This is a genomic window from Nitratifractor salsuginis DSM 16511 (assembly GCF_000186245.1).
GTDB classification, from domain to species: domain Bacteria; phylum Campylobacterota; class Campylobacteria; order Campylobacterales; family Sulfurovaceae; genus Nitratifractor; species Nitratifractor salsuginis.
Genome location: NC_014935.1, coordinates 793,027 through 1,021,228, shown reverse-complemented (window position 1 = coordinate 1,021,228; position 228,202 = coordinate 793,027). Strand labels below are relative to the sequence as shown.

The 228,202-nt window shown below is 55.8% G+C and carries 230 protein-coding genes and 2 tRNA genes (2 of these 232 running past the window's edge); 81 read left to right on the top strand and 151 right to left on the bottom strand.

Annotated elements, in window-relative coordinates; genetic code table 11:
• A protein-coding gene (gene hemE / locus NITSA_RS05140; protein ID WP_013553962.1) for a uroporphyrinogen decarboxylase crosses the window boundary here: on the top strand, window positions 1–786 show its 3' portion. 255 nt of this gene lie to the left of the window's left edge; 786 of the gene's 1,041 nt are visible here — the last part of the coding sequence; its start codon lies beyond the left edge, outside the window; it ends in the stop codon at window positions 784–786.
• Window positions 787–916: 130 nt separating this feature from the next.
• Here hemE and NITSA_RS05135 read toward each other — a convergent pair whose 3' ends face one another.
• From NITSA_RS05135 to glgP (NITSA_RS05055), 18 genes are all read right to left on the bottom strand, one after another.
• Window positions 917–1,876: a 6-phosphofructokinase gene (locus NITSA_RS05135; protein ID WP_013553961.1), complete on the bottom strand. Its 960-nt coding sequence runs from the start codon at window positions 1,874–1,876 to the stop codon at window positions 917–919.
• Between the two features lie 2 nt (window positions 1,877–1,878).
• Window positions 1,879–3,546 (bottom strand): alpha-glucan family phosphorylase, encoded by a 1,668-nt coding sequence (glgP, locus tag NITSA_RS05130; RefSeq protein ID WP_013553960.1) that lies wholly within the window; start codon window positions 3,544–3,546, stop codon window positions 1,879–1,881.
• 17 nt (window positions 3,547–3,563) lie between these two features.
• Window positions 3,564–4,817: a glucose-6-phosphate isomerase gene (locus tag NITSA_RS05125; RefSeq protein ID WP_013553959.1), complete on the bottom strand. Its 1,254-nt coding sequence runs from the start codon at window positions 4,815–4,817 to the stop codon at window positions 3,564–3,566.
• Window positions 4,818–4,829: 12 nt separating this feature from the next.
• A complete protein-coding gene (gene pgm, locus NITSA_RS05120) occupies window positions 4,830–6,461 on the bottom strand; it encodes a phosphoglucomutase (alpha-D-glucose-1,6-bisphosphate-dependent) (protein ID WP_013553958.1) in 1,632 nt (543 codons plus the stop codon).
• Between the two features lie 67 nt (window positions 6,462–6,528).
• Entirely contained in the window at window positions 6,529–6,978 is a 450-nt protein-coding gene (locus tag NITSA_RS05115; RefSeq protein ID WP_013553957.1) for an outer membrane lipoprotein, read from the bottom strand.
• 57 nt (window positions 6,979–7,035) lie between these two features.
• Window positions 7,036–7,866, bottom strand: coding sequence for a lipoyl synthase (gene lipA / locus NITSA_RS05110; protein ID WP_013553956.1), 831 nt, complete (start codon window positions 7,864–7,866; stop codon window positions 7,036–7,038).
• Window positions 7,853–8,434, bottom strand: a complete 582-nt coding sequence (lipB, locus tag NITSA_RS05105) for a lipoyl(octanoyl) transferase LipB (RefSeq protein ID WP_013553955.1) — start codon at window positions 8,432–8,434, stop codon at window positions 7,853–7,855. The genes lipA and lipB overlap by 14 nt, the downstream gene beginning before the upstream one ends.
• A complete protein-coding gene (locus tag NITSA_RS11615) occupies window positions 8,431–8,631 on the bottom strand; it encodes a HepT-like ribonuclease domain-containing protein (protein ID WP_245526317.1) in 201 nt (66 codons plus the stop codon). The genes lipB and NITSA_RS11615 overlap by 4 nt, the downstream gene beginning before the upstream one ends.
• A complete protein-coding gene (locus NITSA_RS11610; RefSeq protein WP_245526316.1) occupies window positions 8,618–8,800 on the bottom strand; it encodes a hypothetical protein in 183 nt (60 codons plus the stop codon). Before NITSA_RS11610 ends, NITSA_RS11615 begins: the two co-directional genes overlap by 14 nt.
• Window positions 8,793–9,083: a nucleotidyltransferase family protein gene (locus NITSA_RS05095; RefSeq protein WP_013553954.1), complete on the bottom strand. Its 291-nt coding sequence runs from the start codon at window positions 9,081–9,083 to the stop codon at window positions 8,793–8,795. Before NITSA_RS05095 ends, NITSA_RS11610 begins: the two co-directional genes overlap by 8 nt.
• A 12-nt stretch (window positions 9,084–9,095) precedes the next feature.
• Entirely contained in the window at window positions 9,096–10,424 is a 1,329-nt protein-coding gene (locus NITSA_RS05090; RefSeq protein WP_013553953.1) for a dihydrolipoyl dehydrogenase family protein, read from the bottom strand.
• A 28-nt stretch (window positions 10,425–10,452) separates the two neighbouring features.
• Window positions 10,453–12,060, bottom strand: a complete 1,608-nt coding sequence (locus NITSA_RS05085; protein ID WP_013553952.1) for an oleate hydratase — start codon at window positions 12,058–12,060, stop codon at window positions 10,453–10,455.
• Between the two features lie 167 nt (window positions 12,061–12,227).
• Window positions 12,228–13,712 (bottom strand): 2-oxo acid dehydrogenase subunit E2, encoded by a 1,485-nt coding sequence (locus tag NITSA_RS05080; RefSeq protein ID WP_013553951.1) that lies wholly within the window; start codon window positions 13,710–13,712, stop codon window positions 12,228–12,230.
• Window positions 13,702–14,688, bottom strand: a complete 987-nt coding sequence (locus tag NITSA_RS05075; RefSeq protein ID WP_013553950.1) for an alpha-ketoacid dehydrogenase subunit beta — start codon at window positions 14,686–14,688, stop codon at window positions 13,702–13,704. Before NITSA_RS05075 ends, NITSA_RS05080 begins: the two co-directional genes overlap by 11 nt.
• Window positions 14,681–15,646, bottom strand: coding sequence for a thiamine pyrophosphate-dependent dehydrogenase E1 component subunit alpha (locus NITSA_RS05070; RefSeq protein WP_013553949.1), 966 nt, complete (start codon window positions 15,644–15,646; stop codon window positions 14,681–14,683). Before NITSA_RS05070 ends, NITSA_RS05075 begins: the two co-directional genes overlap by 8 nt.
• A gap of 46 nt (window positions 15,647–15,692) precedes the next feature.
• Window positions 15,693–16,034: a carboxymuconolactone decarboxylase family protein gene (locus tag NITSA_RS05065; protein WP_013553948.1), complete on the bottom strand. Its 342-nt coding sequence runs from the start codon at window positions 16,032–16,034 to the stop codon at window positions 15,693–15,695.
• 52 nt (window positions 16,035–16,086) lie between these two features.
• Window positions 16,087–16,776, bottom strand: coding sequence for a 2,3-bisphosphoglycerate-dependent phosphoglycerate mutase (locus NITSA_RS05060; RefSeq protein WP_013553947.1), 690 nt, complete (start codon window positions 16,774–16,776; stop codon window positions 16,087–16,089).
• Window positions 16,764–18,899 (bottom strand): alpha-glucan family phosphorylase, encoded by a 2,136-nt coding sequence (gene glgP, locus NITSA_RS05055; protein WP_013553946.1) that lies wholly within the window; start codon window positions 18,897–18,899, stop codon window positions 16,764–16,766. Before glgP (NITSA_RS05055) ends, NITSA_RS05060 begins: the two co-directional genes overlap by 13 nt.
• Window positions 18,900–19,042: 143 nt before the next feature.
• Between glgP (NITSA_RS05055) and NITSA_RS05050 the strand changes: the two genes are divergently transcribed.
• The 16 genes from NITSA_RS05050 to NITSA_RS04975 all read left to right on the top strand — a co-directional run bounded on the left by NITSA_RS05050 (window position 19,043) and on the right by NITSA_RS04975 (window position 39,103).
• Window positions 19,043–19,312, top strand: coding sequence for a glycogen-binding domain-containing protein (locus NITSA_RS05050; RefSeq protein ID WP_013553945.1), 270 nt, complete (start codon window positions 19,043–19,045; stop codon window positions 19,310–19,312).
• Window positions 19,309–21,834, top strand: coding sequence for a sugar phosphate nucleotidyltransferase (locus NITSA_RS05045; protein WP_013553944.1), 2,526 nt, complete (start codon window positions 19,309–19,311; stop codon window positions 21,832–21,834). The genes NITSA_RS05050 and NITSA_RS05045 overlap by 4 nt, the downstream gene beginning before the upstream one ends.
• Window positions 21,831–23,744 (top strand): glycoside hydrolase family 57 protein, encoded by a 1,914-nt coding sequence (locus tag NITSA_RS05040; protein WP_148224943.1) that lies wholly within the window; start codon window positions 21,831–21,833, stop codon window positions 23,742–23,744. The genes NITSA_RS05045 and NITSA_RS05040 overlap by 4 nt, the downstream gene beginning before the upstream one ends.
• 51 nt (window positions 23,745–23,795) lie before the next feature.
• Window positions 23,796–25,787 carry an alpha-amylase/4-alpha-glucanotransferase domain-containing protein gene (locus NITSA_RS05035; RefSeq protein WP_013553942.1) on the top strand — a complete coding sequence of 664 codons (1,992 nt, stop codon included), beginning with the start codon at window positions 23,796–23,798 and terminating at the stop codon, window positions 25,785–25,787.
• A complete protein-coding gene (galT, locus tag NITSA_RS05030) occupies window positions 25,775–26,788 on the top strand; it encodes a galactose-1-phosphate uridylyltransferase (RefSeq protein WP_013553941.1) in 1,014 nt (337 codons plus the stop codon). Before NITSA_RS05035 ends, galT begins: the two co-directional genes overlap by 13 nt.
• Window positions 26,772–27,548, top strand: coding sequence for an ROK family protein (locus NITSA_RS05025; RefSeq protein ID WP_013553940.1), 777 nt, complete (start codon window positions 26,772–26,774; stop codon window positions 27,546–27,548). Before galT ends, NITSA_RS05025 begins: the two co-directional genes overlap by 17 nt.
• A complete protein-coding gene (gene glgA, locus NITSA_RS05020; RefSeq protein WP_013553939.1) occupies window positions 27,545–28,996 on the top strand; it encodes a glycogen synthase GlgA in 1,452 nt (483 codons plus the stop codon). The genes NITSA_RS05025 and glgA overlap by 4 nt, the downstream gene beginning before the upstream one ends.
• Entirely contained in the window at window positions 28,993–30,906 is a 1,914-nt protein-coding gene (gene glgB / locus NITSA_RS05015; protein ID WP_013553938.1) for a 1,4-alpha-glucan branching protein GlgB, read from the top strand. Before glgA ends, glgB begins: the two co-directional genes overlap by 4 nt.
• 32 nt (window positions 30,907–30,938) lie before the next feature.
• Window positions 30,939–32,495 (top strand): cation:proton antiporter, encoded by a 1,557-nt coding sequence (locus NITSA_RS05010; protein ID WP_013553937.1) that lies wholly within the window; start codon window positions 30,939–30,941, stop codon window positions 32,493–32,495.
• Window positions 32,495–33,592 (top strand): SLC13 family permease, encoded by a 1,098-nt coding sequence (locus NITSA_RS05005; protein WP_013553936.1) that lies wholly within the window; start codon window positions 32,495–32,497, stop codon window positions 33,590–33,592. The genes NITSA_RS05010 and NITSA_RS05005 overlap by 1 nt, the downstream gene beginning before the upstream one ends.
• Window positions 33,593–33,687: 95 nt before the next feature.
• Window positions 33,688–34,968: an NRAMP family divalent metal transporter gene (locus tag NITSA_RS05000; protein ID WP_013553935.1), complete on the top strand. Its 1,281-nt coding sequence runs from the start codon at window positions 33,688–33,690 to the stop codon at window positions 34,966–34,968.
• A 20-nt stretch (window positions 34,969–34,988) separates the two neighbouring features.
• Complete coding sequence (locus NITSA_RS04995; RefSeq protein WP_013553934.1) at window positions 34,989–36,011, top strand: AAA family ATPase; 1,023 nt, start codon at window positions 34,989–34,991, stop codon at window positions 36,009–36,011.
• On the top strand, window positions 36,008–36,547 hold the full coding sequence (locus NITSA_RS10845) for a hypothetical protein (RefSeq protein ID WP_148224942.1): 540 nt from the start codon (window positions 36,008–36,010) through the stop codon (window positions 36,545–36,547). Before NITSA_RS04995 ends, NITSA_RS10845 begins: the two co-directional genes overlap by 4 nt.
• 74 nt (window positions 36,548–36,621) lie before the next feature.
• Window positions 36,622–37,185 (top strand): DedA family protein, encoded by a 564-nt coding sequence (locus tag NITSA_RS04985; RefSeq protein WP_223162234.1) that lies wholly within the window; start codon window positions 36,622–36,624, stop codon window positions 37,183–37,185.
• Window positions 37,182–37,829, top strand: a complete 648-nt coding sequence (locus NITSA_RS04980; protein WP_013553931.1) for a MarC family protein — start codon at window positions 37,182–37,184, stop codon at window positions 37,827–37,829. The genes NITSA_RS04985 and NITSA_RS04980 overlap by 4 nt, the downstream gene beginning before the upstream one ends.
• Window positions 37,829–39,103, top strand: a complete 1,275-nt coding sequence (locus NITSA_RS04975; RefSeq protein ID WP_013553930.1) for a chloride channel protein — start codon at window positions 37,829–37,831, stop codon at window positions 39,101–39,103. Before NITSA_RS04980 ends, NITSA_RS04975 begins: the two co-directional genes overlap by 1 nt.
• 19 nt (window positions 39,104–39,122) lie before the next feature.
• Here the strand turns inward: NITSA_RS04975 and NITSA_RS04970 are convergent, their stop codons facing one another.
• The 10 genes from NITSA_RS04970 to ppsA form a co-directional block, all read right to left on the bottom strand.
• A complete protein-coding gene (locus tag NITSA_RS04970) occupies window positions 39,123–39,680 on the bottom strand; it encodes a hypothetical protein (protein ID WP_013553929.1) in 558 nt (185 codons plus the stop codon).
• Window positions 39,681–39,715: 35 nt separating this feature from the next.
• Window positions 39,716–40,972: a hypothetical protein gene (locus tag NITSA_RS04965; RefSeq protein ID WP_223162233.1), complete on the bottom strand. Its 1,257-nt coding sequence runs from the start codon at window positions 40,970–40,972 to the stop codon at window positions 39,716–39,718.
• Window positions 40,969–42,312, bottom strand: a complete 1,344-nt coding sequence (locus NITSA_RS04960; protein ID WP_013553927.1) for an APC family permease — start codon at window positions 42,310–42,312, stop codon at window positions 40,969–40,971. The genes NITSA_RS04965 and NITSA_RS04960 overlap by 4 nt, the downstream gene beginning before the upstream one ends.
• Before the next feature lie 25 nt (window positions 42,313–42,337).
• Window positions 42,338–43,615: a phosphopyruvate hydratase gene (gene eno / locus NITSA_RS04955; protein ID WP_013553926.1), complete on the bottom strand. Its 1,278-nt coding sequence runs from the start codon at window positions 43,613–43,615 to the stop codon at window positions 42,338–42,340.
• Between the two features lie 112 nt (window positions 43,616–43,727).
• A complete protein-coding gene (locus NITSA_RS04950; RefSeq protein WP_013553925.1) occupies window positions 43,728–44,294 on the bottom strand; it encodes an HdeD family acid-resistance protein in 567 nt (188 codons plus the stop codon).
• A gap of 111 nt (window positions 44,295–44,405) precedes the next feature.
• Window positions 44,406–44,642 carry a hypothetical protein gene (locus NITSA_RS04945; protein WP_013553924.1) on the bottom strand — a complete coding sequence of 79 codons (237 nt, stop codon included), beginning with the start codon at window positions 44,640–44,642 and terminating at the stop codon, window positions 44,406–44,408.
• Window positions 44,643–46,037 (bottom strand): dihydrolipoyl dehydrogenase family protein, encoded by a 1,395-nt coding sequence (locus NITSA_RS11705; RefSeq protein ID WP_013553923.1) that lies wholly within the window; start codon window positions 46,035–46,037, stop codon window positions 44,643–44,645.
• Between the two features lie 133 nt (window positions 46,038–46,170).
• Window positions 46,171–47,088, bottom strand: a complete 918-nt coding sequence (locus NITSA_RS04935) for a beta/alpha barrel domain-containing protein (protein WP_013553922.1) — start codon at window positions 47,086–47,088, stop codon at window positions 46,171–46,173.
• Between the two features lie 45 nt (window positions 47,089–47,133).
• Window positions 47,134–47,364 (bottom strand): ribbon-helix-helix domain-containing protein, encoded by a 231-nt coding sequence (locus tag NITSA_RS04930; RefSeq protein WP_013553921.1) that lies wholly within the window; start codon window positions 47,362–47,364, stop codon window positions 47,134–47,136.
• A 54-nt stretch (window positions 47,365–47,418) separates the two neighbouring features.
• On the bottom strand, window positions 47,419–49,836 hold the full coding sequence (gene ppsA, locus NITSA_RS04925) for a phosphoenolpyruvate synthase (RefSeq protein WP_013553920.1): 2,418 nt from the start codon (window positions 49,834–49,836) through the stop codon (window positions 47,419–47,421).
• A 168-nt stretch (window positions 49,837–50,004) separates the two neighbouring features.
• Between ppsA and NITSA_RS04920 the strand changes: the two genes are divergently transcribed.
• Together NITSA_RS04920 and NITSA_RS04915 are read left to right on the top strand one after the other, a co-directional pair.
• A complete protein-coding gene (locus NITSA_RS04920; protein ID WP_013553919.1) occupies window positions 50,005–50,790 on the top strand; it encodes a ferritin-like domain-containing protein in 786 nt (261 codons plus the stop codon).
• 2 nt (window positions 50,791–50,792) lie between these two features.
• Window positions 50,793–51,428 carry a DedA family protein gene (locus NITSA_RS04915; RefSeq protein WP_013553918.1) on the top strand — a complete coding sequence of 212 codons (636 nt, stop codon included), beginning with the start codon at window positions 50,793–50,795 and terminating at the stop codon, window positions 51,426–51,428.
• A 216-nt stretch (window positions 51,429–51,644) separates the two neighbouring features.
• On the opposite strand, the gene NITSA_RS04910 is transcribed toward NITSA_RS04915, so the two are convergent.
• From NITSA_RS04910 to NITSA_RS10840, 9 genes are all read right to left on the bottom strand, one after another.
• Complete coding sequence (locus NITSA_RS04910) at window positions 51,645–52,751, bottom strand: YfdX family protein (RefSeq protein WP_013553917.1); 1,107 nt, start codon at window positions 52,749–52,751, stop codon at window positions 51,645–51,647.
• Between the two features lie 110 nt (window positions 52,752–52,861).
• Entirely contained in the window at window positions 52,862–53,818 is a 957-nt protein-coding gene (locus NITSA_RS04905) for an LOG family protein (protein ID WP_013553916.1), read from the bottom strand.
• A gap of 20 nt (window positions 53,819–53,838) precedes the next feature.
• The gene (locus NITSA_RS04900; RefSeq protein ID WP_013553915.1) at window positions 53,839–55,095 is read right to left on the bottom strand and encodes an MgtC/SapB family protein; all 1,257 of its coding nucleotides are present in this window, start codon (window positions 55,093–55,095) and stop codon (window positions 53,839–53,841) included.
• Window positions 55,092–55,850 (bottom strand): polyphosphate kinase 2, encoded by a 759-nt coding sequence (gene ppk2, locus NITSA_RS04895; protein WP_013553914.1) that lies wholly within the window; start codon window positions 55,848–55,850, stop codon window positions 55,092–55,094. Before ppk2 ends, NITSA_RS04900 begins: the two co-directional genes overlap by 4 nt.
• 14 nt (window positions 55,851–55,864) lie before the next feature.
• Window positions 55,865–58,618, bottom strand: coding sequence for a plasma-membrane proton-efflux P-type ATPase (locus tag NITSA_RS04890; RefSeq protein ID WP_013553913.1), 2,754 nt, complete (start codon window positions 58,616–58,618; stop codon window positions 55,865–55,867).
• Window positions 58,619–58,647: 29 nt separating this feature from the next.
• A complete protein-coding gene (locus NITSA_RS04885; protein ID WP_013553912.1) occupies window positions 58,648–60,051 on the bottom strand; it encodes an NAD(P)/FAD-dependent oxidoreductase in 1,404 nt (467 codons plus the stop codon).
• Window positions 60,035–62,755, bottom strand: a complete 2,721-nt coding sequence (locus NITSA_RS04880) for a plasma-membrane proton-efflux P-type ATPase (protein ID WP_013553911.1) — start codon at window positions 62,753–62,755, stop codon at window positions 60,035–60,037. Before NITSA_RS04880 ends, NITSA_RS04885 begins: the two co-directional genes overlap by 17 nt.
• An 81-nt stretch (window positions 62,756–62,836) precedes the next feature.
• The gene (locus NITSA_RS04875; RefSeq protein WP_042203748.1) at window positions 62,837–64,237 is read right to left on the bottom strand and encodes an MBL fold metallo-hydrolase RNA specificity domain-containing protein; all 1,401 of its coding nucleotides are present in this window, start codon (window positions 64,235–64,237) and stop codon (window positions 62,837–62,839) included.
• A gap of 134 nt (window positions 64,238–64,371) precedes the next feature.
• On the bottom strand, window positions 64,372–65,028 hold the full coding sequence (locus NITSA_RS10840; RefSeq protein ID WP_148224941.1) for a L,D-transpeptidase family protein: 657 nt from the start codon (window positions 65,026–65,028) through the stop codon (window positions 64,372–64,374).
• A gap of 206 nt (window positions 65,029–65,234) precedes the next feature.
• Here NITSA_RS10840 and polX point away from each other — a divergent pair, with 206 nt between their 5' ends.
• The 4 genes from polX to NITSA_RS04850 all read left to right on the top strand — a co-directional run bounded on the left by polX (window position 65,235) and on the right by NITSA_RS04850 (window position 68,825).
• Entirely contained in the window at window positions 65,235–66,971 is a 1,737-nt protein-coding gene (polX, locus tag NITSA_RS04865) for a DNA polymerase/3'-5' exonuclease PolX (RefSeq protein ID WP_013553908.1), read from the top strand.
• Window positions 66,968–67,546: a YqiA/YcfP family alpha/beta fold hydrolase gene (locus tag NITSA_RS04860; RefSeq protein WP_013553907.1), complete on the top strand. Its 579-nt coding sequence runs from the start codon at window positions 66,968–66,970 to the stop codon at window positions 67,544–67,546. Before polX ends, NITSA_RS04860 begins: the two co-directional genes overlap by 4 nt.
• 217 nt (window positions 67,547–67,763) lie before the next feature.
• The gene (locus tag NITSA_RS11595; protein ID WP_013553906.1) at window positions 67,764–68,285 is read left to right on the top strand and encodes an OmpA family protein; all 522 of its coding nucleotides are present in this window, start codon (window positions 67,764–67,766) and stop codon (window positions 68,283–68,285) included.
• A 15-nt stretch (window positions 68,286–68,300) separates the two neighbouring features.
• Window positions 68,301–68,825, top strand: coding sequence for a UbiX family flavin prenyltransferase (locus tag NITSA_RS04850; protein WP_013553905.1), 525 nt, complete (start codon window positions 68,301–68,303; stop codon window positions 68,823–68,825).
• Between the two features lie 3 nt (window positions 68,826–68,828).
• Here the strand turns inward: NITSA_RS04850 and NITSA_RS10835 are convergent, their stop codons facing one another.
• On the bottom strand, window positions 68,829–69,500 hold the full coding sequence (locus tag NITSA_RS10835) for an SH3 domain-containing protein (RefSeq protein ID WP_013553904.1): 672 nt from the start codon (window positions 69,498–69,500) through the stop codon (window positions 68,829–68,831).
• A gap of 166 nt (window positions 69,501–69,666) precedes the next feature.
• On the opposite strand from NITSA_RS10835, the gene coaD reads away from it, so the two are divergent.
• From coaD to hisS, 3 genes are all read left to right on the top strand, one after another.
• Entirely contained in the window at window positions 69,667–70,146 is a 480-nt protein-coding gene (gene coaD, locus NITSA_RS04840) for a pantetheine-phosphate adenylyltransferase (protein WP_013553903.1), read from the top strand.
• Window positions 70,146–70,721 (top strand): dTMP kinase, encoded by a 576-nt coding sequence (gene tmk / locus NITSA_RS04835; protein ID WP_013553902.1) that lies wholly within the window; start codon window positions 70,146–70,148, stop codon window positions 70,719–70,721. Before coaD ends, tmk begins: the two co-directional genes overlap by 1 nt.
• Window positions 70,722–70,782: 61 nt before the next feature.
• A complete protein-coding gene (gene hisS / locus NITSA_RS04830) occupies window positions 70,783–72,000 on the top strand; it encodes a histidine--tRNA ligase (protein WP_013553901.1) in 1,218 nt (405 codons plus the stop codon).
• Window positions 72,001–72,059: 59 nt separating this feature from the next.
• On the opposite strand, the gene mrdA is transcribed toward hisS, so the two are convergent.
• From mrdA to NITSA_RS04745, 17 genes are all read right to left on the bottom strand, one after another.
• The gene (gene mrdA, locus NITSA_RS04825; RefSeq protein WP_013553900.1) at window positions 72,060–73,973 is read right to left on the bottom strand and encodes a penicillin-binding protein 2; all 1,914 of its coding nucleotides are present in this window, start codon (window positions 73,971–73,973) and stop codon (window positions 72,060–72,062) included.
• Window positions 73,970–74,413 carry a hypothetical protein gene (locus tag NITSA_RS04820; protein ID WP_013553899.1) on the bottom strand — a complete coding sequence of 148 codons (444 nt, stop codon included), beginning with the start codon at window positions 74,411–74,413 and terminating at the stop codon, window positions 73,970–73,972. The genes mrdA and NITSA_RS04820 overlap by 4 nt, the downstream gene beginning before the upstream one ends.
• Window positions 74,414–74,415: 2 nt before the next feature.
• Window positions 74,416–74,889, bottom strand: coding sequence for an N-acetyltransferase (locus tag NITSA_RS04815; RefSeq protein WP_013553898.1), 474 nt, complete (start codon window positions 74,887–74,889; stop codon window positions 74,416–74,418).
• A complete protein-coding gene (gene yihA, locus NITSA_RS04810; protein ID WP_013553897.1) occupies window positions 74,886–75,506 on the bottom strand; it encodes a ribosome biogenesis GTP-binding protein YihA/YsxC in 621 nt (206 codons plus the stop codon). Before yihA ends, NITSA_RS04815 begins: the two co-directional genes overlap by 4 nt.
• A gap of 1 nt (window position 75,507) precedes the next feature.
• Complete coding sequence (lptA, locus tag NITSA_RS04805) at window positions 75,508–76,011, bottom strand: lipopolysaccharide transport periplasmic protein LptA (RefSeq protein ID WP_013553896.1); 504 nt, start codon at window positions 76,009–76,011, stop codon at window positions 75,508–75,510.
• Window positions 76,012–76,054: 43 nt separating this feature from the next.
• A complete protein-coding gene (locus tag NITSA_RS04800) occupies window positions 76,055–76,585 on the bottom strand; it encodes a hypothetical protein (protein ID WP_013553895.1) in 531 nt (176 codons plus the stop codon).
• Window positions 76,570–77,073: a KdsC family phosphatase gene (locus NITSA_RS04795; protein WP_013553894.1), complete on the bottom strand. Its 504-nt coding sequence runs from the start codon at window positions 77,071–77,073 to the stop codon at window positions 76,570–76,572. Before NITSA_RS04795 ends, NITSA_RS04800 begins: the two co-directional genes overlap by 16 nt.
• A 1-nt stretch (window position 77,074) precedes the next feature.
• Window positions 77,075–77,647, bottom strand: coding sequence for an imidazoleglycerol-phosphate dehydratase HisB (gene hisB / locus NITSA_RS04790; RefSeq protein ID WP_013553893.1), 573 nt, complete (start codon window positions 77,645–77,647; stop codon window positions 77,075–77,077).
• 27 nt (window positions 77,648–77,674) lie between these two features.
• Entirely contained in the window at window positions 77,675–78,445 is a 771-nt protein-coding gene (locus tag NITSA_RS04785) for a septal ring lytic transglycosylase RlpA family protein (protein WP_013553892.1), read from the bottom strand.
• A 64-nt stretch (window positions 78,446–78,509) separates the two neighbouring features.
• On the bottom strand, window positions 78,510–79,709 hold the full coding sequence (locus NITSA_RS04780) for a lytic transglycosylase domain-containing protein (RefSeq protein ID WP_013553891.1): 1,200 nt from the start codon (window positions 79,707–79,709) through the stop codon (window positions 78,510–78,512).
• A gap of 103 nt (window positions 79,710–79,812) precedes the next feature.
• Window positions 79,813–80,583 (bottom strand): TatD family hydrolase, encoded by a 771-nt coding sequence (locus NITSA_RS04775; protein WP_013553890.1) that lies wholly within the window; start codon window positions 80,581–80,583, stop codon window positions 79,813–79,815.
• Between the two features lie 32 nt (window positions 80,584–80,615).
• Complete coding sequence (locus NITSA_RS04770; RefSeq protein ID WP_013553889.1) at window positions 80,616–81,899, bottom strand: DNA polymerase Y family protein; 1,284 nt, start codon at window positions 81,897–81,899, stop codon at window positions 80,616–80,618.
• Window positions 81,899–82,204, bottom strand: a complete 306-nt coding sequence (locus NITSA_RS04765) for a hypothetical protein (RefSeq protein ID WP_013553888.1) — start codon at window positions 82,202–82,204, stop codon at window positions 81,899–81,901. Before NITSA_RS04765 ends, NITSA_RS04770 begins: the two co-directional genes overlap by 1 nt.
• A gap of 132 nt (window positions 82,205–82,336) precedes the next feature.
• Complete coding sequence (locus tag NITSA_RS10830) at window positions 82,337–82,918, bottom strand: Tll0287-like domain-containing protein (RefSeq protein ID WP_013553887.1); 582 nt, start codon at window positions 82,916–82,918, stop codon at window positions 82,337–82,339.
• Between the two features lie 83 nt (window positions 82,919–83,001).
• Window positions 83,002–83,658 (bottom strand): endonuclease III domain-containing protein, encoded by a 657-nt coding sequence (locus NITSA_RS04755; protein WP_013553886.1) that lies wholly within the window; start codon window positions 83,656–83,658, stop codon window positions 83,002–83,004.
• Window positions 83,658–85,253: an ABC-F family ATP-binding cassette domain-containing protein gene (locus NITSA_RS04750; protein WP_013553885.1), complete on the bottom strand. Its 1,596-nt coding sequence runs from the start codon at window positions 85,251–85,253 to the stop codon at window positions 83,658–83,660. Before NITSA_RS04750 ends, NITSA_RS04755 begins: the two co-directional genes overlap by 1 nt.
• 84 nt (window positions 85,254–85,337) lie before the next feature.
• Window positions 85,338–86,450 carry a response regulator gene (locus tag NITSA_RS04745; RefSeq protein ID WP_013553884.1) on the bottom strand — a complete coding sequence of 371 codons (1,113 nt, stop codon included), beginning with the start codon at window positions 86,448–86,450 and terminating at the stop codon, window positions 85,338–85,340.
• Between the two features lie 109 nt (window positions 86,451–86,559).
• On the opposite strand from NITSA_RS04745, the gene NITSA_RS04740 reads away from it, so the two are divergent.
• The 3 genes from NITSA_RS04740 to nspC all read left to right on the top strand — a co-directional run bounded on the left by NITSA_RS04740 (window position 86,560) and on the right by nspC (window position 88,624).
• Complete coding sequence (locus tag NITSA_RS04740; protein WP_013553883.1) at window positions 86,560–87,072, top strand: protein disulfide oxidoreductase; 513 nt, start codon at window positions 86,560–86,562, stop codon at window positions 87,070–87,072.
• 88 nt (window positions 87,073–87,160) lie between these two features.
• Window positions 87,161–87,409 (top strand): (2Fe-2S)-binding protein, encoded by a 249-nt coding sequence (locus NITSA_RS04735; RefSeq protein WP_013553882.1) that lies wholly within the window; start codon window positions 87,161–87,163, stop codon window positions 87,407–87,409.
• A gap of 45 nt (window positions 87,410–87,454) precedes the next feature.
• A complete protein-coding gene (gene nspC, locus NITSA_RS04730; RefSeq protein WP_013553881.1) occupies window positions 87,455–88,624 on the top strand; it encodes a carboxynorspermidine decarboxylase in 1,170 nt (389 codons plus the stop codon).
• 4 nt (window positions 88,625–88,628) lie between these two features.
• Here the strand turns inward: nspC and NITSA_RS04725 are convergent, their stop codons facing one another.
• Together NITSA_RS04725 and pgeF are read right to left on the bottom strand one after the other, a co-directional pair.
• A complete protein-coding gene (locus NITSA_RS04725) occupies window positions 88,629–88,913 on the bottom strand; it encodes an META domain-containing protein (protein ID WP_083799817.1) in 285 nt (94 codons plus the stop codon).
• Window positions 88,914–89,068: 155 nt separating this feature from the next.
• Window positions 89,069–89,830, bottom strand: coding sequence for a peptidoglycan editing factor PgeF (gene pgeF / locus NITSA_RS04720; RefSeq protein WP_013553880.1), 762 nt, complete (start codon window positions 89,828–89,830; stop codon window positions 89,069–89,071).
• A gap of 63 nt (window positions 89,831–89,893) precedes the next feature.
• On the opposite strand from pgeF, the gene NITSA_RS10825 reads away from it, so the two are divergent.
• Both NITSA_RS10825 and NITSA_RS04710 read left to right on the top strand, forming a co-directional pair.
• Window positions 89,894–91,123: an FtsW/RodA/SpoVE family cell cycle protein gene (locus tag NITSA_RS10825; RefSeq protein ID WP_013553879.1), complete on the top strand. Its 1,230-nt coding sequence runs from the start codon at window positions 89,894–89,896 to the stop codon at window positions 91,121–91,123.
• Window positions 91,114–91,190, top strand: a tRNA-Ile gene (locus NITSA_RS04710). Before NITSA_RS10825 ends, NITSA_RS04710 begins: the two co-directional genes overlap by 10 nt.
• A 5-nt stretch (window positions 91,191–91,195) precedes the next feature.
• Here the strand turns inward: NITSA_RS04710 and NITSA_RS04705 are convergent.
• The 5 genes from NITSA_RS04705 to NITSA_RS11270 all read right to left on the bottom strand — a co-directional run bounded on the left by NITSA_RS04705 (window position 91,196) and on the right by NITSA_RS11270 (window position 94,941).
• Complete coding sequence (locus tag NITSA_RS04705; protein WP_013553878.1) at window positions 91,196–92,143, bottom strand: helix-turn-helix transcriptional regulator; 948 nt, start codon at window positions 92,141–92,143, stop codon at window positions 91,196–91,198.
• Between the two features lie 64 nt (window positions 92,144–92,207).
• Window positions 92,208–92,810, bottom strand: a complete 603-nt coding sequence (locus NITSA_RS04700) for a hypothetical protein (RefSeq protein ID WP_013553877.1) — start codon at window positions 92,808–92,810, stop codon at window positions 92,208–92,210.
• Between the two features lie 50 nt (window positions 92,811–92,860).
• Complete coding sequence (locus NITSA_RS04695) at window positions 92,861–93,475, bottom strand: hypothetical protein (protein WP_013553876.1); 615 nt, start codon at window positions 93,473–93,475, stop codon at window positions 92,861–92,863.
• Window positions 93,476–93,537: 62 nt separating this feature from the next.
• Window positions 93,538–94,452, bottom strand: coding sequence for a hypothetical protein (locus NITSA_RS04690; protein ID WP_013553875.1), 915 nt, complete (start codon window positions 94,450–94,452; stop codon window positions 93,538–93,540).
• A gap of 246 nt (window positions 94,453–94,698) precedes the next feature.
• Entirely contained in the window at window positions 94,699–94,941 is a 243-nt protein-coding gene (locus NITSA_RS11270; protein ID WP_148224940.1) for a hypothetical protein, read from the bottom strand.
• 226 nt (window positions 94,942–95,167) lie between these two features.
• Here NITSA_RS11270 and NITSA_RS04685 point away from each other — a divergent pair, with 226 nt between their 5' ends.
• The 4 genes from NITSA_RS04685 to pgsA all read left to right on the top strand — a co-directional run bounded on the left by NITSA_RS04685 (window position 95,168) and on the right by pgsA (window position 98,812).
• Complete coding sequence (locus NITSA_RS04685; RefSeq protein WP_042203733.1) at window positions 95,168–96,448, top strand: M16 family metallopeptidase; 1,281 nt, start codon at window positions 95,168–95,170, stop codon at window positions 96,446–96,448.
• Window positions 96,445–97,341, top strand: a complete 897-nt coding sequence (gene dapA / locus NITSA_RS04680) for a 4-hydroxy-tetrahydrodipicolinate synthase (RefSeq protein WP_013553873.1) — start codon at window positions 96,445–96,447, stop codon at window positions 97,339–97,341. Before NITSA_RS04685 ends, dapA begins: the two co-directional genes overlap by 4 nt.
• Window position 97,342: 1 nt before the next feature.
• Window positions 97,343–98,125, top strand: a complete 783-nt coding sequence (locus tag NITSA_RS04675) for an enoyl-ACP reductase (RefSeq protein WP_013553872.1) — start codon at window positions 97,343–97,345, stop codon at window positions 98,123–98,125.
• A 144-nt stretch (window positions 98,126–98,269) separates the two neighbouring features.
• Window positions 98,270–98,812, top strand: coding sequence for a CDP-diacylglycerol--glycerol-3-phosphate 3-phosphatidyltransferase (gene pgsA, locus NITSA_RS04670; RefSeq protein ID WP_013553871.1), 543 nt, complete (start codon window positions 98,270–98,272; stop codon window positions 98,810–98,812).
• Between the two features lie 3 nt (window positions 98,813–98,815).
• Here pgsA and NITSA_RS11510 read toward each other — a convergent pair whose 3' ends face one another.
• Window positions 98,816–100,213: an endo alpha-1,4 polygalactosaminidase gene (locus tag NITSA_RS11510; RefSeq protein WP_013553870.1), complete on the bottom strand. Its 1,398-nt coding sequence runs from the start codon at window positions 100,211–100,213 to the stop codon at window positions 98,816–98,818.
• A gap of 112 nt (window positions 100,214–100,325) precedes the next feature.
• On the opposite strand from NITSA_RS11510, the gene NITSA_RS04655 reads away from it, so the two are divergent.
• Both NITSA_RS04655 and NITSA_RS04650 read left to right on the top strand, forming a co-directional pair.
• The gene (locus tag NITSA_RS04655) at window positions 100,326–100,706 is read left to right on the top strand and encodes a DUF6394 family protein (protein ID WP_013553869.1); all 381 of its coding nucleotides are present in this window, start codon (window positions 100,326–100,328) and stop codon (window positions 100,704–100,706) included.
• A 6-nt stretch (window positions 100,707–100,712) separates the two neighbouring features.
• Window positions 100,713–102,374: a potassium channel family protein gene (locus NITSA_RS04650; protein WP_013553868.1), complete on the top strand. Its 1,662-nt coding sequence runs from the start codon at window positions 100,713–100,715 to the stop codon at window positions 102,372–102,374.
• On the opposite strand, the gene NITSA_RS04645 is transcribed toward NITSA_RS04650, so the two are convergent.
• Entirely contained in the window at window positions 102,375–102,827 is a 453-nt protein-coding gene (locus tag NITSA_RS04645) for an NUDIX hydrolase (RefSeq protein WP_013553867.1), read from the bottom strand.
• Between the two features lie 81 nt (window positions 102,828–102,908).
• Between NITSA_RS04645 and NITSA_RS04640 the strand changes: the two genes are divergently transcribed.
• Both NITSA_RS04640 and NITSA_RS04635 read left to right on the top strand, forming a co-directional pair.
• Window positions 102,909–103,607 (top strand): hypothetical protein, encoded by a 699-nt coding sequence (locus tag NITSA_RS04640; RefSeq protein ID WP_013553866.1) that lies wholly within the window; start codon window positions 102,909–102,911, stop codon window positions 103,605–103,607.
• 65 nt (window positions 103,608–103,672) lie between these two features.
• A tRNA-Pro gene (locus NITSA_RS04635) sits at window positions 103,673–103,749 on the top strand.
• A 106-nt stretch (window positions 103,750–103,855) separates the two neighbouring features.
• Here the strand turns inward: NITSA_RS04635 and NITSA_RS04630 are convergent.
• The gene (locus tag NITSA_RS04630; RefSeq protein ID WP_013553865.1) at window positions 103,856–105,181 is read right to left on the bottom strand and encodes a hypothetical protein; all 1,326 of its coding nucleotides are present in this window, start codon (window positions 105,179–105,181) and stop codon (window positions 103,856–103,858) included.
• Window positions 105,182–105,290: 109 nt separating this feature from the next.
• Here NITSA_RS04630 and NITSA_RS04625 point away from each other — a divergent pair, with 109 nt between their 5' ends.
• Window positions 105,291–107,192 carry an NAD(+) synthase gene (locus NITSA_RS04625; RefSeq protein WP_013553864.1) on the top strand — a complete coding sequence of 634 codons (1,902 nt, stop codon included), beginning with the start codon at window positions 105,291–105,293 and terminating at the stop codon, window positions 107,190–107,192.
• Here NITSA_RS04625 and NITSA_RS10815 read toward each other — a convergent pair.
• Window positions 107,189–109,588, bottom strand: coding sequence for an HD domain-containing phosphohydrolase (locus tag NITSA_RS10815; RefSeq protein ID WP_013553863.1), 2,400 nt, complete (start codon window positions 109,586–109,588; stop codon window positions 107,189–107,191). The genes NITSA_RS04625 and NITSA_RS10815 overlap by 4 nt on opposite strands.
• A 144-nt stretch (window positions 109,589–109,732) precedes the next feature.
• Between NITSA_RS10815 and NITSA_RS10810 the strand changes: the two genes are divergently transcribed.
• On the top strand, window positions 109,733–110,296 hold the full coding sequence (locus NITSA_RS10810) for a TlpA family protein disulfide reductase (RefSeq protein ID WP_013553862.1): 564 nt from the start codon (window positions 109,733–109,735) through the stop codon (window positions 110,294–110,296).
• Between the two features lie 52 nt (window positions 110,297–110,348).
• Here NITSA_RS10810 and upp read toward each other — a convergent pair whose 3' ends face one another.
• Window positions 110,349–110,990 carry a uracil phosphoribosyltransferase gene (gene upp, locus NITSA_RS04610; RefSeq protein ID WP_013553861.1) on the bottom strand — a complete coding sequence of 214 codons (642 nt, stop codon included), beginning with the start codon at window positions 110,988–110,990 and terminating at the stop codon, window positions 110,349–110,351.
• A gap of 142 nt (window positions 110,991–111,132) precedes the next feature.
• Between upp and aspS the strand changes: the two genes are divergently transcribed.
• Window positions 111,133–112,911, top strand: coding sequence for an aspartate--tRNA ligase (gene aspS, locus NITSA_RS04605; protein WP_013553860.1), 1,779 nt, complete (start codon window positions 111,133–111,135; stop codon window positions 112,909–112,911).
• A 120-nt stretch (window positions 112,912–113,031) separates the two neighbouring features.
• A complete protein-coding gene (locus NITSA_RS04600; RefSeq protein WP_013553859.1) occupies window positions 113,032–113,631 on the top strand; it encodes an adenylate kinase in 600 nt (199 codons plus the stop codon).
• A gap of 326 nt (window positions 113,632–113,957) precedes the next feature.
• Here the strand turns inward: NITSA_RS04600 and hemC are convergent, their stop codons facing one another.
• The 8 genes from hemC to NITSA_RS04560 all read right to left on the bottom strand — a co-directional run bounded on the left by hemC (window position 113,958) and on the right by NITSA_RS04560 (window position 120,685).
• A complete protein-coding gene (gene hemC, locus NITSA_RS04595; protein ID WP_013553858.1) occupies window positions 113,958–114,911 on the bottom strand; it encodes a hydroxymethylbilane synthase in 954 nt (317 codons plus the stop codon).
• A gap of 9 nt (window positions 114,912–114,920) precedes the next feature.
• Window positions 114,921–115,724 carry a DsbA family protein gene (locus NITSA_RS04590; RefSeq protein ID WP_013553857.1) on the bottom strand — a complete coding sequence of 268 codons (804 nt, stop codon included), beginning with the start codon at window positions 115,722–115,724 and terminating at the stop codon, window positions 114,921–114,923.
• A complete protein-coding gene (locus NITSA_RS04585; protein WP_013553856.1) occupies window positions 115,684–116,118 on the bottom strand; it encodes an FxsA family protein in 435 nt (144 codons plus the stop codon). The genes NITSA_RS04590 and NITSA_RS04585 overlap by 41 nt, the downstream gene beginning before the upstream one ends.
• A gap of 1 nt (window position 116,119) precedes the next feature.
• Window positions 116,120–117,835, bottom strand: a complete 1,716-nt coding sequence (locus tag NITSA_RS04580) for a proline--tRNA ligase (RefSeq protein ID WP_013553855.1) — start codon at window positions 117,833–117,835, stop codon at window positions 116,120–116,122.
• Between the two features lie 2 nt (window positions 117,836–117,837).
• Window positions 117,838–119,133 (bottom strand): glutamyl-tRNA reductase, encoded by a 1,296-nt coding sequence (gene hemA / locus NITSA_RS04575; protein ID WP_013553854.1) that lies wholly within the window; start codon window positions 119,131–119,133, stop codon window positions 117,838–117,840.
• A 2-nt stretch (window positions 119,134–119,135) separates the two neighbouring features.
• Window positions 119,136–120,032 (bottom strand): polyprenyl synthetase family protein, encoded by an 897-nt coding sequence (locus tag NITSA_RS04570; RefSeq protein ID WP_013553853.1) that lies wholly within the window; start codon window positions 120,030–120,032, stop codon window positions 119,136–119,138.
• Window positions 120,033–120,043: 11 nt separating this feature from the next.
• Window positions 120,044–120,328: a DUF2018 family protein gene (locus NITSA_RS04565; protein WP_013553852.1), complete on the bottom strand. Its 285-nt coding sequence runs from the start codon at window positions 120,326–120,328 to the stop codon at window positions 120,044–120,046.
• Window positions 120,329–120,502: 174 nt separating this feature from the next.
• Complete coding sequence (locus NITSA_RS04560; protein ID WP_042203726.1) at window positions 120,503–120,685, bottom strand: hypothetical protein; 183 nt, start codon at window positions 120,683–120,685, stop codon at window positions 120,503–120,505.
• Between the two features lie 10 nt (window positions 120,686–120,695).
• Between NITSA_RS04560 and NITSA_RS04555 the strand changes: the two genes are divergently transcribed.
• Entirely contained in the window at window positions 120,696–121,346 is a 651-nt protein-coding gene (locus NITSA_RS04555; protein WP_042203724.1) for a hypothetical protein, read from the top strand.
• A gap of 7 nt (window positions 121,347–121,353) precedes the next feature.
• Here NITSA_RS04555 and NITSA_RS04550 read toward each other — a convergent pair whose 3' ends face one another.
• The 3 genes from NITSA_RS04550 to NITSA_RS10805 form a co-directional block, all read right to left on the bottom strand.
• Window positions 121,354–122,190 (bottom strand): hypothetical protein, encoded by an 837-nt coding sequence (locus NITSA_RS04550; protein ID WP_013553849.1) that lies wholly within the window; start codon window positions 122,188–122,190, stop codon window positions 121,354–121,356.
• Between the two features lie 287 nt (window positions 122,191–122,477).
• Entirely contained in the window at window positions 122,478–123,152 is a 675-nt protein-coding gene (locus tag NITSA_RS04545) for a hypothetical protein (protein WP_148224939.1), read from the bottom strand.
• A gap of 120 nt (window positions 123,153–123,272) precedes the next feature.
• A complete protein-coding gene (locus NITSA_RS10805; protein ID WP_013553847.1) occupies window positions 123,273–123,764 on the bottom strand; it encodes a glycine zipper 2TM domain-containing protein in 492 nt (163 codons plus the stop codon).
• A 171-nt stretch (window positions 123,765–123,935) separates the two neighbouring features.
• Between NITSA_RS10805 and radC the strand changes: the two genes are divergently transcribed.
• Window positions 123,936–124,595 carry a RadC family protein gene (gene radC, locus NITSA_RS04535; RefSeq protein WP_013553846.1) on the top strand — a complete coding sequence of 220 codons (660 nt, stop codon included), beginning with the start codon at window positions 123,936–123,938 and terminating at the stop codon, window positions 124,593–124,595.
• 81 nt (window positions 124,596–124,676) lie between these two features.
• Window positions 124,677–125,144 carry a nucleoside deaminase gene (locus NITSA_RS04530; protein WP_013553845.1) on the top strand — a complete coding sequence of 156 codons (468 nt, stop codon included), beginning with the start codon at window positions 124,677–124,679 and terminating at the stop codon, window positions 125,142–125,144.
• Window positions 125,145–125,321: 177 nt separating this feature from the next.
• Here the strand turns inward: NITSA_RS04530 and NITSA_RS04525 are convergent, their stop codons facing one another.
• From NITSA_RS04525 to trmA, 4 genes are read right to left on the bottom strand one after another with little or no spacing between them, the layout of a single operon-like run.
• Window positions 125,322–126,143, bottom strand: coding sequence for an SIR2 family NAD-dependent protein deacylase (locus NITSA_RS04525; RefSeq protein ID WP_013553844.1), 822 nt, complete (start codon window positions 126,141–126,143; stop codon window positions 125,322–125,324).
• 52 nt (window positions 126,144–126,195) lie between these two features.
• The gene (gene truD, locus NITSA_RS04520) at window positions 126,196–127,320 is read right to left on the bottom strand and encodes a tRNA pseudouridine(13) synthase TruD (RefSeq protein ID WP_013553843.1); all 1,125 of its coding nucleotides are present in this window, start codon (window positions 127,318–127,320) and stop codon (window positions 126,196–126,198) included.
• A 34-nt stretch (window positions 127,321–127,354) separates the two neighbouring features.
• On the bottom strand, window positions 127,355–127,606 hold the full coding sequence (locus NITSA_RS04515) for a type II toxin-antitoxin system prevent-host-death family antitoxin (RefSeq protein ID WP_013553842.1): 252 nt from the start codon (window positions 127,604–127,606) through the stop codon (window positions 127,355–127,357).
• Between the two features lie 14 nt (window positions 127,607–127,620).
• Entirely contained in the window at window positions 127,621–128,745 is a 1,125-nt protein-coding gene (trmA, locus tag NITSA_RS04510) for a tRNA (uridine(54)-C5)-methyltransferase TrmA (protein ID WP_013553841.1), read from the bottom strand.
• 64 nt (window positions 128,746–128,809) lie between these two features.
• Between trmA and glmU the strand changes: the two genes are divergently transcribed.
• Genes glmU through truA form a run of 6 tightly spaced genes read left to right on the top strand, consistent with a single transcriptional unit; the run spans window position 128,810 to window position 134,602 of the window.
• Complete coding sequence (glmU, locus tag NITSA_RS04505) at window positions 128,810–130,108, top strand: bifunctional UDP-N-acetylglucosamine diphosphorylase/glucosamine-1-phosphate N-acetyltransferase GlmU (protein WP_013553840.1); 1,299 nt, start codon at window positions 128,810–128,812, stop codon at window positions 130,106–130,108.
• Complete coding sequence (gene coaBC / locus NITSA_RS04500) at window positions 130,105–131,382, top strand: bifunctional phosphopantothenoylcysteine decarboxylase/phosphopantothenate--cysteine ligase CoaBC (protein ID WP_013553839.1); 1,278 nt, start codon at window positions 130,105–130,107, stop codon at window positions 131,380–131,382. The genes glmU and coaBC overlap by 4 nt, the downstream gene beginning before the upstream one ends.
• A complete protein-coding gene (gene uppS / locus NITSA_RS04495; RefSeq protein ID WP_013553838.1) occupies window positions 131,375–132,055 on the top strand; it encodes a polyprenyl diphosphate synthase in 681 nt (226 codons plus the stop codon). Before coaBC ends, uppS begins: the two co-directional genes overlap by 8 nt.
• A complete protein-coding gene (locus tag NITSA_RS04490) occupies window positions 132,056–132,856 on the top strand; it encodes a prepilin peptidase (protein WP_013553837.1) in 801 nt (266 codons plus the stop codon).
• Window positions 132,849–133,871: an LptF/LptG family permease gene (locus tag NITSA_RS04485; protein WP_013553836.1), complete on the top strand. Its 1,023-nt coding sequence runs from the start codon at window positions 132,849–132,851 to the stop codon at window positions 133,869–133,871. The genes NITSA_RS04490 and NITSA_RS04485 overlap by 8 nt, the downstream gene beginning before the upstream one ends.
• Before the next feature lie 2 nt (window positions 133,872–133,873).
• Entirely contained in the window at window positions 133,874–134,602 is a 729-nt protein-coding gene (gene truA / locus NITSA_RS04480; RefSeq protein ID WP_013553835.1) for a tRNA pseudouridine(38-40) synthase TruA, read from the top strand.
• 85 nt (window positions 134,603–134,687) lie between these two features.
• Here the strand turns inward: truA and NITSA_RS04475 are convergent, their stop codons facing one another.
• Complete coding sequence (locus tag NITSA_RS04475) at window positions 134,688–136,664, bottom strand: thioredoxin domain-containing protein (protein WP_013553834.1); 1,977 nt, start codon at window positions 136,662–136,664, stop codon at window positions 134,688–134,690.
• 127 nt (window positions 136,665–136,791) lie between these two features.
• On the opposite strand from NITSA_RS04475, the gene dsbD reads away from it, so the two are divergent.
• A complete protein-coding gene (gene dsbD / locus NITSA_RS04470; protein ID WP_013553833.1) occupies window positions 136,792–138,783 on the top strand; it encodes a protein-disulfide reductase DsbD in 1,992 nt (663 codons plus the stop codon).
• Window positions 138,784–138,985: 202 nt separating this feature from the next.
• Window positions 138,986–139,726 carry a ferredoxin-thioredoxin reductase catalytic domain-containing protein gene (locus NITSA_RS04465; protein WP_013553832.1) on the top strand — a complete coding sequence of 247 codons (741 nt, stop codon included), beginning with the start codon at window positions 138,986–138,988 and terminating at the stop codon, window positions 139,724–139,726.
• Window positions 139,727–139,780: 54 nt separating this feature from the next.
• On the opposite strand, the gene NITSA_RS04460 is transcribed toward NITSA_RS04465, so the two are convergent.
• A complete protein-coding gene (locus NITSA_RS04460; RefSeq protein ID WP_013553831.1) occupies window positions 139,781–140,530 on the bottom strand; it encodes a TSUP family transporter in 750 nt (249 codons plus the stop codon).
• An 18-nt stretch (window positions 140,531–140,548) separates the two neighbouring features.
• A complete protein-coding gene (locus tag NITSA_RS04455) occupies window positions 140,549–141,001 on the bottom strand; it encodes a hypothetical protein (RefSeq protein ID WP_013553830.1) in 453 nt (150 codons plus the stop codon).
• 108 nt (window positions 141,002–141,109) lie between these two features.
• Here NITSA_RS04455 and NITSA_RS04450 point away from each other — a divergent pair, with 108 nt between their 5' ends.
• Window positions 141,110–141,676 carry an HDIG domain-containing metalloprotein gene (locus tag NITSA_RS04450; RefSeq protein WP_013553829.1) on the top strand — a complete coding sequence of 189 codons (567 nt, stop codon included), beginning with the start codon at window positions 141,110–141,112 and terminating at the stop codon, window positions 141,674–141,676.
• Here NITSA_RS04450 and NITSA_RS04445 read toward each other — a convergent pair whose 3' ends face one another.
• On the bottom strand, window positions 141,677–141,985 hold the full coding sequence (locus NITSA_RS04445; protein WP_013553828.1) for a CcdB family protein: 309 nt from the start codon (window positions 141,983–141,985) through the stop codon (window positions 141,677–141,679).
• Window positions 141,985–142,230, bottom strand: a complete 246-nt coding sequence (locus NITSA_RS04440; protein WP_013553827.1) for a type II toxin-antitoxin system CcdA family antitoxin — start codon at window positions 142,228–142,230, stop codon at window positions 141,985–141,987. The genes NITSA_RS04445 and NITSA_RS04440 overlap by 1 nt, the downstream gene beginning before the upstream one ends.
• A gap of 150 nt (window positions 142,231–142,380) precedes the next feature.
• Here NITSA_RS04440 and NITSA_RS04435 point away from each other — a divergent pair, with 150 nt between their 5' ends.
• The 3 genes from NITSA_RS04435 to NITSA_RS04425 all read left to right on the top strand — a co-directional run bounded on the left by NITSA_RS04435 (window position 142,381) and on the right by NITSA_RS04425 (window position 144,998).
• On the top strand, window positions 142,381–142,605 hold the full coding sequence (locus NITSA_RS04435) for a hypothetical protein (protein ID WP_013553826.1): 225 nt from the start codon (window positions 142,381–142,383) through the stop codon (window positions 142,603–142,605).
• Window positions 142,606–142,831: 226 nt separating this feature from the next.
• The gene (murJ, locus tag NITSA_RS04430) at window positions 142,832–144,247 is read left to right on the top strand and encodes a murein biosynthesis integral membrane protein MurJ (RefSeq protein ID WP_013553825.1); all 1,416 of its coding nucleotides are present in this window, start codon (window positions 142,832–142,834) and stop codon (window positions 144,245–144,247) included.
• A gap of 1 nt (window position 144,248) precedes the next feature.
• Window positions 144,249–144,998: an SIR2 family NAD-dependent protein deacylase gene (locus NITSA_RS04425; RefSeq protein WP_013553824.1), complete on the top strand. Its 750-nt coding sequence runs from the start codon at window positions 144,249–144,251 to the stop codon at window positions 144,996–144,998.
• A 228-nt stretch (window positions 144,999–145,226) separates the two neighbouring features.
• Here the strand turns inward: NITSA_RS04425 and NITSA_RS04420 are convergent, their stop codons facing one another.
• The 3 genes from NITSA_RS04420 to NITSA_RS04410 are packed head-to-tail and all read right to left on the bottom strand — an operon-like array spanning window position 145,227 to window position 151,125.
• Window positions 145,227–145,889 carry a dienelactone hydrolase family protein gene (locus NITSA_RS04420; RefSeq protein WP_013553823.1) on the bottom strand — a complete coding sequence of 221 codons (663 nt, stop codon included), beginning with the start codon at window positions 145,887–145,889 and terminating at the stop codon, window positions 145,227–145,229.
• Window positions 145,890–145,907: 18 nt separating this feature from the next.
• The gene (locus NITSA_RS04415) at window positions 145,908–147,176 is read right to left on the bottom strand and encodes an MgtC/SapB family protein (protein WP_013553822.1); all 1,269 of its coding nucleotides are present in this window, start codon (window positions 147,174–147,176) and stop codon (window positions 145,908–145,910) included.
• A gap of 1 nt (window position 147,177) precedes the next feature.
• Complete coding sequence (locus tag NITSA_RS04410) at window positions 147,178–151,125, bottom strand: HAD-IC family P-type ATPase (protein ID WP_013553821.1); 3,948 nt, start codon at window positions 151,123–151,125, stop codon at window positions 147,178–147,180.
• Window positions 151,126–151,293: 168 nt separating this feature from the next.
• On the opposite strand from NITSA_RS04410, the gene NITSA_RS04405 reads away from it, so the two are divergent.
• Window positions 151,294–152,544 carry an OmpP1/FadL family transporter gene (locus tag NITSA_RS04405; RefSeq protein WP_013553820.1) on the top strand — a complete coding sequence of 417 codons (1,251 nt, stop codon included), beginning with the start codon at window positions 151,294–151,296 and terminating at the stop codon, window positions 152,542–152,544.
• Window positions 152,545–152,637: 93 nt separating this feature from the next.
• Here NITSA_RS04405 and NITSA_RS04400 read toward each other — a convergent pair whose 3' ends face one another.
• The 16 genes from NITSA_RS04400 to pdxR form a co-directional block, all read right to left on the bottom strand.
• The gene (locus NITSA_RS04400; RefSeq protein WP_013553819.1) at window positions 152,638–153,897 is read right to left on the bottom strand and encodes an N-acetylmuramoyl-L-alanine amidase; all 1,260 of its coding nucleotides are present in this window, start codon (window positions 153,895–153,897) and stop codon (window positions 152,638–152,640) included.
• The gene (locus tag NITSA_RS04395; protein WP_013553818.1) at window positions 153,887–154,981 is read right to left on the bottom strand and encodes a nitronate monooxygenase; all 1,095 of its coding nucleotides are present in this window, start codon (window positions 154,979–154,981) and stop codon (window positions 153,887–153,889) included. Before NITSA_RS04395 ends, NITSA_RS04400 begins: the two co-directional genes overlap by 11 nt.
• Before the next feature lies 1 nt (window position 154,982).
• Window positions 154,983–156,185 carry a tyrosine--tRNA ligase gene (tyrS, locus tag NITSA_RS04390; protein ID WP_013553817.1) on the bottom strand — a complete coding sequence of 401 codons (1,203 nt, stop codon included), beginning with the start codon at window positions 156,183–156,185 and terminating at the stop codon, window positions 154,983–154,985.
• 16 nt (window positions 156,186–156,201) lie between these two features.
• Window positions 156,202–158,367 (bottom strand): RelA/SpoT family protein, encoded by a 2,166-nt coding sequence (locus NITSA_RS04385; RefSeq protein WP_013553816.1) that lies wholly within the window; start codon window positions 158,365–158,367, stop codon window positions 156,202–156,204.
• Between the two features lie 13 nt (window positions 158,368–158,380).
• Window positions 158,381–158,590, bottom strand: coding sequence for a DNA-directed RNA polymerase subunit omega (locus NITSA_RS04380; RefSeq protein WP_013553815.1), 210 nt, complete (start codon window positions 158,588–158,590; stop codon window positions 158,381–158,383).
• Window positions 158,591–158,619: 29 nt separating this feature from the next.
• Window positions 158,620–159,333, bottom strand: a complete 714-nt coding sequence (gene pyrH, locus NITSA_RS04375; protein WP_013553814.1) for a UMP kinase — start codon at window positions 159,331–159,333, stop codon at window positions 158,620–158,622.
• Between the two features lie 233 nt (window positions 159,334–159,566).
• Window positions 159,567–160,886, bottom strand: coding sequence for a murein hydrolase activator EnvC family protein (locus NITSA_RS04370; RefSeq protein ID WP_083799806.1), 1,320 nt, complete (start codon window positions 160,884–160,886; stop codon window positions 159,567–159,569).
• Window positions 160,886–161,701, bottom strand: coding sequence for a cell division FtsX domain-containing protein (locus tag NITSA_RS04365; protein ID WP_013553812.1), 816 nt, complete (start codon window positions 161,699–161,701; stop codon window positions 160,886–160,888). Before NITSA_RS04365 ends, NITSA_RS04370 begins: the two co-directional genes overlap by 1 nt.
• Window positions 161,688–162,362, bottom strand: coding sequence for a cell division ATP-binding protein FtsE (locus NITSA_RS04360; protein WP_013553811.1), 675 nt, complete (start codon window positions 162,360–162,362; stop codon window positions 161,688–161,690). Before NITSA_RS04360 ends, NITSA_RS04365 begins: the two co-directional genes overlap by 14 nt.
• Window positions 162,355–163,530: a tRNA (guanosine(46)-N7)-methyltransferase TrmB gene (trmB, locus tag NITSA_RS04355; RefSeq protein ID WP_013553810.1), complete on the bottom strand. Its 1,176-nt coding sequence runs from the start codon at window positions 163,528–163,530 to the stop codon at window positions 162,355–162,357. Before trmB ends, NITSA_RS04360 begins: the two co-directional genes overlap by 8 nt.
• A 13-nt stretch (window positions 163,531–163,543) precedes the next feature.
• Window positions 163,544–164,239, bottom strand: coding sequence for a fibronectin type III domain-containing protein (locus NITSA_RS04350; RefSeq protein WP_013553809.1), 696 nt, complete (start codon window positions 164,237–164,239; stop codon window positions 163,544–163,546).
• Complete coding sequence (locus NITSA_RS04345; RefSeq protein ID WP_013553808.1) at window positions 164,178–165,161, bottom strand: RluA family pseudouridine synthase; 984 nt, start codon at window positions 165,159–165,161, stop codon at window positions 164,178–164,180. The genes NITSA_RS04350 and NITSA_RS04345 overlap by 62 nt, the downstream gene beginning before the upstream one ends.
• A gap of 84 nt (window positions 165,162–165,245) precedes the next feature.
• Window positions 165,246–166,130, bottom strand: coding sequence for a 3'-5' exonuclease (locus NITSA_RS04340; RefSeq protein ID WP_013553807.1), 885 nt, complete (start codon window positions 166,128–166,130; stop codon window positions 165,246–165,248).
• Between the two features lie 70 nt (window positions 166,131–166,200).
• The gene (gene hepT, locus NITSA_RS04335; RefSeq protein WP_013553806.1) at window positions 166,201–166,605 is read right to left on the bottom strand and encodes a type VII toxin-antitoxin system HepT family RNase toxin; all 405 of its coding nucleotides are present in this window, start codon (window positions 166,603–166,605) and stop codon (window positions 166,201–166,203) included.
• Window positions 166,589–167,047 (bottom strand): type VII toxin-antitoxin system MntA family adenylyltransferase antitoxin, encoded by a 459-nt coding sequence (gene mntA / locus NITSA_RS04330; RefSeq protein WP_013553805.1) that lies wholly within the window; start codon window positions 167,045–167,047, stop codon window positions 166,589–166,591. Before mntA ends, hepT begins: the two co-directional genes overlap by 17 nt.
• Window positions 167,048–167,105: 58 nt before the next feature.
• Window positions 167,106–168,497, bottom strand: coding sequence for a MocR-like pyridoxine biosynthesis transcription factor PdxR (gene pdxR / locus NITSA_RS04325; RefSeq protein ID WP_013553804.1), 1,392 nt, complete (start codon window positions 168,495–168,497; stop codon window positions 167,106–167,108).
• 88 nt (window positions 168,498–168,585) lie between these two features.
• On the opposite strand from pdxR, the gene NITSA_RS10800 reads away from it, so the two are divergent.
• The 3 genes from NITSA_RS10800 to NITSA_RS04315 all read left to right on the top strand — a co-directional run bounded on the left by NITSA_RS10800 (window position 168,586) and on the right by NITSA_RS04315 (window position 169,763).
• Window positions 168,586–168,834, top strand: coding sequence for a pyridoxamine 5'-phosphate oxidase family protein (locus NITSA_RS10800; protein WP_052296602.1), 249 nt, complete (start codon window positions 168,586–168,588; stop codon window positions 168,832–168,834).
• 102 nt (window positions 168,835–168,936) lie between these two features.
• Entirely contained in the window at window positions 168,937–169,182 is a 246-nt protein-coding gene (locus NITSA_RS10795) for a hypothetical protein (RefSeq protein WP_148224938.1), read from the top strand.
• Entirely contained in the window at window positions 169,179–169,763 is a 585-nt protein-coding gene (locus NITSA_RS04315) for a GNAT family N-acetyltransferase (protein ID WP_013553803.1), read from the top strand. The genes NITSA_RS10795 and NITSA_RS04315 overlap by 4 nt, the downstream gene beginning before the upstream one ends.
• Window positions 169,764–169,790: 27 nt before the next feature.
• Here NITSA_RS04315 and dusB read toward each other — a convergent pair whose 3' ends face one another.
• From dusB to NITSA_RS04215, 20 genes are all read right to left on the bottom strand, one after another.
• Entirely contained in the window at window positions 169,791–170,753 is a 963-nt protein-coding gene (gene dusB / locus NITSA_RS04310) for a tRNA dihydrouridine synthase DusB (RefSeq protein WP_013553802.1), read from the bottom strand.
• Window positions 170,750–171,781 (bottom strand): hypothetical protein, encoded by a 1,032-nt coding sequence (locus NITSA_RS04305; protein WP_013553801.1) that lies wholly within the window; start codon window positions 171,779–171,781, stop codon window positions 170,750–170,752. The genes dusB and NITSA_RS04305 overlap by 4 nt, the downstream gene beginning before the upstream one ends.
• Window positions 171,782–171,812: 31 nt before the next feature.
• A complete protein-coding gene (dksA, locus tag NITSA_RS04300; RefSeq protein WP_013553800.1) occupies window positions 171,813–172,166 on the bottom strand; it encodes an RNA polymerase-binding protein DksA in 354 nt (117 codons plus the stop codon).
• A 14-nt stretch (window positions 172,167–172,180) separates the two neighbouring features.
• Entirely contained in the window at window positions 172,181–172,642 is a 462-nt protein-coding gene (locus NITSA_RS04295) for a 23S rRNA (pseudouridine(1915)-N(3))-methyltransferase RlmH (RefSeq protein WP_013553799.1), read from the bottom strand.
• Window positions 172,643–172,756: 114 nt separating this feature from the next.
• Complete coding sequence (locus tag NITSA_RS04290) at window positions 172,757–174,049, bottom strand: ATP-dependent DNA helicase (RefSeq protein ID WP_013553798.1); 1,293 nt, start codon at window positions 174,047–174,049, stop codon at window positions 172,757–172,759.
• A 13-nt stretch (window positions 174,050–174,062) separates the two neighbouring features.
• Entirely contained in the window at window positions 174,063–174,440 is a 378-nt protein-coding gene (locus NITSA_RS04285) for a HepT-like ribonuclease domain-containing protein (RefSeq protein WP_013553797.1), read from the bottom strand.
• Complete coding sequence (locus tag NITSA_RS04280; protein WP_013553796.1) at window positions 174,433–174,726, bottom strand: nucleotidyltransferase family protein; 294 nt, start codon at window positions 174,724–174,726, stop codon at window positions 174,433–174,435. The genes NITSA_RS04285 and NITSA_RS04280 overlap by 8 nt, the downstream gene beginning before the upstream one ends.
• Window positions 174,727–175,275: 549 nt before the next feature.
• Window positions 175,276–175,884: a hypothetical protein gene (locus NITSA_RS04275; protein WP_148224936.1), complete on the bottom strand. Its 609-nt coding sequence runs from the start codon at window positions 175,882–175,884 to the stop codon at window positions 175,276–175,278.
• 132 nt (window positions 175,885–176,016) lie between these two features.
• Window positions 176,017–176,445, bottom strand: coding sequence for an IS200/IS605 family transposase (gene tnpA / locus NITSA_RS04270; protein WP_013553795.1), 429 nt, complete (start codon window positions 176,443–176,445; stop codon window positions 176,017–176,019).
• 234 nt (window positions 176,446–176,679) lie between these two features.
• Window positions 176,680–177,498, bottom strand: coding sequence for an agmatine deiminase family protein (locus NITSA_RS04265; RefSeq protein ID WP_013553793.1), 819 nt, complete (start codon window positions 177,496–177,498; stop codon window positions 176,680–176,682).
• Entirely contained in the window at window positions 177,491–177,685 is a 195-nt protein-coding gene (locus NITSA_RS04260; RefSeq protein WP_042203713.1) for a sigma factor-like helix-turn-helix DNA-binding protein, read from the bottom strand. Before NITSA_RS04260 ends, NITSA_RS04265 begins: the two co-directional genes overlap by 8 nt.
• An 84-nt stretch (window positions 177,686–177,769) precedes the next feature.
• Window positions 177,770–179,038 (bottom strand): PcfJ domain-containing protein, encoded by a 1,269-nt coding sequence (locus NITSA_RS04255; protein ID WP_042203711.1) that lies wholly within the window; start codon window positions 179,036–179,038, stop codon window positions 177,770–177,772.
• Between the two features lie 124 nt (window positions 179,039–179,162).
• Entirely contained in the window at window positions 179,163–179,795 is a 633-nt protein-coding gene (locus tag NITSA_RS04250; RefSeq protein ID WP_013553791.1) for a hypothetical protein, read from the bottom strand.
• A 135-nt stretch (window positions 179,796–179,930) separates the two neighbouring features.
• Window positions 179,931–180,794: a rhodanese-like domain-containing protein gene (locus NITSA_RS04245; protein ID WP_013553790.1), complete on the bottom strand. Its 864-nt coding sequence runs from the start codon at window positions 180,792–180,794 to the stop codon at window positions 179,931–179,933.
• Window positions 180,795–180,839: 45 nt separating this feature from the next.
• A complete protein-coding gene (locus NITSA_RS04240; RefSeq protein WP_013553789.1) occupies window positions 180,840–181,901 on the bottom strand; it encodes a BatD family protein in 1,062 nt (353 codons plus the stop codon).
• Window positions 181,885–182,682, bottom strand: a complete 798-nt coding sequence (locus tag NITSA_RS04235; protein ID WP_013553788.1) for a tetratricopeptide repeat protein — start codon at window positions 182,680–182,682, stop codon at window positions 181,885–181,887. The genes NITSA_RS04240 and NITSA_RS04235 overlap by 17 nt, the downstream gene beginning before the upstream one ends.
• Window positions 182,679–184,361, bottom strand: a complete 1,683-nt coding sequence (locus NITSA_RS04230; RefSeq protein WP_013553787.1) for a vWA domain-containing protein — start codon at window positions 184,359–184,361, stop codon at window positions 182,679–182,681. The genes NITSA_RS04235 and NITSA_RS04230 overlap by 4 nt, the downstream gene beginning before the upstream one ends.
• Window position 184,362: 1 nt before the next feature.
• Window positions 184,363–185,196, bottom strand: a complete 834-nt coding sequence (locus NITSA_RS04225) for a DUF58 domain-containing protein (RefSeq protein ID WP_013553786.1) — start codon at window positions 185,194–185,196, stop codon at window positions 184,363–184,365.
• Window positions 185,196–186,134, bottom strand: a complete 939-nt coding sequence (locus NITSA_RS04220) for an AAA family ATPase (RefSeq protein WP_013553785.1) — start codon at window positions 186,132–186,134, stop codon at window positions 185,196–185,198. Before NITSA_RS04220 ends, NITSA_RS04225 begins: the two co-directional genes overlap by 1 nt.
• 105 nt (window positions 186,135–186,239) lie before the next feature.
• Entirely contained in the window at window positions 186,240–187,004 is a 765-nt protein-coding gene (locus NITSA_RS04215; RefSeq protein WP_013553784.1) for a TIGR02757 family protein, read from the bottom strand.
• 128 nt (window positions 187,005–187,132) lie between these two features.
• On the opposite strand from NITSA_RS04215, the gene NITSA_RS04210 reads away from it, so the two are divergent.
• Entirely contained in the window at window positions 187,133–187,627 is a 495-nt protein-coding gene (locus NITSA_RS04210; RefSeq protein WP_013553783.1) for a hypothetical protein, read from the top strand.
• A 34-nt stretch (window positions 187,628–187,661) separates the two neighbouring features.
• Window positions 187,662–188,207 carry an archaemetzincin family Zn-dependent metalloprotease gene (locus tag NITSA_RS04205; RefSeq protein ID WP_013553782.1) on the top strand — a complete coding sequence of 182 codons (546 nt, stop codon included), beginning with the start codon at window positions 187,662–187,664 and terminating at the stop codon, window positions 188,205–188,207.
• Between the two features lie 196 nt (window positions 188,208–188,403).
• Here the strand turns inward: NITSA_RS04205 and NITSA_RS04200 are convergent, their stop codons facing one another.
• From NITSA_RS04200 to NITSA_RS04185, 4 genes are read right to left on the bottom strand one after another with little or no spacing between them, the layout of a single operon-like run.
• Complete coding sequence (locus NITSA_RS04200) at window positions 188,404–189,072, bottom strand: Crp/Fnr family transcriptional regulator (protein ID WP_013553781.1); 669 nt, start codon at window positions 189,070–189,072, stop codon at window positions 188,404–188,406.
• A 58-nt stretch (window positions 189,073–189,130) separates the two neighbouring features.
• On the bottom strand, window positions 189,131–189,481 hold the full coding sequence (gene arsC, locus NITSA_RS04195; protein WP_013553780.1) for an arsenate reductase (glutaredoxin): 351 nt from the start codon (window positions 189,479–189,481) through the stop codon (window positions 189,131–189,133).
• Between the two features lie 22 nt (window positions 189,482–189,503).
• Window positions 189,504–189,731 carry a hypothetical protein gene (locus NITSA_RS04190; RefSeq protein ID WP_013553779.1) on the bottom strand — a complete coding sequence of 76 codons (228 nt, stop codon included), beginning with the start codon at window positions 189,729–189,731 and terminating at the stop codon, window positions 189,504–189,506.
• Window positions 189,728–190,348, bottom strand: a complete 621-nt coding sequence (locus NITSA_RS04185; protein WP_245526314.1) for a tetratricopeptide repeat protein — start codon at window positions 190,346–190,348, stop codon at window positions 189,728–189,730. Before NITSA_RS04185 ends, NITSA_RS04190 begins: the two co-directional genes overlap by 4 nt.
• A gap of 97 nt (window positions 190,349–190,445) precedes the next feature.
• Between NITSA_RS04185 and msrB the strand changes: the two genes are divergently transcribed.
• Window positions 190,446–190,847: a peptide-methionine (R)-S-oxide reductase MsrB gene (gene msrB / locus NITSA_RS04180; protein WP_013553777.1), complete on the top strand. Its 402-nt coding sequence runs from the start codon at window positions 190,446–190,448 to the stop codon at window positions 190,845–190,847.
• A 31-nt stretch (window positions 190,848–190,878) separates the two neighbouring features.
• Here msrB and NITSA_RS04175 read toward each other — a convergent pair whose 3' ends face one another.
• Together NITSA_RS04175 and NITSA_RS04170 are read right to left on the bottom strand one after the other, a co-directional pair.
• Window positions 190,879–192,345, bottom strand: coding sequence for a GNAT family N-acetyltransferase (locus tag NITSA_RS04175; RefSeq protein WP_013553776.1), 1,467 nt, complete (start codon window positions 192,343–192,345; stop codon window positions 190,879–190,881).
• A gap of 2 nt (window positions 192,346–192,347) precedes the next feature.
• On the bottom strand, window positions 192,348–193,562 hold the full coding sequence (locus NITSA_RS04170; protein ID WP_013553775.1) for an amidohydrolase: 1,215 nt from the start codon (window positions 193,560–193,562) through the stop codon (window positions 192,348–192,350).
• Window positions 193,563–193,711: 149 nt separating this feature from the next.
• On the opposite strand from NITSA_RS04170, the gene NITSA_RS04165 reads away from it, so the two are divergent.
• From NITSA_RS04165 to NITSA_RS10790, 9 genes are all read left to right on the top strand, one after another.
• Window positions 193,712–194,155, top strand: coding sequence for a GatB/YqeY domain-containing protein (locus NITSA_RS04165; RefSeq protein ID WP_013553774.1), 444 nt, complete (start codon window positions 193,712–193,714; stop codon window positions 194,153–194,155).
• Window positions 194,156–194,250: 95 nt separating this feature from the next.
• Window positions 194,251–195,375, top strand: coding sequence for an ABC transporter substrate-binding protein (locus tag NITSA_RS04160; RefSeq protein ID WP_013553773.1), 1,125 nt, complete (start codon window positions 194,251–194,253; stop codon window positions 195,373–195,375).
• Window positions 195,376–195,480: 105 nt separating this feature from the next.
• Entirely contained in the window at window positions 195,481–196,374 is an 894-nt protein-coding gene (locus NITSA_RS04155) for a branched-chain amino acid ABC transporter permease (protein WP_013553772.1), read from the top strand.
• 5 nt (window positions 196,375–196,379) lie between these two features.
• Window positions 196,380–197,414 carry a branched-chain amino acid ABC transporter permease gene (locus NITSA_RS04150; RefSeq protein ID WP_148224935.1) on the top strand — a complete coding sequence of 345 codons (1,035 nt, stop codon included), beginning with the start codon at window positions 196,380–196,382 and terminating at the stop codon, window positions 197,412–197,414.
• Complete coding sequence (locus NITSA_RS04145; RefSeq protein ID WP_013553770.1) at window positions 197,411–198,187, top strand: ABC transporter ATP-binding protein; 777 nt, start codon at window positions 197,411–197,413, stop codon at window positions 198,185–198,187. Before NITSA_RS04150 ends, NITSA_RS04145 begins: the two co-directional genes overlap by 4 nt.
• On the top strand, window positions 198,180–198,872 hold the full coding sequence (locus tag NITSA_RS04140; protein WP_013553769.1) for an ABC transporter ATP-binding protein: 693 nt from the start codon (window positions 198,180–198,182) through the stop codon (window positions 198,870–198,872). The genes NITSA_RS04145 and NITSA_RS04140 overlap by 8 nt, the downstream gene beginning before the upstream one ends.
• Before the next feature lie 3 nt (window positions 198,873–198,875).
• Window positions 198,876–199,760, top strand: a complete 885-nt coding sequence (locus tag NITSA_RS04135; RefSeq protein ID WP_013553768.1) for a DMT family transporter — start codon at window positions 198,876–198,878, stop codon at window positions 199,758–199,760.
• 156 nt (window positions 199,761–199,916) lie between these two features.
• Window positions 199,917–202,259, top strand: a complete 2,343-nt coding sequence (locus NITSA_RS04130; protein ID WP_013553767.1) for an immunoglobulin-like domain-containing protein — start codon at window positions 199,917–199,919, stop codon at window positions 202,257–202,259.
• 219 nt (window positions 202,260–202,478) lie between these two features.
• Window positions 202,479–206,600 carry an immunoglobulin-like domain-containing protein gene (locus tag NITSA_RS10790; RefSeq protein ID WP_013553766.1) on the top strand — a complete coding sequence of 1,374 codons (4,122 nt, stop codon included), beginning with the start codon at window positions 202,479–202,481 and terminating at the stop codon, window positions 206,598–206,600.
• A gap of 78 nt (window positions 206,601–206,678) precedes the next feature.
• On the opposite strand, the gene NITSA_RS04120 is transcribed toward NITSA_RS10790, so the two are convergent.
• Entirely contained in the window at window positions 206,679–207,410 is a 732-nt protein-coding gene (locus NITSA_RS04120) for an alpha/beta hydrolase family protein (RefSeq protein ID WP_013553765.1), read from the bottom strand.
• Window positions 207,411–207,498: 88 nt separating this feature from the next.
• On the opposite strand from NITSA_RS04120, the gene NITSA_RS04115 reads away from it, so the two are divergent.
• Entirely contained in the window at window positions 207,499–208,449 is a 951-nt protein-coding gene (locus NITSA_RS04115) for a ribonuclease T2 family protein (protein WP_013553764.1), read from the top strand.
• 2 nt (window positions 208,450–208,451) lie between these two features.
• On the opposite strand, the gene NITSA_RS04110 is transcribed toward NITSA_RS04115, so the two are convergent.
• From NITSA_RS04110 to NITSA_RS04075, 9 genes are all read right to left on the bottom strand, one after another.
• Window positions 208,452–209,417 (bottom strand): MBL fold metallo-hydrolase, encoded by a 966-nt coding sequence (locus NITSA_RS04110; RefSeq protein WP_013553763.1) that lies wholly within the window; start codon window positions 209,415–209,417, stop codon window positions 208,452–208,454.
• 99 nt (window positions 209,418–209,516) lie between these two features.
• Complete coding sequence (locus NITSA_RS04105; protein WP_013553762.1) at window positions 209,517–210,311, bottom strand: hypothetical protein; 795 nt, start codon at window positions 210,309–210,311, stop codon at window positions 209,517–209,519.
• Window positions 210,312–210,521: 210 nt separating this feature from the next.
• Window positions 210,522–210,800: a nucleotidyltransferase family protein gene (locus tag NITSA_RS04100; protein ID WP_013553761.1), complete on the bottom strand. Its 279-nt coding sequence runs from the start codon at window positions 210,798–210,800 to the stop codon at window positions 210,522–210,524.
• Window positions 210,787–211,155 (bottom strand): hypothetical protein, encoded by a 369-nt coding sequence (locus NITSA_RS04095; RefSeq protein WP_052296599.1) that lies wholly within the window; start codon window positions 211,153–211,155, stop codon window positions 210,787–210,789. The genes NITSA_RS04100 and NITSA_RS04095 overlap by 14 nt, the downstream gene beginning before the upstream one ends.
• A 124-nt stretch (window positions 211,156–211,279) precedes the next feature.
• Window positions 211,280–211,420, bottom strand: a complete 141-nt coding sequence (locus tag NITSA_RS11395; protein ID WP_169308529.1) for a hypothetical protein — start codon at window positions 211,418–211,420, stop codon at window positions 211,280–211,282.
• 65 nt (window positions 211,421–211,485) lie between these two features.
• A complete protein-coding gene (trpC, locus tag NITSA_RS04090; RefSeq protein ID WP_013553760.1) occupies window positions 211,486–212,292 on the bottom strand; it encodes an indole-3-glycerol phosphate synthase TrpC in 807 nt (268 codons plus the stop codon).
• Between the two features lie 127 nt (window positions 212,293–212,419).
• Window positions 212,420–213,712 (bottom strand): tetratricopeptide repeat protein, encoded by a 1,293-nt coding sequence (locus NITSA_RS04085; RefSeq protein WP_013553759.1) that lies wholly within the window; start codon window positions 213,710–213,712, stop codon window positions 212,420–212,422.
• A complete protein-coding gene (locus NITSA_RS04080; protein ID WP_013553758.1) occupies window positions 213,694–214,095 on the bottom strand; it encodes a YkgJ family cysteine cluster protein in 402 nt (133 codons plus the stop codon). Before NITSA_RS04080 ends, NITSA_RS04085 begins: the two co-directional genes overlap by 19 nt.
• Before the next feature lie 62 nt (window positions 214,096–214,157).
• Window positions 214,158–214,856, bottom strand: coding sequence for a tRNA1(Val) (adenine(37)-N6)-methyltransferase (locus NITSA_RS04075; RefSeq protein WP_013553757.1), 699 nt, complete (start codon window positions 214,854–214,856; stop codon window positions 214,158–214,160).
• Between the two features lie 53 nt (window positions 214,857–214,909).
• On the opposite strand from NITSA_RS04075, the gene NITSA_RS04070 reads away from it, so the two are divergent.
• Complete coding sequence (locus NITSA_RS04070; RefSeq protein ID WP_013553756.1) at window positions 214,910–215,671, top strand: arginyltransferase; 762 nt, start codon at window positions 214,910–214,912, stop codon at window positions 215,669–215,671.
• 96 nt (window positions 215,672–215,767) lie between these two features.
• Here the strand turns inward: NITSA_RS04070 and NITSA_RS04065 are convergent, their stop codons facing one another.
• From NITSA_RS04065 to NITSA_RS04035, 7 genes are all read right to left on the bottom strand, one after another.
• Window positions 215,768–216,586, bottom strand: a complete 819-nt coding sequence (locus NITSA_RS04065) for a tRNA 2-thiocytidine(32) synthetase TtcA (protein WP_013553755.1) — start codon at window positions 216,584–216,586, stop codon at window positions 215,768–215,770.
• 14 nt (window positions 216,587–216,600) lie between these two features.
• Window positions 216,601–217,305, bottom strand: a complete 705-nt coding sequence (locus NITSA_RS04060; RefSeq protein WP_042203706.1) for a 5'-methylthioadenosine/adenosylhomocysteine nucleosidase — start codon at window positions 217,303–217,305, stop codon at window positions 216,601–216,603.
• On the bottom strand, window positions 217,302–218,243 hold the full coding sequence (fabD, locus tag NITSA_RS04055) for an ACP S-malonyltransferase (protein ID WP_013553753.1): 942 nt from the start codon (window positions 218,241–218,243) through the stop codon (window positions 217,302–217,304). The genes NITSA_RS04060 and fabD overlap by 4 nt, the downstream gene beginning before the upstream one ends.
• 57 nt (window positions 218,244–218,300) lie before the next feature.
• Window positions 218,301–219,062, bottom strand: coding sequence for a TIGR01458 family HAD-type hydrolase (locus NITSA_RS04050; RefSeq protein ID WP_013553752.1), 762 nt, complete (start codon window positions 219,060–219,062; stop codon window positions 218,301–218,303).
• Between the two features lie 226 nt (window positions 219,063–219,288).
• Complete coding sequence (locus tag NITSA_RS04045) at window positions 219,289–219,705, bottom strand: type II toxin-antitoxin system VapC family toxin (RefSeq protein WP_013553751.1); 417 nt, start codon at window positions 219,703–219,705, stop codon at window positions 219,289–219,291.
• Window positions 219,695–219,943 carry a hypothetical protein gene (locus tag NITSA_RS04040; protein ID WP_013553750.1) on the bottom strand — a complete coding sequence of 83 codons (249 nt, stop codon included), beginning with the start codon at window positions 219,941–219,943 and terminating at the stop codon, window positions 219,695–219,697. Before NITSA_RS04040 ends, NITSA_RS04045 begins: the two co-directional genes overlap by 11 nt.
• A 110-nt stretch (window positions 219,944–220,053) precedes the next feature.
• The gene (locus NITSA_RS04035) at window positions 220,054–220,602 is read right to left on the bottom strand and encodes a cysteine hydrolase family protein (protein ID WP_013553749.1); all 549 of its coding nucleotides are present in this window, start codon (window positions 220,600–220,602) and stop codon (window positions 220,054–220,056) included.
• Window positions 220,603–220,700: 98 nt separating this feature from the next.
• On the opposite strand from NITSA_RS04035, the gene NITSA_RS04030 reads away from it, so the two are divergent.
• On the top strand, window positions 220,701–221,039 hold the full coding sequence (locus NITSA_RS04030; protein ID WP_013553748.1) for a winged helix-turn-helix transcriptional regulator: 339 nt from the start codon (window positions 220,701–220,703) through the stop codon (window positions 221,037–221,039).
• Between the two features lie 84 nt (window positions 221,040–221,123).
• Here NITSA_RS04030 and NITSA_RS04025 read toward each other — a convergent pair whose 3' ends face one another.
• The gene (locus tag NITSA_RS04025) at window positions 221,124–222,560 is read right to left on the bottom strand and encodes a DNA recombination protein RmuC (protein ID WP_013553747.1); all 1,437 of its coding nucleotides are present in this window, start codon (window positions 222,558–222,560) and stop codon (window positions 221,124–221,126) included.
• A 165-nt stretch (window positions 222,561–222,725) separates the two neighbouring features.
• Between NITSA_RS04025 and NITSA_RS04020 the strand changes: the two genes are divergently transcribed.
• From NITSA_RS04020 to NITSA_RS04005, 4 genes are all read left to right on the top strand, one after another.
• Window positions 222,726–222,926 (top strand): DUF2905 domain-containing protein, encoded by a 201-nt coding sequence (locus NITSA_RS04020; RefSeq protein WP_013553746.1) that lies wholly within the window; start codon window positions 222,726–222,728, stop codon window positions 222,924–222,926.
• Window positions 222,923–224,245, top strand: coding sequence for an NlpC/P60 family N-terminal domain-containing protein (locus NITSA_RS04015; RefSeq protein ID WP_013553745.1), 1,323 nt, complete (start codon window positions 222,923–222,925; stop codon window positions 224,243–224,245). Before NITSA_RS04020 ends, NITSA_RS04015 begins: the two co-directional genes overlap by 4 nt.
• A gap of 142 nt (window positions 224,246–224,387) precedes the next feature.
• Window positions 224,388–225,557, top strand: a complete 1,170-nt coding sequence (locus NITSA_RS04010; RefSeq protein ID WP_013553744.1) for a calcium:cation antiporter — start codon at window positions 224,388–224,390, stop codon at window positions 225,555–225,557.
• 151 nt (window positions 225,558–225,708) lie between these two features.
• Window positions 225,709–226,605: an SAP domain-containing protein gene (locus NITSA_RS04005; protein ID WP_013553743.1), complete on the top strand. Its 897-nt coding sequence runs from the start codon at window positions 225,709–225,711 to the stop codon at window positions 226,603–226,605.
• 108 nt (window positions 226,606–226,713) lie between these two features.
• Here the strand turns inward: NITSA_RS04005 and acnB are convergent, their stop codons facing one another.
• Window positions 226,714–228,202 carry the 3' portion of a bifunctional aconitate hydratase 2/2-methylisocitrate dehydratase gene (acnB, locus tag NITSA_RS04000; protein ID WP_013553742.1) on the bottom strand. Its footprint extends 1,085 nt past the window's final position, so only the last 1,489 of its 2,574 coding nucleotides appear in the window; its start codon lies off the right edge, out of view; the stop codon is at window positions 226,714–226,716.

Below are 228,202 nucleotides of genomic sequence, written 5' to 3'. Positions count from 1 at the left end.
CTCGATTTCGTCGCCGGGGAAGGCCCCGTTTTCGCCGATCCCATCCGCAGCCGTGAAGATCTCGACCGGCTCATCGGCGGCAAAGAGGCGGCGGAGAAACTCACCTACGTCTATGAAACGATCAAAATCGTCCGGGAGCGCCTGGCCGACGACAAAGCCTTCATCGGATTCGCCGGAGCCCCCTGGACCCTGGCGACCTACATGATCGAAGGCCAGGGGACCAAGACTTATACCCTCTGCAAAAAGATGATGTACACCGATCCCGAGCTGCTCCACGCCATTTTGCGCAAAGTGACCGATGTGGTAAAGCTCTATCTGGAGAAGCAGATCGAGTCCGGAGTGGACGCGGTGCAGATCTTCGACAGCTGGGCTTCGGCGATCGAACCGAGCAAATACGACGAGTTCAGTTGGAAATATATGGTGGAGATCGCCAAATATCTCAAGGAAAAATATCCCCACATCCCCGTGATCCTCTTCCCCAAGGGGATCGCCTCTTTTGTCGAGCGGGGATGGGTCTACGGCAACTTCGACGTCTTCGGCGTCGACTGGGGGACCCCTATGGCTCTGGCCAAGGAGAAGCTGGGTGAGCGCTACGTCCTCCAGGGCAATATGGAACCCTGCCGTCTCTACTCCAAGGAAGCGACCAAAGAGTGTGTCTCATCTCTGGCCGAGCTGATGAAAGACGGCCGCCACATCTTCAACCTCGGCCACGGGATCCTGCCCGACGTGCCTGTAGAAAACGCCAAATACTTCGTCAGCCTCTGCAAGGAACTCAGCCGACGCTAGCGAATGAGGAGTGAGGAACGGAATAACCGAGTAACCGAGCAATGAGCAACCGAAGGGCACAGAAGTGTCCAAATCCAACGACTAACGACCAACGACAAGAATCTTATTAACGCTTAACGCTAAATAAAACTCAATCCAATATATTCAGCATTGCCAAATGCCGGGGATTGAGTTGATATTTGTTACTGACGACCGTATCGATCTCCAGGAGATCGAAATGACCGTTTTGATAGACCACCACTTTATTGGATCGTTGACTCTCCAGTAGGTGATCGACTGCGCGAACGGCAAATTCGAAAGCCATCAAGCGGTCGTAACTGCTCGGGGCCCCTCCCCTCTGGATATGCCCGAGTACTGTCACGCGAGTCTCGAATCCCAGATCTTTCTCGATCCACTCGGCGATCTCCTGAGTCTTCTTCGTCCCCTCGGCAACGATGGCCAGAATGTAGTTACGGCCGTTGGCGATCTCCCTTTTGAGGCGCGCTTCGGCCACGGGACGGTTGAAAGCCACTTCCGGGATCACACAGACTTCGGCCCCCGATCCCATCGCAGAGATGACCGCCAGATAGCCGCACTCCCGGCCCATCACCTCCACGACGAAGGCCCGGTTGAAGGTCGAAGCGGTGTCGTAGATCTTGTCGAGAGCATCACGGATTGTGTTCAGAGCCGTATCGACCCCCAGGCAGTAGTCGGTGCCGTAGATATCGTTGTCGATGGTCGTGGGAATGCCGACGAAATTGACCGGAAACTCCTTGCTGAAGACATCCATAGCCCGGAAGGAGCCGTCTCCCCCCAGGACGACCAATCCGTCGATACCGTTCTTCTGCAGGTTTTCGTAAGCCTGTTTGCGGTACTCGTAATCATAGAAGCGTTTCGAGCGTGAGGAGCGGATGACGCACCCTCCCCGGTGGAGAATCCCCGCCACATCTTTGTGCTCGGCCTTTTTGATCTTGCCGTCGATGAGCCCTTCCAGGCCGTCGTAGATCAAATGGGGCGTCTCCCCCCGGTCGTAAAGATAATCGACGAACTTCTTGACCGCCGCATTCATTCCGGGGGCGTCTCCCCCCGATCCCATTATCGCCAGTGCCATTTTCAGCCTTCCGTTTCGGGCTCGTAATTATAGAGCTCTTTGTAGTAGCGTTCTACCATATTTTGGGTGTTGAAACCGATGTAGATGTCGTTCATTCCGTTTTTGACGATCTCGAGCCATTTGTCGGGCTGATCGTAATAGGTGGGCAGGATCACTTTTTCGAGTTTCTCCATCATCCGCTCATAGTCGATGCGATCGATCTCTTCGACGGGGAGGGAGGGATCGGCGTGGGGGATCGTAAAGGAGTTGACCCCGTCTTTGCCGAACTCGGCATGCCACCCGTCGTCGATGGAGAAATGCACCGAAGCGTTGATCCCGGCACTCATTCCGCTGGTGCCGCTGGCTTCCCTGCCCCATCTGGGGGTATTGAGCCAGACGTCCGAACCCTGTTTCAAGAGTTTGGAGAGGCGCAGTTCATACCCGGTGAGCACGGCGACGTTTTTGAATTCCCGGCTCATCCGGACCAGGTCGTTGAATTCGTTGATCGCTTGTTGATCCAGGGGATAGGGTTTGCCCGCCCAGATGATCTGGATGGGGTATTCGCTGTTGTGGATCAGCGCCTTGAAACGCTCCATATCCCGGATCAGGAGCTTGGGGCGTTTGTACTCGGCGAAACGCCGCGCCCAGACCAGGGTCAGCACGTCGGGATCGAAAAGCTTGCCGGTCTGATCGGCCACCTCTTCGAAGAGTTGGTGTTTGAGGTGTTTTTTGCGCCCCACCAGCTGATAGTCTTCGTGCTCGAGCATCCAGCTCATCAATTGTTTGTCGGACCAGTAGCGCATATTCTGGGCATTGGTGATGCTGATGATTTCGCAGCGTCCGGGCACATTCTTCCACATCTCGTTGGCCACTTTCTCGTGGATCTTGGAGACGGCGTTGGCCCGTTTGGAAACTTTGAGTGCTCCGACGGTGAGGGAGAAATCCGCATCGTGGTAATCGAGCTTTTCACGCACTTCGTCCAGAGAGAAACCGTTGAAGAAGCCCATCCGTTCCAGGAAGTGGGCATCGTGGGTTTCGTTCCCCGCCATTTCGGGGGTATGGGTGGTGAAGACGATGTGTTTCTTGAGCTCTTCGAGTTCGGGATACTCCTTCATGAGCTCAAAAGCCAGCGGCAGGGCATGCCCCTCGTTGAGATGATAAATGTCGATATCGAGCCCCAAAGCCTTGAGCACCCGGGTCCCGCCGATCCCCAGGACGATCTCTTGGGCGACCCGGGTCTCTTCGTTGGCGTCGTAGAGTTTGTGGGTAATGGTTCTGGAGAGGTGATCGTTTTCGAAAATATCGGTGCTGAGCAGGATCACCGGTGCCGATTCGAAGGTCTCCGCCGGCAGGAGATAGGCTTTGACGAATACCGGCTTGCCGTTGATCTCCACCTCCACGGTAATGCCGGTTTCTTTGAGAAAATAGTAGAACTTGCGCCGGTATTCGACCTTGAGTGTATTGTCTTCGTGTCGCCCCTGATCGTAGTAGCCGTAGCTCCAGAGAATGCCGACGCCGATGGTGTTTTGCCGCCGGTCATTGACGCTGCGCATATGCGAACCTGCCAAAAATCCGAGCCCGCCCGAATAGGTTTTGAGAGCCTGGTCGATGGCGAACTCCATCGAGAAATAGGCGACAGGGCGTTTGAAGGCTTCATCAAATGTATAGGGAAAGAGCTCTTGTGCTTTCATCGTGTCTTATAGACCTTTTAGTGAAATTTTTTGACGAGAATTTTTTTGCCCAGCTCCACGCCGGGTTGATTATAAGTATCGATCCCGAGCGTCGCTCCGGCCACTGAGGTCAAGAGCTCGTAGTAGAGGATCAGCTCTCCCAGATTCTCCTCGCTGATGCGATCCAGGACGATGCCGTCGGTCGGCACTCCCTGGCTGCGGATACTCTCCCAGGTCGCTTCGCACTCTCCGTCGAGAAGTTCTCCCAGACTGTGGCCGTTGATGTAGTCGTTCTTTTCGATATGTTTCAGGCTGATATCCGGGATGGTGATCTCGGTGGGAAAATGCTCGACCTTCAGGAAGGTGACCGTTTTGTCCCGGGGGCCCTCCATAATCAGCTGCAGGAAGCTGTGCTGGTCGACCGAGCCGATATGGCCCAGAGGTGTGAGCCCTACCCTCTCTCCCTGGGCATCGATTTTGCCCAGGGATTCTCCCCAGAGCTGCACATACCATTTGGCGAAATCCTCCAGAAAGGACCCGTAGGCGAAGAGGACGTTCATAGGATAATCCTGCCAGTGCCCGGCGTAGAAGACCCCTTTTTGCAGGATATGGTCGGCCTGGCGGTCGAAAAAGGCTTTCACTATCTGCTGGGCTCCTTTGAGGATATCGCAAGTCTTGTAGCCCGCCAAGGTCAGCGGGACCATCCCCACAGCACTGAGCACCGAAAAGCGCCCGCCGACATTGTGGGGGATGAAGTAACTCTTGATCCCGTGCTCCTCGGCGTATCGGTGAAGGATCGAACCCTCGTCGGTAATGACGAAGAGCCGCTCTTTGTGCTCACTTTCCGGACGGAGCCCGAAGCGATCCAGGACGATCTTGTAGAGGGTTGTCGTCTCGATGGTCCCGCCCGATTTGGAAATGATGCAAAAGAGGCTCTTGTCCGGATCGATACTCTCGAGTTTTTCCGAGACCTCTACCGGATCGGGATTTTCCAAAAAGACCATCCGCTTCGCCTCGGGAGTGATGGAGCGCAGCACGCCGTCAAGGGCTTTGGCTCCCAGGGAGGAACCGCCGATACCAATCACTACCACCGTATCCGCCTCCTGAACGGTCTGAGTCGGCAGGAGCGTCGCTTCCACCTCTTCGACGATCATCCGCGAATCCTGGGGCAGGAAGTAGTAACCGCTGATCCCCCGCTCCCGCTCCTCGACGATCTTTTCGAAGGCTTCGTTCATATTCGCTTCGAGCTCTGCTCCGTTTTCGGGCATCCAGTCGATGGTATAGTCGATCATCTTCGCTCCTTTTCAATCTTTGAGTCTGTCGACGATCGACTGGGCCTCGGCCAGCAAACGCTCCAGATGCTCTTCACTCAGGAAACTCTCGGCATAGATCTTGTAGATCTCTTCCGTACCGGAGGGGCGCATCGCCACCCAGCCGTGGGCCGTGACGATCTTGAGGCCGCCGATGGGGGCGTCGTTGCCCGGTGCCCGGGTATAGATCGCTTCGATCGCTTCGCCGGCCAACTCTTTGTCGGTGATATCTTTGGGATCGAGAGCCTTGAGCCTGGCTTTGAGTTCCCGGTCCGCCGGAGCATCGATGCGCCGATAGTAGGCTCTGCCGAAACGCTTCTCGTATTCCCTATAAATCTCCGCGGGGTCCTTGCCCGTTACCGCCATAATCTCCGCCGCCAACATCGTCATAATGAGCCCATCCTTGTCGGTAGACCAGGCACGACCGTCGTAGCGGAGGAAACTGGCTCCGGCGCTCTCCTCGCCTCCGTAACAGAGCTCTCCCGAGATCAGGCCCGGCACGAACCATTTGAAGCCCACGGGCACTTCGTAGACTTTTCGCCCGAAGCTCTCGGCCACCCGGTCGATCATAGAGCTGGAGACCAGGGTTTTGCCGATCATTTTCTCGGGCTCCCAGCCGCGGTATTCACTGAGATAGCCCACCGCCACGCTGAGATAGTGGTTGGGGTTCATCAACCCTCCGCTGCGGGTGACGATCCCGTGGCGGTCGGCGTCGGTATCGTTGGCGACGATCAGGTCGTACTCTCCCTTGTGCTCCTCCAACCCCTTCATCACCCAGGGAGAGGAGCAATCCATCCGTATTCTGCCGTCGTGGTCCAGACGCATAAAGGAGAAGGTGGGATCGACCCGCGGATTGAGCAGGGTCAGATCGATCCCCCAGTAATCCCGGATTGCCTGATAAACCGGCAGGGCGCTCCCTCCAAGGGGATCGGCGCCGATGCGGATGCCCGCTTTTTTGATCGCCTCCATATCCACGATTTCGCCCAGGCGCTTGACATATTCGCCGACGAAATCGTAGACCGCGACACTCTCCGAGGCCAATACCTCCTCGAAATCGAGACGTCGGACCCCTTCGAGCTTCCGGCTCAGATAGTCGTTGGCCCGCTCTTCGATCCAGGCGGTGATGTGGGTGTCGGCCGGCCCGCCGTCGGGGCCGTTGTATTTGAAACCGCCGTCTTCGGGTGGATTGTGGGAGGGCGTGATGACGATTCCGTCGGCCTTCTGTCCCTGCGTCTCTTCGTGCTGAAGGATCGCCCGGGAGACGAGGGGTGTGGGGGTATACTCCTCCTCTCCGGCGATGTGAACTTCCACATCGTTGGCCGCCAAAACTTCCAGTGCCGTGCGAAAGGCGGGGAGAGAGAGGGCATGGGTATCCCGCCCCAAGAAAAGGGGCCCGTCGATCTTTTGCTCTTTGCGGTAATCACAGACCGCCTGGGTGACGGCGAGGATGTGGTCTTCGTTGAAACTGCGCTTCAGAGCGCTCCCGCGATGACCGGAAGTGCCGAAGCTGATACGCTCTTCAGGAATCGTGGGATCGGGATGGAGGGTATAGTAGTCGCTGATCAACCGGGGAATATCGACAAGATCCCCGGGAGGAACCGGCTGCCCGGCAAGAGGATGTGGCATAAAACGTCCTTTAGGTATTTTGAAAACTTCTCAGGCCAAAAGCCCTTTCACACCTTCGAAAGCCGAATCAAAGGGGCTCGACGTTGCCGACACTGTTGCCGTTGTAGAGGACTTTGACCCGCTCACCGGGATAGAAGTTGGTTCCCTTGCGGACCACGACGATGGTGCGCCCATTATCCAAATGAATGGTAAGCTCCTGGGCATTGGCTTTGTCTATCATTTCTTTGCCGACATAGGCTCCGGCTACTCCTCCTGCCACGGCAGCCAGGGTGCGGCCTTTACCTCTACCTATAGTGCTGCCCAGTGCTGCGCCGGTCACGGCTCCGAGCAGAGTTCCGACCGGACTTTGATCTTCGACCACAACATAACGGACCGATTTCACGGTACCTGTTTTTGCCGTATAGGCTTGTTGGGTAGCAGTTGCGGGAACGGTTGGAGCCATATTATAGAGATTGGCACATCCGCTCAATCCGAGTGCCAAAAGTGCTGTCGCTGCCAAAGTAAGACTCTTTTTCATTTTTAACTCCTTTAAACATTATTTCATTAGTCATTATAGCAAAGCTGTTCAACCCTTTTATAACCGATCGGCATAGTAAGAGCTGCGAACCAGCACGCCTGATGCCACCGCTTCGAAACCGATACCCCGTGCCGCTTCCCCGAGGCTTTCGAAGTACTCCGGAGGGTAATAACGACACACCGGTGCGTGTTTCGGCGTGGGTTGCAAATATTGGCCGATGGTGAGCTGCCGCACCCCGGCATTGTATAGCTCTTCCATCGTCTCGATGAGCTCGGTTTCCGTCTCCCCCAGCCCCACCATCAATGAGCTTTTGACCGGGCCGACAAAATGATCGGCGTAATAACGTAAAACTGTCAAAGAGCGGTCGTAGTCGCTCTGAGGGCGGATGAGGGGCGAGAGGCGCCGCACCGTCTCTTCGTTGTGGGCCAGCTTGTCGGGGGCGGCGGCGATGACCCGGTCCAGCGCTTCCCTGTTCCCCCGAAAATCGGGGGTGAGCAGTTCGATCTTCGCCTCCGGTGCCGCCTTTCGGATCGAGCGGACCACGGCGGCGAATTGAGCGCTGCCATAGTCGTCCAGATCGTCCCGATCCACTGAAGTAATCACCACATACTTTAGCCCCAGCTCCTTCACCGCCCGAGCCACCCGCTCCGGCTCGCTCGGATCAGGCGGCGCTCCCCTCCCCGTCTTTACGTTGCAGAATCGGCACGCCCGGGTACAGGTATCCCCGAGGATCATAAAGGTCGCCGTGCCGCGGTGGTAACACTCGGTACGGTTCGGACAGGCACTCTCTTCGCAGACAGTCGTAAGCGCATTTTGGCGGAGGATCTCGTTGGTCGAGGCAATGAGATGGGGGTCGGGGGCTTTGACCTTGGGTTTATAGGGCTTCATCGAAAGCCTCACAGAGATGCCGTATCAGGGATTGTTCAAGTTGTTCGATGCCGATACCGGATCCTTCCGCTTTCAGGGATGTGGGTATGATCCCCTCCAGCCCGCAGGGGTTGACCTGGCTATGAAAGACCAGATTTATATCCACATTGAGGGCAACGCCGTGAAGGCTTACCCCGTTTCGATAGCGAAAGCCCAGAGAGGCGATCTTTCGGTTTTCGATGTAGAAACCGGGGTTTTGCCGGTCATAATGTGCAGGGAGATTGAGCTGCTCAAACAGGGCTTCGTAGGCTCGAATCACCCGGCGGTAGAAGAGCGCCGGATTGGAAGCCTGAAAGCAGAAATAAGCCACGAGCTGCCCCGGGCTGTGGCACGTGATCGAACCACCCCGGTCGGTGTGAACTGTAGGTACAGGCCAGGAGCCCTGATCATCATAGCCGACGGTGAAGATATCGGGATGCTGACAAAAGATCAGATGATTTTTGCCGTCCTGACAGGCCAGAGCGTGGACTTCATCCATCTGCTTTCTTGCCTCTTCATATTCGATGAGGCCCCAGTGGTGGAGGATCATTTCATTAATTGCTTGAGCGTTTCGATTTTCTCACGCAGAGGAATCAGCTCTTCGCTGCAAATCTCATAAACGATTTCGGAATTGATATCGAGGTTATGATGGGAAATGATTTCACGGAGTTTGATGATTTCACTCCAATACTCTTCGTCTCCCACCTTTTCAAGAAAACCCGGTTTCCGTTTATCAATATTTTTCAAAGCTTCTCCGATCGTTTGAAGACGCATCAATATGGAGTCGAGAATTTCCAGTCCTTATTTCATCGGTGAGGAAATCATCCGTACTGCTGATATGGGTGAAACGTTTTTGAATCACATCGATGCTGAAGAGAATGAAATCAAGAAGCTCCTTTGTATCGGTCTTATCCATAGATAACTTCTTTTTCGATACTTTTTTTCAGAGATGGCCGCATCTCGGGATGAGGGTAAAGCAGATCGATTTTGCCTCCAAGGTTTTTTTCCAGATAATTCCAGGTTCCGGCAATTTTACGAAATTTCCGTTCCTCGAACTCGACATAGATATCAATGTCACTTTCTGGTGTTGCCATCTCCTTGGCATAGGAGCCGAAAAGCCCTATTCGTAAAACACCATAGCGCTTTTTCAAAATATATTTATGGCTTTGCAGAAAATCCAAAATCTCTTTTTTCGTCATAGAAAAATTATATCACAGCCGTAAAAAGGCTTTCTCCAACGATTCGCTGAAAGTGGGATGGGCCAGGATGGTACGCTTGGCGGTGGTGATATCCAACTCACCGGCCAGCGCCATGCTGACCACGGCGATGAGTTCCTCGGCGTTGGGGGCAAAGATCTCCCCTCCGGCGATGAAGCCCTCCTCGTCGGCATAGACCGCCATCACTCCCAAATGACCGTCGTGGGTCTCGGCGAAAGGCAGCCCTGCAAGAGGCACGATGCTTTCGGTGTATTTCTCTCCCGTCTTTTCAAAGTCGCTCCGGATCTTGTCTACCAGGGCGTAGGAGCACGGGAGGGTATGGATGAATTTGACGATTCGCTCCAGACGGATCGGCTCAGGTTCTTTGCCCAGAATGCGCTTCACCACATAGAGGACTTCGGCCCGGGCGGCGTGGGCCAGCTGGAGCTTGCCATTGCAGTCGCCGATGGCGTAGTGATCGGCCAGGGTCGTTTCGAAGTGTTCATCGGTTTCGATCCCCTTGCGCCCGACGGCGATCTCGGGAGTTTGCACCGGGTCGGTGACAGCATGGCGCCCGGTCGCTACTAACAGGGTGGGGACATAATGCTCACTGCCGTCTTTGAAGGTAATGTGCACACCCCGCCTCGTCGTTTTGGCCGTGGCGATCTCACTGTTTGGGCGGAGTGTGACCCCCAGATTCTGCATCTGTTTCAAAGCATTGGCCGATATCATCGGATGGGCCCGACGCAGCAGGGTATCGTGGCGCCAGATCAGCTCGGTGGGCACACCGGCGGCGGCGAAGAAGCTCGCCATCTCCAGGCCGATAGCCCCGTCGCCATAAACAGCGACCTTCTCGGGAAGGGAGCGCATATTGAGCACTTCATCGCTGGTGATGACCCCTATTCCGTCATAGTCGATCCCCTCGGGGATGAAGGGGCGCGAACCGGTGCCGATGACGATATGTCGTCCTGTGAGCATTTTGCCCTCCACTTCCACGGTATGAGGCGCGCTCACCTTCCCCTCTCCGGCAATGATATCGACTTTGGCGCACTGTTTCGTGATCGCTTCTGTGGCCCGCTTCAGCAGCCTCTCTTTGGCATCGTCCAATTTGGCAATATCGAGATGCAACGCTCCTTCGAACCAGGGTTTGTCGGCACCGCCGATCTCCCTAGCCGCTTCCAGATACATTTTGGAAGGGATGCAACCGTTGTGCAGGCAGGTACCACCCAGATGCTCAGGATTCTTCTCCACCAGGGCACATTTGAGGCCGGCCTTGGAAGCAACGACGGCCCCGGCGTAGTTGAGCCCTCCGCCTAGAAAGACGATGTCGTAGTCATAGTTCATATTTACTCCTTCACTCTTACTCTATATTTTATTCCGAGATGGCTGCCGCTGCTTTCATCATAGCGATGGGATTGTGGGCTCCGACATAGATCGGCAGAGGCTTTTTCCCACAGTCAAAAAGTCCGTAGACCGCCTCCTGGGCCGTACGGACCGAATACTCTACCGTGAAGACACAATCATCTTCTACCTCGGTAAATTGCCCCAGGAAGGCAAAATTCTCACTCCCGTCAGGAATCACTTTGGGACGATCTCCTTTGGCTCTCGGCATAAAGAGGCTGTCGATAAAGGGCATAGCAACAGGGATACAGTTGATAAGCTTGTTCGAATGCATGATCGGTTCCATCATCTCTTCGATCTTCAGGTGATACCAGAGCTCTTCCAAAAGCTCTTCTCCGGTACATTCGCTCATTGGTTTTTTGACTTTATTGCCGATGTGGTCGGGGTAGAGACCGTATCCCCAAAAGATTTTGACATCACTGGGTTGATTGGGGAAATGAGGCTGCCGCGCGATGACGATGGACATAAGCCAGTTGGAGTCGGTCATCGTGATCAGCCCTCCCGTGCCGTCCAGATTGCCGGTGAAATCCTCCATATAGTCATGGAAAGTCCTGTCCCGCAGTGTCACGGTAAAGGAGTACCATTTGGAGCGGTCGATATCGCCGCAGAATACATCGGGATTTCCGAAATCAGGTGCTTTGGCAGCGATCTTTTTCCACAGCGTCCAGGAGCCCGAATCCTCTACCCCTTTGAGTCGTGCCGGGGCATGAAGATCACCCTCGTCCGCAGCGTCGACGATGGAACCGTTGATGAAAAAGCAGAAATCTTTCTCTCCCAGTTCGACCTTTGCCTCTTCGCTTCCGTTCCTGACGATCTGTAGGGTTGTTGCACGTTTTTTACCCTCGTTGAGATCGAACTCGATATCCGTGACACGGCTTTCAAGCTCGAAACGCACGCCCCTGTCGCTCAGCCAGCGCTGGAGTGGAACGACAACGGAATGGTATTGATTGTACTTGGTCCGCCAGATACCATGCAGATATTTCATGCCGGGCATCAGATGCATAAAGCGCAGCATATAGCGCCGCATCTCCATCAGGGAACTCCACTTCTGGAAAGCGAACATAGTGGTAAAGATCATCCAGAAATTGCTATGAAAGAAGTCGCCGCTGAACCAATCCTCGATGCGCAGATTATCCAACTTGCTTTCCGGGGTGAAGAGGAGCTTGCCCATATCCAGCTGATCCTTCACACTCAGACCATAACTGCTCAGATCGACCCGTTTTCCGTTTCTGAGAAGTCGGGCGTGGTTGTCGGTGACATAGCGGCTGTTGAAATCTACCGTCTCTTCGTAGACGCTCAGCTCGGGATCATCGTAAGAGGGAATGTGAGAGAGCAGATCCCAATAGCAACGATAATGCTCTTCGTGCATTCGTCCACCTCGGATCAAAAAGCCTCTTTTGTCGTCTCCCGAACCGTCAAGGGCGCCACCGGCGACATCCCACTGCTCATAGAAGACAATGTTTTGCGGATCGACTCCGGCATCTTCGATCAGATAATATGCGGCAGCCAAGTTGGCGATGCCGCTTCCAATGAGATAGGCACGGGTGTTTTCGTCGGCTTTTCGTTTGATTGTGGACATGATGACTCCTCCTTTTATATATAGATCGGGATTACCAATTTATCTCTTCGACAAATTCTTCATCCCCAGCCTTCATCCACTCTCTAATCGAGTTTGCCAGACCTGGAAATATATGCAAATAAATCGTTTCCAAAACACCCATCACGAAAAATGAACTTTTCATCATTTCAGCCTTTAAAAATCATCTCATCCTTCGCCAAAGTCTTAAGCGTCTCCATCGCCTGGGCACCCTGCAAACCATTGACCAATCTGTGATCGAGGGTGAAGGTGACGGCGATCTTGCCGTCGATGGTGCTGCCTATGGCGGCAATACCGCTGTCGGTTCCATTGATCATCGCATCGAAACGTTCGATCCCGGTCATCCCCAGGTTGCTCAGACCGAAGGTGGAGCCGCGCATATCCTGGGGGCTCAGCCTTCTCTCTTTGACCTTCTCTTTCATCGCCTTGAGCGCGTCGGTGATCTCTTTGGGGCTCATTTTGTTCAAATCTTTCAGGACCGGCATATAGAGCTCTTCCCCTTTGGCTATGGCCAGGGAGATGGAGGCGTTGGGCCAGATCTGGATCCCCTGGGGACCGAGGGTCGAGCGCAGGACTTCGTGGCGCATCATCGTTTCGCTCAGAAGCTTGAGAAGCCAGACGGTGACGGTGAGCTCATCGCTCTCGTGCTGAAGGATGAGCGAAGCGTCGATATGGTCGTAGATATGATAGACCGGTGTTTTCGCTGCCTGCTCCACCGTAGCGATGACCGCCTTCTGGTTGGAACTCAGAGGCTTGGGCCTGGGGATCTCGTGCGCTTCGATGTAAGCTTTGATCTCCTCTTCGTTATGTTTCTTCCCGCTGTCGAAAAGTGCCGGGTCGAGCTGATACTCTTCCACGAGTTTCCAGGCTTTGGGGGTGAAGTATTTGCGCTGACGGTAGCGTTCGATATCCTCGGCATGGGCGGGAGTGGGGAGCTCTCCTTTTTTCTGGAGCTTCTCGAGGTCGAGTCCGTAGCGGGCGGCCAGGGCGCGGGCCCTCGGCGAAGCGATCGCTTCGCGCGAGTGAGGAGTGAGGAGTGAGGAGTGAGGCGTTTTTTCAGAAACTGGAGTTTCGTTGCTGAAGAGCTCGTCGACGATGGATTTTGAGCGTTGAGAGGATCGGTCGTTGGTCGTTGGTCGTTGGTCGTTGGATTTGGATGCTTTCGCGTCCTTTGACTGCTCACTCGAAACCGAAGGTTTCGATTCCTCATTCCTCATTCCTAATTCCTCATTTGAAGGCGCAGCCTTCATCGGTTGCTCATTGCTCGGTTGCTCGGTTACTCGGTTATTCCGTTCCTCATTCCTCGTTCCTAATTCCTCATTTGAAGGCGCAGTCTTCACCGGTTGCTCGGTTGCTCGGTTGCTCGGTTGCTCATTCCTCTGTTGTTCATTGTCAGAGGTTTCTTCGATCACTGCGATGACACTCCCGACCGGTGCGCTCTCCCCCTCTTTGACCTTGAGCTCTCTGACGATGCCGTCGTGAAAAGTCTGAACCTCCATGATTGCTTTGTCGCTTTCGACTTCGGCGATGGTGTCACCTACTTTGACTTTGTCTCCCGGCTTGACCTTCCAGCTGATCAGCTTCCCCTCGGTCATGGAGTCGGAGAGTTGGGGCATGACGATCTCATAGGCCATTGTTCTTCCCCCATGCGACGATCGCTTTGGTGATGGAGTCGGGGGTCGGGATCGACGCCAGTTCCAGTTTGCGGTTGTAGGGGATCGGCACGTCCTTGCCGGCGATGCGCAGGGGCGCGGCGTCGAGAGTGTAGAAAAATTTCTCCGCTACCCGGCTGATCACTTGGGCCCCGTAGCCACCGGTGTAGTGATCCTCTTCCACGACCACCAGGCGCCCCGTCTTTTCGACGGAGTTCTTGATGGTCTCGGTATCCATTGGGTTAAGGGATTGCAGGTCGATCACTTCGCAGCTCTTGCCCAGCTGTTCCTCGATCTGCGGGACCGCCGCCATCACGTCATCGACCATTTTGAGGTAGCTGACAATGGTGATATCGCTTCCCTCTTTGACGATCCGGGCTTTGAAAGGATCGACCGGGGTATTGAGATCCACTTCGCCCTTTTTGTTGTAGAGAAGCTCGTGCTCGATGAAAAGCACCGGATCATCCATCATAATGGCCGCTTTGAGGGCGTGGTAAGCGTAGTTGGGATCGCTCGCGGCGAAGACGTGCATCCCAGGCACGGCGCTGAGCATCTGCTCGTAGCTCTCACTGTGCTGGGCCGCCAGCTGCTTGCTCACCCCCTGGGGGAAGCGCACCACCATCGGCAGGGTCAGTTTGCCCGCGCTCATGTAGCGGTATTTGCTCATATGGTTGATAATCTGGTCGAAGGCCAGAAGGCTGAAGTTGGCGGTCATGATCTCGGCGATGGGGCGCAGGCCGCCGATGGCCATACCGACGGCATTGCCCACGATGCTCAGCTCGGCGATGGGAGTGTCGATGAGGCGTGCTTCGCCGTATTTGGAGACCAGCCCTTCGCTGACGCGGTAGCTGCCGCCGTAGAGGCCCACATCCTCACCCAGCATCACGACATTTTCGTCGGCAGCCATACATTCGTCGATCGCCCGGTTGAGGGCTTCTCTGTAGAGCATTTCAGCCATGATGCACCTCCTCGGCGAATACGTGGTCGAAGAGCTCGTCCACTTCAGGTTCTGGGCTTTCGGCTGCGAACTTCACAGCTGCATCCACCTCTGCTTCCGCCTTCTTCTCCAGGGCTTCGATCTGCTCGTCACTCATCATATAACGCTCCTTCAATACCTTTTTCATCCGCTCGATGGGATCTTTGCGTTTCCAGATCTCCATCTCCTCCTGGCTCCGGTAGGTGCCCGGGTCGCTCATGGAGTGGCCCTCCCAGCGGTAGGTGAAGGCTTCGATGAAGATGGGGCCATGGCCTTTTTGAATGTATTCCTGGGCCTCCTTGACCGCTTCGTAGACGGCCAGGGCGTCGTTACCGTCTACTTCTTTGGCCGGCATATAGGGTTCCGCCTTTTTCGCCTGTTCAAGGAAGGGAGCCACCCTGGTAATCTCAGTGCCGATGGCGTAGCGGTTGTTTTCACAAAGAAAGAGCATCGGGAGTTTCCAGGCCGAGGCGATATTGAGGGATTCGAAAAAAGCGCCTCCATTGGTCGCTCCGTCGCCAAAGACCGCCATCACCCCGTGCTCGCTCTTTTGGAATTTCCGGGCATAGGCACAGCCCACGGCGTTGGGCAAATGCCCGCCGACAATGGCATCCCCGCCGTAGAAGAAGTGGGAAGGGTCGAAGAGGTGCATCGACCCGCCCCGCCCTTCGCTGACACCGGTCTTTTTCCCGAAGAGCTCCGCCATCACCGCCTTGGGCTCGATCCCCCGGGCGATGGCCATGATGTGCTCCCGGTACGTGGTGAAGACATCCCCGTGGTCGAAGGCTTTCATCGCCGCCACGCTCAAAGCCTCCTGCCCGATATCCAAATGCAGAAAGCCCGAGATTTCCCCGGTCATATAGTGCTCTTTGGCGGCATATTCGAAGCGACGCCCCAGCGCCATGGTGTAAAAGATCTCTTCCGCTGTCAATTTATCCATGAATCATCCTTTCTAAGAAATGCAAAAATATCAGCTACTACTGGCATCACTTCGCTCCAAATTCATCCAACGACTGGGTCAGCGGCGTCATGTACATCAGCGCCGGACCGCCGTGCATCAGCACCGCCTGCATCCCGGCATCGATGATCTCCGCCCGGGTAGCGCCCGCATCCAGCGCCCCTTTGACATGCAAAGCGATACACCACTCGCACTGGGCCGCGACCGCCAGCCCCACGTTGACCAGTTCTTTGGATTTGCTGTCCATCGCCCCGGGCTTCTCCACAGCTCCCATGAATTCATGAAAAGCCTTCATCGCCTCGGGGGCTTCCTGCTGGAGATCGCCAATGAGCCGTTTGATCTCTTCCAGTTTATCGGTATATTTTCCCATACTTTCTCCTTCTTTCTTCATTCTATTATGGTAACTCTCAGCAGGCAGACTGTCAAGAGAGCACCTTTTTCTCCAGCATCTCCAGGGTCTCGTCGAAGCGGTAGAGGATCGGCTGGCCCGTGGGAATCTCCACTTTGACGATCTCTTCCGGGCTCAGCTGTTCGATCGCCATCGTCAGCGCCCTCAGGGAATTGCCGTGGGCGCTGACCAGGACGGTTTTGTCCCGTGCCAACTGGGGAGCGATCGCTTCGTAAAAGTAGTTAAGCGTCCGGCGGCGGGTATCCTTGAGGGATTCGCTGCGGGGCAGATGTGACGGATCGATCAGGCGGAATTTAGGGTCATTTTCCGGCAGTCGTGGATCACCGTCGGGCAGTGGCGGCGGAGGCGTATCGTAGCCACGGCGGATGGCGATGAATCTCTCTTCGCCCACCTCCTCTTTCACCTCGTCCTTGTTGCGTTGCTGCCAGGCGCCGTAGTGACGCTCGTTGAGCTTCCAGGATTTGATGCAGTCGATCTGCTCCCAATCCAGTTCTCTGAGGGCCAGCTGGGCGGTATGGATCGCCCGTTTGAGCCAGGAGGTGAAGCAGAGATCGGGCAGGAGATTGTGGGCTTTGAGGATCTGCCCCGCCTTTTGGGCTTCGGCGATCCCCTTTTCGCTCAACGCCACATCGGTCCAGCCGGTGAAGATATTTTGAAGATTGTAGACACTCTGTCCGTGACGCAGCAGGATCAGTTTTCCCATGATCGGCTCCTTTGTGAAACAGGTAGATAGAACTTCTCCAGATACTCTTTCATCATTCGACGGCTTCCGAAACGTGGCGAGACGGAGCGGATCGATTCGCGCATTTTGGCGATCCACCCGGCCGGGCGTTTGTGCTCATCCAAGGTGTAGTAGAGGGGGACGATCTCCTTCTCCAGCAGATCGTAGAGGGCGGCGGCATCTTTGGCGTCATCCGAAATCTCTCCGCCGAAGGCCCAGCCGTTTTTGCCGTTGTATCCTTCGGGCCACCAGCCGTCCAGAGTCGAGCAGTGGAGCGTGCCGTTGATCGCCGCCTTCATCCCGCTGGTACCGCAGGCCTCCATCGGGATCTGGGGATTGTTGAGCCAGACGTCACAGCCGCGCACCAGGTATTTGGCCGTCCCTTCCCCGTAATCCTCCACAAAAGCGATCCGCCCGCGGAAACGCCGATCCTGGGCCGTTTTGAAGATCCGCTGGAGGATCTGCTTACCCGTCTGATCGGCGGGATGGGCTTTACCCGCGAAGATGATCTGAACGGGACGGGCGTAATTGTTGACGATCTTCTCCAGACGGTCGAGATCGTGCAGGATCAGATCGGGGCGTTTGTAGGCGGTCATACGCCGGGCAAAGCCGATGGTGAGCACATCGGGGTCGAGCATCACCCCTTCGGCCATGGCGACGATGGGGTCGATCCCCTCATCCGACCATTTGCGCCGGACCCGTTCCCGGATGAAGTTGACCATCCGCACCTTGTAAGTGTAGTGCAGCTGCCAAATCTCTTCATCCTCCAACTCATCCACACGGGACCAGAGGTCGGGATCCTCCTGGAGCTGAAGCCAACGCTCCCCCAGGAGTTCGTCGAGCCTGTCACGCAGCTCATCCCCCAGCCAGGTAGGCAGATGCACTCCGTTGGTGATCCCCACAATCGGCGGGCTGCCGGGCTCATCCTGGGCAAGCACGTTCTTCCAGATCTGCCGGGTCACCTCGGCGTGCTTTTGGCTGACCGCGTTACGTTGGTTGCAGAGCTTGAGCCCCAAGACCGTCATATTGAAGCCGGCATTGGGAGCGTCGGGATTCAGGCCGAAGCTCATAAAACGCTCCTTGTCCATCCCCAGCCGCTTCCAGTAGTCACCGAAATAATGGCTCATCATGTCGAAATTGTAGACATCGGTCGCCGCCTGCAGGGGGGTATGGGTGGTAAAGACGGAGCTGGCCCTGACCCGCTCGATGGCTTCATCCAAAGAGAGTTTTTTCTCTTCGATCATAGAGCGGATCCGCTCGAAGAGGGCGAAAGCGGGATGCCCTTCATTGAGATGGAGGATCGAATATTTGATCCCCAGGATCTCCAGGGCCCGGTAGCCGCCGATCCCCAGGACGATCTCCTGCCGGAGGCGCTGATTCATATCGGGGGTGTAGAGATGGGAAGAGATCTGCCGGTCCCAGGGGTCGTTCTGTTCGATATCGGTATCGAGCAGATAGAGGGAGACCCGGCCGACATTGAGCTTCCAGAGCGAGGCATAGACCGGCGGATCGATGAAGGGGACTTGAAAGACGAGGTGATCGCCCTTTTCGTCCAAAACCCGCTCGATGGGGGCAGTATCCTTGTCGATGGTTTCGCTGGCCCCCTGCTGCCAACCGTCGGGGCTCATCACCTGGCGCACATACCCCTCGGGGTACATAAAGCCCACCCCCACCATCGGCAAGCCCATATCGCTGGCCTCTTTGAGGATATCCCCGGCGAGAAAGCCCAGACCCCCCGAATAGATGGGGACCGAATGGTGCAGACCGAATTCGGCGCAGAAGTAGGCGATGGGCAGAGGCTCTTCTTCACTGTAGATAGTTTTATCGTTCATATATTCACGGAAGAGCGCTCTGACATAGCGGTATTCCCGCATAAAACGCTCCTCCTTCGTCAAAGCTTCGAGCTCTTGCGCTGAAAGGGTTTTGAGCAATTGAATCGGATTGTGGCCCGACTCTTTCCATAAATAGGGGTTGATGAGGCGGAAGAGGTTTTTCCCGGCAGGGTTCCAAGTCCACCAGAGGTTCAAAGCGATTTCGCCCAGCTCTTCCAACTCCGGAGGAAGGGAGGGCAAGGCTAAATTGGTCGAAGGATCTTGTCCCGGCATGTTCGATCTCCTTGTCTGTCGTTCCGCTTAAATGGTATCAAAAAAGGTAAACGACAAATTTGATCAGCGGCTATCATGCTGTTATCTCAATTTTGTATAATGGGGGAAAAACATTAATCTCAATCTAAAAGGAAAGGTTTATCATGGTCAAACTCACCCCAAAAAGCGCTGTGTTTACCCTGGCGCTCGACGATACGGTTCAAGAGGTTTTGCTCAAAGGAAGCTGGAACGATTGGAAGCCCGAAGTGATGAAGCGCAAAGGGCGTGGGGAATTCAGCAAAACCAAACGCCTCAAACCGGGGCGTTATGAGTTTGGCTATGAGATCGATGGGGTCTGGAGGGTCGATGAGAGCCTTCCGGCGGTCGCTTCGCCCTTCGGCAGCCAAAATTCTCTGCTGGAGGTTCAAGGATGAGCGCAACCAAAGCGGTCCTAATGGCCGGGGGTTTCGGTACGCGGATCCAACCTCTCACCCACTCGATCCCCAAACCGATGCTGCCGGTGATGAACGTGCCGATGATGGAGAATGTCCTCAAGCAACTCAAGGGGGCCGGGATCGACGAAGTGGTGATCCTTCTCTATTACAAGCCTGAAGTGATCACGAACCATTTCAAAGACGGCAGCGACTGGGGTGTGAAGCTCCACTATGTCCTCCCCGATGCCGATTACGGCACCGCCGGGGCCGTGGGCTTCGCCAGGGAGTACCTCGACACGACTTTTATGATCGTCAGCGGGGATCTGGTGACCGATTTCAACTTCGCAGAAATTTTGGAGCATCACCGCCAGCGCCAAAGCAAACTCACCATCACCCTCACCTCCGTGGAGAATCCGCTCCAATTCGGCGTGGTGATCGTCAACGAAGAGGGGAAGATCGAGAAATTCCTCGAAAAGCCGAGCTGGGGAGAGGTCTTCAGCGATACGATCAATACCGGCATCTACGTCATCGAGCCCGAGATCCTCGACTTCATCCCCAAGGGGGAGCCCTTCGACTTCGCCAAAGATCTTTTTCCCCTGCTGATGCAAAAAGGGATCGACCTGATGGGCTACACCGCCCAGGGGTACTGGCGGGATGTGGGCAACCCCGACAGTTACCGGGAAGTGCATCGGGATATCTTCAGCCACGAAGTGAAATTCGAAATTCCGGGCAAGCGCATCGACTATCCCGAAGGGACCCTCTATCTGCAGGGTAAAGTGGAGATCGATCCCAGCGTGGAGATCCTGGAGACCGTCGTCCTGGGCGATGGGGTCACGATCGGCAAAAAGTGCCGCCTCCACAATGTCACCATCGGCGACCGAGTCACGATCGGCGAAAAGACCCGCCTGCGCAATTCGGTACTCTGGCACGACATCGAGATGGGCAAAGAGTGTTTCTTCGACAATGCCGTCATTTGCAACGACAACCGGATCGGCGATATGGTCACCGCCAAAGCCGGAGTGATCCTGGCCGAGGGGTGCCGGGTGGGCAAACTGGCCGTCTTCGACCAGGATGTGACCGTCTGGCCCGACAAGGAGATCGAGCCCGCCGCCATCGTCAGCAACAACGTCGTCTGGGGCACCAAATACAAAAACGCCATCTTCCGCGAAGGGATCATCAGCGGCAAGGCCAACATCGAGATCGGCTGCGAAATGTCCTGCAAGATCGCCGAAGCCTTCGCTTCGCTCCTGCCGACGGGCAGCACCATCGCCATCGGCCGGGATTTCGAGGATTCTTCCCGCATGCTCAAACGGGCCTTCGACGGAGGCATCCTGGCCACGGGGGTCAACATCCTCGACCTGCAGGAGATCCCCCCTTCCGTTTTGCGCTTCAACATTCAGCACGATGAGAAGCTCGTAGGGGGCGCCTATTTCCGCAAGAGCCTCCAGGATCCTTCTAGCGTGGAGATCATCCTCTACAACGAAGAGGGGCTGCGCCTGGACAATGCCACCGCCAAATCTTTGGAGAAGAACTATTTCAAAGAGAGCTTCCGCAAAGTCGATTACAAAGGGATGGGCAGCCTGGACGATAGCGAGGAACGCCACACCGAAGCCTGCCGCCGCTACAAAGAGCGCATCGAAGAGCTGATCGACCACCGGATCATCCGGGGCGAAGAGTTCAAGGTCGCTATCGACCTGATGTTCGGCATCACCAAAGATATCTTTCCTCAGATCCTTTCGGAGACCCAGATCGAAAACATCCTGCTCAACGCCTACTACGACCGTCTCAAAATGGATATGATTTCCCATTACATCAAGATGTCGAAGCAGGAACTCTCCAAGATCATCCCGGCCCTGGAGTTCCAGATGGGAGCGCTCATCTACCCGCATGGACAGCGCCTGACCCTGGTCGCCGACGACGGAGGGGTCTTCGACCGGGTCGATGCCCTCATCGCCGTGCTGCGCCTGATGGAGATGGATGCCGCCGCTTCGGGCAAGACGTACCGGGTCTTCCTGCCCAGTTGGGCTCCCGATATGATGGACGGCGATTTCCGACATCTCGAGATCGCCCGGGGACGCTACCAGGATTTCAAACGCAACGACTATGCCCGATTCGATCTGCTGGCTACTGTCGACGGCAACTTCGCCTTCACCGAGTTCGCCTCCCATCGCGACGCCATCTACGCCACCTTGAAAATTATGGAGCTCCTTTCCCGCCACCGGATCGCCCTTTCGCAGATCGAAAAGGAGATCAAAAGCTTCTTCTACCAGCGCTGCAAGATCCCCTGCCCCCAGAGCAAAAAGGGCAAAATGATGCGCAAATTCCTCGAATACGCCAAGGGCAAGCGCCACTCCAGCCTCGACGGGGTCAAGATCTGGGAAGCCGAGAACGACTGGGTGCTGATGATCCCCGATCAATACAGTGAGGATCTCAACCTCTACATCCAGGCCCAAGACCAAGAAGAGGGGATGAAGATCCACGATAAGTACCGGGAGCTGATCCGTCAATGGATGCAGGAGTGAATCTCGTCCTGCTCTGGCATATGCATCAGCCCGATTATCGGGATGAGTCGGGGCGTTTCATTATGCCCTGGGTCTTTTTGCACGCCATCAAGGACTACTACGACATGCCCTGGCTCCTTTCACGCTCCAAAGCAAAGGCCAGCTTCAACCTCACTCCGATCCTGATCGAACAGCTCGACACATACATCGCCAAAGGCCCCCAAAGCGACCGCTTCCTCAGCCTCTGGCTCAAAGATCCCGCCCGGCTCTCCGCCGATGAGCGCGACTTCGTGGTGCAGCTTTGCAAATCGGCCCAGTATGAAACGATGGTCAAACCCCTGCCCAGTTTCGACGCCCTCTACTCACAGGAGGAGTACAGCGACGAAGAGCTGGTCAACCTGGAGTGCTGTTTTCTGCTGAGCTGGTGCGGCCCCTGGCTGCGGGAGAAGGATGCAACCGTCAAAAAACTGCTGCCGCAGGAGCGTTTTGACGCGAAGGATAAAGAGGCACTGCTCGACGCCCTCTTCGATTTCCTGCCGGAGATCCTCCCCTTTTACGACTCACTGCGCAAAAAGGGGCAGATCACCCTCTCTACCACCCCCTACTCCCACCCCATCCTGCCGCTGCTCATCGACATACACACAGCCGAGCTGGCCGATCCCTCCACCCCCCTGCCCCCCGACGGCCTCTCCCTCGCCTCCGATGCAAAACTCCATCTGCAAAAGGCGAAGGAGATTTACCGCAGCCATTTCGGCAGCGATCCCGTGGGAATGTGGCCGGCGGAGGGGGCGGTGGACCCCCAAAGCGCCGAACTCTTCCAAGAGGCCGGCATCCGGTGGATCGCCACTGACCAGGCGATTTTGCAAAAAAGCGGCGGTAGCGATCCCTACCGCGTCTATGACTATCGGGGGCTCAAACTCTTCTTCCGGGATCACGAGCTCAGTGACCTGATCGGATTCAGCTACCGCACTCTCCCCGCCGAGCGGGCGGTGGAGGATTTCCGACGCCGGCTTGCGGAGAAAAAAGGGACCCTCTTCGTGATCCTCGACGGGGAGAACGCCTGGGAGTATTATCCGAATAACGGGCGGGAGTTTCTCGAGAAGTTCTACGCGATGATCGAGGAGTTCGCTCCGCTTACCTGCGACGAAGCGGCTGCGCTTCCCGCCAAAAAGCTCGAGCGTCTGGCCCCCGGTTCCTGGATCGACGGGACCTTCCGCACCTGGATTGGCGACGAAGAGAAAAACCGTGCCTGGGAATTGCTCTTCCAGACCCGGCGGGATGTGCGCCATCTGGGCAAAGAGAAGGACCCGCAGATCCTCGCCCATTTCCTGGCGGCGGAAGCCTCCGACTGGTTCTGGTGGTACGGCGAAGGGCACTACACCGAATTCGCCCGGGAGTTCGACCGGCTCTACCGCGATCATCTGATCAGCATCTACGAGCTGATGGGCTTGCCCGCGCCCCGGGACCTGCTCCGCCCCATCGTCGGTTCCCACACGATCCACAACATCGTCAACGAACCCAAAGCCCCCATCCAGCCCGTCATCGACGGGAGAGTTACCTCCTTTTTCGAATGGGTCGATGCCGGGATGATCGATGAGCGCCACAGCGGCGGCAGTATGCAAAACAGCTCCGACGTCGTGGAGCGGATCTTTTGGGGAAGCGATGGGGAATATTTCTATTTCCGCCTCGATGCCGAAAATCCCAAGGAATTGGAGCTCAAACTCTTTTTCGACGAAGAGGAGATCCGGCCCGAACGGATGGCCGCCGAAAAGATCATCGAGATCGCAGTAGCCAAGAAAGGGCTCGAGAAACGAGGTTATGAAGTACGTTTCGAAATTTCGGCTGATGGGAAAATATTGGCTACCCTCCCTTCCAGCGCCCGCCTCTTCGTCAATCCCGATGAGAATTACGCACAGAACTGGTTTGTCTAAAGCAATGAATATGAATATAATATTTGAAAATATAAGAACTAAAGGAACCCGATGACTCGCCTGCTCTTCGGCCTGCATATGCACCAACCTGTGGAGAACCTGGACGAAGCGGTCTCCCGGGCGATCGAGCGCTGCTACGCTCCGCTCTTCGAAACCCTGGCACGCTATCCCGAGTTCAAATTCAGCCTCCACTGCAGCGGTTGGCTTTTGGAGAAACTGAAACGGGACGCTCCCGAAGTCTATGGCAATCTTAAGCGGCTCAGCGACGCCGGAGCCATCGAGTGGTTCAGCGCCGGCTACTACGAACCGATCCTCGCCTCCATCCCCTCATCGGACCGTCTCGAGCAGATCGGACGGCTCTCGAAGACCCTCGAAGCGGAGTTCGGGCAGACTCCCAGGGGCCTCTGGCTCACCGAGCGGGTCTGGGAGAACGGCCTGGTTGCGGACCTGCGCGCAGCGGGGGTCGAGTATGCGGTTGTGGACGACTACCATCTCATCGCCGCCGGCTTCGACCCCGAGGAGATCGAGGGCTATTTCCTCACCGAGGAAGGAGGCGAAAAGCTGGCTCTCTTCCCCATCTCCAAAGCCCTGCGCTACGCCATCCCCTTCCACGAAGCTCCGCAGAGCATCGAAGCGGTGGCGCAGCGAAAACTCGCCGTCATCTTCGACGACGCGGAGAAGTTCGGGCTCTGGCCCGAGACCCACGAATGGGTCTATACCAAAGGCTGGCTGAAAGCCTTCATCGAAGGAGTGCTCGCCGACGAGCGGATCGAGACGGCCCATTACGCCGATGCCCTAAATGAGCGGCCTACGGGCCTCGCCTATCTCCCCAATGTCTCCTATTACGAGATGGGGGAGTGGAGCCTCCGGGCCAAAGACACCCTGGAGCTGGAGAAACTGCAAAAGCGCTTCGACGAAGAGTATTTCGAAAAGGTGGGCATCAAATTCATCCGGGGCGGAATCTGGAAAAACTTCTTCGTTAAATACGAAGAGTCCAACCGCCTCCACAAGCGGATGCTTCAGATGAACCGACTACTACTCCCTGAAGAAAACCGGGAGGATCTCTACCGCCTCCAGTGCAACGACGTCTATTGGCACGGGGTCTTCGGCGGGCTCTACCTCCCCAACCTGCGGGACAACGCCTACCGCTATCTGGCCCGCTGCGAAAAGCTCCTCAAGCGCGAAACGAGCGTCGAGGACAGCGATTTCGACGGCTATGAAGAAAGCCGGGTCAACGACGGCACCTTCGTCTACCGTTTCTACGAACGCAGCGGCGGGCAGCTCATCGAGCTGCTCGATCTTGAAAGAGAGTTCAATTTCCAAAACACCCTCACCCGCCGCTACGAGGCTTACCACGAAGCGATCCTCAATCCTCCCGCTTCTTCAGCCCGGGAGTCGACGCAAGAGGAGCCGGAAAATGGGATCCGCACTATCCACTCCCTCCCCCACCGGGCCGACGAAGCGACTCTGCGGGAGCTGCACTTCGACTGGTACACCAAAAATTCCCTCATCGACCATATCTCCGATGAGCATTTCGACCGGGAGAGTTTCCGCTGCTGCACCTTCCGGGAGTTCGGCGATTTCGCCAACCAACCCTTCGAGATGCTCGCTCCGCTCCATTTCCGAAGGGAGGGCGGCCTCTATACCGAGCGGAAGCATCCCACGAGCCTCGAAAAGCGTTACAGCCTCGAAAAGGGCACCCTCCACTTCAGCATCGACTTACAGACCGAAGCGGAGGGGATCTACCGCTATGCCCTGGAGTTCAACCTCCACTTCGCCCACTACGATACGCTACGTATTCAGGGAAAATCTCTCAATGAGGGGCTGGAGATTCTGGGATCGGAATTTATGATCGAGGACCCCTACACCGGGCGCACCCTCACCCTGAGTTTCGACCGGGAGATGGAGGGATATTTCGTCCCCCTGCGCACCGTTTCCCAGGATGAGGCGGGTTACAGCCTCACGACCCAGGCCCTGAGCATCGCGATGGTGGCCCCTTTTGAATCGACGATGGAGCTGAAGGGATCTCTATGTCTGAGTTGAGATACGATCTGCTCCACGACGAATACATCCTCATCGCCCCGGAGCGGCTCCATCGGCCACTAAGCCTGCAGCGGGCCGCCGAGCCTCCCGAACCGGCGCTCTGCCCCTTTTGTCCCGGGCACGAGGATCTGACACCTCCGGAAATCTATGCTCTGAGGGACAGTAAAGGTTGGCACACCCGGGTCGTTCCCAACCGCTACAAAGCGGTGCAGATCGAAACCCCCTTCGAAGCCCATCGGGAAGGGGTCAACGAGCGCTGGGGCGGCTTCGGCGCCCACGAGATCGTCATCAATACACCCCGCCACGACGCCACCCTGGCCACGATGAGCGAGGAAGAGATCTTCGACTGGCTCTATACAGTCAGAGAAAGGGTGGCCGATCTGAGCCGGGATCAGAGATTGGTACAGATCGACTGCTTCAAAAACCACGGCTTGGCCGCGGGGGCCAGCCAGCCCCATCCCCACAGCCAGATCCTGGCCCTGCCGGTGATGAGCAAAGCCCAGAAAGCCCAGTTCCGACACGCCCACCGCTACTGGCGCGAGCATGGTCGCAGCCTCTATGAGGACATCATCGAACAGGAGAGCCGGGAAAGGACCCGCACCCTAATCGAAGGGGAGCGCTTCTTCAGCTATTGCCCTTACGCCTCCTCCTTCGCTTTCGAGAGCGTGATCCTCTCCCGAAATTGCGCCAATATCACGGAGTTGAACGAGGAAGCACTGCGGGAATTGGCCGCCACCGTCGGGCAGCTCTTCGTCCGTCTTCACCGGGAACTGGGACCCTTCGCCTACAACCTCCTTTTCATATTGCCCCCGGTGAACCGCAATTTCGAGAATGAAGAGTTCTTCGACGAGCTGCCCCGGCTGCACCGTTTCTATCTGCGCATCACCCCCCGCATCTATACCCTGGCGGGCTATGAACTGATGAGTCAATCGGCCATCAATCCCGTGGCCCCGGAGTTGGCGGCCGGGCGGCTCAGGAGCGACGATGAACCTAGCCGTTGACCTGGGCGGGACCTGGCTACGCTGGGAGATCCCCGGTAAAGACCGGGGACGTGTCGCCAGTGCAGAAGTCGATCCGACCGGCTATCTGAGGCGATTGATCGAAGAATACGGGATCGAAAAGGTCGCCATCTCCTTCGCCGGACAGGTGCACGAGAACCACATCCTCTCAGCCCCCAATATCGCCGAGGGTTTCGATCCCGCCGCTCTGGGGATCCCCTACCGCATCGAGAACGACCTCAAATGCGCCGCCCTGGCGGAGGGGCGCTATTGGGGGAGCGAAAGCCTCGTCGCCCTCTACTCCGGCACGGGGCTGGGGAGCGCCGCCCTGGAAAAAGGAAAGCTCATCCGCGGAGCGCACAACCTGGCCGGGGAGATCGGCCATGTCCCCTACCGCAAAGCCCCTTTTCGCTGCGGCTGCGGCAAGGACAATTGCCTGGAGCTCTACGCCTCGGGCAGCGGGATCGAGAAATGGGCGAAACATCTTCACATTGAAGCCTCTCTAGACCATCCCGAGATCCATGCCCTCTACAGCGAAGCCCTGCTCCACGCCTCGGCCACGGAGCTGACCCTTTTGAACCAAGAACTGCTGGTTCTGGGCGGCGGGGTGATCACCCACCGGCCCGCTTTGGTAGAATATCTGAAAGAACGTTTGCCCGACTATGCACCCTCCTTCGCTCTGGAGGGATGCCGCATCGAGCTTACCCGGCTCGAGAACGCCTCCCTGGAGGGGGCCAAGATCCTACTTGAAAGGTTTGTATGAAGATTCTCTTTTGCGCTTCGGAGATGACCCCCTTCGCCAAGACCGGCGGTTTGGCCGATGTGGCTGCCGCCCTGCCCAAATATCTGGCCAAGGCCGGCCACGAAGTGATGGTGGTGATCCCCCGCTACTACACCATCGATCGCAATGAACTGGACTTCGCCCTGGGGAACCTGGGCGTGCCGATGGGACCGCTGGGGACCCTCTGGGCCGGGGCCTACCATACGCGCCACGAAGGAGTGGATGTCTACTTCATCGACTACGAAGAGTATTTCGGCCGCAACGGCTTCTATAGCGACGAGAACGGCTTCGCCTATCCCGATAATGACCGGCGCTTCATCTTCTTCTCCCGGGCGGCCCTGGAGTTGGCGCGGGCTTTGGATTTCCGCCCTGATATCGTCCATGCCAACGATTGGCACACGGCTCCCCAGCCCATCTGGCTCAATACCCTGCTGCGCCACGACCCCTTCTTCGAGCGCACCGCTTCGATCTTCACCATCCACAACCTCCAACACCAGGGGATCTTCGACAAGAGTGCACTAGCCTATCTGGAGCTAGGAGAAGAGCACTTCAACCCCTTCGAGCTGGAAGCCCTGGGAGCGCTTAATCTCCTTAAAGGGGCGGTCTATCACGCCGACAAGATCACGACCGTCAGCCCCACCTACGCCAAAGAGATCCAGACGCCGGAGTTCGGCTTCGGACTGCAGGATCATATCCGTGCCCACGCCTACAAACTCACCGGCATACTCAACGGTGTCGACTACGACGAGTGGAACCCCGCCCACGACCCCTATCTGCCAGCAAACTATGATCGGGGTGCCATGGAGGGCAAGGCGATTTGCAAGCGGGAGTTGCAGCGGGAGATGGGACTTGAAGAGCGTGACGACCTGCCCCTCATCGGCTTCGTGGGGCGCTTCGCCGAGCAGAAGGGGATCGAACTGATCGCCGGGGCGATGCCTCGGATGCTCCATTTGAGCGCCCAGTGGGTCTTTCTGGGCAGCGGGGAGAAGTGGGCCGAGGGCTTCTTTTCCGATCTGGCGGGGCGCTACGGCCAGGTGGCCGCCTACATCGGCTATTCCAATCCCCTCTCCCACCGCATCGAAGCGGGGGCGGACCTCTTTTTGATGCCGAGCCTCTTCGAACCCTGCGGGCTCAACCAGATCTACTCCCTGCGCTACGGCACCCTCCCCATCGTCCGGGCCGTGGGCGGGCTGGATGACACCATCGAGAATTACGACCCCGCCACGGGCCGCGGCAACGGCTTCAAATTCCACGACCCGACCAAAGAAGCCCTGGAAGGAACCGTAAGCTGGGCGGTGGATACCTGGCTTCACAACAAAGAGGCGATCGCCCGGATGCAGGATTATGCGATGAGCCTGCGCTTCAGCTGGGAGCGAAGCGCCAAAGAGTATGAAAAGGTCTACGAGGCGGCCCTGGAGTGCAAACGATGATCCATTATGACGTGACCCGTTTCACCGAGACCGATATCTACCTCTTCCGCGAAGGGACCCATACCAAGCTCTACGAGAAGTTCGGCGCCCACTTTATGGAACGGGAAGGGACCGAGGGGGTCTATTTCGCCGTCTGGGCACCCCACGCCAAGCGTGTGAGCGTCGTCGGGGATTTCAACCACTATGACCCCCGCACCCATTCCCTGAAAAAACGGGAAGACGGCAGCGGGATCTGGGAAGGTTTCATCGAAAGCATCTCCCAGGGGGTCACCTACAAATACCACATCCGTACTCCCTACGATACGGAGCTCTACAAAGCCGACCCCTTCGCCTTTGCCACCGAGCGCCCGCCCAACTCCGCTTCGAAGGTCTGGTGCCTGGAAGGCTACCTCTGGGAGGATGAGGCGTGGATGGAGCAGCGGGCCAAAAGCTCCCTCCATCAGGCCCCGATGAACATCTATGAAGTCCACCTGGGCTCCTGGCGCCGCCATTTGGATGGCAGCTACCTGAGCTACGAAGAGGCAGCCGAGGCGCTGGCGGAGTATTTGACCGAGATGAACTACACCCACGTGGAGCTGATGCCCATCACCGAATACCCATTCAAAGGTTCCTGGGGCTATCAGGTCAGCGGCTACTTCGCTCCCACCGCCCGCTTCGGCACCCCCCAGGAGTGTATGGCCCTCGTCGACCGCCTCCACGCCGCGGGGATCGGGGTGATCATGGATTGGGTCCCCTCCCACTTCGTCACCGACGGCCACGGGCTCATCGCCTTCGATGGGACGGCTCTCTACGAATACGAAGACCCCCGCAAGGGCTACCATCCCGAGTGGAAGAGCGCCGTCTTCGACTACGGCAAGGGGGAGGTGCGCTCCTTTCTCATCTCATCGGCCCATTTCTGGCTCGACTATTACCACATCGACGGCATCCGGGTCGATGCCGTCGCCTCGATGCTCTACCTCGACTACGCCCGCAAAGAGGGAGAGTGGGTCCCCAACATCCACGGCGGCAACGAGAACCTTGAGGCGATCGAGTTCCTGCGCATGCTCAACGCCAGCTGCTACGCCGACTTCCCCGGCATTGCTATGATCGCCGAGGAGTCCACCGCCTTCCCGGGGGTCACCCGTCCGGTGGACGCGGGCGGACTCGGCTTCGGCTTCAAATGGAATATGGGCTGGATGCACGACACCCTAAAATATTTCAAGACTGACCCCCTCTTTCGCAAATACCACCACAATCGGATCACTTTCAGTATGTGGTATGCCTACGACGAAAATTTCATCCTTCCGCTTAGCCACGACGAAGTGGTGCATATGAAGGGCTCGCTGCTGAACAAAATGCCCGGCGACACCAATCAGAAGTTCGCCAACCTGAGAGCCCTCTTCGGCTATATGATCTCCCATCCGGGCAAAAAGCTCCTCTTTATGGGCGGGGAGATCGGGCAGTGGAAGGAGTGGGACTACGAGGATCAGCTGGAGTGGTATCTGCTGGAGAATCCCCTCCACGCCGGGCTTCAGAGTATGCTTGCCACCCTCGACCGCCTCTATCGGGAGCATCCCGCCCTTTACGCCTGGGATGAAAAGCGCGAAGGCTTCGAATGGATCAACGAGCGCGACGCCGAGCGCAGTGTGCTGAGCTACCTGCGCCGAGGGCCGGGAGAAGAGATCCTGGTGGTCTGCAATTTCGCCGACGCCCGCCACGAAGGGTATCTGCTCCCCCTCCCCGAAACCTCGGAATGGGAGCCCCTCTTTTCGACCCAGGATCCCCAGTGGCAGGGCTGGGAAGCCCCGCCCTCCGAGACGCTGCAGAGCCGCCCCGAAGCCTGCTGCGGGCGGGAACACTCCCTACGCCTGGATCTGCCGGCGCTGGGAGTGCTCTATTTTCGCCGAGCCTCTACCGGAGAGGACCGTTGAGTCTGAAGATAATTCGAGCCTAGAGGAGTCCTATGAGCTACGAGAGTGCGATCCTCATTCTCTTCGTCGTCGCGTCTATTGTCGCCGTCGCCGCACGCCGCATCAATCTTCCCTATACCATCGCCCTTATGGCCGTGGGCATCGGTCTGGGAGCATTGCATCTGCTCAACGCTCCCCACCTGACCCAACAGCTCCTTTACGACATCTTCCTGCCACCCCTGATCTTCGAAGCGGCCATCCACCTCAAGGCAGAAGATCTCCGCCGTGATTTCTGGCCCATCGCCACCCTGGTCGTTCCCGGCGTCATCTTCTCCACCCTCGCCACAGCCGCGGTGATGATCCCCATCAGCCAGCATATTCCCCATCTTCACGGGCTCAACTGGGCGGTGGGGATTCTCTTCGGCGCGGCGGTGGCGGCAACCGACCCGGTGGCCGTCGTCGCCCTTTTCAAACGCCTGGGAGTCCCCCAGCGCCTGCGCATCCTTGTGGAAAGCGAAAGCCTGCTCAACGACGGTACCGCCATCGTCATCTTTATGATCGCCTGGAGTTATGTGCACGGGGACCTCTCCACTCCGAGCGATGCTGCACTGGAGTTCTTCCGTGTAGTGGGGCTGGGCCTTATCGTCGGAACGATCGTGGGCTTTCTGACGGCAGTGGCCATGCAGAACCTCGACGACGCCATGATTGTCATCACCCTCACGACCGTGGCGGCCTACGGCTCCTTCCTTATCGCCGAGCACCTGAACGTCTCAGGGGTCATGAGCACCGTCGCCGCCGGCCTGGTGGTGGGGCAGCGGGGCTTTGCCAACACCCTCTTCCCCTCCATCCGTCTCAGCACCGAAAGCTTCTGGGAATACATCGCCTTTGCTATGAACTCCCTGATCTTTCTGTTGATGGGCCTGGCCATCGACCTCAAAATGCTCTGGGACCTCTGGCCTTTCGTTCTGCTGGCCTATTTCGCCATGATGGTGGCCCGCTTCGTCATCGTCACGGGCACCTGGGCAATCTTCTATCCCACGAAAGAGCGCTTCCCCTTCAATTGGGCCCTGATCCTGGGCTGGGGTGGATTGCGGGGCGCCCTCTCTATGGTCCTGGCCCTCTCCCTGCCCGACAGCTTCATCTACAAAAATCTCATCGTCACCCTCGTTTTCGGAGTGGTGCTCCTGGCCCTTTTCATCCAGGGGCTCAGTATGGCTCCGGTGCTGCGCGGGTTGGGATTGGTCTCCCCGATTTCGGAGATCCGTGAATATGAAAAGCTCAAGACCGAGATCACCCTGTTGCACAACACTATGGACCGTATCGACCGCCTGCGCAAGCGCCATATGATCAGCGCCCAAAGCGCCCAAGCCCTCGAAGACGCCTTCCAGAAACAGATCGATACGGTGCTGCAGAAACTCCAGAAGGCCACCCCCGACAAAGAGGCGCTGCTCAAAGAGGAGCTCCTGCGCACCAAACGCCGCCTGCTGATGGATCAGAAAAACGACCTTTTGGAACTCTACCGCAACGGCACCATCGACTACCTCACCTACGAAACGGTCAAAAACGAGCTCGACGGCGAAATCTTCGCCCTGGAAAACGAAGGGGCCTAGTGAAATCGGATCTCCTGAAAAGAGGCGGAAGGACCCTGCTCGCTCTCCTCGCCAAAGAATGGCTCTTTTTCATCGCGGCGCTGGGCCTGATCGCCACGACAGTCGCCGTGGGCCATTTGCCCAAAGTCTCGGAGCGGGATCTCACACCGATCCTCCTGCTCTGGGGATTTTTCGTCACCCTGAAAGGCATCGAGAACAGCCGGGCGCTCTGTCATGCCAGTTGCCGACTCGAGAGGCTTCCGGCCCTGGGGCCCAGCCTGGTCCTCATCGCCCTGCTTCTTGGAATGTTCCTCACCATCGATGTGGCTCTGGTCACCCTCGTGCCCCTTCTTTTCGCTATGCGTCTCTCCCGCCGGAACCTGATGATCCTTCTCGCCTCCTTCGCCGCCCATATCGGTGCGGCGCTCTTCCCCTTCGGCACGCCGCAGAATCTCTTCATTTATGCCCATTACCAGCCGGGACTTCTTCCTTTCCTCCAAACCATCGCCCCCTTCGTCCTGGGGATGACGATCCTGTTACTCGCTGCGGTCTCTTTCGCCGGTGTCCGGCGGCTCTCTACGCTCTCCCGTCAGCCCGAACGCCCCCTCAAACCGATCCACACCGTCCTCTATTTAGTCTTTTTCCTTCTGCTGGTCCTGGCGGTGATCGGTCTTCTTCCCTGGGGGGTCGTTCTCCTGCCGCTGCTTTATGCCTGGCTCTTCGACCTCGAGAGTCTCCGTGTGGATTATTTCCTGCTCCTGACTTTCGTGCTCTTTCTGGCCCTCTCTGCCAATGTGCACGAGCTGATCGCCCCCTGGGTCCATCGGCCCCATCACATCTTTCTCCTCGCCGCAGCTATGAGCCAGCTGATCAGCAACGTTCCAACCACGCTGCTCCTTCAGCCGATCACCCCCTATTGGCAAGCCCTGCTCTGGGGCAGTAACGTCGGAGGCTTCGGCACCCCGATCGCCGCGCTGGCCAATCTCATTCTCCTGCGCCTCTACCGCCAATATCACGGAACGATCGACGGGAGGTTCTGGTCCCTCTTTCTCATCGGGAACCTTCTGATTCTCGCTGCCGGGATCGGCCTCTACTTTCTCCTCCATCTCATCCGATGAGGCACAGGATAGATAGAAGGAGAGTGTGAAAAGGGTAAAATCAGGGCAGAGGAGCGAAACCTTCGTTTCGTTCCCCGGATAAAGGAGAAGAGAATATGTCCGAGGCCCAGCGGTTCCCCGCGACCCCTTCACCATTCAAAGCACGTATCCGAGCCGATATTGAGAAGAACCGTCAAAGGCTCGAAGAACTGGGCCCGGGCATCATCACCGGCGGCGCGGGAGACGACCCGGCGGGGATCGTCACCTATACCGTCGTGGGCGCCACAACCGGCTTCAGCCAGCTCTGGCTGCTCCTGCTCTCGACCCCGATGATGATCGCCATCCAGGATATGGTCGCCCGCATCGCCATCGTGACGGGCAAGAGCCTGCCGGAGATCACCACCGCTTTTTACTCGAAAAAGCTCACCGTCCTTATGGTCACCTTACTGGCCATCGCCAACATCCTCACCATCGGTGCCGATCTCAACGCCATCGCCGTCATCTTCCATATCATCAGCGGCTACCCCACCGTCACTTTCCTCATCCCCATCACGGCACTGATCGCCTACCTCGTGACCTTCGGGCGCTACGCTACGGTCAAAAAGGTGCTCATCGGCCTCACGGCGGTGCTGGGGGTCTATATCCTCTCGGCCATCCTGGCCAGGCCGCCGCTGCTCGAAGTCCTCGAAAACACGTTTATCCCCCATATCGAACCCTCCTCCACCTGGACCATCGCCGCGCTCGGGATGCTGGGGACCACCATCTCCCCCTATCTGCTCTTTTGGCAGGCTTCCGAAGAGCACGAAGAGAAAAAGAGTGTCGTCCAGGCGGATGAGGTGAGCTTCGATACTCTGGTAGGGATGATCTGGTCGAATCTCCTGGCCTACTGTATGATCGTCGCCGGAGCCGCCATGCTCTACGGGACCCATGCGCAGATCCAGGATGTCAGCACCCTGGCCGCCGCCCTCGAGCCGGCCGCAGGGCGCTACGCCTTCGCCCTCTTCGCTTTGGGCGTCATCGTTTCGGGTTTTCTCGCCATCCCGGTCCTGGCGGGCTCCACCGCCTATGCCGTAGCCGATACTTTCGGCTGGAGAGAGGGGATGGACAACAAGGTCAGTGACGCCAAGGGCTTCTACATCGTCTTCGTCGGCGCCCTGATCGTGGGCGACATCATCGATATGAGTCACGCCCTCTCCGTCGTCGATGCCCTCTACTACTCCCAGGTCCTCGACGGGATGCTCATCCCCGTGCTCATCGGCATCGCCCTTCTGATCGCCAACAACCGCACTATCATGGGCGAATACCTCCCCAGTCGATGGAGCAATGTCTTCGCCATTTTCGCCCTGCTGGTCACCCTTGCGCTGACCGGGGTGATGCTGTGGCAATGGATCGGCTAAAAAATAATGAAGGAGAAGCGATGATCTGCGAACTCGGTTTGGAGAACTTCACCATTTTTCGGGGCAGGCACCGTATCGGCTTCGTCCCGGGGCTCAATGTGGTCATCGGGGAGAACGGCTCGGGCAAGAGCCACCTTCTCAAGCTTGCCTATACCCTGGCGACCGCCGGTACGCGCTCTCGGTTTGCGGACACCGATCTTTCCGAGAGGATCGCGGATCGATTGATGGCAGTCTTTCGCCCCGATATCCTGGGCCATCTCGTGGGATGGCGGGAGAGTGAACGCCCCTGCCATATCACAGTATCCTTCGATCAAGAGAGCTTTTCGCTCAGCTTCACAGCCAAAAGCCGCCACAGGCTCAGCCTGGATCGCGTCCCCCGCTCACTCCCCGAAACGGTGCCGCTCTTCCTCCCCACGGCGGAAGTCCTCACGGGCTATCAAGGCTTTTTGGACTTGGCGGAGCGAAAAGAGCGGGCCTTCGATGCCACCTATTACGATCTGGCAGCGGCCATCGACCATCCTCCCACAGAAGCGGTCGATGAAAAAATGAGCGGGTTGCAACGCCGCATCGAAGGGATGATCGGCGGAACGGTCCACAGAGAGCAGGAACGTTTCTACCTCCACTCCCCACGATACGGCAAGCGGGAGATGACCCTGGCGGGCGAAGGGGTCGCCAAACTCGCCACCATCGCCCGGCTCATCCAAAACGGAACTTTACGCCCCGGAAGCCTGCTCTTCTGGGATGAACCCGAAACCAACCTCAACCCCAAACTCCTGCGGCAGGTCGCCGATATATTGATGTCGCTGGCTCTGCAGGGGGTCCAGGTGCTGCTCAGCACCCACAGCCTCTTTCTGCTGCGGGAGATCGAGATCCTCTCCCATCGCAAAAGCTTCGCCAAGCTGCCGAGCCACTACATCGCCCTTGGCTACGATGCCAAACACCGCCTTACCCTCCAGGAGAGCGATTCTTTGGAAAAGGTCACCCCTCTGGTGACCCTGGACGAAGCGCTCAGCCAGGCCGACCGCTATCTGGAGCTGGAGTGAGCATGCCGGTCATCGCCGAAGGGACACCCCCCACCCGATTGGTCTTTACCTTTCCCGAGGATTGGCGGGTCAGCAAGTTCGACGCCAGCTCTTTCTACCGCGACCGGGTCCAGTGGCTCGAAGGGATGAAAGCCGTGGATATCCTCGCGGCCCACGACGATCTGCTCCAACTCATCGAGATCAAGGATTTCCGGGGCCACAGCCGACAGAATCTCGCCAAGCAGCAAAACGGACGGCTCCTCAACGATGTCGCCAAAAAATTCGTCGACACCTTCGCCGCGATGATCGGGGCCAAACGGCTGGGCCTCGAAGAGTTCGCCCCCTTTTACACGCTGCTCTGCACTCGGGAAGAGGCGAAAGTGGAAGTGATCCTCTTTCTCGAACGGGATCTCTCCGAAAAAGCCCTGCGCCATTACAAACTCACCCTGGCCGACCTCACCCTCAAACTGCGGCACCTCATGAGCGCCTATAATGTCCGCTGCCGGGTCCTGGACCGTAGGCATCTTCCCGCTTCGACCCCCTGGAAAGTAAAATGAGCATCGTTACGTTATCATTGCGATAACTCTTTCCAAAGGTTTGTCCCGTGCTTCTTCAACTCTTCAGTCTTCCTGTGTTCGTCTTGATGAAATACGGATATGTCGCCCTCTTCATCTGGAGTATTATGGAAGGGGAGATCGGACTGATGCTCACCGGATGGCTCATTTCCCAGGGGGAAGTGTTCACCTTCGACAAAGCCTATCTCGTCGCCATCGCCGGTGCCTTCATCGGGGACAATGCCGTTTTCCTTTTCGGGAGGCTCTTCGAGAAAAAAGCGCTCCATTGGCTGGAGAAACGCCCCGGCCGCCGGGAACAGGTCGTCGCCTGGTTCCAGAAATGGGGCTCCTGGCTCATCGTCTTCGAGCGTTTCATCTACGGCACCCACATCCCCGCTCTGCTCACCGTGAGCATGTCGGGCTACTCTTATATGAAGTTCCTCTTCTACGACATCATCGGCATTCTGCTCTGGGCCGCCGCGTTCCTCTCCATCGGCTACTTCTTCGGCCAGCAGGCAATCGAACTGATCCTTTTCGCCCAGAAGAATATCGTGCTGGTCCTTTTTGTCATCATCATCTTCCTGGTCCTCTTCATCGCGCAAAAAGACGAAGAGGAGGATTCAGAAAAAGATTCCCAATGATCACGCAGCTCATCAGCCCCCTGATCCATGACACCATCGCCCTCGTCACCATCCTCAACCCCATCGCCGCGGCGGGGATTATGGTCTCGATGATCACGCCTCCCACCCCGGCCAATATCCGTCCCGTCGCCGCACGGGCCACGCTGACCGTGTTGATCGCTTCACTCGTGACCCTTTTCACCGGAGAGTTCATCTTCAAACTTTTCGGCATCAATGTCTACTCCGTCAAGGTCATCGGCGGGATCATCCTGATGATGATCGCGATGAATATGGCCGCCGGGCAATCGACCAAAACCCGACACACCCCCGAAGAGCGGGCCGAAGCCCAGGAAAAAGAGGATATCTCCATCATCCCCCTGGGAATCCCCATTCTCTTCGGCCCCGGGGTCATCGCCACCATCGTCGTGCTCGACACCCACGGCAGGGAGCTTTTCAGCCCCTGGGTCTCTTACGCCCTGATCAGCGTCGCGATCCTCCTCGCCTCCCTGACGGTCTATCTCGTGCTGCGTAATGCCGGGGTCATCAGCCGGACGCTGGGAGTCACCGGGATGAAGATCATGACCCGGATCATGGGGCTCATCGTCGGGGCGATCGCCGCCCAGTTCCTCATCGGCGGGGTCAAGAGCCTCTGGATGGGGCACTGATGCAGATACCGGACCGCCCGCTCCCCTTTCGGATTCTGGGGCTCGGCATCCTCGTCGGCCTCTCCAGCGGTCTGGCCATCTCCTTTTACGTCCTGCTTACCGAGGCCGTCACCCATCTCTTCTACGGTCCCGATCCCCTCGTCGATACCCGTAAGTTGCCTCTGTGGTATCTCTACCTCGTCCCCACGGCTGCGATCCTTCTGGTCCAACGGCTCATCGCCCTGGACCCCTCCGTGCGGGAGTACGGGGTGGCCGAGATCGCCCAGGCGGTGCAGGAGAACCGCTACACCATCACCCTCAAGGGGCTCGTGCTCAAAATCATCGCCTCGGTGCTCTCCCTAGCCAGCGGTTTCAATGTGGGAAACGAGGGGCCCTCCGCCGCCATCGGCGCTATGATCGCCTACCGTTTCAACCGGCTCTTTCATCTGCCCGGAAAATTCGTAACCCTCATCATCAGCCTCGGGGCCAGCAGCGGGATCGCCGCCGTCTTCGTCTCTCCCGTCACCGGCATCACCTTCGCCCTGGAGAACATCGCCTATGAATTCCTCAACCGCCGGATGGGCCCCATCATCCTCGGCGCCTCTCTTGCCTTCGGCGTTGCCTACCTCTTCCTCAAGCCCCTGGTCTTCCACTACTCCATCGGCCGGCACTTCGATTACAGTTACCTCCTCGGCAGCCTGCTCTTCATCCCGGTGATCCTGATCTTTCTCTTTCTCTACCTGGCGCTGAAAAAGTGGCTGCTGCTCTTCCTCGACCGCTTCGTCGCTTCACGTGCGGGTCGATATCGGGACCTCTTCTTCGCCCTGCTGGGGGGCGCGACGGTGGGGACGCTACTCTGGCAAGCACCCATCGCCGCTTTTTCGGGGCACGAGATGGTCGCCGCCCTCATCAACGGCACCATCCCCATCTCCCTAAAACTTCTGCTCCTGGTCGTTCTGCTACGGATCCTGGGCACGGCCCTGGCCATCTACGCCAACGCCGTCGGCGGGCTCTTTTTGCCGCTGATGAGCATCGGCGCCCTCATCGGATACGGTTACGGAGAAGCCCTGCAGCTCTATGCCGGGATCCCGGTGCACTCCTATGCCTTCGCCGCCATCGGCGCTTCGGTCTTTATGGGTGTGGTGATGCGCCTGCCTCTAACCGCCGTGGTCCTGGCTCTGGAGATCACCTACGATTACAACATCATCGTCCCCACCGCCGTCACCGTGGTCCTGACCGGCTTTTTGATGGACCGGATCTTCCATATCCGGAAATTGGCCGCCAACGAGGTTTGATCCCTCTTCCTTAGCGGGATCAGCGCTCTTCACCCTCTTTTTTGAGCTCTTCTCTCAGCTTTTTCCAGCGTTTCATCAGATCCTTGCCGTCGCCATAGCGCATAAAGTGCCAATAACGTGTCGGCACACCCCGCACACGTCGTGAATGGCGGATGGGGCACCAGAACTCCTCGGTCCGGGAAGCGATCTCCCGCACATAGTCGATGAGGCCGTTGAAATAGCCGCAGTAGGCGCAGTTGAGTTTTTGCAGGGCGTTGAGATAGGGCAGCCGGTGACGGTCGATCACGATGTAATCACTGCGCCGCACCTTGGGGATGCCATAGATAGGAAAACAGACCGCCTGATAGATCGTCACGCAACAATCGAGGATCACTGCCGGGACGATCATCCCGTAGATCACGGGGGCGCTTAGCCAATAACTGATCTTCCCGCGCCGGATGTAGTCCCAAAGTCCGATCCGTTCCGTGGCAAAATCGCAGCTGACCTTATCCTCTTCGTTCTTGAGTTCACGATAGAGTTCCTTTTCCGTTTCCCGTAACCTCTCCGTCAACTCCCTGACCCGCTCACGATTTACCATTCCCTCTCCTCTATATTCATTTTCTTTGATCAGGATCAACCGCCCGCGGGGATTCCGAAGATCACGACCGTGGCGGCTAGCGAAGCCACCAGGGCGAAGCCGAAGAATTTGGGCCAGCGATGGGGGATATCCTCGTGTTTGGCGGCCGTGAGGGCCGCTACCATACTCTGGAGCATATAGTAGACCGCGAAGGCCTGGGACGCGTAGGTGATGATCTGGAAGATATTGGAGCTCCAGACGATGAGGATCCCGCCCACCGCGATGATGATATAGCCGGTGTTGACGGTGATCTTGCGCTTGCTCAGCTCTTCGAATAGCCCCGCACCCCCCTGGGCATCGGCGATGGCGGCATCGAACTGGGCGATGAGCGCCAGGGCCAGGAGCATCACGGGCAGGACCGTCGCAACATGACGTGAAAGGGTGATGATAGCGGTATCCTGGCCCTCCGGAGGCAGAGGATAGTTGAAATAGTAGAGCATCAAGGTAATGTAGACGATATAGATCCCCGCGCTGATCCACTGGGCATAGCGCATCGTACGGATCCGCAGCATCGGAGGGAACTTATCGCCCAGATAGCGGGAAGTCTCGAAGCCCTGCACCACGATGAGCATCCCCAGGACGATCCGCCAGTCGTGCAGCGTGGGTTCCTTGACCGGAGGCAGATGCCAGAGCTGCTGTGCCCAGGCGTGATAGTTGCCGTAGGCCAGGCCCGCCAGCAAACCTCCGATGATCCCCAGCTTGACCGCTTCGAAGCGGCCGAGAAAATTGAAACCCCGGTAGCGGCCATAGACGGCAATGAAAATCAAAATGGCGGTCGTGATGGTGTGGGAGAGAATGGGATTGACCACATTGACCCCCCGCAGGGCAAAATCCCCGAAGAGAGCCAGATAGTAGGTCACAGAGACCACATAGGCAAAAGCCAGGGCCCACTGGGAGAGGATCTCCAGGGTATGAGGAGCGGGATGGAGGGTCCCGGCGGCCAGTTTGGGTTCGACGTGATGGATGTTGAAACGGATCGCCGCGCCGATGAGATAGGCCACGGTAACGAGCCCCGTCATCGCAAAGGGGGCATAGACCCCCATACTCATCTGCAAAATAGGCGCCACCACCAGAAAACCGCTCCCGATGATGGAAGCCAGCGGGATTGCCGTCGCCGCCCACCAGGAGCTCTTCTCGATCGGTTTGGCGAAAAGCAGCAGGGTCAGGACCAAAGTCGTAGCGATAACGATGAAGTTGGGGATCAGGATCTCACGGTTCGCCACCGCGTAGTGGATCATTTGTGACGTGCTCATATCTTTTTCTCATCCTCCCAGCGTTTGAAATTGAAGAGGTCCACCACCTGGCGGGTGACGATACGCTTTGTAAAGATCCGCAGGCTCACCTCGACCAAAAAGCAGAGGACGAAGGCCCCCAGCAGATAGTAGCCGATAGCCGGATCATGAAGCCGGGTGTAGTGGAGGGTCAGCGCAGTGATCGTGAACATCGCCGCCGCCGCCAAAAAGACCAGCACACCGTTGGCTCCGGTCTCTTTGAGCCGCATCAGATGCCCGATATGAGTCAGCCCCTGCACGATCAGCACCGACAGGGCCGCGACCGTCGTCACTTCCGAAAGGTCAAAGAAAAGAATCATCGGCACAATAAGCAGCGAACTGATGATGAGCCCTTCGTTGGATTGAAAGACGTTGTAGCTGTAGACCTTGGGGAGGTTTCCTTCTTTGGCCATGGTATAGCTGATCTCCGCCGTGGCATAGAGGGAAGCGTTGATGGCCGAAGCGGTCGAAAGCAGCGCCGTCGCCGCCATCACTTTGAAGCCCAGCACGCCAAAGACCGGTTTGGCCGCTTCCGCCAGGGTGTAATCTTTTGCCTTGATCACTTCGGGAAGAGGAAGGTTCCCCAGGACCGCCACGGCGGTCAGGACATAGAGCGCCATCACGATCAGGATCGCCCCGATCATCGCCCGCATCATATTACGGGCCGGGTTCTCCATATCTTCGACCGTATTGGTAATGACGCTGAAACCCTGATAGGCGAAGAAGGTCAAGCCAATGGCATAGAGCATATTCATAATCGGCGGCATCTTTTTTGCACTGAGCAGTGCCGGGTCAATATGCCAGGCCGCCGCCACAGCAAAGACGGTGAGGATGGTCACCTTGATGATGACCAGGAGGTTCTCCGACTTGGCGACGAAGGTGGCCCCGATAAGGTTGATGAGCAGGAAGAAGCCCACGATCCCCAGGGCAAAGGCATTGACGATGGAGGGGGTGTTCTGCGCGTGGAGGAAGGTAGCGGCGTAGGTGCCGAAGCTCTTGGCCACGGCAGCGATGGCAACCAGGCCGGCGAAGTAAAAAAGCACACTTGCCGAACCGGAGAAGACCCCTTCGCCGTAGCCCTGCACCAAATACTCGACGATCCCGCCCCTGGAGGGATAACGAAGAGCCAGTTTGGCCAGGGAGTAGCCGCTCAGCAGCGCGGCGATCCCGCCGAAGATGAAGGAGAGCCAGACGATATTCCCGGCGATGGCCCCCGCTTCGCCGATGACGATGAAGATCCCGGCCCCCACCATCGAACCGATGCCGATGAAGATGGCACTCCAAAGTCCGAAGGCCTTTTTCTCTTTGCCCGATCCGCCCATCGAAGCCTCCCCTGATTATCTGTCCTTATTTCCAATAATAGAGCGCATCGGGACCGAGCTGCGCTTCAATCTCCAGCAAGCGGTTGTATTTGGCCAGGCGCTCGCTGCGGGAAGCGGAGCCGCTCTTGAGATGGCCCGTCCCCATCGCCACGGCGAAATCGGCCAGGAAGCTGTCGCACGTCTCTCCGGAGCGATGGGAGAGAAACGCCCGCCATCCGTGCTCGATGCAGAGTCGAACCGCATCCACCGTTTCGGTGACGCTGCCGATCTGGTTGAGTTTGATCAGGGAAGCGTTGGCGGTATGCTCTTCGATGCCCCGGCGGATGAATTTGGTATTGGTGACGAAAATATCATCCCCCACCACTTCGATCTTGTCCCCGAGCTCCTTCGTGAACTTGGCGAAGCCTTCCCAATCCTCCTCGGCGAGGGGATCTTCCCAGAGAATGATGGGATACTTGGCCACCCACTCTTTGGCCAGGGCGATCAGGTCGTCGCTGGTCATCTCCCCGGCTCCGGACCATTTGAGATTGTAGTGCCCCTTTTTGTCCGTGGAGAAGGAGGTTGCGGCACTGTCGATGGCGATGGAGATATCGATGCCGGGTTTGTAGCCGCTCTTTTCGATCGCTTCGACGATGAGTTCGATCGCCTCTTCGTTGCTGCCGAGATTGGGGGCGAAGCCTCCCTCGTCCCCGACGGCGGTGGAGTAGCCTTTGGCTTCGAGGATCTTCTTGAGCGTGTGAAAAGTCTCGGCCACATAGCGCAGCCCTTCGCTGAAGCTCGGAGCGCCGTGGGGCACCGCCATGAACTCTTGGAAATCGACGCTGTTGTCGGCGTGTTCCCCGCCGTTGAGGATGTTCATGCAGGGAACGGGCAGCCGCCGCGCTTCACTGCCGCCCAGGTAGCGGTAGAGCTCTTCGCCTTCGCTAACCGCTGCCGCTTTGGCGACCGCCATCGAAACACCCAGGATCGCATTGGCCCCCAGGCGCGCTTTGTTCTCCGTGCCGTCGAGCTCGATCATCGTCCGGTCGATGGCCAGCTGCTCCCTTGCATCCATCCCCCGCAATGCCGGAGCGATGACCTCCATAACGTTGGCGCAGGCTTTGAGAACCCCCTTGCCGCCGTAGCGGGTGGGGTCGCCGTCGCGAAGCTCCACTGCCTCATACTCTCCGGTGCTGGCACCGGAGGGGACCGACGCACTGACCCGCACGCCGTTCTCCAATGTGGCGAAAACGCGAACGGTAGGGTTTCCACGCGAATCGAGGACTTCGATCGCTTGAAGGTCTTTGATGCTTGTCGCTGCCATGATCTTTCCCTTTCATCATTATCACGAAACGGGAGCGATCAAAAAAACAGTCTAACGACTCTCTTTTCGCTCGCTCCACACTATTGAACCAGGTATACGAGTCGCCGGAAGCTTACGCTTCTGTGGCGGCTTTTTTGAGCTGGCTGCCCATAAAGAGCAGGACGATCCCGTCGAAGAGCAGGCTGATCCCGACGAAGATGCCGATCAGCCAGGCGGTTTCGACCACATTGATCCAGGATGCGAGGAAAATCACAGCCAGGATCAGCGAAAAGAGACCGTTAAGTGTCCAGAGCCACCATCCCTTGGCGGGGCGCATCAGCGCACCCATCGCAAAGCCTCCGAATGCGTCCAGCAAAAAGTAGATCGCCAAAACGAGGCCCAGGGCCTGGATCCCCACAGCGGGTTTGAAGATCATCAATCCGCCGGTCAGGACCAGGATAAAGGCTTTGAACCATCCCAGCCAATCCTGGGGATTGGTCTTGGCGGTACTGAAGGCGGCGACGAAACCGCCGAAGATCATCAGCCAGGCGACGAAGGCCAGGGTAAAGAGGGATCCGACGAAGGGGTAGACGATCGCCAGGATCCCCAAAATAGCCATAATGATCCCGACGATGGTCGAGTGTTTGGCAAACTTGCTCAGCATATCCGAGTCAGTCGGCCACATTTGATAGTTCCACATTGTGAACCTCCTTATTAAATTTATATTACTCGAATATGATAGCGGTATATGATGGATAGATGAGGCAACCTGCGTTGCACTCAGAAAAATCCTGAGCGGAAAGTGGGAGATTCAGAGCAACTCTTCGGCCACTTCGTCCACATGATCCTTTTTACCACTTTTGACGTGGATGTAGCTGACGATCAATGCAGCGACTGCGGAGCCGAAAACGAACCAGAGGAAATTGAAAGCCATCATCGCATAGTAATCGATCAGCAGTGAAACCATGATGAATACGATGAAGTAAACAAAGGAGACTTTGAGATAGCGCCCCCAATTGAATTTGCGTCTCTTTTTCTCTTTGTGCATTTAACGTCTCCGGTTCATCATAGATTTAAAAAAGAGGCTCTGAGCCAGTTTGCCGAATCCCTCGGTGAGCGTGGGATGGGGATGGATGGCCCCCATAACCTGCAGCACCGTCATGGCATTGGCGACAATGAGCGAAGCTTCCCCCGCCAGGCTCGAAGCGTCGTAGCTAACGACCTGGACCCCCTTGATCACTCCACTTTTCGTCTCCACCACGAATTTGATGAAGCCTTCCGCATCCTTGTCGATCTGGGCCCGGGCATCGGCGGCGTAATCGTATTTCTCCACGCTCACTTCCAAGCCCTTTTGGGCCGCTTCGGCCTCGGAAAGGCCCGCCGAGGCGATCTGGGGATCGCTGAAGAGCACCCAGCTGAGCTTCTCTTCCTGGGCTTCGTGGCGCGTAGGAGCATAGATGTTGTGGATGGCGACACCGGCGGTGTAGGTGGCCCAGTGGGCGAACTTGGGCCCGACGGCGCAATCGCCTACCGCATAGATATGGGGGACGGTGCTCTGCATTCCGCCGTCAACCTTGATGCCATGGCGGTCGAACTCGACTCCGGCCTTTTCAAGGCCGATCCCCTCCACATTGGCGGCGCGCCCCGTGGCGATGAGCAGGTGCGGGACCCTGAGGGTCTTGGCTGCGCCCTCCTGGGTATAGCGAATCGTGAAATCTCCTTCATCTCCATCGATGGAATCGAAGCCGACATTGAGGAGGACCTCGATCCCCTGCTCCTGCATCCGCTTTTGCACGATCAGGGCCGCCTCTTCGTCGATCCGCTTGAGAATGCGGGGCCCGCGCTCGAGGATGTGGCATTTCACCCCGAGCTTGGCGAACATTTGCACCAATTCACAGCTGATGGCCCCCGCCCCGATAAAGGCGATCTCTTCGGGGAGCTCTTTCGCTTTGAAGATATCGGCGTTGGTCCAGGCTCTGGAGACCCCCTCCCCTTTCAGCGGGGGGATATGGGCCGAAGCCCCCGTAGCCACAATGGCATGCTCGAAGCCGTAGCGTTCCCCGTTCACCTCGATGGTATGGGCATCGACAAAGGCCGTTTCCCCGGCCAGGAAGTCGAGGCTCGGCAGCACTTTGAACGAGGCCAGCGCCGCCTGGGCACGCTGCTCAAGGAGCACATCTTTGTCGGCGATCACCTCTTCCCAGTGGATCTGCGCCGCTCCATCCAGATCGATATGGAACGATCTCGCCTCTTTGAGCAAGGCGTATCGGTTGGCGGCGTTCTCGAGGATCTTGGAGGGGATGCACCCTTCGAAGAGGCATTCGCCACCCGGCTCTCCCCGTTTGTCGATCAGCAGGACCTTCTTCCCGAAGCGTGCCGCCATCATAGCTGCGGGCGTGCCCCCGGGACCGGCCCCGATGACGACCAGATCATATTGTTTCATTCAGTTTCCTTTATATTTATTCATATTAGCCAGGGCTCGCCTCCGCTGTTATGCAAACTATCAGATTGCGCCAGGGCCATACAGCCCCCTCCAACCTTTTCCAACAACCAACGACTAACGACCGGATCCTTGCTTACGCCAGGATCTCCAAGGCCTCTTTCACACTCTTATTCTCGCAGGTAACGGCATAGATGGCATCGGCCATCTTCACCGCCTCCTGCAGGGGGCGCTGATGGATATTGCGTCCGGTGCCGTTACCCCGGCTGTGGCCGATATGGATCTGCTCGTGGAGCTGGCGCAGGAAGGTCTCTTCGTCGATCCTGGAGCCCCCTTCGCAGAGTACCCCGGTGCGCCCGGCGGCGGTGGTAGCCTCCTGCAGGAGCTCGGGCAGCGGCTGCCCCTCTTTGTCGTAGGGGACCTTCACCTTGGCGAAGTCGGCCCCCAGACAGGCGGCGACCCCGGCAGCCCCGGCGATGAGATGAGGATCATGCTCGTTTTTGACGAAGGGGCCTTTGGGATACATCCAGAGCACCGCCAGCATTCCGTGGCTATGCGCCTCGTGAACGATTCGGGCCGCTTCACGCAGCATGGAGTGCTCGTGCTCGCCCCCCAGATAGACGGTGTAGCCCACGCCGCGGATATCCAGGCCGCTGCTGTCGCGGAAACGGACCACATCCTCCACCTCCAGCCACTGCTGGCTATAGGGGTCCTTAGCGTCGTAGGGGACGAGATTGGTCTTGGAGTTGAGCTTCACCAGGTAGGGAACATCCTTGTAATCGCGTCCATAGCGGGAGATGAGCCCAAACTGGGTCGCGAAGACCCCGATCTTCGCCATCTTGGCGATGCGGAAGAGATGCTCGGGGTCGTTGTCCTCCTCGGGGATCCCCTCGCCATGAAAGTCGTTGTTGAGGTGCTCTACCTTCTGGTCCCCGGCAAAGAGCATCAACCGTCCACTTCCGCCCGTGCTCTTCTCGAAATTCTCCAGAAACTCCTTCTCCTTGTCCGCCGGGACATCGGCGGGGAGGAAGTCACGAAAGTCTTCTCTGATCATGTTGTCTCCTTTTTTGTATTGTTATTGGATTGTTGATCGATATCTTCACATAAGCCGAGAGATCGGAAAAACATCATCAGCATCACGCACTATCATTTTTCCTTCACGAATTTCGCGGGAAATCTTCTCGGCAATCATTGCGTCAGTGTGGTCAAAATAGAAACCCAGAGCTCTTTCGATTATCTCTTCTTGCGTTATGCCCAAGATTCTGGAAAGATTCTCTAGCTCACGAGCAATCTCCTCATTCATAGAGATTATTTTCTTGACCTCTGCCATGATCTATCCTTTGTCATCCCTTTAGTTCCTCACTCCTCACTACTCACTACTAATTTACTTCCTTCCCAGCTTCTCTTCCAGCTTCACCACATCCTGAATGGTCCGCAGCACGCTGTCGGGGTTGAGGCTCATGGAGTCGATGCCCAGCTTGACCAGGAACTCCGCCACCTCGGGATAATCGCTGGGTGCCTGGCCGCAGATGCCGCTGTGGCGGTGATTGCGTTGGCATCCCTTGACGGCCATTTCGATCATCTTCAGCACGCCGGGATCCCGCTCGTCGTAGTCGAAGGCGACGATCTCGCTGTCCCGGTCGACCCCCAGGGTGAGCTGGGTCAGGTCGTTGGAACCGATGCTGAAGCCGTCGAAGGTCTTGCTGAATTCGTCGATCTGGATGACGTTGTTGGGGATCTCGCACATCACATAGATCTTGAGGTCTTTTTCCCCTTTCTTGAGGCCGTATTTGGCCATGGTCTCGACCACCTTCTCCCCTTCGGGGACCCGGCGGCAGAAGGGGATCATCAGGATGATGTTCTCCATACCGATCACCTCTCTGGCCCGCTTCATCGCCGCGCACTCCAGGGCGAAGCCCTCTTCGTAGGCGGGATGGGTGTAGCGGGCGGCGCCGCGGAAGCCGATCATCGGGTTGTCCTCTTCGGGCTCGAAGAATTTTCCGCCCAGGAGCGTGGCGTATTCATTGGTCTTGAAGTCGCTCATCCGCACGACGCAGGGTTTGGGATAGACCGCGGCTGCGATGGTCGCGACCCCTTCGGAGAGGGTTTTGACGAAGAAGTCCACCATATCCTCATAGGCACGGCTCAGCTCTTCGAGTTTCCTGCGCGTCTCTTCGTCCACTTTTTCAGGATGTTTCAAGGCCATCGGATGGGCTTTGATGTATTCGTTGATGATAAATTCCATCCGCGCCAGGCCGATCCCGTCCACGGGCAGAGAGGCAAGGCTGAAGGCCTGGTCTGGGTTGCCCAGGTTCATCATGATCTCGGTCTTGGGTTTGGGCAAATCGCTCAAGTCCACCTTCTCGATCTCGAAAAGAAGGAGCCCTTCGTAGACATAGCCGGTCTCCCCCTCGGCGCAGCTGACGGTCACTTCCTGGCCGTCTTTGAGGATCTCCGTCGCTCCCTCGGCGCCGACGACGGCGGGAATGCCCAGCTCACGGCTGACGATGGCGGCATGGCAGGTACGGCCCCCTTTGTTGGTGACAATGGCGGCGGCGGTTTTCATCACTGGTTCCCAATCGGGTGTCGTGGTATCGGCGACGAGCACTTCACCGGGTTTGAATTCGCTCAGATGCTTGACATCGGGAATATAGTGGACCCTGCCCTGGCCAATCTTGGTCCCGACCGCCCGGCCGCTCACCAGCACCTTGCCCCGCTCTTTGAGATGATAGATCTCCAGGATCGTCCCTTTTTTCTGACTCTGGACCGTTTCGGGGCGGGCCTGGACCATATAGAGATGGCCGTCTTCACCATCCTTGGCCCACTCCATATCCATCGGCTTCTGGTAGCCTGCCTTTTCGGAATAGTGACGCTCGACCTTGATGGCGTAGTCGGCCAGCACCATCACATCGTCGTCGCTGATGCAGTAGTGGCTGCGCTCCTCTTCGCTGGTCGGCACGTTTTTGGTGTACTCCACGGCGATATTGTCGGTATTGAGGGTATCGGTGAAGACCATCTTGAGCTCTTTTTTGCCCAGACGGCGCTTGAGCACGGCCCGGTACCCCTTTTCATAGGTCGGCTTGTGGACATAGAAACTGTCGGGGTCGATGGTCCCCTGCACCACATTTTCCCCCAGCCCGTAAGCGGCGTTGATGAAGACCACATCTCTGAATCCTGTCTCCGTATCGAGGCTGAACATCACTCCGCTGGCGCCGAGATCGGAGCGCACCATTTTCATCACGACAACGCTCAGATAGACTTTGGCCCAATCGAAATCGTTGTCGTGCTTGTAGTGGAGGCTCCGGTCGGTGAAGTTGGAAGCGAGGCAGCGTTTGTAAGCGTCCAGCAGCGCCTCGTCGCCTTTGATGTTCAGATAGGTATCGTTCTGCCCGGCGAAGGAGGCTTCGGGGGAATCCTCCGCCGTCGCCGAAGAGCGCACCGCCAGTGAGACATTTTCCCCATACTCCTCTTTGAGCTTTCCGTAGTTGCTCAGGATCTCCTCTTTGAGATCCTCGGGGAGCTTGGCGTTATGGATCAGTTCGCGGCACTTGGCCCCCGCTTCCTGGAGGGCTTTGACATCGTCATAATCCAGGCCGTCCAGGATGGCATGGAGCTTGGGCTCGAGCCCGTTATACTCCAAGACATGCCGATAGGCCGTCGCCGTCACCGCAAAGCCGTGTGGCACCCGCACCCCTTCACCGGTGAGATTGCGATACATCTCTCCCAGTGAAGCGTTTTTCCCTCCCACCTCAGGGACATCCTCGATGCCGATCTCTTCGAACCATTTGACAAATTGACTCATTGCTGATCCTTTCATACATTGGCATATGGTTCAATCATAGCAGGGTTGGACAAATCGAAAAGTAACTCCAGTCACAAAAAATGAAAAATATTTCGGTTATAATTAAAACCATTTGGCCGACGAAATTGATCGCCGTGCATAAAAAAACCGCTTAAAAGGATCGGCACAATGGCACGTTGGAATTATCAGGATATCGACTACGACAGCATCAACAAAGAGCGGCTTCACGACAACGATTTTCTCTTCAAAGTCGTGGCGATCGCCTCTTTTATCGAGATCACTTCCGATCTCTATGAGATGAATCTGGCGAAATTCTACGCCGGGGACGAGGAGATCGTCGGCTGGCTGGAGAGCACCTGGGAGCCCGAAGAGCTCCAGCACGGCAAAGCTCTGCGCAAATATGTACAGACCGTCTGGCCCGAATTCGACTGGGACAAAGCCTACGAAGGATTCCGCAACGAATACAGCGCCTACTGCACCCTGGATGAGTTTCAGCCCAGCAGAGCCCGGGAGATGCTGGCGCGTATGGTCGTCGAGACCGGCACTTCGACCCTCTATCGGGCGATGACCGACTACGCCAAATCGATCGACGAGCCGATCCTCGCCGAGATCGCCCACAACATCCACAAAGACGAAGTCTACCATTACGAAGAGTTTGACAAAGGCTTCGAGAAATACAATAAAGAAGAGCACCTGGGCCGCACCGATATCACCAAGGTGATCTACGCCCGACTCAAGATGGCCAGCGACGAAGATGTCTTCATCGCCCACAAATATATCGCCCCCGGAGAGGATTTCGACGCCTTCAAAGCCCGGACCAAAGAGTTCGCCAAGCAGTTCTACCCCTACAAAATGGCGGTCAAGATGCTGATGCATCCTCTGCATCTGCATAAACATATCGAAAATGCCACCGCTTCCACGATCCAGGGGGCCCTCAAGGTCCTCGGGATTTAGGGATGCTCCACACCCTCACCCAAATTCTGCTCCACTTCGCCGATACCCTCGGCTATATCGGCGTCTATTTCTATATGCTGCTGGTAGGGACCTTCATCCCCGTCCCCAGCGAAATTCTCCTCATTCCCTCGGGCTATCTGGCATCCACGGGGCAGAAGAGCTTCACCCTGCTCCTGCTGGCCGGAGCTCTGGGCAGCCTCAGCGGAGCCCTGATCAACTACGCCCTGGCACGCACCCTGGTCCACCGCTTCCTGGGCCACAAACCGGTCATCAGAAAGACCGCCTACTTCTTCAGACGTCACGGAAAGATCTCGGTCTTCCTGGCTCCGCTGACTCCGGGACTGGGCCAGTATATCTCCATCCCGGCGGGCCTGGCCCATATGCCGCTGAAGCATTTCATCCCCCTCACCTTCGCCGCCAACCTGATCTGGGTCGGCTTTATGCTCCTCATCGGCTATATCTTCGGCGACGGAGCCGCGGCGCAGAAACAGGCGGCCTGGTTCTCCCTGATTCTTCTGGGATTCGTGATCCTCAGCGTCACGGTTTATGTATGGAGAGAGTTGAAAAAAGCCCGTTTGAACGATTCGGAGCTGGAAGAGATCGAAGAGGGTTTAGGCTCTGCAAATCTTTCTGAATGAAGTTCTTTTTAATAGCTAAGAAAACGCAAAAAGACTGGGAGATGCGACTTTAGTCGCATTAGCTAAAAGTATGAAGATTAAAAAGCTGATTTCGGGGGCTGAAGCCGCCGCCCCTGTATCTGCTTGTCTTTGCACTGAATTAGACGATCTCTCTAAGGCTTTTTCAAACCTTCTCTAAAAGCTTGAAAAAGCCTTTCCCCCAAAGGGGAGCAACGCTTACTTCGCGTTGACCGGCGCTTTTTTGAGATCTGCCTCGACCTCTTTGCCGAATTCGGAGATCTTCATTTTGGCTTCGAAATTCTGCTTCTCCTGCAGCTCCTCCTCTTTTGCCTTCGCCGAAGGGGCTCCATTGATCATTTTGGGGTTTTTCATAACTTTCGCCTCTTCGGCTGCGACCGTATCGCGCATGTCGGAATAGATCTTGCCGATGAGATTCTTGAAAGAGCTCTTGAGATGTTCGTACATCTTTTCGACCATATTCTTGCCCTTGATCTCTTTTTCGATGGCGTTGATTTGGTCGTAGAGATCCTTATAGGCTTTGCTCCGCGTATCGGTATAGCCGAAGTAGTAAGCTTTTTGCAATTCAGCCTTGGCCGCTTCGAGGAACTTAAGGGCTTCCTCTTTCTTACTCTTATCCAGGGCCGCGGCCTGGCGTACGAAATCCTGGGCCGCCAGGAGGGGAATGGGAATCACGGTCTTGACCGTCATGATGGTATTGAAAGCATCCGCCAAGATCGCTATTGCGCTTTTGACATCCCCCTTTTTGACCGCCGCCAGGGCCTTTTTGGTCGCTACCGGATAGAGTGCCATCGGCAAATAGGAAGTCATTACGTCCATCTCATCCTTCATAGGCACAAGCAGATCCCTGGCCGCCTGAGTCCGGTAATACTTGAGCAGTTCCCTGGACGTGTCGACGATCTTCTTGGCCCCCTCGGGCGTGATGATCACATCGTTGACCATGATTACTTCGTTGATGGGAACGAATTTGAGCTCGGGATGCTTTTTCAGCATTTCGCTGAAGAGTTTATCCGCTTCGGTCAAATATTTTTGGGCCGCTTTGGTATCTTTGTGCTGGATCGCCTGCACGGCATGCACGGTATCGCCAAAGGCTTGCAGAATCTCTTTGGGAGGCTTGGGCGTAGCGGCGTGATGGGCTTTGATCGCTTCGGGGATAAAAGCACGGGCGGCTTTTTTCTGCATACTGTAATAATTGGCCCCGGCTACTTCGTTATGAAGTACGGCACGCTTCTGCTGTGTGGCCGCCGAGGCGACTCCTCCGCTCAAAACCGCTGCTGCGACTGCTGAAATCATCAACTTTTTCATTTTTTATCCTTTAGTGGGTTTTGTGCAAATATTATGCGTCATATTCTTTAACTAAAGTTAAATACCTATCGAACACATAAACCCAATATATTTTAATGAATTTCCGGATATCACTTTTCTCTTTCCATACCTGTTTTCTCCCCCTTGGCTACCAGAGGAGTGTTGTAAGTCTCATGCCAATCGAGAATGTGTTTCCATGCTTCAGCAGCATTGTCCGCAAAGTGGAAAATCTCCAGATCTTCAGGGGCGATGGTCCCCTCTTCCACCAGAAAGTCGAAATTGATCAGTTTGTTCCAATAGCTCTTGCCCACAATGACCACCGGAATGGGCGGAGTTTTGTGGGTCTGTACCAGGGTGAGGATCTCGAAGAGCTCGTCGAGGGTCCCGAAACCGCCGGGATAGACCACCAGAGCCTTGGCCCGCAGGAAGAAGTGGAGTTTACGGATGGCGAAGTAGTGGAACTGAAAACAGAGTTCCGGCGTGATGTAGGGATTGGGGAACTGTTCATGGGGCAAATGGATATTGAGCCCCACACTCTTGGCCCCTACGTCGTGAGCCCCACGGTTGGCCGCTTCCATGATCCCCGGGCCCCCGCCGGTCATGATCACCACTCGGCTGTCGCCGGGGCCCTTCCCGCTGCGGCTGACATAGCGGCCGAACATCCGAGCGTCGTCATAGTAGATACTCTTCTCCAGCATCCGCTCCGCCACATAGAGCTCCTGCATCAGTTTTTCATTATCGGGATCGGCTTTGAGCTTTTTCTGCACCGCTTCCAGGTTGGCCATGGCCGTCTTGCGCTCCCGGATCCGTGCACTACCAAAGACCACGATGGTATGCTCGATCCCGGCGCGGGCCATGTGAAGTTCGGGCTTGAGGTAGTCGAGCTCCAGCCGGTTCCCCCGGGTCTCGTAGGATTTGAGGAAATCGGTATCCTCCTCCGCCAGGCGGTAGGTCGGGCTCTGCATGATCTTCTCGACCAGTTTCAATGCCTGGGGATCTTCCGTTTTGGGTTTGGGGTGTTCCCAGGGAAGTTTCGTATTTTCTACCGGTAGTTTTTTCTTTTTCATATCTTTCCTTTCCAATTGATCTAGATGTAAAGCCCATAGGCAATAGTGAGGATCCCCAGAACCATGATCCAGAGTGCCGACCGCCACGTGACCTTCGGGCCGCCGAACCAGAGGGCATAGAGGGCTTTGAGCAGGTTATTGCTCCCCGCAGCGATGACGATAGCGGAGACGATCTGCTCCATCCCGACCGTATATTTTCCCGTCAGCAGCGAGAGGACGAAGGGATCGATGTCCGTCAAACCCGCGGCAAAGGAGAGCACCTTCAACCCTTCGATACCGTAATGATGGGTCACGTAAGTGGTGACCATCATCATCAGGACGAAGAGAAAGGCGAAAGCGAAGGCGGTCTTGAGCTCCAGAGGGTTGTTGTCGACGAAATCAGGGGTTCCCTCCGCAGCTTTTCCCTGGCGGATATAGAGCAGGGAAAAGAGTATTCCCAGAACAGAGAGGATCAGAAAAGGGACCAGAAGTTTCATCCCCACCGTTACGTTGAAAACAAAGGCGACGACGATCAGCCGTAGGTACATTACCGCCGTGGCGGCTATGATCCCGGCGTCGATGAGCGGGTTGCCCCCCATCTGCCGGGCCTTGCGGGCCAAAACCACCGTCGTGGCCGTCGAAGAGTAGGTCCCGCCGATGATCCCGGTAAGGAAATAACCCCGATTGGGGAAGAAATACTTCTGAGCCAGATAACCGCCGTAGCTGATGGCGGAGATGACGACCACCGCCAGCCAGATCTTGAAGGGAGAAAGGGGGATATAGGGCAGCACCCTCGTATCGGGCAGGATCGGCAGGATCACCGCCGAGAGGAGCACCATCTTGCCCAGCGTCTCGAACTCATAGGTATTGACATGCAGAGCGAAGCGGCTGATCGCGCTCTTGGCATTGAGCAAAAAGACGATCAGCACGAAAAGCAGCGCCGGCATCCAAAGCGGAAAACGCTGGGTCAGCGGACCGAAAGCGTAGACCGAAAGAAGGACCAGATAGAGCAGGATGCTGTGCCGCCCCTCCCTGACCTTGGAGGCATAGAAGATGGCATAAAGCATCGTCAAGCCGATCAATACCGTCGTATAGAGGATCAGCCGATCGGGGTCGAGACGATAGAAAAGATAACCCAGGATAGCCACGAAGGTATAGGTACGGGCCGTGCCGAAAAAATCCTGAGGCTTGTCGGGATGGAAATGTTCCCGATAGCTGCGAATCTCCAATCCGATCAGAAAACCGAAGGTGACGGTCAGGATGAAATGGATCAGATCGGGGGCCAGAAAATGCGTCATGGTGCGATGAGCCCTTTCTCGTAACAGACGGGGTCGAATTCACAGACAACGTCGTTGTCGTAGATGAGGAGCTTTTCGTCCTTCTCCGGGTAATCCACCTGGGAGAGGAAATGCTTCATCACATTGATCCGCGCCGTCTTTTTGTCGTCGCTGTGGACCACATACCACGGAGCGAAGACAAAAGAGGTCCGCTCGAACATCCGGTCGCGGTATTTGGAATACTTTTTCCAGAGTTTCTGCGCCTGCATATCGATGGGGCTGAGCTTCCACTGCTTGAGGGGGTCTTTTTTGCGCGCCTCCAGGCGCCGTTTCTGCTCTTCTTTGGAGATATCGAGGTAGTATTTGATGAAGATCATCCCCGAGTGGACCAGCATCTGCTCGAAGCTTCCCACCTCCTGCATAAAGGCTTCGTATTCTTCTTTGGTGCAAAAGCCCATCACCGGTTCCACTCCGGCGCGGTTGTACCAGCTGCGGTTGAAGAAGACCATCTCTCCCCCGGCGGGGAGATGGGGGACATAGCGCTGGAAGTACCAGGACTTCTTGTCCCGGTCGCTGGGCTTGCCCAGAGCCACGGCGCGGGCTTCCCTTGGGCTCAGATGTTCCAGAAAGCGCTTGATGGTCCCATCCTTGCCGGCGGCATCTCGCCCCTCGAAGACGACACAGACTTTGATATCGTTCTCGATGACATGGCGCTGGAATTTGACCAACTGTACCTGAAGCTCATAGAGCTGCTTTTTGTACTCTTTTTTCTTCATTGTCTACTCCTCTTTTAGATCACATCTTCATGATATTTTTTTCGATAATAGCGCAGGACCGCCATCTTGACCACGTCATTGAAAACGAACCAGGTCAAAGCGTAGGCCCACATCCACAAGGCCCAGGCCCAGCCGATCGGCTCCATCAATCCAAAGCCATAGACAGCGATGATCGTCCCCGCGACCCGGCTGGAGAAGGTCGCACCGAAAAGAGTCCAGGAGGGCCAGGGACGTTTCCAGAACCAATCATCGATCCGGGTGTTATAGATGGTGCCGTGCCCGGCAATGACCAGTTTGGCGAAGAAAGCCGATTGGACGAACTCCAGCGGTAGATGCATCACCGAGATGAGGAGCCAGAAAAGCAAAAAGGATGAGAGCACTCCCGCCAGCCCCAGCCAGCTGGAAAGGACAAAGATCTCTTTCATATCCCAGCGCACAGGTTTTTCCCGGATCTTGGTGTTATCGTAAGCGATGGTCATGATGGGGATGTCGTTGAGCAGCGCCAGGACGATGATCATAATCGCGGTGATGGGGTAGAAATCGTAGATGACGATCGCCAGGGTCATAAAGATGATGATCCGGATCGTCTCGGCGATCCGGAAGATGGTGTAACTCTTCATCCGCTCGAAGATCTTGCGCGCCTCTTTGATGGCGTCCACGATCACCCGAAGACCCGGGGCCATCAGGACGATATCCGCCGCCGCTCTCGCCGCGTCGGTCGCTCCGCTGACGGCGATTCCGCAATCGGCCTTCTTGAGCGCGGGAGCGTCGTTGACCCCGTCGCCGGTCATACCGACGATATGATCGGCCTTTTGCAGCTCGTCGACGATGAAATATTTGTCTTCGGGAAAGACCTGGGCGAAGCCGTTGGCCTCTTCGATGGCGGCGATGATCTCCGATTCGTGCTTCTTGACCGTCCCTTTGGGGATCGGCATATTGTAGAGTTCCCGCTTGACCTTCTTCATGATCGCATCGACCTGTTTGGCGATCTCTTCGTCGCTGGCGTCGGGATGCATCTGCTCGGCGATCGCCTTGGCCAGGACTTGGGAGAGGTAGAGATATTCGGTGATCGATTCGCCCTTGAGTTCCCGGACATCTTTGATGTTGTCGCCGATCCCCAGGATCTTGGCGATGTATTTGGCCACGGCGATATTGTCGCCGGTGACCATTTTGACTTCGACCCCTTTGGCCTTCGCCTCGGCGATCGCCTGCTTGGAGTCAGGGCGCGGCGGGTCAAAAAGCGGGATCAGGCCCACGAAATGGTAGAGATCCTCTTCACACTTCCGGTAGGCGACCCCCAGAGTCCTGAAACCCTTTTCGGCGAAGGCTTCCACCTGGGCGTAGGCCGCCTTCTTGTCGAACTCCTTCTCGTCACACTGCTCGATGATCACCTGAGGGGCACCTTTGGTATAGACTGTGCACTCCCCGGTTTTGTAGAGCCCTTCGGTGCGTTTGTGGACCGGATCGAAGGGGAGAAACTTGGCCAATTTATGCTGGGCGAGTTTGTCGTGGAGATGATGGGAATCGATGTATTCGAAGATCGGTTTCTCGATGGGGTCGTTGTTCTCTTCTTTGCTGGCCAGCGCGGCGTAGAGCATCAGAGTATCCGCATCATATTTATCGATCACATAGGGCTCGGCCAGGCTCATTCTATTCTGGGTCAGTGTCCCTGTCTTGTCGGAACAGAGCACATCCATTCCCGCCATTTCCTCGATGGAAGCCAGTTTGCTGACGATCGCCTGCTTGGCCGCCAGCACCCGCGCCCCGATCGCCATCGTGACCGTCAGGACGGCGGGCATCGCTACCGGAATCGCAGAAATGGTCAGCACCAGAGCGAAAATGAGCAGATCGACGGTGGGCTGATGGGTTTTCAGGCCATGCCAAACGATGATGGCGATCATCACGAGGGTAATGTAGATGAGGAAATTGCCCACCTTGATGACCATCTGCTGGAAGTGGCTGCGCTCTTCCCGCTCCGCCTTGGCCACCAGGCCGACGGTCTTTCCGAAGTAGGTATTGCGCCCCGTCGCCGTAACCTGAGCCAGCATCTCACCCTGCTTGATGATCGCGTTGGCATAGAGCTCGTCACCCGGTTTTTTATCAACCGGCAGCGATTCGCCCGTCAAAGCCGACTGGTCCACCAGCAGGAAATCCCCACCCCCCAGCAGCTTGGCGTCGGCAGGGACGATATCGCCGATCTTGACTTTGATGATATCCCCGGGCACGACCTCTTTGGCATCGATCTCCTGCCACTTGCCGTCACGGAGCACCAGGGCTTTGCGCGCCAGCTTCTTTTTGAGCACGGCGATGGCGCTGAGAGCTTTGGACTCTTGATAGAAATCCACGATGGCATTCACCAGCAGCAGCACCATAATGATGGTGAAGTCTTCCCAACGCCGGGCCAGGGCCGAAAGGATGGCGGCCGTTTCGATCATCCAGGGGATGGGCCCCCAGAAACGCCGGAAGAGCCGGTGCCACCAGCTCTCCTCTTTCTCTTCGATCGCGTTGGGGCCGTACCGGGCCAGGCGCTTTTTCGCCTCTTCGCTGCTGAGGCCCCGCACCGCTATTTTGCCGGTGCCGTGAACGGCATTCTGCTCGGCAACGGAATCGGCAGAGGACCCACTCGTTTGGGTCGACACCGATTGATTCACGTCAGCGGCCGGATCATTTCCACCGCTCTTTTGGGGTGCCGTTGTCTTATTTGAATTCTCTTTCTGAAGAACGGCGGAAGTTTTTTGACTTTTGCCGCTGCGATGTCGTCGACTCATAGGCCCTCCTGCTGGGTTCTATATATTTATTAAAGCAATCCGCGCATCATCAATTCGAAGTATGCCCAGCGGATCAGGTGCAGATCCATCTCCCACCATATCCATCGAGGGACGTTCGGATCCAGCGGGAAGGTGGGGTTGGGGCCCTTTCGATCGTATTCGATCAGCATTTCCCGTCCATAGCGTGTCTTGACCGGAACGGCGGTGTATCCGGTGTAGCGGGTTCCCAACCTTCGGCCTTCCAGATAGTTGGCCACATTGTCCTGGATGACAATGGCCATATCCCGGGTGGCGGCACCGCTCTTGGCCGGGAGTGCCGCCACGTCTCCGAGGGCGAAGACGTTGGGATAGCGTTTGTGTTGCAGCGTCACCGGATCCACTTCGACGAAGCCTTTGCGGGCTCCCTCTTTCAGCGCCAGTTCGGATTGGGCGACCGCTTCAGGAGCTTTTAGAGATGGAGCGACGTGGAGAAAATCATACTTCAGTTCCTCCGTTTCCTTCGCGCCGGTGAGCGTCGCCTTTTGGGCCTGGGTATCGACAGCGCTCAGCCGGGTACCGAACCGGAGGGTGAGGTTTTTCTCTTTGGCCAGGAGTTTGCGCAATACTCGATCGAAGGGCTTGGAGTCGATGAGATATTCGTTCCCCACCGCGACAGTGATTGCCACATTGTCGTAGACATCGGCACCGCCGCCGGGCCCCTTACCCCGGAAGATATCCAGGCCCAAAAGCAGAACGTCCAGGCTGGCATTCTGAGCCTTCACATCTCCCTCGGGAATGCTGAAGAGCACCTGCTGCCTGCTTGTCCGAGCCGCTTCGGCGATCTGTGAGAGCCATTGGCGGGTCTGCTCACCTCCGACGGCTTCCCCTTTGAGGGTATCGTTGAGATAGACGCTCGCCAAGCCACTCTGCCCAAACGCCTCTGTCTTCAAGCCCTCGATGGCGGAAAAGTCATGCACGGCACCGGTCGCGACGACCAGCACATCGTATTTCACGGCCCCGTTCTTTTCGGTCTGGACTTGATGATTTTTGGGATCGATCTGCGTTACGAGATCCTGAATCCATTTAACCTTGTCGGGAATCAGGTCGGAACTGTTTTTGCGGTTATCCGTCTGGGTATAGAGCCCTGCGGCCACAAAGATCTGTCCGCTTTGATAGAGGTGAATCGTGTTGGGGGCGATCACGGTGATCTCGGCATTGGGGGCGGCACGGCGAAGCCTCGCGGCCGCATCGATTCCACCGCTTCCGGCGCCGACGATGACGATCTGGGCGTGTTTTTTGCTGATGCCGGCCGTCAATTTACTCTCGGCCGCCGAAGCGCTTTGACTGGCTCCCAACGCCAAAAGGGGCAAGGCGGCTCCCCCTTTGAGGAAGTCGCGGCGGGAAAGGTCCACAAGAACCTTCTTCTTCAAAAAGTTTTTAGATGATATCTTCATGATATCTCCTTCGATAATATTTGATGACAAGCATTTTGACGGCATCGTTGAAGACGAACCACACCAGAGCGTAGATCCAGACAAAGATCGCCATACCCCAGCCGATCGGGGTCATGAGATCGAACCCATAGACCCCCACGATCGTTCCAATGACCGCTGTCGCCTGGGAAGTCCAGAAGAGTTTACCCGAGGGCCAGGGTTTGCGCCAGAACCAATCGTCAATCCGGGTATTGAAGATGGTGTTGTGCCCGGCGACGATCAGTTTGACGAAGAAGAGAGACTGTACATAATCGAGAGGCAGGTGCATCACCGCCATCGCGATATAGAACAGGGTAAAGGATGAGAGCACCCCGGCAACCCCCAGCCAGCTGGAGAGGACCAGCATCTCCCGCATATCCCAACGCACCGGCTGCTCCCGCACCTTGGTATTGTCGGTGGCGATCATCAGAATCGGCAAATCGTTGAGCAGCGCCAACAGAATAATCATGATGGCCGTGACGGGATAAAAGTTGAAAATCACGATGGCCAGGGTCATGAAGATGATGATTCGGATCGTCTCGGCGATCCGGTATATTGTATAGCTCTTCATCCGCTCGAAGGTGATGCGCGCCTCTTTGATGGCGTCCACGATCACCCGCAGGCCCGGGGCCATCAGCACGATATCCGCTGCTGCCCGCGCCGCGTCAGTCGCACCGCTGACGGCGATCCCGCAGTCGGCCTTCTTGAGCGCGGGAGCGTCGTTGACCCCGTCGCCGGTCATCCCGACGATATGATCCGCTTTTTGCAGCTCGTCGACGATGAAATATTTGTCTTCGGGAAAGACCTGGGCAAAGCCGTTGGCCTCTTCGATCGCCTTGATGATTTCCGATTCGTGTTTCTTGACCGTTCCCTTGGGCAGCGGCATATTGTAGAGTTCCCGCTTGACCCATTTGAGGATATCCTCGACGGTCTGTTCCCGTTCTTCATCGCTCAGATCGGGGCGCAGTTTTCGAGTCAGGGCTTCGGTAAGGACTTTGGAGAGATAGATATACTCTTCGACCGATTCCCCTTTGAGCTCTCGGATATCCTTGATATTATCACCGATTCCCAGGATCGAGGCGATGTATTTGGCCACAGCGATATTGTCGCCGGTAACCATCTTGACCTCGACCCCTTTGGCTTTCGCCTCGGCGATCGCATCCTTGGAGTCTTCCCGCGGAGGATCGAAGAGGGGAATGAGCCCGACGAAATGGTAGAGGTCCTCTTCACAGTTTCGATAAGCGACACCCAGGGTCCTGAACCCTTTCTCGGCGAAGGCTTCCACCTGGGAGTAAGCCGCCTTTTTGTCGAACTCATCCTCTTTACACTGTTCGATGATGACCTGGGGAGCCCCCTTGGTATAGACAACACACTCTTTTTCATCTTTATAGATCCCCTCGGTCCGCTTGTGTACCGGATCGAAGGGGAGGAATTTGTAGAGATGGTGTTCTTTGAGTTTGTCGCGAAGTTTGTGGGCATCGATATACTCGAAGATGGGCTTTTCGATGGGATCGTGGTTCTCTTCCTTGCTCGCCAAGGCGGCATAAAGCATCAACTCTTCGGGCGTATAGCCCTTCACCACATAGGGATCCGCCAAACTCATCCGGTTCTGTGTGAGGGTTCCGGTCTTGTCAGAGCAGAGGATGTCCATCCCCGCCATCTCTTCGATCGCCGCCAGCCGGGTGACGATCGCCTGCTTGGCTGCCAGGATCCGCGCCCCCACCGCCATCGTGACGGTCAGGACCGCCGGCATTGCCACGGGAATCGCAGAGATGGTCAAGACCAGAGCGAAGATGAGGAGTTCGATGGGAGATTCGTGCCGTTTGAAGCCTACCAATACGATGATGCCGATCATCACCAAAGTGATCGCGATGAGGAAATCCCCCACCTGAATGACCATCTTTTGGAAGTGACTGCGCTCCTCCCGCTCCGCTTTGGCGACCAGACCGACGGTTTTGCCGAAATAGGTATTGAGTCCCGTCGCGGTCACCAGGGCAATCATCTCTCCCTGTTTGACAATCCCGTTGGCGTAGATCTCATCGCCGGGCTTTTTGGTCACCGGCAGGGATTCCCCCGTCAGCGCCGACTGGTCGACCAGCAGGAAATCTCCGCCGCCGAGGAGTTTACCGTCCGCCGGAATAATATCACCGATCTTGATCTTGATCACATCCCCGGGGACAATCTCTCTGGCGGGGATCACTTGCCATTTGCCGTCGCGAAGCACGAGAGCTTGCCGCGCCAGTTTCTTTTTGAGCACGGCGATGGCGCTCAGCGCCTTCGACTCCTGATAGAAATCGACGATGGCATTGACCAGCAACAAAACGATGATGATCCAAAACTCTTCCCAGTGGCGCACCAGGGCCGCCAGAATGGCCGCGATCTCGATCATCCAGGGAATAGGCCCCCAGAAACGCCGGAAGAGCCGATGCCACCAGGGCTCTTCCTTTTCCTGAATTTCGTTATAGCCGTATTTTTTCAAGTGCTCCTGAGCCTCTTGCGTGCTGAGGCCCTTGTAATTCTCTTTGGTAGCGGCGGCACCGGAATCGCCCTTTTGCTCCCTCGCTTCTTCCGCAGAAGTGGCGGCATTGGCATTCTCCTTTTGAGAAGTATCCAAAGCCTCTCCTTTCTGAGACTTTTCACTCTTAGTGGAGACTTCCACTTCTTCCTTCTTCTTATCGTTTGGCATAATTGCTCCTTTGACAAACTCGGGATCGTCTATTCATCATAAAAAAATTTGGTAAAAATCAATGCAACCGGGATTGCACTACTAGTCGAGAAAATAGTCTTTGCCCTCTTCGACGATGATCGGCTCCTTTTTCATTCGCTTCTTCATTACCTTTTTCAAAACCAGCTGCTTTTCGAGCTCTCCGTGGACCAGAAAAACATTTCCCAGACGTTTGAAGGCTTTCATCCAGTCAATGAGCTCATCCTGATCGGCATGGGCGGAGAAGCCGTTGATGGTGTGGATGGAAGCGCGTACCCGGATATCCTCGTGATAGATCTTGATCCATTTCGCTCCCTCGACGATCTCCCGTCCGATGGTCCCTTCGGCCTGATAGCCGACGAAGATCACGGCGTTGCGGCGGTTCCAGATCTGGTGCTTGAAATGGTGCAGGATCCGCCCGCCGGTACACATACCGCTCCCGGCGATGATGATGGCGCCCCGGGCGACATCGTTGATCCGCTTGGAATCTTCCACTTCCGGGGTGAAGATCAAGCCGGGGAATTGGAAGACTTCACCGTCCTCTTTGTAAAACTTTTGACAGCGGGGGCTGAGCTGGTCGACATATTTGTTGAAGACATTGGTGGTGCGGATCCCCATCGGGGTATCGAGGAAGACTTTACAGTAGGGAAGCTCCTTGTCCTTGTACATCTGCTTGAGCACGCAAAGCAGATCCTGGGTACGTTCGATGGCGAAGCTGGGGATGATGACGTTGCCCCGATTGAGCAGCGTATCGCGAACGACCTTCTTGAACTCTTTGATACTCTCTTTGAGGGGACGGTGGTCCCGGTCACCGTAGGTCGATTCGATCACCAGATTGTCGGCGATCTTGGCGTGCTCGATACGGGGCATGACCACTTCGACCTTGTTGCCCAGGTCCCCGCTGAAAACGATACGCTTTTTGCCCTCCCCTTCGGTATATTCGATTTCGATGAAAGCCGAGCCGAGAATATGCCCCGCATTGCGGTAGCGGGCGCGGACTCCTTTGCCCACACGGAACCATTTGCCGTATTTCACGTGGATCGTGGGTCTCAGCCAGACATTCTCCACATCTTCCACGGTATAGAGGGGCGGTCGGACATCTTTCTCTTCCCCCCGGCGCTGGGCCTTCTTGTACCGGGTGCGGTAATCCTCCTCCATCAGCTTGGCGCTGTCGAGCAGGACGATGTTGGCCAGCTCGAAAGTGGCTTCAGTCGCATAGATGGGGCCTCGGAACCCCTCTTTTACCAGTTTGGGGATGCGCCCCACATGGTCCAGATGGGCATGGGTTACCAGTAGTGCATCCACCTTTTTGGGGTTGAAACCGAAGGGTTCCCAATTACGGGGCTCTTCCCTCCCCTGATACATCCCGCAATCGACGAGAATCCTCATACCGTTTTCGAGTTTGAGCAGATGACAGGAGCCGGTAACGACCTCATCCGCCCCATGAGATTCGAGAATTGCCATTTTTTCCCCTTTCATTCCATATTTTCTCGATTATACTTCAAAAAATGAAACGTTAATTCGATTCAAGTCAAGGAATTTATTTAGAGTAGCGAATAAAGGGGATTGAAAGGAAAATGTAGAAAAAAACAGGGCGCTCAGCTTTTGAGCATCCCCAGAGGTGTCATCGGTTTCCGGTTTTCCGTGATGACTTCTTTTTTCTTTTTGGAGTGGCGCAACTCTTTTTTATCCCGCTTGCTGACAAGCGACTCACGCTTTCCGGGAACGGAGCTCAGAAACTTCAGAGGTCTATTCCCTTCAAAGTTGCCCACCGTTCTACTCTTGCGGGAAACAGCTCTTCGGGCCACACGTCTGGGGCCGGGGCGATCCACATAGCGCGGTGGCGTTCCGCGAACGACCACCGGGGTCCCCACATTGGCCCACGCGAACATCCGCTGGGCGAAGCCGTTCTCCATACGGATACAGCCGTGGGAGGCCGGATAGTTGGGGACATAGCCCAGATGCATCGCCACCCCGTAGTTGGTCAGACGGAGCATATAATCCATCCGGGCACCTCCGTGGGGCTCCGGGTAGCGGCTGGAGACGTGCCGAAGCTCCTTTTCCAGCACGCGAAAGTGACCGGAGGGCGTGCGGTGGCCCGGTTTGCCGGTGGAGATATCACCGCAAAAGAGCCTGTCGCCGTCCTGGTAGGCACAGGCTTGCTGATGGGTCAAATCGACGACGATCCTTTTCCCCGCCTGGGCCCCCTGTACACCGATGAGGGCAAAGGCCACTGACACTACGATCTTTTTCATATTTTTCATATTTTTTGTCCGTCCTGTTAAATAAATAGTCGATCCATTTCCAGAGTTAATATCATACAAAAAGCTATATTAAAGAGTATAATAATATTTTTAAATATTGAGCTATTCGGTGCCATTTTACCGCTTTTATTGAGCCGGATGTTCTCCTGTTTTAAATATATTGTAAAATATGACAGGAGCCAATCAAAGGAGTCGAGATGGGTGTCAGACAGATGAGCAACAGTGAAATCGCGCAATTTTTCAAAGAGTTGGCGGATTATCTCGAGATCAAAGGGGACAACCCCTTCCGCATCCGAGCCTATCGCAACGCGGCGCGGACCATCGAAACCAGCGGATACGATTTCGCCAAACTGGTCGAAGAGGGGTACGACCTCTCCCAGCTCCCCGACATCGGCGAGCGGATCGCCAAAAAGATCGTCGAGATCGTCACTACAGGCAAGCTGAGCAAGCTCGAAGAGGTCAAAAAAGAGTTTCCACCCCACATCCTCGACCTGCTCAAGATTGAAGGCCTGGGCCCCAAAAAGGTCAAGACCCTCTATGAGAAGCTCGGGATCGGCTCGCTGGAAGAGTTGAAAAAGGCGGCCGAGGAGCATAAGATCCGTGAACTCCCCGGTTTCGGCGAAAAGACCGAAGAGAAGATCCTCAAAGGGGTCGTCCTTTACAAAAAAGAGGGCAAGCGCTTCCTCTTCGCCGAAGCGGAGCCCTACGCATCGGAACTCTACGAATACCTCAAAGGCTTCAAAGCGATCCACCAACTCACCATCGCCGGCAGTTTCCGCCGCCGCAAAGAGACCGTGGGCGATCTGGATATCGTCTCTACCTCCGACGACCCCCTGGGGGCGATGGATCATTTCGCCTCCTACGGCAAGATCAAAGAGATCGTCTCCAAAGGGGACACCCGCTCCACGATCATCCTAGAGAACAATCTACAGGTCGATTTTCGCTGCGTGAGCGACCTAAGCTACGGAGCGGCGCTGCACTACTTCACCGGCTCCAAAGCCCACAATATCGCCGTGCGCAAAATGGCAGTGGAGAAGGGATGGAAGGTCAACGAATACGGCGTCTTCAACGAGAAGATGGAGCGCATCGCAGGCAAGACCGAGGAGGAGATCTACCGCCTCTTCGGTATGGACTACATCGAACCGGAGCTGCGGGAAGACCGGGGGGAGCTCGAAGCGGCGATGGAGGGGAAACTTCCCAAACTGGTGACGGCGAAAGAGCTGCGGGGCGACTGGCATCTGCGCACCCATTACGGCGATGGGGAAGCCGAGCCCGAGGAGCTGGCCGAAAAGGCGCTCGAACTCGGCTATACCCACCTCTGCTTCGCCGACAAGGCCTCTTACCTCTTCTGCGAGCACGGACGAGAGTGCCCGCCGGTGAGCGAATATCTGGAGCGGCTCGATGCCCTGCAGAAAAAATATCCCAAACTACGGATCATCAAAGGGATCGAAGTGGAGATCGAGGAGGATGGCAGCCTCGCTTACGATACGAAGGAGCTGGAGCCCTTCGATCTCGTCATTGCTGCCGTGGAGGAGGAGTATGAGCTCAGCAAAGAGAAACAGACCGAGCGCCTCCTCAAAGCCATATCTCATCCGCAGGTCAGGATCCTGGCCCATCCCACCTGCCGCATCATCGCACAGCGCAACGGATGCAGCCTCGATATCGAAAAAGTGATCGATACCGCAGCCAAAGAGGGGGTCTGGCTCGAGATCGACGCCCGCCCCGACCGCCTGGACCTCAGCGACGTGCACCTCAAGGCCGCCCGGGATTCTGGAGCGCACTTTGTCCTCGGCTCCGTCGCCGCCAAGCCCGAAGAGATGGAGAATATCCGTTACGGTCTCAACCAGGCCCGCCGGGGATGGCTGGAGGCGAAGCACCTGGTCAATACCCTCGAAGTTTCGGAGATCGACAAATTCTTGAAGGCCAAGAAGTGATCCTCTACATCCACGGTTTCGCCAGCAGCGGCCTAGGGGCCAAGGCAAAGGCGGTACGGGATTATTTCAAGGAGGAAGCCTACGCCCCTTCCCTCTCCTATGTTCCCGACCTGGCGGTGGATACTCTGGAGCAGTTGGCCCGGCACTGCCGGCGGAGGGAAGAGCCTCTGCATCTCATCGGCTCCTCACTGGGAGGCTTCTATGCCCTCTACCTCGCCGAGCGTTACGGGTGCAAAGCGGTACTGATCAACCCCTCCCTGCGCCCCTGGACCACCCTGGCGGCCCATACCGGCACCGGGACCAACTACTACGACGGCGCCCGCTTCGAATGGACTCCCCGTCATGTGGAGAGCCTCAAAAAGTATCGCATCGACACCCCCAGCCATCCCGAACGGATCCTGCTGATGCTCCAGACCGGTGACGAAGTGCTCGATTACCGCCAGGCCCTGGAACTCCTCCCTGATTCCCCCCGGATCCTCGAAGAGGGAGGAAGCCACAGCTTCGAAGGGTTCGAGAGGCACCTCCCTAAGATCGCAGGCTTCTTCTCTTCCGATCACCAATGTAATGTTTTATGATAAAGCTTTCACTCGATGGCGACAAAGGAGCACCCAACCCCGAAGGGGCACCGCAGGTGTTTGCGACTGCCAGAGCTATCGAGTGAAAGCTTGGCCTGGAATAAGAATGCTGTTTGCCGATTAATAATATGATTTAATATGACACCAGAAAGAATTAACCGGTTCCCCTATGGAATATGGTAGGATAATGGCAAATTATTCGGACAAAGGAGTCTCTATGAATCGATCGACCCGCTGGATCTTCGCCCTCGGTGCGGCTGCCGCCCTGCTCCTGAGCGGCTGTGCCCCCAAAACCCCCGCTCCCGGTACCAACCCCGGCAACGGCGGGAGCCAATACGGCACCGAAGTGCCCGGCGGCATCAGCAGCACCGGCAAATATACCGGACAGGACGGCGTGAGCGCCAGCGGCATCAAGATGGTCTACTTCTCCACCGACCGCTACGATGTCGAACCCGACCAGCTCCAGCGCATTATGAGCGATATGCCCAAAATCCAAAAACTCGCCTCCTCAGGAAAGATCCGCATCGAAGGGAACTGTGACGAAATGGGGACCGACGAATACAACCACGCCCTGGGTCTCAAACGGGCCAAGGCGGTCCAGTCGATCCTCGTAAGCAACGGCATCCCCTCTTCCCGCATCGATGTCGTCAGCTACGGAGAAAGCAATCCCATCTGCACCGGCCACAGCGCTCCCTGCCACGCCAAGAACCGACGCGTCGAAATCAACAAAGAGAACTAAGGCTCTTTTGACCCTATGAAAATCGCCCTCATCGTCTCCGGAGCCAGCGGCGTAGAATTGGCGGACGCCTTTTTGCGCTATCTGCCCGACGGGATCGAAACCCACGTCGTCCTCTCCGACAATGCCCGGACCGTCGCCCTGCACGAAAAAACCGGCATCACTCTCCACGCCGACAACGACATCGCCGCCGCCATCGCCAGCGGATCCTTCGGGGTCGATGCCACCGCGGTCATCCCCTGCTCTATGAACACCCTCGCCAAGATCGCCTGCGGGATCGCCGACACCCTCGCTTCCCGGGCCGCCGCCGTCGCCATCAAGGAGCGCAAACCCCTGCTCCTGGCTCCCCGTGAACTTCCTTTTTCCCCCATCGCTCTGGAGAATATGCTCAAACTCTCCCGCCTCGGCGTTATCATCGCTCCGCCGGTGCTGGGCTACTACAGTGACAGCCGCACCCTCGAAGAGATGGAGCGTTTTCTCGTGGGGAAGTGGTACGATATCCTGGGGATAGAGAACGAGCTTTACCGCCGCTGGGGGAGCTGAACCTCAGAGCAGATCCACCCGGATATGCCCGTCGGTATAGAGCGTCACCTTCACATAAGGGGTTCCATAAAGGATCGCATTGCGAACCTGGGGCGGGATATAGCTCCTGCGGACGATCCGCTCCAGAATCGAGCGGTTGTATTTGTTGGCAAAATAGGAATCCCCGGTATCCTCGGGATCCCTGCGGTAATACTTGTGGAAATTGGCCCGATCCTGACGGAGGATCGCCGCGACACTGTCGAGACGGACACCGCGGGAGTTGTAATGATCCCAGCCACTCAGCCTCGCATAATAGACCTCCTGTACCCCGGCACCGGCTGAGGAACCGTAGTTCCCACCGGAATAGCCGGGGGCTGGAGGAGAATAGGCGGGAACCAGATAGCGTCCGTAGGCCCAGCCATTCCGGCAGTAACCGCTAGGCTCCCCGGCCCCGTTGAGAGAGCACCCCTGTCCGTAGAAGATCCTTCTCCATGCACCGGCATATCCACAGACCAGGACCCTGTCCCCGTTGTGCAGGGTATCCTGCATATAGTAGCGCGAACCGGGCCCGCTGCGGACCGCCAAATAGTTGTCTCCGTAGGGATTGAGCCCCGTCACCGTATAGGGTCGGCAGGCGGCGGCCATCTCCCATATCAGCCCGATCCCAAAAATCGCGAACCAAAACAGGCGTCTCATTTTGCCTCCTCCTTTGCTTTCTTCATCTTTATTTTGATTCTAACGCTAAAATACTTAGCTAATTTTTAGGTAATGAACATCCCGATTCTCTTCCCATCTGACATTCCGAGAAACCCCTAAGCTAAAATATCCTAATATTTGTCCCATCAAAGCCTGAAAGAAGCTGATGAAACGTGCCATCTATCCCGGAACTTTCGATCCCATTACCGTAGGCCATATGGACATTGTCCGCCGTGCCTGCACCATTTTCGACGAGATCGTCATCGCCGTCGCCGAATCCCGGGCAAAAAAGCCGATGTTTTCCCAGGCCGAGCGTATCGCCTTCGCCCGGGCCGCCACGAAGGATCTTCCCAAGGTCCGGGTGGTCGGCTTCGAGAGCCTGCTGGTCACGCTGGCTGAAGAGCTTGACTCCAACATTATCATCCGAGGCCTCCGGGCCGTGAGCGATTTCGAGTACGAACTCCAGATGGGCTATGCCAACGCTTCACTCAAAAAGGATCTGGAGACCATCTACCTTATGCCCAGCCTGGAGCACGCCTTCGTCAGCTCTTCGGTGGTGCGTACGATCCTTCATTTCGGGGGCAAGGTCGATCATCTCCTCCCGCCCCAGGTCCACCGGATGATCCTCGAAGGGGAAAAGCGCTGATGTATGTGCTTTTCGAGGGGATCGATACCTGCGGCAAGAGCACCCAGATCCGCCTCATCGCCGCCGAGCATCCCGAAGCGATCATCACCCGGGAGCCCGGAGGCACCCGATTCGGCGAAAAGGCCCGCGAAATCCTCCTGGAAGCCAAGCTCCAAAGCAAGCGGGCCGAGCTCCTGCTCTTTTTGGCCGACCGGGCCGAGCACTACGAAGAGATCGTCCGCCCCAACCGCGACAAACTCCTCATCTCCGACCGGGGCTTCCTCTCAGGCATCGGCTACGCCCTGGCCAACGGCGGCGTGAGCCTCGAAGAGCTCATCGCCCTCAACCACTTCGCCCTCCAAGGAGACTGGCCCGACCACATCATCTTTTTCGAAACCGACGAAGCGACCCTGCGCCGACGTCTTGGGGAAAAGAGCGCCGACGGGATCGAAGAGCGGGGCATCGACTATCTGCTCACCGTCCAGGAAAAGATGAAAGAAGCCCTCCCCAAACTCGCCATTCCCACCCTCATTCTCGACGCCAGGGAGAGCGTGGAGACGATCCATCAAAAGATCGTAACCTATCTCGGGATATAATCCTCCTCAAAAAGCGCTGAGCGTTGAGTGCTGAGCGTTGAGAAAACAGCAAAGGCCCCTTATGATCAATGCATTGCGTGGTATGAAAGATTTGATGTTCGACGATGCCGAACGCTACACCTATATCGTCGAGACCGCATCGCGGATCGCCCGCAACTACGGCTTCGACTTCATCGAAACCCCCATTCTCGAAGAGACCCGGCTCTTCAAGCGCTCTGTCGGTGAAAGCTCCGACATTGTGGGCAAGGAGATGTATCAATTCACCGACAAGGGAGGTAACGACGTCTGCCTCCGCCCCGAAGGAACCGCCGGAGTGGTCCGTGCCTACATCCAGGCCAAGCTCGACCGCCAGCAGGGGCGCAAAGACCGCTTCTTCTACTACGGGCCGATGTTCCGCTACGAGCGCCCCCAAAAAGGCCGCCTGCGCCAATTCCACCAATTCGGGGTGGAGAGCTTCGGCACGGCGGAGGTCGAAGAGGACTTTACCCTCATTATGATGCTCTCGGAGATCTTCGATGCGCTGGGGATTGGCTACAAGGTCAAGATCAACTCCCTGGGCTGCAGCGCCTGTATGCCCCCCTACCGCAACACTCTGGTGGGCTTCCTCGAAGGGATCGCCGAAGAGCTCTGCCCCGATTGCCAGCGCCGCATCACCACCAACCCCATCCGGGTCCTCGACTGCAAAAACGAAAATTGCCAAAACCTCCTGGAAAGCGCTCCCAAGCTCTCGGAATCCCTCTGCGAAAAGTGCGACCGTGATTTCAAACGGCTCCAGAAGCTCCTCGACACTTCGGGAATCGACTACGAAGTGGATACCCACCTGGTGAGAGGTCTCGACTACTACTCCGGTACCGCCTTTGAATTCGTCAGTGACGAGATCGGGGCTCAGAGCGCTATCGCCGGAGGCGGACGCTATGACCGGCTGGTGGAATTCCTGGAGGGCAAGCCCACTCCCGGTATCGGCTTCGCCATCGGGATCGAGCGGATTATGGAGTTGGTAAAGATGCCCGAAGAGGAACGCTCGGGCTGGTACCTCGGCGCGATGGACGCCGAATCTCTCGATGCGATCCTCTCCCTGGGGCAAAAGCTCCGCCGAAAGGGAGAAAAAGCGGTGGTCGAGTATGCCCCCAAGGGGCTCAAAGCCCATCTCAAAGGCGCAGACCGCGCCGGGGCGAAGTATTGCGCCGTCATCGGAGAGAATGAGCGAAAAGACGGCACGGTCTGGGTCAAAGACCTCGCTTCCAAAGAGGAGAAGACCGTTTTGCTGGAATCTCTCTAGTCTTCCTTATCCGGGATATTCTCCCGCCATTCCACACTTACTTTGCTTCAAATTCTCTTTCAGTTTTTCGGGGAAACTTTTAACCGTGTCTGATCCATACGGAGTTTCGGAGCCCGCAACTTCGAGGCTTGTGTAGTATTGAGGTCCCCTCTCCTCTTTGCCAACTCTTTCTCAACCTCTTCAAGCGGATGGTGTTTGAAATAGCCGTGGTAGTAGAGCCACTGGTAGATCTTGGCGGCGATGGGACCCGCGGCGCTTCCTCCGTGCCCGCCGTGCTCCACCAGGACCGTCACCACATACTCCGGATTTTTCGCCGGGGCGTAGGTGGTGATCCAGGCGTGGGATTTTTTGAAATAGGCCAGGTCTTTTTCATTGACCCGTTTTTTGACCTCCTGGGGAATGGAGACCACCTGGGCGGTCCCGGTCTTGGCCGCCACTTTGATGGGGAGCTTGTGCAGCGCTTTGTAGGCGGTTCCTCTGCGGTCGTTGCAGACATCGATCATTCCCTGGCGGATGATCGACATATGGATGGGGTTGAAAGCGATCTTCTCCCGCTTGGGCGTGACCTTCTTGCCGTCGATCTCCTGGGCCAGCGTGGGAGTGGGCAGCCATCCCGTCGCCAGGAAAGCCGTATAGCGGGCCACCTGCATCGGCGTGATGTTGTCGTAGCCCTGCCCAATGGCGGCGATGACCGTCTCTCCTTTGTACCAGGGAAGGTGATAGCGTTTGCGTTTCCAGGCTTTGTCGGGGATGATCCCTCTGTACTCCCGGGGCAGATCGATGCCGGTACGGACCCCCAGGCCGATCCGTTTGAGGGTCTTGGCGATTTTGTCGATGCCGATCTTCAGGCTCTTTTCATAGTAGTAAACGTCGCAGCTCTCGCGGATCGATTTGCGCAGATCCACATCGCCGTGCCCCCACTTTTTCCAGCAGCGGAACTTGTGCTTGCTCTTGTCGATGGTGATGTAGCCTTTGCAGTATTCGTGCTCGTCCAGGATCCCTTTACCCGCTTTGGAGGCGGCCAGGGCCACGCCCATCTTGATCACCGATCCGGGGGGATAGACTGCGTGGATGAACTTGTTGGTAAAGGGGTGGCCCAGGTTGTTTTGCAGTGCTTTCCAATCCTTGACGCTGATGCCGCCGACGAAGAGGTTGGGGTCGAAGCTCGGATTGCTCACCGCCGCCAGGACCTCCCCGGTGGTTCGCATAACCACCACGACCGCGGGGCGCTTTTCGAGCAGATCGTAGATGAATTTTTGCAGATCCATATCGAGATTGACTTTGAGGGAGCGGTTGTTGACCGGTTCTTTGCGTTCGAGGACCTCCAAAGCCTTGTTGCGGGCGTTGACTTTGCTGATGATGTAGCCCGGTTCCCCTTCCAGAAGCCGGTTGTAGTAGCGTTCCAGCCCGCTCTTGCCCGTGTAGCCGACGATGGAAGCGACCTTGTCCTTGGCGATCTCTTTGCGGTTGGCCCGACCCACATAGCCGACGATATGGGCAGCGAAGCGTCCGTAGGGGTAGTAGCGTTTGGTTTCGGTATCGATCTTGATCTGGGGAATGGCGCTGAGCCGGGGATAGAAGCGCATCATCTCGGCGTAGGGGATGAAGTCGATCACCTTGATGTAGCGGTAATTGTAGGGGGAATTCTGCTTACGGTAGACCCGTTCCATCACGGTGGCGTTGATATCGGGGAAATAGCCTTTTAGGGTAGCGATGAGGGATTGGAGCTCTCCTTTTTTGCTACTTAGATGGGGAGCCAGAGAAAGGGAGAATCCGATCTTGTTCACCGCCAGGAAATTGCCGTGGGTATCGAAGATCTCCCCCCGGACCGGTTTGATGTAGTTTTTGCGCTCGATATTCTCTTTGGCCAGCTTCTCGTAGTAGAAGTTGGATTTGATGCTGATGTGGTAGAGGCGCACGATCAGGATAGCCCAGACAACGGCGAAGATGAGCAGAACGATCTTGAATCTCACAGGAGCACCGCCGCGACGACATCCATGATCAGCGAATAGAGCAGCTGCGTATTGATTGTGACACTGGAGGTGGCGAAGATGAAGTCATAGACGATGATCAACCCTCCGTAGATCAGATCGATAAGCAGCACCGAGAGGATCGCGACACACACCGAGCAGCGTTTGAGGAAAAGCACCGAGGGGTAAAAGGCCAGATAGTAGATCAGCACGGCGACCAGGCTCAAAAAGATGGGCAGAGAGAGGTTGAGCTCCAGGTTGAAGAGATAGAGCAGCGGCAGGAAGATGTAGCGCCACCCCTGCCCCTCGAGCCCCCGCAGCAGCAGATAGCCGGCAAAACCGATGAAGAGCGGCAGGGTCACATAGACCGAGATCAGCATCGGATAGAAGAGGACAAAGGCCAGGATCGTCAGCCAAACCAGCACCTGCCACACACGTTTCACGCTTAGCCCCTCCGCGGGTTGACGGTGTAGACCAGGGAAGACTCGTTGCAGTTCGGGAAATGGATGCATTTGATGCAGTCGGTCCAAATCTTTTGCTCGGGGATGCTCTCTTTGGCGATCTCGTGAAAGCCGAGTTGACGGAAAAAGTCAGACACATAGGTCAGCACCAGCACCTCTTCAACGCCCAACTCCTCCGCTTCACGCAGCGCTTCCCGGACGATCCCCGCTCCGACGCCCCTGCACCGCCAGGTCGGGGAGACGATAAGGCTGCGGATCTCCGCCAGGCGGGGAGAATGGATATGGAGCGCTCCGTAGCCCACGATCATCCCCTCCGCCTCCGCCAGAATGTAGCTGCGGATGTTGGTCGCCACTTCGTCGTCGCTGCGGGGGAGAATCACCCCCTCTTTAACCTGCTCGGCCACCATGGCCTGCATCTCCGGGATATCGGCAAGGGTCGCTTTGCGGTAACGGATCATTGGAATTTCTCTCCGAAGATCGTCTCGAAGATCGCCTGCTGGATTCGCTCCTGGCCCGTCTTTTTGAGATTGGAGATGAGGATTGCGCCGGGATAGTCCCGCAGGAGGGCGGCACGCTCTTTCTGGTTGAGTTTGTCCGCTTTGGTAAAGACGGTCAGATAGCGCTGATCGGGCCGCAGGAACTCCCCGATGTAGCGCGCTACGTCTTCGTCGATCTTCGCGTGGGGATGGCGGGCGTCGCGCAGGTGGATGAAGAGGCGGATGGCGACGCGGTTCTTGATGAACTCCACCAGGTTCTTTTGCCAAATATCCTTCATGGACTTGGAAACCTTGGCATAGCCGAAGCCCGGCAGATCGACGAAACGAACCGTGTAATCCTTGTCATCGAGTTTGTAGCCCACGTCGAAAAAGTTGATCAGCCGCGTCTTGCCCGGCGTAGCCGAGCTCTTGGCCAGGTTCTTTCTGCCCGCCAGGAGGTTGATGGTGGAGCTTTTGCCTACATTCGATCGGCCCAGAAAGACCACTTCGCTGAGGCTCTCGTCCACACTGTCGTTGATCGATTGGGCCGATTTGACGAATTCGGCCCTGACCGGCCTGGGTACACGTGACGCTTTCACTTTAATACTTTCCTCTTTTTTTCTTCTTGGCTCCCTGGGCGTCTTTCATCGGGAAGACGAATTTGACCGGGCCCTTTTTGCCGCTGGTGGCGCGGGCGAGGCCCCGTTTGTTGTCCAGAAAGATCTCATCACCTTTCATCAGGCGATGATTGACCCGGTCGTCGACCACCGCATGGCCGATGAGCCGATAGCTATCCTCCGCCACTTTGTAGAGCAGTTTGTCACACTGCCCCTTCACATCCCGATCCGGCTTTTTGACGATTTCGAAATTGACATTTCCCATCGCCTGATACTCTTTGGCGTTGTTCTCTTTGTCGAAATAGACGACAAACTTCTTCGCCTTGATCCAGCTTGCCCCCTGGGTGGCATGGGCATGCCCCTGGAAGATCGCCTTCTGTTCCTTCTCCAGATGGGTGAACTTGTCCGCCGTCACCTCGAGATTCTCCGCGCCCCATACTATTGCCATCAGCGACAGGAAAATCCCGACTGCTCGCATCCCTCTCATCTTTTCACTCCTCAAACCCTTTACTGAATCTCATTGTAGCCAACTAGCGTAAGTGTTTGGCATCTTTCAGACGGTAGTGGGCGAAGACCGTTTCGGCCCGCGTAATCTTCGGGACAATCTCATAGTAGAAATCAACCCCCTTCAGGTAATCCTTACCCCGTCTTGCATCGAAGGGGCCTACGGAGTTGAGCGTCTTTCGGACCCGGTCATAGATCACCGTCTGTGCCCGATAGACCGAACCGTCCGTCCGGATCAACGTTACATTCCCATCCAAACGTGTCAAGCGCTTGGTCCGCAGAGCCTTGCGGGCGCTCAAAAGCCGAATGTCGGGATTGCGGGTGCGAAAATCCTCCATATGCCATGTCTGCCCGATCAGATAAGCATGCCGGGCGGAGTAGGTATTCATCACTCCGCTAGCGTTGACCTCCAGGTTCTTCGCATCATACAGTTCGGCGCTTTTATGGACCTTGTGCCGATCCTGACGGGCTTGGACGATCCGGGTCCGGTTGGAAAGACCCAGTGCCAAAGCCCCCAGGAGGAACAGAATCAGAACGATTTCTACGCGACTGACCATAGATTCAGAAACTCCTGCCACAACCCCTCATACTCCAGCAGATCCTCAATCATCTCCCGCACGGCTCCCCGGCCGCCGGGATGGGTGAGGACCCGATCCACCGTCTCACGGATCATCGGTACGGCATCGGCGGGGGCGTAGGAGCGCTCGGCCGCTTCCAGCATCCCCCAGTCGTTGAGATCATCCCCGATTGCCGCGACCTCTTCGGGTTTCAGCCCCAGGGAATCGAGCAGCTTTTCCAGACGCTCCTTTTTGTTCTTGACCCCCTGATAGTAGTGGCTGATACCCAGCTCCGCCGCCCGGCGCTCCACGATCTTGGAGTGGCGGCCGGTAATGATGGCCGCCTGCCGGCCCAGCCGGATCCAGCTGGCGATCGCCAGGCCGTCTTTGACATCGAAGGCTTTGAGCTCATCCCCTTCGGCGGAATAGACGATCCGCCCGTCGGTGAGGCAGCCGTCCACATCCAGCACGATCAGACGGATCGCCATCTCAGAGCACTCCCTTGGTGCTGGGCACTCCGATCCGTTCGTTGGGGGTCACGGCCCGGCGCAGGGCCACGGCCAGAGCCTTGAAGGCCGCTTCGATCAGGTGGTGCCGGTTGCGGCCCCGCCTGGCGGTTAGGTGGCAAGTGATCGGGAGGTTGAAGACCAACGCCCGAAAAAACTCCTCTACCAGCTCCGTGTCAAACTCTCCGACTTTGCCTTCCACCGGCAATTCAAAGACCAGGTAGGCCCGGCCGCTCAGATCGATATCGCACTCCACCGCCGCTTCATCCATCACCACGACGGCATTGCCGAAACGCTCCATCCCCTTCACCGGATAGATCGCTTCGCCCAGAAGCTGCCCCAGGACGATGCCCACATCCTCGACGCTGTGGTGCGCGTCGATGTGCAGATCCCCCTGGCACGTCACCTCCAGATCCAGGAGGGCATGCCGGGCAAAGGACTCCAGCATATGGTCGAAAAAGCCCACGCCGGTATCGATGGCCGCCTCTCCCGTGCCGTAGAGGTTCAGTTTGATGGTGATATCGGTCTCTTTGGTTACCCGTCTTTTTTCATACATAAAGTCTTCCTCGATTGCTGTTTTGACTCAGTTGCGGACCAGGAAGCCGCCGCTGATTCCGTGGTCGCGGATATAATCTCTGGCCTCCTCTTCCGAACCGAATCCCATGACCCAGACCCGGTAGAGCGGCGCCCCGTCGACGATGAATTTTTTGATCACAACCCGCTCCGGGCGCTCAACCGTAGCCGCATAGCGGCGCTGATAGATCCGAGCCCCTTCAAGCCGGCGGAACGCCCCGACCTGCACACCGAAGTTGCTCAGTTCTATAGCGGGCGGCGGGGTGCTTTTCCCCGTAGCCGAGGGGTGATAGACCTTACCCGCAAAACCCACGACGGTCAGTTTGACCGGGGCGGTCCCGGTCCGGTCGAGCCCCAGTCTTTTCCCGGCGGCGTAGGAGCAGTCGATCACCCGCCCTTTGACGAAAGGCCCCCGGTCGTTGATCCTCACGACGCAGCTGCGGCCGTTGGCCCGGTTCTCGACCCGCACCATCGTATCCATCGGCCACGTTTTGTGGGCGGCGGTCATAGCATTCATATTATACCGTTCTCCATTGCTCGTCTGCTTGCCGTGGAAATTGGGGCCGTACCAGCTGGCGATCCCGCTCATCGTGTCCCCCACTCTGACATAGGTAGGATGGTAGGTGCGCCCCCGGACAGTGTAGGTGCGCATCGTCGCTCGTCGCCGGGCCGCCGAAGTATGGCCCGGCTTGGTGTAGGAGCGGCTGGAGCAACCGGTGAAGAGGCTGATCCCCGTTCCAATCAATGCAAGGGTGAGGATTCCCGAAAAGATTCGTCCCATAGCTTCTTTCTCATTTTTTAATATCAATTGTAACCCCATTCCCCTTTGAAAGTTCTGGAAAGGGTCAGATTTTCCGGTGGCGTTCGAAATACTCCCGGGTCACCGGCACCATAACCACTTCCCCGGGCTTCAATGTAGTCTCTTCGAGCTGATTGGCGATGATCAGATCCAAGGGCGTGGCGTGGTAGCGCCGGGCGATGCTGCGCAGGGTATCGCCCGGCCGGACGATATGGGCGATGAGCCGGGCATAATGTTTGCGTCGGTAGATCTGCTCCAGAGTCGGGGGAATGTAGTAGGCCCGGTAATAAGGGAGCCGATCCGGAGGAATGAAGATCTGGGTCATCCCCAGATCCTCGCTGATATCTCCCCCGGCCAGATGGGGATTGAGCCGAGCAAGACGCCCCACATTCATCCGCAGGAGCCGGGCGATCTCCTCCAGGGTCGTCCCCCCGTAGATCGTCACGAGCACTTCCCCTTCGGGCAGGATCGCTTTGCGGATCTTGCGATCCTCTTTCCTGGGAGAGCGCTGGATCTTCTCTCCCATCATGGAAAGAAGCAGGATCTTGCGCAGATAGTTGCGGGTCTCTTTGGGGAGGTAGGCTCTCTTTTCATCCATCAGGGTGGCAAAATCGTCCGTACCGGCGCACCGGATCGCCCGCTGGAGCCTCCCCTCCCCGCAGTTGTAAGCCATCATCACCAGATACCACTTGCCGAACATCCGGTAGAGGGTCTGGAGGTACTCCGTCGCCGCCCGGGTCGATGCGATAGGATCGTAACGCTCGTCCCGATGCTTGTCCACCTTCAAATGGAAGCGCCGGGCCGTCGCCGCCATAAATTGCCAAAGCCCCGCCGCCTTGGCAGAAGAGACCGCGCTTCGCTTGAAACCCGACTCGGTCATAGACATATAGAGAAAGAGTGGACTCAATCCCCCCTGGGCCAGAAGATCTTTGAAAAGAGGGATGTAGGCTTTGCCCCGCTTGGTGGAGTTTTCGTAGAAGCGCCGGTATTTTTTTTCGTTGCGCGTCACGAAATCCATAAAGGCGGGATCGTCGATATAGCCGGGATCGATATCGAACTCCCGCATCACATGCCGGTAACTGGGATAACGCCCCTCCAGGGTCAAATCCGCCAAAGAGAGAGCCGAAAGCCCCACGGGAAGCAAAAACCCGATTTTCAAAAAAAAGCGGCGTGCCCGAAAAGAGTCGCAAGTCGCAGGCACGGGGCTTCGCCCCTCACGTCGCAAGTCAAATTCCTCATCATCCATTTTCAACTCTCAATCGATCCGGCATCGGGCAATGAGTATCGAAGGTTCATCGAACTTCTCATTTTTCGGTTACTCATTACTCGGTTACTCGGTTACTAATTATTCAGATGCCGAAGAGTCTCTTCGTATTTTCCCGGCAAATCGCCGTGATCTCCTCGAAAGAGACGCCGGAGAGTTCCGCCATCTTTTCGGCGATGATCCGGCAATAGGCGGGCTCGTTGCGCTTGCCCCGATAGGGGTGAGGGGTCAAATAGGGGCCGTCGGTCTCGATCAGTAGCCGCTCCCGGGGGATCTTGGGATAGACTTCGACCAGTTTGCGGGCATTTTTGAAGGTGAGCACTCCCCCGATGCCGTAGTAGAAATTACGCTCGGCCAATTTCAGCAGCTGATGGTCGGCATTGTAGCAGTGCAGCACCCCGCCCCGCTCTCCCGCGTTTTCTTTCAGGAGCTTCATCGAATCGAGGCTCGCTTCCCGGATATGGACGATGAGGGGCTTGGCATACTCTTTGGCCAGGGCGATCTGATCGACGAAGACCTCTTTTTGGATCCGTTTCTCTTCGGCAATCGCCTCTTCCCCCTCCGGGAGCCGATAGTAATCCAGGCCGCACTCTCCGACCGCCACACATTTCTCGTGGCCGATATGCCGCTCCAGCTCTTTGCGCTCATAACGGCGGGCATCGTAGGGGTGCACCCCCACGGCGAAGAAGATATCCTCGTATCGCTCCGCAAGCTCGATCGCCCTGGGCAGAGTATCCGGATCGGCGGCGGGAATGATCCAGCGCGCCACCCCCGCCTCTCGGGAACGCTCCAGCACCCCCTCCAGATCTTCCGCATACTTCGGGTCATCGAGATGGACATGGGTATCGACGATCATCACTAAGCCCTCTTTTTTTGGAAGATATTATATCAGGTGTGGCTATGGAGCAGTTCATTGCCCGTCCGGATCGCGTCCAGGCCGAAGCGCTCCCTGATCTGCTGCATCTTTTCCGTGATCGCCCTCGCTTTTCGGTCCGCTTCAAACTCCAGAAGCGAAAGCGTCCTGGGATGCAGGTGGGTAAAGTCCGAGACCGAAAGGCTCAGCTTGACCGCCCCCTCTCCCGGACGATGAAGGCGATCGAAGAGTTTGGAGAGCTCCGCTTTGAGGAGGGCTTCGCTGAAGATCCGCTCCACCCGCACCCCTTCCTTAGCCCTCAGCCCCGATGCATAGTTGATCTTGAGGAAATAGCGGGTCGGGTTGGCCCCAAGCTTGAGGGTGATGTAGGCCACATGCCGCGCCATCACCATAATCCGCCGTCGGACCTCCCCGGGGTCGGTGACGGGATCGAAGGTGCGGCTGATCCCCACCGATTGACGGGAGGGGTGCCGGGCGATTCCTTCGTCGTCGATCCCCAGGATGCGCCGGTAGAGTTGCCGTCCCGGCTCGCCCCAGCTCTCGAAGAGCTTTTGCAGAGGGATCAGCTCTCCAAGGGTCCGGATCCCCCGCGCTTCCAAGCGGCAGCGGTATCCCCGCCCGATTCCGGGGAACTTTTCGATGGGGATCTCCCGGATAAACTCCTTGACGTCATCGACCCGAAGCACACCGTAGGGCTTGGCGTACTCCGTCGCCAGCTTGGCGGTCCATTTGCTCCGGGCGATCCCGATGGAGACGGGAAGATGGAATCGGTGAAAGATCCGCTCCTGGAGCCTTATGGCAAAAGCTTCGCTCTCCCCGTCCGAAATCCATCCCCGAAGATCCCCGAAAAATTCGTCGATGCTGAACTGCTCCAGTGCCGGGATCTCCCGAGCCAGGAAAAGGGCCAGAGCGTGAGAAAGGCGGTGGTAGAAGAGCATATCGTTGGGCACTACGATCAGCTCGGGAACCAGGCGCAGGGCCTGGGCCAGGGGCATCCCGGTGCGCACCCCCCGTTCCCTAGCCTCGTAGCTGGAGGTGGTGACGATCCCCCGGATCTTCCTGCGCCCGTCGATCCGGTCGATGAAATGCTCCTCGAAGCTTTTGCGACGGTCGCTGTAGAAGACCGGGGCCACGAAAGCACCCCGGTTCTCATCCATCAACCGGATATGGGTACGGCGGGTGGAGAAGATCTCCAGATTGCTCCGTCCTCCCACCGCCACGGGCACTCCCCGCAAACCCGGGTCCCGGCTCCGCTCCGCCGAGACGAAGAAGCTGTCGATATCGATATGGAGGAACATCAATCCTCCCCGAGAAGCCGGCGAAACTCTTCGACAGCATCCTCGATCCCCTGACGGTAGGGAGAGGGGTCGAGCCAGCGGATCTTGGCCAGCTCCGCATCCAGGCTCTGCTCCACGGCCGGTAGGATCCCCTCCGCTTTTTGGCGGTAGTGCCGGCAAAGCGCCGTCAGCCACTTCAGCGCGGCGATCCGCCCCTTGCGGTAGCGCTCATCCAGGCGAAGGTTCCGGTTGTAGCGGTAGTGGGTCAGACGGTTGTGCAACTCCTCATCGAGACGGTCGAGCTTTTGGATCGGTTCCACTCCCATACTACGCCTCCGGATCTGCTTTTTGGAGACGATTATTTCATATTGGGATTTTTATAGCTATTTATATTTCGTTTTGAAATATATTGAAAGGGAAAAAGGAGAGTCCTTCCCGAGGGAAGGGAGAGAAAAAAGTTACTTCGCTTCGGGAGCGATCTCGGCGACGACGACCCCACGCAGGTCTCCCTCGTGGAAGCCGACCGCTTTGTCGTCGGGATAGTGCTTGGCAATCGTCTCTTTGACCTTGGGATCGATCTTTTCTACCGGGCCGTGACACTTGAGGCAAGCTTTCTGGGCGATCAGAGGAACATAGACACGCTCCGTTTCCCCTACTTTGACCACGACCGGCTTCTTTTCGAGCTTCCCGGCCTTGGCCGCCGCTTCCATCTGCTCCATCACCTTCACATCGGTCGCATCGGGCTTGTTGTCAGGATTGCGATATTTGAGCGCCGTCCGGCGGACTTTGATATTGTCGGGGAATTTCGCGTTGACCTCTTTGGTGATCCGCTGGGCGCTCTTGGAGCAGAAATAGGCCCCCTGAAGACCGCTCGGATCCTGCTTGAGGTATTTAACCAGTTTGCCTTTGAGCTCTTTGCCCAAGATCTTGATGTATTTGACTCCCTCGGCGGCGACCGCCTTTTGCTGCGAAGCGGGCTGCTCCGCGGCGCTGAGACTCAGGGCCGCAGCCAGAGAGATCAGGATCAGACTCTTTTTCATTGGTGACTCCTTATTTCAGAGAAATTTTGTCGGGATTATACCCTAAAGATAGAAAAAGCTCTAATGATAATAGTTATTGATTTTTAAATCCAAGATTTCCCGGGAGCTTTGGGACAACAGGAGCGGATCGGGCAGCGGGAGCAGAGGGGATTTCTGGGACGGCAGATCGCCTGGCCGAAGCTTACCAAAAGCTTGTTGAGCCCTTTGAGCTCCCCGGGTTCGAGCAGACCTTCCAGCGCCTTGTCAGTCGCTTCGGGGCTCGCCGTCTCCACCACTCCCAGGAGGTTGAGGATCCGATGGACGTGGGTATCCACCGCCGCCACCGACTGCCCGTAGGCGTTTTCCAGGACGATCTTGGCGGTCTTGGGGCCGATCCCTTTGATGGCGGTAAGCTCCGAAAGGGTCGAGGGGACTTCGCCGCCGTGACGCTCCAAGAGGGTGCGGGTCACTTCCAGGATGCCCGCCGCTTTTTTGCGCCAAAAGCCCACCGGATAGATCGTCCGGGCGATCTCCTCTTCGCTCAGACCCAGCATCGCCTCCGGTGTGTCTGCCAGGGCGAAGAGCCTTTTGCCCGCTTCCAGGGTCACTTCATCACGGGTTTGAAAGCTAAGAAGTGTGGAGATCAGGATGGTATAGGGGGTGCGACGGTAAGCCTTTTCGAAGCGTTTGGCGGGGGCGTCCCAGTTCGGGTAATCCGCTTCCAAAAGCCGCAGGCACTCGCGGAATCGCTCCGGGCTCATCAGGCGGCATCGGCTCCGATGAACTCTTCGTAGCTGCCCCTAAAGTCGGTGAGGGTTCCGTCATCATTGAGCTTGAGGATGCGGTTGGCAAAGGCATCGATGAGTTCCCGGTCGTGGGTGACGCAGATCACACCCCCCTCATACTGATGGAGCGCCTCTCCCAGGGCGACGATCGCCTCAAGGTCGAGGTGGTTGTCGGGCTCATCCATCACGAGGAAGTTGGCATCGTCCATCATCATCTTCGACATCATCACCCGATGCTTCTCCCCTCCGGAGCAGGCGTCCACCTGTTTCTCCTGCTCCTCACCGCTGAAGAGCATCCGCCCCAGGCATTTGCGGATCTCATCGATGTGCCACTTCTGGTTGTGGTTCTGGATCCACTCATAGAGCTTCTCTTCCCCCTTGACCACTTCGGTGGTGTTTTGGGGGAAATAGGTGGGATGGACCGTCTGTCCCCACTTGACCCGGCCTGCGTCGGGTTCGAGGCGCCCCATCAGGATCTCCAGCAGGGTGGTCTTGCCCACTCCGTTGCTGCCGATCAGGGCGATCTTGTCCCCCTTTTCGACCTTGAAGCTCAAATGCTCGAAGACTTTGTGATCCCCGTAGCTTTTGGCAAGATCTTCGGCTTCGAGAACTTCGTTGCCGATTTCGCGGTTGGGTTTGAAGAGGATCGAGGGGTCCCGGCGGCTGGAGATTTTGATCTCTTCGATATCGAGCTTCTCCAACTGTTTTTGGCGGCTGGTCGCCTGCTTGGCCTTGGAAGCATTGGCGCTGAAGCGGGCGATGAACTTCTCCAGCTCCTCCTTCTCCTTGAGCTTCTTGCTGCGCTCCATCTCCGCCTGTTTGGCTTTGAGGTTGGCGGCAATGTACCAGTCGTCGTAGGTTCCGGTGAACTCCCGGATCGTCTGGAAATCGAGGTCCAGGATATTGGTCACTACGCTGTTGAGGAAGTGGCGGTCGTGGGAGATGACCACCAGCACCCCTTCGTGGCGTTTGAGCTCCTCTTCGAGCCAGGCGATGGTCTCCATATCGAGGTTGTTGGTGGGCTCGTCGAGGAGCAGAATATCAGGCTTGAGGAAGAGCACCTGGGCCAGCAGGATCTTGAACTTGTCCCCGCCGGTCAGGGAACTCATCGGCGCGTCGTGCATCTCCACGGGAAAGCCCAGAGCCGTCAGGAGTTTCTCGATCCGCACTTCCGCTTCGTACATCGGATCCTCTTCGACACAGATCATCTCCAGCTCCCCCAGACGCTCGTTGACCTTGTCGTCGTCGAAGTTCCCCTCCATATAGAGGCGCTCTTTCTCTTTGACGGCTTCATAGAGGCGCTTGTTGCCGTAGAGCACCGCATCCTTGAGGCTGAACTCTTCGAAGGCGTATTGGTTCTGCCCCAGCATCCCCAGCTTGGCGCCGGGCTGGATCTGCACTTCCCCCTCGCTGGGCTCGATCTCGCCGGCCAGGATCTTCATAAAGGTCGATTTGCCGGCCCCGTTGGCCCCGATGAGTCCGTAGCGTTTGCCCGGATCCAGAGTGAGGTTGATCTTTTCGAAAAGCACGCGTTTGCCGTAGCGTTGGGTTAGGTTGACCGTAGAAAGCATGGTTGAATTTCCTTGAGAATACTCTTAAATTTACGCGTATTATACAGAAGCTGTCAAGAGGAGAAGCCACGGGAGCCCGCGAGGTCAGTGGACCAGGTAGCGGCGGGCCTCCCGACGGAAGCGTTGGTAGGCTTTGTGACATTCGGAGGGATAATCCTCCAGGAGAGTGTGGGTCCCTTTTTCCACAATCTGTTTGAGACGATCGACCAATGCGTAGAGTTCCATCGCCCCCAGCATCCCGGTCAAGCCATTAAGATCGATGAGGAGCCGATGGAGCTCTTCATACTCTTTGGCCTCCACCAGTTGTTTGAATCTTTGATCACAATCAGCATACTCTTTGAGAAACTCGTCCAAAAGGGAGCGGTAGAGTGAATCGTTGTTATTGGTGTGAGCCATCGCCGAGCGAATATCCAGGATGTTGGCATTAGTGACCAACCCCTGCTTTTCACCCTCTCCCGCGATCATCACCCGATCCGATTTTTGCTTGGGCTTCTGGGTAAGGAAGATTTTGAACGCACTGTAGAGTTTTCCCAGAACCAGCGGTTTGTCCAGATAGCCGTTCATCCCGCTCTCCAGGATCCGCTCCACTTCATCTTTTTGCGTCGAAGCGGTCAGAGCGATGACTGGAATATCTTTGAGCTGCGGATCCTGCCGAATCTGCCGGGTACATTCCAGCCCGTCCATCACCGGCATATGGACATCCATCAGCACCATCTCATATCGGGCATCGGGAGCCCGCAGCTTCTCCAGAGCCTTCTGCCCATTCTCTGCCGTTTCGATCTCCAACCCCGATCCTTCCAACAGCTTCAGGATCAATTTCATATTCACAGGGTTGTCCTCCACAATCAGCAGCCGCCGTCCGGTAAATTCTTCAAAACTTTCACGGATCACATCAGCGGTTTCGGGGATCGGCTCCTTATGTACCGGCAAACCTCCTTCGGAGGAGGAGCTGGAGCGCAGCGGTTTCTCCTCCCTCTTTTCGGGAGTGGCCGGTTGGGGCTCCTGCAAATCGGATTTATTATTAGAGGTAGTAGAACGAGCCTCCTCGGCCTTCCCTGCTTCTGTTGCGGAAACCCTTTTGGAGGGTGTTTTCCTCCGTTCTCTGATGACCAGATAAAGCAGAATGAGGGCCAGGATGATCCCCCCTCCGATCAATAGCGGTAGTGAAACTGCAAATGTACTGCTTGTTTGTTCCATAAATAATCCTCCTTGGGTCTCCTGTCTCCATACGCAAAAGCTTACGGGAAAATTATAGCTATAATTTCTCAAATTCTATTTTGATGCCGGCAAGGAAGGAGCCACACAGATGAAGATCAAGTCAAAAGCCTTTTGGAAACGCCTCTTGAAAGAGGCTGTGATCTTCTTGCTCTTTCTAATGCTCTTTTCGGTGATACTCAACCACTGGCGGGCCCCCAAACTCGACGATACCCGACTCCCGCATCTAAGCGGCAAGACCCTGGAGGGGCAAAATGTCAGCACACTGCTCAAAAAGGGCCAACCGGTCCTGATCCATTTCTGGGGAAGCTGGTGCCCCATCTGCCGCCGTGAAGCCTCCAACATCGACGTCGTCGCCCAAAATTACCCTGTCCTCACCATCGCCGTCAACAGTGGCCTCGATGAAGAAGTCCGCCAATGGCTCGAGAAACGGAACCTCCACTATCCCGTGCTCAACGATCCCTACGGCACCCTCGCCCAGCGCTTCCACATCACGACCTTTCCCACCTCACTGATCTACGACAGCAAAGGAGAGCTCAAATTTGTCGAGACCGGCTATACCACTACGGCGGGGCTTATGGCCCGAATGAAACTGGCGGAGTGAAAATATCTTCTATCAGGCTACCCAGGTTGCTTTAGAAGAGAATGACTTTCCGATAAGATACCGTTAAAACAAGTCTAAAGGAGTCATTATGGGTGTATTGGAAGAAGTGGAAGATATCTATGTGGTCTGCGAATGTATGGATGTTAAATATGGGGAGATCCTCGAAGCGATCAAAGCGGGCAACTGCGATCTCGATTCCCTGATGGACGCCACCGGTGCCGGAACGGCCTGCGGCAAATGCCGGAGCAAAGAGGATGACCCCGAGGAAGAGCGGGCGATCCATCTCGATGAGATCCTCGCTCGGGCCAAAGCCGACGGCCTCTGCCCGGAAAAATAGGCACCCCTTCCCCATCTCTAATGGGAAATTGGGGATAATCCCCCTATGAAAAGTCCCAAACCCTCCAGCCATATCACTTCCGAAATCCTCAGCAAGCTTCCCAGCCCCTGCTGGGTCCTGGAGGAGCATCTACTCGAATATAACCTCCAAATCCTCTCCGCCATCAAAGAGGCCACCGGAGTCAAAATCCTCCTGGCGCTCAAAGGCTACGCGCTGTGGCACAGCTTTCCCCTCGTCAGAGAATATCTCGACGGCTGCTGCGCCAGCGGGCTTTGTGAAGCGCGACTTGCCGCCGAAGAGTTCGGCAAAGAAGTCCACACCTACTCCCCCGCTTTCAAAGAAGAGGAGATCGACGAAATCGCCCGGCTCAGCCACCATCTGGTCTTCAACTCCCCGGCCCAGTTGCAGCGTTTCGGTGCCGCCGCCAAAGCGGCCAACCCCGCCCTCTCCCTCGGCCTGCGGGTCAATCCCGAATACTCCGAAGCCCCTGTCGAGCTCTACAACCCCTGCGGCGCCTACTCCCGTCTCGGCACCCTTGCCGGGGATCTGGATGAAGCAAGTGTTGATCAGATCGAAGGGCTCCATTTCCACGCCCTTTGCGAACAGGACGCTTCAGCCCTGGAGGGAGTGCTGGGGGTTTTTGAAGAGAAGTTCGGCCGATGGCTCCCACAGCTCAAATGGGTCAATTTCGGCGGCGGCCACCACATCACCCGAAGCGACTATGACCGGGAGAAACTCATTGCCCTACTCAAGGATTTCCGACGCCGCCATCCCCATCTCGAGCTCTACCTGGAACCCGGCGAAGCGGTGGGCTGGGAGACAGGGCCTCTGGTCGCTACCGTCCTCGATATCGTCCACAACGGTATCGACATCGCCATTCTCGATACTTCCGCCGAGGCCCATATGCCCGATACCATCATTATGCCCTACCGTGCCCAAGTGCGGGGAGCCGGGAAAGCCGGAGAGAAGTCCTACACTTACCGGCTGGGGGGCAACACCTGTCTAGCAGGGGACATTATGGGAGACTACAGTTTCGACCGGCCGCTGAAGATCGGAGACCGCATCCTCTTTGAAGATCAGATGCACTATACGATGGTCAAAGCGACTACCTTCAACGGCATCCCCCTTCCCTCCATCGCCACCCTCCACCGCGACGGCTCTCTCAGCATCGATCGACGCTTCGGCTACAACGACTTCAAAAGCCGGTTGGGGTGAGGCTCTAGCGTCTCCCCCGCGCAAAGATCAACAAGACAGACCCTCCGCCGCCCAACAGCAACAGCCGCCGACCTCCCGCCTCAAGCCTGTAGCTCCGAACTTTTTTGAGCATGGTTTGATAACGGTTCTCCAGGGAGAGTGCGGGGCAGGCCATCATCGTTTTGATCCCGGGACGCAAACGCAGGTTTTTGCCTTGTTTCTCATAAATTCCTCCCATTCTGTTACACCCCAGGAAAGCACCATATCTTCCTTTGTCCAGCCACAAATCAGCCCCCACGGGCACTGCCATTTTCGAAAAACCAAAACTTTACAGCGACCACCTGATTCCTTCGATCTTCCCCGGAGAGGAGAAGGATGGAGTCGTTGATCCGCAGCCGATCATTAACAAAGCGACAATACCGATAGCCAAGTTTTTCGCATACTTCATTGCTTTCCCTTATTTTTTTATAAACTTTCCAACATAATTGCACTCATAAAGCGACCGCCGCATCCTCCCTCTGCCCGATAGGAGAAGAAAAACTCCCGTTCACAGGCGGTGCAAACGTCGGAGAGTTCAATATTTGCTTCCTCGAGCCCCGCTTCGTATAGCTGCGCGGCGTTGACCCGTTTGAGATCGAGCATCGGTTTCCCCCGAGGCCCAGGCTGGACCGCCCCTTCAATCATTTGAAAATGGCCAGCCACCTCTTCACCCACTTCATAGCAGCACCCTCCGATGGAGGGGCCGATGTAGGCAAGCATCTTCCCGGGATCGGCACCGTAGCGTCGCTTCATCGCTCCGACACACTTGATAACGATCGCCAGACGGCTCCCCTGCCACCCTGCATGGACCGCCCCGATTACCCTGCGCTCGGGTTCATAGAGCAGGATCGGTACACAATCAGCCGTCAAAATCGTCAGTACCACCTGCGGCAGATCGGTGATGAGGGCATCGGCCCGCAGAGTCTCATCCAGGCTCTCCCAGCCGCGGTTTTCAACCGACTCCACGGCATAGATCCTGTCACTGTGGACCTGGAGCGCCGAAACGAAACGGGCCTCTTTCCCAAAAAAACGCTGAAGTTCCCGCCGATTTTCCAACACGGCTTCCGAGCTTTCTCCCGTATGCAGCGCCAGAGAAAAAGAGAGCTTTTCCCCGCTCTTCTTTTGGGTGATACAGTGCCTCAGTCCTTTTTGGCTTTTTAATATTTGCGAATATGTCAACTCCAACACTTTGCTCACTCTCCCCGGCATACGTTCTGATATAATAGCGCAACTTTTAGCGAAGAGAGGCCCATGCACCTGGACTGGAAAGAGGTATCCAACTACCTTAAAATACTTCCGAAAAACTTCGACTACCTCCTCATTCTCCAGATCATTCCCCTCCTGATCATCTCTTCGATCCTCATCAAAGAGATCAACCCGGCTCTCTTTACCAAACAGATGATCTACTATACCGTGGGGGCTATGGCTTTCCTCATCGCCGTCTTCATCCCCTGGGAGCGGATCCTCTGGTGGTTCGCCCCCCTGAGCTATCTGCTCAACCTGCTACTCCTCCTCGCCGTCGATGTGGCAGGCAAATCGATCCTGGGGGCCCGGCGCTGGCTCCCCATCCCGGGCACCGGGATGACGGTGCAACCCTCAGAATTCATCAAGATCAGCGTCCTGCTGATGCTGGCTTATCTGATCTACCGTAATCCCCCGCCCAAAGAGGGCTACGGCTTCAAAGACTTTCTCAAGCTCTCGGTCATCATCATTATCCCCTTCCTCCTCATCGCCAAAGAGCCCGATCTCGGTACCGCGATGGTCCTGCTGCTGACGGGCTACGGGGTGCTCTTTCTCGTGGGGGTACGCTGGCGGGTCTGGTTTACTGTTTTGCTCTTGACGGCTCTTGCCGCTCCGGTGCTCTACAACCACCTCCACGACTATCAGAAAAAGCGGATCAGTGACTTCCTCGGCAAACCCAGCTACCACGTCCGCCAGGCCCTCATCGCCATCGGTTCCGGAGGCCTGGAGGGCAAACCCAAGGAGGAGGCGACCCAGACCCAGCTCAAATTCCTCCCCATCTCCTCCAGTGACTTCATCTTCGCCTATCTGGGGGAACGCTTCGGCTTCAAAGGGATGCTCACGGTCATCACCCTCTATATCCTGCTGATCGTCCACCTGCTCTATCTCTCCAGGATCTACGAGCAGAACTATCTCATCAAGACCGTCGCGGGAGGGATCGCTTTTCTCATCTTCATCTATATGGGGGTCAACATCGCTATGATCATCGGTATGGCACCCGTGGTGGGGGTCCCCCTGCCTATGTTCAGCCACGGGGGAACCTCTTTCATCATCTTCGCGGTGCTCTTCGGGATCCTGATCAATCTCATTGCCTTCCGGCGCTATTTCCAGTATAATGCCGACGCGAAAATCACGATGATGGGCAAGGGAGAGCTCCAGCAGCCCTCCCCCAACCTCCCCCGTCCCATCCGTGAGCGCCGACGGCGCAAAGAGGGCACCTCCCCTTCCGAGGGTCTTTAGCTCAGTTGGTTAGAGCTCCCGGCTCATAACCGGGCGGTCCCGGGTTCGAGTCCCGGAGGACCCACCACTTATTTACTCTTCCAACCACTTTCTTACATCATTTTCGATCTGTTCTTTGATCTTTAACGGTTCCAAAACTTTGAGATGGGGCATCCAATATTTGACGATAGGAATGATCTCCATCGGATGGGTGATCTGCAACAGCACTTCGATGCTGCCGTCAGCATCTTCGCCAATGATACTCTGCGTAGGAGAGATGGGTTTGAGACGGAAATATCGGGCCACCTCGGCATCAATGAAGAGCCGCACGTCGATGGGGTCGTTGGCCGGCTCGAACCAGACGTTGGCAGCATTATGAACTTTTTTCTCCAAATCTTCCGAGAGCTCGAAACGCTCCTCTTTGACCGTCACATCCGAGATTTTGCGCAGCAGGTATTTTTTGACCCGGTTGTTACGGGCATCCTGGGCGATGACGTACCAGAAACCCTCGAAATTGGCGATCTTGAGGGGTTTGATCTCGATTCGCTTCGCCTCCTCGCCCATCCGATAACGGCACTCCACCACCCTCCGCTCACGGATCGCCCGCTCGATCAAAATCGCCTCGTCGAGTTTGGGTCCGATATCTTCCATATCCAGCTTGGTATAAAAAGGATTGGCCGAGGCGTGACGAAGCTTCTCCAGCAATGGATGGGCCCGGGCATAGAACTCTCTCCCCTGCTTCCGGCTCATTTCCTCCAGCAGCTCCAGCACCGTCACCTCTTCGTCGGAAAGATCACTTTGATCTGCCACAGAATCGAGCATAAAGCGATCCCCCTCGTGCCGGATGGGAAAGTGGGAGAGTCGCTCGTTGATATAGCGCTGCATCGTCCGCAGGCTAACGCCATATTCCTGCGCCAGCTCCTTTTTGGAGAGCACTTCTCCGCTATAGAGCCGCGCCAGGATCTGAGCCAGGCGTTCGTTTCCTTTGGCGTAGCGGCGTTTGCGGGTGGCTTTGCTGGTTCTGCTTTTCGGTTGATTCACACTGGCTTTCCTTTCCGGACTTGCACCTCAATACTATACTATCTCTCTGTTTTCACTTATTATCTTATCTCTTGGCTTCATCCAGCAAGTAAATTTTATTTAAATTGTAATCCTTTAAAAGTATAGCTTTTTGGGTAAACTCTTTAGAAATATCCTCTGTCAAGATTTTCAAAAAATCAGAAGATATTCCGATTACATCTATTGAAAAAGATTTATCATCCCACTGGTGTCCGGCTTCATCGATGTATCGTCCTTTGAAAAAACTACCGATTGAATATCCGAGTTCACTAAGTCTGAATTTATCTTTTGATTTTCTGATAATTTTTTCAAATTTTTCATCACTCTTTATGCGGATATCCAATATTTGAAAATATCTCTTTATATCAGATATGAACTTTTTGTTTTCATCAGGATCTAAATCGATAGGAAAAACAATAGTTCCTCCCCTCTGTAACTCTTCTTCTTTGGGCATGCTATAATCGATGCCGTTACAATAATTATATCCTCGTGCCCTTTCCCATTTATCATTGGCACTCACTTCCTGTCCATAAGCTACCTTGGCATAAAAGACCGAACTTGCAGGAAATTTTCTTCCTTTTGGATGCAACTCTCGAGTGATATCTTTCCAATGCTTATTCTTTTTAAGTTTATTTAGAATAGAGAACAAATTACATCCTTCCATCATTTGTCAAGTTGCAACTTGATCAAACAATATCATCATCTCATCATCAATATAGCAACTGATGCCCATACATTACAGTCATCTTCATCTGGAAAAATATCATATTCTAATTTTATCTTCAACTGTGGAGCAAACTCATTTAGGTAGTCCTTGGTTTGCTCATAAAGTGTTTTTATCCTGTTATCCATTTTTTCCTCTGCATTTCCAGAATAATAGTTGCTAATATAAAATGTTGAAATTCCAAATTGTATATCTGATTCTTTTTTGAGAATTTCGATAATCCTATCTATGTCTGCAGAAAAACTATTAAACTTATAGACTCTATGTTTTACCTCAATGATACCTCTTGGTATATAGTTTCCCCACCATACAACAATATCAGCTCTGCCGTTTTGCCGCATATAACCAGATTGTCTTCCTTTCAAATTTGCATTCGCATTTTTTAATGTCTTTTTTACATTATCTTCAAGCGTGATATACTTTGAGCCATCTATCATAGCAAGCTCTTTTGCTATATTTACAGTAAGTAAATACTCAGGAGCTTTCCCCAGCCAGCAACCTCCACTCCATTCTTCATACTCCTCAAAAGATTGCCTTATTCCATCCAGACAAGCATCAACAATGCGGCTCGTACTCACTGCTCGTGACATTTCGCCCCCCTCCACTTTTATTTTGAGTTTTATAATAACAATTATTTACTTATAAATTTTAATCAAATACCAATTATTGCTCTCAATATAAGTTCACCATTCCTTATATTCTCTTCAATGGATTTAACCATCATTACCTCAATACCTCTATCTTTTGCAATCTTGTGATGAACTTTATTCAGTACTTGTTCAAATACTTTCTCAGAATTTTCTATCCCTGTCATTATATGAAGAGCATATCCCTTGATTTGTATCACTTCGTCTGTCACTGTATCGATGAGGGAATCAATCATCTGCTCAATATCATTTCCTCGCAGATGAGCGACAACCGCACTGTCTCCAAATTTGAAAATGTCTATCAGCTTCTCTCTGCTGACTGACGAACCCCCTTTCTCCTTCTTTGAGATCATAAGCTCGATAGTCTCTTCGATCCTTAGCCAGAGTAGATCATTGGGCGGTCTTCTGTCATCCCAAAGATATGCGAGCAATTCTGTGATATCGATACGGAGAGTGGTAATACGATCGTTGCGCTCTATGTAGTTGACCAGATCGATTCTCGTATAGAGTTCACTCTTCTCATAGCTGTCGATCAGAACCCCTTTGTCGAAGTTCAGCTCGATATACCGAATCTCATGCAGATACTCACCCTGATGTTGATAAGTCTTGCATATGCGCCTATCCTCGATAAGGATTTCCATTCTATCGACCCAGTCGGCAAAAACCTTTTCTATAGTTCCAAATACCTCTTTGTGAAACTCTTCCGAATAAAGCTTCGTCAAATAGAGCTTCCCATCCTCAAGACTCCACTCTTTTTTATATCTCCAGGGTGCGCTGGTGTAGGGCAAAAGTTCCTTTTCCTGATTACAACGATTGATGCGTTCCCTTAGCTCATCGGTAATCGGAGCACTCAGCACCCCATAGCTTTTTCCCTTGTATTTCAAATATCCCCATATCGTGTCTTTAGATGGAATACTCATTATCGTCCTTTTGTATATTTGTATTATTTTACAGAATAAATATGACAACTTTTTGTCAGGTTTGTGAAGAATATTTTGTTTACATTTCAGTCAATTTTAATTCTCATCCTATTCCTATTTCCTACTATGCCTAAAAAACCACGCTCATAGGCCTACCCTCCGTATCGAAGACGAAAACTTTTCCATCGCTGTGGTGGTGGGCATAACGCCGGATCTTTCCTCAGAGCGGTAGATCACCACCGCTCTCTATGTAGTGACAGCGCACGAGACCGCCGACCATTTCCAGGACCTCCTCGATCGGCTTGCCGTAGATCTCCTTCTTCCGATACGAAGACGGCGGCGGAACTCCAGCATCGCCAGGGCGAAGATCGGCTGGTTTCGGCGTTTGAAATCGGTATCGACGAAGATGTATGGCTGCTTCCGACGACACATTTTTTCAGCAGGCCCGGGGTGTCTCACCATCGAGACATCACTATCGTAGCGCAGCAAGATGACAGCTTCGTGTCATATTTCACTGATCTCATTTCATCTATTCCAAAAAATCCACCCTAACCATTAGCCCAAATTCGCTATCCTTCCACTACGAAAACAGGTGACAATCTTTTTGGAAAAGCAGACAATGTTCACACACTTCCCAAAGCATCTCTTCACAAGAGGCACAACCCACACCCTACTACTTACGACAGCCCTGCTGTGGCTGTTCACTGGAGCGCTCATGGCAAATTCACTACCCAAGTACTACCACCAAACCCTCGACAACGGCCTGGAGGTCTATGCCATTCCCCTCGAAAACGGCACCGGGGTCATCACCACCGATATCTTCTACAAGGTCGGTTCCCGCAACGAGATCCTGGGCAAGACCGGCATCGCCCATATGCTCGAGCATATGAACTTCAAATCGACCGAGCACCTCAAAGAGGGGGAGTTCGACAAGATCGTCAAAGCCCACGGCGGGGTCAACAACGCCTCCACCGGCTTCGACTACACCCACTATTTCATCAAGTCCAGCACCCAGAATATGAAGATGGCGATGGAGCTCTACGCCGAGCTGATGGCCCACCTCAAGCTCAGCGACGAAGAGTTCCAAAAAGAGCGCAAAGTGGTCGCCGAGGAGCGGCGCTGGCGTACCGACAACAACCCCATCGGTTATCTCTATTTCCGCCTGTTTAATACCCACTACGTGGAGCACAGTTACCACTGGACCCCGATTGGATTTATGCACGATATCCAGAGCTGGAACATAGAGGACCTCCGGGAATTCCACGCCCGTTTCTACCGCCCCGATAACGCCATCCTCATTGTCGCCGGCGACGTGAACCCTGACGAAGTCTTCAAGACCGCTGGGGAGACCTTCGGCAAGATCTCAGCCCCCAAAGAGAGCTGCCACTGCTCCCTCATCACCACCAACAAACCCCACGAGCCCGCCCCCGACGGAGCCAAACGGGTGATCCTCCACAAAGAGAACAACACCGCCGAGACGATCGCCATCGCCTACTCCATCCCCGATTTCCGCCACAAGGACCAGGTGGTCCTCTCCATGATCTCCGAGATTCTCAGCAGCGGTAAAAGCGGACGGCTCTATCAGGAATTGGTGCAGAAGCGTTCTCTGGCCACCCAGGTCTACGGCTACAATATGGAGCTGCGGGACCCCGGAGTTTTTATTTTTATGGCGGTCGCCAACCCCGGTGTCAAGGCCGAGGAGTTGGAAAAGGCGATCCTGGAGCAGATCGAGCGGATCAAAAAAGAAGGCGTCACCGAGGAGGAACTGCGCAAAATCCGACTCAATACCAAGGTCGATTTCATCCACGAACTGGAGAGCTCATCCTCTACCGCGACGCTCTTTGGGTCCTATCTGGCACGGGGCGATCTGAAACCCCTGCTGGAGTATGAGGAAGATTTGGATAAAATTACCCCCGAAATGGTCAAAGAGGTGGCTCGAAAATACTTCGACAACTCCACATCGACCACCATTATTCTCAGGAGCAATTCGAAATGAGTTCCATGATTTGCGGGGCGATGACCGCCCTGATTACCCCCTTTCGCAACGGCGAGCTGGATGAAGCGACCTACGCCGACCTGATTCGCCGCCAGATCGCACACGGCATGGATGCCGTCGTCCCCGTCGGCACTACCGGAGAGAGCGCCACCCTCAGCCACGATGAGCACAAACGCTGCATCGAGATCGCGGTGGAAGTCTGCCGGGACAGCGGCGTCAAGGTGATTGCCGGGGCCGGATCCAACGCCACCCACGAAGCGATCGACATCGCCCGCCACGCCCAGGAGTGCGGTGCTCACGCCATCCTCTCCGTCGCCCCCTACTACAACAAACCCTCCCAGGAGGGCCTCTACCAGCACTACAAGGCGATCGCCGAAGCCATCGAAATCCCCGTGATGCTCTACAATGTGCCGGGGCGTACCTCCGTCGATATCCAGCCCGCCACGGTCTTCCGCCTCTTCGACGAAGTGGAAAACATCTACGCCATCAAAGAGGCGACCGGCTCGATGGAGCGGGCAGTCGACCTGCTGGCTGCCCGTCCCGAGCTCTGCCTCGTCAGCGGCGACGATGCCATCGACTATCCTCTCCTGGCCAACGGCGCCAAGGGGGTCATCTCCGTCACTGCCAACCTCCTGCCCGATTTGAAATCGAAGCTGGTCCATACAGCCCTGGCGGGCGACTTGGCCGCTTCCAAAGCGATCAACGACTCCCTCTATCCCATCAACAAAGCGATGTTCGTCGAATCCAACCCCATCCCCGTCAAGGCGGCGATGTATCTCGCCGGGCTCCTGCCCACCCTCGAATACCGCCTCCCCCTGGTGCCCCCCAGCGCCGAGAATATGAAAAAGATCGAAGCGGCGATTCAAAACTACACCATCCCCGGAGTGAAATAGAATGTATGAAACTATGAAAGGCAAGACCCTGGTGATTACCGGGGCCACCAAAGGCATCGGCAAAGCCACCGCCGAGAAATTCGCCCAAAACGGCGTCAATGTCGCCCTGACCTACAATTCCAACAAGGAAGCGGCGGAGAACTTCGCCAAAGAGCTGGAGGAGACCTACGGCATCAAAGCCCGCGCCTATGCGCTGGATATCCTCGATACCGACCAGTTCAAACCCCTGTTTGAAGCGATCGACGAGGATTTTGACCGGGTGGATTTCTTCGTCTCCAACGCTATGATCTACGGCCGACCTGTCGTAGGCGGTTACGGGAAATTTATGAAACTGCGCCCCAAAAAGGGCCTGGCCAATATCTATATGGCCACCGTGGGCGCCTTCGTCGCCGGGAGTCAGGAAGCGGCCAAGCGGATGCAAAAAGTGGGCGGCGGCGCCATCGTGACGCTGAGCTCCACCGGCAACCGTATCTACATCGAAAACTACGCCGGCCACGGCACCAACAAAGCCGCCGTGGAAGCGATGGCCCGCTATGCGGCAGTGGAGCTGGGTGAATGGAACATCCGGGTCAACGCCGTCAGCGGCGGCCCCATCGAGACCGACGCTCTGCGGGCCTTTACCAACTACGAAGAGGTCAAAGCCGAAACCATCAAACGCTCCGCTCTCAATCGAATGGGCACCCCCGAGGACCTCGCCGGAGCCATTCTCTTCCTCTGCAGCGACGACGCAAGCTGGATCACCGGCCACACCCTTGTGGTCGACGGAGGAACGACGTTCCGCTGATCAGCGGAACGGATGGAGGATTGATGATGGAGAGATGGAAGATGTATAGCATAAAAAACGAAGCAACAATATCCACTACAAAAAATTCCTCATTCCTCATTCCTCATTCCTCATTTGTTATACAAAACGACTCAAGGAGTCGTTTTGTATAACATCCCCAATCTCCTCGCCTTCATCCGCCTGCTCTGCGCGCCACTGATGTATCTTCTGCTGGTCAACCGGGACCTGCCTATCTTTGCCGGAATCCACTACAGTTGGCTCGATTATGCGGCGGCCTTTCTCTTCGTCCTGGCCAGCGCCACCGACTTTTTCGACGGCTACATTGCGCGAACCTTCGATCAGGTGACCGTCCTGGGCGCCATCCTCGATCCCTTAGCCGACAAGATGCTGACTCTGGCGGGCTTTTTGGGGCTGATGCTCCTGGGCCGGGCCGATCCCTGGGCCATCTACCTGATCCTCACCCGGGAACTCTTCATCACCGGACTGCGGGTCTCGGCCGTCAGCCACGGCATCGACATCTCCGCCAGCTGGATGGGCAAGGTCAAAACCGTCAGCCAAATGTTCGCCATCGGCTTTCTGCTTATGGAGTGGCCCGGCGGCACCTTCCTGCTCTGGATCGCCGTGGCTCTGACCCTCTACAGCGGTTACGAGTATGTGCGGGATTTCTTCCGCAAAGCGACGCTCTGATCTTTAGTCACAGCTGTATCGAAACGATCCGTCCAATTCCCTCGGCAGGACCAGCGTGGAAAATTTCCTCTCTTTCGCATCCTGACAGAGCGCATCTCTCGCCCCGTCGGTGTTTTTTACATATTTTTCCGCATATTCGGCATTGAAAACCGCCTTTCCCGCTTCGATGAAGGGGCTCAGGCGATCGCACTCCCCATATTCGTGACACTGCTCATTGAGGGCGAAATCGAACCAGGGCTCCAGGACTTTCACCTGTTCCAGATCGTTTTTCAACCCGATGGAGAGCCCCCTTTTGTGGGCTTCGCGTGCCAAAAACCGATTATAGTCGATCTGATCCCGTGCACTCAGATTGAAACCAGTTTCGTTGGCGTAACCGTCCACATTGTCCGGTTCCACCCCGTCGCAGCCTTTGCCGAGAGCCAAATCGAGCCGTTTTTTCATCAAAGAGCGGACAGCCGGATCGCGAATATCGAGCCAGAGTTCATCCCATCTGTCCATTTTTCGGCCTTTGACCCGCTCCGGGAAGGCTTCGGCATCCGGGCGCCACGATTCCCAACTCCCGGCACTGAAATAGCAGATCACCTTTTGTCCCTCACTGTGTAGCTGCCGAATCTCCTCCTCTTGCGTATCAAAGAGATCGATATCATAATAATCGACATCATACGAGGTATTCAAATCTCCCTGCAACTGCCATTGCCAACGGCTCTCAGGCGGGATATAGGCGTCGGGATCGGGCCAGTGGACTCCGCTTCGGGTGACGATCTCTTTCCAGGGGCCCTCGGGCACTTCCGATTCATCCACGAAACGCCAATCGACCCGGTCGATATCTTCGACTCCCAGATAATCCCTGATTGCGGGAGAGAGATCGATCCCGGCATGGTCGTTGATCCTGTTTTTCGGTCGCGCGGTACCGAAAACATATTCGCTGTCATTCGTTTCGAACGGCCCGGCATCTTCCCATTGGGCATAGACCGTTTTCCCATCTTTGCTGATCTCCACCCAGTGATTTTTGCAAAGAGATTCTCTCGGATCTTCATCGTTGTACCAGGGAATGATTTTCTTCAACCCCTTTTTCCGCTGCCCCTGCTCATCCAGGTCGTTGAAGGGAAGCGCGACGTAAAACGGGTTCTCATAGGGTATAAACCCCGCCGGAAGATAACCGTTGCGATGCTCGGGGTCATCCACGCCGCCGTAGCTCAATGTCCAGAGCCCATCCCAGGCACTCGGCTGGTTGGAGATCCCGCCGTTGGCGGGACCCGCTTCTTCTCCCACCCAGAAAATCGTCGAAGTGATCGAACGATGAAGCAATGCACTCTGACCGGAATCTTTCCCGCCGCCTCCGCCTCCGCCGCAGCCGGTAAACAGAACGATGGCCAGGCCAACTCCTATCACTCTACGCATCAGAAAATCCTTTTCTATTGGAGTCCTTATAGGCTATTGTAGCACGGTACCTTTTTAAATGCCTCTCTAAGTCTTTTGATTCTAAACTGTCATAATTCATCAAGGAGTCAGAATGAATACTGAAAAGGTGATTTCCGGATTTTTCTTTATCCTCGCTATGACGATCAACTTCGGATTCGTCTACGGTGATCCCGCCAATCTGGAATACCACAGCGGTTACGAACTCTTCGCCGCCATCGTCATCAACCTCATCGCCACCATCCTCAAACTCGGCGACAAGACCCAGCTGGGATCGGTCCTCTTGGCCACCAGCCTCGTCGCCGATATCCAGCTCATCGCCTCGGCCACGGTCTGGGCTTTCGCCGTCTATGTAATGGGCGGGATGAACGTCGAGAGCACCGTCGCCGTCGTCTCCCTGGCCGCCGGGGCCTTCATCGCCAACATCGTCTCGGTGACTCTGTTTATAGGGGACACCCTCAAATCCAAACGATAAGCACCGATGGATAACGCCAGCAACAACACCATCTGGATCATCATCCGCCGGATGCGGGTGCCCTTCCTGGTCATCATCGTCACTTTCTCCATCTCGATCCTGGGACTCACCCTGATCCCCGGGATGGACGATCAGGGCCACCCCTACAAGATGACCTTCTTCGACGCTTTTTACTTCGTCAGTTATATGGCGTCGACCATCGGCTTCGGGGAAGCTCCCTACACCTTCACCTATCCCCAGCGGATGTGGGTTTCGGCCTGTATCTACCTGACGGTCATCGGCTGGTTCTACGGCATCGGAGCCATCGTGGCTCTTGTACAGGACAAACGCCTCGCCCGGGAGATCGATATCGCCCGCTTCCGCAAAAAGATCCAGGAGATCAGAGAACCTTTTACTATCATCCTGGGGTACAACAACGTCACCCATCAGATTATCGACTGGCTCAACCGTGAGGGGATCCGGGTCGTCGTCGTGGACAAAGACGAAGCGAAGGTCGAAGCACTCGATCTGGAGAATTTCATCCCGGAAGTCCCCTCCCTCGCCGCGGATGTCACCACCCCTGAGACCCTCAAAATGGCCGGGATCCACCAAAAAAACTGCCAAGCCCTCGTCTCCCTCTTCGATGACGACATCAAAAACACCAAGATCGCTCTGCTAGCCAGGCTGCTCAACAAACGGATCAAACTGGTCATCAAATCGACCACACAGACCCAGAGTGAACACTTGCACAACCTGGGGGTCCGCTACATCGAGGACCCCTTTCAATTCATCTCTAACCGTATGTATCTGGCCCTTACCGCTCCCAGCCTCTGGCTGCTGGAGATGTGGACCTTCGGCCATATCCTCAAGGTGAGAGGACGGGAAACGCTCCCCCGCGGCAAATACATCATTTGCGGTTACGGACGGATGGGACACGCGCTGGAGCGGGCACTGAAAAAAGCCGGAATGCCCTACTCCCATATCGACATCAAATCGACCGACTACAAAGAAGAGAAGCAAAGTGCCGTCTTCGGCGACGCCGAGGATTACAAAGCGCTCCTCAAAGCGGGGATCAAAGAGGCGGCCGCTATCATCGCCGCTACCAAAGACGACCTGATCAACCTCACCATCCTCACCACCGCCAAGAAGCTCAATCCCAAGATCTACACCATCGGGCGGGAGAATACCCTCGACGACCTGAGCATCTTCAAAGCAGCCCGGATCAACCGGGTCTATATCCTGGAGCAGATCCTGGCGGAGTTTACCTATCTCTTCATCGCCCGGCCCCTCGCCTATCGCTTCGTCCGGCTTCTGCATACCAAAGACGAGGCCTGGGGTCATCAACTGGTGGAGCGGATGCACCAAACCCTGGGGGAGAACCCCCTGCACTTCGAGATCCCCCTCGATGAAGAGCACGCCTACGCTCTGCACCGCGAGCTCAGCCGCGGACGGACGATCCGCCTGGGAGAGATCCTCCGCTCCCGAGCTGAGCGTAGTCAGCCTCTGCCGGCTATCGTTCTGCTCTGCAAGGAGGATGAACATCGGATCCATCTCCTCCCCACCGACGATCTGGAGCTCAAACCCGGTATGAAGCTCTTCATCGCCGCTCTGGAGGAGAGCAAAACCGACTTCGAATACATCGTCAACAACTATTACGAGCTCGAATACGTCCTTACCGGAAAGGGTTAATCAACCCTTGAGCTTCTCTTCCAGCCTATCCAAAAAAGGAAGCTGGCTCTTGACCAGAATTTCACGTGCCCTCTCCAGAGGCATCCAGGCGGCCCGGTCCACTTCAGGAAAGCTCTCTTCTTTTCCCGAATGAGGGGGCCACTCGAGGGTAAAAGTATTGGAGTGGATCTCGGTGGAGAGATCGGGATCCTCCGTGGTGTAGATAAGCAGCTTCTTGCTCCCTGATCGCCCCTCACCCAAAAACTCCAAAGGCCCCTCGATCCTTTGCCCTGTCTCTTCGGAAAATTCCCGCCGGGCCGCCTGCTCGGAAGTCTCTGCCTCCTCGACGATCCCTTTGGCGATACTCCAGGAGCGATCTTTGTTCCGCCAGTAGGGTCCGCCCATATGGACCAAATAGACTTCTATACCCTCTTTGCCCTTCCGATAGGGGAGAATCCCCGCGCTTTGAACCATTTTCACTCCTTATGCAACTTAGATCACCCCTCTTTGGGTGCACGCGTGTTATAGTATGACAAAAATTCACAGGAGAGAAAAATGGAGATCAAAATTCATCTTGAAGCCGGCGCAGCGAAAGTCGGACTCTACAATCTCGACCAGCTGGAGCTCGAAGGGATCGATAGCGATGCCTATGACCTGGAGGACCGGGAGGATCTGCAACGCTATATCGAAGATGTCAACGCCCTCGTCGAAAGCCAGGAGCTCGACCTCCTGGAGGCAGCCTGCGTCGTCACAGGGGCCAATCCCGAAGAAGTAGACCTCCTGGGCGTCTCTGTCGACGATGGAGAGGAGCAGGAGCTCAGCTACGATACCCTGACCCTCAAAAACCTCTCTGTCGATGAGCCCCTGGGGATCATCGAGCGTGCGGAGGTCGGAGAGATCTTCTATATCCGCAGTGAAGAGGGGCGGGGAATCTGGGACCTCTATACCGAAAGCGACGAAGAGGAGTTCTCCCCCGAAAAGATCGAGATGGGGTACTACGACTGTGCCCAAACCCTCGATACGTACGAACTTCTCACCGAGAGTTACTATGATTATCTCTGTGATACCTTCGTACCCGGCAAGTGCAGTTATGCCGGCACTCCTTTCGAAATCGACAATTTCGACTACAAACCCGCCCTCATCATCGGTTCGCTTTACCGGGTCATCCTCGATCCCGAGAGCGGAGAGAAGACCCTGGAGCGCCTCCCCTGCCCGCCTCAGCTCTTCCTGGATGAATCGGAGGAGGAGGTCTGAAGCCCCCTTCTCCATCCTCTTGGAAGATCGTAAGGAAAAAAGAGTAAAATACGCACCGAATTCATCGGGGTGTGGCGCAGCCTGGTAGCGCGCCTCGTTCGGGACGAGGAGGTCGCAGGTTCAAATCCTGTCACCCCGACCACTTCTTTTATCGATCATTTCCCAAATCTCTAGATTAGCAGCCCTTTTTCATTTAGCTTCATCATTCCTGAACTGTTCATCTCGCTTGCATACTGTGGAAACCAGGCTCACCATCTTCCTGTCCGGTAGCATCGGTCCCGTCTGGCTTCACATCGCTCCAAACATCCGTCATTTTCATCCGGGCACTCCGCATAGCAGGTCCGTGCCATAGCGTCACAACATCGACCGCTAATTCGGTGATGCCGTTTCTGCCGCCGACGGGTACTTTTCTGTCCAGAGGGACCGAATTGCCGATTGAGCACCGGTATCAGTTCGTCATAGCGGCGCTTCTGTTGCATAGGATAAATCAGTAGATAGAGGAGAAAGCGACGGCCTTTTTTGTAACCTTTCATATAGCTGATGGTCCCTTTAGCTTGATTGATGGAAGAGATGACGAACCAATGGCCGTCTATACGCCTATAAGTGATACGCAGGTCGGGATTCCGCCTCATCTTTTCGAGACTCACCCGGTAGATCTGCCTAAGAGAAGCGGGGGTCTCGGCCCAGGAGATGTACAGGAGGCTTCGCCGATCCATCGAGGGGAAGACGACCCCATAGTCCCGGGTCTTCAGAGGTGGAGTTATGAAAAACCCGGCCGGAAAGCGTAGATGGATTCCCCATACGGGATTGTCGTAGCCTTCGGCCCACTCCTTCCGGCCAGTCGCGCTCGAAGCTTTCCCGGATGTCCCGGTGCTGTGTGAAGAGCTGCTCCCCACCGGACTCGAGACGGTCCCGCCCGCGGAGGCGGACGGCGCACCGATCGGATTCTTGGGAGTTGCTGCGGCAGGAAACGGCGAAGGGACCGTCCACCCCGCAGGCACGGGCAACCATTGCAAAGAAGCGACCGTTTTCTCGAAGATCCGGTGATAGAGATCCCGTAATGAGGGTGGATACTGCATCAGGACGCGTACGCCTCTTTTGCCTCGGCGAGCCAGATAAGCCAACGAGCCGAAGGCTTCGTTGCCCAGATGCCCCTCCACTTCGATCCGGCAGTGATCTCCGGCAAAGTCGTAGCGAATAAGTTTTGCTTCTTGATTGGGACCCTTTTTGAGCATGAGCCTCTTCTCACTTTCACAAGCGCTTTCCAGATCACTGACCGGACCGAAACCCGACACATCAAAGAACTCCCCCATCAAAAACCCACGGGCTCTCTTGGAAAGGGGTGGCGAAAGCATAATCCCCCAGGTGTTTTGATTGATAATGTTTCCATCACGGAAGCGTGAGGGGATCCCGATCCGGTATCCCCAGATCCGGTTGAGATAGCTGTCTCCCTGATAGCGCAGAGGCACGTTATTGCCGTTGTACGCATAGAGAACACGGTAACTTCGGTCCTCTGCCTCCAGTACGGCGACTAACAGCATAAGCACAAGACCCCATTTCATCCATCTCTTCATAGGTTCCTCCCGTTTTTTCTTCTATTGTCACGCGTCAAGACTTACAGAAAAATAAATTCCCTCTCCTGTGCTAAAATGTGGACAACACTCCATCACGAGGAGATGATGAATGTATGGCTTCTACCGTATCGGCGCCGCAGTACCCAAGCTTCACCTGGGCAATCCGGCGCGCAATGTCCGGGAGATCCTCCGACTCTACCGGCAGGCCTCGAATGAGCGTATAACTGCCGTAGTCTTTCCCGAGCTCTGCCTGACAGGCTACACCCTTGCCGACCTTTTCTTCCAGGAGCGCCTCTACCGGGCACAGAACGAAGCGCTGGAGTGGCTGCTGGAGCAGAGCCGGGATTTCGACACCCTCGCGGCAGTGGGGATGATGCTTCGCGTCGATGACCGGCTCTACAATGTTGCTGCCGTGATCCAGCGGGGTGAAATCCTGGGAATCATCCCCAAGAGCTATATTCCCGACAAGCGGGAGTTCTACGAAAAACGGCAATTCGACTCCGGCCGGGAGATCGTCGGAGAGACGGTCACTCTGTTCGGGCGGGAAGTCCCCTTCGGTGTGGACCTGATTTTCCGGGACGAGGGAGAATTTCGTATGGGGGTGGAGATCTGCGAAGATCTCTGGGCCCTCACGCCGCCGAGTAACCTCCTGGCCGCCTCGGGGGCCAACCTCATCCTCAACCTCAGCGCCAGCAACGAATTGGCGGGCAAGGCGGACTACCGGGCGGAACTGGTCCGCACCCAGAGCGCCCGGCTCGTCTGCGTCTACGCCTACGCTTCTAGCGGCCCGGGGGAGAGCAGCACCGATACGGTCTTCGGCGGAGACTCCATGATCGCCGAATACGGCTCTCTCCTCGCCCGGGGAGAGCGCTTTCGCTTCGAGAGCCAACTCATCGCCGCCGATGTGGACCTGCGCAAACTCACCGGGCTGAGAGAGGCGGAGACCGGCTACTGCGATGCCCCCCGCCGGAAGATGCGCCGTATCAACGTCGCCCCGCTACCCCGGCCCGATGCGCTTCGTCGTCCTATCGATCCCCACCCCTTCGTCCCCGGCAATCCCGCAGATCGGAACCGACGCTGCGAAGAGATCAGCGCCATCCAGGCCCACGCCCTGATCCGCCGGATGAAGCAGGCCCGTATCCGGCGGGCGGTGCTTGGAATCTCGGGAGGGCTCGACTCGACCCTGGCTCTGCTGGCCACGTGGAAAGCCTTTCAAATTATGGAGCGGGACCCCTCGGAGATCCTCGCGGTAACGATGCCGGGATTCGGCACCACGGGGCGCACCTACGCCAACGCCGTCAAGCTCTGCCAAACCCTGGGGGTAGAACTTCGGGAGGTCCCCATCCAAAAGCTGGCTCTAGCCGAGTTTGAAGCCATCGGCCACGATCCCGAAACCCACGATGTGACTTACGAAAATGTCCAGGCACGCGCCCGCACCGAAATCCTGATGAACCTGGCCAACAAGGAGCATGGCCTGGTCGTGGGCACGGGAGATCTGAGCGAAATCGCCCTGGGCTTCTCTACCTACAACGGCGATCATATGAGTATGTACGCCCTCAACAGCGGCATTCCCAAGACCCTGGTGCGCTACCTGGTGGAGTATTACGCCCGGATACATCCCGAGCTCAGCGACGTGCTGGGCGACATCCTCTCCACTCCCGTCAGCCCTGAGCTCCTGCCCGCCGAGGAGGGGCAGATCGCCCAGAAGACCGAGGAGATCGTGGGCCCCTACGAGCTGCACGACTTTTTCCTCTACCACTTCATCAAATACGGCGCCGAACCGGCCAAGATCCTCTATCTAGCCACCCTGGCCTTCGACGGCCGCTACGACGAAGCGACGATCAGAAAATGGCTGCGGCTCTTCCTTCGGCGCTTCTTCACCCAGCAGTTCAAACGCTCCTGTATGCCCGACGGCCCCAAAGTGGGGACCATCAGCCTCAGCCCGCGGGCCGACTGGCGGATGCCCAGCGACGCCAATGTCGATGCCTGGCTGGCGGAACTGGACGACTAGTTCAAACCCGCCTTATTCAACAACGCATCTTTGTCGATCGCTTCAAAATCTTTCTGATCTTCACGAAGATACTTTTCCGCATAAGCCCTATAGATCTCCCGACGCACGAAAAGGGCGAAGATCTCCCCATCGATCTTCTGCTCTTGAACCATCTCCGCCATAATCTCAAGGGCTTCGGAGAGTTTCATCACGGCACGGTAAGGTCGGTCGACCGCAGTCAAGGCCTCAAAAATATCAGCAATAGCCATAATTCGGGCGGGAATGGAGATCTCATCCCCGCGCAGGCAATAGGGGTACCCTTTTCCGTCGAGCTGTTCATGGTGTCCCCCGGCATATTCGGGAATCCGTGACATCTCCTCCGGCCAGGGGAGATTCCGAAGCATTCGTATCGTCACCATCGCATGCTCTTGAACCGTGAAACGTTCTTCGGGGGTCAGTGTGCCGCGTGGAATGCTCAGGTTATATATCTCTCCCTTATTGCGGAGTGCCGAAGGAACATTCACCTTAAATCCCTGTTTACGGTACTCGGCGATCTCCGCTGCATCTCGCATAACCTTATGCTCCGGAAGATCGGCCAGGAGTGACTCTTCGACGGGGAGTCCTCTATCTGCCGGTATCCGGAAGCGTTCTTCATTGCTGACCCCCGGTCGCTTGTCAAAATGGCGCATCCAACGTCGCTTTGCAATCTTTCTGAGTCGTTCCAGGGCCGCTTCGTCCACAGGAATCTCCCCCCGGTTCAGGCCGCAAATGAAACGGTACTCTTCTTGAAGTTCACACTGCCGCTCCTCTTTTATCTTCCGCAATTCCTCTTCAGGAACCTTACCTTTCAGTTTGTCCCTCCAAAAGTCGATCTCGATATCACGCCAAAGGATCTCAAATCGGGTACGTATTTCATGGATCCGGTCATAGACTGTCTCCAACTTTGTCGCTTTGTCCAAGAGATGCTGCGGGGTGACGATCTTGCCGCAATCGTGCAGCCAGGCACTAAGTTCAAACTCTTCCCACTCACTCTCTTTATCGATACAAAAAGCGGCCAGCCTTCCCCGGTCGGATCGATTCACCTCTTCCAGAATACTCAGAGCGATCTCCGGAACTTTTTTGGCATGATTACTCGTATGGGAGGATTTCGCATCAATCGCTTCCGCCAAGGTAAAGACGAAAGAGTGGATCAACTCTTTTTGGGCCGTTTTCTGTCTCAAAACTGATTGAGACATCGCCCGAATCGACTCCGACAATCGGGAAATCTCTTCAACGTTACTTTTGACTGTGGGGGCAAATGAGTAGTCTCCTCCGCCGATTCGTTTAGTCTCATCCACCAATTGCTCAATAGGCTTGACGATACGGTCGATCATTCGTCTCACTACAATCAAATAGAGAACAATGAAAACCAACGCAATCCCCAGAGAGATCAACAATTGGAAGAGAGAGGGTTTCATCAGGGCAAACTCACCAGCCTCAAATGCCAACCAACTCTTAATGGGTCCCTTACTGAGGAGTACGACCATCGCAAGCTTTTTTACACCGTTTTTGTCGGTATAGGTGAAGAGTCGATGCTCCCGCCCATCTCGGATCGCTTTAAGAATCGCTGATGAGACAGACTCTTCCTCCGGATCACTTGCCGCAATCACTTGACCTTTCTCATCCAACATTGAAATAGAAACTGCCGGCTGAAACCTCAATGCATTAAGGAGTCGATGCAAATTACTCACCGTAATATCCATCGCAACCACTTCACCGTTTTTCATCTGTCTGGCATAGGTCACCCCTCTGCGACGCAGATTGCTGAAGAGATAGACACCGGTCTTCACAACCTTGGTGGTTTGTAGGGCTTCCAAGAACCAGGGGCGTTTGTAGCTATAGTAATTACTGGAATCTTGACGTACTTTGAGCAGGTGGAAATCAGGGTCAAAGAATTCAAAGATCCGGACTCTTTTCCCGCTTTTATCATTAAAGATCCTGATATGGAGCCATCGGGCCGATTTGGGAGCTTGGTAAATTTCCCTGACGACGGATTCGCTATCGAGATTGACCAATTCATAAAGATCTCCCCGAGGGTTCCCTTGATAGATCGCATAGATATCGGGGTAGAGTTCCAGGATATTCGCCAGTTTCCGCAAGGCATCTTTCTGTTCATTCCCCGAGCGAGTGGCATCAAAGGAGGGAGAGTATTCGGCCAGCGTTTCCAGGGTTTTTCGGATAGGAATCTCCAGTTTCTCTATGTTCAATGCCACAACAGAAACACTTTTGCTAAAGTCCGCCTTGACATATCGCCGTATGTTCTGCCAACTGAAGATGATCTGCATAAAAAGTAAAATCAAAACGATTCCCATCGTTCCGAGCAAAAATTGCAGGCTTACGACTTCACGGAGGCTTTTCTTATTACGGTTTTCAGACACCTTTGCAATCCTTTCTTCATCATCGCTACAATTTTACTCCAGTGAATCGATTTTTTTATGAAAACAACATCCGTTTCACCCAAATCTTTTGTGATACAATCACTTCAACGAAATCTTATTATAAATAAATAAAGGATATAGTAAATGAAAAGCCGTAAGATTCTGCTTTCCCTTCTGATAGCGCTAATCTCGGGGATCAACGGCGTAGCAGCCGAAACGTCTCCGGCTTCCGCCACACAGCCCGCGCCCCAAAGTCCCCAGACACAAAAACTCCAATTCACCTTCACCGATACCCACGGACAGATCTTCCACATCATCCCGGGCCCCAAAGGGCTCAACTATCCCGAATTCAAAGGCAAAAAGGTCTTCGCGATGTTTTTCATCAACAGCGGGACCCCCTGCCGCAATGAGTTGCAGACCCTAACGCAGCTCAAGCCCAAACTCAAAGATATGGAAGTGGTCGCCTTCGAACTCAAAGGGCTCAAGCCCGATCAGCTCAAAGCCTTCGAAAAAGAGCTCTCCCTTCAGGGGATCCACCTGGTCGATACCGCCCAGGCTCTGCCCTTCGCCAACTTCATCGCCCGGGTCGCCGGATGGAAGGGCTCCGTCCCCCTCATCATCCTCAGCGACAAAAACGGAGAAGTGAAACATATGCAACTCGGCGCTATGACGGCCAAAGAGATCGAAGACTACTACAAGAAGCTCTAAAATCGGGGGCTACCCGAACTGCCAAAGCCCCTTCACTCCCCTTATATCACTCCTAACGTATATCATCCACACCGGTTCCGAAGACCCGGTCTCCGGCATCTCCCAGGCCCGGGACGATGTAGCCGTGCTCGTTGAGCCGGTCATCCAGAGCAGCGGTATAGATATGGAGATTGGGATAACGCGCGTTGAGCGCCTTGACCCCCTCCGGTGCCGCGACGAGACAGACGAAGACGATCTCCTCCACACCGTTGGCCTGAAGATGGGCCACGGCATCCCCTGCCGATCCCCCCGTCGCCAGCATCGGGTCGATGAGGATCACCGGATGGGTCCGTGCGGCTGAGGGGATCTTGGAGTAGTAACTCTCCGGCTGCAGAGTCTCTTCGTTGCGCTGCATGCCCAGGAAGCCGACCGGGCTCTCGGGCAGCATCTGCATAAAAGAACCCAGCATCCCGATCCCCGCCCGCAGGATCGTCACCAGGACCGGGGGTTTGGCCAGCCGATTGCATACCGCCTTCCCCACCGGGGTCTCCACCTCCACCGGCTCCGTCTCCAGGCTTCGGGTCACCTCGTAGGTCATCAACAGTCCGATATCGTCAAGCAGCCGACGGAACTCGTGCATCGGCGTCTCCTTGTTCCTCAGGATGGAAAGTTTGTGGTCGATAAGCGGATGTTCAATGATATGGATGTTTTTCATCTTTTGCCCTTTCGTTGCTATGAGCGATCTTTTTTCGATTATCCCCTATTCCGCCTTAAAGGGGATGACGCCAGAACCTTCTCAACCCCTCCTTATCCCCCTTTCGCTATAATCGCGCCAAAATATCACATCAGGAAGCAACGTGAGAACCCACTATTGTGAAGAGATTACCGAAGATTTGATCGGTCAGGAAGTGACCGTCGCCGGCTGGGTCGCCAGCCGAAGGGACCACGGCGGCGTCATCTTTATCGACCTGAGAGACAAAGACGAGATCGTCCAGCTGGTCTGTGACCCCGCCGACAGCGAAGAGGCCCACAAGATCGCCGACCAGGTGCGGGACCAGTATGTCATCGTCGCCACTGGCAAGGTCCGCCCCAGAGGCGAAGGGCTCGAAAACCCCAACCTCAAAACCGGTAAAGTCGAGATCGTCGTCAGCGAACTGAAGATCGAGAACACTTCCAAGCCGATGCCTTTTGACCTGGGGGATGAGCGGGTCAACGAAGAGATCCGCCTCAAATACCGCTACCTCGACCTGCGAACTCCCAAAATGCACAAAATCTTCCGCCTCCGCTCCCAGGCCGCCATCGCCGCGCGCAACTCCCTGGCGGAGATGGGCTTTATGGAGGTCGAGACCCCCGTATTGACCAAGTCGACTCCCGAAGGGGCCCGGGACTACCTCGTCCCCAGCCGGGTCTGGCCCGGAGAGTTCTACGCCCTGCCCCAGTCGCCCCAGCTCTTCAAGCAGCTGCTGATGATCAGCGGCTTCGACCGCTACTTCCAGATCGCCAAATGCTTCCGCGACGAGGACCTGCGGGCCGACCGCCAGCCCGAGTTCACCCAGATCGATGTGGAGATGAGCTTCTGCGACCAGGAGAAGGTGATCGAAGTGGCCGAGCGTCTCATCCGCGACATCTGGGCCGCCTGCGACCAGTGGGAAAAGCTCCCCGCCCAATTCCCACGTATGAGCTACGACGAAGCGATGGAGAAGTACGGCTCCGACAAGCCCGACCTGCGTTTCGGCCTGGAGATGGTGGATGTGATCGATATTTTCGAGCGCTGCGACAACGAGATTTTTAGCACCATCGCCAAATCCCCCAAGAAAAACCGCATCAAAGCCCTCAAAGTCCCTAACGGCGACAACATCTTTTCCAAGCGCCAGATGAAGGGCTTCGAGAGCTACGTGCGCAAATTCGGTGCCCAGGGCTTGGGATACTTCCAGATGAAAGAGGAAGGGCTCAAAGGGCCTCTGACCAAATTTTTCACCGAAGAGGATCTGCAGGCGATCATAGATCGCTGCGACCTGAAGGTGGGCGACGTCGTCTTCTTCGGCGCCGGAGAGAAGAAAGTGGTGCTCGATTATATGGGCCGTTTCCGCCTCTATCTGGCCGAGATTATGGAGATCATCCCCGAGGGTGAATTCAAATTCGTCTGGATCGTCGATTTCCCGATGTTCGAAGTCGAAGAGGGCAAGCTCAAAGCCCTCCACCACCCCTTCACTATGCCCAAGCTCAATGAAAAAGGCGGCCTGGACTACGAAGAGATCGAAGACCTCAAGTCAGTCGCCTACGACCTGGTGCTCAACGGCACCGAGCTGGGCGGCGGCTCCATCCGTATCCACAAACCCGAAATCCAAAAAGAGGTCTTCAAACTCCTGGGTATCAGCGACGAAGAGGCCAAGGAGAAGTTCGGCTTCCTCCTGGAAGCCCTGGAGTTCGGCGCGCCCCCGCACGGCGGCTTCGCTATGGGCTTCGACCGGATGATTATGCTCCTGGCCGGCACCGAGAGTATCCGGGACGTCATCGCCTTCCCCAAGACCCAGCGGGCTCAGTGTCTGCTCACCCAGGCCCCCAGCCCCGTGGACCCTGAGCAGCTCAAAGAGCTCCACATCCGCCTGCGCCAGCGGCCGGTGAGTGCGGAATAGCGAAAGAGCTTCCGCTCTTTCGGGCATTGGTCATTGGTCATTGGTCATTGGGGCCTGAACCGACACTTTACCCAATCGCCAGTGGCTAATGACCAGTGACCAACACAGAAAGGAAAAATTATGGCAAAAAAACTCTTCCTCATCATCGGCGCCCCCGGATCGGGCAAAACTACCGACGCGGAAATCATCGCCGAGCGCAACCCCGATAGCGTCGTGCATTACTCCACCGGTGAAATGCTCCGCCAGGAGGTCGCCAGCGGCAGCGAACTGGGCAAAGAGATCGAGAGCTACATCTCCCGCGGCGCCCTAGTCCCCCTCGATATCGTCATCAACACCATCGTCAATGCCGTCAAAAACGCCCCCAAAGAGATCATCCTCATCGACGGTTTCCCCCGCAGCGTCGAGCAGATGAAAGCCCTCGACGAGATCCTCTCCAAAGACCCCGAGATCGAGCTCAAAGCGGTCATCGAAGTGCGGGTCAGCGAAGCCGTCGCCCGCGAGCGGATCCTCGGCCGTGCCGAAGAGGCGGAAGTCAAGCGCAGCGACGATAATGAAGAGGTCTTCAAACAGCGGATGAAGATTTACCTCGATCCCCTGCCCGAGATCGAGAAGTTCTATGAAGAGAAGGGCCTGCTCAAAGTCATCGACGGCGAGCGCCCCATCGAACCCATCGTCGAAGAGATGGAAGCCTTCATCAAAGAAAAAGCCGCTGAAGATTGAGCCAGAGTACAAAGTGGCGGCTCTCATAAAACTTAAACCTCATCACCCACCACAAAGCCCCACTCCAAAAGTGCTCACAATCAGCATTGCCCCCTCACATTCTAAAGACCAATTCGCAATAAAAGAAAAAGCTCATCCTAGAATTTAGGAAAAAGGCCAAGGAGTAGTAACTAGAATACTCATTTTAATTTAGTCAAGATTTTGTTAAAATTGTATCAAAGAGGAAAAGATTAGATTGGGTTTTGTAGGAAACTACTTGTCTTTAGCTATATGGAAAGCTAAGTTAACATAGGGGTAAAATTTGAATAGGTTTTGTTTCTGGAACTTCAGAGGCGTTCGGGGCGTTCCTCTTTGAAAGCGCGTTTTTCCGCCTCGGCCAGAAGTTCCAGCGCTCCGTCGGCGATCATCTTCTCGGCCAGGCGCTTGCCCGCACCCGTGGCCTCTTCCATCGGGAGCACCAGCTCCTCGTAGAGCACTTCGCTGGCGTCGGGATAGCCCAGCATCGCACGCAAGTCCAATTCACCATCGATAATACGGGCATTGACCGCAACGGGAGCCGAGCATCCTGCCCCCACCGCCGCCACGAATTCCCGCTCGATCTCGGTGCAGAGATGGGTCTCGGGATCATCCAGTTCCATCGCGAGATGCCGCAACTCTTCGTCTCCGGAGAGGATCTCGATCCCCAGGGCCGCCTGGCCCATGGGCGGGATCATCCACTCCAGCTTTTGGACGTGGGGGATCTCCTTGAGCAGATCGAGGCGCGCCAAACCGATGTAGGCGAGGATGATGGCGTCATATTGCCCTTCTGCCAGCTTGCGCAGGCGGGTATTGACATTGCCCCGCAGATCCTTCACGATCAGATCGGGGCGGCGCTGGAGCAACTGCATCCGGCGCCGCAGGCTCGTCGTCCCCACCACGGCTCCCTCGGGCAGAGCTTCCAGAGAGCTGAAGCGATGGGAGAGGAAGACATCGCTCTGATCCTGGCGTTCGGTAATCGCCGCCAGCTCCAAGCCTTCGGGGATGAAGGTAGGCACGTCTTTGAGGGAGTGGACAGCCATCTGCGCCCGGCCCGCGAGCATTTCATCCTCCAACTCCTTGGTGAAATGCCCCTTGCCGCCCACCAGAGCGAGGGGACGGTCCAGGATCTTGTCTCCCCGGCTGGTGATCTCCATCAGCTCCACCTCCAGTTCGGGGCGGGCCTTCTCGATCCGATCTTTGATGTGATAGGCTTGCCAGAGGGCCAGTTGGCTCGCCCGGGTCACGATGGTCAACTTATCCACACCGAGTCCTTATTTGAGGTATTTTTTATAGGCGCTGCGGGTCGGATCGTACTTCCCGTCGAAATAGACGGTGGGGGTGCCGCGAACCATCATCGAAGCCGCTTTATTCATATCAGCTTTGACAGCGGTCTTATACTCGGGCTTGTCGATATCCGCAGCTTTCAGATCGATACCGAGCTGTTTTTTTATCTCGGCGAGAATTTTTTTCTCGTTTTTCTCACGGGGATCGATCTTGAGGCTGTAGAATTTCATTGCTTCATCGGCCCTGCCGTGACTCTGGAGATATTCCATAGCCCGGGTCAACGTCTCGGAGACCGGATGGAGGCGTTTCAGCGGCATATGATAGTAATAGAGGGCCATTTTGTCGGGATGGGCCCGGACATCTTTGAGCAGGCCCGGCAGATAGCCTAGACAGAAGGGGCACTGGGGATCGGAGAAGACCACGATCTTGTGGGGAGCGTCGGCATTGCCGGCAATCAGGTGCTTCTTGTTGTAGAAGCTTTCGGGCATCTTGGGCTTGATAGTGTTGCGCAAATCCTCCCCTGTCTTGAGATCGATCAAAGACATGGCGGCCAGTTCCTCTTTGGGGTTGATGAAGACCATCTCGGGGATCTGTTGCTTGCGTTTTCCCATCACCAGGTCCATCGTAAACATATAAACGGTCCATCCTGGACGCCCTTCCAGGGACTGATGGGCGATCTCCTGAACCTTCTCGACCTTGATCCTCGGGTTTTTCACCAGGGTATGACGAACGAAGTTCTCCAGGTTGAATTCAGCGGAGCTTGCGATCACGCTCGCTGTGATCAGGCTCATCGATAATTTCCACGTCAATGACATTGTTGTCTCCTTCATAAAATGGGTCATGCGGTGTTTGCTGCTTAGGTCGGATTCTAGCGAACAAATGTAAATAGAGTGTGTAGAGCAGGAGGGCGATACCGATCAGATCCGTCAGCACTCCGGGGATGATCAGCAGGATTGCCCCCGCCATATAAGCTATGGAGGCGTTGTGGACATCCCGCAGGTCGAACTTGCCGAAATTGAAGGTTTGGAAATTGTTCCAGAGAGCATAGGGGGAGAGTTTCAGCAGCAGAGCCCCCAGGATCATCGTCGAGAGAATCCAAACCACACTCCAGCCAAAGCCGATCACCGTCCCTACTTTGAGAGAGACGAAGAGTTCGGCGAAGAAGAGTATGAGAAGGTAGAGCATCCTAGACCCGTTCCAGGACCTCGTCGGCCACGCGCTCCAGGGGCAGGTCGATGCGCTCCAGACCGTCCCTGACAATCAGCTCCACCTGGCCATCGGCCAGTTTCTTGCCCACTACGATCCCCAGGGGAATCCCAATGAGCTCGAAATCCTTCATTTTGAATCCGAAGCGTTCCTTGCGGTCGTCGAGGAGCACCTCCACCCCTTTGCTTTTCAGCAGGCGGTAGAGCTCTTCGGCCGCTTCCCGCTCGGCGTCGTTGGCGATGTTGGAGACGATGATCTCCACATCGAAGGGGGCACTCTCCCGGGTCCAGATACAGCCCCGATCGTCGTGGTGCTGCTCGATGATCGCCGCCAGAAGCCGGGAGACCCCGATACCGTAGGTTCCCATCACGAAGGGGCGGCGCTTGCCGTTCTCGTCGAGGAAGGTTGCATTGAGCGGCTCGCTGTAGCGGGTCCCGAGCTGGAAGATGTGCCCTACTTCGATCCCCTTGGTGTAGTGGAGCCGCCCGCCGCATTTGGCACAGCGGTCCCCCTCCTGCACCGCCACCAGATCGGCGAAGAAATCACCGTAGTCGGGTACCGTTACACCGATGAGATGGTAATCTTCTTTGTTGGCCCCCATGATCATCGGAGTTTCGCCCTTGAGCTCTTTGTCGATGACGTAGCGGATCCCATCGGGAAGATTGATAAAACCCATAAATCCGGGGGTAAGCCCGGCGGCCCGAAGCTCCTCCTCGCTCACATCGACCAGTTCGTTGGCTCCTACGGCGTTGCAGGCTTTGGTCTCCTCCAGCTCGTCGTTGCCCCGGAGGAAGAAGAGGACGATCGCTTCGCGCCCTTCGTCGTAGAGGGCCTTTTTGGCCACCGCTTTGATGAGATGGTGAGGATCGATATGGAAGAAATCCGCCAGATCGTCGATGGTCTTGATGCCCGGGGTCTGGAATTCACCCGCGGTCATTTCGGGCTCTTCGCCCTCTTCGTACTCCGGCGCCGCTTTGGGGGCGCGTACCGCCGCCTCGATGTTGGCGCCGTAGTCGCACCCTTCACAGACCACGATGGTATCCTCGCCGCTGTCGGCCAGGACCATGAACTCCTTGGATCCGCTGCCGCCGATGGCACCGCTGTCGGCTTCGACGACACGGAAATCGAGCCCGAGTCGGGTGAAGATCCGGCTGTAGGTCGCCTCCATATGGTCGAACTCCCGCTTCATATCCTCTTCGTCCTTGTGGAAGCTGTAGCCGTCCTCCATCAAAAACTCTCTCCCGCGCATCAGTCCGAAGCGGGGGCGGATCTCGTCACGGAACTTGGTCTTGATCTGATAGAGATGCAGGGGCAATTGCTTGTAGCTTTTGACACTCTGGCGCACCAGGTTGACCATCATCTCTTCGTGGGTGGGCCCCAGGACAAACTCGTTCTCCTTGCGGTCGGTGAAGCGCAGCAGCTCTTTGCCGTATTTCTCGAAGCGTCCGCTCTCACGCCAGAGCTCCGCCGGGGTCACGAAGGCCAGGTCCACTTCCTGGCAACCCGCGGCGTCGAGCTCCTCTTTGACCACCTGGCGCACCCGGTCCAGGCTCCGCTTGCCCAGAGGGAGGAAGTTATAAAGTCCCGCTCCCACACTCTGGATAAACCCGGCGCGAAGCAGGTAGATATGGCTGGGAAGCACCGCGTCGCTGGGTGCCTCTTTGGCGGTGGGGATCAATAGTTTGGAAAAGCGCATACTCAGGATTCCTTTGACTGATTTTTATACTGTTTGGGATCGACATCGGAGGTATCGATCTCGAAAATCGTTTTGATCGCTTCGATAGCCCGGCTTCCATCACTCTCTTTGGAAATTCCGCGGAGATTTTTGGTGGGCCGGTGGAGGTATTTGTCGAAGGACTGGGCCACCAGATGGCGGACATTCTCGGCACTCTCGGCGGGGATGTAGCCCTTACGCAGGGCCCGGGCGATCTCCTCGTCGATCACCGCCTCGATCTCCAGACGCATCTGCCGGATCACCGGTTCGATGGAGAGGGCCTGGAGCCAACGGTAAAACTCCTCCACATATCGTTCGACGATCTCCGAAGCCCTCAGCGCCTGTTCCTGGCGCAAAGCGTGGTTGTTCTTGGAAATCGCCTGCAGATCGTCGATCCGGAAAATACGGATATCCGCTTCGCAAATTTCGGCGATATCCCTCGGGATCGCCATATCGAACCAGATCCGGTTGAGATCCTTGGCTTCCACCATCGCGGGGGTGATGATGGGCTCGGGGGAAGCGGTGGCGCTGAAGAGCAGCCGATAGCGGTTGATATAGTCTTCCAGACGCTCCATCGAGCCCACCCGGACATTCTCTCCCAGCTCCTCGGCCAGGGCTTCTGCGTGTGCCCGGGTGCGTGAAACCAGCAGCACATCGGCCCCCGCACGGAGCAGATGCTTGGCCGCCAGGCGTCCCATCTCCCCCGTGCCGACCACCACGCCGGTCATCCCCGCCAGGGTTCCTCCCATCAGATCCTGGGCCTGGGCCACCGCCACCGAAGCGATGGAGATAGGGTTTTCGGAAATATTGGTGGCATTGCGCACCTCTGCGGCGCATTTGACGGCGTAGCTGAGCACCCGGTTGAGTTCCCGTCCGGCGGTGCCGTTGTCGTAGGAGAGTTTGAACCCCTGCTTCACCTGTCCCGTGATCTGGGCTTCCCCGATCACCAGAGAGTCGAGAGAACTGACCACGCTGAAGAGGTGTCGGACCGCCTCTTCATCCTCATAACGCTTGGCGCTCTTTTCCAATTCGTAGAAATTCACACCCCGGGTACGCGACAGGAGCCCCAGGACTGCGTGAAAGGTGGCGAAATTGTCCCGGCTGGCGGTGACCACTTCGATCCGGTTGCACGTATTGATCACAAAGGCTTCGAGCATAAAATCGAAGGCCACGAGCGTCTGAAGAAATTCCCGGATCTCATCATCGTTTTTAAACGCCAGGCGTTCCCGCTCTTCGAGGGAGCAGTGTTTGTAGTTGAAGCTCACCACCTGATAGTGCATACTCAGTAGTTCCTTTCGATCATCTTCATTGCCAGGGCTTCGAGCTCCGGTTCCCCTTCGCGGCGCATCAGGGCGATGGCCTCTTCGATCAGGGCTTTGGCTTCGTCGCGGGCACGTTCCAGTGCGCCGGTCCGCGCCATCCGCTCCCGGATCCACTCGGCGTTCTCCCCGGTCACCGGCTGGCGGTGCATAGCCAGCAGCCGCTTGCGATCCGGCTCGTCCAAGGCTTCGTAGAGATAGATATAGGGCAGCGTCGTCTTGCCCTCTTCGAAATCGTGCATCGCCGGCTTGCCCAGAGCTTCGGCACTCTGGGTGATGTCCAGGATGTCATCGATCATTTGAAAGGCGATCCCCAGGTTCCGCCCGTAGGTGCGGTACGCCTCCCGATCCTTGCCCGCCAGGATCGCTGCCGACTCCGCCGCCGCTTCGATCAGCGCGGCGGTCTTTTGATAGATCATCTTCAAATAAGCATCACGGTCGGGATTGAAGGATTCGGAGAGGAGTACATCCTGGCGCTCCCCCAGACTCAGGAGTACGACGGCATTGGCGATGCTGCGAGCGACCTGACGGTCGATATCCACCAGCTCGTAGAAGGCTTTGGAGTAGAGGACATCCCCGAACATAATGGAGGTTTTATTGCCGTAGAGGGCATTGATGGAGGGGCGCCCGCGGCGCGTGTAGGCGTCGTCGATCACATCATCATGCAGCAGGCTCGCGGCATGGATCATCTCGACGATGGCGGCGGTTTTGACGGCGCTCAGGCCCGATCCGGCAATGGTGAGGATCAGCCGCGCCCTCAGGCGTTTGCCTGCGGGCAGCCGACTATAGAGCTGCCGCGCGTCGGCATCCTCCAGGTCGTTGATGTAGTGTTCGATCTGACGCTCTACCGCCTCCAGCACATCAAACCTTTCTACTCACACTGAGTGACGATGTTGCCCACCGTCTCGATAAAAAGAGAATTTTTTCGGTTCTCGATCTCCGTGGGCTCTGCGGTAGGGAGTGTGAGCACTTGACGCTCATACTCCTCTTCGAGGCCCTTCTCTTCGAGCATCTTTTCTGCCACAGCCAGGCGCTCGATGAGCTTCTCCAGCTCCAGATCTACGATGTTCCGGTTGGCGGTATGGATCACCTGGAAAAAGTTCTCTCTGGGGGTGGTGCTCAGGAAACCATCTTCATCATCATCAAACAGTCGCATTATGCTCTCTTTCGTCACTTTTAAAATTATAGGAGAGGTATTATAGCAAAGAGACAGAAAGGATAATAAGTCACGGCTTAACCGAATAACCGGGTAATGAATAACCGAATGGTTCGTAACACATATTCAAGGAGCAAAGCCCCCGCACTGGCGACGGGCGACCGGATAAGCCGATTATTTGGCGGCAGGTTTTTGCTGTTGGAGGGCTTTGATGACGATCGCTTTGAGTTCGTCGCCGTGGGCCATCACTTTCCGGATTCCGATCTTGCGACCTTCGGCCATGATCTGGGGCAGGAAAGATTTTTCACATCCCGAAATCCCACAGAACTTCGTTATGATTTTATTCAGATCGATCAAAGGAAAATCCGTGTTTTCAAACCTTTCCATCCTTTTCCTGGCGGCGACTTTTTCTCTCGCTGCGGCGACAAGTTGCCAGGATCTCTGCAAGAAATTCGGCGATTACCGGGGATGCCAACGGCTCAAAGCCGGAGAAGTCGATTGCACCTACCCTGCTCCGATCGTCAGGCAAAAGCACAAAGCTTCAGGTGCCGCACCGGTGAAAGCTGCCAAAGCCGAGCATATCGAAAGGTTCCATACCCGATGGGAGGGAGGCCGGGAGAAAAAGCGCTTTGCAATTACACTCAGTGACAAGAGCCTGGCTATCGACGGCGAAGCCCTGCCGCCCCTCGACCCCTACTATCTCCACTTCTCTCCCCGGTTCATCCAGGGAGATCACCTCATCGACATCGAGAGTTCCTGCCGACCCGGTCTACAGGGGCGAAGACTCTGCGACCACGACCGGACAGGGAATTACACACAGGCGACGGTCATTTTCAAAAAGACAGGCCCCCGGGCTTTTGATTTCAAACTCTTCGGCCGATCCCGCGGGCAAACTCCCGCTTCACCCCAGACCCTGCAGTTTCACGCCGCCTCCGACGGGAAATATCTACTCCTGGAATATTACCGCGACGGTTATCTCCTTCCCGATCTGACGGAGCGGCACCCCCTCGCCCCCTAGCCGGACGCTAACGGCGCCATTTCATTACCGGGTCATCCCCGATAGGACGGTATGATCCATTTGAATAGCGATAGACTACCGTTTGATCCATGGGTCGCCCTTCATCTATCCCACGACGCTTGAGATAGATCTCGCACCAAGGGCTCTCTTTGCTTGGGCGCAAACGTAACTCAGTGCTCCAGTCAGTAAAGGGTTTAGAGTCTGCCGCTTTATTGTCGGTATGTATCTGCGTAAAAAGGATCTGGTGTCCCCTATCCCTCTCGACCCGATATAGGGCATAATAATCTTCTTCCCATCCCATATTGAAAAAACTGGAGCGCACGGCCAAAGCGACTTTGTCGGGAGCGATGTGCACCAGAGCCATATTCTTCTCATCCGGCGCATTCCCCCAACCGTAGGAGCTTTCGAAGGTTTCATACCCTTGCCCGGTCAGCTGCCATCGGTTGGGAGCCGCCTGGGCATAAACGAGTATAGAGAGCTTCGGATAACAGGCGTGGCACTCGAAATTGCGCCGGGGTTTGCTGGCAGCCACCACCCAGGCCACATCCCTGCCCCCTTCTCTGGCAAAGTAGATGCCGGCGATCCAATGGGTAAGATCACGGGAACGAAAACCCATCCTGTGGCTCAGTGCATACCGCCGGACCCGAGAGAGGGCGTCCCGGCTCAGGACCTGCCGCAAGGCAGCGACCGCAGCGGGATCGTTCCAATCTATCCCCTCTGTTGTTTTCGCTCTTTTTGCCTGGGCTGCCGGAGATGGAGTTGCACCATTCGAAAGAGTATTCCCACCCAGTAGAAATACACTGACAGAAACGGTCAAAAAGATCCCTGTGAGCCATATTCTCATACGATTCTTCCCTTCTTTATTATCTATTTGTCGCTTTCGCAAATTCAACCGAAATAAGTGCCATTGAATTGACCTGACCGTCTTTTTTAAAAATAGGAAAAGTGCTCAAAGAATATCAGATCACCACTTTGAAACAAAGAGTTTGACAGAGAGGTGTGTAGAAATGATAGGGCCATACAGCCCTGTTTCGAGTGAGAGTCTGGAATAACTGAAAGGTATTGAGTAGAAAGAAGAATACCGAATCAGGGAAGGAGTTGAAGTCGCCCGTGAGAGAATCGAAAAGAGATCTAGTCAGGATTGACGATCTTGGCATGGACCAGGATCGGTTTTGCTCTCTCGTCCAATACCTTGACCTCCTCCTCCATTCTCCTTAACGCCAAAGTATCTCCCCACGAACGACCACCCAAAATACCTGTGATCAACGCCGTAAGAACGAGACCGCCATAAAAAGGAATATAGACACTGCTCAGAAGAGCCACTTTATGCATTCCAAAGTTGAGAAAAAGGATGACGCCAAAAAGACCTGTATAGAGGAGCGTACCGAGCAAACCCCAAATGACCGAGCGCAAAAACGAGCGACTCCCCTCACTCTTTTTTCGCTCTTGGAGCTCTTTTTTGATCTCGTCAAGAGCGCCGGCGATATTGAGGGCGATCACCTGCTGGGCACCATCAGGTCCCTCTGAGAACTTCCCCAAACCGCTGTTGGCGTAGTGTTGATAGATCTCGCTCTCCAAATAGATGCGATGCTTCAGCCGCAGAAGTTTCTCCATAAGACCTTTGTACTTCCATTTGTCCAGCATAGAGAGATCGTCACCTATATCCAGTGAGGGCCCTGTTCCATATTTTTTCGCGTGGTTAGTCGCAATAGTGAAATTCATAGTTGTGGAATGACGCGGTATAGCATAGAAACAGAGGAAAAAAATCAAAAGAGTAAAAAGAGCAGAAAAAAAAGCATCAGCCATTATGAAAGTTTGAGACAGAAAATCCAATTTTAGCCTTTCTTTATAAAATATTGTTTTCTACAGAATTATATCCTACTGAGGTTATAAAACAATTATACCGTTGTATAAACCGGCAAGCAATCAATAGCTCGCCGTTATTTTTATCCGGATATAACGGAGGGGGCGGGAACTGAACTTCACGATCCGTCTTCCATGAAAACGGGCGACATTCCGATAATGGACCAACTGACGCTCCCCATGCACTCTATAGCGGGTTTCACAGACGCGATGGGGACGGTAGTAAACCCTACGCTGTCGTCTGGCCAGATTGTCTCCTACAAAAGCGCCGACTACGGCTCCGCCTATCGTCGCGGCGGTTCTACCGCGCCCCTTGCCGATCTGGTGGCCCAGAACCCCGCCGGCCGCACCGCCCAGAAGTGCCGCGACGGGTTCCTCGATGCCGTTTCGATAGACCGGCACCTGACGGTTATAGCAGACTTCATAGGGTTTTCTTATAGTAACCGTTTCATAGACGGGTTTGCTTCGGATCACCGGCACGTCACGATACCAGCTAAAAGATCCTGCATAGATCGAACCGAAAGCCAAAAGGCTCAGTAGAAACAACTTTTTCATCTCAGACTCCTTCTTATGTGATCATCAAATGATAAGAGACAAAAGTGAACTCTTTGTGAAACAGGTAACGCACCACACTCTCCCCATTTTCCTCATCCGAATATTTCACTTTGTCATCCCAAAACCCCGATGTCCCCATAATGATGTAAAGTATCCGGGCAGGAGGTAGATATGACAAGCATTCAGGAGATGTATCATCGGGATAGACCCAGGGAGAAGATGGCGGCACGGGGTGCCGGAGCCCTCAAAAACGAAGAGTTGCTGGCTGTGTTGCTTGGATCGGGGATTCCGGGCAAAGATGTGCGTAAACTGGCCCGTGAAATCGCTGCGGTGATGGAGCAAGAGTTCGATCGGCTCGATCTGGAGCGGCTGACACAGATCCACGGCCTGGGGCCGGCCAAAGCTTCCCAGATTCTGGCCGCCATAGAGCTGAGCCGTCGCTTTCTACTGAGCAGCCGCCGACAGATCCACTCCGCGGCGGAAGTGTATGAACTGCTGGAGCCCTTTGCCAACAAAAGCCGGGAGCATTTCCTCAGCGTCACCCTTGACGGCGCTTCACGGGTCATCGAAGTCCGCACGGTCTTCATCGGCACCCTCAACCAATCATTGGTCCACCCCAGGGAAGTCTTCGCCGACGCCATCGCCGACCGCGCCGCCGGCATCATCGTCGCCCACAACCACCCCAGCGGCACCCTGACGCCCAGCCGCCCCGATATCGCCATTACCGACCGCCTCAAAGAGGTAGGCCGTCTGGTGGGCATCGATCTGCTCGATCACGTCATTTTGACCAAGGAGGGGTATTTCAGTTTCGCCGACGAGGGAATGCTCTGACCCCACTCGTTAAAATTTCCTCAGAAACCCTGCTACACTAAAGCTATTGAGTATAGATAACATTATCTCGAGGAAGAGCGTATGAATACCGAAGAATATCTTCAGATTGCGATCGGAGAGGCCCGCAAAGGGGTAGAAGCGGGCCACGGCGGACCCTTCGGCGCTGTGATCGTTTACCGGGGTGAAATTGTCTCCACCGCCCATAACGAGGTCGTGCTGCGCAACGATCCCACTGCCCACGCCGAGATTTTGGCGATCCGCTTAGCCGGGGAAAAACTACAGCGCTTTCACCTGAATGGCTGCACCCTCTACTGTACCGGAGAGCCCTGTCCTATGTGCTTTTCAGCCATCCACTGGGCCCATCTCGACCGGGTGATCTACTGCAACACCAAAGAGGAGGCCGCAAAAATCGGCTTCGATGACACCTTTATCACCGAAATCATCCGGGGTGAAAAACCCGATCCCATCCCTTTCGCACGTCATCCGCTTCCCACGTGCACCCGGCTTTTGAAACTCTGGGAGGAGAAAGAGGACAAGATCCCTTACTAACTGATGTTACGAAAAGTTCTACCCTTGCTTTTTGTCGTTCATTGGTCCAGAAGAGGCGACTTTAGTAGCATACTCCTAAAGATCGTGGGCTCATTTCAGCGACTAAAGTCGCTGCTCCCGGCTCTCTCTTGCCCCGATCAATAACCTCTAAAGTTACTGGATCTTTTGAGAGCGGGTTCACTCCCGACCCACGATCGCACAAATCCCCTCCAAACCTCCCAGGGGTAATCCCCAGCCAAGCCTTTCATCGATCTGAGGCTCTCCGGGATTGATGCGGATGAGTCGGGCTCCGGGAAGCTTCGCGGCCAAAACTTCCCCTTGACGGCGGACGGTAGGCACAGCAGTTCCGGCCCCAACCTCAATGATCGCCATCTGTTTCGCTCTGTTTTTTTCAAGCCAGGCACCGAATCCTATCGCCTGGGCTTCGCTTCGATTGCTGTTCCATCCCCAATCGCCGAACATCAGGATATTGGGGCGCGCCACGCCTCCACAGCGGGGACAGCGGGGAATACGCAAGGCCCGGAAACGCTCTGTATCTACGGGAACCTCCTCTTCATTGGGCCAGATGGCATCGGTGCAATTGTGCAGACACTGCAAATAGTGGATCGAGCCGTGCACTTCATAGATCGCCTGCTCATCGAAGCCCGCTTTCTGAAACTGCCCGTCTACGTTGGAGGTAAAGACAAAACCGTTTCCCCCTTTGGCGGCGATCAGCCGGCGGAGAATCGCAAACCCCTCGTGGGGTTCCGTTTCACGGTAGAGATTGAGCCGGTGACCGTAAAAAGCCCAGGCAAGTTCTGGATCATCCTCGAACCAGCGGGGATTCGCCATCTCTTCGAAACGTATCCCCAGTTTCTTCAGGGGCGGATAGGCCCGCCAAAACCCCTCATCCCCCCGAAAATCGGGCAAACCGCTATCGACCCCCATCCCAGCACCCGCAGTGACCAGGATCGCCTCGGCCTTTTCGACAAAATCCCGAATTTCGTCAACTCTTTTCATCGTCCCATCACTTCAAATAAAAGCGTTACCGTGTAACGCAAACCATAATTCCTCACTCCTCATTCCATTTCCCTTTCAGCATCGCCACCAGCACCGTCGCATAGCTCCCTTTCGGCAGTGTGAAGCTCAGCTCATAATGCGCCTTCTCCGGCACATAGCGGCGGTGGATCTCCGATGGAAAGACCCACGCATATCGGCGGCTCCCCTGCTCCGAAATCCTCTTGCCGTCATAAAGCTCTTCGATCAACCGGGCAGTCCCTTCGGCCCGCTTGACCTTCCGACCGGGCAGCAGACCGGTGGGAGCCCGGTCTTTGGCGGCGAACTTTGCCGCTTCGGAGTCGAGATCCTCGGCCGGGAAGAGCCTGCCATAGGGATAGTGCATCATCAGATCCCCCGAGAGGATTTTGAAAAAGTGCTCCTGTTTTTTGACCCCTGAGAGCGATCCGGCGGGAAGTTTCTCGATCGTTTCTACCTCCCGTTCGCCAAACTCTTCCAGCAACCGGCTCAGCCCGATACGCCGGCTCAACCAATCGTTGAAGAGCCTGCTCTGATAGGCACTGATGAGGAACTCCCGCATTTTGCGCTCGCGGATCTTCAAGCGTCCCTCTACCAGCGCCAGGCCCTCCTGCCAATTGTTCCCTTCGGTGCCGAATCGCTGGAGGCCGAAGTAGTTGGGCATCCCCCAGCGCTCGATCCAATCGAGCACGGAGTCGATCTTCTCCTTCTGCACCCCCAAAACCTTTTTGAAACGCAGGCGGAAGCGGTTGCCTTTGAGATGCCCGACCCTGAGCTTGTTGTCGTGACGGGTCACGTCGAGGATTTTCACCCCTTCCAGTTCCATTCCTTCCAACGACTTTTCACAAGCGGCGGGTAAAGAGAGATACTGAGTGGTCAAGGCGTGCTTGTCCTTGAGCCCCGCATAGCCGATCTGCCGCCTGGGAATACCCAGACGGTTGCTCAGCCGGTCGGTCAACTCCCAGGTCGAGAACCCCTTCTTGCGCACCTGCACGATCAGGTGCTCCCCTTCGCCTGAAAACTCATAAAGGGGAATTTCTTTGACGGTGAAATCCCTGGGAGAGGGGGTGAAAACGAAGTCGTTTTTCTGGGCGGTGGGGAAGAGCCAGGGATTGGAGATTTTGGATTTTGGATTTTGGATTTTGGATTGTTCTTTGTTCAATGCTTTCCTTTGAGCTTTTGGGATAGACGTTGACTCATAGTTCATCGAGTTTTACTGTTATTGGTTTTTCTTCATCGTTCAAGCGCTTCTTAAGCTCCTGGGTCAAAGCATAATCCTCCAGAATATCTATCATTTGTTCATAAAGTTCAGCAGGGAGAAGATAAGCGCTGGGTCTGTTGTGGTGCAAAATCGCCACGGCCTGTCCCTCAGCCCTTTTGATCAGCTCACAGGGATTCTGTTTCAATTCTGAAATGTCCGCTGTGTAATTGGCTAATACTTCAGTCATACTTTTACCTTTCGTCAAGGATTGATCTGCCTCCTCTGCAAAAAGACCCCACTCTCCAAATGCTCCGTGTGGGGAAACTGGTCGAAGCTCGCCGCGGCATGCACTTCGTGGCTTTGGCTCAACCGCTCGAGGTCCCGTGCCAGGGTCTCGGGGTTGCAGGAGATGTAGATGATATTTTCAAATGTGGTGATCAACTCCCGTGTCGCTTCGTCCAACCCGGCGCGGGGAGGGTCTACTAGGACGCATTTGAAATCATATTCATCAATATTGATTCCCTTCAGGCGGTTAAATTGCCGTTCTTTGCGTAGGGCAGAAGTCATCTCCTCGGAGCTGAGGCGGACAAACTCGATATTCTCCACCCCGTTGAGGGCACAGTTCTCTTTGGCGGCTTTGATGGAGTTTTTGCTGATCTCCGTCGCCAGGACCTTGGAGAAATTCTCCGCCAAAGGGATGGTGAAATTCCCCAACCCGCAGTAGGCTTCCAGCAGATCCCCTCCCCCCGCTTCGGCGGCCCGCTCCCTGGCCCAGGCGATCATCCTGGTATTGACGTAGGGGTTGGGCTGGGTGAATCCCCCCTCGTAGTGGCGATATTTATATTTTTTACTATCAATCTCCAGCTCCTCGGTGACAAACTCCCGGGAGAGGACGACCTTCTGTTTGCGGGCCCGACCGATAATCGAAGCGTTGAGCTGCTCCTCCAGGGCCCTGGCTTCCCGTGCCCAACTCTCGTCCAGCGGACGATGATAGAGCATCGTGATCAGGCACTCCCCCGTCGTCGCGGCCAGGAACTCCACACCGAAGAGCTTGCGTGAAAGCACCGGCGAAGCGTTGACCGCCTCCAGCAACGGCTCCATTCGCTCTTCGACGGGGCGGATCACTTTGGGGCACTCTTCTATAATGACATTGCCGTCCTTGCTCAGATTGCCCATCGCGTAGTCGGCCCGGCCGCCCTCGTGCCAGATACGAAACTCCGCCCTGGCCCGGTAATGGGAGTCTGGGGAGGCAAAGCGCTCTATTTCGCCATCATAAAAAGGGGCCAAAAGCCCCCGCAGCCTCTCTGCTTTGCGCTCCAACTGCTTTTCATAGTCCAATTTGTAGAGCGTGCAACTGCCGCAGGCTCCGAAATGTCTGCATTTCACCTTAATTCCCTTTGGATATAATTGCTATATTTTGAAGAGATTTTACCCAAAAGGAACAACAAGTATGTCTGTCAGTATCGTGATCCTCGCCGCGGGCAAGGGAACCCGAATGAAATCGAAGACCCCGAAAGTCCTCCACACCATCAGCGGGAAACCGATGCTCTTTCACGCCCTGGATGCCGCGGTGAAGATCAGCGACGATGTCACGGTCGTGCTTCACCATCAATTTGACCGGGTCAAAGAGGCGATCGAAAGCGAATACAAAAAGATCAAGATCCACCGTCAGGATGCCGAGAATTATCCCGGCACGGGCGGAGCCCTCCGGGGGATCGACTACCGGCACGATCGGGTGCTGATCCTCAACGGCGATATGCCTCTGGTGACCACCAGCTCCCTGCTCCGCCTCGTCGATGCCGGCGGAGATATCGCGATGAGTGTCATCGACGTGGAGGACCCCAGCGGCTACGGACGGGTCGTCATCGAAAAAGGCGAAGTCAAAGAGATCGTCGAAGAGAAGGACTGCAGCCCCGAACAGCGCCTCATCCAGACCGTCAATGCCGGGGTCTACTGCGTCAAACGCGAACTGTTGGAGCGCTATATCCCCGCCCTTTCCAATGACAATGCCCAACAGGAATACTACCTCACCGACATCGTCAAAATGGCGGTCGAAGAGGGACGCCACGTCAAGCCGGTCTTCGTCGAAGAGGAGGAGTTCAAGGGGGTCAACTCCCGAGTGGACCTGGCCCATGCCGAGGAGATCATGCAGCGGCGCATCCGGCGCTACTGGATGCTGGAGGGGGTCACAATGCGCCTGCCCGAGACGATCTATATCGACTGCCGGGCGGAGTTCCTCGGGGAGTGCGAGCTCGAAAGCGGTGTGCAGATCCACGGCCGCTGCCGCATCGAAAATGCCCACATCAAAGCCCACAGCGTCATCGAGGATTCCGTGATCCGTGACGGCGACGTGGGGCCTATGGCCCGTATCCGCCCAGGATCGAACCTTTCGCATACCCATATCGGCAACTTCGTCGAAGTCAAAAAGTCCATCCTCAAGGGGGTCAAAGCGGGCCACCTGAGCTACCTGGGCGACAGCGAGATCGACGAAGGTACCAACATCGGCGCCGGCACTATCACCTGTAATTACGACGGCAAAGCCAAATACAAGACCATCATCGGCAAAAACGTCTTCATCGGCAGCGACACCCAACTGGTCGCCCCCGTGACCGTGGAGGATGAGAGCATCATCGCCGCGGGCAGCACCGTCACCCGGGATGTTCCCTCGGGGGCTCTGGCCATCAGCCGCACTCCTCTCAAGATCGTCGAAGGCTTCTACCGCAAATTTTTCAACAAAGGCCGCGCATGACCCCCAAAGTCGATCTCCAGGGACGCCGCATCCTCCTGGGCGTCAGCGGCTCCATCGCCGCTTATAAAGCCTGTGACGTAGCGAGGCTCTTCATCAAAGCCGGAGCTGAGGTGCAGGTGGTGATGACCCCCGCCGCCGAGCGCTTCGTCTCCCCGCTCACCTTCGAAGCCCTTACCCGCCGCCCCGTGCTCACCGAATCTACCGAGAGCTGGAGCGGCCCACTCAACCATATCGACGTGGGCAAATGGGCCGAAGCCTTCATCATCGCACCCGCCACCGCCAACACCCTCAACAAGCTCTCCAAAGGGATCGCCGACAACCTGCTGCTCCAGAGCGCCCTGGCCTACGCCGGGCCCCTCCTGGTGGCCCCCGCGGCCAATACCCAAATGCTCCGCAGCCACTACACCGAAGGCTCCCTCAAAATGCTCAAGGTCAACGACGTCACCGTCATCGAACCCGCCGAAAAGCTCCTCGCCTGCGGTGACGAAGGCAGCGGCGCCCTGGCCGAGCCTCTGGAGATCTTTTACCAGGGGGCGCGGGCCCTGCTGCGTGATCCTTTTTGGCAGGACCGCAAAGCGGTCGTCACCGGCGGCGGCACCCGGGAAGCGATCGACCCCGTGCGCTACATCGGCAACCGCTCCAGCGGCAAAATGGCCGACGCCCTGGCGACCGCCCTCTGGCTCCGGGGCGCCGATGTCTGCTACCTGCGCACCGTCGCCAACGAGGGTCTGCCCCAAAAGGTCTACACCATCGATGTGGAGAGCGCCGAAGAGATGGGCGAATACCTCGTCGACTGCATCCGGGTCGCCAAAAAAGGGGTGATGAGCAAACCCAGTATGAACAACCCCAACCCCGTCGGAATGGTCCAAAAGACCCCCTACCTCTTTATGGCGGCGGCAGTCAGCGACTACCGCCCCCGCTTCCCCCAGGAGGGCAAACTCAAAAAGAATACTCTCGGGGAGACTTGGACGCTGGAGCTGGTCCGCAACCCCGACCTTCTCGCTTCTCTGGACAAAAGCGGGATCGTCTCCGTCGCTTTCAAAGCCGAGACCGACAGCGAAGCGGGCAGGGAGAACGCCCGCAAACTCCTGGAGGAAAAAGGGGTCGATGCGGTTTGCTACAACCACGTCGGCGAAGGCAAAGGCTTCGGCAAAGATGAGAACGCCGTCACTTTCATCACGGCGGATGAGGAGACAGAGCTGCATACCGCCCCCAAATCGGAGCTGGCCTTCAGCATCCTCGAGCAGGCGAAGAGGCTGGCAGCCGATGAGTAACACCCTCCGACATCTCGCCATCATTATGGACGGCAACGGACGCTGGGCGGCCGAGCGGGGCCTGCGCCGCACCAAGGGCCACGAAGCGGGGGTCGAAACGGTTCGACGTGTCACCGAGTACTGCGCCAAGGAGCCGGAGATCGAGACACTGACTCTCTATGCTTTCAGCACCGAGAATTGGAAACGCCCCAAGATGGAAGTGGACTACCTGATGCACCTGCTCGAAAAGTATATCCGCCAGGAGCAGGAGCACTATATGGAGCACGGGATCCGTTTCGAAACCATCGGGGATCTGAGCCCCTTCGGCTCCAAACTGCGCCAAACCCTCGAAGCGACCCGGGAGCTGACGCGGAACAACCGCCGCCTCACCCAGATCCTGGCTCTCAACTACGGAGGGCGGGATGAGATCGTCCGCAGTGTCCGGCGCTGCCTCGCAGCGGGCGAAGAGCCAAGCGAAGAGAACATCAGCCGCCATCTGGACACTCCGTATACGGATGTCGATCTGTTGATCCGCACCAGCGGGGAGCAGCGGCTGAGCAATTTTCTGCTTTGGCAGCTCAGCTACACGGAACTGGCCTTTACCCCGACCTACTGGCCCGACTTTTCCGTCGAAGAGCTCCAAAGCATCATCGATGATTTCAAAAACAGAAACCGTAAATTCGGAGGCATTTAAATGACGGGAATCTTTTTGGGCGCTGCGGCGGCCTTCATCCTCGGGCTCCTGGTGGGCTCCTTTCTCAACGTGGTGATCTACCGCACTCCCCGGGGGGAGAATATCGCCTGGCCCGGTTCCCACTGCCCCAAATGCGGCGAGAGCCTGCACTGGTATCACAATGTCCCCCTGCTCTCCTGGATCGCCCTGCGGGGGCGCTGCGCCTTTTGCCGTGAGCCGATCAGTGCCCGCTACCCCCTGGTGGAATTGCTCAATGCCCTGCTCTGGACGGCCCTCTACTTCAAGCTCGCCCCCCAGCTGCAGCAACCCGGTCTCCCCGCGATCCTCTATTTTCTCTTCATCGCGGCAACCTTTTCGGCCCTGCTGGCTCTGAGTATGATCGACTTCGAGTATTTCGCTGTCCCCGATTCGGTCAACTTTTTCGCCCTCGTCACGGCCCTGCTGGCGGCGGCGGCCCACGCCTGGCAGCTGGGCGATTGGGAGGTTCTTGTCACGGCCCTTCGGGATGCAGCACTTGCCGCCGGAGGGCTCTGGCTCTTGGCCTGGCTGCTTGGCAAAGCCCTCAAAAAAGAGGCGATGGGCGGTGCCGATGTGATCGTGGCCGGAACGATGGCGGCCCTACTCGGGCTTCCCGGATTTTTCATCGCCCTCTTTCTCTCGGCAATCCTGGCGATCCTTCCCTCCCTGCTCGCCAAAGATACGATGATCCCCTTCGTGCCCTTTCTCTCCCTGGGAACCCTGATCCTCTATCTCTTCGACAAACCGATCTATCGGCTTTTGGAGCAGCTCATCTATGGGTAAAACACGGCGCTATATCCTCTGGTCTTTCGCCAAAGCCTATCTCCTGGTCTTCCTCCCCTTTTTGCTGGTGGTTTCCCTGATCTTCGTCATTCAGCTCTCCATCCTCTCCTCCCGGGTCAACCTGGAGTTTAGGGAGCTGGTGCAGCTTTTTGGCTATATGCTTCCGGAGATCTTCTTCTACACCGTTCCCCTCTCCCTGATCGCCGCCCTGGCCAATACCTTCACCCGTTTCTCCGAGGAGAACGAGTTCATCGCCCTCTTCTCCCTGGGCCATACCCCCGGGAAGGTGCTTCGCTTTATGATCCCGACGCTCCTGCTCTTTACCGCCCTGCTTTTGGTCCTCTCCGTGATGCTCTACCCTCAGATGAAGCAGAAGCTCAACCACTTCAAGCGCCAGAAGATCGCCGAAGCCACCCTCAATATCTCCCCCAACAAACTCAGCCAGAATTTCGGCAGCTACCACGTCTTCGTCGAGAGCAAAGACGCCAACGACACCTATCGGAATATGGTTCTCTTCAACCAGGGCACCAAGGGGGCCTACCAGCTCTTCATCGCCCGGGAAGGAAGAGTGGCCAACGACGGCAAGCGCTTTACCCTGACCCTGCGCAACGGCACGGGGGAGACCAGCGACCCCAAAAAGGTCGAGAACCTTCATTACCGGGAGCTCGATATCTATCAATATCCCCGCAACGTCTATCAGAGCATCGTCACGAGCCGAGAGTATTGGAAAAAGGCGTTGCACGACAAGGGGCGACGGGGGAAACTTCTCTATCTGATTTTCGTTTCGCTGACACCCATCCTCGCTTTTGGGATCATCGCCGCTTTGACCTTTTACAATCCCCGCTATCAGCGCAGCCTCTCGATCGCGGTGATCTTCATTACCGCCCTGGCCGTCTACCTGCCGGCGGCGATCCTCCAAAAGAGCGGTAGCGTTCCTCTTTTTATCGCCCTGGTCATCTTCCTGCTGGCTCTGGGGATCTTCCTGCTGCGCCGCAGGGTGCTCAGGAGCTTCTGACGATGCAGCGGATCAAAGCGGTCATCGCCTACGACGGATCGGCCTTCGAGGGATTTCAGCGCCAGAAGCGCACGCCCCGCACCGTACAGGGGGCTCTGGAGCGGGCCCTGGCTTCACTGGGGATCGGTACTCCCATCGTTGGGAGCGGTCGCACCGACGCCGGCGTCCACGCCACGGGACAGGTGATCCACTTCGACCTCCCTCCTCACTGGGCGAAACAACCCCTGGATGAACTGCAGATCCACCTCAATCGGCGCCTCGACGCCATCCGCTTCAAGCACCTCACCCCCGTTCCGGCCGATTTCCATGCCCGTTACGACGCCAAAGAGCGGATCTACCGCTACATTTTCCGCCGAGAACCCTCTATTTTCGAGCGAAAGTATGTCGCCGGACTCGCCATTGCCGACGAAGCAAAACTCAGTGAAGCCCTGAAAACTTTCCAGGGACGCCACGACTTCAGCCACTTTCTCAAAACCGGCTCCGAAACCGCCCACAACATCCGCACGATCACCCGGGCCTATTTTCTCCGGAGGGGAAAATACGGCTACATCTACTTCCACGCCGACGGATTTCTCCGGGCGCAGGTACGGATGATGGTCCACGCCGCCGCAGCCGTCGCCAACGGTGAACTGAGCCTGGAACAGCTCAAAGAACAACTTGAGCTCGGTAAGCGATACACCACCCGTTTAGCCCCTCCAGAGGGGCTCTATCTGGCAAGAGTGATCTATTGAAAGAGCTGAGAACTGAGAGCTAAGCGTTGAGCGTTGAGAATTCGGTTGCTCGGTTGCTCGGTTGCTCGGTTACTCGGTTACTCGGTTACTCTGTTATTCGGTTATTCGGTTCCTCATTCCTCATTCCTAATTCCTCATTCACCCAGTAGCTCACCGCTTTGCGGATCATTTCGAAGCTCTCCTCATTGGCAAAGCAGTTCCGGGTTCCGCAGAGCATATAGCCGCTCTCAAAGGCGGTTCGGAGCCAGAACCAGGGATATCCGATACCGTCGATCTCGGGGATATGGGGGCGGAGCCGCTCTAGGGCCCCTTTGACGATCAAGTCGTCGCGCAAATGGCGGATAGCCGCCTCTGCCAGCGTAGGCCGGGCGATGGGTTGGCGCATCAGCTGATAGGAGTGGACCTCCAGGGTCCGGGCGATGAATTTGTCGTAGACCGGGTCGATGAGGGCCCGAATCCCCAGCAGGGCCTCCGTCATCACCGCCAGGGCCGAGGGGTAGCCCGTATCGGTATCCTCACAGACCTCCCGGAACTCCCCGTCGTCGATCCGCCAGCGCCCCCGGTCGTAGAAGCGGCGGATCGCCTCGTTGCCCAGCTCCGTAGCTCGGATCAGATAACGCTCATCCAGGGTGCTGCGGTACCCCTCCAGCAGGGCGCTGATCCACCAGGCGTAATCTTCCAAAAAGCCCTCGATCTTCGGCTCCATATCGATAAGGGCCGAGTGGAAGATCCACACGCCTGCAGTCATTTTCCCCTCCAACGCCTCTAGGCTGCGTTTCGCCTGCTCCAGGTAACGCGGCTCCCGACGTCCCGCCACGAAAAGCGCGCGGATCATCATCGCGTTCCAGGAGCTCTGAATCTTGCGGTCGATAAAGGGATAGCAACGCTTCGCTCTGAGCTCTTTCAAAACCTTCAGGGCCTTGTTGAGCTGAGGATCGTTACGCTCTTGAAAAGCGCTTAAACGCGGGATGTTTTTCCCTTCGAAATTCCCCTCCGGGCTCATCCCCAACTTCCGGGCCGCAAGCTCCGGCTCCGTGATCCCCGCCCGGGCAAAGGCTTCCACCGCTTCGGCATAGTCGTAGACGAAGTATTCGCCCTCCTCTCCCTCACTGTCGGCATCGCTGGCGGAGAAAAAGAGATTCCCCTCCATCATCCGCTCCAGCATAAAGTCCAAAGTCTCCCGGGCGATTTGCCAATAATCCTCGTTTTCAAAGACAGCGGCCGCTTTAGCATAGACCTCCGCCAGCAGAGCATTGTCATAAGTCATCTTCTCGAAATGGGGCACCAGCCACTTCTCGTCGGTGCTGTAGCGGCAAAAACCTCCGTCGACCAGGTCGTAGAGCCCGCCCAACGCCATACTCTCCAGGGTATGACGCACGATACGCTCCAGCTCCTTATCATCGCGCAGCTGCAGCATCGCCAGGGCCAGGCGCAGGGTCGAAGCGTGGGGGAATTTTGGCGCACCGCCGAAGCCACCGAAGTTCGGTTCATAGACCTGTTTGATCTGCTTGAGCACGATCGACTCGAGCTGAGCGTCGATCCGGGTCGCCTGGATCTTATCCTTGGGTTTGATGAACTCCAGGACTTCCCGCCCCTTCTCGATGAGGGTTTCGCGATCCTTGGCATATTTGGCGGCGATGGTCTCCAGCAGCTCCCCAAATCCCATCATCCCGTAGCGGGGCTCGGGGGGAATATAGGTCGCCGAGTAGAAAGGAATTTTCTCCGGCGTCATAAAAATACTCAGCGGCCACCCCCCGGCCCTGCCGTTCATCGTCACGAAGACCTCCTGAAAGTGCTTGTCGATATCGGGGCGTTCCTCCCGGTCCACTTTGATGGAGACAAAATGTTCATTGAGCAGCTTTGCCAGCTCGGGATTTTCGAAACTCTCCCGCTCCATCACGTGACACCAGTGGCAGGCACTGTAACCGATGGAGAGGAAGATCGGCTTATCCTCCCGCCTTGCTTTTTCAAAGGCCTCATCCCCCCAGGGATACCAATCCACAGGATTCTCGGCGTGCTGCCGCAGGTAGGGGGACTGCTCGTGGATCAAACGGTTACTCATTCGTTTCCTTTATAGTGATACTTTGAATTAACAAATATGCGTTATAGTTTCGCCGAGTCTATGTGCCAAAGCACTACACGGCAAAAAGGTACAATAAAACTATCAAAATTTTCCGGGAGGAAACTGAATGTTACGACGTCTCATTATAATCGCGGGATTGCTGCTCACTCCGATGCTCTGGCTCCAGGCCGGCTTTGGAAGCAGCGGCGGATTTCATCTCCAGCGCAAGTTCCTCACCCCCGATCAGGCTTTCAAAGTCCAGGCCAAGATCCGGGGGGACAAGATCAAAACCACCGTCAAACTGGGAGAAAAGATCCACATCTACGCCAAAGACCTCCATTTCAAAATCATCAAGCCCAAAAGTTTCGAGCTCGATGTCAAAAAACCCGAACCCGTAGATTACGAAGGCCAGAAGGTCTATTACGGTACCCTCAACATCGACATCCCCCTCCAGAAGCTAAGGGAGAAAGGCATCGAAGGCCCTTTCACCCTGGAGATCGACCTGAGCGGCTGCAGCGACGCCGGCATCTGCTACGCCCCCCAGAAATACACCTTCGACCTGAAGGCGGAGCCTTCAAATGAGGAATCCAGTAACCGAGCAACCGAGCAACCGAGCAACCGAGCAACCGAAGAAAACAAATCCTCAACGCTCAACGCTCAACGCTCAACGCTCAGCTCTCAACGACCAACGACCAACGACCAAACCCATCCAAAATCCAAAATCCAAAATCCAAAATCTTCAGCGAAAGCTGAACACCCTGGTTTCTTCGCCAAAATCTCCACTCTGGCCAAAGAGGGCAACAGCGCCAAGATCGCCCGGGCATTGGCCGATGAGGGGGTCCTTTTTGTCCTGCTGCTCTTTTTCATCGCCGGGCTGCTGTTGGCTCTGACTCCTTGCATCCTGCCGATGATCCCCATCCTCTCGTCGATCCTGGTCAAACAGGCGGGCAAAGAGGGAGGGGTGAGCCGTTCCACCGCCTTTATCATTTCGCTGGTCTATGTGGTCTCCATGGCAGCCACCTACGCCCTCATCGGAATCGTCGCCGGACTGCTGGGCTTCGATATCCAAGCCCATCTGAATAACCCCTGGGTGATGATCCCGATGGCGGGGCTCTTCGTGGCCCTGGCCTTCTCGCTTTTTGGCTACTTCGAGCTGGGCCTGCCCGCCTCCTGGCAGAGCAAACTCACCAAAGCCAGCGACGAAGCCCAGGGCAAGGGGCTGCTGGGCACCGCAATTATGGGCGCCCTCTCTGCCCTGATCGTGGGCACCTGCACCGCGCCCGTCATCAGCGGGGCGGTGATCTTCATCTCGATGACCGGCGATGCCGTGCTGGGAGGCCTCAGCCTCTTCGTGATGGGGATCGGCGCCGGAATGCCGCTGCTGCTTATGGGCCTGGGAGCCGACAAGCTCATCCCCAAACCGGGCGGCTGGATGAACCGGGTCAGCCAGATCTTCGGCGTCGTGATGCTGGCGATGGCCCTCTATGTGCTCCGGGGGGTTCTGAGCCCCGGACTCTTTATGTTCCTGGCTTCCCTACTCCTGCTGGGCAGCGCCCTCTATCTGCGGGTCTTCGATAGCGGCGATCACTACAAGGGAGCCGCCAAGCTGATCCAGCTTTTGGCCCTTGTCCTTTTCCTCTACGGCTCCACTCTCTTCGTCGGAACGCTGGCCGGGGCCCAATCGCTCCTGAACCCCCTGGAGCCCTTCACTGCCAAAACCGTCGCCGCCAGCGCCGAAAGTGACTCGCCCCTCGTTCCGATGGCCCGGCGCCGGGGCTACACCCTGGAGCGGCTCCAGCGGGAGATCGCCCAGGCCACCAAAGAGGGCAAACCCGTCATCGTGGATATCGGGAAGGAAAACTGCGCCGCCTGCAGCGAACTGGAGCACATCACCTTCCCCGATCCCAAAGTCCGCGAAGCCCTCAAACGCTTCAAATTCCTCCAGATCGACATCACCGACAACACCCCCAAAGAGCAGGAGATCCTCAAACACTACAAACTCTTCGGCGCCCCCAACATCCTCGTCTTCGACTCCAAAGGCCGCCCTCTCCCCGACAAATTTATGGTCGGTTTCGTCCCTCCCAGAAACTTCGTCATGCGGCTTAAAGAGATCCACTGACTTTTTTATAGAGTCGCAAGTCGCAGGCACGGGGCTTCGCCCCTCAAGTCGCAAGCCAGAATTGTGTTAAGTGTTACGTGCTAAGTGTTATGACTCCATAATGATCGACAGCTCACTCATTCGGTTACTCATTACTCGGTTACTCGGTTGCTCATTCTTCATCTATGTTACAATCCCGCAAAAATTTTCAAGGAACCCATCAATGAAACAGATCGATATGAACTCTCCCGAATTTCAGGCTGAGTTGGAAAAGACGTGGCAATTCGTCGAAAAGGTCGACAAGCAGTTCGGCTTCGTCCAGAATCCCGACCAGGAGATCAACGAAGGGGTCGCTATGGGGCTGGCCCGCAACAAACTGATCTACGGCAAACGCTACTGCCCCTGCTTTATGGTCATCGGCGAAACCCCTGAAGAGCGCAAAAAGGCCGACAATCGCATCTGCCCCTGCAAACCGGCGCTGGAGAAGGAGATCCCCGAAGACGGCGTCTGTCACTGCGGGATCTTCTGCACCCCCGAATATGCCGAGAAGAAAAAGCTCGAGGAGACTGCCGAAGAGGCGGCCCACCAGCACTCCCGTGGCCTCACCCAGGAAGAGGCCGAACTCCTCGTCGACAAAGAGCAGCTCGACGGTGACGAGCTCGAATCCCTGATGGAAGCCAGGGAGCTGGGGATGGTGACCTTCACCCTGGTCGACGTGCGCGAGCCTATGGAGTATCAGATGGGCCACATCAAAGGGACCGACGAGCTCTGGCCTACCAGCCAATTCTACGAATGGTTCGAGAAAATCCAGGGACGCAAAGAGGAGCGCTTCATCCTCTACTGCCATACCGGCAGCCGCAGCTATCAGGTCCAGCACGTGATGAAAGCCCAGGGCTTCGCCCATGTAGGCAACCTCAGCTACGGCATCGTCAGCTACCCCGGTGAAATCGTCCGGGGAGACTGATAAGGGAATTTTGGATTATAGATTTTGGATTTTGAATTGGTGAGGGATTGTAATTTAACTCACTAGCAGTTTGAGGATCGTGGCCCCCACCACGATTAGAAAAAAGCTCCGCACGAATTTAACTTCTCTTTTGTGTACCAGGTTCGATCCCATCCAGGCCCCCAGAACCTGCCCCGTTCCCATCACGATCCCCACTATCCAGAGTACCAAGCCCGCATAGACGAAAACCGCCAGCGATACGATATTGGACGTGAAGTTGAAAAGTTTGGTCTGGGCGGTGGCTGCTTTGAGGTCCAAGCCCAGGAGCAGCACCAGGCCCATCGTCCAGAAACTCCCTGTCCCCGGGCCGAAGAAACCGTCGTAGAAACCGATGAGCAAGCCAAAGATCGTATAGAAGAGTGCGTGAGGGATTTTGTGGGGTTTGGGCTCCAGCCCCAGTTTCGGGGTCAGCGCCGTATAGATGAAGATGACGATCAACATCACGATGATGAGGGATTCCAGCCGATCGGCGGGGAAGCGCTGCACCACCCTCGCCCCGGCAGCTGCCCCGATGAGGGTAAAGAGGACTCCGAGCAGCAGTTCTCTAGGGTTCATCAAGCCCAGCCGGGCATAGTTCATCGTCGCGGTGAAACTGCCGAAACTGCTCTGGAGCTTGTTGGTCGCCAGAGCTTGATGGGGCGGAACCCCGGCCGCCAGCAGTGCCGGGAGAGTAATAATCCCCCCACCCCCGGCGATGGAATCGACAAAGCCCGCCATCACCCCAGCAAAGAAGAGCCAGCAGAGGCTCAAAAGATCGTGCGTCACGAAGAGGGGCTACTCTTACTACTCAAGATACTTGACCAGCTCTTTCTTATGATTGGCAATATTCTCACTTTCCAGATTGTAGGTATCGAGAAAGAGACCAAAGCGCTGCCGTTCATATCCACCGGGGTAGTAAGCCTCGATGGCCAAGTCCCCGTCTTTGTCAATATAGTAACGGGCCGCGGCGGCATCTTTGTTCAGATCGTTGGCGATCCGGATGAGATCCTTGCGATGCTTTTTCCCCTGGGCATTGCTGGTGAAAAAGCTGGTCAGAAGCATCCCTCCCCGATACTGCTTGAGGTAAAAGTTCAGATGTTCGGAATGCTTCGCGATGATGTGCTTGCTGTCCATCGTAGCATTGTATCCCAGGAACTCCAGATGTTTCAGGATCTTGACCGCCTCTTTGGGTGGCTCGGCCAGAGCGCTTCCCCCCAATAGCAACAGTGCCGAAAGAATCAAAAAACTCCGTCTCATCGATCATCCTCCTTTTGGTTTTGTATCCGACATTATGCCCAGAACTTCTCTGAAAATAGGGATATTTTGGACTATAATAGTGCAAAATTAAGGGAAAAAGGAGTGAATATGCCTTCACGAGACGAAGCGCTCGAACTGCTCAAAGAGTACAACGACAACCCCGCCCTGGTCCAGCACGGCATCCAGGTAGGTGCGTGTATGGCCCATTTCGCCCAAAAAGCGGGTGAGGATGCCGAGCGCTGGGAGATCGCGGGGCTCCTGCACGACCTGGACTATGAGAAGTATCCCGACCGGCACTGCCACAAGGCCGCCGAGATTATGCGGGAACGGGGCTACGACGAGGAGCTCATCCGGGCGATGATGAGCCACGCGTGGGGTATTTGCACCGATGTCGAACCCCTCAGCCCGATGGAGAAGACCCTCTACGCCGTCGACGAGCTCAGCGGCCTGGTCAATGCCTGCGTGCTTGTGCGCCCCTCCAAAAGCATCGAAGACCTTGGCGTCAAATCGGTCAAAAAGAAGTTCAAACAGAAATCCTTCGCCGCCGGCGTAGACCGGGAGATCGTCAAAAAAGGGGCCGAGATGCTCGGAATGGAACTGGATGAGCTGATCGCCGAAGTGATCGAGGCGATGAAAGCCCGAGCCAAAGAGTGCGGGGTCGCCGGAGCGGCGTAGTCAAAAGCCGTTCAGCAGAAAATCTATCGCATCGATGATCTCTGAATGCTTCTCAGAGAGATTTGCGACCGGGGCTTTTGAGAGCAAAGAGGCCGGTACACCGGCAATATCCATCACCGATAGATAAACCGCTTTGCCCTCAATGGTAAAAATGGGATTGAGATGTCTAATGGCAGCCCCGTCACTGCACAGCGGCACGACGACACGTAATTTCAAGTCATCGTGCAGGGGATTGGTAATATCCACCAGATAAGGAAAAAGCGCGGCACTCGATTCATTGGGATTGGGATAGACATCGAATTGCGCCATCAGAATCTCCGAAATTCATCGGAAAAGGCCCCTTCCTTTTCGACACGCCGATTCTGGACTTCGATCGCCGTTCGGTTCTCCTTGCGCCATTGCTTCTCCTCTTTCTCTTTCACGATCCGCTCCAATGCCACTTCGAGGGTTTGAGAGAGATTGATTCCATAGAGTTTGGCTTTTCGGACGAGATCACTGTTAAGGGAGATGTTGGTCGCTTTCTTCGATGCTTTCTTGTCATATAAAACATTCATGCGCACTCCTTTTGCGTATTGTAATGATTGTATCATAAATTCAAATCTTACTGATAAATAATTTTGAAACCGTTAGATTCATTGCCGAGTTCGTTAATATCCGTAGGGTAAAATCGAATTTCTTTCATACCAAGTAGCAAAGGAATAGTTATGTCAAGCGAACAGATGGATCCCATCAAAAAAGAACTCGAAAGCCGCCGCAAAGAGATCGCCGCCGAACTGGCTCTGCTCTTCAAGACCAATATGAAGATTACCGACTGGGATGTCCCCGAAGCCGATGACCGCGAAGCGGCGGAGCTGCTGCTGCAAATTATGCAGGAGGAGCTCGATAAGCTCAAAGAGGATGTAAGAGCCGGGAAATACGATAACTATTGAGCTCCGCTCCGGGTCTTGGGCCCGCGGTTCAGTTTGATCTCTCCGCACACCATAAAAGCTTCTTATCAAATATCGCCACCCTGTAATCTCTTCCCATCGAACACAACAGACAATCGACATAAGCGAGCGAAGATTCTCCAAAAAACTTTGGTACCTGACGCTTTTTGCCGAAAAAGACCTTTTTCTTTCTATTGACTCCTTCCAACGGAGCGATTATAATGCAGCGATGAAACTCCGATCCATATTTACCAACAGCGGCGGGATTCTCCTCTCCCGGATTTTCGGCTTCATTCGGGATCTGATGATGGCGTCGATCCTGGGGGCCAACCTCTACAGCGACATCTTTTTCGTCGCCTTCAAGCTTCCCAATCTCTTTCGCCGCATCTTCGGAGAGGGAGCCTTCGCCCAGAGTTTTCTGCCCTCCTTCATCGCCAGCCGCTACAAAAGCATTTTTGCCGCCAGGATTTTGCTGACTTTCCTGGGGATCATCGTGCTGCTTTCGATCCTGGTGGGGATCTTCTCCGAGCCGGTGACCCGGATCATCGCGCCTGGTTTCTCTCCCGAGGCAACCCTTCAGGCGGCCCGCTATGTGGCGATCCAGTTCTGGTATCTTCCCCTGATCTTTTTGGTCACCTTCCTGGGGGCACTGCTGCAGTGGAAGGAGCACTTCGCCACCACCGCCTTCGCTACGGTGCTGCTCAACATCGCCATCATCGGCGGACTGCTGCTGAGCCGGGGGATGCCCAAAGAGCAGATTCTCCTCGTGCTCAGCTACAGCGTGCTCGTCGGCGGAGCTTTGCAAGTGCTCGCCCATCTCATTATGGCCCGACGTTTCCGGCTGCTACGGATGCTGGCCATCGGCTTTGCTTCCCTGGGGACCCACAGCCGCAAAGTCGCCGAAGACACCCGCCGCTTCTACACCAACTTCTTCCCTGCCATCTGGGGCAATTCCACGGCCCAGGTAATGGCCTTTCTCGATACCTGGCTCGCCTCCTTCCTCGCCAGCGGCTCGATCAGCTACCTCTACTACGCCAACCGGATCTTCCAGCTCCCCCTCGCCCTCTTCGCCATCGCGCTCAGCACCGCCCTCTTCCCCTCGGTGGCCAAGCTCATCCGCCACAAAGACGAAGCCGGCGCCCTGCGGGAGATGAAGCGGGGCTTTTGGATTCTCCTTTTTCTCCTTTCCCTGGCGACCGTGGGGGGCGTGATCTTCAGCACCGAGATCATTTGGCTCCTGTTTGAACGGGGCGCCTTCGGCCGGGCCGATACGATCCAGACGGCCCACGTGCTTCAGATGTATCTGATCGGGCTCCTGCCCTTCGGGCTGGGCAAGCTCTTTAGCCTTTGGCTCTACTCCCGCCACGAGCAGATGGCAGCGGCCAAGATCGCCACCTGGTCTCTGGCGGGATACGCCCTGGCCGCCTTCGCCCTCTTCCAACCCCTGGGCGCGATGGGCCTGGCCCTGGCCAGCACCCTTTCGGGCTTCGTGAGCTTCACTCTATTGGTGCGGGCCTTCGGCAGGGAGAAATTTCGCTCTTTCCTGGATAAAAAACGGCTAATACTCTGGTTGCTTACTCTCGCTTTGGCCGCCGCACTGATGTGGGGCCTGCACTTGCTCGCTTTGAAATATCTGGGAGTGTGAAATGACACGAAACGATTACGATACCGCCGCACGCTGGATCGAGGAGGCCGCGCGTCCCGTCGCCTTCACCGGAGCCGGGATCTCCGTGGAGAGCGGGATCCCCACCTTCCGGGGGCCCACGGGGCTCTGGAGCCGCTACGATCCCAAGATCCTCGACCTGGGCTACTTCTATGAGCACCCCAAAGAGTCCTGGGAAGCGATCCGGGAAATCTTCTACGACTATATGGGGGCCAACGCCCGCCCCAACGCCGCCCACCGCTTCCTGGCCGAGCTAGAGCGACGGGGGAAGCTGCAGGGAGTCATCACCCAAAACATCGACAACCTCCACCAGGAGGCTGGCAGCCGAAACGTCATCGAATTTCACGGCACCGCCCAGAAGCTGCTCTGCACCCAATGCGGTGACCGTACCCCCTTTACCGAACACGACCTGAACGATCTGCCGCCGCTTTGCAAAAAGTGCGGCGGGCTGCTCAAGCCTGATTTCATCTTCTTCGGCGAATCGATCCCGCCCGAAGCCTACCAGCGCTCCCTGGCACTTTGCGAAAGGGCGGACCTATTGCTCATCATCGGCACCACCGGAGAAGTGATGCCTGCCTCCATGCTCCCCTACGAAGGCAAAAAAGCCAAAGTAATCGAAATCAACGTCGAGCCCTCCGCCTACACCGCACACCGCACCGATATCTTCCTCCGGGCGAAAGCGACCGAAGCGGCCAAAGAGCTGGCGAAGAGGCTGGGAATGGATCTGGAATGAGCAACCGAGTAACCGAGCAACCGAGCAACCGAGTAATGAGTAACCGAGTAATGAGTAACCGAAGAACTAGAAACTAGTAACTAGTAATTTTTCTCCGCTGCCCCAACGACCAACGACCAACGACCAACGACCAACGACCAACGACCAACGACCAACGACCAACGACCAACAACCAACAACCAACGACCAACAACCAACGACCAACCCTCAACTCTCAACTCTCAACGCTCAGCTCTCAGCTCTCAAATGTCTCACAAACCAATCCCTTGCCAGCTCCGCCACCCGCTCCAGGGTGCCGGGCTCTTCGAAGAGGTGGGTGGCGCCGGGGACGATCTCGAAGGCCTTTTCGCAGCGCAGTCGGCGGTAGGCCTCTTCATTGAGTTCGATGACGCCGTAGTCGTTACCGCCTACGATGATGAGGGTCGGGGCGGTGACACGCTCCAGCACGTCCGCCGCCATATCGGGGCGGCCGCCCCGGGAGACGATGGCGCGGATGGGTACCGGGGAAAGGACCGAAGCCTTGAGCGCTGCCGCCGAGCCGGTGCTGGCCCCGAAATAGCCAGCATTCATATCCTTCAGTGCAGGTTGGAGGCTCGTCCAATGGGTCGCCAGCAGCAGTCGTGATGCCAGCAGGTCGATATCGAAGACATTGCGCCGATCCAGGGCCTCCGGCTCCATCAGCAGATCGAAAAGCAAAGTAGCGATCCCCGCTTCGTGGAGCACCGAGGCGACATAATTGTTGCGCCGGCTGAGGCGGCTGCTGCCGCTTCCATGGGCGAAAAGCACGATCCCTTCGGCTCCCTCGGGCACCGCCAGACGTCCCGGCAGTTCCACTCCGTCGTAGCGGATAAAAACCTCATCCTGTAACGCCATAAACTCTTCTACGTTCATCTTTGCCCCCTTTGATGCTTAATGAATATATGTCTCTCCGATCCAGAGCCCCAGACCCATCATTCCCAGGGTCACCAGGAAAAAGAGGGTCAGCTTCCAACCCAGCTTCACACCTCCCAGCCAATAGACGATCCCCAGTTTGACGATGGAGTTGGTCACCGAGGCGATGACGATCCCGTTCATCGAGGCAGTTTCGGCCAGTTTGCCGTCTTTGGCCAATTCGCTCAGCGAAAGGGTGATCGCGTCCACGTCGGTCAATCCCGAGAAGAAGGAGACGAGATAGACGCCGATGTTGCCGTAGCGTCCCTGCACGAAGGCGATGGCGCCGTAGATGATCCCGAAGAGGATGCCGAACTTGATCGCTTCGCTGAGCTGGAGGGGGTTTTTGGCGATGGCGTTATTCTCCAAATTGATCTCGGCGGCTTTGGAGTGGCGGTAGAACCACCAGCTGTAGAGCAAGCCGCTCACCGCCGCCCCCAGATAGGCCGGTGTGAGTCTCCAGGCCAGCTCCGGATGGATCACGAAGGCTTCGAAGAGCACCCGCAGATACATAAAGGTACAGGCGATGGCGATGCCGCCGGCGTAGTTGTTGATCAGATCGTACTGCTTGTGGAACATCTGCGAAAGGGAGATGCTCACCGCCGTGGAAGAGATGAGCCCGCCCGCCGCGCCGGTGAGGAAGACGCCGTGTTTTTGCCCCAGCACCTTGATCGCCACATAGCCGACGAAGGAGATCCCCGCGATGATGACCGCCATGAGCCAGGTTTTGTAGGGGTTGAAGAGATGGCCCGGGCCGATCATCTTGTCGGGGAGGATCGGCAGGATCACGAAGCTCATCGTCAACAGCAGGATCACGGCGTTGACATCGGTGGGGCCGATATGGCGCTCCAGCGCCTGGAGTCTCGGCTTGATCTCCAGGAGGATGATCACGACCACCCCGATGAAGACGGCCCAGAGCAGCTCCCCCCGATAGGCCAGGACTCCCAGCAGATAAGTCACCAGCGCCGCGATCTGGGTCGTCATCCCCCAGCGGCCGGCTTTGGTAACTTTGACATAGTAGGAGAGAGCCAGCAGGATACCCAGCACCGCCAGGGTCACAAGGATCGTGCCCGTAAAGCGCTCATCCAGCCAGGCGGCCATATATCCGGCCAGGGCGATCAGGGCGAAGGTCCGACTCCCTCCGAAGGTCCGCTCCTCTGCACGCATATAGGTCAGGGTCCGCTGCATCCCGATGGCGAATCCCAGCAGAATCACAACCGCCAGGGATTGGATCATCGAATAATCCATCTTACGCTCCTCGTTTTTTCATCACCCACCATTCGAACCATTTATACAATTCTACCACCACAAAGAGGGGGACGGCCACTTCGAAGATGAGCAGCCAATCCTCAAGCTTCAGCGGCACGGTGTGCAGCGCTTTTTGCAGGAAAGGCACATAGACCGCCGCCACCTGGGCCGAAACAGTCAGTGTCCAGGCAGCCAGGACCCAGGGATTGGAGAAAAAGCCGATCACCGGCATCGGGGCGCGGAGGCTGCGGTAGTTGAAGACGTTCATCTTCTCCAGGATGATGATCCCCGTGAAGGCGACTGTCTGCGCCAACGCGACCGCCTGGGCCTCGGGAAGGCCCGATGTCAGATAGTGGTGGAAGAGCCAGAGGGTCCCGCCGCCGATATAGGTTCCCAGCAGGAGGATCATGATCACACCCCGCAACTGCAGGAAGGGAGCGTTCACCGACCGGGGCGGCCGCTCCATAATCCCCTTTTCGGCCGGTTCGAGCCCCAGCGCGACCGCCGTCATGCCGTCGGTGACCAGATTCATCCACAAAATCTGCACCGGCAGCAGGATCAGCGGGCCGCCCAGGAGGATATTGACGAAAATGGCAATCACTTCTCCGGTATTGGAGGAGAGCAGATAGGTGACGAATTTCTTGATGTTGTCGTATTGGCGGCGCCCTTCCCGCACGGCACCCACGATCGAAGCGAAGTTGTCGTCCAGCAGGATCATATCGGCCGCCCCTTTGGCCACATCGGTGCCGCGCAATCCCATCGCGATGCCGATATCGGCCCGTTTGAGCGCCGGGGCGTCGTTGACCCCGTCGCCCGTCATTGCCGTCACCAGCCCCTCGCTCTGGAGCACTTCGACGATGCGCAGCTTGTCCTGGGGGGTCGCGCGGGCGAAGATGACCCCCTCTTTGAGGGCGGCTTTGAGGGCTTCATCCTCCATTCCCTTGAGTTCGTTGCCCGTGATGGCGCGTGTCGCCTCCAATCCCACCTCTTTGGCGATCGCCAGGGCCGTCAGCGGCGCGTCGCCCGTGATCATCACGACCCGGATGCCGGCGCGCTGCGCCGTTCGGATCGCTTCGGGGACTTCGGGACGGGGCGGGTCGATGATGCCCACAATCCCCAGCAGGGTCAGATCCTTCTCCACCTCGTCGGGATCGAGCCTAATGTCGGGCGGCAGCACCCGTTCGGCCAAGGCCAGGGTCCGCAGCCCCTTTTTGGCCAGGTCGGTGTAGGCTGCCTCGAAGGCCCGGCGCATCTTCGCATTCAGCGGCTTGCACTCTTTGCCGTCGAAATAGTGGGTGGCCCGCTCGATCAGCACTTCGGGGGCCCCTTTGACGTAGGCGATCTTTTGCCCCTTCTCTTCGACGACCACAGTCATCCGTTTGCGCTCGGAGTTGAAGGAGAATTCGCTGATTACTTTGGGTTCGCCGGGGCTCAGCCACGCCTTGTAGGCCGCCACGATGAGGGCCGCTTCGGTCGGTTCTCCCGAGATTTTCCATCCCTCCTCTTCTTTGCGCAGCGATGCGTGGTTGCAGATCAGTCCGGTTTTGAGCAGGAGCAGCAGATCAGGGCGTTTTTTATAATCGATGCGTTTGCCCTTCGCTTCGAAATGGCCCGCCGGGTCGTAACCGCTGCCGGTGACCTCCACCGCTCCGGCGAAGGTCCAGATCTTTTTGACGGTCATCTGATTCTGCGTCAGAGTCCCGGTCTTGTCGGTGCAGATGACGTTGGCGCTGCCCAGGTTTTCCGCGGCCTGCAGGCGCCGCAGCAGCGCATGCTGACGCACCATCGCCTTGACGCCCAGAGCCAGGGTGATCGTCACCACCGCCGGCAAGCCCTCGGGCACTACCGCCACCGCCAGCGACACGCCGGTGAGGAACATCTCCATCAGGTCCTTGCCGAAGAGGTAGCCGACGATCGCCACCAGCACCGAGATGGCGACCGAGAGAATGCCCAGTTTCTTTCCGAGCACTGCCAGTTTTTTCTGCAGGGGTGTTTTGGTCTGTTTCACTTCACTGGTGAGCCTGGCAATCTTTCCGAATTCCGTCGCCATACCCGTCGCGACGACGACCCCTCGGGCATAACCATTGGTCACGCTGGTCCCCATCCACGCCATATCGCGGCGCTCGGCCAACGGCGCTTCCTTGGGAACCGGCTTCGTATCCTTGGAGACCGAGACCGATTCGCCCGTCAGTGCCGATTCGTCGATCTTGAGATTGACCGCCTCGATCAGCCGAAGATCGGCCGGCACCCGGTCCCCGATCTCGAGTAACACGAGATCACCGGGCACCAGCTGCGCGGCATCGATCTCGATCTCCCGGCCCTCCCGCAGCACTTTGCATTTGGGAGAGAGCATCTTCTGCAGCGCTTCGATCGCCTTTTCGGCTTTGAACTCCTGGACGAAGCCCAGGATACCGTTGAGTACGACGATCGCCAGGATCGTGACGGCATCCCCCATCTCCCCGATGGCAAAGGAGATCGCCGCTGCTACCAGCAGAATGAGGATCAGCACGTCGGTAAACTGCCGCAGGAGTATCCAATACCACTTCTCTTTGTGAACCGCCTCGATGCGGTTGGGGCCGTAGAGAGCAAGGCGCTTACGTGCCTCCGCCTCTGTGAGCCCCTTTTTCGGATCGCTCTGCAGGAGATTGAGGACCGCTTGAATGGGCTTGGCGTGCCAGGGAGTCTCCGCTTCGACGGGTGTTGCGGCTTTGGCTTTCGGGGTGGGGGCGGCAGCAGTGGAGGCCGTCAGCTCCTCTCTCCACCTGGCCACCAATACCGAGAAGAGCAACGGAACCACGATCGTGGAGACCGAAGAGGCGGCCACCAGGGCTGTAAAGAGCTGGGTATCGATCAGCTGGGCATCGAGGAGCAGTTTGGCGACGATGATCTCCGTGGTGAGCCGGGCGTTGAGCCCGATCCCGATCGTCCATGCCTCTTTGACCGTCAGCTTCTTCATCGGCACCATCAGGAAGATCCCCAGCAGCTTACCTACAAAGGCAGCCAGGAAGAGCAGGATCGCCAACTCCGGGGCTTTGATCATCCCCTCCAGATCGACGCTCATCCCCACCCAGAGGAAAAAGATCACCCCGAAAAAGCCGTAAGCCACCGCCCGGGTCGCCCGATCGGCCCGCTCGCCGGCTTCCCCGGCGGTATCGAGGACCGGCCGCATCAAAATCCCCGCCACGATGGCGCCGACCACCAGGCCCAGATCGGCATACTCGGCGAACCCTCCGAAGAGGAAGAGTACCAGGATCATCATCATAACGAGGTTGGAGACTTTGAGCTGTGTCCAGTGGGAAAGGGGCACCAGCACATAGCGCCTGGCGAACCAGGCCGCCGCCACGAAAATAGCGATATTGATGAGAATATCGGTGATCTCTTTCGTATCGCTGCTGACCAGGCCGCTCTTTTCCGAGATCCAGATGGAGACGAAAGCGACGAGAAAAACTTCGATCACATCGTCGAGCACCCCAGCGCCGACGATGTAATTGCCCACCTTGGTCTTGAGAAGGTTGAACTCGTCGAGGATCGGGACGATCACCGCTTCGGCTGTAGGCATTCGCGTCAGCCCGATCACGAAGGCGAGGATCCAGCCGTAGCCCAGCCAGAGCATCACACCCATCCCTAGCAGGAAGGGCACCATCGTATTGAGGACCGTTGCCAGAACAATCTCGCCGCTCTGGCGCTTCATCTCTTTGACATCGATCTGCGAACCGATGAAGAAGAGGAGAAAGAGTACGCCCAGATCCGCCAGTGTGGTGAAGATCTCCCCTTCGATCCCCTGGGTGAGGATGGACCCCAACGGGGTATAGTGGATCCCCATCGCGACGAAAAGGGCCGCCAACAATCCCGGAACTTTCACCCGCTCCAACGCTCCGGCCAGGAAATAGCTCAAAGCGAAGAGAAGTGAGAGTAACAGTAGAAATTCACCCAACAGCTGATCGTTCATCTTTGGACTCCTCTGTTTATTATACTCCGAAGCGCTGTTCGATGAAAAGCAGATAAACAAACAATAGCATTTATTTTTAAAAATAGTATTTCATTAATTAATCTTATCTTTAACTATATTTAGTTATGCTTCTGTTACCTTAACTATTTATTATTCAAGGAGCAACAAATGAAACTGAATCATCTCGTCAAAGGTTCTATGATCCTCTCTATGGTCGCTTCCACTGCCCTCTACGCCACCAATGGAGATACCCTCGTCGGTGTCGGAGCCAAGACCCGATCTATGGGCGGCGCCGGGATCGCCTTCAGCCACGGTGCCGAGTCCACCCTGGTCAACCCGGCTCTGATCACCTACGTCGACGATACGGAGATCAGCTTCGGCGGCACGATCTTTATGCCCGACATTCATACCAGCCTCACAGCCAACACCCAGAATGGACCCGTTACCGATGAAGCCGACAGCGATGCCGACCTCAGTATGATCCCCGCGGTCGCCATTGTGAGCCATTTGGACAATGGGGTTCACATCGGTGCCGGGATGTACGGAACCGCCGGAATGGGAACCGATTTTCGTGGGCTCGGGCCCAGTAACTGGATGCCGGGAAACAGCAAACTGTTTGATATGGAAACCACGTTGCAGTTGATGCAGTTCGTCGTTCCCGTCGCCTATAAAACCGGCGGCCTCAGTATCGGGATCGCCCCTATTGTTCAGTATGGATCCCTGGATATCCATTATGTGATGCACGGTCAGAATGGACAACCCGGAACTGTCAGCCCCGGTCAGAAGCAGGATTTCGGTTTCGGCGCCAACATCGGTATGACCTATGATTTCGGCAATGGCCTGAGTGTGGGTGCGATGTATAAAAGTAAAGTCAAAATGGATTACGGCAATACTTTGAGGGCCGCGGCAGCTCCTTTTGGCATTCAGCTGGACGGTCATCTCGATCAGCCTGCCGAATTCGGCATCGGCCTGGGGTGGAGAAGCGGTCCCCACGGTATCGCCATCGACTGGAAACGTATTCAGTGGAGCCATGCCGCCGGTTATGAGGATTTCGATTGGGATGATCAGGATGTCTTCGCCATAGGTTATCAATACGATGCCGGCACCTGGTCAGTGCGTGTGGGGTACAATCACGGCAAAACCCCCATCAATCTCAGCGATGGCAGCACTCAGCAAGGTGCCGCAAAAGATATGTTCAACCTCCTTGGATTCCCCGCCACGGCGGAGGATCATATCACCGCCGGCGGAAGCTATCAGTTCAGTAAAAACTTCTCTGCCGACTTCACTGTCGTCTATGCTTTGAACGAAAAACACAGTGCCAATGTCGGAGGGGCTTTCGGCTATCCTGCTCAAGCAGTCACCATCAAAAATGAACACAAAGAGCTCGGCCTCACAGTCCAGCTCAACTACAAGTTCTAAGCTCAAAAAAAGAGGTCCGGCTGGGCCTCCCCTCCGCAAACTCATTCCCCGATTATTCGGTTACTAGTTACTCATTACTCCGTTACTCGGTTATTATTCCATCTCCCGCTCACGATTACGCAAAAAGCGCACGATCCCCTTGGCGATTCCCTGTGCTTCCATATCCTGGTAGCGGGGATTGAAGAGACGTTTCTTCTCCCAGGGGTTGGTAATGTAACCCGTCTCCACCAGAATCGCAGGCATCTCCGCGCCCACCAGCACCCAAAAAGGCGCCGCCCGTACCCCGCCGTCGGTGACGTTGCGGTAGCGTCGGCGCAGGGTCCCCAGGATACTGCGCTGCACATCCAACGCCAGCATATTGGAGAGGATGATCTTGGAGCGGGTCAGCGTGGAGATAAAAGAGTTCATCGTCTTGCTGTCACGCCTGATGAAGGCGATGCTGTTCTCCTTGGCGGCGACACGGCGCGCGCGTTCACTCCGAGCCGGGGAGAGGAAATAGGTCTCGATCCCATGAGCGGTGGCGGCGCGGCTCAGCCGCCCTACGGCGTTGGCGTGGATAGAGACGAAGACATCGCCGTGCTTGAGATTGGCGAAGTGGGTGCGGCGGCGCAGCTTGATGAAACGGTCGGAGCTGCGGGTCATAACCACATTGAAACCCATCTTTCTCAAGTGATTGCGCAGGCGCAGGGCGATCTGCAAGACTGCATCCTTCTCCCGATAGCGATGAGTGGGGTCCAGCGCCCCCGTGTCATGCCCGCCGTGCCCCGGATCCACGATAACGGTATAGCGCCGATGGGCTTTGGGCGGAGGATTTTTCATCATATGGCTGCCGGAAGCCGCCCGATAGGCATCGCTCCTGGATTTGGAGGTTTTTTTACGGGAAGCGGCTTTATGGGAAAGTGGGGCTTTTTTTCGGCCGGTTTTACTCTGGAGCCCGGAAAAGAGCCCCCGGATCTGAGTACTGAAGTCGCTGCTGCCCTTGGGCAGCACGATGATGTAGCTCCGCGATTGCAGGGGATAATGGGCCACGGCGTAAGGCTCGGGAGTCTCTACGACCAGGCGCACGATATTGCTGCGATACTGGGCGATGCGTATCGATCGGATGGAGGGGCCGTAATGGAGTTTCGATGTAAGTTTTTTGCCGGCCAGGCGGGTATTTTTCAAATCGAAGACATAGCGAAAGGAATCCTTGCCTTTCAGGATAAATGAATGGACATTTTCTTTGGGAAAAGTACGGTCGAAATGGAGGATGAGGCGGTTGACTCCCATCTCCAGGGATTTGAGTTTCGCCGGTGAAGCGAAAAGGATGGAGGAGAAAAGAAGAGTGAAAAGGAGAGCGAATCTACTCGCCATTGATCAATTTATCCATCAATTCACGGACAGTGATGATCTCCTTGAGACGGTAGCCGTTGGCCCCGGTGAAGAAGAGGCCGGTCTCTGTTTTGCCGTCGTAGGCATCGCTGAGCCGATCGGCGATACAGTAGCCCACCACTTTAGCCTCTTCACCGCGATGGCAGGGGGCGACACAGTTGGAGATGCAGGCGATCTTGGGGGCGGTCCCCTCCTCGATGCGGCGGTGCAGCTCCGTCTTGACCCCTCGGGCGGGATAGCCGACGGGAGATTTGAAGAGTTTGATATCCTCTTCTTTGGCTTCGATGATGGTCTGCTTGAACGCGTCGCTGGCATCGCATTCGACGGTGCCGATGAAGCGGGTCCCCAACTGCACCCCGTCGGCCCCCAGCTCCATCATCCGCACGATGTCGTCGCGGTCCCAGATCCCGCCGGCGGCGATGACGGGGATATCGCCCCACTTCTTCGCCTCTTCCACGACGGGAGGGAGGATTGCTTCGAGTTGGTTCTCGGGCTTGAAACACTCATCGTATTTGAAGCCCTGATGTCCTCCGCTGAGCGGCCCTTCGACAATCACCGCGTCGGGGAGCCTGCCGTGGGCCTTCTCCCAACGGCGGCAGAGGATCTTCAGCGCCTTGGCAGTCGAGACGATGGGCACCAGCGCCACATCGGGGAAATCCTTGGCCGCTTCGGGCATGGTCAGAGGCAAACCCGCTCCCGTGATGATGATGTCCGCCCCCGCTTCGCAGGAGTCCCGCACAACCCGGTTGTAGTCGTTGATGGCGTAGAGGACGTTACAGGCCAGGGGCTTGTCGCCGCAGATCTTGCGGGCATTTTCAAAGATCTTGAAAAGGGCCCGGCGGGAGTAGAAGTTCTCCACCTCGTAGGGACGCCCGTCGGCCATAAGTTTGTCGGCATAGGCCCGGTTGGCGTAGACCCCGGTCCCGACGGAGCTGATGACGCCCAAGCCACCCTCTTTGCTCACCGTGCCGGCGAGGCGGTCCCAACTGATTCCCAGACCCATTCCTCCCTGGATGATGGGTTTTTCGATAACGTGTTTCCCGATCTTGAGTGCTTTGAATTCCATCTTATCCTACCTTGGCCCGTGCGAATTTTCGTTTGCCCACCTGGAGAATATACTCTCCGGGCTCCAGGGTCAGCTGCTCGTCGCTCACCTTCTCCTGGTCGATGCGGACGGCTCCCTGCTTGATGTCCCGGCGTGCCTGGGAATTGGAGGGCTCCAGCCCCGCATCCACCAGCGCTTTGCAGATCCAGACTCCCGGCTCCAGAGTCACTTCGGGGATATCCTCGGGGATCTGCCGCGCTTTGAAGAGGCTGTCGAAGGCCTCTTTGGCTTTTTGCGCCTCCTCTTCGTTGTGGAAGCGAGCCGTGATCTCCAGAGCCAGAAGCTCTTTGGCCCGTTTGGGATGGAGCGTCCCCTCGGCGACCTGCTTTTTCATCTCCTCGATCTCCTCCAGGCTGCGGGAGCTGAGGAGCTCATAGTAGCGCCACATCAACTCGTCGGAGATGGAGAGGATCTTGGCGTAGATCTCCTTGGCCGGTTCGGAGATCCCCACGTAGTTGCCCAGACTCTTGGACATCTTCTGCACCCCGTCGAGCCCTTCGAGGATCGGCATCATCAGGACCGCCTGCTCTTTGCCCACGCCGTAGGCCCTTTGCAGATGGCGGCCCATCAGGAGGTTGAACTTCTGGTCCGTCCCCCCCAACTCGATGTCCGACTCCATCGCCACGCTGTCATAACCCTGGAGCAGCGGATAGAGAAATTCGCTGATGGCGATGCTTTGGCCGCTCTTGAAGCGCTTCTCGAAATCGTCCCGCTCGAGCATCCGGGCGACATTGTACTGGGTCGTCAGCTGGATCAACCCGTCGGCTCCCAGAGCGTCGAGCCAGGTGGAGTTGAACATCAGCTCCGTCTTCTCGGGATCGAGAATTTTAAAGGCTTGTTCCTGATAGGTTTGGGCGTTTTGCTTCACAGTCTCCCGGTCCAGGACCTTGCGGGTTTCGCTCTTGCCCGTGGGGTCGCCGATCATCGCGGTGAAATCACCGATGAGCAGCTGCACGATGGCGCCGTGCTTCTGGAAAGCCGCCAGCTTCTGGAGGATCACGGTATGCCCCAGGTGCAGGTCGGGAGCGGTGGGGTCGAGCCCCAGTTTGACCTTGTAGGGGGTTCCATTCTCGTAATAGTTGCGCACCAGGGATTCGATCCGCTCCCGGTCGATGATCTCGGCGGTCCCCCGCTCGATCTCACGCATGGCCTTGACGACTGGCATTCTCTCTCCTCAGCGTTTATTTGTGGTTGTAGGCGTCATTCAGCGCAGTGATCTCCACCAGCCTGAATTGACGGGAGATCACCTGGGCGATCTCTTTTTTGTCCGGCCCTTCCGACTCGACCTCGATCTGGCAATACTCGGCGCTGTCGCTGCGGTGAATCCCCAGTTCGATGCTGATGATGTTCAGCCCTATCTGGGAGAGCTTGGTCAAAAGCTTGGCCAGAACACCTTTCTGATTCTGCAGCGCGACGATCAGCCGATAACGACCCAGATTGCTGCCCCGCCATTGGACGAAGAGCATCGGCTCTCCCGCTTTGATCTGCTCATAGGCTTTACGGCAGAGTTTATGGTGAATAATAGCCCTGTTTTCCTTATAGAAGGCTACAATGTCATCCCCGACTTTGGGATGGCAACAGAAGTCGAATTCCACCCGTTCCAGGGGCTTGTTGACGTAGAAACTCAAATGGTCGACCTCTTTGAGAAAGGGTTTCTTGTAACCGCGTCTGAAGACTTCCCATTTGCGGACTTCCCGGATCTTGGCCGCTTTGGAAATGCGGTGGATCTTCTCTCTGAGCACATCCAGTTGCGTCGGGACCCGGTCGATGCCGTTCAGGGCATCCGCCTCTTCCAAAATTCTTCTGATCTCCCCGACCGAACGGTCGAAAAGGGTCGCCAGGATATTGAAGCCCGCCATCTCGTTGACTTCCCGGATACGGGCCCGGCATTTGGAGCGGATCCCCTCTTTGGCCTTGGAAGTTTTGACGGTATCGACCCAGGAGCAGTGCAGAATCGGCTCTTCTTGGGTGACGATCCGGACGATGTCGCCGTTTTTGAGAATGGTCAGGAGGGAAGCCCGCTCTTTGTTGATGATGGCGGCGGTGGCCCGGTCGCCGATCTCCGAGTGGACCGCATAGGCGAAATCGAGGGCCACCGAATCCTTGGGGAGGGTGAAATAGTCCCCTTTGGGGGAGAAGACGACGATATCTTCGCTGTAGAGGTCGTTTTTGGCCAACTCATAGAACTCTTCGATAGAGTCGTCCTGATAGGGAAGGCTTTTGAGCCACTCCAGCTTCACCTCCTGGTCCCCGCTCTCGCCCCCCTCTTTGTATTTCCAGTGGGCGGCGATACCGTATTCGGCCAGATGGTGCATCCGCTCGGTGCGGATCTGAGCCTCGACAATGTTTTCATCGTCGAAAAGGGTCGTGTGGATGGTCTGGTAGCCGTTGTCCTTGGGGAGGGCGATGTAATCTTTGAAGCGGGAGATCAGGGGGGTGAACTCCAGATGCAGCGCTCCCAGGGCTTTGTAGCACTCGATGGGCTGCTTGACGATCACCCGGACCGCCAGGAGATCGAGGACTTCGTCGATGCCGATTCCTTTGCGGTGCATTTTGAGATAGATGGAGTAGTAGTGCTTGACCCGGCCGATCACTTCGAAATCGTCCCGATGGAAGCCATACATACAGAGGGTGTTCTTCACCTTGCCGATGAAGGAATTGAGCCGGATATGGAGGCTCTGGTGGTTGGCTTTGATGTATTCGTCGATGGTGCGGTAATCTTCGGGATAGATGTAGCGGAAGCTCAAATCCTCCAGGAGATTTTTGATCCGCGAAATCCCCAGGCGGTGGGCGATGGGGGCATAGACGACGAGGGTCTCTTCGGAGATGCGAAGCTGCTTGGCCGGCGGCAGGGCATCGAGGGTGAGCATATTGTGGAGCCGATCACAGAGCTTGATGATCAAGACCCGCACATCCTCGATGGAGGCGATGAGCATCTTTCGGAAGGTCAGTGCCGAGGTGATGAGCTTTTCCTTGGAATCGGAGGGGACAAGCTTCTCATCTCGGATCTCCACGATCTTGGTCAAGCCCTCGACGATGTGCCGGACATCGTGTCCGAAACGTTCGCCGATCTCTTCGATGCTATGGGGGGTATCCTCCACCACATCGTGGAGCAGCGCGGAGATGACCATCGTTTCGTCGTTGCTGATCGAAGCGGTAATGGCCGCGACGAGGATGGGGTGGATCACATAGGGTTCACCGCTCTTGCGGGTCTGCCCCTCGTGGGCAGCGATGGCGAAATCGAGGGCATCCCGGATCCGGTCACTCAGCTCGATCTGTCGCGCCAGCAGTTCGATGGCGTCATCGACCGATTTGAGCTTCTTGACCAGTTCCAGGAAATCGTTCAAACCGGGCTCGCTTTCAATCCTCTTTTTCGATGTGGAGCTTGCCTTCGGCGATCTCGTGGAGGGCGATATCGGTGGTTTTGTGCTTCTTGACATCCATATCGACCAGCGGTGTGGCGCCGGCGTTGAGTTCTTCGGCACGCTTGCCGACGGCTTTGCTCAGGAGATAGCGGTCGTGGTTGACCCGTTCGAGAGCTTTGGCAGTGATCTGTTCCAGTCTTTTCATTGGACTTTTCCTTTTTTCTAAGTTGGTCTTCAGTGGACGATCGAGCAGAGAGAAGTGTCTCCCTCGATGATCCGCTTGAGGTTGTCGGGTTCGAACATATTGCAGACGACGATGGGGAGCTTGTTCTCCTTGGCCAGGGCGATGGCGGTATCGTCCATAACCCGGATATGCTCGCTAAGCGCCCTGTCGTAGCTGATCTCGGGGAGCTTTTTGGCCTCCGGGAATTTCATCGGATCCTTGTCGTAGATCCCGTCGACCTTGGTCGCCTTGATCAACATATCGGCATCGATCTCGCTGGCCCGAAGGGTCGCGGCGGTATCGGTGGTGAAATAGGGGTTACCCGTCCCCCCGGCGAAAACGACGACCCGTCCCTTCTCCAGGTGACGGCGCGCCCGGCGGACGATGAAGCTTTCCCCGATCTCGTGCATATCGATCGCACTCTGCAGCCGCGCTTCCAGCCCGATGCTCTCCAGGGCCTCCTGGATCGCCACGCCATTGATGACCGTCGCCAGCATCCCCATATAGTCACCGCTGGTCCGTTTGATGATGCCGTCCTTGGCCGCAGTGACCCCGCGAATGATGTTCCCGCCGCCAACTACGATCGCCACTTCGATATCCGCATCGACCAGTTTCTTGATCTCGTCGGCGATGAATTTGAGGATCTGCGTATCGATCCCATATCCTTCCTCTCCGGCCAGGGCTTCGCCGGAAAACTTCACCAAAACCCGCTTGCGCTGCTTCATGACGCCCCCTCTATAGTTTGACGCGATTATAGCGAAAGATGCTTTTAGGATTGTTGGTATTGGGAGAGTTGAGCGCTGAGCGTTGAGTGTTGAGTGTTGAGAAATTTTATTGGATACTTATTCGCTCGTAAGGATGTTTATTGGTCATTAGAGGATTTTCCGTCAGTTTCTCAATTATAATCCAAAATTCTCCATTCTCCATTCTCCATTCTCCATTCTCAATTCTCAATTACTCATAGCCGGATCAGGCGGGTCGGGTTGATGAGCTTGGCGTTTTGGGTCGCCTGGAAGATGAGCTTGCGCCGGACCTTGCCCACCGCCGTTCCCCGGCGGATCCGCGCGCCGGTCCGGATGATCGGAGAGATCTTGGAGAGGCCGGCGTAGACGGTATGCAGCCCGTGGCTATGCTGGAGGATCACCACCTTGCCCAGGATGCTGTTCTCTCCCACGTAGACAACTTTGCCGTTGAGGACACTGCGTACCGTCGCGTCGCTCTTGGGCGCTTTGAGGGTGACGGAGTCGTTGAAGATCTTGATCTTGTAGATCGGATCGACATAGTTGCCGAAGCTTTTGACCAGCCGGGCACCCCGGATCGGGGAAATGGTCCGGGGGCCCCGGTAGCGGGCGACCCGCTCTTTGAGGTAGGAGCTGCCGTACTGTTTGACTTTGACATTCTCCTCTTCGGCCGGGAGGGTGACGCTGCTGTAGTCGACCGCCCTTCCCTCCGCCTGGGCCTGCGCACGCTCTTTGGCCTTGGCTTGGCGCAACGCTTCGAGCCTCTGGGCACGTCGGGCCAGTTCCGCTTTGCGTTCGGCTTCCCGGCGCTTGGCCTCTTCGATCTCCTCTTTGCGAAGAATATTGAGCTTGGCCAGGGTTTGGCGCAGCGCGTTTTGGCGGCTGATGAGCTTTTGGAGTTTCTGACGGTAGAGTTTCTCTTCGGCGGCCAACTGTTTCAAAAGTTTCTCCGAGCGCTTCTTTTTCATCCGGTACAAGGAACGCAACGCATCGAGCTTGGCGATACTCCGTTTGAGCTTGGCGCGCGATAAGAGGAGAACCTGCTTGGAGCGCCGACTCCGATCGATACTCTCTTTGAGTTGGCGGAGTTTTTTGTCCATCGCTTTTTTGTAGCGCTGGTAGTAGGCTTCGAGGATGATCCCCCGCTCACTCTGACGCTGCATCTGCCGCATCGCGACGATGGTGGCGAACTGGTCGCTCAGGAGCTTGATAAACCGGTCGTGGCGGCGGCGGATGTCCTGGTCCAGTTGGGCGATCTGTTCGTCGAGTCCCTTGATCCGTTGCAGGGCATCGGCGTATTTCTCTTCCCCGGCACTCTTCTGTTTGGCCAGGATGTCGAGTTTTTTCTGCAGGGCCGCCAACTCCTTTTCGGTCGCTTTGATGGAGGCGGCCAATTTGGAGAGTTGGCGGCTGGCCGCCTGTTTTTCAGCCTCGGTGGATTGCAGGGTTTTTTTGGAAGTCTGGATCTTCTGGACGATCTGGGAAGCCTCGGCCCCCATCACCCCCAGCAGGAGCACTATCCACAACAGGCGCATCATCACTCCATAGGCCCTCGGCTTTTAAAAGCGACGGTCAAAACCGCGGTGATGACGATGACCAGAGCGATCCCCCCGAGGATCTCCAGGTCCCGCCACTGGAAAAGCAGCGCCTGCTTATCCATCAGGATCTCGATCCCGCTTCGGGGAGCGTATTCATAACGCAAAAAGATGAAAAGCCCGACGGTGATCGCCGTAGCCAGAATGGCATCCACGATCCCCATACGAAAGAGCACTCCGCTGCGCAGCAGCATCGGAGCACCGAAGATCTCCATCACCTGCATCCGCTCCCGATGGGCCAACTGCCACACTTCCATCTGCTTGAGCACCAAAAAGAGGCTCACCAGCCCCATCAGCCCCACGAAACTCCAGAGAATGATCTTGAGGAAAATGAAGAGATTGTATTTGGCCCGGAGGTTCTCTCCGAAGGTCTCGACCTTTTTGATTCCGGGGACTTTGAGGAGTTTTTGACGGATCTTCTCCACTTGATCCTGACTGAGGTAGCGGTCGAGATGGAGGGTATAGAAGTGGGGCAGCGCCGCCAGAATTTCCCGGTCGGGAGTGTTTTTCATCCCACGGGCGATCTCTTTGGCAATCTGCTTTTTGGGAATGGGGGCGGCTTCGGCGATATGCCGGTCGACCTTTTGGAAATCCTTGAGACTCATCGCCTTTTCACTCACAACCAGGATGGAGTAGCTCTGACGGAGTTTCTCTTCGGCATTCTGGGTGACCCGGTTGAATACCAGGAAAAACTCCACGCCCAGCAGGATCGCCAGCAGCGGCAGCAGAAACATCAGATGATCTCTAACGGACTTCATAAATCCCCTTGTTCTCAATGATGAAATGGCGGTAGGGAATGTTGAAGATCGTGGGGATGCGGTGGGTGACCACCACGACCGTCGACCCCAATTGATCGCAGGCGTTCTCCATCAGGTCCCAAATGACGTTGGAGGAGTACTCATCCAGGTTCCCCGTGGGCTCGTCCGCCAGGATCAGGAAGGGGTTTTTGCTCAAAGCCCGGGCGACCCCCACCCGCTGCTGTTCCCCACCGCTGAGCTCTAGGGGGTACCGGTTGGCTTGCTCTGTGAGCTTGACATGCCGCAGGAGCTTCTTGGCCTGGGTCTGCTGGATCTCGGTGCTGTATCCGGCGATGATCAGGGGAAGGACCACATTCTTCTCCACCGTCCACTCGTTGATCAGTTTGTAATCCTGGAAGATGATCCCCATATGGGTGCGAAGCTCCTGGAGTTTGCCCCGGCTGATGCGCCCCATATCCAGCCCGCCTACGGTGAGCTTTCCCTCCTTGGGTTTGAGCGCCCCGTAGAAGGATTTGAGCAAGGTCGATTTGCCGCTTCCGCTGGGGCCGGTGATGAAGACGAATTCCCCCTTGCGTATCGAAAAGCTGGCGTGCTTGATGATCTCTTTGCGCCCGCCGTCGTAGGCCAGGGTCAGCTTGGAGGCACTGATGACATTAGCCATGGATCCACTCTCCTATGAGGCGATGTGCCTGGGCGTTGACCGCCGTTTTGACCGGGATCTCCGGGAAATACTCCACCCGCCCTTCCCCGTCGTAGCGGAGGTATTTGTGCTCGGGGCGGTCGAAACTGCCGAAGGAGCACTCGATGATCCCGCCCTGAGCGTCGCTGCGCCGATAGTGGGGCCCGAAATGGACAAAACACCCCTCTGTCACGATCGGTTTACGGGGAAGCGCTTCGAGTTTCTCGAGCAGCACCGGTTTGTCAAAGGTGAAATTATAATCATTTTCCCGCTCGGGGGAAAGCTCCTGCGCCGTGACGGTGAGGGTATAGATATCCTTCTGTTGCCGTCGCCAACGGGCCTCGTATTTACTCACGACCGGCAAGTCCCGATTCTTCTCGACCCGAAAGTCGATCTTGGGTGGAGTGCTGAAAACCTCCAGGGCGTAGCGGTAGTAGTTGTCGCTATCGGTTCGCAACTCCAGAATCCCGCCGGGGCGCAGCGCGCGCAACGACTCGGCCAGGAAACGTTCGCTGATGACCCGGCGGTGGGGCTTCTTGTCCCAGGGGACAGGGAAGTGAACATAGATTGCTTCGAGCCGATTAGAAGGCAGCATCTCCAGCAGCAGCCGCGCATCGTAGTTGACCACCCAGATATTCTCCAGGCCCTGCAGCTCGATCTGCTTAAGGACCTGCCGGGCGGAGGGGGTGTGAATCTCGATCCCGATGAAGAGGGTGTCGGGATGTTCTTTGGCTTGCCAAAGCAGATGGCGCCCGCTTCCAAAGCCGACCTCCAGCGCCACCTTCTCCCGCGGGAACTCCGGCGCTTCGAACTCCCGGATCCCCTTGTCATACTCCGAGGCGACCCGGGGCTGAGTAGGAGAGAGGGCGATGTTGGAGTGGAGGATCTGCAGCTCGGCTGCCTCCGCCAGGCGTTTCAGGACCTTTTTGATCCGGTTGGCATCCAGAGGGCGGGTGATCTTGTCGGAGCGGATGAGGCAATCTTCACCCCGGTCTTTGATCTCGAGGAGGAACTCCCCTCCCTCGTCCCGCACCCCCAGCAGTTCGATCCTGCGTTCCGGGGCCACGGCCCGAAAGGTACAGAGCTCCCCCTTCCGGGCCAGCCGGTCGAGGGTTTGACGGTCGAAGGGTTTGACGATGAGATGAGGCATAGACTAAAGGCTCCTAATGGATGGTCACGTCCAGCGATCGGCTGGGCAGTGACTGGATCTTGTCGGCGCTGCGGGCGATGACCCGATAGCCGTAGCGATGGCCCTTGGCGGGAGACATATCGACATATTCGGGGCTCAAACGCCCCTTGACCGTATCGAGATACTTCCAGGGGCCGCTTTCCAAACGTCGCTGAACCACATAGTCGACGATGCGGGGATCCGGGTGGGGGGTCCAGAGCAGCTTGACCACACCGGGATCGGGCTGATAGGCTTTGACCAGATTGACCGCCGGCATCGGAGGCGCGGTCTTGACCCTGACGATCTGTCCGGGCGCCGAGCCGAAGAGTACGCCGAAGGTTTTGAAAGTGTAGTCATAGGTAGTCGAAGGGCGAATGCTCGTATCGACGAAATGGGTCGCATAGCGGTTGGAGATGGTGGCGATCTTTTCATACTTCTCCTGAGCACCTCCGGTCGCCAGTGCCCGGTAGACATCGATGCCTTCGACCCGCTTGTCGGTGATCGGCTGCCACTCGAAGCCGACACTGGTCCGGTCCACCACGGTTTTGACCCCTTTGATGGTGGGCATAGAGAGGTCGGTCTTGACCGCGGTGAGGCTGGTGACGCTGCCCAAGGCGTCGGCGCAGCCGCTAAGCGCCAGGGAAGCGGCGAGCAAACAGCTCAGGCAGACGATCCGGTAAAGTCGTTTCATCGATGGTACTCCTCGTATAGTGTTTTCGCAGATACTCCCGCATATCCTCGGGGATCGGGGCCGAGACCTCCAGACGCCTATGCGTGGCGGGATGGGTCAGGTAGAGCCGGGCCGCGTGGAGGAAGACTCTTGGGATCTTTCCCTGAGCCCCCCGATAACCGTAGAGCTCATCGCCCAGAATGTGCCGTCCGATCTTCGCCAGATGGACCCGGATCTGATGGGTGCGCCCGGTATGGAGGCGCGCGGCGATGAGTTCGCTCCCCTCTTCCCCTTCGGCAAGCTTCAAAAAATCGGTCCGTGCCTCCCGCCCCCCTTCGACCACCGCCATCTTGAGGCGGTTGGCGGGATTGCGGGCGATGGGGGCATCGACCGTCAGATCCTCTTTGAGGGGGTGGTCGATGAGCGCCAGATAGTAGCGCCCCATCTCCCGGCTCTTGAGCTCTTCGCTGAGGGCCTGGTGGACGGCGTTGGTCTTGGCGATGACCAAAGCCCCGCTGGTCTCCTTGTCGAGGCGGTGGACGATGCCGTGGCGTTCCTCTCCCGCCAGGGTGGAGAGGGAAATCCCCCGCTGCACCAGCCAATGCACCAGGGTCGGCTCCCGGACCGAAGGAGCGGGATGGACCACCACGCCGGCGGGCTTGTTGAGGATCATCAGGTATTCGTCCTCGTAGAGCACCTCCACATCGAACTCCACCGGCAGGCTATCCCGCCGCGGCGCTTCGAGGATGCGGTAGGCGATCCGTTCACCCGGCTCCACCTTGCGGCTCGCTTTTTCTGCGGGAATCCCCTCGACGCTGACGGCCCCCGCTTCAATGAGCCTGGCGACCTGATTGCGGCTCGCCCCCAGGGCGGCGGAGAGCACCTTGTCCAGGCGCCCTCCTTCACTCACGACGATCTCACCGCTCTTCTGCCCCTGAGACACCCGCACTCCTTTTCCCCGCTTCGTAATTAGAAAATCTCTCTAAAGATACCAAAAAAAGTTTAGAAGGATATTAAAAAATATAATTCAACGCTCACTCCCCAACACTCTCTCCAGCTCCGCCTTGAGCTCCGCCGGAATCCGGTCGGCTTTGTCCCGCATCCACTCCAGGTAGCTCCGGTCGATACCGACCACCTCTTCGGGGGTTTTGCCCTTGTGTTTCCCAAAGCCGATGGTCACTTTGACCCGGTCTTTGGTCTGCTCCAGCCAATACTCGAAAGAGTAACGCACATCCTGATCGAGATCGAAATTTTCCACCATATAGAGCAGGTCGTTGCGGTGCTGCAGCGCCACCTCTTCGATCCGCTTGCCCCGGTGGCGGCCCATCGGCATCTGCTCCAAAAGGATCGGACCCTCGCAAAGCTCTGCCATCTCTTCGGCGCTATGCTCCCGCAGCAGATATTCGTAGAGATGCTTAAGCACGATCACATCGCCCAGGGCGTCGTGGGCCCGTACCTCTTCGCCCAATTTCTCGATCAGCGCCGGCTCCTCGCGGTAGAGTCCCAGAGCGTAGCGTAGATATTGCTGGCCGTGCTGGGGAGAGTCGGGCATAAATTTGCGCACCAGCCGGAAGGTATCAATGAGGCGCATCCGATTTTCGAAGCCCTCTTTTTCGAGCATCGCCAGATCGAAGGGGGCGTTCTGGATGACGAGCAGGTTCTCCGGGCTATTGAGCTCCCGGAGGCGGCGAAACCCTTCGGTCTCGGTGCAGGCGGGTTTGCCCTCCAACATCTCCGGAGTGATGTGGTGGATCGCCATCGCGTCGTATTTGATCTCAAGGGGCGGCGTGCAGAGCTCATTGTAATGCTCTACCACTTCGCCGCTCTCATCGAGCACCAGGTAGGCAAGCTGACAGATCCGGTCTTCGGCATCGGTGCCGGTGGTTTCGGTATCGAGAATGATGGTTTTCATAGGGGCCTTTTTGCCGCGATTGTAACATAGCCGGGCGCTGACGGTAAATTTGATGGCAGTCTGACCGATGTTACTCCAAGGCCCCCTGCCCGGTGATTTGCCGGATAAAGTCTGTAAAATCCCCCGTCAATTCCAAAAAACCGTAGAGCTTTTCAGGATCGATGCGTGCGTACTCGTGTATGAGGAGATTGCGCAAGCCCACGGCTCCGGTGAGCCGTTCTCCCAACGCCGCTTCGAGATAGCCGTGTTCGACCAGGCGCCTGATACATTCACCGTAGCTTTTGACCGCTCCCAGGTTATACCGGTGTACCAAATGGCAGGAAAGATCGATAAGTATTTGGATCGATTCGAAAAGACCGTAGCGCAAAGCCCACTCATCGAAACGGTTTCGACGAATCGATTCCAGAGAGTGTTCCTCTTTGAATTGCTGAAGCGACCGGATATTCTCTTCGAGTTGCTCAATACGTTGTAGCAAAGTTTCGTTCTCCGATACGGTTGGCTTCGATACGCTTTTGCAGAGCTTCTCTATTGGCTTCGATCAACGGCCGGGCATCGAGATAGGCCAGTTGCGCCCGGGTCTTGAAGGCGATATAACGTTCATTATCTCGAATCAGCAGCGGAATATGTTGGTTCAAAATTTCAAAGGCAAGCAAGGGATTGCGCGCTTCCAGATCGTCGAGCAGCGTCAGATCGACACGGCGCTGAAGCAGGGACTCCAACGTACTGATGTGCCTACCCATCTCCAGAAAATCGGGCTCTTTGCCGACATAAATGCCAAGATCGACATCGCTGGAAGGCGCGGCCTCTCCCGAGGCGAAGGAACCGAAAAGCAAAACAAAGGGATATTGCTTGCCCGACTTGAAGTATTCCTGTAGCGTCTTGATGGCGGCTGTATGCGTCTCGTTTGTCACTTTCATTTTATGAGCGCTCCTTCTCTTCGGAATAGTATAGCAAAGAGAAATTCAATGAGCTTTCTCATCTTTCCCGGAGTTCTCTCCAGAGTTTCGCCAACTCCGCCACCCCCGCATCGATCTGCTCTTCGCTCAAACCCCCGAAGCCCATACGCAGCGCTTCCCAGTCTTTGCCGTAGAAGTCGCTGGCGAGGTAGAGCCGCAGGCCTTTTGTCGCCGCCACTTCCCGCAGCTTTACAAGATCGATCGCCACCCTGGGACGCACAGGAATGGCCAGGCCCCCGCCGCTGGAGAGGATCTCGATCTCATCTCCCAGTTCCCGCTGTAAAGCCTTGAGCATCCGGTCGTGACGGCGGCGGTTGAGGGTGCGGACCCGTCGCAGATGGCGCTCCCAGTGCCCTCCGGTGATGAAGAGTTCGAGGGTCTTTTGCAGCGGTAGGGAGACCTGAGCGAAATGGGAGCGGCTCAGAGAGCGGTAGCGTTCCAGCAGCGCATCGGGCAGCACCAGATAAGCGACCCGAAGGGCCGGAGAGAGGGATTTGGAAAAGGTCCCTAGATAGAGGACCCGCCCCCCGCGGTCCAGCCCCTGCATCGCCGGGATCGGGCGGTGCAGGTAATTGAGTTCGCTGTCGTAATCGTCTTCCAAAAGATACGCAGAGTTTCTCTCGGCCCACTCCAGCAGAGCTTGGCGTTTGGCGATGGGGAGGGTGACTCCGGTGGGGTATTGCCGCGAAGGGGTGGTGTAGAGCACCCGGGCGGAGGTGGATTCCAGGGCTTCGAGGTCGATCCCCCGGGCCCCCACTCCCACCCACTTGATGTCGTAACCGTGCTCGGTAAAGATCTGTTCGGTCAGCCGGTATCCGGGGTATTCGATCGCCAAAGTCCTAGGCAGCAGGTCGATCAGGGCCGCCGCCAGAGAGACGGCTTCGGAAAAGCCGGCACAGAGTACGATCTGATCGGGACGGCAGCGGGTGCCTCGGATGCGGTTGAGGTAGTCGGCCAGGGCCCGCCGAAGCCCCGATTCTCCCTGCCCTTCCGGGTAGGCGCCCATATCGAGATCTTCCTGAAGCGCCTGCAGCGTCAGCCGCCGCCAGAGTTTCATAGGAAAGATCTCCCGACTCAGTCGGGCTGGGCAAAAGTCATAGCACGATTCGCTCCCGGCCCCGGAGCGGGGCTCCGGCGAATCCGAGGGAAGCGAATGGGGGGAGTGGACCGAGAGAAGATCCTCGGCCACATAATATCCCGAACGGGGACGGCTTTGGATATATCCCTCGGCGTAGAGCTGGGCATAGGCGGATTCGACAGTGGTGCGGCTGAGACGATTCTCCTTGGCCAGGGCGCGGACAGAGGGGAGCCTCTCCCCGGCTTCGGCTTCATTGACGATCCAGGATTTCAGGACCCTGTAGAGCTGCTCATAGAGGGGAGTTCCCGCATTGTCATCCAGGGGGAGAAGCATTCTGTCCCTTTGTTTTTTATAAAATTTGGCCCTTTTCATCAGGTCAGATAGGCGCTATGATACCGCATCGACACCCAAGGAGCAAAAGATGACAGAGCAAGAGCTAATCAAAAAGGTTTGCCGGAGCGCCCCTTTCGCCACACTGGCGCTCCATCATCCCGAAACGGGATTTCCGGCTGTGGTACCGGTGAATTTCGTGCTGGAAGGAGACTCCCTCTATTTTCACGGAAAAAGAAGCGGCAGAAAAATGACGCTGATGGGCAACGATCCGAGAGTGGGGATCAGTATCGTCAAAGATTACGGCATTATCCCCTCCTATTTCAGCACTGACGACTGACGCGCCTGCCCCGCGACCGATTTTTTCATCTCACTAGAGGGGCGTGGAGAGGCTTCATCGGTCAATGAGCTTTCGGAAAAAGCCCGGATTATGGAGCTGCTGATGAGGAAATATCAACCCGAAGGCGGATACATCCCCCTCGATCACCCCGACTATACCCGTGCGCTGGAGGCGACCGCCGTGACACGCATTACCCTGCACGAGATCCGCCACCGGATTAAATTCGGACAGCGACTACCCCAAGAACGTTTCACACGGATTGTGCACGCTCTCGAAAAACGAAACGCACCCGGAGATTCGGAACTGACAGAGCTGATGAAGCACTACCGGGCAAAGGAGACAAAATGATCATAAGAGAAGCCCGACTTGAGGATATTCCGGCGGTTTTGGCCCTGCATCGTCGCTATCAGATCGCGACCATCGCGCCGGAGGATCGGGCCGACGGTTTTGTGACCACCGATTTCGACGCACCGCTCCTCCAGGAGTTGATCGAAGCGGAGCGGGGGCTTTTTGTGGCGATGAAAGAAAGACAAGCCATGGGGTATGTGATGGCCGCTAGTTGGGATTACTGCGCCAGGTGGCCCATTTTCCGCCAAATGATTCGCAACCTTCCGAGCCTCCGCTATCGGGGCAGGAAGCTCGATACGGCGAACTCCTATCAATACGGACCCGTCTGTATCGCCAAAGAGCACCGGGGCAGCGGCCTGCTCGAAGCGCTTTTTGAATATGCCCGCGAAGCGATGCGGCTCCGATACGAAGTCCTGGTGACCTTCGTCAATAAGGCCAATCCGCGATCCTATGCCGCCCATAGCCGAAAACTGGGCCTGGAGACGATTGCCGAGTTCTCTTTCGGAGAGAATGAATATTACGAACTGGCCTGTCTGACCGAAGAAGATTTGAAAAGACGCAAAGAGCTGCTCTCCTCTTGAACCTGACAAAAAGGAGTGACCGGCCTTTTATCCCCTCGTCATTCCCGCCACAGGTTCCTGGCTGAAGAAACGCTCGATTTCCCCACGCATTTTGGCGGGATCGGTGATGGTGTTCACGGCATTGCGGAAGGCTCCCGCGCCTGGCAGGCCCGCTTTGGAGTAGGTGTGCAGGTGCTTGCGGAAGAGGAAAACCCCGTAGTCGCCGTAATGGGCGATCATCTGGTCGAAATGCTCCAGGACCACTTCCCGGATCAGATCGACGCTCGGCTCGTCGAGCCCCTCTTTGATCTGGGCGAAGATCCAGGGCCTGCCCACCGCGGCCCGGCCGATCATAATGCCGTCGCAGCCGGTATATTCCCGCACCCAGCGGGCCTTTTGGGGCGAGTCGATATCTCCGTTGGCGATGACAGGGATGCGCACCGCCTCTTTGACTTCTCGAATCGCATCGTAATCGACGGGGGCCTTGTAGCGCCCCGCCCGGGTACGGCCGTGAACGGCGATAAAGTCGGCTCCCGCCTCCTCGATCACTTTGGCCAGCTCCACGTGGTTTTTTTCTCTGACCCCCAGGCGCATCTTGACGGAAGTGTAGGGCTTGTTGGAATAGGCTTTGATCGTCTCGACCGCCCTGCCCAGCTTTTCGGGATCGCCCAGCAACGCACTCCCCTGCAGGTTGTTGAAAACCTTGGGAGCGGGACAGCCGCAGTTGAGATCGACGATATCGATCCCCTCTCTGGCATTGATCACATCCAGGGCCCGTTTAATCGTCTCCGGGTCACTGCCGGCGATCTGCACGCTGTAGGGATCTTCCAGAGGGGACTTCTCCAGCATCTTCAAAGTCTTGGCGTTTTCGTGGGCCAGGGCGTTGGAGCTGATCATTTCGCTCACGGTCAGGTCGACATCGAACTTTTTGACCATTGACCGAAAAGGAAGATCGGTAAAGCCCGCCAGGGGGGCTAGCGCGTAGAGAGGTTGGGAAAAGTCGAGCTTCATCGGCAGGCGATGTCGGGGTCGATCAGATCGTCGATGCGGAAGTGGTGTTTTTCGCGCTTGAGGATGAGCAATGCACGGAAGGGTTTGAACTCGTTTTCGTCATGCTCTTCGAGAAACTTCTCCGCTTCGTCGAGCATCTCATATTCAAAGAGGAGATAGAGATAGGCGCTCTGGGCCTCCTCTTTCTCTTTGGCGAGCTTTTTGAAGAGTGCCAGATTCTCGTCGGGTTTGAAACGCCGCAGAGCTGTCTGGAGCAGCCGGATGAAGTCGGGGCACTCCAGCGAGAAGTTTTTCGCGAAGACTTCGGCCATCGCAGAAGTGAAGCCGATATCCTCTTTGCGATCGACACGTTCCAAAAGCTGATAAAAATGTCGTTTCTCCATCATCGGCAGGAAGCGCTTGAGCTTGTAGAGATCTTGCCGAGCTACAAGCGTATCCAGTGCCTTGGCCGCGACGGCGGGATCGTAGGATTCCCGGGCCTGGAGCACCTCTTCGGCGAATTTCGGATCGGCGTCGATGCGATTGAGCTGATTGCGCACGACGAGGGGATTCTCTTTGGAGAGAAAACGCTCTACTTTTTTGGATTTGAGATCGACATATTCACCCGACTCGATCTTTTTGACCCACTCGATGGACTGCATAAGCTTGTCGCTCAAGCCGTGCACATTTCCCACCACATAAAGCTGGGAAACATTGAGAAGCGGAGCCCCCTCTTTCATCTGCGGCATACTGTAGTGGTGCTCTTTGGGCTCCCTCAGCAGCGACCAATAGAGAGCGTCCTGAAGCTCCTGGGCATCGCGGATCCACTTACGGCGCTGGAAATAGTCGCGGGACCCGTGATAAGCCATATGCAGCAAAGTCAGCAAAAAGAGAAGCAGCAGAGGGATCGCGATCCAAACGGCGACGGGAAGTCTCAGCGTAATCCCCATCAGTGTGATGCTGTGGTATCCCGGATAGAAAAAGTAGGTCACGCCCGTAGCGATGACGATGAAGATCAGACCGGTGAAAAAATAGGTCCCCAGACGCATTTGGCTCCTCCTCAATTAGGGTTGTCGGGGCTTAATGCTCCCGTTCGACGATTTCGCGGCAGGCGATACAGTAACGCGCGAAGTTTTTGACTTTGAGCCGCTCGATACCGATGGGCTCTTCGCACATTTCGCAAATTCCGTAGGTTCCGGCTTTTATTTTACCCAAAGCGATCTCGATCTCATTGAGCTCCGCACGTTGTTGCTGGATAATACGTTCATCGATATCCGCCTCGACGGCGAGTGCGGCATAATCCCCCTCGTCCTTGGGCTCCTGATTCTGCATCAGGGTCATCTTGTTCTTGGCCTCGTCGAGGTTTTTGAGGATCTGTTCTTTTCGCGCGTTCAACTCTCGCTCGAACTCTTTCATCTCTTCGGGTGTCAGCATACTTGCTCCTGCGTTTATTTGTGGTAGGGATGGTGATGAATAATCGACAGACCCCGAAAGATCTGTTCCATCAAAACCACTTTCACCAACTTGTGTGAAAGCGTAATTCTACCAAAGGAGACGGATTTATCACTTGTGTGAACAAAGGAGCGCTCAAAGCCGTAAGCACCGCCGATATAGAAGTTGACCACTTGCCGATCCTTAAGCAGTTCCGCGAAAGCTTCGCTGGTGACTTCCCTCCCCTCGGGATCGAGCACGATATCGTAGCCGCTGCCCCGAAACCGCTCCAGCGCCTGGGTATAACTCTTCTGCGCCTGTGCCGGCCCCTGGTCCTGGGCCCGGGCGATCTCTTTGCCAAAAATCTCGTGCACCTCCACCTGGGCCCAGGGACGGCAGAGCTTGCGGTAGTGCTCCACCAAAGGCTCATAGAGCTCTTTTTTCCCTTTCTTATCAACGATATAAATATTTATCTTCACGCAGGCTTCCCTTTAGAATTTGAAATATCAATCTTGCCCTTCATCAAAAACAAAAGCGTTGCGAAGCAACGCATACCCCAACTCCTCACTTCTCACTCCTAATTCCTCACTATTTTATAGTCCGTCGTAAAACTCATTTACCCGCTCATCCACCCGGATCACCCGTTCAAGATAACGGCTGAAATCCCCCCGGTTGAAGTCGATCTTGAGCCCTTTGGGGTCGGTAGCCCGTGAGATAGCCACATAGAATTGGCTGGGGGCGAAGAGCGTGTCGACATTGCAGACCAGACGGTCGATGCTCATCCCCTGGGATTTATGGATGGTGACGGCATAGGCCGGTTTGAGGGGAAACTGCTTCAGCGTTGCCAGAGGGCGCAGCTCCACTCCGCCGTTTTCCCCGATCTGGGGCTCTCCCAAGACAAACTCGTGGGGCTCGACCCGCACGAATTCGTCCCCTTTGTCCACCACCAGGAAATCCTCTTCCACGCTGTGGAGGATCCCCCGCTCTCCGTTGACATAGCGCCCCCACTTGTTGACGGTGAAGAGCACGGGCGCCCCTACCTTGAGCCGCAGCTGCTCCTGCACCGGCAGCATCTTCTGCCAACTCTCCAGCCGTTTAGGGTTCAACTGCTTCTCCTTCTCCAGCTCGGCAAAGAAGAGATACTCTTCCCCCTCCAGACGGTCGAGGGACTCTTTGTTCATCCGCTCCACCTCCTGGTTGCGCCCGAAGAGCCAGGTGGGCTCCTCCTGGTAGACCGAATCGTTGTTGCAAAGCGCCAGGAGGTAATCCACCACTTCCCGGTCCCGCTCCCCGCGGCGGATCCTGGAAAGGATCCGCGTAAATTCACTATCTCGGGTACGGTGCATCGTCCTCAGCTCCACCGCCTTGGGGGCGAAGGCTTCCCACGCCCCGCTCTCGAAAGCATAGAGCGCTTCACCGAACAGCGAAGAGGAAGGCGAACGCTCCCGCCGCACCACCGGCGGCAGTTGGTAGAAATCCCCGACAAACATCACCCGACCGCCGTAGCCCAGGCTCTCGAGACGGTAACGGATCATCTCCAGGGTCTCTACCCCGATCATACTCACCTCATCGATGACAATGAGCTCCGTAGCCGCCAGCAGGCGTTTGAGGTCCGTCAGGCGCTTTTTGTTGCGGCGGTCGTGCTCTTTGAGCTCTTCGAAACTGTTGCAGATCCCCAGGACGAAAAAGCTGTGAAGCGTCACGCCCCCGATATTGACGGCGCTCACCCCGGTAGAACCCAGCGCCACGACCCCCCGCTCCGCTTCCCGATAGACTTCGATGATCCGGTTGGTCATCCAGCTCTTACCGGTCCCCGCCGCTCCGGTCAGAAAGAGATTGTCCTTTTCGAGGATCTCCAGCAGATCCTCCACACTCGGGTCGCCCACCGCCGCTCCTGCTCTATAGATTTTTCAAATCGTTTTCGATCGTTTTGATCGTCCTATGCAAATCATCCAATTCGCGATCACAGACATTGAAAATCGCCTCAGCGTTTATATCAAAGTAATGGTGAGACAGCACATCTCTCATCCCCTTGATCGCTTTCCAGTCGATCGTATCGTAGCGGCCAAGCAATTCCCCATCCGTCAACTTATCGATTTTTTTGAGGCTTTCACCAATCGCGATAAACAGCATACAGAGACTGTCGAGTTTTTCCTGCCCCTCGGGAGTCTCGATAAAATCATCCACACACTTGACGGGTTCAAACCTGTATTTAATCGTCGCTATAGCTGAATCGATCTGTGAGAGGATCTCCCTGAGCAAAGCGGTTTTAGGCACTGATCGCCTCTTCCTCGATATGCTTTTTGAGAAATCGGTTCATCTTCCGACGGACTTGGATCACATCGGTCGGTATTCCGAGAAGTTCCTCGAGATCCAGACGAATACGCGAAAGAAGAAAAAGGTCGGGACGTTCCAATTTCAAGAAAACATCCACATCACTTTCCTCATCGGCATCCCCTCGGGCATAAGAGCCGAAAACCCCTATTTCAATGATCCCATAGCGGCTTCCATACCGTTTTTTGTAATCTCTAAGCACTGACAGTATCTGATCGCGATCCAACATCGACTCTTCTTATGCCTTTTTTATAATCATAACATAAGCATCGCCGGTATCTTCGGTCTTTTCGACTCATCTCCCCTCTCTTGCGCATCTTCACCTCCAAGAATTCAGGAGCTTCTCGATAATCGACCGCTACCGTCTCTTCCCGATAGAACCGTGCCTCCAGCATTTCAAGATGTTCCAAACCTTAGGATTATGCAGGGCGAAGTCTCCATCTCCCTCCGCGCCGGTCACACAGATAGCCCATCCATAGCCCCTTCACTCCCATCTCCAGCAAAACTTTACTGAGTGGCACGACGATTTGCATCCAATGCTCTCACTATTACAGCAATATAACGAATATCTCATTGACAAGGGTTGGCTTATGGGAATATCCATAAAAAGATTTTTTGAGTATGTGCAGTTTGTCTTTACAGAAGTGGGGCGACAGTCTCTACTTCTGTAGTATTTAAAAGTCATTGTGCGACAGTTTTATGTAGTCAAAATCCTGAGCAATGCCCATCCAATTATTTGAAAACACTGGCATAATGAAAAACCAAAAATTGTAAAAATTCAATTTCTATATTCACTTATTTTAAAATATTTTGAATAATTTTCTATGAAATTATTGTATTTATCTTTTACATCTTCAATAGTAGTTCCTGATTTGTCATCTTTATTATCTATTATATTTTTCAAATACATTAGTTCTGATTTCATCTGAATTCTGTTTTTTTCTTGATTATTCAAGCTGGAGTAGTTATTACTTTTGCAATACAAATCCTCTCTTACAAACCTGTAAGGCACTTTTGAAAACAAATCTACGATCTCATCAGATACATTTTTGTTTCCCAAGCCAACCCGTTTCGAAAAACATACATCCATATAATTTTTTGGTTTTTCCGGCTTTTCTGTAATTTTTATATTCCCAATGATACTATCATTAAAGATTTCATTACATATCAAATTTCTAACAAAGGTTTGACCAATAATTAGGGACTTTTTATTTTTGTATTCATTCAAAATAACACTTTTTAGCAATATCCCACCATAAAACTTTTTACTTTCATCCCCAAATGTTAAATCTACACCACCTCTCCCAACTTCATGAAAATATAACTTGCCACAAGATAGTTGCTTGCTTGATTTATGGGCATAAGGATCATCATGTAGATTATCCAAAAAGATATAATATTCTATTTCTAAAAATTCAATAATTTTATCATTTATCTGTGAATGTCTCCACCGGCTAATAGCCGGTGGCTTCAGATTACGGCTGAAAGCCGGTCATTCAGCCTGAAGGCCGTCGGTTGATCAGACAACTCGGAACTCATCATCAAGCTCTGGTGGTTGTTGGTTCTTGATATATTCCATCCAGACTTCATCGGTCACATTTCCACTCGTTGCAACCCAGTATCCTCTCGCCCACAAATGCTGCCCCCAATACCGCTTCTTCAGCATCCGAAATTCACTCATCAATTTATGCGAACTCTTCCCTTTCAAATATTGCACTGCCTTTGATACGGACATATTTGGCGGTATCCCTATCAACAAATGTACATGATCCCGATTGATGGATCCTGCATAAATCACCATCTCCCGACTCATCGCAATCTCACGTAACAAATCTCGGCATCGGTACCCCACATCCCCTTTTAAGACGGGATAACGGTATTTTGTCGTCCACACGAGATGGTATTTACAGTCCCATACTGTATGCCCACCATTTCTATACTCTTGCATCTTTCAAGCATACCATATCCCGGCCGCCTAAAGGCGTGGGGTTTACGGATCCCCGATGGGGGACTCTAAACAGTACTCATTCATAAACTTTTTAGAAAAATCTCTTAGGTACATAAAACATTCGATGATCGTCTTCTCTCTTTTCCCATTCCCTTTGTTTATGATCTTAAGAATATTTTCTTGTAATTCTTTCAGTATCCCATCCGAGCAAGTGGTCATATTTAATCCTTTTATCTATTTTTTTGTCCAGCTGACACAATTCAGTGCACCGCCATCCTCTACAATTTCTGAAGCCAACACAGGCTCTACAACTTTACCGAAACAACCTTCCATACATTCGAAGACCGCCTCTTCATAATGACTGCCCGTATGAGGGACATAGATTACATCCTCCCACATCAGATAGTTGATCGCAGGAAGCCAATCCGTTCCGGAATTCTCATAATATCTCGGATCGACTGAAAGATGAAGGACCTCGAAACCATATCTCTCCACTATCTCTGCGATATTCTCGCCGAGTTTTTCGTTGAAGGCAAAATCTCCCAATAGGATATGACGATCATCAATTATTCGGCACATCCCGTCGGCATGTCCGGTCATATCCATCTCCCTGGACTCTGCAGGGATGACAATCAATCGTTCCAGTTCAAGCTTTTCGATCAGCTCCCTCTCTACCTTTCGTCGGTTCCAGGTCGGATTCTCTTCATAGACCCGTTCCGAAACGATCGCCGTTGCATTATGAAGCAGGAGATTCCCGCCGTCAAGATTAAGTTCGGAATGAACAGGCTGCATATCCAAATAAGGGAGAAACTCTTCCGGCAAACTTCGAAATCTGTCATCCTTCAAATAGGACGGATCGTAACGAAACTGCACGGCTTTGCCTCCAGTGCCATATACCGGCATATAATCACGGCACCAGATGTCTCTGGTGCCCTCGAGCAATGTATAATCAGCTCCTTGACAGCGTAACGCCTCCTGCATCCTCCGAAAAAATGGAGCATATTTATCCTCCTCTTCAAGCCAAGAAGAAAAACAGAGTGTCGAATCACTCATCCAGATACTCCCTAAGTTTTTTTGAGATCAAAGGGGCACGCAGCTTGCGAATGGCTTGCAGCTCGATCTGCCTGACACGCTCACGCGATAATCCCAGGATCGTAGCGATCTCTTCCAAACTCATTTCACTGTAGCCTTGATACCGGACGGGATTCTCTTTGGGATTTTTAAACTGCGCTCTCTGCATTTTTTCCTCCTCGATATTTGGATATGAGCGGATTCTTGCGAAATAAAGATTAAAATTTCCTTTAATTAAATTTATAAATTTATATTAATTTAAGTAATTCTCTATTACCTTTTTTATTTCGAAAGGAACCCTGCTGTTGCGCAAGCCTGAAAACTGAACGATCTTTCCCTCCGCAAGCTCCAGAGCATAACGGAGCTCATCGTTTTCAAACACTCCCAAAATCACTGATTTACCGGAGGCCACCTCCAGGATGTAACTCACCAGGCAATTTTCCAGCCAGGCACCCCATCGAGCCAGCTCTTCACCGCTTTTTGGCAAACGGAGTTGAAAATCACCGATGTTTTTCTCCAGACGAAGAACCTCGGGAGCGTACTCAAAAGAGATCGCCCACTCTTTTTTGCGCTGAAATGCTCCCGATATACGGACCAACTCATTATGGAGCTTTTCGATACAGGCTGCAGGGCGACGAAAATCCCTGTGCATTCTTTGATTACGGCCCATCACTCTCAACAGACGATGGATATCCCGGATATAACGATTGTCGAGATGTCCACCTTCTACACTTAGCCAGAATCGGGCGGAACCTCTCTCTCCATAAAGATCCAGGATTTTCTCGGTCAATTCTTCCGCCTCGTCGAATAAGAGATCGTCAAAAAGCCTCGATTTGACTCTGGTATCCATACCGATAAGCTTTTTGAGATGATTCGGATCCTTGATATGCCGGCAAAAAATCCAGTCGGGGCGGGGATCATAACTCTTTTGCCTGATCGAATTTTCATAACTTTGAAAAAGTACCCGCCGTATGCTTTTTTCTTTTCTTCCGGCGGTTATTTGTTCCAACGCGGCCACTATGCCTCGTTCAAAACTCGATGCATCCAGGATCTCCTGCCAGTTTCGCCAATAAAACAGCTCCAACTCTCTGATCTTCGGTAACCGGAGAAAGAACTTCGCCATCTCTATACGCGAACGGGTGTCGCCCCTCTTCCATTCCTGTCGATTGACAAGCCAGTGCAGAGCTTCTCCCGGATCAGTTTCGACACTCTCCACCAGAAGCTTTTCCATCTCAAGAACGATTGTGGGCCCCACAGGGTTGGAAATGCCTTTTTTGCCAATGATCTGACGGTTGAGAATATGTCTGGTCGGCTCGATGATCTGCGTGAAAGAACCTTCGCGTTTCAAGAGCAGCTGTGCGATCGCTTTCTCCTTCGGCACTATTTTCTCTTCGTCGATCTCCGGCAGAGTCACCATAGCAGCCACACTCCACCCATTCTCATCGACCGATGTTTTATAATGCCACGTGAAAGGCCGCCAATAGCGGATCGTTTCATCTTTCAAAAAATCTTCGGCATCCATAAAACCGTCTTCGCCGCATTTGGGACATTGGAAGTGATGGGGTATGTCACCATCCCCTGGCAGACGTGCAATATGACCGCAACAACATTGAAAATAGACTTCCCTTTTGTGCCTCAACAGCCAACTATTCACAACAACCCCCTGCTCTTTTTGCCAACAGAGAGCAGACGATCATTTCGGGAGAAGCCGGGCCGTTCGGCTCAAAAAGGCGTTCCATAGAATCAAACCGTATATACCGGGTTGGCAGCCTAAACTCTCTGCAATATTCTTCAATAAATTCTTTGGATCGTTTGTAGAATTTCAATGAGGGTAAGTGAGCTTTGGGAACTCTGAAAAGGATCTCAGGTCTGATCTGCTCCAATGTCGAGAGCGTATAGACAGGACCGGTTACCCGATGCCTATCGACCGACCGGACAAGTTCCAAAGTACTCCTGCGTCCGAATCGTGAATCGTATTCGATAGCCGATCCATAGAGGGCAATCCTACGATTCATCAAACCGTAGACTTTTATAATCAAGAGATCTTCGTCGTGATCATTTCGATAATATATTCGAACACCGCTGCGGTAGATTTGAATAAGTTGGGGATCGTTGCAAAAGGCCTCTAATGAAATCGCAGCTTCAAGGATTGCCGGTCTGAAAAGTTCGATTTCTATTTCCGCCAGTTCAAAAAGCTCCTCGTCTCTACGAATCAGGAAGTTTCTGAATAATGTCAGAGCCAGATCATCCGTACTTTTTAGTATTGAATTTCTTGTCACAAACAACTCCTCTCAAAAAAGGAGCATTGTGACGACTTTCCGAAAATCCCGCCACCATAGCACCGGATTCGGTGTCACTCTTCATAATTCGGGGCTTCTTATTTATCCTCCTTCAAAAAACTCCTCTCTCGACCGTCAATGGGGCGTCACGGTACACTTTTCGCCTTCGCATACCACATCCGCATCGATGACGAAGACCCGTTTTTGCAACTCCTCCGGCAGGGAGAACCAGGCATCGGCGGAGATGGAGCCGTGCTTGCAGGTAAAAAGAATCGGGCCTTTCTTGGGCAAGGCGCTGACATTGAGCTCCATTTTTTCCTCGTCGAAAGGGAAATTGAGCGCCCCGGGGAGATGGCCTCTGGCGTAGGCGGAGGGTTGACGCACATCCACCACCTTCAAGCCTTTTGGGAACCTCCCTTTTTCGAGCAAAGGGGCGATCCAGCGTGCATCCAGCCGGGTCTCATCTTCGGGATCGGGATAGAGCTTTACTCCCTCAACGTAAACCGGAGCTTTGGAGGGCCGATACCCTTGCGAAGGACAGGGCCTGGGAGCGGCCATAATCGGCAGATTGTGCCGTTTCCATTCGGGATACCCCCCACGGTAGACCAAGACATTACTGTAGCCTGCCTTGACGAGACGTTGCGCCACCTTCTTCGCCAAGCCGCACTTGGGTCCGTCACAGAAGACCAGCAAAGGGGCGTCACGTCGTATGGGGAGCCATTTGCTCATACGTTTGAAGCGCCGAAGCGGCACATTGAGCGCACGGGGGATGGTCCCTTTTTGATAGCGCGGAAAAGCCCGGGCATCGATGAAGAGGGCCGAGTGGGTATCGTAGCGCCGTTTTACCTCTTTGAGATCGACGTTTCGCCAGGTATGTAACGCCTCTTTGTGAGCCTCCAGAGCCTTACGCACCCCGCCGGAGTGGATTGAGGGCGAGCCGGCGATAAGCCCTCCGGCCAATCCGAATAGGATCAGAAAAACAAAACTTTTCACACGCATCCATCTCCCTTCACGATCTTCACTCATTCACATTGAGTGAAGATTCTACACCGATTCTCCCCGCTTACTCCTGAGCCTCCTCAAAAGCCTTTGGACCTCCTGGTAATCGATCGCCTCCTTCTCCCCCCGATAGAGCCGGGCTTCCAGCTTTTCCAAAAGTTCTCTGGCCTTGGGATCGTCACTGTAGGGGAGCAGCTGACGGTAGAGCTCCCTGTCACTCATCCACGGGCGAAGTCTCACTCCTCCGATTCGGTCGCGTAGATAACCCATCCATAGCCCCATCACCGCCGCACCCAGCAACACTCCGCCAAGCAGCAAGGCGATTCGCAGCCAAAGCTCCCGCCGGGCGGCGGGGTTTCCCACCTCGATCGTAAGCGATGGGCTCTGAAGCGTCTCGGGAATGCCTGTATTGGTGTTGAAATAGAGCAGGCGCACCGGCGGCACGTGAATTTCGTGATCGGCGATCACCGTAAAACGCTGGGTGAAGGTCTTTTGATACCCCTCCTTTGTCGGACGGGTTGCCAATTTCGGGGCCGAAGGGTAAACGGTAGCTCCGGGGATACGGAGAGAAAAGGGGTTGAGGTACTCCAGATTCCCTTCCCCGCTGATGACGAGTTCCAGATGGACCGGTTCATAGGCCTGAGTTGCGTTACGGTCGCTCGTCAGTTGCAGGTGCAGGTCCCCCACCGGGTTGAGCCCGCCGGGGACTTCCCGCACCGTCAATTTCAGCGGCTTCGTTTTGTAGCTATGGACGGTATAGAGATAGGTTTTGGGATCCTGCCAAGTCAGCTCCGCTTTGAAAGGAGGAAGACTCAGGCTCCCGAGACGCAGCGGGGTCAACAGGTAGCGGTATTCCCGCCTGATCTCCCCTCCTTCGATCCGGGGCTTTTTTTCATCGAGTTTGCGGATCTCGAAGGCTTCGCTGTGGGGCGCAACGATCCGCACCCGATCAACCCGGGTATCGGGGGTAATACCCAGGCGAAGGGTCACCACGGCAGGCTCCCCCAGGTAGAGGGTGTTTTTGGAGAGCCTCAGATCCATCCCCACCGCCCCCCAGAGCAGCCAGGGGAGGCAAAGCAGCAGCCAGACTCTATCGATCATTTTCATCACGCTTCTCCTTGGGCGGGCTCAGGGGAATCAGCAGCGAGCGGAAGGATTTTTGCTTCAGCTTGCGCTCATAGTATTGACGTTCCAGGCCCTCCGCCTGCCCCCGTGAACTTCCGATGGCCGTACGCTTGGCTTCGGCCCCGAGCTCTTCGGCGGACGCATCGTTTTTGGGAGCGTGGGCCGTGGCGATATTGGCCTGTTTGAGCAGCAGATCGCCGAACCTGGCTTCGTAGAGGGTCTGATTGCTCTCGAAGTCATCTGCGAAACTCTTGCCCTGATAGAACCCGCGGCGCACTCCATAGGGGAGGCGCTCCAGTTTGCAAAGCTTTTTCTGCCCTTTTTGTTTCATCAGCAGGGCATCTTCCAGGGCCTGCTGCCGGAGGCGGGCTTTGATCTTTGTGAGATTGTAGCGCAGCTCGGGATCGGCAGGCAGGAATTTGGCGGCAGCCTCATAGTAGATCCGTGCCCTGGGATAGTCGCCAAGACGTACATAGCAGTTGGCCATATTGTAGAGCCGAAACCCCTGAAGCGAAGGCTCCAAAATCCGGCGGTAGAGGGCCAGGGCCGCTCTGTACTTTCCCAGACGGTAGAGGAGATTGGCTTCGTTGTAACGGAGGCGGTCGTTTTGGGGCTTGATCTGCCGATAAATTTGCAGCGCCCGGGTGAAGTCCCCCTCCTTGGCGGCCCTTTGCGCCTGCCAGAGCCGGTAGCCTTCCAAGGCAGAAGCGGCGTAGAGAGCCGTCTGCAGAGCCAAAAGCAAGACAATCCCGATCCGCCTCATCGCCTCCTCCTCATCCAGACTCCCCAGGGGAAAAAGAGCAGCGCCAGCGCCAGCAAAATCGGCCATCGCGGCGGGGCCTGTTCCGTGTTCAGAGCCGTCACGGACTTTTGAGCTCTGCCGTAGCGATGGATGATCTCCTTTGCCAGGCGCTCCATATCCCCGTCATCCAGGGAAGCGGGAAGATAGATACCCCCCGACTCCTGGGCCAAACGGCGCAGATCGGGGCTGAGGCGGCTGACGATCACATCGCCCCGCTCATTGCGCAGCAGGCCCTTTCCTTCGGGAATGGTCGCGCCCTTGGGGGTCGCCACGGCATAGAGAAAGAGATCGAGCCGGCGGTTCCCAGCCCCCTCTGCCAAGAGTGCGGGATCTTCGATCCCCTCTCCCGTGGCGAAGACGAGCAGCGGCAGTGTGGCGTTGCCCTCCCGAAAGCGAGCCGCCGAGCGGATTAGGGCGTTCCAGTCACTCCCGCGGCGGTCGATCCCTTCTAGCTTCAGGTGATCCAGCATCGTCTCCAAAGCTTCGTGATCCTTCGTAGGAGGAGCCAACAGATAGCTTCGGCCGCAAAAGAGCAGCAGCCCTACCCGCAGGCGGTTCGAAGCCCCGATCAGAGTGCGGATCTTGTGCAGGGCGAAGTGGAAACGGTCAGGGTAGAGGTCCCGGGCATCCATCGCCCTGGAGCACTCCAGCGCCACCAGCAGAGGCACTCCGCGACGATCCTCCGACGCTCCCGCACCAACGCGGGGAGCCAGTAGCGCCCAGAGGAGCAAAGCCGAAGCCAAAAGAGCCGTCAGGGCCCCAAGCTTTTGCCTCCGCCGCAGCCAGGTAAGCCAGAGCAGCAAACCCAGCGCCGGCCAGAGCAGCCAGGGGGCATAGTGGCGGGTATGGGTAACTTGACCCGTTTTGATCCGGGTACGCTCCAGAGTATCAATCCGGCGATAGATATTGGCCAGAGCCTCGGGATAGCGGGCATCGTAGAAGCGTCCCCCGGTAGAGCGGGCGATCTTCTCGAGCACCCCCCGGCGAAAATCATCCCCCACCCCGACGGTATAGACCCGGATATGGGCCCGTTTCAGCTCCCGGATCGCCGCCTCCAGCGGGATGTTGCCCACGGTGTCGATCCCGTCAGTGAGCAGGATCATCACCCGGTTGGATCTTCCTTCCTCTTTTTTGAAGAGGCGCGCCCCTAAAAAAAGCGCTTCATAAAGGGCCGTATCCCTTCCTCCCACGACCCCGGGCTCCAGAGCGGCGAGAATGGTTTTGAGCCCTTTTTTCTCGTAGCTCATCGGAGCGGCCAGATAGGCGTAGTCGGCGAAGACCTCCAGGGCGATCCGGTCCTTTGGACGACGGTCGATAAAATCGAGCAGCACCTTCCTGGCAATGTCGAAGCGCCCTCCCTCCCGCATACTGTAGCTGGCATCGAGCAGCAGCGCCACGGCGTGCCCCCTGGCTTGGTGCAGGGTTTCACTTTTGCGGGTAACGGGGTCCGCCAGGGCCAGCACCAGCAAGACGACGATCAGCCGGCGCAGCCAACGCTCCCAGCGCGGGGTATTCCCCAGGGCCCGCTCCGCCAGGGGGAGATTGGAGAGTCGCAGCGGCTCCGAGGCGGGCCGGCAGTAGCGCTCACAGACCCAGTAAAGCGGGATCAAAAGCAAAAACCAGGGTGCGGCGAAGCTCATCTTAGGGCCTCCTCAGGTACTGGGCCAGGCGGGCAATGGGTTCTTGAGAAGTGCCAAACTTTTCCCAGCCGATCCCGTGCCGGCGAAAATGCTCGAACAGGGCCGCATCCTGTTCCCGGACCAGTCGGCGGTAGTGCTCTCGGGCCGCTGGGTCGATCACCGCCTCCTTCCGGCGCAAGCTCCCCGTATCTTCGAGCAGGAAACTTCCGCCCGGCAACTCCTCGTCCAGGCGGTCTCTCAGGATCAGAGCGTGGATCTCGTGCCGTGACGCCAGGGCGGAGAGGTCCAGAGGCTTCATAAAATCCCCCAGCAAAAAGAGCACCGAACGGCGGCGCAATCTTGGCCCGAGCTCCCGCAGTAGCTGTTCACTGTCTGCCGGTTCTCCCTTCGCTTCCAGGGCCGTAGCCAGGGCGTGGTTACGCTCCGCCAGATCCCCCTGCCGCCTGCCGGGAGGATAGTAGGCGCACTCATCGGCGCCAAGGAACCAGGTACTCACCCGCTCCCCGCTCCGCGCCGCCGCGTAGCTCAGGGCTGTCAGCAGTTCCACTGCCAAATCCTTCTTGCTTACCGGCGCTCCGATGGCAAGGCTCCCGCTGTTGAGATAGACCAGCCCCACGGAGATTTGGCGGCTTTCGTTGTAGCGGTTGACCAGGGGCTTGCGGATGCGGGCCATACTCTTCCAATTGAGATGGCGGATATCGTCATCGAGGGTATACTCCCGCAGTTCCCGGAAATCGAGCCCCTCACCCGCCAGGCGGCTGGGCTGCTCCCCCGGACGGGCCAGCAGCAGATGGCGCCGGGTGCGCAGCAGGATCTCTCGGAGTTGGGCAGCCATCAGGGGGCGGGGATCGTCTCCAGGATTTTGCGGATCACGTCGTCGCTCTCCAGGGGCACCGATGCGGCGGCATAGCTCAGCAAAATCCGATGCCGCAGCACCGGATAAGCCATCGCCGCCACATCCGAAGGGGTCACATAGTCGCGGCCCCGTAGCCAGGCCCGGGCGCGGGAAGCTTTGTAGAGGTCGATGCTCCCCCGCGGGCTGGCGCCAAAATCGATATAGGGTGCCAAATCCTCCAGCCCGAAGGCTCCAGGGTCCCGGGTCGCCTGAATGAGGGTGAGCATATAGCATTTGATCTCCTCATCGACGTGGACGCTTTTGGGCTCATCTTTGAGCCGCGTGAACGCTTCGGGATCGAGCACCTGCTCCACCGGCCCAAAGGAGCCGTCCGCCGCGCGCTCCATAATCCGCAGCTCCTCGTCGAAATCGTTATACCCGACTTTCACCTTCATCATAAAACGGTCCAGCGCCGCTTCGGGTAACTCGTAGGTCCCCTCCTGCTCCACGGGATTGGCCGTAGCCAGGACCATAAAGGGCTCGGGCAGCGCGAAACTCTCCTCCCCGATGGTCACCTGCCGCTCCGCCATCGCCTCCAGCAGCGCCGACTGTACCTTCGGGCCCGCCCGGTTGATCTCGTCGGCAAGAAGCAGATGAGTAAAGATGGGGCCGTGCTTGACGCGAAAGTCGTTGCTTTTGAGGTCGAGAATTTCATTGCCGATGATATCCCCGGGGAGAAGATCGGGGGTAAATTGCACCCGCTTGAAACTGAAACCGAGGCTATCGGCCAGGGCTTTGACCGCCGTGGTCTTCGCCACCCCAGGCACCCCCTCCACGAGAATATGCCCCCCGCTGAACAGAGCAACGATCATACTCTCGATCAACTCTTCGTGCCCGATGACGACTTTGTGGATCTCCCTTTTGAGCTTTTCTATCATAAATTATGCCTATAGATTAACTTTTATCTCTATTATAGCGAAGCCTGTCAAACCCAAACGAGTCCAAAAACTTTCTAAGAATTTTTCTCCAGTCATTCTCAATTCTCAATTCTCAATTCTGAATTTCCCCTCCTGCCCGATCCTATAAAGGGCAAAATCATACTTCACCGGATCGGCAGGGTCGAATCCGCGCAGAGTCTCAGTAAGCTCCAGTGCCGCTTTCATATCGTAGCTCTTGCGCTTCAGGAGCCCCAATCTGAGGGAGACGGTGTGGGTATGGGTATCAAGCGGGATGATCAGATCCGCCGGATCGATGCCGCTCCAGAGCCCCATATCCAGAGCGTCCCGCCGAACTATCCAGCGAAAATACATCATATAGCGCTTGAAAGGGGCGCAGCGCTCCGGGTCTTTGGGCACTCTTCCGATCAGGAAGCGGTATCCCCTGCTCTGATGCCCGCTGAGCCGCTCCAGCTCCCCGATCAGTTCCCAGAGCCCGTCACGGATCTCCCCCCGGCGTTCATAACCCCGACGAACGATCTCTTCGATGCTCCGCTCCCGTCCCAGCCGCCGCAGCGCGATAAAGAGCGCCGTCAAATCCACACTGTTCTGAAAACGGTAATACATCCCCGAGAGCTCTCTGCGGATGGTCTCCTCATCAGCATCGAGGAGCGAAAAGTCGAGGCTTTCGAGAAAACGCACGATCAACCCGGCATTTCCGTAACCGAAAAGGGCACAGACTAGAGCAATCCGCTCATCCCGGTATCGGGAAGCCACCAAAAGCGGATCGGGCCGCTCATAGCTCAGCTCCCCGACACGGTTGCGCGCCTCTACTTCAGCCTCCAGGAGGGCTTTCAACTTCTTTTTATCCATAAATCATCGCTCCAATCGAGTCAAAAGGGTATTTTTCCCAAAGGATGCGGAATTTTGCAACCCACGTCGCACAAAACACCGGCTAAAGATGTTATCGTTACACAAAATACCATCAAAGGAGTGTCACCTTGACCGAAAGCCTCAACCAAACCGAAGCAGGAATCAACAAATTCATCAAAGCCCTGGACAAAACCGAAAAGAAGATCGCCAAGATCGAAGAGAAGCTCCAAAGCACTCGGAGCGAACTGGAGAAGCTGGAGACCAAGATCCTCGATCTCTCTTCCCAGATGCATGAGATCGAGCGAAAGATCCACGAAAAGCTCAACAAGATCAAGAAGACCAACAAGAAGCTCCTCACTGTCGAGACCGAGCGGCAGGTGGAGATGATCGACCGCGATCTGCGCCGGCTCAACAAAGAGGTGGACAAACTCGACAAAAAGTATGCCAAACTCAAAGAGGAGTATGACGAACTGATCCGCCGGGAAGAGAAGCTCCTGGAGAAAGAGATGAAACTCGAAGAGGAGAAGGCCAAGCTCTACCATGAGCGCGAACTGCTTATGAAACACGCCGAGCAGGTCATGGGCCGCCTCTCGAATAAGATCAGCCGCATCCGCAACGCCTGATCTTCCTTCCAAGTTCCACAAGAGGTAGAACAAGATGTGCCGGATTGGTCTGGTCCTCTATCGCTCAGAGCCGCCTTTTTGGCTCGACTTTTTGAGCGAAAAGCTCGAAGAGATTTTTACTCTACCCGTCATACTCTCTGATCCATCCCGACCCATTCCCGATTTTGCTTACAATCCCCAACATCGGCAATACCTCGCCTCGGCTCTGATGAGCGATCTATGCCGAGTCCCCAGGGAACGGGGAGATATCCTCCTGGGGATCACAGACGAAGACCTCTACGAAGAGGGGCTCAATTTCGTCTTCGGTCTGGCTACGCCGGTCTATCGCTGTGCCCTGGTCGCCACCCCACGCCTGCACAATACCTTCTACGGCCTCGCCGAGGACGAAGAGCTCTTTCTCAGACGCCTCCTCACCGAAGCGGTCCACGAGCTGGGACACACTCTGGGGCTGGAGCACTGCCCCAACCCCCATTGCGTCATGCATTTCTCCAACACCCTCGCCGATACCGACCGCAAAGGGTATCGCTTCTGCCCGCGCTGCCGAGCCAAAGTCGATGCGGTGCTGAAGGGGTGCCGTTGAATTTGGATAGAAGAAGGTATCTCTCCTCAGATTCGGGGCCCCATATCTTCGTGTAAGGCTGTCTCCAAAGGCCAAAATTGAAGATATGGCTGAAGGGATAAAATATCAGGTTTCTTGTTATGACCGAGCATTAGAAGTATCAAAAAAAAACCGTAAGAGCAATGAAAAAATTTGCTTCACGAAACCTATAGAGAAGCTAGAGAATATTGTCCAATTTCTCCTGGAGCTTCTCCATATCTTTGAGGGCGATCTTCCGCCGGCCGGCTTCGATGACCCCTTCGTTCTTGAGCTGTTTGATGTGGCGGTCCACCACATGGCGGACGGTGCCGATAAGCTTGGCAATCTCGGCGTGGGAGAGATTCTCCAGGAGATTCTGTCCCGTACGCTCGCTGCGTTCCAGATTCTGGATGATGAGCTTGATGAGGCGTTCTTTGGTATCCAGCAGCGTCAGGTCCGCCGCCAACTCCTCCACATGTCGGATCTGCGCCGCGACATACTTGAGCACGATCTCCCCGAAGACCGGATAGCGGTACATCCACTCTCTGACTTTGCCGATCGGCACCCGCAGCGCCTCCCCCGGCTCCAGGACCTCGGTCATAACTTCGTGGGGCTGATCGTCCAGCAGCGTCACCGTATCAAACATATCTCCCCGCCCCAGCAGATAGAGGGTCTGCTCCTTACCGTTGCTGAGATTCATCTCGAAGACTTTGAGCTTACCGCTGAAAAAGAAGAAAAAATACTCCAAAGTGATATCGAAGCCGAAAGGATCATCCCGTTTGCCGAAGGTGACGAGTTTCCCCACCTCTTCGATCTCCCGGCGCAAAGAGTCGCCGATCTTGCTGAATCTTTCCAGATGAAATTGCACCGGGAACACTCCTATAGTTAAATTAGACTAAATTGATTTGTATTATGACGAAAAAACATTACAAAAGGGTATCAATGAGGGTTTCGGGCCGGGCGACCACAGCCTTTTCTCCTCGGATGACAACCGGGCGTTCAATGAGTTTCGGATGCTCTGCCATCGCTTCGATGAGCCGCTCCTCATCCTCCACATCCTTCAGGCCCAGCTCCCGGTAGATCTTCTCCTTGGTCCGCATCAGCTCTCTGGGCTTCATTCCCAGTTTGCGCAGCAGCTCTTTGATCTCTTCTGCGGTGGGGGGTTCGTCGAGATAGCGGCGTACCTCGTATTCGACCCCTTTTTCATCCAGGTATTTGATCCCGTTTCGGGATTTGCTGCAACGGGGATTGTGCCAGACAACGATCTTTTCACTCACGGATAATCCTTTGACGATTTAATTAAAAGAGACTCGGGCTCTCGGGCTCTTCGACCACTTCGCAGAGCTCATCGAGCTGCTCGGCCATCCGTTCCGCACAACGGCTGCAGAGATAACGATAATGCTGCATATCGTAAAAAAGCGGTTCGTTTTCACTGAACTCTTTGTAACACTCGGCGCAGTAGCGGCTGACGTTTTGCAGAATCTGCGGGGTCGCTTCCTGACGGACAAAACAGTTTAGACTGGTCATCGACTCAACTCCTCGATCATTTTTTTAGCCTCTTTGAGATCCGAGTCCAGTTCCAGAGCTTTGCGGTACTCGGCCAGGGCTTCCTCCCTGCGTCCCAGATCATAAAGGGTATTGGCATAGTTATAGTGGTGGGGTGCGTAGTCTGGGTCGAGGCGGAGCGCTTCGTGGTGCTCCCGAAGTGCCGCTTCCTCCTCTCCCAGCTTATGCAGGGCATTGGCCAGCGATCCGTGGGCCAGGTCGTCATTGGGATCGAGCTCCAAAAGTTTTTCATAAGTCTTCCGGGCATCGCTGTAGTCGTTCATATTCATATAGACCACCCCGAGCCGTCGCAGGATCTCGGGATTGTTCTCGTCGAGGATCAACGCGCTCTGCAATGCCTTTTTCGCTTCGAGATTATCCCCTTTTTCCAGAGATTCGTCGGCGATGGAGAGGAGCTCTTCGATGCGGCCGGGCTTTTCCGTGGAACGGGAGAAGGTCTTGTCGGGACGGTTGATCCCCCCGATGCGCTCTTCGGGCACCTTCGCCTCGTAGTCCACTCCCCGGCGGGGGTAGTCGCCCGAGAAGAGCTGGCGGAAAAAGAGATAGAAGATCCCTCCGGCGGCAATCAAAAGTATCAATTGGAACAGTGTCACATCGGCCCCCTCTAAATTTGGCGTATGGTATGATAATCGGACTTAATTAATCTACCATATTTTTTTCCAGGAGCCTTTCCTTATGTCCCTCTGCAAGATCGATCCCGAAGCGTTGAAAAAGAAGCTGACCCCCTTCGAATACCACGTCTGCTGCGAACAGGGCACCGAACCCCCCTTCCGAAACGCCTACTGGGACAACAAAGCCGAGGGCCTCTACCGCTGCAAATGCTGCGAAGCCCCCCTTTTCTCCAGCGAAGACAAATTCGATTCGGGCACCGGCTGGCCCAGTTTCACCCGGCCCGTGGACAAGCGCGCCGTCTCCCTCCACCGCGACAGCAGCCACGGTATGGAGCGCGTGGAAGTCCGCTGCGCCGACTGCGGCTGCCATCTGGGGCACCTCTTCCCCGACGGCCCCGCCCCGACGGGTGAGCGCTACTGCATCAACAGTGCCAGCCTGGATTTCGAGCCGGCTGCCCAAGCGTAGTGAATCATTTATCACCGCACTTCGAAAAAATTTAGGCCACAGAGTCCCCAGAGGCTTCCTCATTCAGCTCTTCCAGAATGATCCGGTGCAGCTCGTGGCAAAAATCGGAGTGGCAGACGATTTCCCGTGTCTCGATCTGATCGCTGTTGGGCAGCTGCAGCCGCAGGTAATCCTCTTGGCCCCTCCGGTAAAAGAGCACCCCGCTGAAGACAAACCCCTCCTCCCTCAATAGCCCGATCACCTCATCGATCCGATGGCACTGCATCAGATTGATATCGGCATAGATCATATCCACATGCTTTTTGTAGAGCCGATGCAGGTTCTGATGGATCCCGTGATGGAACGCTTCGCCTACGTTATCGATGACGATCGTGCCGCTCTGGGTATAGGGGCTGAGCTCATACCCGATCCGATTCTCTCCAACTTCAGGGCTCGATATCGTTTGACGGATCTCCAATCCCACATTGGCATAGATACGCCGGATCAACGCTTCATAATGGCTGGGCAGACGGATCGCTCGTTCCTGAACTCCGTTGAGGATCTTGTAACCCACCAGGACTGCCGCGCGCTTGTCGGTCTGGACGGCGTTGGGATCGGTGAGTGACACACTGTTGGGGACGATGCCCAGCAGCAGGGCGCTCTCGCCGAAACCGTGGCGGAGATTGGCCCGCTGGCTGAAGGGGTGCATCATCAGCGCTTCGCCGAAAATGGCATCGAGCTTCATCTCTTTCGCTTTCTGCTGGACACGGTCGAGCATCGCGTTCATGATCCCCATACCTTTGTAATCGGGATCCACCACCGCCACGCCGATCTCGGCGATGTTGGCATCCGTGACTTTGACCAGGGCGAAATGGCCGACGATCTTTCCCTCCCGGGTCTCCGCCACGATGGAAGCGATCTCCCCCTTCTCGTTGCGTTCCCGGATCTTCTTTGGATAGTAAAAAAGGGATTTGTAATAGCTATAGGTGTAATTGTTGTAAATAAGCCGGCTGATCGCCTCCTCGTCCCCCTCTCTGAAATCCCGCACCTGGATGGAGGCGGGTTTGAGGGAAGCGGGCGACTCATCCGCCAGGTCGGAGTAGGGCCGATAGTCGACTCCTTCAAAATTGAGAGGATGGGATTTGAAAATGGTAAAGGATTTCCCCTTTTGGCCCAGATTGGAAAAGCGCAGTTCGTCCACATAGCTTTCGATCCGTTTGAGCCCCCCTTCCCGCTCCGAAGCCATATAGCGATCGAAGTCGAAGGGAAGCCCCATATCGTGCACGCTGATCTGGATGCCGTGGGGTTTGAGCTGGATGTCCAGATCGATCGGCCCCTGCATTCCCCTGGGGTAGGCGTGGTGGATGGCGTTATCGACGAGTTCCCGCGCCGCCTGGACGATGTCGGCGATGTCGTTCTCTTCGATCTCGGCCAGACGGGCGGCCTCTTCAATCATCTTCTCGGCCAAAGGGGTGTAGCGGGGATCGTTGGGGATCGTCAGGGTGATATTGTGCTCCATTTTCACTCCTGATCCTCTTTCGCTTTCCGGTTCAACTCCTCCAGCGCTTTCACCGCACTCAGAGAGAGGATCTTCATCCCGATCGCCAGCGCGTCGTCATCCACGTCGAAACGGGTATTGTGCTGGGGCACGCAGGTGCCTTTCTCTTCGTTGCAGACCCCCAGACGGAAAAAGGCCCCGGGGATTATCTGCAGATAGCGGGAGAAATCTTCGCCCCCCATCACGGGATCCACCAGATCCACGAGCCCCTCTTTGCCCACGACCTCTTCCGCCGCCTCTTTGACGATATCGACCATGTGGTCGTTGTTGGTCAGTTCCGGCGGGCCGAACTCGTAGCGGAAATGGTATTTGGCATCCATAGCGGCGCAGATCCCCTTGATGGTCGTCTCCATCATCTCCGGGATCTTTTTGCGGACCGAGGCGTTGACCGTGCGCACGGTGCCGGCGACGGTGACGAAGTCGCAGATGATGTTGGGAGCATTGCCCCCTTCGATCTTGCCCATAGAGATGACAGCGGGATGAATCGGGTCGATCCGGCGGCTAACGATATGGTTGAGAGAGTTGATGACCATCGCCGCCACCAAAACCGCGTCGATCCCTTCGTGGGGCCGGGCGCCGTGGGCGGTCTTGCCGTAGATGTCGAAACTGAAAGTATCGGCGGAGGCCATCATCACCCCGTATTTGTAGCCGATCTGGCCTGTATGGAGGTAGGGGTAGACATGCAATCCGAAGATGGCGGAGACCCCCTCCAGCGCCCCGTCGGCGATCATCTGCTCACTCCCCCCTTCGAGCACTTCCTCCGAGGGTTGAAAGATGATCCGCACATTGCCCGGCAGCTTCTCTTTGAGACGGTTGAGGGCCAGGGCCACCCCCAATGCGATGGATGTATGGGCGTCGTGACCGCAGGCATGCATGATCCCCTTTTTCTTCGAGGCGTAGGATTTGTCACTGTTCTCGGGCATCGGCAGGGCATCCATATCCCCCCGGATCGCCACGGTAGGCAGCGAGGGGTCTTTGATGATGTCGGCCACGAGCCCGTAGTGCCCCTCAAAGGTTTTAAAAGGGATCCCTTCGGCTTCGAGAATGGAGCGGATCAGCAGATTGGTCTCCTTCTCCTCTCCCGAAAGTTCTGGGTTTTGATGGATCTCGTGACGTATCTGCACCACCCGTTCATCGATGGCGTCGATCTCCTTTTTGATCGCTTCATGGAGGTTCATTGCTCACTCCTTTGCATCGCTGGAATTTTTAATGATAGCACAATGACGAGTCTTGGGAGATACCCTTACACCGAAAAATTTTTCGCCGGAATCACCGATCCTATATAACGCTATAATTGCAACGGAATTTTTCAAACAAAGGATAATCCATGTCATTAAAAGAACAGATCAAAAACGATATCAAAGAGGCGATGCGGGCCAAAGACACCGCCCGCCGCGATACCCTGCGCAACCTCAGTGCCGCCATCAAGCAGATCGAAGTCGATGAGCGTCGGGAGCTCAGCGATGCTGATGTGGAGCAGGTCCTGATGAAATATGCCAAGCAGCGTGAAGATGCTCTGGCCCAGTTCAAAGAGGCGGGCCGGGATGACCTGGTCGCCAAGGAAGAAGCGGAGCTCAAGATCGTCAAATCCTACCTTCCCGAGCCAATGAACGACGAAGAGTTGGAGCAGACCCTCAAAGAGCTCGTCGAAGCCCTCGAAGCCAAGACAATGAAGGAGATGGGCAAAGTGATGGCCAAAGCCAAAGAGGTCATCGGCAGCCGGGCCGAGGGAAGTCGCATCAGCCAGATCGTCAAGAAGCTCCTCAGTTGAGCCTTTTAGGCTCAGAAGGCTCTGTTTAAGTTTCACGCAAGAGAGACGTTGATAAGATAGAACCACCAAAAAATCATCATCACAAGGAGAAAGAGATGAAAAAAACATTGAGCATTGTTGCAGCCGCAGCACTGATGAGCGGCATCGCTTTTGCCAAAGAGGTCAAAGTCGGAGTCGTTCTGCCTCTGACCGGGCCCATCGCGGCCTTCGGCCAAACCAGTAAGGCCGGACTCGACATCGCCTATAATCAGAATCACAAGCTGAAAAACGGCGACAACGTCAAACTGATCGTCCTCGACGACCGGGGGGACAAAGTCGAAGCGGCCACCGCCGTCAAGCGCCTGATCGACAAGAACGGTGTCACCGTCATCCTCGGTGAAGTCGCTTCCGGTAACTCCATGGCGATGGCACCTGTTGCTGAGAAGGCCAAGACACCCATGATCACCCACGCCTCCACCAACCCCCGCGTCACCAAGGGCAAGAAATACGTTACCCGCGCCTGCTTTATCGACCCCTTCCAGGGAGCGGTTATGGCCAAATACGCCCTGGACAACGGTATGAAGAACGCCGTCGTCGTCACCGACGCCAAGCAGGACTACTCCGTCGGTCTCTCCAAAGCTTTCAAAAAAGCCTTCACCGCCGGCGGGGGTAAAATCCTCAAAACCGTCCTGATCAACTCCGGCGACAAAGACTTCAACGCCCAGGTCTCCACCATCAAGTCCATGCATCCCGATATCATCGCCTTCACCGGCTACTATCCCGAAGCGGCTCTGATGGTCAAGCAGGCACGGGACATGGGGGTCAAAACTCCCTTCATCGGTGCCGACGGCGTCGGATTCCCCGAGCTGGTCAAGATCGGCGGCAAAGCGGCCGAGGGCTTTATGTATACCGACCACTTCAACGAAGCGGCCGCCTCTTCTCCCGAAGCCAAAGCCTATGTCGAAGCCTTCCACAAGAAGTATCACAAAGCGGCTGACTCTATGGGGGCCCTGGCGGCTGACGCCTACGGCATGATCCTCAACGCGATGAACCAGTGCATCGACGAAGGCAAGCAGCCCACCGACAAAGAGTGCGTCAACGAGCATCTCCGCCATACCAAAGGGTATAAAGGTATCACCGGCGTCATCAATATCGACAAGAACGGCAACGCCGTCAAATCCGCCGTCATCAACGAAGTCCAAAACGGCAAATTCGTCTACAAAACCACTGTCAATCCCTAAGCCATCTAAAGTCCGGTTCCGGCCGGGCGTTGCGATCACGGTCCCGGACATAGGGCTGCGACCGGAACGTCTTTGCCTATCTCATCAATCCGAAGGATTCACTCGATGGATTTCTCCACCTTTTTGCAACAGTTGGTCAACGGAGCGAGCCTGGGCAGTATGTATGCCCTGATCGCGATCGGCTATACGATGGTCTACGGAGTGCTCCGCCTCATCAACTTCGCCCACGGCGACATCATGATGGTCGGAGCCTTCCTGACCTATTTCGCCTACAATGCCGGCGCGCCCTTTTCCGTGGCAGTGCTGGTGGGCATCCTGGGGGCGGTGATCGTCGGGGTCCTCACCGACAAGATCGCCTACAAACCCCTGCGTGACGCCCCCAAGATCTCCCTGCTGATCACCGCCATCGGTATCAGCTTCTTCCTGGAGAACCTCTTCAACGTCCTCTTCGGCGGGGTTCCCCGGGCCTTTAAAGCCCCCGAATACCTCACCAAAGTCTTTCACTGGGGGAGCATCTATCTGCCCATCTCGGTCATCATCATCCCCACGGTGACCGTGGCGATCCTGGTGGCGGTCCTCTGGGTCCTCTACCGGACGAAATACGGGATGGCCATCCGGGCCCTGGCCTTCGACATCCCCACCGTCAAGCTCATGGGGGTCAATGCCGACAGCATCATCTCCATCGTCTTCGCTCTGGGTTCGGCCCTGGCGGCGATCGGCGGGGTCTTCTACGCCATCAGTTATCCCTCCATCGATCCTCTGATGGGGGTCATGGTGGGGCTCAAAGCCTTCGCCGCGGCGGTCCTGGGGGGGATCGGCTCGGTCACCGGTGCCGTGCTGGGAGGTTTCATCCTCGGATTTACGGAGATTATGGTCGTAGCCATTTTCCCCGAGTTGGGCGGCTACAAAGACGCCTTCGCCTTCTTTTTCCTGATCCTGGTGCTGCTCTTCCGACCCACCGGCATCATGGGTGAAGATCTCGAACGTAGCCGCTTCTAAGGAGGATGAGAATGAAAAACGCCATAATCAAAATGCTTCTGATCATCCTGGCCCTGCTGATGATCGGATGGGCCCATCGAAACCTTGACTCTTACACCCTGAGCATCCTCAACAACATCGGAATCTTCGCCATCCTAGCCCTGAGTTACAACCTCATCAACGGTGTGACGGGGCAGTTCTCCCTGGAGCCCAACGGCTTCGTTGCCATCGGGGCCTATATGACCGCCCTCTTCCTCCTGCCCGCCGATGCCAAGCTCGATATGTTCGCCCTGGTCGATCCGGCGCCCATCGTGTTGAAGATGCACGCCGATTTCATCCCGGCGGTGATCGCGGGGGGGCTCTTTGCTATGTTCATCGCTCTGCTGCTCTCCTTCCCCGTCTTCCGCGTCCGGGGAGACTATCTGGCGATCGTCACCCTGGGGTTCGGTTTCATCATCCGCATCTTCGCCATCAACAACCCCGCCTACACCAACGGCGCCCTGGGGCTCAACGACATCCCTCCCTATGCCAACTTCCTTTGGATCGGGTCCATCGCGTTGGTCACGTTCATCGTCATGCTCCACATCGTCTTCTCCCGCTACGGCCGGGCGATGAAGGCGGTCCGCGACGATGAGGACGCCGCCACGGCGATGGGGATCAATACCTTCTGGATCAAAACCACCGCCTTTATGACCAGTGCCTTCTTCGAAGGAGTCGGCGGCGGCCTCTTGGCTTCCTTCCTGACCACCATCTCTCCCGACCAGTTCACCTTCCTGCTGACCTTCCAGCTCCTGATCATCATCGTCCTGGGCGGACTAGGCAGTATGACCGGCAGTCTGGTCGCCACGATCCTGGTCATGGGCAGTATGGAGTGGCTCCGCTTCCTCGACAGCGATATGGTGATCTTCGGACACCATACCGGTGCCCATCCGGGGATGCGGATGGTTGTCTTTGCCATCCTCTTGATCATTATGATGCTCTTCGCCCGCAAAGGGCTTTTCGGCGACAAAGAGCTGATCGAGATCCTGCGTGATAAATTTCGTAAAAAGGCCAAGCAATGAGTGAGCCCCTACTCGAAGTCCGCAACGTCACCATGAAGTTCGGCGGAGTCACCGCCATCGACAATCTCTCTTTCACCGTCGACCGGGGGGAGATCTACGGACTCATCGGCCCCAACGGAGCGGGAAAGACCACTATCTTCAACATCATCACCGGCAACTACTTCCCCACCGAAGGGAGCATCATCTTCGACGGAGAGGACATCACCGGGACCAAACCCCACAAAGTGGTCGAAAAAGGGATCGCCCGGACTTTCCAGAATATCCGGCTCTTCAAGAGTATGACGGTCCTGGAAAACGTCCTGATCGGCTTCCACGATCAAATCCGCTACAACTATTTCGAGGCGATCCTGCGCCTGCCCCGCTACCACATCTATGAAAAGCGTATCCGCGCCGAAGCGATGGGCCTGCTCGAAGAGTTCGGGATCGCCGAGTTCGCCGACTACAACGCCACAGCGCTGAGCTACGGCAACCAGCGCAAAGTGGAGATCGCCCGCGCCCTGGCCACCAAACCCAAGCTCCTGCTGCTCGACGAGCCCGCCGCGGGGATGAACCCCAAAGAGACTGCCGATCTCTCCGACATCATCCACAAGATCAAAAAGGATTACGATTTGACGGTGCTCCTGATCGAACACGATATGAAGTTCGTCAATGCGATGTGTGACGAAGTCACGGTCCTCGACTACGGGGAGAAGATCTTCGAAGGCAAGCCCGCCGACGCCATTGTCGATCCGAGAGTGGTCACAGCCTATCTAGGAGAGTTCACCAATGCTTGATATCAAAAACCTCCAAGTCTATTACGGAGTCATCGCGGCGGTCCGGGGAATCGATATGCACATCGACCGCAACCACATCGTCACCCTCATCGGCTCCAACGGTGCCGGAAAGACTTCGACCCTGAGCGCCATCGTCAATGCGGTCAAAAAGAGCGGAGAGGTCCTCTTCGACGGCAAGGATATCAGCAAAATGCCCACCCACCGGATCGTCCGAGAGGGAATCGCCCTCGTCCCGGAGGGGCGCCGGGTCTTCATCAACCTCACCGTCGATGAGAACCTGCGGATGGGGGCCTTTAACAACACGGAGAATTTCGAGCGGCTCCGCACCGAGATGTACGAGCGTTTTCCCCGCCTCAAGAGCAAGGTGGATCAAAAGGCAGGGACCCTCAGCGGCGGGGAACAGCAGATGCTGGCCATCGCCCGGGCCCTGATGAGTGAACCGAGGATGTTGATGCTCGACGAGCCCAGCCTCGGCCTCGCCCCCAAAATCGTGGGGGAAGTCTTCGAAATCATCACCGAGCTCAAAGAGAGGATCACCATTCTCCTCGTCGAGCAGAACGCCTTCGCCGCACTTAAGATCGCCGACTACGGCTATGTCCTCGAAAACGGCAGCATCTCCCTCAAAGGCCCCGCTTCCCAACTCCTGGGCAACGACGAAGTCCGCCAAAAGTATCTCGGCGGCTGAGGCGTGCTCTCCCGACGCCTCACCGGACATCTCTTTACGTTCATCACCGTCGCCATCTGGAGCGTCGCCTTCGTCGGCAACAAAGTCCTGCTCGCCTACCTCACCCCCATCGAAATTATGCTCTACCGTTTCACGCTCGCCTGGGGCCTGCTGCTGATCCTCTACCCCAAAGATCTCCTGCCACGCTCTCTTCGTGACGAAGCTTATTTCTTTCTCCTGGGATTTCTGGGGATTTTCGTCTATTTCCTGCTGGAGAACTTCGCCCTGCGCTACACCCAGGCCAGCAACGTCGGGCTCTATATGGGGGCCATCCCCATCCTCACCGCCCTGCTGGCGCATTTTCTCATCCGCGGAGAACGCTTCCGTCCGGCGCTGCTGCTTGGCTTCCTCATCGCCGTGACAGGGATGGGGCTGATCCTCTTTACCGAGCGGCACTTCACCCTGAGATTACGGGGGGATCTGCTGGCCCTGGCCGGCGCGGCCACTTTCGCCCTCTACTCCGTTGCCCTCAAGCGCGCGCCCGAGGGCTATCACTTCCTGCAGATCGCCCGCAAAAGCTTTTTCTATGGCATCGGGCTGATGCTGCTCTATCTGCTCCTCACCGGCGAAGCGACCCATATCCAGGCGCTCAGAGAGCCGACCGTCTGGGGTAACCTGATCTTTCTGGGGTTCTTCTCCTCCGGCCTCGCCTTCGTGCTGTGGCAGCAGGGCATCGAACGCATCGACCCCGTCGCCGCAGGAAACTACATCTACCTCGTCCCGCTGCTCACCGCGCTCACCGGCGTGTTCGTCCTCTCCGAAGAGATCACGGCCGCGATGCTCCTGGGCGGAGCCCTGATCCTCGGCGGGCTCTATGTGGCCCAGCGGGGAAGTAAAGCAGCCGAATAGTTATCGTTTCACAATGATCTCTCCCGAATTTTGGGATGTGCCCGGTGAGATAAAAAATCGATAAACTGTCCTTGATAAAAGGGAATTAACTTAAGTGCTATAATGAATAGGGGTGGGTAGCCATTCGCAAGCTCTCCATATGAAAGGAGCGGCCCCATGTATCTTCATATTCCTGCAGTGATAAAAAGATTCCCGATTATCATCCTATCGATCCTGAGCCTTCTTCTGCTGACTGGCTGTGGCGGCGGTTCCGGAACAGGCGATCCTCCCGATACCACCAAACCGGTCATAACCCTCCACGGTCCCAATCCCCAGATCATCCCGCTTGGCGGAACCTACACGGAACTCGGAGCGGAAGCCTATGATGACCGAGACGGCAATATCACGGCAAAGATCCGTATCGATGCCTCAGCCGTCAACACCGCAGCGGAGGGAAACTATACCGTCACCTATGATGTAAGTGATGCGGCAGGCAATGCTGCCGATACCGTAAGAAGAACGGTAAGCGTAATCGCACCACCCAACCGGGCACCCACAGCCGATGCCGGAGAGGATCAAACGGTCACCGAAGGGGAACCGGTGACACTGGATGCCTCCAAGAGTACCGACAGCGACGGCCGCATTGTAAGCTACCGGTGGACGGAAGGCAACACCACCTTGAGCACAAAGAGCCGCTTCACCAAATCCGACTTTACTGTGGGCACCCACACCGTCACCTTGACCGTGACGGATGATGACGGAGCGATGGATAGTGACACAGTCGTTGTGAAAGTAACAACTGCACCCGATACCACCAAACCGGTCATAACCCTCCACGGTCCCAATCCCCAGATCATCCCCCTTGGCGGAACCTACACGGAACTCGGAGCGGAAGCCTATGATAACCGAGACGGCAATATCACGGCAAAGATCCGTATCGATGCCTCAGCCGTCAACACGTCGGCAGAGGGAAACTATACCGTCACCTATGATGTAAGTGATGCGGCAGGCAATGCTGCTGATGAAGTGATACGAACGGTGAATGTTGTCCAAAAAGCCATCACGGTGCTACCGGCATTCCCCGAAGCAGAAGGGTTTGGAGCGATTTCCAAAGGAGGCAGAGGCGGAAGAATCATAGAAGTCACCAATACGAATGACAGTGGCAAAGGAAGTTTACGAGCAGCTATAGAAGCCAATGGCAGCAGAATAGTTATCTTTCGTGTCAGTGGGTATATCGATCTGAAAAAGCCCATCAGGTTAACTAACTCCAATATAACCATAGCAGGACAAACTGCACCCGGTGATGGCATTTGCCTACGTATGAAGCCCGGTAATCCTAAAGGCATACAAGGTTTAATCTATGTGCCAAACAGTGCCGATGGATTACATGATGTTGTCATACGATATTTAAAATTTAGACAAGGATGGTCTCTTTCATACAAAGGAAATCCAAACGATAAACTTCGAACTCGCCCACTTAATATTTATTTTAGAGAAGGACACAATGTAATAATCGATCATGTTTCATCTCAGTGGACACGGGACAACTTGCTTACCATTTCATTGAGCAGTCAAGCACGAGAGAGTGATGCCATGTATAATTTTTCAGTGCAAAACAGCCTGTTTGGAGAATCTGAAGAGGGGCATTCAACCGGTATGAATATTCAAGGAGGAAGTGCTACGACTTGCTCCTATACAGGGAAATGGGTTAAAAATATTTCAATACACAGAAATCTCTTTACGGGTTCAGATCACCGAAATCCACGCGTAAGTACCAATGGGGTTAAAGTGATTAATAATGTAATTTACAATTGGGGGAATAGAGCAGGCTCTACAACAAGAGATGTAGTAGTTGACTTCATTAACAATTACTACAAAGCCGGTCCTATGACAACAGATGATATCACATATCAAAGAGTCTGGCATGAACCATGGAAGAAGAGTTGTACCAATGTAAGCGATGGTTCAATATATATGTCTGGGAATATTATGATCCCCCACTATAATCCGCCTTCAAATCCTTATGCATTCTATTTAGAAAGAACAGAGGATGAAAATTCAAAATTGGTAAATTTAAGTGATAGGTATAAGCGATTTGATGCATTAAAACAAGCGATGTTCCCAGTTAAAATTTTGAATATTCAAGATACTTATAATGTTGTTCTTGCCGATGTAGGATGCAATGCACGATTGAATGAGAAAGGTGAATTTGTAAGCAATATTGATGATGTTGATTTGAGAATGATCAATAATGTTAAAGATAGTACAGGATTTGATCATGCGGTAAATGAAGAGGATTGGGAAAATGGTAATGTAAGTTTTCCTGCCATGTCTCCCGGTACATTATATGCAGATTCAGATGGTGACGGTATGGCTGATGTATGGGAATATATGAAGTTTGGCAATTTATCCGTTGCTCAATATGATGATAACAATAAAACAGATTATGATGGTGATGGATACTATGATTTGGATGAATTCTTGAACGGAAGTGATCCACTTGTGCCTTACATTAATTGACCAGGGATTATAGAAACCGAAATGATATTATGGATACTTAGGGGGATGATATTCTTACAGAAGAAAATGGTGCAATAATTGGGAAAATTATACACCAAAGCTCTCCTGATAGTTTGTAGAAACAACTGGCCGTTTATTGCCTTTGTAAAAGATAGTGCTATACTCGTTAAGAGCGCTCGTGGCTATTTGCCATTCACCAAAAGCACAAGGAGCGGCCCCATGTATCTTCATATTCCTGCAGTGATAAAAAGATTCCCGATTATCATCCTTTCGATCCTGAGCCTTCTTCTACTGACCGGCTGTGGCGGCGGTTCCGGAACAGGCGATCCTCCCGATACCACCAAACCGGTCATAACCCTCCACGGCCCCAATCCCCAGATCATCCCTCTTGACGGAACCTACACGGAACTCGGTGCCGAAGCCTATGATGACCGAGACGGCAATATCACGGCAAAGATCCGTATCGATGCCTCAGCCGTCAACACCGCAGCGGAGGGAAACTATACCGTCACCTATGATGTAAGTGATGCGGCAGGCAATGCCGCCGATACCGTAAGAAGAACGGTGAATGTAACCGTACCCCCCAACCGGGCACCCACGGCCGATGCCGGAGAGGATCAAACGGTCACCGAAGGGGAACCGGTGACACTGGATGCCTCCAAGAGTACCGACAGCGACGGCCGCATTGTAAGCTACCGGTGGACGGAAGGCAACACCACCTTGAGCACAAAGAGCCGCTTCACCAAATCCGACTTTACTGTGGGCACCCACACCGTCACCTTGACCGTGACGGATGATGACGGAGCGAGTGCAAGCGACGGGGTCCTAATCACGGTCAATAAAAAAGTGCTGACCTATACGCTAATCTACAGGGCAGGCCCGAACGGATCGCTCGTGGGAGAAACCCGTCAAACGGTCGATCAAAATGCCGACGGATCGGAAGTGACAGCCCTGCCGGACAACGGATATCATTTTCTCAAATGGAGCGACGGCTCTACCCAAAACCCGAGAGTCGATACCAAGGTACAGGCAGATCTGGATGTGACCGCACAATTCGCGCCCAATGAAGTCAAAAAAACCGTCATAGGTCCACGACCGATCGCCCCGACCCCGCTCTCCCGGGCCACACTGATCGCTTCACCGGACGGCAGCGGTGATGCGTGTACCCTCCAAACACCCTGCAGCCTTCACGCCGCGCTATCCCGGCTCAACTCGGAGGGAGGCGTGCTCTTTTTACGTGGAGGGATCTACCCGATTCCCCACGCGATAAGTATTAGCAAAAAAGGAACATTCGATCACCCCGTTATCGTAGAATCCTATCCAAACGAGCGTGCCATACTCAAAGGGCCCTTCGAATCCATCGACTATTTTCGAGAGCACCTCGATGAACGGGATCGGGGCGTAAACATACGAGGCGACTATATAAGATTCCGATCGATCGATGTGGTCAATACCGGCTATGAAGCCATTGTCGTCTCCGGCAGCCACAACATCGTCGAAGGGTGCAGAGTCCACGACAATCACCTGAGCGGTATCGTCGTCTACGGCGGCAAGTGGCACGAAAATGACCCCGGATACACCATCCCCTATCCGCGAGGATACAATGTCATCCGGGACAATTACATCTATGCAAATTCCGACGAAGGGACTCGGGCAAACGGCGGTAACGCTGACGGGATTTCCGTCTCTTCGGGAAGATACAACATCATCACGCACAACCGCGTTTATGACAGTTCGGATGACGGGATCGATGCCTGGCGTTCGAACTATTCTTACATAGCATATAATCTTTCATACAACAACGGCAAGGCAGATGGAGACGGCAACGGCTTTAAAGGGGGAGGAAACTGCAAACGGGATGACAACGGCAACTGCACCGGCCCCAATTTCGAAGCGGGCAACGGCCGAAAAGCGACCTTCAAAAACAATATTTCCTACGGCAACCGCGCGGACGGTTTTGACTTCAACTCCGGTATCGATGTGATCTTCGCCTACAATACCGCCTACCATAACGGTCGTGACGGTTTTGTGGGCAGCTATGATGCACGTACGAAGATCCATCACAATATCGCAGCCGCCAACCGAAACCCCATGCGAAGTCAATGGGGAGTCCCCGACAATGAGCATAATTCCTGGAATATTGGCGGTGACGTCACCTTTGAAAGTGAAGATCCCAATGCGTCAAACTTCCTGGTGCCTGTCGAGGATGCTTTCAAGCGCATTGGGGCGTATGCCGATGCAGACGTCGATCTTTCCCAAAAATTCTACGGCGTGACTCTCGATAGTATCCAGACAATGGACAAAACGATCGAGGCATTGGAGACACTCCCCAAACGCGTCGTAAGCAGAGTCGTTTTCGATGAAGTCCCCGCTTCGGATTATGAGGAAGCCATACAGAGGCTGACACCCTATACCGACATTATGGGTGAGCTGTGTGACTCCGAGTACTTGAAAGACTACTCTGTCGACGAATACAAAAGCAGGGTCGACGAATACCTTGACGCCTTCGGAGATCAGGTAGCGATATGGGAGATCGGCAATGAAGTCAACGGGGGGTGGACATACGATCACGATACCCAAACGAGAGACGACGTCGCACAAAAGACGATCTATGCCTACAACCAGGCAAAAAGCAGAGGCTACAAAACGGCTTTGACCCTCTACTACAACGACTATAGTGAAAATGACGGCTGCTATGATGATCCGTCGGAGAAGATGAGGGAGTGGGCGCAGGAGATGCTGCCGCAATATCTAAGAGAGGGGATCGATTATCTCTTCGTAAGTTATTATGAAGAAAATTGCGACGGGCACAAGCCGACGATCGAGGAGTGGAATCAAGTGTTTGATGATCTGGGAACACTCTTCCCGAATGCCAAACTCGGTTTTGGCGAAGTCGGTGCCACCCAAGGGGATAAAGCCGGATATTTAACCCGATACTACATGCTCCCGATCACACACGAAAGATTTGTCGGCGGATTTTTCTGGTGGTATTTCCTCAAAGATATGGTCCCCTCCTACAAAGCACTGCATACGGCACTCTCGGATATCATAAAAGGAGAGGTCAAAAAATACCCCAAAGATACGACCCTGGTCGACGGCGATCTGATGCATACCGGATATGAGTTGGATGAGAGTATTGCAAGACCCGGATACAAAAACTCCGTCCACGAAGGGGGAGCGTTCGATACGACGATCACCCAGGTCACCCACGCCACCGGGAATGACGATGTGAGTCCCGTTCACCATTACCCCAAAGATCCCGTATGGAACGCCGATAGCTCTTTGATGCTGTTGCAAGCCGACAAACTGCTGGTCGATGCCCGTACCTATGATCCGATCCATACCTTTGACAGCTCTTCCAAAAAGCGCTTGTCCCGTCTGAACAGGCGCTTCCGCTACGGCATAGGCTGGGTCTCGTCCCATCACTACGGCATCGTCAAAGAGAATCTGCGCAGCGGGGAAGAGACGCTTCTGTACGAGATACCGGGTACTTACGACCGGATTACGATCGGCGAGTACGAGGGCAATATGGATTACAACGATACCTATATGCTGCTTACGGCCCACGTGCAGGGTAGAGCGGACGATACCCCGACCTTCATCCTCTACAATTTCAAAACCAACAGCAGCGTCATAAAAGATTTCGACGGCACAAACGGAACGAAAGTGCTGCATATGACATCGGATCGGGTGGAAAACCGCCTGAACTGGGCGACCGTGTCTCCGCTGGGGCGCTATGTGCTCGTTTACCATTACGCCGGGCTCAAAGAGGGCAAGGACGGTTCACACAGCACCGACTGGTATAAAAAGATCGACAAATACGATATGAACCTCAATTTTATTGAAACTCTGGCATACAAGGGCAATCACGGCGATGTCTGCGTCTCCCAGGATCTGGACAAAGAGTTTTATGTGCAGTTTGAAAACGAAGGGGTCGGTGCCGACGGTATGTATCAAAACAGCGGCCAAAAAGGGATCTGGCAATACGACCTGGAGACAAAAGAGCGAACGATGATCGTTCTAAACCACGGCGGCGGGCACGTCTCCTGCCAAAACTACAAGCGCCCGGGCTGGGCCTATATCACCTACAAATCCTCGCAATTAAACGATAGAGATATCTTCGCGATTATGCTCGGAGACGATGGCGTCGATATCCACAACAACAGGATCGTCAACCGCTTCGCCAAAGCCAGGTTCATGGCGGAGCACAATTCCGGATACGGCTATAGCGATCGGAGCGCACACGCCACCCCCTCCCCCGATGGGACCAAAGTGATCTTCAAATCCAATTGGAAAGAGGGAGAACCCCTGGATGATTTTGTGGCGTTCAAAGCGCATTGAGCGGCTCCCGTGTTCAAAGCACTCGAGGAGTTTTTCGGCAGGGGAAGCCGGGCATTGAAAAGTGATCGATAAAGACGGTTACTTCAGATAACGGTCCAAAAAGACCCGGATATACCCCTCGGCCAAAGGGAGAGTATAGGAGCCGTGCCCCTGCCCCGGCACGAGGATCAGGGTCGCCATCTGGGCTTTGGCGGCGTAGCGCTCTGCCGTTTTCCGGGCGAAATCCCCCTTGGAGCTGACGATGAGCCACGGCGAAACGCTCTCCCGGACCGCCTCAGTCACCTTTTTGGGATCGAAGTTTTTGGGTGAAGCGGGCGAAAGGGTCACGACCGCTTTGGGCTCGTAGTCGAGCATCAACGGGATCACCGCCCCACCCCCCAGCGACGAGCCGAAAAAGACCGGCTCCTCTATATCGATATCCTTGCGCTCGTCCATTCGCTCCATCCAGGCGGCGAGATCTTCGGGGATCCGGGCGAAGCCGATCCGCCCGGCATCCTCCCCGAAGTGGCCGTGTCCTGCGTGGATGCGGCGTTTTTTCCCTTTGCGCATATCGGAGAGGCCGTGGCCCCGCAGGTCCACCTCCAGCGTGGCATAGCCCCGACGGCGCATCTGCGCCGAGAGCTCTTTCCACATCCGGTGGTCCGATCCGTACTCGTGGGCGAAAAGCGCCAGAGGATAGGGAGCGCTTCCCCGCTCAGGCGGGCTCAGCCACCCCTTGAGCCGATACCCGTCGGGGGTTTTCAGGGTCAGAACCTCCGCGGCAAAGAGCCCCATAGTCGCCGCCCAAAGAAAGATCATCAATCGTTTCATCGTCCAATCTCCTACAGTGGATTTTCATTCTATCACAAAGAGGGAGCGGGTATAATCACGCAAATCCATCCGCAAAGAGAGATTTCCTATGCGATACCTATTCCGAACCGTCCTCATCCTGGCAGGGGTCCTGCTAAGTATCAGCTCCCTGGAAGCCCGCTATCAGGCCCACTCCACCGCCTCCTGCCCCGCCTGGAACGATCTGGCCCATCACCGCAATCGCGGCAGCCTCAATCTGGAGCCGGGCAAAAGCTATAATGTCCTTCGCCGTCACAAGGGCCAATACCTCATCAAACTCGAAGCACCCTTCCCCACTCAGCGCTGGGTCGACGAGAAATGCCTGAGCCGGGATGCAAAGCCTGGCATCCATACCGGCTCTTCAGAGAAGGCCTACACCCAAAGCTCTCTTCATTCCCTCCTGGTAATGAGCTGGCACAACAGCTTCTGTGAAACCCACCCCAACCGCAAAGAGTGCCGGCCACGCAATAATCGTGCCGCCAATCACCTGGTCCTCCACGGCCTCTGGCCCCAACCCAGAAACCGGGCCTACTGCGCCGTCCCCGAGCGCCTCAAAATGCTCGACAAACGGCATCAGTGGAGGGCGCTGTCCGCCATCGACTATCCTCCCCGGCTTCGGCAGCTGATGGAGCGTTACTTCCCCGGAGCCCTCTCGGGCCTGGACCGGCACGAATGGGTCAAGCACGGCAGCTGTTACGGTAAAGATCCCGTCAACTATTTCAATGATGCCCTGAGCCTCACCGCCCAGGTCGACCGCTCGATGGTCGGGGAGTATCTGCGGGCCAATATCGGGCAGCGGGTCCGGCTGAGCACCCTGCGCCGACTTTTCGCCAGGAGCTTCGGCCCCGGCAATGGCCCCAAACTGGCGATGAACTGCCGCAACGGCCTGCTGAGCGAACTCTCGATTAGCCTCCGGGGCAAAGGGGACAAGCTCCCCGAGCTTCTCAAAGGCGCCCCCGCCCTTCACAGCCGATGCGTCGAGGGGATCGTCGACGGGCCGGGCCTTTTCCACCGGCACTAAGCCTACTGCATATCCTTCTCTTCGATCTCCATATAAACTTTGTTCAGATGCTTGCCCATCTGATGGTCGAAGGCATCCCACTTGGCGATGGGTCCCAGCTCCTTGATCGCCTCTTTTTTGTAAGCGTAGTAATCCTCGTCATTGTCGTAAGCCTTCTGAGCCCACTTTTTGAGCACCTTCAGATAGCGCAAAAAGGGCCCTACCGTCTCCTCTTTGCCGCCTGAGGGTCCGTGGCCTGGAACGTAGAGGGCGTAGTTCCCATTCTTCATAATCCCCTCCAGAAGCTCGATGTTCCCCAATATGCTGGAGCTGCTATCGAAACCTCCCAGGCGATTTTTCATCACATTGTCTCCCAGGAAAAGGGTATTGCTCTCTTTGTGCTCGATGAGGATATCGGTATCCGTATGGGCCTTTTTGGGATGATGGATGACGAAGTGCTGGCCGTCGATGGTGATCTTTTGCCCGTCGTTCAGCTCGTGGTCGGGATAGCGGAAGGGTTTGGTTCCGTCAAGATTGTGGCTGAGCCGGTCGAGAATGCCGTACCACTTCTCGGCCTCCCCTGCTTTGACCTCCTTGATCATATTGGGATGGGCGTAGATCGGGGCCTTGGGGTATTTCTCGGCGATAGCCCGGTTGGCGAACCAGTGATCCCCGTGCTTGTGGGTGTTGAAGATGGCGATAACCGGTTTGCGGCTCACCTTCTCCATCTCTCCCAGGATCTTCCTGCCCACTTTGTAATTCCCGCCCGGATCGATCACGATGAGGCCGTGCTCACTCTCGACAAAGGCGGGATTGTTCATAAAGCCCCGGTTCTTCACACTGGGCTCTTCGGGGGGACCGTGCATAATCCACACATTGCTCTTGCCCATCCGCTCGAAATGGAGATTGCCGTAACCGGGAAGTTCCCACGCAAAGAGATTCGCCGTCAGAAATCCCAAGAAGATCCAGAGAGCCGTTATCTTTTTCATAATTATTCCTTATGTTAAGATTTCCTATAAAACTATTATACAAAATAAATCGAAAGGAAAAGACAGTGATTTCCCGAGAAGAACCCGGGAAGAAAAAGTTTATTTGATGGAGTTTTTGAGGGCTTTCTCTATCTTGCCGGGAATATCGGAGATCTTCATAAACTGCCCCATACTCAGGCGGGGATAGGAGATGGCCAGATAGTATTTTGGGTTGAGCATCAGAGCCTCTCCCTTCTCCAGCAAAACCATATAGGGGAGCACCAATGCTTTATCCTCACCGATCTTGCTGATAAAACTTTCCACACTGCGGGGCATACGCACACCAACGACCTTGCTGCCGTTGGGAAGGCTCAGGGTGAAGACCCGATTGGCGACGGAGAAGTGTTTTCCTTTTTTCAGTGTGATCATTTCATCATAGTAAGGCATCCCGAACATAAAATGGTATTTTGCCAGCTTGCCCGAAGGCAGAGCGTCTTTGCTCGGGCTGAGCTTGCCCAGGGCTTTGCCAAGTGCCCGGGTAACGGGAGCCTCCATACCCGGCTTGTATTGGCCCTGCAAAAAGGCCCGAAGCCAATACTCGGGATTGGTAGCCAAAACCGTTTTGGCCTTGCTGTTGACCAACACTCGCTGCACTGCGGCAAAACCACGCTTAGGCTTGGCGGCGGCACGTTTGAGCGAAGCGTTGGTATAGAGAATAACATTCAGATAGCCTTTCCCCGCAGGATGATAGGTAGCCAGCACCTGCAATCCAGACTTATTCAGAGCGCTTTTGACAGAGCCGACACTATGATAGGGGGCCGTGAAATAGGCGGGAACGCTCTTGGCCTGAGCCCCCGCCGCAGCGAAGAATACGAAGAGAGACAACACGAACCATTGTCGAAGAATCCGAGACATATTTATCCTTTTGAAGTAGAGTCTATCCGAAGTCGGATGTCGACAATGATACCAAAAGATAAATTACTCAGAATTTAATTTATTTATTTTAATATACTATTTATTTTATTTTTTCTTATATTTGTTTCAATGTCACATTTCGAGAGATCACTCTCCAAATACTCTTTCATAAAAAGAGCCACTTTACGAAGATACGCTCTGCTGAGCGGACTACAGCAGTTGCCCTTTCAGGGCCTCCTGTTCTATGGATCGGGAGAAATTTTGATGACAAACGATATCGACAGGTTTATGCAGGAGGGCTTTCAGCTTGGCCCTTGTCAGCAGTTTGGTCTCCAGATCGACCTTTTCGGCGAGAATAAAGAGGTCGATATCGCCCCCTTTGCGGGTATCGTCCAGCCGGCTGCCAAAGAGATAGATTTTCGCATCGCTTCCCATCCGCTCCGCAACCACTCTTTTGATTGTCTGGATCTCCCGCTCACTCAGCCGCATCGCAACGATTCTCCAATCGCTCAAGGATCGCCAACAGTTCCTCACTGCGTGTGATGAAAAGATTGATCTTCTCGATGGTCTCATCCATCTCTTCGGGATATTCGTAAGCAATCTCATTTCTCAATTCCCGCAAGAGACTCCAGTTGTCAATGTCCAGGATTTTCTCTTTTTCCAAAGTTTTGAGGATATCCGAAAAGCTCATATCTTCCGTTGGAATCTGAAAAGACTCCAGACAGGCACGAAAGATCCTACGCCCCAGAAGATCCTGGAGTTTGGAGAAACGGAAAATGAAGGTATTGAGGGCAAATTTCTCCATTTTGGAGAGTTCATCATAACTGCGGATAGGCAGATGCAACTCCGCTCTGGCCTCGTTGATATGCTGACGGTGACGCTAGGCTTCGTAAAAGTAGGTTTTTAGTTTCTCTCGGATGTCCATAGGAATATTATAGCGGGAGACGGGTCAGTTTCTTGAAAACCGTTCACTGATGCGTCATCTCTACAATACTCTTGAAATCTTCCAAAGCCGCTTCGATCTCTTCGACGATCTCCTGAGCCAATAGATCCGGTTCGGGCAGGTTTTCCGGATCGCTGAGGCTCTCATCTTTGATGTAGCTATCCAAGATATACAAATCTTTGGTAATGGATAAAGTTCAGGCGAAAGGAATAATAGATCAGGGCTTCTACTTTATTCGCTTTCTTGCTCCCCGTACTTCAGCTCCCGCAGCGCCCCTGTAATATCCTCCTGGCGCATAAAATGCTCGCCTACCAGGAAGGCATCGGCGCCGACTTCGGAGAGGTGCTTGACCGTTTCGTGATCGTTGATGCCGCTTTCGGCGACGATGATCTTGGAGTTGGGGATGAGGGGGATGAGCCTTTCGCTGAGGCTCATATCCATCTCAAAAGTCTCCAGGTTGCGGTGGTTGATGCCGATGATATCGGCTCCGGCGAAGATCGCCTTGACCAGGTCGGCTTTGTCGTGGATCTCCACCAGCGCCTCCATCCCCAGGTGCCGGGTGTACTCCAGCAGCTCTTTGAGCTCCTTGCGGCTGAGGGCCTTGGCGATGAGCAGGACGAAATCGGCCCCATAGGCGACCGCTTCGACCAGTTGGTATTTGTCGATGATGAAATCCTTGCGCAGCAGGGGGATGCTCACATAGCGGCGGATCATCCCCAGATACTCCACGTTCCCCTTGAACCAATGAGGCTCGGTCAACACCGACAGCGCGCTCGCTCCTCCTTTCTCGTAGGCCTGGGCGATGACCAGCGGGTCGAAATCCTCCCGAATGATCCCTTTGGAGGGGCTCGCCTTTTTCACCTCGGCGATGATCCGGTAGGGATCCTCGGGCGTAGAGCGCAGGTAGGGGTGCACATCCCTGGGCACAAAGGGGTTGAAAGAGAGGGAACGCCCCAGCCAATCCAGGGAGTACTCCTTCTTCTTTCGTTCCAGGTCGTCACGGGTCTTGCGTATGATCTCATCCAAAATATCTGCCATAAAGCATTGTCTCCTTTATCGTTGTTTCGGTCATTGACATTGAGCATTAAGAGCTGAGCGTTGAGCGTTGAGAAACTTTATCACTCCGTTTCTAATTCCTAACTCCTAATTCCTCACTCCTCACTCGCTAGAAGGCTTTATCCTGCTCCATACACTTTTGGATGCTCTCCCAGTGCATTTTGATTTCGGGCTCGTTGAGCCCCTGATCGGCGATTACTTTCTCCATCACCTTGTAAGCTTTGGCGCACTCACCCAGCTTATAAAGCCCCCAGGCCAGGGAGTCGAGGTAGTAGCTGTTGTCGGGCTGCTGCTGGAGGGCCCGGCGCACCAGGTCGACTCCCCGCTTCACATCCAGATCGTGATCGATCAGCGTATAGCCGTAGTAGTTGAGATAGAGGCTGTCGTCCAGGCCCTTCTTCAAAGCTTCGTCGAAGAGTTTGCGGAATCTTTTGAGCACCTTGGGCGTGATCTTCTTCTCCTCTTTGGCCTTTTCGTAGCCGAGGATCGCCTCTTCGGCCAGCCACTTGGGTTTGCCGGTCTCCAGGTAGCGCTTATGGGCTAGGGCAATAGCTTTGTCGTAGCGTTTCTTCTCTTTGTAGAGGCGGTAGAGCAGCTCCTCATTCCCTCTGGAGTGTTTCTCCAGCAGCGCGATCAGGCCGTCGAGATCGTGGGTGTAGAGGGAGAGTTTGACGATCTTTTGGAGAAAATATTGTTGGGGATACTTCTCGTAGAGCTTTTTGTAAAGTTCCAGCACCTTGTCGAGCCGATTCTCTTTCGCATAGAGCTCGATGAGCTTGAAATAGACGGCGATGGAGGCATCGGATTTCAGGCGCAGATGGGTCTCCAGGAGCCGGATCGCTTCGTCACGTTTGTGAAGCTTCTCATCCAGAAGCACCACGGCCTGAAGGAGCAGGCGCTCATCCTCAGACCGGGCGTAAGCCTTTTGCAGGAGTTTAACCGCTTCGGCATATTTCCCCAGATCGATCTTGAGCGTCGCCGCCAATTTCAGATCGGCCGGATCCTCGCTCTCGACCAGCCATCGGTCGGCCAGGGGTTCCGCTTTTTCCAGGGCTTTCTCCTTGGCATAGAGGGCCACCAGCATCCGCACCGGCCGATGGTCCTTCAGCTTCTCGCCGTGGCGTTCGATCCATTTCTCGAGCAGTGGAGCCACCTTCTCGGGTTGGCCGCCGGGGAGCATCGCCTCTTTGGCCGCCTGGACCAGATAGTCGGTCTTTTTCGTCAAAGCATAGAGTTTCAAAAAAAGCGCTTCGGCTCCAGCGAAGTTGTGCTGTTCATCCTGATAGATCGCTTCGACGATCAGACGGTCCTCTTTGGCTCCGAGTGCGGGATCTTCCGCCCACAGGAGCGTCGCACTCAGAAGGAGGCCGGAGAGCAGGAGGCTCAGAGAATTCCGGGACATTCGCGTCGTACCTCCTCTTCATCGCCTTTGAACTGTTCCCAGAAAGGAAAAGTCCTACACTGCCGGGGCCGCACGGGGTAGACACTGCAGCGCTTCTTCTCCTCATCGAAAAAGATACAGGCGTAATCCCCCTCCCCCAGCTTCTTTTCCGTCAGGGAGTAGCGGTGGCCCACTTTGCGCAGGTAGCTTCCGGCGAAAGCTTCCAGCTCCATCCCCAGGTACTCCGCCATCGCTTCGATCTCGGGATACTTCATCCAGATATAGCCGCTCTCCCCCCGGCAGCAGGCTCCCTCACACGCAGCGCAGGCATTGGGGTCGAAGCGGAAATCATATCCCGCCATCTCCATAATCGGCAAGCGTTCACCCTGCGTCGCTTCACTCATCGGCTCCCTTTTTTCTTTCATTATAATCCATAATCCCTAATCGAAAATCCACCGTCACTTCTTCACTCCCTCAGCCCTTTGATCGAGTGGGTCGCCGCCCGCTCGAAGGCCTGGGCCGCCTCGGGGGTATAGCTTCCCGACGCGTCGAAGACTACCAGGGGCGGAAGGACCCGGCAGAGGGATTTGGAACCCGCCCTCGCCTGGACCATCACGATCTTCGCTTCCCGATCGAGCTTGGGATGGACGAAACGCAGGGTCTCGGGGGTGAGCTTCGCCTCCCTGAGCGCCGCCAGGAGCCGGTCGCTCTGCTTGGCGTCGTAGCAGAGGATGAAGCGCCCCCTGGGCCTCAGCAAGCGGCGCACCCGCTCCACGAAGGGCTCCAGCGGGAGGTGATGGGCGTAGCGGGCGATGTTGAGGCTCTCCTCTTCGCTCTGGGTCACCCTCGGGTCATAGAAAGGAGGGTTCGAGACGATCAGGTCGAAACGCTCTTCGATCTGAGCTTCCAAAAAATCCCCGGGATAGGCGTGTGCCTCGATCCCGTTGAGGGTGAAATTGTGCAGCGCATACTCCAGCATCTTCGGCTGCTTCTCCGCAAGATACACCTCCACGGGGTAATCCCGCCCCAGCAGCAGCGAAATGATCCCCACGCCGCAGCCCACATCCAGGAGCTTGCCTTTGGGTTTGAAGCGGCGGATAAAATCGACGAGGAAGATCGAATCGCTGTTGTAGCAGTAACCCTGCGGCGGTTGGTAGAGAAACATCCCACCCTCGTAATTTTTGGGCAATTTTACCCTAATTTGCTACAATCCGGGCCATGAAGCAACCCAACGAAGACCGCCTCCATCCCGAGTCCACCGATTTTTGCATGCTGGACTACGACTGTGCCTACCTGCCCGGGAAAAAGACACGGATGTACTACCGTTATATCCGCGATGCCGCGCCCGAGTTTGTCTCGGCAGTGATCGAACGGGGGTGGCGGCGCTTCGGCAACTACTTTTTCCACCCCATCTGCCAGGGGTGCAACGAATGCAAAAGCCTGCGCATCGATGTGGAAGCCTTCCGCCCCACCCGCTCCCAGAAACGCGCCATCAAACGCAACCGCGACACCCACGTCATCGTCCAATCCCCCAGCCTCACCCCGGGGCACGTGGCGCTCTACAACCGCTACCACGCCTGGAAAGCCGAAAAGGACGGATGGAAGCACCGGGACATCAGCGAACGGGAATATTACGAAAATTTCGTCGAGGGGGCCCACGACTTCGGCTACGAAGTCCTCTACATCCGGGACAACCGGCTCATCGGCGTCGATCTGATCGATGTGGTGGAGGACGGTATCAGCGCCATCTACTTTTACCACGACCCCGATTACGCCCGCTACTCCCTGGGGACCCACAGCCTCATCTACCAGATCGGCCTGGCACGGCGCCTGGGTAAGCGTTGGATCTATCTGGGCTACTGGGTCAACGGCTGCAAAGCCTTCGCCTACAAAACCCGCTTCGTCCCCCAGGAGATCCTCGACGGCTTCCCCACCGTCGAAGAAGAGCCGAATTGGGAGCCTTTCAAACTGGAAGAGTAGTCGCAGGTCGCAGGCACGGGCCTTCGGCCCTCAAGTCGCAAGAATTTGGTCATTGGAAGCGTTGAGCGTTGAGAAAATTTATTATTCGGTTACTCATTACTCGGTTGCTCGGTTGCTCAGTTGCTCGGTTATATCCTCTCTCTTCCAGCGCGTCGGATCGAGAAAGGTATCATCGTGGATATGCTTGAAGGAGGCTTTGATCCGCTTGAAGAGCTCGTCGTGTTCCCCTTCCATCTGCCGCAGCCATTCCTTGGTGGCGGCCCGGGCGTAGGGGGCTTTGGTGGCGATGCGCATAGCAGGGCAGGCTTCGTCGCCGATGGTGGCGAAGCCGTTCTCCTCGGCAAAAGCCCGCAGCTGGGCTTCCCGCGCCTCGATGAGGGGGCGCACGACGTGAAAGCCCCGGTCGGCTTTGTAAATGGGGGCCATCGAGCGCATCACGCCGTTGTAGAACATATTCATAAAAAAGCTCTCTACCGCATCGTCGAAATGGTGTCCCAGGGCGATCTTGTCGTAGCCCCCTTTTTCGGCGAAACTGTAGAGGGCTCCGCGGCGCATCCGGGAGAAATAGCTGCAAAAGGAGCTCCCCTCCCGGATCGTTTCCTGGCTGATGGCGTAGATGTCGGTCTCGTAGACGGTATGGGGGATGCCGTAGGCTTCGCAGTGCTCGTGCAGGGCACTGTAGTCCTCCCCCGGCATGCCATAGCTGACAGTGCAGGCGTGGAATTCGAAATCAAAGGGAGCGTGCATCTGCATATTTTTGAGCAGGTGCACCAGGCTCAGGGAGTCTTTGCCCCCGCTGAGCCCCACCAGCACCCGGTCTCCCGCCCCGATGAGACGGTACTGGGCATTGGTCTTGCCGAAGATCCTCAGCAGCCGTTTGCCGATCTTCGCCCGTTTGGGGCGTTGCCCTTCCATTCCTTCTAGCCTTTTCAGTCGTTATCCCCGTCGGGGAGGCGGCGCACCATCTCCAGAATGAAGTCGGCGCTGATGCGTGCCGACTTGTGCAAAAAGGCGTCAAAATCGAAGCCCGCTTCCATATCGGCACTGTCGCTGATAGCACGCAGAACGAAAAAGGGGACTTCCAGGGCATCGCAGACCACCGCGACGGCCGCGCCCTCCATCTCCAGAGCCGCGGCGTTGAAGGTCTCGGCGATCCAGGCTTTGCGCTCGGGATCGGCGATGAATTGATCACCGGTGGCGATGATCCCCTCTTTGAGCTCGATCCCCTTTTCCCGTGCGACTTGACGGGCCAGGGCGCGGAGCTTCTCGTCGGTGGGGACATAGACTTTGCCCTCGGGGACATAGCCGTAGGGGTGGCCGAAGGCAGTGATGTCCAGGTCGTGTTGGCAGAGGCTCTCGGCCATGATCAGGTCGCCGATATGCAGATCCTCACGGATCGCCCCCGCCACTCCGGAAAAGAGCAAAGTATCGCAGCCAAACTTCTCCAACAACATCGCCGCGGTCAGGGAGGCGAAGACCTTTCCGATCTTGGAGTAGGCCACCACCACCTCTTTACCGGCATAGGTGCCGATGTAGTATCGGTTGGCGCCGTACTCCGTCAGGCAGATATCGTCGATCTTCTCCAGCAGCGGCTCGATCTCCTCGGGCATCGCCCCCATCAATGCAATTCTCATTGCATTTCGCCGATCGCCTGGAGGGTCGCTTCCAGCGAGGCCATATCCGAAACATTGAAGTGGGGCTTTTTGGTCGCCCGGCGGTTGAGCCCTTTGAGGACGGCGCCATGGCCGAACTCGATGTAGCAATCGACCTCATCGTCGTGCCTGGCGATGGACTGCTTGTAGAGCACGGGAGAGACCAACTGTTTGGGCAGCAGCTCCAGCGCCGTGGCCTTGTCACTGTATTTCTCGGCGGTGACGTTGGAGACTACCGGGGCGACGAACTCGTCACGCAGGGTATTCTCCAGCGCCTCGGCCAGGGGTTCCACGGCGCTTTGCAGCAGCGGGCAGTGGCTGGCGACGGACATATTGAGCAGCATAGCACGCCGCGCGCCGGCTTCCTTGAGGATCGGTTCCAGAGCTTTGAGGTCCTCTTTGATCCCGGCGATGACGATCTGGCCTTCGGCATTGTAGTTGACCGGCCAAACCTGCCGCCCCTGGGCGCGCTGCTCTTCGCAGAGCCGCTCCACGGTCTCATCGTCCAATCCCAGGCTCACCAGCATCCCCACATCCTGGTCGGCGCAGGCATCGGCCATCAAGCGTCCCCGCAGATTCACCAGCTCTACCGCGTCCACCGTATCCAGAGCTCCTACGCCCGCCAATGCCGAAAATTCGCCCAGGGAGTGCCCCAGAGCGAAAACCGGTTTGATGGGCATTTCGTTCTCGAAGAGCTTGTGGGCGGCCGCACTCACCAGCAGGATCGCCGGCTGGGTGAACTCCGTTTGCTCCAGGCGGTCATTCTCGGTAAAGAGCAGCTCGGCGAAATCGATCCCGGTCCGCTTGGAAGCGGCATCGAAAAGATCCCGCACACTTTCGCTGTTATCGTAGAAATCTTTCCCCATTCCCACAGCCTGGGACCCCTGGCCGGGGAAGAGGAAGGCGCATTTGACTGACATAGATGCATCCTTGTTGTGAAGTATGGGAAATTTTATCGTAAATGGGGATAAAAAGCCCTATTCGAGCAGCTCCGGCAGCTCAGCCACCGAGTCGATAACCGCGTCGGGGAAGATCGCCCCCTCCAGGTCGGCAGGGCGGAATTTGCCCGTGCGTACCATCACCGCGCGGATGCCGGCCGCCTGGGCTCCGGCGATATCGCTCTCAATGTCGTCACCTACCATGATCGCCTCTTCGGGGCGCACACCCATCGACTTCAGCGCCTGATGGAAAAACTCCCAGCTCGGTTTACCCACCACCGTCGCCTCCGTCCCCGCCGCATACTCCAGGGCTTTGACGAAACCTCCGGCGTCCAGCGAAAGTTCACCGTCAGCATCCTTGAAATAGCGGTTCCGGGCCGCGGCGATGAGCCGGGCGCCGCGGATCAGGGCGCGGAAGCCCCGGTTCATCCGCGCAAAGGTAAAATTCTCTCCCGCATCCCCCACCACGACAAAGTGGGAAACCGTATCGATACTGCACAGTTCGCCGAAGTACCTCTCCGCCTCTTCGGTGAGGATCGTCACGGCCCTTCCCTCCGCCTCTTCGACGATGCGCCGAGCCGCCGCCAGAGCCGTAAAAAGCTGCTCGGGTGTGATGGCAAAGCCCATCTTCAAAAGCTTCTGCCGCACGCTTTCGGGGGAACGCCGGGTCGTATTGGTCACGAAGCACAGGGCATAGCGTTCCCGGAGCTTGGCTACCGCCTCCACTGCTCCAGCCACCGGGGTCTCGCCCACATAGAGCACCCCGCCGATATCCATCAGAATCCCTTTGACGTTCTTCACGGCGTACCTCCTGCGACAAGTCATTCTTCTTCGATTATATCAAAGGCTGAGAGTTTCCTGGATTCCCCACGGTACTTGCCGGGGCTTAGCGAATAGGCCCGCTGGAAGTTTTTGACAAAATGGCTGAGGTCATAAAAGCCCGACTCCTGGGCAATGGGGGTCCATTGAGCTTCGACTCTCTGCCATCTTATCAAAGCCGGGAATGACACAGTGAAATGAAAAAGGGCTACAGCACACTTCGAACCTCTATATCCAACTCCACGAATGATTGATCGTTAGTGACGATAAATTCCGCACCGATCTTTTTGGCGCAGATATACTGCAAAGTATCCTCATAATCCTCATAGGGATTGTTTGGATCTGCACAGAGTGAGAACGCATCCATTGCTTCACTATTCTCAACAGGCACGATCACGAAAAGAGAGACGAGTTTCTGAAAAAATTTACAGAGCTCCTCCGGTGGGTATCGTCTTGCCCGACTCATCACATAGAATGCTGTCGTCACGGTATCAGAGTTGATGTAGACGGTTTTCCCCTCTTCCAAAAGTTCTCTAAAGAGCGTTGCCGACGCCTTGGCAAAAGGACGTGTACTGTCGAGAAGATCGAGAAAGATATTGGTATCGAAATAGATATTATTTGCCATATTTCTCTATGGCCTGTTCGATACGTACAGCTTTGGCATCCACATCGGTCAATACTCCATGGAAAGCATCTTGGATCTCATCAAATATTTCCAACTTTTTCTTATTGGCTATCTGTCGATAGCGCTCCTCGATCGCTTCCTGAGCGATTTGCGTCTGTGTCTTTCCCTCCGCTTTGGCGATCTCTTCGAGATGCTTTGCCACCGTCTCGTCGAAGTTGAAGTTTTTTCTTACAGTCAAGGCAGATCCTTTGTATGTATGAACTATATGTATGATATCATACCCATCCTTACCTCATCATTTTATTCTTATTCAAGATAACTCTTAGGAGCATAGTGCCTAAAGCGCTTCTAAATGCCGATCAACCGTTCCGTCGATTCGGCCCGGCAGAATTTCCCGTCCATTGCCGCGACAAAACTGTTGTGAACCGTTTGGGCGGGTATCCTCTCTCCCCCGAAATAGAGATTCCTGGTCGCACAGGCGTTATGGGCCAGAGTGATCGCGTACCCCAGGTCATACCCCGCTCGTACGGTGGTATCGATGCACATATGGGTCATCGCGCCACAGATGAGCAAACGGCGATGGCCGCGCTCTTTGAGATAGGCATCCAGCTCCGTATCCCGGAAACTGTTGGGGTGGGCTTTGATGACGATCCGCTCCTTCTCTTGCCGAGGCAGCTCCTCGTGGAGTTCTGACCCTTCACTCCCCTGGGCGAAAAAAGCGGCCTCTTCATCGGCGATATGCCGCACATAGATCCGCTCGATCCCGCGTACTTCGGCTTGGCGGATCAGGCGCAAGGTATTGGCGTGGGCCGTGAGAATCCCGCTAAGTTCACAGCGGCCACCGGGATAGTAATCTTTTTGCATATCGACGATCAGCATCGCATCGATCTCGTTCATTTCAGCTCCTGAGAGATAAATTTGTCGACAGTCTATAGAGCCGGTATACTTTTGTCAAGAACTGACTAAAAAGTATGATACATACCAAAAGGATACCGATGGAACAGCAAAAAGAGTTTATCTGCCCCTTTGAATACGCTCTGGAGATCCTCAGCGGCAAGTGGAAAGGTTTGGTGCTCTTCTATCTGGGGCGCCGCGGCACCCTACGCTACTCCCAACTCCGGCGGGAGCTCAAAGGCATCACCCAAAAGATGCTCACCCAGACCCTCCGCCGCCTCGAAGAGGAGGGACTGATCCACCGCGAAGTCTACCCCGTCGTCCCACCGAAAGTGGAATACTCCCTCACCCCAAAGGGCCAAAGCCTGTTGCCGATCCTCGATGCATTGCAAAAATGGGGTGATGAGCAGTTACGGGATAAAGCAGAAAGCGATCTTTGAACTTGGAGCACGGCAGGTGATCGACATTCCCGGCAAACACGGGTTTCGATGCAAGGTTTTTGAATCTTAAGGCAAACTATCTTTTCAGCTTTGAGGCTCCTCTTCCAATTCCTCCCTGAGCTTTGGCGGCAACTCTTTGCTCGTGGAGGCGCCCAACTCCCGCAGCCCCTCGATCTGGCGGAGGATATTGCCTTTGCCCTGCCCCAGGCGGTTCCAGAGGGTCCGGTAGGTGCCCTGGGTCGTTTCGATCTGTCGCCCCAGCTTCTCCAGATCGGTGGCAAAGAGGGCAAACTTGTCGTAAAGCGCACCGGCGCGGCGGGCGATCTCCCTCGCGTTGCGGTTCTGGCGCTCCCGCTTCCAACTGCTCTCCACCGCCCGCAGGGCCACCAGCAGCGTCGTGGGACTCACCAGCACGATCTTACGCTCCAGCGCCCGCTCATAAAGCCCCGGATCCTCCTGCAGCGCCAGGCTCAAAGCCCCCTCGATAGGGAGGAACATAAAGATAAAATCCAGCGTCTCGATCCCCTCCAATCCGGCATAGTTCTTCTCCGCCAGGGCAGCGATGTGCTCTTTGACCGCGCTCAGATGGGCCCGAGCGTGGAGGTGGCGCTCCTCCTCGCTCTCGGCGTTCACATAGCGTTCGTAGGCCCGCAGGGAAGTTTTGGCGTCGATGACGATATCCCGCCCGCCTGGCAGATGCACGATCACATCAGGGCGGAAGCGGCGGTTTTGCCCATCCTGCAGGCTCACTTCCCGCTCGAACTCTTCGCCCCGGCGCAGGCCCGAAGCCTCCAGGATCCGCTCCAGCACCATCTCCCCCCAGATCCCCTGAGTCTTGCTCTCTCCTTTGAGCGCCCGGGTCAGATTCTCCGCCTCCTTGCCGATGCGCTGATTGAGCTCCCGCAGGGTGCGGATCTCTCCCAGCAGACTCGCCAGCTCCCGGCTCTCCTCTCCATGGACTTCGTCGATCCGCTTGCGAAAGCTCTCCACCTGCTGCTGCAGAGGCTTGAGGATCTGGGCTACGCCCTCCTGGGAAACTGCCTTGAAACGCAGGGCGTTGCGCTCCATAATCTGCGACGCCAGGCGCTCGAACTCTTTGCGCTGGGTCTCACGGGCTTCTTTGAGCTCTTCGGTGAGCTGCCGGTAGTGGCGCTCCTGCTCCTCGAGACGGGTCTGCAGGCGTTCTGCCTCCCGCTCCAGCTCCGAGCGCTCCTCTGCCCCAAGATCGAGCCGGCGCTGCGCTTCCTCGAGCTCGCCCCTGAGCTCGGGAATCCGCTTCAGCTCCGTCAGGAGGCGGATACGCTCCTGCTCCAGTCGGCTCAGGCGCTCCTGCTGCTGCACCTCCCGGATCTCCGACTCCGCCAGACGCTCCTCAAAGGTTTGGCGCTCCTCCTCCCAGCGGCGGCGACGCAGGGAAGCCAGGCGCCAGGCCCAGAGTGTGGTAAGCAGGACTCCCCCGACGAAACCGCCAAGAAGCCAGAGAAGATTTCGCAATTGTTCCGGATCGATGTGAAGTTCCATATTGCTCCATATTTTGAATTGTTACTCAATTATATCGGCCAAAGCCCGAAGACTCCACAAGGATGTCACGGTGTCATAAATGAAAGCGCAATGCAAAAATATCGAAAGCACTTCCGAGGGTCACCGCTGCGTGTTATAATCATTGGAAAATGCCAAGGAGCCTCTATGGGAAAAGTGCTGATGGTTTTGGGACTCTTCCTGATCCTGCTGGGAGCGGCTTTGCAGTATGGGCTGCTGGGATGGTTCGGCAAGCTTCCCGGTGATATCCGCTATCAGGGGGAAAACTTCGTCTTTTACGCTCCCATCACCTCGATGCTGCTGCTTTCCATCCTCTTCAGCCTCATTCTCTGGCTCTTCAACCGATGATCCAAGCGCTCTGGCTCTGCTTATTGCCCCTCTGGCTCCTGGCCTCCTGGCACCTGGAGCCCGGCAAGCGCCCCCGCAGCGCCATCGACCGGCTCCCCTTCAAAAGTGTCCGGGATATGCGGACCATCCCCCAGAACCCCGCCTACTATGCCCGGCAGCTCCGGCCGATGAGCCGCAGCCGTCAGCTGGCTTACGACCGGGAATACAACCGGATCTACTTCAGCCCCTGGGAGCCTGGCTACCGAATCGAGGAGCCCAAAGAGGAACTCCTCTGGGCTACCCCTTTTGTACTGAAGCGCAAGCTCTACGATACCCGCAAACGGCTGATCCCGATGAAACGCCGCCAAGCCTGGGTCCGCAACGCCCAGATGGAGAAGCTGGGCAGTGTGGGTGCCCGGGCCATCAGCGTCCGGCACACCGACCTGCGCGCCCTGCCGACCCGCACACCCGCCTACCGGGACCCCTGGAAGAGCACCGAGGGCTTTCCCTTCGACTATCTGCAAAACAGCGAACTCCATCTCAATGTCCCCCTCTACCTCTCCCACTACTCCAAAGACGGGCGCTGGGCCTTTGTGCAGGCGGCCCACGCCAACGGCTGGGTGCCGGTAAAAGACATCGCCCTGGTCAATGAGCGTTTTATCAAAGCTTTCAAAACCGGTCGCTACTATCTGACGACCAAAGACGACCTCTGGCTCAAAGAAGGCAAGAAGCGCTACAGTCTCATCAAGATGAGCACCCTCTTCCCCCTGGATCGCAGCGGCCGGTGGCTCCTTTTCGCCCGACGGGGCGCCCGGGGCCAAGCCCTCCTAACCCGCATCCGACGTCCCTCCAAGAAGCTGATCGCCCTCAAACCCCTGCGCTTCACCCCGCGCAACGTCGCGAGGATCGCCCGGGAACTCTACGGAGAACCCTACGGCTGGGGCGGCAAGATGATGACCCGGGACTGCTCCGCCACTACCCGGGACTTTTTCGCCGAATTCGGGATTTTTCTCAAGCGCAACTCCGCCAAGCAGGTGAAAGCGGGTCACGCCACGAAGATCAAAGGGCTGCCTGCAACTCAAAAAAAGGCCGCCATCCTCCGCTATGCCAAGCCCTTCCGCTCCATGCTCTATGTCCCCGGGCATATCACCCTCTATCTGGGGAAATACAGAGGGGAACCGGTGATCATGCATACCTATTGGGGCATCCGCCAAAAGGATTGGAGCAAATACCCCCTCTGCCGCACCATCATCACCACCACCCACCCGGGCGACGAGCTCCCCAATACCCGCAAAAAGAGCGAACTGATCAACACCCTGCAGCAGATTATCACCTTTTGAGAGTTGAGCGCTGAGAAGCCCTATCGCTCCATTATTCGGTTACTCGGTTACTCGGTTGCTCGGTTGCTCATTAATCCTCACTTTTCCATCTCTTCATTTATGGTATGATTCGCCCTTAACTTTTGAAACAGGAGCCAAAACCTTGGATTCACAACCTCCGTCGGGATCTAATCACACCCACTACAATCCTACCCTTCACTTTCTTTCTGAATATTCGGACATCATCATCGGAAGCATCTTTGGAGCACTGGCCTTCTATTTCCATATGACGCACAGTCCCTACATTTCCGTCATCAGTGCCGCCATCGCTATCGGTGCTTTTTCCATCACCGTCGCCGAGATCGCCGAGATCCTCGCCGAGCGGCTGGACGAACCCTATGCCAGTTTTGTATTGACCTTCTCCGCCGTCGCGGTAGAGATCATCCTTCTCTTTATGATCGTCCGGGAGGGGGTCCACAACCCCGCAGCCCTGGAAACGGTCAAAGGGGGAATCATCTCGGCCGTGATCGTCGATATGAACGTCCTGCTGGGCCTGGCGGTCTTCATCGGAGGACTGAGCTACAAGGAGCAGGAGCACAACGAAGACACGTCCAGCACCTATACCACCATTCTGCTGGTGGCTTCTTCGGCCCTGCTGGTCCCCAGTATCCTCACCTACTCCGAAGATAGCCACACGCTTTTCGAAGCTTCGGTGATGATCGCTTCGATGCTGATCCTTTTCTATGTGGCAATCTTCATCTTCCAAACCCGGACCCACTCCCACTTTTTCAAAGCCACGGCCAAGAGCCGCCTCTTCCGTATCAAGAAGAAACACGACGAAGAGGAGGATGAGGACGAAGATTACATCTTCGACCGTTTGGGCAACGTGGCCAACTTTTTCGCCATCTTTTTCTTTATCCTCATCGTGGGGGTTTTGGCGGAGCTACTGGCCAGCGACGGAATGCCCATCGCCAAAGAACAGGGAATCTCCACCGGCCTGGCAGGGCTCATCATCGCGCTGATCGCCGTAGCCCCGGAGATCATGACCGCCATCAAAGCCGCCCGCGACGACGAGATCCAGCGGGTCATCAATATCGCGATGGGCGCCTCCACCGTTTCCGTTATGCTTACAGTACCCATCCTGATGGGACTGGCCTATTTCAACGGCATCCAGTTGACCCTGGACTTCAACGCCTTCCAGATCGGAGCTTTGATCCTGACCATCATCCTAGCCTGGAAAACTACCGACGATGGAGAGACCAACTACTTCGAAGGGATCAGCCACTTGATGTTCTTCGTAGGATACGCCATCATCGCGACCCTCTACCACTAATATTTTATGGTGGGGATCTTGATGAAATAGCGACCCGCACTGTACCCTTTTCACTATTCTTTGATAAAATGGAATCTAATCTTGATTTTATTTAAAAGAACTATCTAAAATAGAAAACTTTATCGAATGTAGGAAGAGAAAGGGATGAGTATTGTTCAAATTTATAAAAAAGCTATTCAAAACATCAGATAAAAAACACACTCCAAAGAAATTTTTCAATTCCACACCAACAGTCACAACATCCGAAAAACGCCTAAATGGTTCAACGAACATCAGTCCACATCAGAGAAGTCCTGAGATCAATATAGTATCAGAGAAGCCATTCTATGACATAAGAACGTTTAAAAGAGATCTCCGAGAATTCTTCTCGGCTTTTACCATCCCACCTATTAAGAAAATAGTGCCGGATCAAGATATCATCAACGATATGAAAAAGGATATCAAAGAAGGATTCCTGACTCTAAACTCTTTCGAGGAAGCCTTATCCTACTATTACAGGCAAATGCCAATGTTCGAGATTGAAATACAACCTTTTAAGCAGTTTGCAAAGACTGACACATTTGCGAAACTCACCAAATATCCAGACCTTGCTTCAAATCAAAAGTCCCTAATTTTTATCGTAAATACTGTGGATAAATATGAGAGTCAGTCAGACTGCTCACTGTTGACCCTTCCAAAAAAAACAGCTGAATTACTTTTGAAATATGGTGCTATTAAAAAAATAGATATGACAAAAGAAACAATTTCATCATATATTAATGATAATTACAGACTCATTGACCTCAAAGAGATCGCCAGAAAACACTCTCTCAAAATTTCCGGTAGTAAAGATGAACTTATTGATCGGATCATCAATGCCAATGTAGGCAATTTCCCACGAACAATCTATCGTCCCAATCTCTCTCAGTGTAAAATTATCGCTGCAGATTTATGCCGTGAATATATAAATGCAGCCAGAATAGCGGTAAAACCTGCTAAGTCGGAGGAACTTATTCAGGAAGTCTTAGATGCTTGTCAAGATGAGTCTCCCTGCTGGAGCTTAGAGTGAAAGACAAAATATATAGATGAACAAAATATTTTCGATCAAATAGACCAATACCTTTTGATTGAAGTATAGAAAAGGAGCAATGGCGCTTCAAAAGCGCCGAAAGAAGAATCAATCCATCATCTCGTCGAGGATCTCTTCGGGGATCTGGTCGAAGTTCAGATACTTATAGACCTGATCCTTCTTATCGTCGGTAATCTTCTTGTTGACGATCTCCAGGTACTCCTCTTTGCTGGGGATGCGTCCCAGCAGGGCGCAGACCGCCGCCAGCTCGGAGGAGCCCAGATAGACCTGAGCCCCTTTACCCATCCGGTTGTCGAAGTTCCGGGTAGAGGTGGAGAAGACGACCGAATTGTCCCGGACCCGTGCCTGGTTCCCCATACACAGGGAACAGCCGGGGATCTCGGTGCGGGCTCCCGCCTGGCCGAAGATAGCGTAGTAGCCCTCTTCGATGAGCTCTTTCTGGTCCATCTTGGTGGGGGGAGTGACCCAGAGGCGGGTATCGACGGGGCCTTCGCCCTTGAGCACCTCACCCAGGGCACGGAAGAGGCCGATGTTGGTCATACAGCTTCCCACGAAGACTTCGTCGATGTTCTTGGGCCGCTTCTCGTCGGCCAGCACTTCGCTCAGAGTCGCCACATCGTCGGGATCATTGGGGCAGGCGACGATGGGCTCGGTGATCTCGTTGAGATCGATCTCGATCACGGCGGCGTATTCGGCGTCTTCGTCCCGCTCCATCAGCGTGGGGTTCTCCAGCCACGCTTTCATCTTGTCGATCCGGCGCTGGAGGGTACGCTTGTCCTCGTAGCCCTGCTCGATCATCTTTTCGAGGAGTTTGATGTTGGAGCGCAGATACTCGATAACCGGCTCTTTGTTGAGCTTGACGGTACAGGCGGCGGCACTCCGCTCGGCGGAGGCGTCGGAGAGCTCGAAAGCCTGCTCGACCTTCAGATCCTCCAGACCTTCGATCTCCAGGATCCGTCCGGCGAAGACGTTTTTCTTCCCTTTCTTCTCGACGGTCAGCAGCCCCTCTTTGATCGCCTGATAGGGGATGGCGTTGACCAGGTCACGCAGGGTGATACCGGGCTGCATTTCGCCCTTGAACTTCACCAAAACCGATTCGGGCATATTCAGAGGCATCATTCCCGTTACCGCGGCGAAAGCGACCAGGCCGGAGCCGGCGGGGAAGCTGATCCCGATGGGGAAGCGGGTGTGGCTGTCGCCGCCGGTTCCGACAGTATCGGGGAGGATCATACGGTTCAGCCAGCTGTGGATAACCCCGTCGCCGGGCTTGAGGATCACGCCGCCGCGGCTGGTCCAGAAGGGAGGCAGGGTGTGCTGCAGCTCCACATCGGCGGGCTTGGGATAGGCGGCGGTGTGGCAGAAGGTCTGCAGCACCAGGTCGGCGCCGAAGCTCAAGGCCGCCAACTCTTTGATCTCGTCGCGGGTCATCGGGCCCGTGGTATCCTGGCTTCCGACGGTGGTGACGACGGGCTCGACGTACATTCCGGGGCGCACGCCCTCCATACCGCAGGCTTTACCGACCATCTTCTGGGCCAGGGTGTAGCCTTTGCCGCTGTCGGCGGGCTGCTCGGGCTTG

Excerpts from the sequence above, each read along its gene's own strand:
- NITSA_RS05135 (WP_013553961.1), bottom strand. The coding sequence starts at position 1,876 with ATGGCACTGGCGATAATGGGATCGGGGGGAGACGCCCCCGGAATGAAT.
- glgP (WP_013553960.1), bottom strand. The coding sequence starts at position 3,546 with ATGAAAGCACAAGAGCTCTTTCCCTATACATTTGATGAAGCCTTCAAA.
- NITSA_RS05125 (WP_013553959.1), bottom strand. The coding sequence starts at position 4,817 with ATGATCGACTATACCATCGACTGGATGCCCGAAAACGGAGCAGAGCTC.
- pgm (WP_013553958.1), bottom strand. The coding sequence starts at position 6,461 with ATGCCACATCCTCTTGCCGGGCAGCCGGTTCCTCCCGGGGATCTTGTC.
- NITSA_RS05115 (WP_013553957.1), bottom strand. The coding sequence starts at position 6,978 with ATGAAAAAGAGTCTTACTTTGGCAGCGACAGCACTTTTGGCACTCGGA.
- lipA (WP_013553956.1), bottom strand. The coding sequence starts at position 7,866 with ATGAAGCCCTATAAACCCAAGGTCAAAGCCCCCGACCCCCATCTCATT.
- lipB (WP_013553955.1), bottom strand. The coding sequence starts at position 8,434 with ATGATCCTCCACCACTGGGGCCTCATCGAATATGAAGAGGCAAGAAAG.
- NITSA_RS11610 (WP_245526316.1), bottom strand. The coding sequence starts at position 8,800 with ATGGATAAGACCGATACAAAGGAGCTTCTTGATTTCATTCTCTTCAGC.
- NITSA_RS05095 (WP_013553954.1), bottom strand. The coding sequence starts at position 9,083 with ATGACGAAAAAAGAGATTTTGGATTTTCTGCAAAGCCATAAATATATT.
- NITSA_RS05090 (WP_013553953.1), bottom strand. The coding sequence starts at position 10,424 with ATGAACTATGACTACGACATCGTCTTTCTAGGCGGAGGGCTCAACTAC.
- NITSA_RS05085 (WP_013553952.1), bottom strand. The coding sequence starts at position 12,060 with ATGTCCACAATCAAACGAAAAGCCGACGAAAACACCCGTGCCTATCTC.
- NITSA_RS05080 (WP_013553951.1), bottom strand. The coding sequence starts at position 13,712 with ATGGCCTATGAGATCGTCATGCCCCAACTCTCCGACTCCATGACCGAG.
- NITSA_RS05075 (WP_013553950.1), bottom strand. The coding sequence starts at position 14,688 with ATGGCTGAAATGCTCTACAGAGAAGCCCTCAACCGGGCGATCGACGAA.
- NITSA_RS05070 (WP_013553949.1), bottom strand. The coding sequence starts at position 15,646 with ATGGATAAATTGACAGCGGAAGAGATCTTTTACACCATGGCGCTGGGG.
- NITSA_RS05065 (WP_013553948.1), bottom strand. The coding sequence starts at position 16,034 with ATGGGAAAATATACCGATAAACTGGAAGAGATCAAACGGCTCATTGGC.
- NITSA_RS05060 (WP_013553947.1), bottom strand. The coding sequence starts at position 16,776 with ATGGGAAAACTGATCCTGCTGCGTCACGGACAGAGTGTCTACAATCTT.
- glgP (WP_013553946.1), bottom strand. The coding sequence starts at position 18,899 with ATGCCGGGACAAGATCCTTCGACCAATTTAGCCTTGCCCTCCCTTCCT.
- NITSA_RS05050 (WP_013553945.1), top strand. The coding sequence starts at position 19,043 with ATGGTCAAACTCACCCCAAAAAGCGCTGTGTTTACCCTGGCGCTCGAC.
- NITSA_RS05045 (WP_013553944.1), top strand. The coding sequence starts at position 19,309 with ATGAGCGCAACCAAAGCGGTCCTAATGGCCGGGGGTTTCGGTACGCGG.
- NITSA_RS05035 (WP_013553942.1), top strand. The coding sequence starts at position 23,796 with ATGACTCGCCTGCTCTTCGGCCTGCATATGCACCAACCTGTGGAGAAC.
- galT (WP_013553941.1), top strand. The coding sequence starts at position 25,775 with ATGTCTGAGTTGAGATACGATCTGCTCCACGACGAATACATCCTCATC.
- NITSA_RS05025 (WP_013553940.1), top strand. The coding sequence starts at position 26,772 with ATGAACCTAGCCGTTGACCTGGGCGGGACCTGGCTACGCTGGGAGATC.
- glgA (WP_013553939.1), top strand. The coding sequence starts at position 27,545 with ATGAAGATTCTCTTTTGCGCTTCGGAGATGACCCCCTTCGCCAAGACC.
- glgB (WP_013553938.1), top strand. The coding sequence starts at position 28,993 with ATGATCCATTATGACGTGACCCGTTTCACCGAGACCGATATCTACCTC.
- NITSA_RS05010 (WP_013553937.1), top strand. The coding sequence starts at position 30,939 with ATGAGCTACGAGAGTGCGATCCTCATTCTCTTCGTCGTCGCGTCTATT.
- NITSA_RS05000 (WP_013553935.1), top strand. The coding sequence starts at position 33,688 with ATGTCCGAGGCCCAGCGGTTCCCCGCGACCCCTTCACCATTCAAAGCA.
- NITSA_RS04995 (WP_013553934.1), top strand. The coding sequence starts at position 34,989 with ATGATCTGCGAACTCGGTTTGGAGAACTTCACCATTTTTCGGGGCAGG.
- NITSA_RS04980 (WP_013553931.1), top strand. The coding sequence starts at position 37,182 with ATGATCACGCAGCTCATCAGCCCCCTGATCCATGACACCATCGCCCTC.
- NITSA_RS04975 (WP_013553930.1), top strand. The coding sequence starts at position 37,829 with ATGCAGATACCGGACCGCCCGCTCCCCTTTCGGATTCTGGGGCTCGGC.
- NITSA_RS04970 (WP_013553929.1), bottom strand. The coding sequence starts at position 39,680 with ATGGTAAATCGTGAGCGGGTCAGGGAGTTGACGGAGAGGTTACGGGAA.
- NITSA_RS04965 (WP_223162233.1), bottom strand. The coding sequence starts at position 40,972 with ATGAGCACGTCACAAATGATCCACTACGCGGTGGCGAACCGTGAGATC.
- NITSA_RS04960 (WP_013553927.1), bottom strand. The coding sequence starts at position 42,312 with ATGGGCGGATCGGGCAAAGAGAAAAAGGCCTTCGGACTTTGGAGTGCC.
- eno (WP_013553926.1), bottom strand. The coding sequence starts at position 43,615 with ATGGCAGCGACAAGCATCAAAGACCTTCAAGCGATCGAAGTCCTCGAT.
- NITSA_RS04950 (WP_013553925.1), bottom strand. The coding sequence starts at position 44,294 with ATGTGGAACTATCAAATGTGGCCGACTGACTCGGATATGCTGAGCAAG.
- NITSA_RS04945 (WP_013553924.1), bottom strand. The coding sequence starts at position 44,642 with ATGCACAAAGAGAAAAAGAGACGCAAATTCAATTGGGGGCGCTATCTC.
- NITSA_RS11705 (WP_013553923.1), bottom strand. The coding sequence starts at position 46,037 with ATGAAACAATATGATCTGGTCGTCATCGGGGCCGGTCCCGGGGGCACG.
- NITSA_RS04935 (WP_013553922.1), bottom strand. The coding sequence starts at position 47,088 with ATGATCAGAGAAGACTTTCGTGACTTCCTCCCCGCCGATGTCCCGGCG.
- NITSA_RS04930 (WP_013553921.1), bottom strand. The coding sequence starts at position 47,364 with ATGGCAGAGGTCAAGAAAATAATCTCTATGAATGAGGAGATTGCTCGT.
- ppsA (WP_013553920.1), bottom strand. The coding sequence starts at position 49,836 with ATGAGTCAATTTGTCAAATGGTTCGAAGAGATCGGCATCGAGGATGTC.
- NITSA_RS04920 (WP_013553919.1), top strand. The coding sequence starts at position 50,005 with ATGGCACGTTGGAATTATCAGGATATCGACTACGACAGCATCAACAAA.
- NITSA_RS04915 (WP_013553918.1), top strand. The coding sequence starts at position 50,793 with ATGCTCCACACCCTCACCCAAATTCTGCTCCACTTCGCCGATACCCTC.
- NITSA_RS04910 (WP_013553917.1), bottom strand. The coding sequence starts at position 52,751 with ATGAAAAAGTTGATGATTTCAGCAGTCGCAGCAGCGGTTTTGAGCGGA.
- NITSA_RS04905 (WP_013553916.1), bottom strand. The coding sequence starts at position 53,818 with ATGAAAAAGAAAAAACTACCGGTAGAAAATACGAAACTTCCCTGGGAA.
- NITSA_RS04900 (WP_013553915.1), bottom strand. The coding sequence starts at position 55,095 with ATGACGCATTTTCTGGCCCCCGATCTGATCCATTTCATCCTGACCGTC.
- ppk2 (WP_013553914.1), bottom strand. The coding sequence starts at position 55,850 with ATGAAGAAAAAAGAGTACAAAAAGCAGCTCTATGAGCTTCAGGTACAG.
- NITSA_RS04890 (WP_013553913.1), bottom strand. The coding sequence starts at position 58,618 with ATGAGTCGACGACATCGCAGCGGCAAAAGTCAAAAAACTTCCGCCGTT.
- NITSA_RS04885 (WP_013553912.1), bottom strand. The coding sequence starts at position 60,051 with ATGAAGATATCATCTAAAAACTTTTTGAAGAAGAAGGTTCTTGTGGAC.
- NITSA_RS04880 (WP_013553911.1), bottom strand. The coding sequence starts at position 62,755 with ATGCCAAACGATAAGAAGAAGGAAGAAGTGGAAGTCTCCACTAAGAGT.
- NITSA_RS04875 (WP_042203748.1), bottom strand. The coding sequence starts at position 64,237 with ATGGCAATTCTCGAATCTCATGGGGCGGATGAGGTCGTTACCGGCTCC.
- NITSA_RS10840 (WP_148224941.1), bottom strand. The coding sequence starts at position 65,028 with ATGAAAAAGATCGTAGTGTCAGTGGCCTTTGCCCTCATCGGTGTACAG.
- polX (WP_013553908.1), top strand. The coding sequence starts at position 65,235 with ATGGGTGTCAGACAGATGAGCAACAGTGAAATCGCGCAATTTTTCAAA.
- NITSA_RS11595 (WP_013553906.1), top strand. The coding sequence starts at position 67,764 with ATGAATCGATCGACCCGCTGGATCTTCGCCCTCGGTGCGGCTGCCGCC.
- NITSA_RS04850 (WP_013553905.1), top strand. The coding sequence starts at position 68,301 with ATGAAAATCGCCCTCATCGTCTCCGGAGCCAGCGGCGTAGAATTGGCG.
- NITSA_RS10835 (WP_013553904.1), bottom strand. The coding sequence starts at position 69,500 with ATGAGACGCCTGTTTTGGTTCGCGATTTTTGGGATCGGGCTGATATGG.
- coaD (WP_013553903.1), top strand. The coding sequence starts at position 69,667 with ATGAAACGTGCCATCTATCCCGGAACTTTCGATCCCATTACCGTAGGC.
- tmk (WP_013553902.1), top strand. The coding sequence starts at position 70,146 with ATGTATGTGCTTTTCGAGGGGATCGATACCTGCGGCAAGAGCACCCAG.
- hisS (WP_013553901.1), top strand. The coding sequence starts at position 70,783 with ATGATCAATGCATTGCGTGGTATGAAAGATTTGATGTTCGACGATGCC.
- NITSA_RS04815 (WP_013553898.1), bottom strand. The coding sequence starts at position 74,889 with ATGATCCGTTACCGCAAAGCGACCCTTGCCGATATCCCGGAGATGCAG.
- lptA (WP_013553896.1), bottom strand. The coding sequence starts at position 76,011 with ATGAGAGGGATGCGAGCAGTCGGGATTTTCCTGTCGCTGATGGCAATA.
- NITSA_RS04800 (WP_013553895.1), bottom strand. The coding sequence starts at position 76,585 with ATGGTCAGTCGCGTAGAAATCGTTCTGATTCTGTTCCTCCTGGGGGCT.
- NITSA_RS04795 (WP_013553894.1), bottom strand. The coding sequence starts at position 77,073 with ATGGCGATCCGTCTGATCGTGCTGGATGTGGACGGCTGCCTCACCGAC.
- hisB (WP_013553893.1), bottom strand. The coding sequence starts at position 77,647 with ATGTATGAAAAAAGACGGGTAACCAAAGAGACCGATATCACCATCAAA.
- NITSA_RS04785 (WP_013553892.1), bottom strand. The coding sequence starts at position 78,445 with ATGGGACGAATCTTTTCGGGAATCCTCACCCTTGCATTGATTGGAACG.
- NITSA_RS04780 (WP_013553891.1), bottom strand. The coding sequence starts at position 79,709 with ATGGATGATGAGGAATTTGACTTGCGACGTGAGGGGCGAAGCCCCGTG.
- NITSA_RS04775 (WP_013553890.1), bottom strand. The coding sequence starts at position 80,583 with ATGATCGTCGATACCCATGTCCATCTCGATGACCCGAAGTATGCGGAA.
- NITSA_RS04770 (WP_013553889.1), bottom strand. The coding sequence starts at position 81,899 with ATGTTCCTCCATATCGATATCGACAGCTTCTTCGTCTCGGCGGAGCGG.
- NITSA_RS04765 (WP_013553888.1), bottom strand. The coding sequence starts at position 82,204 with ATGGGAGTGGAACCGATCCAAAAGCTCGACCGTCTCGATGAGGAGTTG.
- NITSA_RS10830 (WP_013553887.1), bottom strand. The coding sequence starts at position 82,918 with ATGAAAAAGAGTCTGATCCTGATCTCTCTGGCTGCGGCCCTGAGTCTC.
- NITSA_RS04755 (WP_013553886.1), bottom strand. The coding sequence starts at position 83,658 with ATGAGCCCGGAGCGATTCCGCGAGTGCCTGCGGCTTTTGGAAGCGGAT.
- NITSA_RS04750 (WP_013553885.1), bottom strand. The coding sequence starts at position 85,253 with ATGCTTTCTACGGTCAACCTAACCCAACGCTACGGCAAACGCGTGCTT.
- NITSA_RS04745 (WP_013553884.1), bottom strand. The coding sequence starts at position 86,450 with ATGGAACAAACAAGCAGTACATTTGCAGTTTCACTACCGCTATTGATC.
- NITSA_RS04740 (WP_013553883.1), top strand. The coding sequence starts at position 86,560 with ATGAAGATCAAGTCAAAAGCCTTTTGGAAACGCCTCTTGAAAGAGGCT.
- NITSA_RS04735 (WP_013553882.1), top strand. The coding sequence starts at position 87,161 with ATGGGTGTATTGGAAGAAGTGGAAGATATCTATGTGGTCTGCGAATGT.
- nspC (WP_013553881.1), top strand. The coding sequence starts at position 87,455 with ATGAAAAGTCCCAAACCCTCCAGCCATATCACTTCCGAAATCCTCAGC.
- NITSA_RS04725 (WP_083799817.1), bottom strand. The coding sequence starts at position 88,913 with ATGGCAGTGCCCGTGGGGGCTGATTTGTGGCTGGACAAAGGAAGATAT.
- NITSA_RS10825 (WP_013553879.1), top strand. The coding sequence starts at position 89,894 with ATGCACCTGGACTGGAAAGAGGTATCCAACTACCTTAAAATACTTCCG.
- NITSA_RS04695 (WP_013553876.1), bottom strand. The coding sequence starts at position 93,475 with ATGTCACGAGCAGTGAGTACGAGCCGCATTGTTGATGCTTGTCTGGAT.
- NITSA_RS04690 (WP_013553875.1), bottom strand. The coding sequence starts at position 94,452 with ATGAGTATTCCATCTAAAGACACGATATGGGGATATTTGAAATACAAG.
- NITSA_RS04685 (WP_042203733.1), top strand. The coding sequence starts at position 95,168 with ATGGCAAATTCACTACCCAAGTACTACCACCAAACCCTCGACAACGGC.
- dapA (WP_013553873.1), top strand. The coding sequence starts at position 96,445 with ATGAGTTCCATGATTTGCGGGGCGATGACCGCCCTGATTACCCCCTTT.
- NITSA_RS04675 (WP_013553872.1), top strand. The coding sequence starts at position 97,343 with ATGTATGAAACTATGAAAGGCAAGACCCTGGTGATTACCGGGGCCACC.
- NITSA_RS11510 (WP_013553870.1), bottom strand. The coding sequence starts at position 100,213 with ATGCGTAGAGTGATAGGAGTTGGCCTGGCCATCGTTCTGTTTACCGGC.
- NITSA_RS04655 (WP_013553869.1), top strand. The coding sequence starts at position 100,326 with ATGAATACTGAAAAGGTGATTTCCGGATTTTTCTTTATCCTCGCTATG.
- NITSA_RS04650 (WP_013553868.1), top strand. The coding sequence starts at position 100,713 with ATGGATAACGCCAGCAACAACACCATCTGGATCATCATCCGCCGGATG.
- NITSA_RS04645 (WP_013553867.1), bottom strand. The coding sequence starts at position 102,827 with ATGGTTCAAAGCGCGGGGATTCTCCCCTATCGGAAGGGCAAAGAGGGT.
- NITSA_RS04640 (WP_013553866.1), top strand. The coding sequence starts at position 102,909 with ATGGAGATCAAAATTCATCTTGAAGCCGGCGCAGCGAAAGTCGGACTC.
- NITSA_RS04630 (WP_013553865.1), bottom strand. The coding sequence starts at position 105,181 with ATGAAGAGATGGATGAAATGGGGTCTTGTGCTTATGCTGTTAGTCGCC.
- NITSA_RS04625 (WP_013553864.1), top strand. The coding sequence starts at position 105,291 with ATGTATGGCTTCTACCGTATCGGCGCCGCAGTACCCAAGCTTCACCTG.
- NITSA_RS10810 (WP_013553862.1), top strand. The coding sequence starts at position 109,733 with ATGAAAAGCCGTAAGATTCTGCTTTCCCTTCTGATAGCGCTAATCTCG.
- upp (WP_013553861.1), bottom strand. The coding sequence starts at position 110,990 with ATGAAAAACATCCATATCATTGAACATCCGCTTATCGACCACAAACTT.
- NITSA_RS04600 (WP_013553859.1), top strand. The coding sequence starts at position 113,032 with ATGGCAAAAAAACTCTTCCTCATCATCGGCGCCCCCGGATCGGGCAAA.
- NITSA_RS04590 (WP_013553857.1), bottom strand. The coding sequence starts at position 115,724 with ATGAGCCTGATCACAGCGAGCGTGATCGCAAGCTCCGCTGAATTCAAC.
- NITSA_RS04585 (WP_013553856.1), bottom strand. The coding sequence starts at position 116,118 with ATGCTCTACCTTCTCATACTCTTCTTCGCCGAACTCTTCGTCTCTCTC.
- NITSA_RS04580 (WP_013553855.1), bottom strand. The coding sequence starts at position 117,835 with ATGCGCTTTTCCAAACTATTGATCCCCACCGCCAAAGAGGCACCCAGC.
- hemA (WP_013553854.1), bottom strand. The coding sequence starts at position 119,133 with ATGCACTATCAGGTGGTGAGCTTCAACTACAAACACTGCTCCCTCGAA.
- NITSA_RS04565 (WP_013553852.1), bottom strand. The coding sequence starts at position 120,328 with ATGCGACTGTTTGATGATGATGAAGATGGTTTCCTGAGCACCACCCCC.
- NITSA_RS04550 (WP_013553849.1), bottom strand. The coding sequence starts at position 122,190 with ATGAGAATATGGCTCACAGGGATCTTTTTGACCGTTTCTGTCAGTGTA.
- NITSA_RS04545 (WP_148224939.1), bottom strand. The coding sequence starts at position 123,152 with ATGGCTGATGCTTTTTTTTCTGCTCTTTTTACTCTTTTGATTTTTTTC.
- NITSA_RS10805 (WP_013553847.1), bottom strand. The coding sequence starts at position 123,764 with ATGAAAAAGTTGTTTCTACTGAGCCTTTTGGCTTTCGGTTCGATCTAT.
- radC (WP_013553846.1), top strand. The coding sequence starts at position 123,936 with ATGACAAGCATTCAGGAGATGTATCATCGGGATAGACCCAGGGAGAAG.
- NITSA_RS04530 (WP_013553845.1), top strand. The coding sequence starts at position 124,677 with ATGAATACCGAAGAATATCTTCAGATTGCGATCGGAGAGGCCCGCAAA.
- NITSA_RS04525 (WP_013553844.1), bottom strand. The coding sequence starts at position 126,143 with ATGAAAAGAGTTGACGAAATTCGGGATTTTGTCGAAAAGGCCGAGGCG.
- NITSA_RS04515 (WP_013553842.1), bottom strand. The coding sequence starts at position 127,606 with ATGACTGAAGTATTAGCCAATTACACAGCGGACATTTCAGAATTGAAA.
- glmU (WP_013553840.1), top strand. The coding sequence starts at position 128,810 with ATGTCTGTCAGTATCGTGATCCTCGCCGCGGGCAAGGGAACCCGAATG.
- coaBC (WP_013553839.1), top strand. The coding sequence starts at position 130,105 with ATGACCCCCAAAGTCGATCTCCAGGGACGCCGCATCCTCCTGGGCGTC.
- uppS (WP_013553838.1), top strand. The coding sequence starts at position 131,375 with ATGAGTAACACCCTCCGACATCTCGCCATCATTATGGACGGCAACGGA.
- NITSA_RS04490 (WP_013553837.1), top strand. The coding sequence starts at position 132,056 with ATGACGGGAATCTTTTTGGGCGCTGCGGCGGCCTTCATCCTCGGGCTC.
- NITSA_RS04485 (WP_013553836.1), top strand. The coding sequence starts at position 132,849 with ATGGGTAAAACACGGCGCTATATCCTCTGGTCTTTCGCCAAAGCCTAT.
- truA (WP_013553835.1), top strand. The coding sequence starts at position 133,874 with ATGCAGCGGATCAAAGCGGTCATCGCCTACGACGGATCGGCCTTCGAG.
- NITSA_RS04475 (WP_013553834.1), bottom strand. The coding sequence starts at position 136,664 with ATGAGTAACCGTTTGATCCACGAGCAGTCCCCCTACCTGCGGCAGCAC.
- dsbD (WP_013553833.1), top strand. The coding sequence starts at position 136,792 with ATGTTACGACGTCTCATTATAATCGCGGGATTGCTGCTCACTCCGATG.
- NITSA_RS04465 (WP_013553832.1), top strand. The coding sequence starts at position 138,986 with ATGAAACAGATCGATATGAACTCTCCCGAATTTCAGGCTGAGTTGGAA.
- NITSA_RS04455 (WP_013553830.1), bottom strand. The coding sequence starts at position 141,001 with ATGAGACGGAGTTTTTTGATTCTTTCGGCACTGTTGCTATTGGGGGGA.
- NITSA_RS04450 (WP_013553829.1), top strand. The coding sequence starts at position 141,110 with ATGCCTTCACGAGACGAAGCGCTCGAACTGCTCAAAGAGTACAACGAC.
- NITSA_RS04445 (WP_013553828.1), bottom strand. The coding sequence starts at position 141,985 with ATGGCGCAATTCGATGTCTATCCCAATCCCAATGAATCGAGTGCCGCG.
- NITSA_RS04440 (WP_013553827.1), bottom strand. The coding sequence starts at position 142,230 with ATGAATGTTTTATATGACAAGAAAGCATCGAAGAAAGCGACCAACATC.
- NITSA_RS04435 (WP_013553826.1), top strand. The coding sequence starts at position 142,381 with ATGTCAAGCGAACAGATGGATCCCATCAAAAAAGAACTCGAAAGCCGC.
- murJ (WP_013553825.1), top strand. The coding sequence starts at position 142,832 with ATGAAACTCCGATCCATATTTACCAACAGCGGCGGGATTCTCCTCTCC.
- NITSA_RS04425 (WP_013553824.1), top strand. The coding sequence starts at position 144,249 with ATGACACGAAACGATTACGATACCGCCGCACGCTGGATCGAGGAGGCC.
- NITSA_RS04420 (WP_013553823.1), bottom strand. The coding sequence starts at position 145,889 with ATGAACGTAGAAGAGTTTATGGCGTTACAGGATGAGGTTTTTATCCGC.
- NITSA_RS04415 (WP_013553822.1), bottom strand. The coding sequence starts at position 147,176 with ATGGATTATTCGATGATCCAATCCCTGGCGGTTGTGATTCTGCTGGGA.
- NITSA_RS04410 (WP_013553821.1), bottom strand. The coding sequence starts at position 151,125 with ATGAACGATCAGCTGTTGGGTGAATTTCTACTGTTACTCTCACTTCTC.
- NITSA_RS04405 (WP_013553820.1), top strand. The coding sequence starts at position 151,294 with ATGAAACTGAATCATCTCGTCAAAGGTTCTATGATCCTCTCTATGGTC.
- NITSA_RS04400 (WP_013553819.1), bottom strand. The coding sequence starts at position 153,897 with ATGGCGAGTAGATTCGCTCTCCTTTTCACTCTTCTTTTCTCCTCCATC.
- NITSA_RS04395 (WP_013553818.1), bottom strand. The coding sequence starts at position 154,981 with ATGGAATTCAAAGCACTCAAGATCGGGAAACACGTTATCGAAAAACCC.
- tyrS (WP_013553817.1), bottom strand. The coding sequence starts at position 156,185 with ATGCCAGTCGTCAAGGCCATGCGTGAGATCGAGCGGGGGACCGCCGAG.
- NITSA_RS04380 (WP_013553815.1), bottom strand. The coding sequence starts at position 158,590 with ATGAAAAGACTGGAACAGATCACTGCCAAAGCTCTCGAACGGGTCAAC.
- pyrH (WP_013553814.1), bottom strand. The coding sequence starts at position 159,333 with ATGAAGCAGCGCAAGCGGGTTTTGGTGAAGTTTTCCGGCGAAGCCCTG.
- NITSA_RS04370 (WP_083799806.1), bottom strand. The coding sequence starts at position 160,886 with ATGATGCGCCTGTTGTGGATAGTGCTCCTGCTGGGGGTGATGGGGGCC.
- NITSA_RS04365 (WP_013553812.1), bottom strand. The coding sequence starts at position 161,701 with ATGAAGTCCGTTAGAGATCATCTGATGTTTCTGCTGCCGCTGCTGGCG.
- NITSA_RS04360 (WP_013553811.1), bottom strand. The coding sequence starts at position 162,362 with ATGGCTAATGTCATCAGTGCCTCCAAGCTGACCCTGGCCTACGACGGC.
- trmB (WP_013553810.1), bottom strand. The coding sequence starts at position 163,530 with ATGCCTCATCTCATCGTCAAACCCTTCGACCGTCAAACCCTCGACCGG.
- NITSA_RS04350 (WP_013553809.1), bottom strand. The coding sequence starts at position 164,239 with ATGAAACGACTTTACCGGATCGTCTGCCTGAGCTGTTTGCTCGCCGCT.
- NITSA_RS04340 (WP_013553807.1), bottom strand. The coding sequence starts at position 166,130 with ATGAAAACCATCATTCTCGATACCGAAACCACCGGCACCGATGCCGAA.
- mntA (WP_013553805.1), bottom strand. The coding sequence starts at position 167,047 with ATGAAAGTGACAAACGAGACGCATACAGCCGCCATCAAGACGCTACAG.
- pdxR (WP_013553804.1), bottom strand. The coding sequence starts at position 168,497 with ATGCTTCTCCCCCTGGATGACAATGCGGGAACTCCCCTCTATGAGCAG.
- NITSA_RS10800 (WP_052296602.1), top strand. The coding sequence starts at position 168,586 with ATGACAGAGCAAGAGCTAATCAAAAAGGTTTGCCGGAGCGCCCCTTTC.
- NITSA_RS10795 (WP_148224938.1), top strand. The coding sequence starts at position 168,937 with ATGAGGAAATATCAACCCGAAGGCGGATACATCCCCCTCGATCACCCC.
- NITSA_RS04315 (WP_013553803.1), top strand. The coding sequence starts at position 169,179 with ATGATCATAAGAGAAGCCCGACTTGAGGATATTCCGGCGGTTTTGGCC.
- dusB (WP_013553802.1), bottom strand. The coding sequence starts at position 170,753 with ATGAAGCTCGACTTTTCCCAACCTCTCTACGCGCTAGCCCCCCTGGCG.
- NITSA_RS04305 (WP_013553801.1), bottom strand. The coding sequence starts at position 171,781 with ATGCGTCTGGGGACCTATTTTTTCACCGGTCTGATCTTCATCGTCATC.
- dksA (WP_013553800.1), bottom strand. The coding sequence starts at position 172,166 with ATGCTGACACCCGAAGAGATGAAAGAGTTCGAGCGAGAGTTGAACGCG.
- NITSA_RS04280 (WP_013553796.1), bottom strand. The coding sequence starts at position 174,726 with ATGTTGGATCGCGATCAGATACTGTCAGTGCTTAGAGATTACAAAAAA.
- tnpA (WP_013553795.1), bottom strand. The coding sequence starts at position 176,445 with ATGCAAGAGTATAGAAATGGTGGGCATACAGTATGGGACTGTAAATAC.
- NITSA_RS04265 (WP_013553793.1), bottom strand. The coding sequence starts at position 177,498 with ATGAGTGATTCGACACTCTGTTTTTCTTCTTGGCTTGAAGAGGAGGAT.
- NITSA_RS04260 (WP_042203713.1), bottom strand. The coding sequence starts at position 177,685 with ATGCAGAGAGCGCAGTTTAAAAATCCCAAAGAGAATCCCGTCCGGTAT.
- NITSA_RS04255 (WP_042203711.1), bottom strand. The coding sequence starts at position 179,038 with ATGGATGCCGAAGATTTTTTGAAAGATGAAACGATCCGCTATTGGCGG.
- NITSA_RS04245 (WP_013553790.1), bottom strand. The coding sequence starts at position 180,794 with ATGCGTGTGAAAAGTTTTGTTTTTCTGATCCTATTCGGATTGGCCGGA.
- NITSA_RS04240 (WP_013553789.1), bottom strand. The coding sequence starts at position 181,901 with ATGAAAATGATCGATAGAGTCTGGCTGCTGCTTTGCCTCCCCTGGCTG.
- NITSA_RS04235 (WP_013553788.1), bottom strand. The coding sequence starts at position 182,682 with ATGAGGCGGATCGGGATTGTCTTGCTTTTGGCTCTGCAGACGGCTCTC.
- NITSA_RS04230 (WP_013553787.1), bottom strand. The coding sequence starts at position 184,361 with ATGAGCTTCGCCGCACCCTGGTTTTTGCTTTTGATCCCGCTTTACTGG.
- NITSA_RS04225 (WP_013553786.1), bottom strand. The coding sequence starts at position 185,196 with ATGGCTGCCCAACTCCGAGAGATCCTGCTGCGCACCCGGCGCCATCTG.
- NITSA_RS04220 (WP_013553785.1), bottom strand. The coding sequence starts at position 186,134 with ATGATAGAAAAGCTCAAAAGGGAGATCCACAAAGTCGTCATCGGGCAC.
- NITSA_RS04215 (WP_013553784.1), bottom strand. The coding sequence starts at position 187,004 with ATGGATAAAAAGAAGTTGAAAGCCCTCCTGGAGGCTGAAGTAGAGGCG.
- NITSA_RS04205 (WP_013553782.1), top strand. The coding sequence starts at position 187,662 with ATGTGCCGGATTGGTCTGGTCCTCTATCGCTCAGAGCCGCCTTTTTGG.
- NITSA_RS04190 (WP_013553779.1), bottom strand. The coding sequence starts at position 189,731 with ATGACCAGTCTAAACTGTTTTGTCCGTCAGGAAGCGACCCCGCAGATT.
- msrB (WP_013553777.1), top strand. The coding sequence starts at position 190,446 with ATGTCCCTCTGCAAGATCGATCCCGAAGCGTTGAAAAAGAAGCTGACC.
- NITSA_RS04175 (WP_013553776.1), bottom strand. The coding sequence starts at position 192,345 with ATGGAGCACAATATCACCCTGACGATCCCCAACGATCCCCGCTACACC.
- NITSA_RS04170 (WP_013553775.1), bottom strand. The coding sequence starts at position 193,562 with ATGAACCTCCATGAAGCGATCAAAAAGGAGATCGACGCCATCGATGAA.
- NITSA_RS04165 (WP_013553774.1), top strand. The coding sequence starts at position 193,712 with ATGTCATTAAAAGAACAGATCAAAAACGATATCAAAGAGGCGATGCGG.
- NITSA_RS04160 (WP_013553773.1), top strand. The coding sequence starts at position 194,251 with ATGAAAAAAACATTGAGCATTGTTGCAGCCGCAGCACTGATGAGCGGC.
- NITSA_RS04155 (WP_013553772.1), top strand. The coding sequence starts at position 195,481 with ATGGATTTCTCCACCTTTTTGCAACAGTTGGTCAACGGAGCGAGCCTG.
- NITSA_RS04150 (WP_148224935.1), top strand. The coding sequence starts at position 196,380 with ATGAGAATGAAAAACGCCATAATCAAAATGCTTCTGATCATCCTGGCC.
- NITSA_RS04145 (WP_013553770.1), top strand. The coding sequence starts at position 197,411 with ATGAGTGAGCCCCTACTCGAAGTCCGCAACGTCACCATGAAGTTCGGC.
- NITSA_RS04140 (WP_013553769.1), top strand. The coding sequence starts at position 198,180 with ATGCTTGATATCAAAAACCTCCAAGTCTATTACGGAGTCATCGCGGCG.
- NITSA_RS04130 (WP_013553767.1), top strand. The coding sequence starts at position 199,917 with ATGTATCTTCATATTCCTGCAGTGATAAAAAGATTCCCGATTATCATC.
- NITSA_RS10790 (WP_013553766.1), top strand. The coding sequence starts at position 202,479 with ATGTATCTTCATATTCCTGCAGTGATAAAAAGATTCCCGATTATCATC.
- NITSA_RS04120 (WP_013553765.1), bottom strand. The coding sequence starts at position 207,410 with ATGAAACGATTGATGATCTTTCTTTGGGCGGCGACTATGGGGCTCTTT.
- NITSA_RS04115 (WP_013553764.1), top strand. The coding sequence starts at position 207,499 with ATGCGATACCTATTCCGAACCGTCCTCATCCTGGCAGGGGTCCTGCTA.
- NITSA_RS04110 (WP_013553763.1), bottom strand. The coding sequence starts at position 209,417 with ATGAAAAAGATAACGGCTCTCTGGATCTTCTTGGGATTTCTGACGGCG.
- NITSA_RS04105 (WP_013553762.1), bottom strand. The coding sequence starts at position 210,311 with ATGTCTCGGATTCTTCGACAATGGTTCGTGTTGTCTCTCTTCGTATTC.
- NITSA_RS04100 (WP_013553761.1), bottom strand. The coding sequence starts at position 210,800 with ATGCGGCTGAGTGAGCGGGAGATCCAGACAATCAAAAGAGTGGTTGCG.
- trpC (WP_013553760.1), bottom strand. The coding sequence starts at position 212,292 with ATGGCAGATATTTTGGATGAGATCATACGCAAGACCCGTGACGACCTG.
- NITSA_RS04085 (WP_013553759.1), bottom strand. The coding sequence starts at position 213,712 with ATGTCCCGGAATTCTCTGAGCCTCCTGCTCTCCGGCCTCCTTCTGAGT.
- NITSA_RS04080 (WP_013553758.1), bottom strand. The coding sequence starts at position 214,095 with ATGAGTGAAGCGACGCAGGGTGAACGCTTGCCGATTATGGAGATGGCG.
- NITSA_RS04075 (WP_013553757.1), bottom strand. The coding sequence starts at position 214,856 with ATGTTTCTCTACCAACCGCCGCAGGGTTACTGCTACAACAGCGATTCG.
- NITSA_RS04070 (WP_013553756.1), top strand. The coding sequence starts at position 214,910 with ATGAAGCAACCCAACGAAGACCGCCTCCATCCCGAGTCCACCGATTTT.
- NITSA_RS04065 (WP_013553755.1), bottom strand. The coding sequence starts at position 216,586 with ATGGAAGGGCAACGCCCCAAACGGGCGAAGATCGGCAAACGGCTGCTG.
- NITSA_RS04060 (WP_042203706.1), bottom strand. The coding sequence starts at position 217,305 with ATGAGAATTGCATTGATGGGGGCGATGCCCGAGGAGATCGAGCCGCTG.
- fabD (WP_013553753.1), bottom strand. The coding sequence starts at position 218,243 with ATGTCAGTCAAATGCGCCTTCCTCTTCCCCGGCCAGGGGTCCCAGGCT.
- NITSA_RS04045 (WP_013553751.1), bottom strand. The coding sequence starts at position 219,705 with ATGGCAAATAATATCTATTTCGATACCAATATCTTTCTCGATCTTCTC.
- NITSA_RS04035 (WP_013553749.1), bottom strand. The coding sequence starts at position 220,602 with ATGAACGAGATCGATGCGATGCTGATCGTCGATATGCAAAAAGATTAC.
- NITSA_RS04030 (WP_013553748.1), top strand. The coding sequence starts at position 220,701 with ATGGAACAGCAAAAAGAGTTTATCTGCCCCTTTGAATACGCTCTGGAG.
- NITSA_RS04025 (WP_013553747.1), bottom strand. The coding sequence starts at position 222,560 with ATGGAACTTCACATCGATCCGGAACAATTGCGAAATCTTCTCTGGCTT.
- NITSA_RS04020 (WP_013553746.1), top strand. The coding sequence starts at position 222,726 with ATGGGAAAAGTGCTGATGGTTTTGGGACTCTTCCTGATCCTGCTGGGA.
- NITSA_RS04015 (WP_013553745.1), top strand. The coding sequence starts at position 222,923 with ATGATCCAAGCGCTCTGGCTCTGCTTATTGCCCCTCTGGCTCCTGGCC.